148 protein-coding genes and 1 pseudogene (1 of these 149 only partly in view) are annotated in these 163,408 nt (G+C 63.4%); 80 read left to right on the top strand and 69 right to left on the bottom strand.

Annotated elements, in window-relative coordinates:
• The 3 genes and pseudogenes from CKW40_RS44620 to CKW40_RS16930 all read left to right on the top strand — a co-directional run.
• Positions 1 to 100, top strand: a pseudogene (locus CKW40_RS44620) (enoyl-CoA hydratase family protein); the annotation flags it as partial.
• 230 nt (positions 101 to 330) lie between these two features.
• The gene (locus tag CKW40_RS16935) at positions 331 to 1,479 is read left to right on the top strand and encodes an acyl-CoA dehydrogenase family protein (protein WP_095201010.1); all 1,149 of its coding nucleotides are present in this window, start codon (positions 331 to 333) and stop codon (positions 1,477 to 1,479) included.
• 64 nt (positions 1,480 to 1,543) lie between these two features.
• Positions 1,544 to 1,939, top strand: coding sequence for a RidA family protein (locus CKW40_RS16930; RefSeq protein ID WP_095201009.1), 396 nt, complete (start codon positions 1,544 to 1,546; stop codon positions 1,937 to 1,939).
• A gap of 10 nt (positions 1,940 to 1,949) precedes the next feature.
• On the opposite strand, the gene CKW40_RS16925 is transcribed toward CKW40_RS16930, so the two are convergent.
• Complete coding sequence (locus CKW40_RS16925; RefSeq protein WP_095201008.1) at positions 1,950 to 3,041, bottom strand: LLM class flavin-dependent oxidoreductase; 1,092 nt, start codon at positions 3,039 to 3,041, stop codon at positions 1,950 to 1,952.
• A 122-nt stretch (positions 3,042 to 3,163) separates the two neighbouring features.
• On the opposite strand from CKW40_RS16925, the gene CKW40_RS16920 reads away from it, so the two are divergent.
• The 6 genes from CKW40_RS16920 (at position 3,164) to CKW40_RS16895 (ending at position 8,791) form a co-directional block, all read left to right on the top strand.
• Positions 3,164 to 3,925 carry an HpcH/HpaI aldolase family protein gene (locus tag CKW40_RS16920; RefSeq protein ID WP_095201058.1) on the top strand — a complete coding sequence of 254 codons (762 nt, stop codon included), beginning with the start codon at positions 3,164 to 3,166 and terminating at the stop codon, positions 3,923 to 3,925.
• Positions 3,926 to 4,104: 179 nt separating this feature from the next.
• Positions 4,105 to 5,304, top strand: coding sequence for a pyridoxal phosphate-dependent aminotransferase (locus CKW40_RS16915; RefSeq protein ID WP_095201007.1), 1,200 nt, complete (start codon positions 4,105 to 4,107; stop codon positions 5,302 to 5,304).
• 90 nt (positions 5,305 to 5,394) lie between these two features.
• On the top strand, positions 5,395 to 6,192 hold the full coding sequence (locus tag CKW40_RS16910) for an ABC transporter substrate-binding protein (RefSeq protein WP_095201006.1): 798 nt from the start codon (positions 5,395 to 5,397) through the stop codon (positions 6,190 to 6,192).
• Positions 6,193 to 6,345: 153 nt separating this feature from the next.
• Positions 6,346 to 7,020, top strand: a complete 675-nt coding sequence (locus CKW40_RS16905) for an amino acid ABC transporter permease (RefSeq protein ID WP_095201005.1) — start codon at positions 6,346 to 6,348, stop codon at positions 7,018 to 7,020.
• A gap of 36 nt (positions 7,021 to 7,056) precedes the next feature.
• Positions 7,057 to 8,322, top strand: a complete 1,266-nt coding sequence (locus CKW40_RS16900; protein WP_095201004.1) for a cysteine desulfurase-like protein — start codon at positions 7,057 to 7,059, stop codon at positions 8,320 to 8,322.
• A gap of 1 nt (position 8,323) precedes the next feature.
• Complete coding sequence (locus tag CKW40_RS16895; protein ID WP_095201003.1) at positions 8,324 to 8,791, top strand: GNAT family N-acetyltransferase; 468 nt, start codon at positions 8,324 to 8,326, stop codon at positions 8,789 to 8,791.
• 33 nt (positions 8,792 to 8,824) lie between these two features.
• On the opposite strand, the gene CKW40_RS16890 is transcribed toward CKW40_RS16895, so the two are convergent.
• Genes CKW40_RS16890 through CKW40_RS16870 form a run of 5 tightly spaced genes read right to left on the bottom strand, consistent with a single transcriptional unit; the run spans position 8,825 to position 14,060 of the window.
• Positions 8,825 to 9,655, bottom strand: coding sequence for a dipeptide ABC transporter ATP-binding protein (locus CKW40_RS16890; protein ID WP_095201002.1), 831 nt, complete (start codon positions 9,653 to 9,655; stop codon positions 8,825 to 8,827).
• Positions 9,655 to 10,500: an ABC transporter ATP-binding protein gene (locus CKW40_RS16885; RefSeq protein WP_095201001.1), complete on the bottom strand. Its 846-nt coding sequence runs from the start codon at positions 10,498 to 10,500 to the stop codon at positions 9,655 to 9,657. The genes CKW40_RS16890 and CKW40_RS16885 overlap by 1 nt, the downstream gene beginning before the upstream one ends.
• On the bottom strand, positions 10,500 to 11,384 hold the full coding sequence (locus CKW40_RS16880) for an ABC transporter permease subunit (protein ID WP_244571206.1): 885 nt from the start codon (positions 11,382 to 11,384) through the stop codon (positions 10,500 to 10,502). The genes CKW40_RS16885 and CKW40_RS16880 overlap by 1 nt, the downstream gene beginning before the upstream one ends.
• A gap of 26 nt (positions 11,385 to 11,410) precedes the next feature.
• Entirely contained in the window at positions 11,411 to 12,418 is a 1,008-nt protein-coding gene (locus CKW40_RS16875; protein WP_095200999.1) for an ABC transporter permease subunit, read from the bottom strand.
• 43 nt (positions 12,419 to 12,461) lie between these two features.
• Positions 12,462 to 14,060 (bottom strand): ABC transporter substrate-binding protein, encoded by a 1,599-nt coding sequence (locus CKW40_RS16870; protein WP_095200998.1) that lies wholly within the window; start codon positions 14,058 to 14,060, stop codon positions 12,462 to 12,464.
• Positions 14,061 to 14,527: 467 nt separating this feature from the next.
• Here CKW40_RS16870 and CKW40_RS16865 point away from each other — a divergent pair, with 467 nt between their 5' ends.
• From CKW40_RS16865 to CKW40_RS43770, 3 genes are all read left to right on the top strand, one after another.
• On the top strand, positions 14,528 to 16,555 hold the full coding sequence (locus CKW40_RS16865) for a long-chain fatty acid--CoA ligase (protein WP_095200997.1): 2,028 nt from the start codon (positions 14,528 to 14,530) through the stop codon (positions 16,553 to 16,555).
• Between the two features lie 92 nt (positions 16,556 to 16,647).
• Positions 16,648 to 17,283, top strand: coding sequence for a class I SAM-dependent methyltransferase (locus CKW40_RS16860; protein ID WP_179297993.1), 636 nt, complete (start codon positions 16,648 to 16,650; stop codon positions 17,281 to 17,283).
• Between the two features lie 205 nt (positions 17,284 to 17,488).
• Positions 17,489 to 18,496 carry a hypothetical protein gene (locus CKW40_RS43770; RefSeq protein WP_179297991.1) on the top strand — a complete coding sequence of 336 codons (1,008 nt, stop codon included), beginning with the start codon at positions 17,489 to 17,491 and terminating at the stop codon, positions 18,494 to 18,496.
• Between the two features lie 45 nt (positions 18,497 to 18,541).
• On the opposite strand, the gene CKW40_RS16845 is transcribed toward CKW40_RS43770, so the two are convergent.
• Complete coding sequence (locus tag CKW40_RS16845) at positions 18,542 to 19,264, bottom strand: HAD family hydrolase (protein WP_095200993.1); 723 nt, start codon at positions 19,262 to 19,264, stop codon at positions 18,542 to 18,544.
• A gap of 5 nt (positions 19,265 to 19,269) precedes the next feature.
• Positions 19,270 to 20,913 (bottom strand): glucose-6-phosphate isomerase, encoded by a 1,644-nt coding sequence (gene pgi, locus CKW40_RS16840; protein WP_095200992.1) that lies wholly within the window; start codon positions 20,911 to 20,913, stop codon positions 19,270 to 19,272.
• A 302-nt stretch (positions 20,914 to 21,215) separates the two neighbouring features.
• On the opposite strand from pgi, the gene pdxR reads away from it, so the two are divergent.
• Both pdxR and CKW40_RS16830 read left to right on the top strand, forming a co-directional pair.
• Entirely contained in the window at positions 21,216 to 22,709 is a 1,494-nt protein-coding gene (gene pdxR, locus CKW40_RS16835) for a MocR-like pyridoxine biosynthesis transcription factor PdxR (protein ID WP_095200991.1), read from the top strand.
• Between the two features lie 193 nt (positions 22,710 to 22,902).
• Complete coding sequence (locus tag CKW40_RS16830; RefSeq protein ID WP_095200990.1) at positions 22,903 to 24,492, top strand: trimethylamine methyltransferase family protein; 1,590 nt, start codon at positions 22,903 to 22,905, stop codon at positions 24,490 to 24,492.
• 12 nt (positions 24,493 to 24,504) lie between these two features.
• Here CKW40_RS16830 and CKW40_RS16825 read toward each other — a convergent pair whose 3' ends face one another.
• The 4 genes from CKW40_RS16825 to CKW40_RS16810 form a co-directional block, all read right to left on the bottom strand.
• Positions 24,505 to 24,903: a hypothetical protein gene (locus CKW40_RS16825; RefSeq protein ID WP_095201057.1), complete on the bottom strand. Its 399-nt coding sequence runs from the start codon at positions 24,901 to 24,903 to the stop codon at positions 24,505 to 24,507.
• Positions 24,904 to 24,966: 63 nt separating this feature from the next.
• Positions 24,967 to 26,355 carry a chromate efflux transporter gene (gene chrA / locus CKW40_RS16820; RefSeq protein ID WP_095200989.1) on the bottom strand — a complete coding sequence of 463 codons (1,389 nt, stop codon included), beginning with the start codon at positions 26,353 to 26,355 and terminating at the stop codon, positions 24,967 to 24,969.
• Complete coding sequence (locus tag CKW40_RS16815; RefSeq protein ID WP_095200988.1) at positions 26,352 to 27,170, bottom strand: chromate resistance protein ChrB domain-containing protein; 819 nt, start codon at positions 27,168 to 27,170, stop codon at positions 26,352 to 26,354. The genes chrA and CKW40_RS16815 overlap by 4 nt, the downstream gene beginning before the upstream one ends.
• A 288-nt stretch (positions 27,171 to 27,458) precedes the next feature.
• Positions 27,459 to 29,264, bottom strand: a complete 1,806-nt coding sequence (locus CKW40_RS16810; protein WP_095200987.1) for an IlvD/Edd family dehydratase — start codon at positions 29,262 to 29,264, stop codon at positions 27,459 to 27,461.
• 149 nt (positions 29,265 to 29,413) lie between these two features.
• Between CKW40_RS16810 and CKW40_RS16805 the strand changes: the two genes are divergently transcribed.
• The gene (locus tag CKW40_RS16805) at positions 29,414 to 29,863 is read left to right on the top strand and encodes an SRPBCC family protein (RefSeq protein ID WP_095200986.1); all 450 of its coding nucleotides are present in this window, start codon (positions 29,414 to 29,416) and stop codon (positions 29,861 to 29,863) included.
• A gap of 76 nt (positions 29,864 to 29,939) precedes the next feature.
• Here CKW40_RS16805 and CKW40_RS16800 read toward each other — a convergent pair whose 3' ends face one another.
• Positions 29,940 to 31,115: an Mrp/NBP35 family ATP-binding protein gene (locus CKW40_RS16800; protein ID WP_095200985.1), complete on the bottom strand. Its 1,176-nt coding sequence runs from the start codon at positions 31,113 to 31,115 to the stop codon at positions 29,940 to 29,942.
• A gap of 126 nt (positions 31,116 to 31,241) precedes the next feature.
• On the opposite strand from CKW40_RS16800, the gene CKW40_RS16795 reads away from it, so the two are divergent.
• The 10 genes from CKW40_RS16795 (at position 31,242) to CKW40_RS16750 (ending at position 41,408) form a co-directional block, all read left to right on the top strand.
• Positions 31,242 to 32,141, top strand: coding sequence for a LysR family transcriptional regulator (locus CKW40_RS16795; RefSeq protein ID WP_095200984.1), 900 nt, complete (start codon positions 31,242 to 31,244; stop codon positions 32,139 to 32,141).
• Between the two features lie 135 nt (positions 32,142 to 32,276).
• Complete coding sequence (locus CKW40_RS16790; RefSeq protein WP_019862961.1) at positions 32,277 to 32,756, top strand: formate dehydrogenase subunit gamma; 480 nt, start codon at positions 32,277 to 32,279, stop codon at positions 32,754 to 32,756.
• Positions 32,753 to 34,309, top strand: a complete 1,557-nt coding sequence (locus tag CKW40_RS16785; RefSeq protein ID WP_095200983.1) for a formate dehydrogenase beta subunit — start codon at positions 32,753 to 32,755, stop codon at positions 34,307 to 34,309. Before CKW40_RS16790 ends, CKW40_RS16785 begins: the two co-directional genes overlap by 4 nt.
• Positions 34,310 to 34,319: 10 nt before the next feature.
• Positions 34,320 to 37,229 (top strand): formate dehydrogenase subunit alpha, encoded by a 2,910-nt coding sequence (fdhF, locus tag CKW40_RS16780; protein WP_095200982.1) that lies wholly within the window; start codon positions 34,320 to 34,322, stop codon positions 37,227 to 37,229.
• A gap of 2 nt (positions 37,230 to 37,231) precedes the next feature.
• A complete protein-coding gene (gene fdhD, locus CKW40_RS16775; RefSeq protein WP_095200981.1) occupies positions 37,232 to 38,062 on the top strand; it encodes a formate dehydrogenase accessory sulfurtransferase FdhD in 831 nt (276 codons plus the stop codon).
• Positions 38,052 to 38,360 carry a formate dehydrogenase subunit delta gene (locus tag CKW40_RS16770; protein WP_095200980.1) on the top strand — a complete coding sequence of 103 codons (309 nt, stop codon included), beginning with the start codon at positions 38,052 to 38,054 and terminating at the stop codon, positions 38,358 to 38,360. Before fdhD ends, CKW40_RS16770 begins: the two co-directional genes overlap by 11 nt.
• 117 nt (positions 38,361 to 38,477) lie before the next feature.
• On the top strand, positions 38,478 to 40,031 hold the full coding sequence (locus tag CKW40_RS16765; protein ID WP_095200979.1) for an alpha/beta fold hydrolase: 1,554 nt from the start codon (positions 38,478 to 38,480) through the stop codon (positions 40,029 to 40,031).
• A gap of 108 nt (positions 40,032 to 40,139) precedes the next feature.
• Positions 40,140 to 40,619, top strand: coding sequence for a carboxymuconolactone decarboxylase family protein (locus CKW40_RS16760; RefSeq protein WP_095200978.1), 480 nt, complete (start codon positions 40,140 to 40,142; stop codon positions 40,617 to 40,619).
• 75 nt (positions 40,620 to 40,694) lie between these two features.
• Positions 40,695 to 41,057, top strand: a complete 363-nt coding sequence (locus tag CKW40_RS16755; RefSeq protein ID WP_095201056.1) for a nuclear transport factor 2 family protein — start codon at positions 40,695 to 40,697, stop codon at positions 41,055 to 41,057.
• A 36-nt stretch (positions 41,058 to 41,093) separates the two neighbouring features.
• Complete coding sequence (locus CKW40_RS16750; RefSeq protein ID WP_095200977.1) at positions 41,094 to 41,408, top strand: hypothetical protein; 315 nt, start codon at positions 41,094 to 41,096, stop codon at positions 41,406 to 41,408.
• A 137-nt stretch (positions 41,409 to 41,545) separates the two neighbouring features.
• Here CKW40_RS16750 and CKW40_RS16745 read toward each other — a convergent pair whose 3' ends face one another.
• The 6 genes from CKW40_RS16745 to CKW40_RS16720 all read right to left on the bottom strand — a co-directional run bounded on the left by CKW40_RS16745 (position 41,546) and on the right by CKW40_RS16720 (position 48,274).
• Positions 41,546 to 42,973, bottom strand: coding sequence for a gamma-aminobutyraldehyde dehydrogenase (locus CKW40_RS16745; protein WP_095200976.1), 1,428 nt, complete (start codon positions 42,971 to 42,973; stop codon positions 41,546 to 41,548).
• 110 nt (positions 42,974 to 43,083) lie between these two features.
• Positions 43,084 to 43,899 carry an ABC transporter permease gene (locus CKW40_RS16740; protein ID WP_095200975.1) on the bottom strand — a complete coding sequence of 272 codons (816 nt, stop codon included), beginning with the start codon at positions 43,897 to 43,899 and terminating at the stop codon, positions 43,084 to 43,086.
• Positions 43,889 to 44,839 (bottom strand): ABC transporter permease, encoded by a 951-nt coding sequence (locus CKW40_RS16735; RefSeq protein ID WP_210200200.1) that lies wholly within the window; start codon positions 44,837 to 44,839, stop codon positions 43,889 to 43,891. Before CKW40_RS16735 ends, CKW40_RS16740 begins: the two co-directional genes overlap by 11 nt.
• Before the next feature lie 14 nt (positions 44,840 to 44,853).
• Complete coding sequence (locus CKW40_RS16730; protein ID WP_095200973.1) at positions 44,854 to 45,852, bottom strand: ABC transporter ATP-binding protein; 999 nt, start codon at positions 45,850 to 45,852, stop codon at positions 44,854 to 44,856.
• A 208-nt stretch (positions 45,853 to 46,060) separates the two neighbouring features.
• Positions 46,061 to 47,215, bottom strand: coding sequence for an ABC transporter substrate-binding protein (locus tag CKW40_RS16725; RefSeq protein WP_095201055.1), 1,155 nt, complete (start codon positions 47,213 to 47,215; stop codon positions 46,061 to 46,063).
• Positions 47,216 to 47,428: 213 nt separating this feature from the next.
• Positions 47,429 to 48,274 (bottom strand): class I SAM-dependent methyltransferase, encoded by an 846-nt coding sequence (locus tag CKW40_RS16720; RefSeq protein ID WP_095200972.1) that lies wholly within the window; start codon positions 48,272 to 48,274, stop codon positions 47,429 to 47,431.
• 76 nt (positions 48,275 to 48,350) lie between these two features.
• On the opposite strand from CKW40_RS16720, the gene CKW40_RS16715 reads away from it, so the two are divergent.
• On the top strand, positions 48,351 to 48,842 hold the full coding sequence (locus CKW40_RS16715) for a helix-turn-helix domain-containing protein (protein WP_095200971.1): 492 nt from the start codon (positions 48,351 to 48,353) through the stop codon (positions 48,840 to 48,842).
• On the opposite strand, the gene CKW40_RS16710 is transcribed toward CKW40_RS16715, so the two are convergent.
• The 3 genes from CKW40_RS16710 to CKW40_RS16700 all read right to left on the bottom strand — a co-directional run bounded on the left by CKW40_RS16710 (position 48,839) and on the right by CKW40_RS16700 (position 51,034).
• The gene (locus tag CKW40_RS16710; RefSeq protein ID WP_095200970.1) at positions 48,839 to 49,744 is read right to left on the bottom strand and encodes a LysR family transcriptional regulator; all 906 of its coding nucleotides are present in this window, start codon (positions 49,742 to 49,744) and stop codon (positions 48,839 to 48,841) included. The genes CKW40_RS16715 and CKW40_RS16710 overlap by 4 nt on opposite strands.
• Positions 49,745 to 49,820: 76 nt before the next feature.
• Complete coding sequence (locus tag CKW40_RS16705; RefSeq protein ID WP_095200969.1) at positions 49,821 to 50,438, bottom strand: DedA family protein; 618 nt, start codon at positions 50,436 to 50,438, stop codon at positions 49,821 to 49,823.
• A complete protein-coding gene (locus CKW40_RS16700; RefSeq protein ID WP_095200968.1) occupies positions 50,435 to 51,034 on the bottom strand; it encodes a class I SAM-dependent methyltransferase in 600 nt (199 codons plus the stop codon). The genes CKW40_RS16705 and CKW40_RS16700 overlap by 4 nt, the downstream gene beginning before the upstream one ends.
• A gap of 286 nt (positions 51,035 to 51,320) precedes the next feature.
• On the opposite strand from CKW40_RS16700, the gene CKW40_RS16695 reads away from it, so the two are divergent.
• Positions 51,321 to 51,995: a response regulator transcription factor gene (locus CKW40_RS16695; protein ID WP_095200967.1), complete on the top strand. Its 675-nt coding sequence runs from the start codon at positions 51,321 to 51,323 to the stop codon at positions 51,993 to 51,995.
• Between the two features lie 10 nt (positions 51,996 to 52,005).
• Complete coding sequence (locus CKW40_RS16690) at positions 52,006 to 53,367, top strand: sensor histidine kinase (protein ID WP_095200966.1); 1,362 nt, start codon at positions 52,006 to 52,008, stop codon at positions 53,365 to 53,367.
• Positions 53,368 to 53,431: 64 nt separating this feature from the next.
• Here the strand turns inward: CKW40_RS16690 and CKW40_RS16685 are convergent, their stop codons facing one another.
• On the bottom strand, positions 53,432 to 54,208 hold the full coding sequence (locus CKW40_RS16685; protein WP_095200965.1) for a DeoR/GlpR family DNA-binding transcription regulator: 777 nt from the start codon (positions 54,206 to 54,208) through the stop codon (positions 53,432 to 53,434).
• Positions 54,209 to 54,723: 515 nt separating this feature from the next.
• Here CKW40_RS16685 and CKW40_RS16680 point away from each other — a divergent pair.
• Both CKW40_RS16680 and CKW40_RS16675 read left to right on the top strand, forming a co-directional pair.
• Positions 54,724 to 55,611 carry a phosphotransferase family protein gene (locus CKW40_RS16680; protein ID WP_095200964.1) on the top strand — a complete coding sequence of 296 codons (888 nt, stop codon included), beginning with the start codon at positions 54,724 to 54,726 and terminating at the stop codon, positions 55,609 to 55,611.
• Entirely contained in the window at positions 55,608 to 58,061 is a 2,454-nt protein-coding gene (locus tag CKW40_RS16675; RefSeq protein WP_095200963.1) for a GcvT family protein, read from the top strand. Before CKW40_RS16680 ends, CKW40_RS16675 begins: the two co-directional genes overlap by 4 nt.
• On the opposite strand, the gene CKW40_RS16670 is transcribed toward CKW40_RS16675, so the two are convergent.
• Entirely contained in the window at positions 58,058 to 58,690 is a 633-nt protein-coding gene (locus CKW40_RS16670) for a class I SAM-dependent DNA methyltransferase (protein WP_095200962.1), read from the bottom strand. The genes CKW40_RS16675 and CKW40_RS16670 overlap by 4 nt on opposite strands.
• A 101-nt stretch (positions 58,691 to 58,791) precedes the next feature.
• Here CKW40_RS16670 and CKW40_RS16665 point away from each other — a divergent pair, with 101 nt between their 5' ends.
• Positions 58,792 to 59,709, top strand: a complete 918-nt coding sequence (locus tag CKW40_RS16665) for a phosphotransferase family protein (protein WP_095200961.1) — start codon at positions 58,792 to 58,794, stop codon at positions 59,707 to 59,709.
• A gap of 80 nt (positions 59,710 to 59,789) precedes the next feature.
• Here the strand turns inward: CKW40_RS16665 and CKW40_RS16660 are convergent, their stop codons facing one another.
• Together CKW40_RS16660 and CKW40_RS16655 are read right to left on the bottom strand one after the other, a co-directional pair.
• A complete protein-coding gene (locus tag CKW40_RS16660; protein WP_095201054.1) occupies positions 59,790 to 60,263 on the bottom strand; it encodes a DUF805 domain-containing protein in 474 nt (157 codons plus the stop codon).
• A 267-nt stretch (positions 60,264 to 60,530) separates the two neighbouring features.
• The gene (locus tag CKW40_RS16655; protein WP_095200960.1) at positions 60,531 to 61,448 is read right to left on the bottom strand and encodes a DMT family transporter; all 918 of its coding nucleotides are present in this window, start codon (positions 61,446 to 61,448) and stop codon (positions 60,531 to 60,533) included.
• A 226-nt stretch (positions 61,449 to 61,674) separates the two neighbouring features.
• Between CKW40_RS16655 and CKW40_RS16650 the strand changes: the two genes are divergently transcribed.
• On the top strand, positions 61,675 to 62,217 hold the full coding sequence (locus tag CKW40_RS16650; RefSeq protein ID WP_095200959.1) for a hypothetical protein: 543 nt from the start codon (positions 61,675 to 61,677) through the stop codon (positions 62,215 to 62,217).
• Positions 62,218 to 62,515: 298 nt separating this feature from the next.
• Here CKW40_RS16650 and CKW40_RS16640 read toward each other — a convergent pair whose 3' ends face one another.
• Positions 62,516 to 63,796 (bottom strand): amidohydrolase family protein, encoded by a 1,281-nt coding sequence (locus tag CKW40_RS16640; protein WP_095200958.1) that lies wholly within the window; start codon positions 63,794 to 63,796, stop codon positions 62,516 to 62,518.
• A 206-nt stretch (positions 63,797 to 64,002) separates the two neighbouring features.
• Here CKW40_RS16640 and CKW40_RS16635 point away from each other — a divergent pair, with 206 nt between their 5' ends.
• Entirely contained in the window at positions 64,003 to 65,757 is a 1,755-nt protein-coding gene (locus CKW40_RS16635) for an ABC transporter ATP-binding protein (protein WP_095201053.1), read from the top strand.
• An 84-nt stretch (positions 65,758 to 65,841) separates the two neighbouring features.
• Positions 65,842 to 66,282 carry a hypothetical protein gene (locus CKW40_RS16630; RefSeq protein ID WP_095200957.1) on the top strand — a complete coding sequence of 147 codons (441 nt, stop codon included), beginning with the start codon at positions 65,842 to 65,844 and terminating at the stop codon, positions 66,280 to 66,282.
• Positions 66,283 to 66,292: 10 nt separating this feature from the next.
• Here the strand turns inward: CKW40_RS16630 and ilvD are convergent, their stop codons facing one another.
• Positions 66,293 to 68,137, bottom strand: a complete 1,845-nt coding sequence (gene ilvD, locus CKW40_RS16625) for a dihydroxy-acid dehydratase (protein ID WP_095200956.1) — start codon at positions 68,135 to 68,137, stop codon at positions 66,293 to 66,295.
• 267 nt (positions 68,138 to 68,404) lie between these two features.
• Here ilvD and CKW40_RS16620 point away from each other — a divergent pair, with 267 nt between their 5' ends.
• Positions 68,405 to 68,875, top strand: a complete 471-nt coding sequence (locus tag CKW40_RS16620) for a VOC family protein (RefSeq protein WP_095200955.1) — start codon at positions 68,405 to 68,407, stop codon at positions 68,873 to 68,875.
• A gap of 170 nt (positions 68,876 to 69,045) precedes the next feature.
• On the opposite strand, the gene CKW40_RS16615 is transcribed toward CKW40_RS16620, so the two are convergent.
• Positions 69,046 to 70,638 (bottom strand): peptide chain release factor 3, encoded by a 1,593-nt coding sequence (locus tag CKW40_RS16615; protein ID WP_095200954.1) that lies wholly within the window; start codon positions 70,636 to 70,638, stop codon positions 69,046 to 69,048.
• Positions 70,639 to 70,770: 132 nt separating this feature from the next.
• Here CKW40_RS16615 and CKW40_RS45955 point away from each other — a divergent pair, with 132 nt between their 5' ends.
• Together CKW40_RS45955 and CKW40_RS16605 are read left to right on the top strand one after the other, a co-directional pair.
• Entirely contained in the window at positions 70,771 to 71,037 is a 267-nt protein-coding gene (locus CKW40_RS45955; RefSeq protein WP_095200953.1) for a DUF6959 family protein, read from the top strand.
• A gap of 8 nt (positions 71,038 to 71,045) precedes the next feature.
• Positions 71,046 to 72,119 carry an NAD(P)/FAD-dependent oxidoreductase gene (locus CKW40_RS16605; protein ID WP_095200952.1) on the top strand — a complete coding sequence of 358 codons (1,074 nt, stop codon included), beginning with the start codon at positions 71,046 to 71,048 and terminating at the stop codon, positions 72,117 to 72,119.
• On the opposite strand, the gene CKW40_RS16600 is transcribed toward CKW40_RS16605, so the two are convergent.
• The 3 genes from CKW40_RS16600 to CKW40_RS16590 form a co-directional block, all read right to left on the bottom strand.
• On the bottom strand, positions 72,113 to 73,486 hold the full coding sequence (locus tag CKW40_RS16600; protein WP_095200951.1) for an amidase: 1,374 nt from the start codon (positions 73,484 to 73,486) through the stop codon (positions 72,113 to 72,115). The two genes, CKW40_RS16605 and CKW40_RS16600, sit on opposite strands and share 7 nt — an antisense overlap.
• 378 nt (positions 73,487 to 73,864) lie before the next feature.
• Positions 73,865 to 74,665: a class II glutamine amidotransferase gene (locus CKW40_RS16595; RefSeq protein WP_095200950.1), complete on the bottom strand. Its 801-nt coding sequence runs from the start codon at positions 74,663 to 74,665 to the stop codon at positions 73,865 to 73,867.
• Positions 74,666 to 74,680: 15 nt separating this feature from the next.
• Positions 74,681 to 74,929: a DUF6356 family protein gene (locus tag CKW40_RS16590; RefSeq protein ID WP_095200949.1), complete on the bottom strand. Its 249-nt coding sequence runs from the start codon at positions 74,927 to 74,929 to the stop codon at positions 74,681 to 74,683.
• 113 nt (positions 74,930 to 75,042) lie between these two features.
• Between CKW40_RS16590 and CKW40_RS16585 the strand changes: the two genes are divergently transcribed.
• From CKW40_RS16585 to CKW40_RS16565, 5 genes are all read left to right on the top strand, one after another.
• On the top strand, positions 75,043 to 75,513 hold the full coding sequence (locus tag CKW40_RS16585) for an Lrp/AsnC family transcriptional regulator (protein ID WP_095200948.1): 471 nt from the start codon (positions 75,043 to 75,045) through the stop codon (positions 75,511 to 75,513).
• A 96-nt stretch (positions 75,514 to 75,609) separates the two neighbouring features.
• Positions 75,610 to 76,095 (top strand): dUTP diphosphatase, encoded by a 486-nt coding sequence (gene dut, locus CKW40_RS16580; protein WP_095200947.1) that lies wholly within the window; start codon positions 75,610 to 75,612, stop codon positions 76,093 to 76,095.
• Positions 76,095 to 76,754, top strand: coding sequence for an HAD family hydrolase (locus CKW40_RS16575; protein ID WP_095200946.1), 660 nt, complete (start codon positions 76,095 to 76,097; stop codon positions 76,752 to 76,754). Before dut ends, CKW40_RS16575 begins: the two co-directional genes overlap by 1 nt.
• Before the next feature lie 66 nt (positions 76,755 to 76,820).
• Positions 76,821 to 77,675, top strand: a complete 855-nt coding sequence (locus CKW40_RS16570; RefSeq protein WP_095200945.1) for a hypothetical protein — start codon at positions 76,821 to 76,823, stop codon at positions 77,673 to 77,675.
• A 73-nt stretch (positions 77,676 to 77,748) separates the two neighbouring features.
• Positions 77,749 to 78,552, top strand: a complete 804-nt coding sequence (locus CKW40_RS16565) for an isocitrate lyase/PEP mutase family protein (RefSeq protein WP_095200944.1) — start codon at positions 77,749 to 77,751, stop codon at positions 78,550 to 78,552.
• Between the two features lie 23 nt (positions 78,553 to 78,575).
• Here the strand turns inward: CKW40_RS16565 and CKW40_RS16560 are convergent, their stop codons facing one another.
• Together CKW40_RS16560 and CKW40_RS16555 are read right to left on the bottom strand one after the other, a co-directional pair.
• Positions 78,576 to 79,274 (bottom strand): sulfate transporter family protein, encoded by a 699-nt coding sequence (locus tag CKW40_RS16560; RefSeq protein WP_095200943.1) that lies wholly within the window; start codon positions 79,272 to 79,274, stop codon positions 78,576 to 78,578.
• Positions 79,275 to 79,367: 93 nt separating this feature from the next.
• Positions 79,368 to 80,270, bottom strand: coding sequence for a DMT family transporter (locus CKW40_RS16555; RefSeq protein WP_095200942.1), 903 nt, complete (start codon positions 80,268 to 80,270; stop codon positions 79,368 to 79,370).
• Between the two features lie 235 nt (positions 80,271 to 80,505).
• Here CKW40_RS16555 and CKW40_RS16550 point away from each other — a divergent pair, with 235 nt between their 5' ends.
• A complete protein-coding gene (locus CKW40_RS16550; protein ID WP_095200941.1) occupies positions 80,506 to 81,498 on the top strand; it encodes an adenosine kinase in 993 nt (330 codons plus the stop codon).
• Between the two features lie 271 nt (positions 81,499 to 81,769).
• Entirely contained in the window at positions 81,770 to 82,459 is a 690-nt protein-coding gene (locus CKW40_RS16545) for an antitoxin Xre/MbcA/ParS-like domain-containing protein (RefSeq protein WP_095200940.1), read from the top strand.
• A 17-nt stretch (positions 82,460 to 82,476) separates the two neighbouring features.
• Here the strand turns inward: CKW40_RS16545 and speB are convergent, their stop codons facing one another.
• Positions 82,477 to 83,436: an agmatinase gene (gene speB / locus CKW40_RS16540; RefSeq protein ID WP_095201052.1), complete on the bottom strand. Its 960-nt coding sequence runs from the start codon at positions 83,434 to 83,436 to the stop codon at positions 82,477 to 82,479.
• 47 nt (positions 83,437 to 83,483) lie between these two features.
• Positions 83,484 to 84,590, bottom strand: a complete 1,107-nt coding sequence (locus CKW40_RS16535; protein ID WP_095200939.1) for a polyamine ABC transporter substrate-binding protein — start codon at positions 84,588 to 84,590, stop codon at positions 83,484 to 83,486.
• Positions 84,591 to 84,724: 134 nt separating this feature from the next.
• Between CKW40_RS16535 and CKW40_RS16530 the strand changes: the two genes are divergently transcribed.
• Positions 84,725 to 85,615 (top strand): LysR substrate-binding domain-containing protein, encoded by an 891-nt coding sequence (locus CKW40_RS16530; protein ID WP_244571200.1) that lies wholly within the window; start codon positions 84,725 to 84,727, stop codon positions 85,613 to 85,615.
• A 31-nt stretch (positions 85,616 to 85,646) separates the two neighbouring features.
• On the opposite strand, the gene CKW40_RS16525 is transcribed toward CKW40_RS16530, so the two are convergent.
• Positions 85,647 to 86,738 (bottom strand): sensor domain-containing diguanylate cyclase, encoded by a 1,092-nt coding sequence (locus tag CKW40_RS16525; protein WP_095200937.1) that lies wholly within the window; start codon positions 86,736 to 86,738, stop codon positions 85,647 to 85,649.
• Between the two features lie 176 nt (positions 86,739 to 86,914).
• Entirely contained in the window at positions 86,915 to 89,194 is a 2,280-nt protein-coding gene (locus CKW40_RS16520) for an NADP-dependent malic enzyme (protein WP_095201051.1), read from the bottom strand.
• 260 nt (positions 89,195 to 89,454) lie between these two features.
• Here CKW40_RS16520 and mutS point away from each other — a divergent pair, with 260 nt between their 5' ends.
• Positions 89,455 to 92,142, top strand: coding sequence for a DNA mismatch repair protein MutS (mutS, locus tag CKW40_RS16515; RefSeq protein ID WP_244571205.1), 2,688 nt, complete (start codon positions 89,455 to 89,457; stop codon positions 92,140 to 92,142).
• 245 nt (positions 92,143 to 92,387) lie between these two features.
• On the opposite strand, the gene CKW40_RS16510 is transcribed toward mutS, so the two are convergent.
• The 3 genes from CKW40_RS16510 to CKW40_RS16500 all read right to left on the bottom strand — a co-directional run bounded on the left by CKW40_RS16510 (position 92,388) and on the right by CKW40_RS16500 (position 96,275).
• Positions 92,388 to 93,233, bottom strand: a complete 846-nt coding sequence (locus CKW40_RS16510; RefSeq protein WP_095200935.1) for an aldo/keto reductase — start codon at positions 93,231 to 93,233, stop codon at positions 92,388 to 92,390.
• Positions 93,234 to 93,322: 89 nt separating this feature from the next.
• Positions 93,323 to 93,712: a CopM family metallochaperone gene (gene copM / locus CKW40_RS16505; protein ID WP_095200934.1), complete on the bottom strand. Its 390-nt coding sequence runs from the start codon at positions 93,710 to 93,712 to the stop codon at positions 93,323 to 93,325.
• A 43-nt stretch (positions 93,713 to 93,755) separates the two neighbouring features.
• Positions 93,756 to 96,275, bottom strand: coding sequence for a heavy metal translocating P-type ATPase (locus tag CKW40_RS16500; protein ID WP_095200933.1), 2,520 nt, complete (start codon positions 96,273 to 96,275; stop codon positions 93,756 to 93,758).
• 503 nt (positions 96,276 to 96,778) lie between these two features.
• Here CKW40_RS16500 and CKW40_RS16495 point away from each other — a divergent pair.
• The 7 genes from CKW40_RS16495 (at position 96,779) to CKW40_RS16465 (ending at position 105,272) form a co-directional block, all read left to right on the top strand.
• Positions 96,779 to 97,576 carry a glycosyltransferase family 25 protein gene (locus tag CKW40_RS16495; RefSeq protein WP_095200932.1) on the top strand — a complete coding sequence of 266 codons (798 nt, stop codon included), beginning with the start codon at positions 96,779 to 96,781 and terminating at the stop codon, positions 97,574 to 97,576.
• Between the two features lie 89 nt (positions 97,577 to 97,665).
• On the top strand, positions 97,666 to 100,467 hold the full coding sequence (locus tag CKW40_RS16490) for a [protein-PII] uridylyltransferase (RefSeq protein ID WP_095200931.1): 2,802 nt from the start codon (positions 97,666 to 97,668) through the stop codon (positions 100,465 to 100,467).
• 46 nt (positions 100,468 to 100,513) lie between these two features.
• On the top strand, positions 100,514 to 102,121 hold the full coding sequence (gene murJ, locus CKW40_RS16485; protein WP_095200930.1) for a murein biosynthesis integral membrane protein MurJ: 1,608 nt from the start codon (positions 100,514 to 100,516) through the stop codon (positions 102,119 to 102,121).
• A gap of 173 nt (positions 102,122 to 102,294) precedes the next feature.
• Entirely contained in the window at positions 102,295 to 103,362 is a 1,068-nt protein-coding gene (gene trpS, locus CKW40_RS16480; protein ID WP_095201050.1) for a tryptophan--tRNA ligase, read from the top strand.
• A 293-nt stretch (positions 103,363 to 103,655) separates the two neighbouring features.
• Positions 103,656 to 104,147, top strand: a complete 492-nt coding sequence (locus CKW40_RS16475) for a universal stress protein (protein WP_095200929.1) — start codon at positions 103,656 to 103,658, stop codon at positions 104,145 to 104,147.
• Positions 104,148 to 104,293: 146 nt separating this feature from the next.
• Positions 104,294 to 104,863, top strand: a complete 570-nt coding sequence (locus tag CKW40_RS16470; protein ID WP_095200928.1) for a NifU family protein — start codon at positions 104,294 to 104,296, stop codon at positions 104,861 to 104,863.
• Positions 104,864 to 104,945: 82 nt separating this feature from the next.
• The gene (locus CKW40_RS16465; RefSeq protein WP_027039720.1) at positions 104,946 to 105,272 is read left to right on the top strand and encodes an NIPSNAP family protein; all 327 of its coding nucleotides are present in this window, start codon (positions 104,946 to 104,948) and stop codon (positions 105,270 to 105,272) included.
• Between the two features lie 147 nt (positions 105,273 to 105,419).
• Here the strand turns inward: CKW40_RS16465 and CKW40_RS16460 are convergent, their stop codons facing one another.
• The gene (locus CKW40_RS16460) at positions 105,420 to 106,037 is read right to left on the bottom strand and encodes a L,D-transpeptidase (protein ID WP_095200927.1); all 618 of its coding nucleotides are present in this window, start codon (positions 106,035 to 106,037) and stop codon (positions 105,420 to 105,422) included.
• 228 nt (positions 106,038 to 106,265) lie between these two features.
• Between CKW40_RS16460 and cueR the strand changes: the two genes are divergently transcribed.
• From cueR to CKW40_RS16445, 3 genes are all read left to right on the top strand, one after another.
• Entirely contained in the window at positions 106,266 to 106,688 is a 423-nt protein-coding gene (gene cueR / locus CKW40_RS16455) for a Cu(I)-responsive transcriptional regulator (protein ID WP_095200926.1), read from the top strand.
• Positions 106,689 to 106,783: 95 nt separating this feature from the next.
• Positions 106,784 to 107,116: an SMR family transporter gene (locus tag CKW40_RS16450; protein ID WP_095200925.1), complete on the top strand. Its 333-nt coding sequence runs from the start codon at positions 106,784 to 106,786 to the stop codon at positions 107,114 to 107,116.
• A gap of 1,168 nt (positions 107,117 to 108,284) precedes the next feature.
• Positions 108,285 to 108,785, top strand: coding sequence for an MmcB family DNA repair protein (locus CKW40_RS16445; RefSeq protein WP_179297990.1), 501 nt, complete (start codon positions 108,285 to 108,287; stop codon positions 108,783 to 108,785).
• A 230-nt stretch (positions 108,786 to 109,015) separates the two neighbouring features.
• Here the strand turns inward: CKW40_RS16445 and nhaA are convergent, their stop codons facing one another.
• The 5 genes from nhaA to CKW40_RS16420 form a co-directional block, all read right to left on the bottom strand.
• The gene (gene nhaA, locus CKW40_RS16440) at positions 109,016 to 110,212 is read right to left on the bottom strand and encodes a Na+/H+ antiporter NhaA (RefSeq protein ID WP_095200923.1); all 1,197 of its coding nucleotides are present in this window, start codon (positions 110,210 to 110,212) and stop codon (positions 109,016 to 109,018) included.
• Positions 110,213 to 110,499: 287 nt separating this feature from the next.
• On the bottom strand, positions 110,500 to 111,063 hold the full coding sequence (locus CKW40_RS16435; protein ID WP_010913121.1) for an ActR/PrrA/RegA family redox response regulator transcription factor: 564 nt from the start codon (positions 111,061 to 111,063) through the stop codon (positions 110,500 to 110,502).
• Positions 111,064 to 111,127: 64 nt separating this feature from the next.
• A complete protein-coding gene (locus CKW40_RS16430; RefSeq protein ID WP_095200922.1) occupies positions 111,128 to 112,459 on the bottom strand; it encodes an ActS/PrrB/RegB family redox-sensitive histidine kinase in 1,332 nt (443 codons plus the stop codon).
• A 26-nt stretch (positions 112,460 to 112,485) separates the two neighbouring features.
• Entirely contained in the window at positions 112,486 to 114,948 is a 2,463-nt protein-coding gene (gene hrpB, locus CKW40_RS16425) for an ATP-dependent helicase HrpB (protein WP_095200921.1), read from the bottom strand.
• A gap of 47 nt (positions 114,949 to 114,995) precedes the next feature.
• On the bottom strand, positions 114,996 to 115,886 hold the full coding sequence (locus tag CKW40_RS16420; RefSeq protein ID WP_095200920.1) for a DMT family transporter: 891 nt from the start codon (positions 115,884 to 115,886) through the stop codon (positions 114,996 to 114,998).
• A gap of 28 nt (positions 115,887 to 115,914) precedes the next feature.
• Here CKW40_RS16420 and CKW40_RS16415 point away from each other — a divergent pair, with 28 nt between their 5' ends.
• The 15 genes from CKW40_RS16415 (at position 115,915) to CKW40_RS16345 (ending at position 129,762) form a co-directional block, all read left to right on the top strand.
• Positions 115,915 to 116,613, top strand: coding sequence for a PIG-L deacetylase family protein (locus CKW40_RS16415; RefSeq protein ID WP_095200919.1), 699 nt, complete (start codon positions 115,915 to 115,917; stop codon positions 116,611 to 116,613).
• A 233-nt stretch (positions 116,614 to 116,846) separates the two neighbouring features.
• Positions 116,847 to 118,178 carry an ABC transporter substrate-binding protein gene (locus CKW40_RS16410; RefSeq protein WP_095200918.1) on the top strand — a complete coding sequence of 444 codons (1,332 nt, stop codon included), beginning with the start codon at positions 116,847 to 116,849 and terminating at the stop codon, positions 118,176 to 118,178.
• 111 nt (positions 118,179 to 118,289) lie between these two features.
• Entirely contained in the window at positions 118,290 to 119,237 is a 948-nt protein-coding gene (locus tag CKW40_RS16405; RefSeq protein WP_095201049.1) for a carbohydrate ABC transporter permease, read from the top strand.
• Positions 119,234 to 120,184, top strand: coding sequence for a carbohydrate ABC transporter permease (locus tag CKW40_RS16400; RefSeq protein WP_056569523.1), 951 nt, complete (start codon positions 119,234 to 119,236; stop codon positions 120,182 to 120,184). Before CKW40_RS16405 ends, CKW40_RS16400 begins: the two co-directional genes overlap by 4 nt.
• Complete coding sequence (locus CKW40_RS16395) at positions 120,181 to 120,387, top strand: hypothetical protein (RefSeq protein ID WP_095200917.1); 207 nt, start codon at positions 120,181 to 120,183, stop codon at positions 120,385 to 120,387. The genes CKW40_RS16400 and CKW40_RS16395 overlap by 4 nt, the downstream gene beginning before the upstream one ends.
• Positions 120,388 to 120,389: 2 nt before the next feature.
• On the top strand, positions 120,390 to 121,502 hold the full coding sequence (locus tag CKW40_RS16390; protein WP_095200916.1) for an ABC transporter ATP-binding protein: 1,113 nt from the start codon (positions 120,390 to 120,392) through the stop codon (positions 121,500 to 121,502).
• Entirely contained in the window at positions 121,495 to 122,508 is a 1,014-nt protein-coding gene (locus CKW40_RS16385; RefSeq protein ID WP_095200915.1) for an ABC transporter ATP-binding protein, read from the top strand. The genes CKW40_RS16390 and CKW40_RS16385 overlap by 8 nt, the downstream gene beginning before the upstream one ends.
• A 72-nt stretch (positions 122,509 to 122,580) precedes the next feature.
• Positions 122,581 to 124,224: a dihydroxyacetone kinase subunit DhaK gene (locus CKW40_RS16380; protein ID WP_095200914.1), complete on the top strand. Its 1,644-nt coding sequence runs from the start codon at positions 122,581 to 122,583 to the stop codon at positions 124,222 to 124,224.
• A gap of 72 nt (positions 124,225 to 124,296) precedes the next feature.
• On the top strand, positions 124,297 to 124,899 hold the full coding sequence (dhaL, locus tag CKW40_RS16375; RefSeq protein ID WP_095200913.1) for a dihydroxyacetone kinase subunit DhaL: 603 nt from the start codon (positions 124,297 to 124,299) through the stop codon (positions 124,897 to 124,899).
• Positions 124,896 to 125,285 carry a dihydroxyacetone kinase phosphoryl donor subunit DhaM gene (dhaM, locus tag CKW40_RS16370; protein ID WP_027052679.1) on the top strand — a complete coding sequence of 130 codons (390 nt, stop codon included), beginning with the start codon at positions 124,896 to 124,898 and terminating at the stop codon, positions 125,283 to 125,285. The genes dhaL and dhaM overlap by 4 nt, the downstream gene beginning before the upstream one ends.
• 18 nt (positions 125,286 to 125,303) lie before the next feature.
• Positions 125,304 to 125,606 carry an HPr family phosphocarrier protein gene (locus CKW40_RS16365; protein WP_095200912.1) on the top strand — a complete coding sequence of 101 codons (303 nt, stop codon included), beginning with the start codon at positions 125,304 to 125,306 and terminating at the stop codon, positions 125,604 to 125,606.
• A gap of 41 nt (positions 125,607 to 125,647) precedes the next feature.
• Positions 125,648 to 127,222 (top strand): phosphoenolpyruvate--protein phosphotransferase, encoded by a 1,575-nt coding sequence (gene ptsP, locus CKW40_RS16360; protein WP_179297989.1) that lies wholly within the window; start codon positions 125,648 to 125,650, stop codon positions 127,220 to 127,222.
• Between the two features lie 2 nt (positions 127,223 to 127,224).
• Positions 127,225 to 127,650: a hypothetical protein gene (locus CKW40_RS16355; protein ID WP_095200911.1), complete on the top strand. Its 426-nt coding sequence runs from the start codon at positions 127,225 to 127,227 to the stop codon at positions 127,648 to 127,650.
• A 31-nt stretch (positions 127,651 to 127,681) separates the two neighbouring features.
• Entirely contained in the window at positions 127,682 to 128,668 is a 987-nt protein-coding gene (gene dhaK / locus CKW40_RS16350; RefSeq protein ID WP_095200910.1) for a dihydroxyacetone kinase subunit DhaK, read from the top strand.
• Between the two features lie 71 nt (positions 128,669 to 128,739).
• Positions 128,740 to 129,762, top strand: a complete 1,023-nt coding sequence (locus CKW40_RS16345) for a nucleotidyltransferase family protein (protein ID WP_095200909.1) — start codon at positions 128,740 to 128,742, stop codon at positions 129,760 to 129,762.
• 9 nt (positions 129,763 to 129,771) lie between these two features.
• Here the strand turns inward: CKW40_RS16345 and CKW40_RS16340 are convergent, their stop codons facing one another.
• From CKW40_RS16340 to CKW40_RS16325, 3 genes are all read right to left on the bottom strand, one after another.
• Positions 129,772 to 131,187, bottom strand: a complete 1,416-nt coding sequence (locus CKW40_RS16340) for a lasso peptide biosynthesis B2 protein (RefSeq protein ID WP_244571199.1) — start codon at positions 131,185 to 131,187, stop codon at positions 129,772 to 129,774.
• Complete coding sequence (locus CKW40_RS16330; RefSeq protein ID WP_095200908.1) at positions 131,187 to 131,471, bottom strand: PqqD family protein; 285 nt, start codon at positions 131,469 to 131,471, stop codon at positions 131,187 to 131,189. The genes CKW40_RS16340 and CKW40_RS16330 overlap by 1 nt, the downstream gene beginning before the upstream one ends.
• A 570-nt stretch (positions 131,472 to 132,041) precedes the next feature.
• Positions 132,042 to 132,890 carry a DUF2259 domain-containing protein gene (locus CKW40_RS16325; RefSeq protein ID WP_179297988.1) on the bottom strand — a complete coding sequence of 283 codons (849 nt, stop codon included), beginning with the start codon at positions 132,888 to 132,890 and terminating at the stop codon, positions 132,042 to 132,044.
• Positions 132,891 to 133,044: 154 nt separating this feature from the next.
• Here CKW40_RS16325 and CKW40_RS16320 point away from each other — a divergent pair, with 154 nt between their 5' ends.
• Complete coding sequence (locus CKW40_RS16320) at positions 133,045 to 134,952, top strand: propionyl-CoA synthetase (RefSeq protein WP_095200907.1); 1,908 nt, start codon at positions 133,045 to 133,047, stop codon at positions 134,950 to 134,952.
• A 147-nt stretch (positions 134,953 to 135,099) separates the two neighbouring features.
• Positions 135,100 to 136,182, top strand: a complete 1,083-nt coding sequence (locus CKW40_RS16315; protein WP_095200906.1) for an acyltransferase family protein — start codon at positions 135,100 to 135,102, stop codon at positions 136,180 to 136,182.
• Between the two features lie 310 nt (positions 136,183 to 136,492).
• Here the strand turns inward: CKW40_RS16315 and CKW40_RS16310 are convergent, their stop codons facing one another.
• From CKW40_RS16310 to CKW40_RS16290, 5 genes are all read right to left on the bottom strand, one after another.
• A complete protein-coding gene (locus tag CKW40_RS16310; protein WP_095200905.1) occupies positions 136,493 to 137,125 on the bottom strand; it encodes a class I SAM-dependent methyltransferase in 633 nt (210 codons plus the stop codon).
• An 11-nt stretch (positions 137,126 to 137,136) separates the two neighbouring features.
• A complete protein-coding gene (locus CKW40_RS16305; protein ID WP_095200904.1) occupies positions 137,137 to 137,565 on the bottom strand; it encodes a nuclear transport factor 2 family protein in 429 nt (142 codons plus the stop codon).
• Between the two features lie 81 nt (positions 137,566 to 137,646).
• Entirely contained in the window at positions 137,647 to 138,249 is a 603-nt protein-coding gene (locus CKW40_RS16300; RefSeq protein WP_095200903.1) for an NAD(P)-binding domain-containing protein, read from the bottom strand.
• Between the two features lie 94 nt (positions 138,250 to 138,343).
• Complete coding sequence (locus tag CKW40_RS16295) at positions 138,344 to 139,096, bottom strand: SDR family NAD(P)-dependent oxidoreductase (protein WP_095200902.1); 753 nt, start codon at positions 139,094 to 139,096, stop codon at positions 138,344 to 138,346.
• Positions 139,097 to 139,143: 47 nt separating this feature from the next.
• Complete coding sequence (locus CKW40_RS16290) at positions 139,144 to 139,878, bottom strand: SDR family NAD(P)-dependent oxidoreductase (RefSeq protein WP_095201045.1); 735 nt, start codon at positions 139,876 to 139,878, stop codon at positions 139,144 to 139,146.
• 270 nt (positions 139,879 to 140,148) lie between these two features.
• Between CKW40_RS16290 and CKW40_RS16285 the strand changes: the two genes are divergently transcribed.
• Entirely contained in the window at positions 140,149 to 141,045 is an 897-nt protein-coding gene (locus CKW40_RS16285; protein WP_095200901.1) for a LysR family transcriptional regulator, read from the top strand.
• A gap of 90 nt (positions 141,046 to 141,135) precedes the next feature.
• Here CKW40_RS16285 and CKW40_RS16280 read toward each other — a convergent pair whose 3' ends face one another.
• From CKW40_RS16280 to CKW40_RS16255, 6 genes are all read right to left on the bottom strand, one after another.
• Positions 141,136 to 143,523 (bottom strand): polysaccharide biosynthesis tyrosine autokinase, encoded by a 2,388-nt coding sequence (locus tag CKW40_RS16280; protein WP_095200900.1) that lies wholly within the window; start codon positions 143,521 to 143,523, stop codon positions 141,136 to 141,138.
• 287 nt (positions 143,524 to 143,810) lie between these two features.
• Positions 143,811 to 144,707: a UTP--glucose-1-phosphate uridylyltransferase gene (locus CKW40_RS16275; protein WP_095200899.1), complete on the bottom strand. Its 897-nt coding sequence runs from the start codon at positions 144,705 to 144,707 to the stop codon at positions 143,811 to 143,813.
• Between the two features lie 74 nt (positions 144,708 to 144,781).
• On the bottom strand, positions 144,782 to 145,750 hold the full coding sequence (locus CKW40_RS16270) for a glycosyltransferase family 2 protein (protein WP_095200898.1): 969 nt from the start codon (positions 145,748 to 145,750) through the stop codon (positions 144,782 to 144,784).
• Positions 145,740 to 146,690 (bottom strand): glycosyltransferase family 2 protein, encoded by a 951-nt coding sequence (locus CKW40_RS16265; RefSeq protein ID WP_095200897.1) that lies wholly within the window; start codon positions 146,688 to 146,690, stop codon positions 145,740 to 145,742. Before CKW40_RS16265 ends, CKW40_RS16270 begins: the two co-directional genes overlap by 11 nt.
• A complete protein-coding gene (locus CKW40_RS16260; protein ID WP_095200896.1) occupies positions 146,690 to 147,679 on the bottom strand; it encodes a glycosyltransferase family 2 protein in 990 nt (329 codons plus the stop codon). Before CKW40_RS16260 ends, CKW40_RS16265 begins: the two co-directional genes overlap by 1 nt.
• A gap of 15 nt (positions 147,680 to 147,694) precedes the next feature.
• Entirely contained in the window at positions 147,695 to 148,867 is a 1,173-nt protein-coding gene (locus tag CKW40_RS16255; RefSeq protein WP_095200895.1) for a glycosyl transferase family 1, read from the bottom strand.
• Between the two features lie 188 nt (positions 148,868 to 149,055).
• On the opposite strand from CKW40_RS16255, the gene CKW40_RS16250 reads away from it, so the two are divergent.
• The 3 genes from CKW40_RS16250 (at position 149,056) to CKW40_RS16240 (ending at position 153,317) form a co-directional block, all read left to right on the top strand.
• The gene (locus CKW40_RS16250) at positions 149,056 to 150,552 is read left to right on the top strand and encodes a lipopolysaccharide biosynthesis protein (RefSeq protein WP_095200894.1); all 1,497 of its coding nucleotides are present in this window, start codon (positions 149,056 to 149,058) and stop codon (positions 150,550 to 150,552) included.
• A gap of 53 nt (positions 150,553 to 150,605) precedes the next feature.
• On the top strand, positions 150,606 to 151,628 hold the full coding sequence (locus CKW40_RS16245; protein ID WP_095200893.1) for a phosphoribosyltransferase family protein: 1,023 nt from the start codon (positions 150,606 to 150,608) through the stop codon (positions 151,626 to 151,628).
• Positions 151,629 to 152,195: 567 nt separating this feature from the next.
• Entirely contained in the window at positions 152,196 to 153,317 is a 1,122-nt protein-coding gene (locus CKW40_RS16240; protein ID WP_095200892.1) for an alpha/beta hydrolase, read from the top strand.
• Positions 153,318 to 153,422: 105 nt separating this feature from the next.
• Here CKW40_RS16240 and CKW40_RS16235 read toward each other — a convergent pair whose 3' ends face one another.
• The 8 genes from CKW40_RS16235 to CKW40_RS16200 form a co-directional block, all read right to left on the bottom strand.
• Positions 153,423 to 154,502: a glycosyltransferase gene (locus CKW40_RS16235; protein WP_095200891.1), complete on the bottom strand. Its 1,080-nt coding sequence runs from the start codon at positions 154,500 to 154,502 to the stop codon at positions 153,423 to 153,425.
• Positions 154,503 to 154,562: 60 nt separating this feature from the next.
• Positions 154,563 to 155,012: a hypothetical protein gene (locus CKW40_RS16230; protein WP_095200890.1), complete on the bottom strand. Its 450-nt coding sequence runs from the start codon at positions 155,010 to 155,012 to the stop codon at positions 154,563 to 154,565.
• 13 nt (positions 155,013 to 155,025) lie between these two features.
• Positions 155,026 to 156,471, bottom strand: a complete 1,446-nt coding sequence (locus tag CKW40_RS16225; RefSeq protein WP_095201044.1) for a GMC oxidoreductase — start codon at positions 156,469 to 156,471, stop codon at positions 155,026 to 155,028.
• Between the two features lie 67 nt (positions 156,472 to 156,538).
• The gene (locus tag CKW40_RS16220; protein WP_095200889.1) at positions 156,539 to 157,870 is read right to left on the bottom strand and encodes a UDP-glucose dehydrogenase family protein; all 1,332 of its coding nucleotides are present in this window, start codon (positions 157,868 to 157,870) and stop codon (positions 156,539 to 156,541) included.
• Positions 157,871 to 157,919: 49 nt separating this feature from the next.
• Positions 157,920 to 158,801 (bottom strand): endo-1,3-1,4-beta-glycanase ExoK, encoded by an 882-nt coding sequence (gene exoK, locus CKW40_RS16215; RefSeq protein ID WP_095200888.1) that lies wholly within the window; start codon positions 158,799 to 158,801, stop codon positions 157,920 to 157,922.
• Positions 158,802 to 158,957: 156 nt separating this feature from the next.
• Positions 158,958 to 159,359 (bottom strand): hypothetical protein, encoded by a 402-nt coding sequence (locus CKW40_RS16210; protein ID WP_095200887.1) that lies wholly within the window; start codon positions 159,357 to 159,359, stop codon positions 158,958 to 158,960.
• Positions 159,360 to 159,647: 288 nt separating this feature from the next.
• On the bottom strand, positions 159,648 to 160,670 hold the full coding sequence (locus CKW40_RS16205; RefSeq protein WP_095201043.1) for a glycosyltransferase family 2 protein: 1,023 nt from the start codon (positions 160,668 to 160,670) through the stop codon (positions 159,648 to 159,650).
• Positions 160,671 to 160,735: 65 nt separating this feature from the next.
• On the bottom strand, positions 160,736 to 161,860 hold the full coding sequence (locus tag CKW40_RS16200; RefSeq protein ID WP_095200886.1) for a nucleotidyltransferase family protein: 1,125 nt from the start codon (positions 161,858 to 161,860) through the stop codon (positions 160,736 to 160,738).
• A gap of 514 nt (positions 161,861 to 162,374) precedes the next feature.
• Between CKW40_RS16200 and CKW40_RS16195 the strand changes: the two genes are divergently transcribed.
• From CKW40_RS16195 to CKW40_RS16185, 3 genes are all read left to right on the top strand, one after another.
• Positions 162,375 to 162,527 carry a lasso peptide gene (locus tag CKW40_RS16195; protein ID WP_010913078.1) on the top strand — a complete coding sequence of 51 codons (153 nt, stop codon included), beginning with the start codon at positions 162,375 to 162,377 and terminating at the stop codon, positions 162,525 to 162,527.
• Between the two features lie 136 nt (positions 162,528 to 162,663).
• Positions 162,664 to 162,963, top strand: a complete 300-nt coding sequence (locus CKW40_RS16190) for a PqqD family protein (RefSeq protein ID WP_095200885.1) — start codon at positions 162,664 to 162,666, stop codon at positions 162,961 to 162,963.
• 19 nt (positions 162,964 to 162,982) lie between these two features.
• Positions 162,983 to 163,408: the 5' portion of a lasso peptide biosynthesis B2 protein gene (locus CKW40_RS16185; RefSeq protein ID WP_244571198.1), read on the top strand. The gene runs 54 nt beyond the window's last position; the window shows 426 of its 480 coding nt (coding positions 1–426); it begins with the start codon at positions 162,983 to 162,985; the stop codon falls past the right edge of the window.

Here is a 163,408-nt window from a genome sequence, read left to right as displayed (position 1 = left end):
GGAAGCGCAGGCGCAGGCGATCTGCATGCAGACGCGCGATTTCGAGCGCGCCTACAAGGCGTTCGTGGCCAAGGAAAAGCCGGTGTTCGAGGGGAATTGAGATGATGCTTTCCGTGGAGACGTCGGCGGGACAGCGCCCCCCTCTGTCCTGCCGGACATCTCCCCCACAAGGGGGGAGATCGGCTGTCATTGCCGCTTTCGCCAATCGCCAGCGCTGCAAGATGGGCGCCGGCGTCCAAGATGCCAATCTCCCCCCAAGTGGGGGAGATGTCCGGCAGGACAGAGGGGGGCGCCGTAGAGCGCTGTGCTCCATGCACTGCGGAGGCCAACATGCCTGACCGTTCCTTCCTCAACTGGCCGTTCTTCGAAGACCGCCACCGCGAACTGGCCGAAAGCCTGGAAGCATGGTGCTCGAAGAACCTCCCTGTCGATCATCACGACGTTGATGTCGCCTGCCGGGAGCTGGTGCAAAAACTCGGCCGCGACGGCTGGTTGAAGCCGACAGCTGTTGACACAGACAATCCTGGCCCCCTCGACGTCCGCACCTTGTGCATCACGCGCGAGACGCTGGCACGTCACGACGGGCTCGCCGATTTCGCTTTCGCCATGCAGGGGCTCGGCACCGGCGCGCTCAGTCTCTTCGGCACGGCGGAGCAGCAGCAATGGCTGGCAAAGACCCGGGCCGGCAAGGCGATCTCGGCCTTCGCCCTGTCGGAGCCGCGCTCCGGCTCGGATGTCGCCAACACCGAGATGACGGCGACCCGCGACGGCGACAGCTATGTTCTCACGGGCGAAAAGACCTGGATCTCCAATGGCGGCATTGCCGATCTCTACATCGTCTTTGCCCGCACCGGCGAGGCGCCAGGTGCCAAGGGGCTTTCGGCCTTTATCGTACCGGGTGACGCCAAGGGCCTCGGCATCGCCGAGCGCCTCGAAGTGATCGCGCCGCATCCGCTGGCGCGGCTGTCCTTCGACAAAGTCCGCCTGCCTGCCTCGGCGCTGATCGGCAAGCCCGGCGACGGTTTTCGTATCGCCATGTCGGTGCTCGACGTGTTCCGCTCGACCGTTGGCGCGGCAGCGCTCGGTTTTGCCCGCCGGGCGCTGGACGAAAGCATCAGCAGAGTGGCCGAACGCAAACTGTTCGGCGCACCGATGGCGGAATTGCAGATGGTGCAGGGCCACATCGCCGACATGGCGCTCGACGTCGATGCGACAGCACTTCTCGTCTACCGCGCCGCCTGGACCAAGGACATGGGCGCGGCGCGGGTGACGCGCGAAGCGGCGATGGCCAAGCTGTTTGCCACCGACAAGGCACAAGAGGTGATCGACAGAGCGGTGCAACTGCATGGTGGCGATGGCGTGCGCAAAGGCCACATCGTCGAAAGCCTGTATCGCGAGATCCGCGCGCTGCGCATCTATGAGGGTGCCTCCGACGTGCAGAAAGTGGTCATCGCGCGGCAAGTGATGGGCGCGGGCTGACGGCGGGACATTGACGGACATTCGATTTTGAAACTTGGTTTTTAGGAATACCGGGAGGCTTGAAATGCACGAGATTTTGCAGCCGGAAGGCTGGGCCAAACCGGTCGGCTACGCCAATGGCGTCGCGGCACGGGGGCGGCTCATCTTTGTCGGCGGACAGGTCGGCTGGAACGGGCAGTGCCAGTTCGAAACCGACGATTTTGTCGGCCAGGTGCGGCAGACGCTCCAGAACATCGCCGCGGTTCTGGCCGAGGCCGGCGCGGAGCCGCGGCACATCACCTCGATGACCTGGTATTTCACCGACAAGGCCGAATATCTCGCCAATCTCAGGGGCATCGGCGAAGCCTATCGCGAGGTGATCGGCCGGCATTTTCCGGCGATGGCGGCCATGCAGGTGGTGGCCCTGGTCGAGGACCGCGCCAAGGTGGAGATCCAGGCGACCGCCGTTATCCCGGAATAGAGAGCTTAGGCTATCCGCGAAGCCCAGCCTTCTGCAAAATCGGCAGCACGTTGTCGCAGAAATAGGGAAGCTCCTGCGTGTAGTTGACGAAGGAGAGCGCAATGCCCTGATAGCCGTGCCCGGCAATGGCGGCCATGTCGGCGGCGATCGTTTCCGGGGTTCCGATCAGCGGATAGGTGCCGGCACCGCCGGCGAAACGCTGGCGGTAGCGGTCATAGGCATGCGGGTCGTGCGACTGCGAGAATTCCTTCTTGCCGGCCATGTGGGCGTCGACCGCCTCGTGGTCGGCCAGATCGACCGCGTAACGCGTGTAATAGGCCTGCGCCTCTTCCATCGTCGGACGGCAGACGACATGCGCCACAGTGTAGACGCCGACGTCCCGGCCGACCTTGTCGGCCCGCTCGCTAATATCGGCGACATGCTTGCCGGCATCGCTCATCTCGGAAAAGGTCGTGAACAGATAATCGCACCGGGCGGCGGCGAAATCGCGGCCCGGGCCACCGAAAGCGGCGTTCATGGTCACCGGACGCGGAACCTGCAGGCTGGCCGGCCGGCTGACGGCTTCCTTGAGGCGATAATAGGTGCCTTCATAGTCGAGTGGATCGGCCGACGCATAAAGCTTCTCGAGGATTTCGATCCATTCGGCCGCCTGGTCATAGCCCTTCTCGACCAGTGGCGTGCCGAACATGCCGAATTCCTTCGGGTTCCAGCCACAGACGATGTTGAGGCCGGCGCGGCCCTGGCTGATGTGGTCGACCGTTGCCAGCGCCTTGGCGGCATAGAGCGGATGTACCAGTGGCACATGCACGGTCATGAACAGGCCGATCTGTTCGGTGGCAACCGCTAGCGCCGCCGCCCAGGTGAAGGTCTCGAACGACCATTCGCGCACCTTGTTGCGGCCGCCAAAGCCGCGCCAGCGCGCAATCGGCAGCATGAACTCCAGGCCGGCGCGGTCGGCAATTTGCGCCGCCGTCAGATTGTCCTGCCAGCTTGCCGTCCAGCGCTCCGGGACATCGGTGATCGCAAGACCGCCATCGGCGTTGGTCGAAAATACGCCGAGCTTCAGTTTGTTGGGGCCGTGCAAGGGATGTGGTTTGTTCATGTCGCGACCTCCCGGCGAAGATCGCACGCTACGGCTCCGCCAAAATATTTCAAGCCTGAAATAGCTTCGCCTTGCCACCGATTGCGGATATGAATTTGGGCCAGACGAAACAGGGAATCGGCATGAGCGAATTTCGCCAGAAATGCATCGGCAAGGCCAACCTCGTCGGCTCCTTTGCCGCCATTCCCCATCCCGTCGCGGTCGAAGTGATGGCGCTGGCCGGCCTCGATTTCCTCTGCATCGACTGGGAGCATGCGCAGATCTCGCGCGATATGATCGAAAGCATGGTGCGCGCGGCCGACGTCCACCGCGTGCCGGCGATGGTGCGCGTTCCCGGCCATGCGGCGGAAGCCATCCAGGCGGCGCTGGACAGCGGCGCGCAAGGCGTGCTGGTGCCACGCGTTTCGACCGCCGCACTGGCGGCGATGGCCGTCAAAGCCTCGCGCTATCCGCCGCTCGGCGAGCGCGGCGTCGGACCCGGCCGAGCCGCCGGCTACGGCTATCGCATTCCCGAATATCTGGCCGGCGCCAATGACAGAACCGTCGTCGCCGTCCAGGTCGAAACCTCCGAGGGGCTCGCCAACATCGACGCGATCGCGGCGGTCGACGGCGTCGACGTGATCTTCGTCGGCCCCGGCGACCTTTCGGTGTCGATCGATGCGATCGGACCGCAAGGCGCCGACAAGCTCAATGCGGCGATCCGGACGATCATCGGCGCGACGATCGCACATGGAAAAACTGCCGGCATATTTTGCGCCAGCCCACAGACTGTCAGCCGCTGGGCAGCCATCGGCGCGAGTTTCTTCGTGCTGGCCAGCGACACGATGTTTCTTGGCGCCGGTGCCGCGGCCAACTGCGCCGCGGCGCGCGACGAACTGGCATGAGATCAGGCAAAAAAGGCGTATCGGCGGAGCAACAGCCGCGCCAAACTTTTTAAGCTTAAAACTTTTGCCTTGAAAAGCGCGGCACTTTGGATAGCATCCGAAGTCGATAGTGACTGCCGTGCCGGAGGGGGCTTTTCGGGCAGTCCATCGTGGTGCTCCGGGTGGGAGGGGTTCAGTCCTTGTCGTTCATACTGCCCCAGTCATCGTCCAGCGCGCGCTATGCGTTCGACGGCGTGCGCGCCCAGATCCGCGATCTGCACACCGAAAACATCGCCAACCTCGCCGTTCGTGCACGTGAATTGGGCGATGTGATCGCGCTCTGGTACGGCGAAGGCGACATGGTCACGCCCGCCTTCATCCGCGACGCGGCAAAGGCCGCTTTCGATGAAGGGCTGACCTTCTATGTTCCCAACATGCGCGGCCACGGCCCGCTGAACGAGGCGCTGTCGGAATACCAGACGCGCATCCATGGCCGGCCGATCCCGATCACACGCACCACGGTTACGCCGGGTGGCATGCAGGCGCTGTATCTGGCCCTTGAGCTGCTGGTCGATACCGGCACCAATGTCGTCTATGTCGCGCCGCAATGGCCCAACATCCACAACGCCATCCATCTGATCGGTGGCGAGCCGCGGCCGTTTTCGCTCGACTTCAGAGGTGACTGGCGCCTCGACCTCGACCGGCTGTTCGCCACCTGCGATGCGCGCACCCGCGCCATCTTCCTGTCGACGCCATCCAACCCGACCGGCTGGACCGCGTCGAGCGAGGAGATGCAGGCGCTGCTCGACTTCAGCCGCCGCACCGGCATCTGGATCATTTCCGACGAGGTCTATGGCCGCCTCTATTTCGATGGCGATGTCGCGCCCTCGATCCTGCAAATCGCCGAGGACGGCGACCGGGTGCTGTCGGTCAACAGCTTCTCCAAGGCCTGGGCGATGACCGGCTGGCGCATCGGCTGGCTGACGCATCCGTCTGGAGTGGCCGACCAGCTCGGCGCCATGACCCAATACGTCAACAGCGGCACCGCTGCCCCGATCCAGGCCGGCGCGGTCGCGGCCATTCGCCAGGGCGAGCCGCTGGTCGAAGAAATCCGGCAGCGCATCAGGACCGGCCTCGATCTCGCCTATGACAGGCTGGCACAGATTCCTGATATCATCCTGCCGACGAAACCTCGTGGCGGCATGTATGCCTTCTTTGCCATGGAAGGTGAAAGCGACGCCCGCCAGGCCTGTACCAGGATTCTGGAGACGGCACGCGTCGGGCTGGCGCCCGGCCATCTCTTCGGAAGTTCGGCAACGGCCTTCCTGCGGATGTGTGTCTGCCGAGACCGCGACCAGATAGCGACCGCGCTCGAGCGCATGGTCGCAGCCATGAATTGACGCCCCGCTGGGAGGTGGGGCGGCAAGAAACCGTGCGGGGCGAGCCCCGCCCGATCAACAACCAGAGGGGACACCCCAGAGGGACCACCAATGAAGCTCAACCGTCGCAATATCATCCTTTTCGCCGCCGCCATCGGCATCGCCGCCGGCCCTGCGACCGCCTATGCGGCCGATGTGCTCAATGTCGGCGCCTACCCGACCAATCCGCCTTTCGAATACAAGAACGAGAGCGGCACCTTCGAGGGCTTTGAAGTCGACATCGTCAACGAAGCGGCCAAGCGCATCGGCATGACCACCGACATCGCCGATCTCGGCTTCCAGGCGCTGTTTGCGGCCACCACGTCGAAACGCATCGACGTCGCCATCTCCTCGATCACCATCACGGCGGAGCGGCTGAAGTCGCAGTCCTTCACGCAGCCCTATTATGATTCCGACATGGGCATCGCGACCAAGACCGACAGCGCTGTCAACACCGAGGCCGATCTCAAGGGCAAGATCGTCGGCGTGCTCTCCGGCTCGACCGGCGAAACCTGGGTCAAGGCGCATCAGGAAGCCGACGGCTTCAGCGACGTGAAGGGCTATGACACCCAGCAGAACCTTTTGCTCGACCTCAGCGCCGGCCGCGTCGACGCCGCCGTCAGCGACATTCCCGGCATGGAATATTCCTTCACCAAGATGAAGGATTTGAAGGTCAAGCAGCGCATCAAGACCGGCGAACAGTACGGCCTGATGATGACCAAGGACCATCCGCTGCTCGGCAAGCTGAACGACGCGCTGACGGCGATGAAGAAGGACGGCACGCTGGCCGCGATCCACAAGAAGTGGTTCGGCAGCGACGCGCCGGCTGACTCCTCGACGGTCAAGGAAATGCCGCTGCCGAAGGCCTGAGCGGCGATGCCCTGAAATCGTGCCGGCTTTCCCAGGCCGGCACGATTCGTTTCCTGCCTCAGCGCCGCGGCCGCGCAGACCGCCTTGCCGCAGGCGAGGTCGATTGGTTTTTAACTTGAGTACCCCTTTGCTCTGGGGTTCGGGAACGCTCCCATGTCGCTGATCGACACCTTCTTCAATCCCGATGTCATTGCGTCCAGCCTGCCGGCGCTGCTGCGCGGCTTCCTGAACACGCTGCTGCTCGGCATTTTGAGCATCGGCATCGGTATTCCCATCGGCCTGGTGATCAGCCTGCTGCGGCTCTATGCGCCGAAGCCGGTGCGCTGGCTGGCGGTTGGCTACACCGATATTTTCCGCGCCCTGCCGGTGCTGGTGGTGCTGATCCTGATCTACTATGCGCTGCCCTTCCTCGGCATCCGCCTGTCGTCCTGGGCCTCCGCCGTGACGGCGTTCGCCTTCATCATGTCGGCCTATTCGGCCGAAGTGTTCCGCTCCGGCATCGAGAGCATTCCGAAAGGCCAGTTCGAGGCGTCGCAGGCGCTTGGCCTGCCGTTCCTTTTGACCTTGCGCAAGGTGGTGCTGCCGCAGGCGATCCGCGTGGTCATCCCGCCGATGACCAGCAACTGCGTCTCGATGTTCAAGGACACCTCGCTGGCCTCGACCGTGGCGCTGCCGGAACTCTTGAAGGAAGCGACCAACGCGCAGTCGCTCTACGCCAACCCCTCGCCGCTGATCGGCGCGGCGCTGGTCTATCTCATCTTCCTCTGGCCGATGGTCCGCCTCGTCAGCCTGCTTGAAGACCGCTTCAAGACCGAAAAGACGCGCTGACCCCACTCGCAAAAAACCATTCGCAGGAGACCACCCTTGAGCAATCCCCAGACCGCCGCCGGCGACTTCCCGGTTGCCACCATCCGCGCCATGTTTCCCGCTCTGCAGCGAGCCGGCGATTTCATCTTCATGGACAATGCCGCCGGTGCGCAGATCCCGCAGAGCGTGCTCGATGCGGTGACCAACCATCTGGTTTCGCACAATGTGCAGCGCGGCGGCCGCTATGGCCGCAGCGTCACTGTCGATCAGTCGGTCGCCGATGCCCGGACAAGCGTGGCCCTGCTGATCAACGCCTATAGCCCGGCGGAAATCTGCTTCGGCATGAACGCCACCTCGTTCATCCGCCTGGTCAGCCTCGGCATCGGCCAGATGTTGCAGGAGCGCGACGAGATCGTCATCACCGACATGGACCATGATGCCAACATCGCGACCTGGCTGGCGCTGGAATCCGCCGGCGCCAAGTTCAAGTGGTGGCGCATGCGCGAGGATGGCAATCTGCATGCAGATGATCTCAAGCCACTGGTCTCCGACCGCACCCGCCTCGTCGCCTGCACGGTGACGGCGCATTCGATCGGCTCGATCGTCGATGTCGCCTCGGTGGCGGAGATTGCGCATGCCGCCGGCGCCGAAGTGTTCCTCGACTGCGTGCACTACGGGCCGCACGGGCTGATCGATGTGCAGGCCTGGGACTGCGACTACCTCGTCTGCTCCGGCTACAAGAATTTCTCGCCGCATATGGGTTTTCTCTGGGGGCGCTTCGACACGCTGAAGCGGCTGCCGACCTTTCGCGAGGATTTCATCCCCGACGAGCCACCCTACAAGGTCGAAGCCGGTACCTTCATCTACGAGAATGTCTCGGGCATGGATGCCGCCGTGCAGTATCTGGAACTGGTCGGTCGCAATCTTGCACCCTCCAACAACCGCTCGCGGCGCGAAAACATCGTCGCCGGCATGGGCGCCATCCGCGACTATGAACTGGTTCTGGCACGCGAGATGCTTGGCGTGCTGAAGGGTTGCGGGGCGACCATCTATGGCGTTGCCGACGAGGCCCGCATCAACGAACGCGTGCCGACCTTCTGCTTCAACATCGGCAAGCTCTCGCCCCAGCGCATCGTCGAGGAAATGGCCGAGATGCAGATCGGCATCCGCGACGGCCACATGTACGCGCCGCGGCTGATGAAGCGCCTCAATCTGTCGATGGACAGCGGCGCCATCCGCGCCTCGCTGGTGCATTACAACACGGTCGGGGAAGTGCATCGCTTCGGCGAGGCGCTGCGCGCGATTATCGCGAAGTTGTCGTGAGATGATCAGGCCCGACGATGCGAGCGCGAATGGGGCGACGCCTCTTGTTGTCCTCAGTGAACCCACGCCGGACGATATCGTCGCGCTCGAGGATCAGCTCTACGGATTCAACGTCGCCGCGACCGGCATCGATGACGGCCGCTATCTGTCGATATTCCTGAAGAGGGACGACGGGACGATCTATGCCGGTCTCCACGGGCACAGTTGGGCGGGCGTGTGCGAAATCAAGACGCTATGGATCGCCGACAGCGAGCGCGGCAAAGGCCTCGGCTCGCGCCTCCTTGCAGCCGCAGAACGGGAGGCTCGGCTGCGCGGGTGCCATGTCATCCATCTCGCGTCCTTCACCTTCCAGGCGCCGGACTTCTATGAAAAGCATGGATTTCAGCGGCTGGTGCAACTCGAGGACTTTCCGCGCGGCCACGCCAATGTCCTGCTCGCAAAGACGCTGATGCCAGAGGCACCAGTCTAGCTTGCCCTCGCCAGAAGGCAGCGACGTCCGCAGTCAGGCCGCCGCCTTCTTCGCCAGCCTCGCCTTGATCGAGGCGACGTCGGCGCGCGGCGTCGCGGCGAACAGCGTTTTGGTGTAGCTGTGCTTCGGGTCTGAGAAGACCTCGTCGCGCGAGCCGTATTCGACCGCCTCGCCGAAATACATCACCATCACATCGTCGGCGATGTAGCGCACCACGGACAGATCGTGGCTGATGAAGACATAGGTCAGCTGAAATTCGTCCTGCAGGTCGGCGAGCAGGTTGAGCACCTGCGCCTGCACCGACAGGTCAAGCGCCGAGACCGGCTCGTCCAGCACCAAGAGGCTCGGGTTCAGCATCAGCGCGCGGGCAATGGCGATGCGCTGGCGCTGGCCGCCGGAGAACATATGCGGATAGCGATTGTAGTGCTCGGGTCCGAGGCCGACCTTCTTCAGCATCTTCATGGCGAGGTCGCGCCGTTCCTCGGCCGGCTTGCCAGTGTTGATGAGCAGCGGTTCGCCCAGCACGTCGCCGATCTTCTGGCGCGGATTGAGCGAGCCGTATGGATTCTGGAACACGATCTGCACCTTGCGGCGCATCTCCTTGCTCAACCCGTCCTTGGCGATGTCGACCTTGTTGCCGTCGATGAAAAGTTCACCTGACGTCGCCGGATCGATCAGCGTGATGATGCGCGCCAGCGTGGACTTGCCGCAGCCGCTTTCGCCGACGATGGCGAGCGTCTTGCCCTTGTCGACACTGAACGAGACCCCTTTGACCGCATGCACGGTGCGCGAACCGCGAAACAGGCCGCCGCCGACGTGATAATCGCGCTTGATGTCCTTGCCTTCAACGACCTTGATGCTCATCAGGCGACTCCGGCGGCCGGTTCGAACAGCATGTCTGAGACGGTCGGCAGCCGGTCGCCGACGGCGTTATCCGGCAGCGCCGACAGGAGCGCGCGCGTGTAATTGCTCTTTGGCGATTCAAACAGCGACAGCACGTCGGCCTCTTCCATCTTGCGGCCCTTGTACTGGACGATGACGCGGTCGGCGGTTTCGGCCACCACGCCCATATTGTGGGTGATCATGATCAGGCCCATGCCGTATTTGGCCTGCAGCGAGACCAGGAGATCGAGGATCTGCTTCTGGATGGTGACGTCGAGCGCGGTGGTCGGCTCGTCGGCGATCAAAAGCTTCGGATTGCAGGCAATGGCGATGGCGATCATGACGCGCTGGCACTGGCCGCCCGACATCTGGTGCGGGAACGAGTTCAGCCGTTCCGCCGGCTCGGCAATGCCGACCTGCGTCAGCAACTCGATGGCGCGCTCCCGGCGTTGCGCACCGTCCATGCCCATGTGGAAACGCAGCACCTCCTCGATCTGGAAGCCGACGGTGAAGCACGGATTGAGGCTGGCCATCGGCTCCTGGAAGATCATCGACATGTCCTTGCCGACGATCTTGCGCCGCTCGGCAGGGCTCAGCTTCAGGAGGTCGCGGCCATTGAAGCTCATGCGGTCGGCCGTGACTTTGGCTGTCCACGGCAAAAGGCCCATCACCGCCAACATCGAGACCGACTTGCCGGAACCGGATTCGCCGACGATCGCCAGCACTTCGCGCTCGTCGACGTGGAGCGAGACGCCGTCGACAGCGCGGAAGGAACCGGACGCGGTCTGGAATTCGACGACGAGATTTTGAATGTCGAGCAGCGCCATCACGACCTCCTCAGTTTCGGGTCGAGCGCATCGCGCAGGCCGTCGCCGATCAGATTGATGGCAAGCACGGTGATCAGGATCGCAAGACCGGGGAACGTCACCACCCACCAGGCGCGCAGGATGAATTCGCGCGCCGTAGCAAGCATTGTGCCCCATTCCGGGGTCGGCGGCTGGGCGCCAAGGCCAAGGAAGCCAAGAGCAGCGGCTTCCAGGATGGCGTTGGAGAAGGACAGCGTGCCCTGGACAATCAACGGCCCCAGGCAGTTGGGCAGGATGGTGCGAAGCATCAGCCTGAGATGCCCGGCGCCGGCGACCTTCGCCGCCACGACATATTCGCGGCTCTTCTCGGCCATCACCGCGGCGCGCACAAGGCGCGCGAAATGCGGCTGCAGCACGAGTGCGATGGCTAGCATCGCATTGAACAGGCCGGGACCGAGGATGGTGACCATCACCAGCGCCAGCAACAGCGACGGGAAGGCCAGGATCAGGTCCATGACGCGCATGATCGCCACGTCGACCCAGCCGCGGAAATACCCGGCCAGCAGGCCGAGCGTGATGCCGCCGGCGAGCGCCAGCGTGACCACGACCGCGCCGATGAGCAGCGAGAAGCGCGCGCCATAGAGCAGGCGCGAAAGGATGTCGCGGCCGACGGCATCAGTGCCCAGCAGATATTGCGAGCTGCCGCCGGCCTGCCAGGCCGGAGGCCGCAGGAAGGCGGTCTTGTCCTGAATGTCGGGCGCATAGGGCGCGAGCAACGGCGCAAACAGCGCGGCCAACACCAAGAGGATGAAGACGAACAGGCCGATGACGGCGCCCCGGTTCACCGAGAAATAATACCAGAAGGTCCTGAGGCCGGTGAGACGATCCGGGTTGCCGGAGGCCATCGGGGCGATTTCGGTCGACTGGCTCATCACGCCGCCCTTATGCGTGGGTTGATGACGGCATAGAGCACGTCGACGATCAGGTTCACGGCCATGACGATAAGGGCAATCAACAGCAGGCCAGACTGCACGACAACATAGTCGCGCTTGGATATGGATTCGACCATCCATCTGCCGATGCCGGGCCACGAGAAGATCGTTTCGGTAAGGATGGCGCCGGCGAGCAGCGTACTAACCTGCAAGCCGATGGTGGTGACCACCGGGATGAGTGCGTTGCGCAGAGCATGCACGCCGATGACTCGGGCCGACGAAAGCCCTTTGGCTCGGGCCGTCCGCACGTAGTCCTCGCCCAGCACCTCGAGCATGGCGGAGCGCGTCTGGCGCGCTATCACAGCCAGCGGAATGGTGCCGAGCACAATTGTCGGTAGCACCAAATGGCGCAATACCGAGCGAAATGCGTCCCATTTGCCGTAGAGCAAGGTGTCGATGGTCATGAAGCCGGTGATCGGCTTGAAGAAGTACTGCAGGTCAATGCGGCCGTTAACCGGTGTCCAGCCGAGATAACCGGAGAAAAAGATGATCAGCAGCAGGCCCCACCAGAAGATCGGCATGGAGTAGCCGACGAGCGCGGTGCCCATCAGCGACTGGTCGAACCACGAGCCGCGCTTGACGGCCGCGAAGATGCCGGCCGGGATGCCGAGCACCATGGCGAAAATCATGGCGAAGAACGACAGTTCCAGCGTCGCCGGGAAGAGCGTCTTGAACTCTTCAAGCACCGGGCGCTTGGACGAAATGGAAACGCCGAAATCGCCGGTGGCGACTGCACCGACATAGCGCGCATACTGCTCCCAGATCGGCAGATTATAGCCGAACTGTTCCTTGAGTTCCTCGTAACGCGCGGGCGCCACGCCGTGTTCGCCGGCCATGGCAAGGATGGGATCGCCGGGCAGCAGCCTGACGAAGGCGAAGGCACAGATAGTGATGCCGACTAGCGTCGGGATCAAAAGTGCAATTCTGTGAAGAATATATTTGAGCATGGCGAAGGGGGCGGCGCTCTAGGGCGCCGCCCCACTCAATGTCTTATTCGGCTTTGTCGACGCCGTCGAAGCGGTGAATGCCGAGCGGGTCCATCATGAAACCGCTGACATTCTTGCGCACGACCGCGTAGACTTGGCTATGCGCCAGCAGGAAGGCCGGAGCCTGCTTCTGGAAGACGACCTGCGCCTCTCCATAGAGCTTGGCGCGCTCGGCTTGATCGCTGGTCTTCTTGGCCTTCTGGATCAGGTCTTCGAAGTCCTTGTCGCACCAGCTGGAGTAGTTCGAGACGCCGATGGCGGAGCAGGCGAACAGGGTGGCGAAGAAATTGTCCGGATCGCCATTGTCGCCGGTCCAGCCGATCTGGAACGCACCGGGACGGTCCTTCTTCTTGCCTTCCGAGCGATACTTGGTCCACTCGTAGTTGACGATCTCCGCCTTGACGCCGACCTTGGCCCAGTCAGCCTGGATCAGTTCGGCGGCGCGCTGGAAGTTCGGGTTGTAGGGACGAACGCGATCGGAAGCCCAGAGCTGGATTTCCTTCAGCCCGGCAGCCTCAAGCACCTTCTTGGCCGCATCAGGATTATAGGCGTCGGCCTTCACATCCTTGTTCCACGACCACATGGTCGGCGGGATCAGGTTTTCGGCAGGCGTGGCGCCGGCATCCTGGAACAACGACTTGATCAGCGCTTCCCGGTCGATCGCCTGGTTGAGCGCGTGGCGCACCTCAGGCTTGTCGAGCGGCGGGATGGTGGTGTTGTAGCTCATGTAGCCGATGTTCAGGCCGGCCTGATCCATCAGTGTCACGTCGTTGTTGGCCTTGATCGTGCCGATGTCGGCAGGATTCGGATAGGGAGCGATATCGCACTCGCCGGCGAGCACCTTCTGGATGCGGGCGGTCGCGTCAGGCGTGATGGCGAAGACGAGATCGTCGATCTTCTCCTTGCCCTTGAAATAATCCGGATGGGCCGCGTAGCGGATGACCGAATCCAGCTGGTAGTCGACGAACTGGAACGGACCGGTGCCGATCGGCTTGGTCGAGAAATCGGCCATCTTGCCGTCCTTCGCCAACTGGTCGGCATATTCCTTCGACACGATCGACGCGAAGTCCATGCCGAGATTGGCCAGCATCGGCGCGTTCGGCTCGGTCAGCGTCAGCTTGACGGTCAGGTCATCGACCTTTTCCCACTTGGCGACGTATTTCGGCATGTCCATGCCGGTGTAGTAGTCCCAGGTCAGGTTGGGCAGATACTTGTCGCCGTTCCAGGGGTTCGCCTTGTTGAACTGGCGGTCGAAGGAGAAGACGACGTCGTCGGCGTTGAGGTCGCGCGTCGGCTTGAAATAGTCGGTGGTCTGGAACTTCACGCCCGGATGCAGGTGGAACGTATAGACCAGGCCATCGTCCGAGATTTCCCACTTGTCGGCGAGGCCGGGTTCGACCTCGGTGCCGCCATGCTTGAATTCGACCAGACGCGAATAGACGGTACGCGACGAGGCATCGAAGTCGTTGCCGCCGGTCGTCGTACCCGGATCGAAATTGGCCGGCGACGCTTCCGAGCAATAGACAAGCGTCTTCGCATTGGCCATGCCGCTCAGGACGCTTGCAGCCAGCAACGCGGCCGCAAAAGCGAGTTTCTTTTTCATTGAGCACTCCCTGATGTTCTTCCAAGCCCCTCTATCAGGCTCGCGAAGCGCGCATATAAGCACCGTTTTTCCGGCTTTGGAACACCCCGTTTGCTTACCCCGCGGGAAGCAGGAAAAAAATCCGCCATTTTGCTAAACGGCAGAAAAAATTAGCAGTTTTTTCCATTCACGAGATTGTTAACGACCGCATTTTTTTATTGATCTGGCATCTGGCGACATCGATGCCACGTCCGCCTTCATCCGATCGTCGATGTGGAAAGATGCCGGTTCCAAGTGTCGCCGACGGGCAAGATTTTCGGCGGCAAATCTTTCGGCGCCTTGCCGCAGGGGCAAGACTTGCACCGCCGCCGATAGAGGCAATACATAGATGGATATGCTGGCGGCAGCGGAGGACGTCTCTGTCAATTCGGAGGCGGGCGCGGCACAGGCGACCAAACGGGCGAACAAGAATTGCTAGGGAGGAACGGGTGGCAAAAGCATCGAAGGCGCCGGTGAAAGCGTCGGCCAAGGCAGTCTCGAAACCAGCCGCCGCCGACGGGCAAGGCAAAGCTGCCGCCAAGGCGGAGGCAAAGCCTGCCAAGACAGCACCGGCGGCAAAAGCGGCCACCACCGCCAAGGCCGCTGCGAAGCCGGCAACGAAAGCCGCCCCGACAAAGACCTCTGCGACGAAGACTTCTCCGGCAAAGGCCTCTCCCACAAAGGCTTCTCCCACAAAGACCGGGGCAACCAGGGCCACATCGCCAGCGAAGGCAGCGCCGACATCGAAACCGGCGCCGGCTGCCACCAAGGGGCTGCCGAAGGCACTGACGGAACTTGCTGCCGGCCTGCCCGAAAAGCCGTGGCTCAAGAGCTATCCGAAAAATGTGCCGGCCGAGATCGGTGCGTTGCCCTACAGTTCGATCGGCGATTTCCTGGTCGCTGCCTGCAAGCAATTTTCCTCCCAGCCGGCCTTCACCTGCATGGACAAATCCATCAGCTACGCCGATGTCGAGCAGTTGTCGGCGGCCTTCGGTGCCTATCTGCAATCGAAGGGGCTGCAAAAGGGTGCGCGCGTCGCCCTGATGATGCCCAACGTCCTGCAATATCCGGTGGCGATGATGGGCATCCTGCGCGCCGGCTATGTCGTGGTGAACATCAATCCGCTTTACACGCCGCGCGAGCTGGAACACCAGCTCAAGGATTCCGGCGCACAAGCCATCGTCATCCTGGAAAACTTCGCCAACACCTTGCAGGCGGTAATCGCCAGGACTGCGGTCAAGCATGTCGTGGTGGCGGCCATGGGCGACATGCTCGGCGGCCTCAAGGGCACGATCGTCAACTTCGTCGTGCGCCGCGTGAAGAAGATGGTGCCGGCATGGTCGCTGCCTGGGCATGTCAAGTTCAACGCGGCGATGAAGGCCGGCGCCGGCCTTGGCTTCAAGCCAGCCAAGGTTGCAGCCGACGATGTCGCCTTCCTGCAATATACCGGCGGCACCACGGGTGTCTCGAAGGGCGCCACGCTGCTGCATCGCAATGTGCTCGCCAATGTCGTGCAGAACGCGCAGTGGATGGAAGACGCCTATACGATCAAGCCGAAACCCGCGCACCCGAACTTCATCTGCGCGCTGCCGCTCTATCATATCTTCGCGCTGACCGTGAACGCACTGATGGGCATGCAGCAAGGCGCTCGCAACGTGCTCATTCCCAACCCGCGCGACATTCCAGGCTTCGTCAAGGAACTGGCAAAGTATCCGGCCCACATCTTTCCCGGCCTCAACACGCTGTTCAATGCGCTGCTCAACAATGAGGATTTCCGCAAACTCGATTTCAAGCCGCTGGTGCTGACACTGGGCGGCGGCATGGCGGTGCAAAAGGGCGTCGCCGAACGCTGGAAGGCGTTGACCGGCTGCCCTGTCACTGAAGGCTACGGCCTGTCGGAAACCTCGCCGGTGGCCACCGCCAACAAGTTCAGTTCCGGCGACTTCACCGGCACGATCGGCCTGCCGCTGCCCTCGACGGAAATCGCCATCCGCGACGACGACGGCAATAATTTGCCGCTCGGCGAGGTCGGCGAAATCTGCATAAGGGGACCGCAGGTGATGGCGGGCTACTGGAATCGGCCTGACGAAACCGCCAAGGTGATGACCAAGGACGGCTACTTCAAGTCAGGCGATATGGGCTTCATGGACGCGCGCGGCTACACCAAGATCGTCGACCGCAAGAAGGATATGATCCTGGTCTCGGGCTTCAACGTCTATCCGAACGAGCTTGAGGAAGTCGTGGCGATGCATCCGGGCGTGCTTGAAGTGGCGGCGATCGGCGTGCCGGACGAGCACTCCGGCGAAGTGCCGAAGCTGTTCATCGTCAAGAAGGATCCAGCCCTGACCGCTGAAGCCATCACCGCTTTTTGCCGCGAGAACCTGACCGGTTACAAGCGGCCCAAATACATCGAGTTCAGGACCGAATTGCCGAAGACGCCGGTCGGCAAGATCCTGCGGCGGGCGCTGCGCGCCTAGTGGGTGACCGTCCCTTCGGCTACGAGGCAGCGGGCAGCGAATCGCTGGACTGGCGCCCGCGCCTCGACCCGACGGAATTCATCAAGGCCAACATGCGCCTCGTCCCGGTGCCGGCGCTTCCCGAAATACGGTTTTACACCGCTCACCCGAGCAGCGGGTTGAGGCGCCTGGTCGATCCTGAAGATGATGCCGGCGAGGACGCGCCGGAACCGCAGCCGCCCTACTGGGCCTATGCCTGGGCCGGCGGCGCCGTGCTGGTGCGCTACATCCTCGACCATCCGATGACCGTGGCGGGCCGCCGCGTGCTGGACCTCGGTGCCGGCTCCGGCATTGTCGGCATAGCCGCCGCGAAGGCCGGGGCACGCGAGGTGATCGCCGCCGAAATCGACCGCAACGGCGTTGCTGCGATCGGCCTCAATGCGGTGGCGAACGGGGTCGAGATCACCATTGTGCACAAGGATATCACCACAGGCCCGCCGCCCTTGGTCGATCTCGTGCTTGCCGGCGATGTCTTCTACAGCCCTCAGGTTGCTCTACGGATTACCCCGTTCCTCGATCGCTGCCTGGTAGCCGGTATCGATGTGCTGGTCGGCGATCCCGGTCGCCATGACCTGCCGCTGTCCCGGCTGCGGTTGCTTGCCGAATATCAGGTGCCGGATTTCGGTGACGCGAAAGGTGCTGAGACCAGGCCCAGCGGTGTCTTTCGCTACGAGCCGGAAGATCGCTGACGCCTGGCTCAAATACAATCGTTCAAATGAATAAGTTCCACCCCTTGCAGACGATTCTATACAAGCTATAGTCCAATCATGGGGTATCGGCTCGATGTAGAAGCCTTGCTAACCCCGCTTGAGCTTGATCAAAACACCCCCAATCGACCACAACCTGTTCTCGAAGTTTCGTTCGCCCAGTCGAGGTTCAGGCAATCCGGAGCTTATGACCAACCCCGTCTGGGTATGGGCAGTTGAGCACCGTCTCACCGGTTACGGTCTGAACAAAGCGTTCCTCGGCCCACGCCCCGAGGACGTGGGGCCGTGCTGGAGCTTCAGCCGGTACGGACGCACTGAAACACTGCTCCCAGATGGTCGCCTTGTCAGAATCGGCGGCGAGTATGAAGATTCCTACGACGCAGACTTCTACATCTATAATGATGTGATCGTGAGCGATGCGGAGGGTCGCACCGAGATTTTGGGGTACTCGGATGCGGTTTTTCCACCCACCGACTTCCACACGGCAAATCTTGTCGACGACCGTATATTTATAATCGGGAATTTATCCTACCCGAATATTCGAAATGATAAGGCACAGGTGCTCGTGTTGGATACGACGAGCTATAGCATCGAGCGCTTTGACACGACGGGCGAGGCTCCGCCATGGATACACAAACACTCGTCGGAACTCGCGGAAGATGGTGGCGCAATCCTGGTCCGTGGCGGGCTCATCTGTGCGCCACGGTGGCCTGTATTGGTCGAGAACATCGACGATTGGCGCTTGGACCTCCATACGGGCCGCTGGGAGCGCCTTACCAGGCGACTCTGGCCGCGATTTGCATTCGTTCGAGATGATGGCTGTCAAAATCATCTCTTCTGGCTTCGTCGCCGTCTTTCAGATCGCGCCAGCGGCAGACCAGAGGACAGTGACGGTTTTCGCGCCAAGTATCTTCGCGATCTCGGTCCCAATCCTCGAATAGACTTACTCGAAACATTGTACACGCCCGACGTACCTCACTCGAAGATGCCTGAGGTTACGGAGGAGCGTCGTGTCCATCGCCTGTGTGTCGAAGGCGTCACCGTGCGCTATGTCGAGGGCTGGCATGATATCCGGCTCACCGTGGAAGGTGTTCTTCCGGACCGGACTGTCGAGATGATCCGCCTGGACCTGCTGACCAAACTGGCCGCCATCGAAAATTCGACCATCAACTGTATCCAGGTAATGGTCGAATAGGATTGCGGAACGCGGCCCCGTGCCAGGGAGAAATGACCCTGGCGGTCAGACGGTCTCCCTGACCCGTGCCGAAAGGAAATCCGGCAGGTCGGCAACCGAGTCCAGGATGACGTCGGCAATCTCGGCCAGCGATTCGCGCGTGCCGGTGCCGGAGAGCACGCCCACCGCCAGGCCGCAGCCGCCGGCGCGCGCCATTTCGAGATCGTGGCGGTTGTCGCCGACCATGGCGATCTCCGACGGCTTCAGGCCGGTGAGATCGCAAAAGGCCTGGATGGTGTCGGGCGCCGGTTTCGGATTGGCCACTGCGTCGTAGCCATAGGCGGCGTCGAACAGTTGCGCGACGCCGAGCGTAACCAAGGTCTTTTCCGCACCGCTGGTGGAATCGTTGGTGGCGACGCCAAGCCGGTAGGACCTTTTGTGCAGTGTTGCCAGCGTGTCGACGATGCCCGGCAGCGCCACCGCCATCGATGAACCCTGTACCGAGGTGATCTCGTTGAAGCGGGCGACGGCCAGCATCTGGTCCTCGTCGGACAGACGCGGGAACCATAGCTCGACGACGTCCATGTTGGTGCCCGAGGCAAAGATCGAATCGGGCTTGAAGCGCCGGTTGGCGAAATCGAAGCCGGCGGCCGCCAGCAGCCTGTCGGCCTTCCAGCGGTCGCCCTCGGATGCGTCCATGGCCATGAAGTCGGCGATGCCGAGCCAGGTCGCGTTGAAGTCGACAAGTGTCCCGTCCTTGTCGAACAATATGCCTTTGATGTCTGCCAAATCAGTCACTCCGAACCACGCAATTGGTGGATGCGTTCCACAAGGCCCCTGGTCGAGGCGTCCCGGTTTGCGGCGCTTTCCTTGCCTTCCACGACAGGCAACAGGCCGGTCGCCAGTTCCTTGCCGAGCTCGACGCCCCACTGGTCGAAGGAATTGATGTTGAACAGCGTGCCCTCGACAAAGACGCGGTGTTCGTAGAGCGCGATCAGCCGGCCGAAGGTGCGCGGGTCGAGCTTGCGATAGAGGATGGTCACCGAAGGCCGGTTGCCGGAGAAGACACGATGCGGCGCTATTTTGTCGACATCGGCCGGCTTCATGCCCTTGGCCAGCATCTGCGCGCGCGCCTCGTCCAGCGTGCGGCCTTTCATCAGGGCTTCCGACTGCGCCAGGCAGTTGGAGAGCAGCAAATCATGCTGGTGCTTGAGCTCAGGCTCATGGCCGACGGCCGCGGCCAGGAATTCGACCGGGATGAAGTCGGTGCCCTGGTGCAGGAGCTGGAAGAAGGCGTGCTGGCCATTGGTGCCCGGCTCGCCCCAGACCAGCGGCCCGGTCGGCGTCGCCACGGGGGTGCCGTCAAGGGTGACGCCCTTGCCGTTCGATTCCATATCGAGCTGCTGCAGATAGGCCGGCAGCCGGGACAGGCGCTGATCATAGGGGATGACCGCGCGGGCGGGATAACCGCAGATCACGCGGTGCCACCAGCCGACCAGTCCTAGCAGCGCCGGCAGGTTCTTGGCGAGCGGCGCGGTGCGGAAATGCTCGTCCATCTCATGCGCGCCGTCGAGGAAGGCGCGGAAATTCCGCGGACCGACGGCGATCATGACGGGAAGGCCGATGGCGCCCCAGACCGAATAGCGGCCGCCGACCCAGTCCCAGAAGCCGAAGACGCGATCCGGCTCGATGCCGAACTTGGCCACCAGGTCGAGCGCCGTCGAAACGGCGGCGAAATGCTTGCCGACCGCCTGCTTGCCGAGTGCCTTCTGCACCCAGTCGCGCGCCGTCTGCGCATTGGTCATCGTCTCGACAGTGGTGAAGGTCTTGGAAGCGATGATGAACAACGTGGTTTCGGCGGACAGGCCCTTCAGCGTGTCATGGATATGGGCGCCGTCGATGTTGGAGACATAGTGCGCGCGCGGCCCGTCATGATAGGGGGCGAGCGCCAGCGTCGCCATGGCCGGGCCGAGGTCGGAGCCGCCAATGCCGATGTTGACGATGTCGGTGATCTTCTTGCCGGTGGCACCGGCCGCTTTGCCGGAGCGGATGGCATCGGCGAAGGCGCCCATCGCATCGAGCACGGAAAGGACATCCGCCTTGACGTCCTGGCCGTCGACCGTGACGCCCTTGCCGCTGAGATTGCGCAGCGCCGTATGCAGCACGGCGCGGTCTTCGGTGATGTTGATCTTCTTGCCGGCGAACATGGCGGCGCGGCGGCCTTCGAGATCGGCGGCGCCGGCGAGCTTTTCCAGCAAGTCCATGGTGACGGCGTCGACGGCGCATTTCGACCAGTCGAGCAAAAGGTCGCCGTCGCTGGCGGAGAATGTCTGGAACCGCTGCGGATCGGCGGCGAAGGCCTGGCGCATGCTGGCAGGTGCCGCAGCGCGATGATCGCGCAAGGCGGCAAGCTGTTTCTGGAAGGCTGACTTATCCAATGGCGGGGGCTCCTGGCGTTTTTCGACGTACTTTATCAGACCGGATGTTTCCGGCGCGTGTCGTCGCGACAAACCTATTGAGCCGAATTCCGTGCGGTCAATACGCGGCGATGCCGCATCGCATCACGATGCGATGACACAATGTGTCACTGCGGGCTGCCATAGAGCCCGATTTTGCCTGAAGGATCACTGGCATAAATCCCAACGATCAGAAAAATTGATTGGCGCAACCCCTTGTGCCACCCATACACTCGACTGGTCCAGCCAAATGAAAATGGCTGGCCATCCGAGGAAGATTTCCCATGCCACAGCGCAACGACACGGCCATATGGTCCGGCCTGTTCCGGATTTCGGCCGAATCCGGCCAAACCCTGCAGGCGCAGATCCGCCAGGCCATCGTGGCCGCCATTCTCGACCGCCAGATCGCCGCTTCGATGCCGCTTCCCTCCTGCCGCATCCTGGCCGAAAAACTCGGCGTCGCACGCGGCACGGTGGTGCTGGCCTTCCAGCAGCTCGTCGATCAGGGGTTCCTGGTGGCGCGCGAGCGGCGCGGCCATTTCGTCAATCCGGACGTGCTGGCGACACCGGCCAAGCCGCACCAGAAGGCGCCCGACCAGGCCAACGAGATCGACTGGAAGGCGCGCCGGCAGATCGCCGCCAGCGACATGCCGCCGCCGGCCAAGCACGAGAACTGGATCAAGTCGTCCTACCCCTTCGTCTACGGCCAGTTCGATCCGGCGCTGTTCCCGACCGCCGAATGGCGCGAGTGCAACCGCATGGCGCTGGCCGTGCTGGAAATCCGCAACTGGGCTTCCGACATGGTCGACCGCGACGATCCGCTGCTGATCGAGCAGATCCAGGCGCGGCTTTTGCCCCGGCGCGGCATCTTCGCCAATCCCGACGAGATCATCGTCACGCTCGGCGCCCAGAACGCGCTCTACATGCTGGCTTCGCTGCTGATGACCAAAGGCTCGAAGGTAGCGATGGAGGATCCGGGCTACCCCGACGCACGCTCGATCTTCCGGCTTGCGGGCGCCGAGATCCAGCCGGTTCCGGTCGACCAGTCCGGCATCGTAACCTCTTCCATCCCCAATGATTCCGGCTTCGTCTTCGTGACGCCCAGCCATCATTGCCCGACCATGGTGCCTTTGTCGGCCGAGCGGCGGCAGGATCTTCTGGCACGCGCCAACCGGCACAACCAGATCATCATCGAGGACGGCTATGACAGCCAGCTTCTCGACGAAGCGCCGCAGCAGGCGCTGAAGAGCCTCGATCGCTCCGGCCGCGTCGTCTATGTCGGCTCGATGTCGAAGACGCTGGCCCCCGGCCTGCGGCTTGGCTACATCGTCGCCTCGGCTGGACTGATCTCGGAGCTCAGGGCGCTGCGCCGTTTCATGCTGCGGCATCCGCCGGCCAACAACCAGCGCGCCGTCGCATTGTTCCTGTCGCTCGGCCATCACGAGGCCCTGGTGCGGCGGCTGTCGAGCGCCTTCGACGAGCGTCGCAAGCGTCTGGTCCATGCGATTTCCGCTTTCCTGCCGGAATGGCGCTCGACCGATTCGGCCGGCGGCACGTCGCTCTGGCTCGAAGGGCCACGCGGTACCGATTCCCGCGGTTTAGCCGAGGCCGCCGCCTCGCGCAGCGTCATCATCGAGCCGGGAGACCGCTTCTTCGACCGCACCGAAAAGCCTTCGCGTTTCATGCGGTTGGGCATTTCCTCGATCGCGCTGCAGCATATCGAGCCCGGTATCCGGGAGCTCGCCACCGCCGCCGGCCGCAGACCGGCAGCCGCCTGATCCACGCGCTCTATCCCTTGACCGGAGCCGCACAAGTGCGGCTCCGGCTCCTTTAGCTCTGGCATATGCAACCAGACCGGCTGGCTCATAGTCTGTGCCAATGCCGGCGGCATAGTCGTGGCACAAAGGGGAAGAAACAGCCGATGGTGGACCAACCGCCGCCCTGTTTCCGAGAAAAAGGTGGAGTGTTTCCATGTCAGTGGTTCTTGAAAAGCAGGAAGCAGCAGTGGATCAGCGCTCGCGCCGCTCCGGTGGACGCGAAGCGCGCCGCGCCATGCGGGCAGCGCCGCTGGCCGACGACATCAGGCCGGTGCGCGCCGGCCTCGAGGGCGGCAGCTACGGACCGTTGCGCGGCAACGACCAGGAACGCATCCACGAGGCGGTGCTGACGCTGCTGGAAACGGTCGGCTTCGCCAATGCCATCCCCTCCTGCATCGAGGCGCTGACCAAGGCCGGCGCCACCTATGGCGATGACGGCCGCATCCGTTTCCCGCGCGCCCTGGTGCTCGACACGATCAAGAAGGCGGCGCGCAATTTCACCTTGCACGGCCAGGACCCCAAGCACGACATGGTGATCCAGGGCAAGCGCGTGCATTACGGCACGGCGGGTGCCGCCGTCCATCTGGTCGATGTCGAGAAGCGCGAGTATCGCGAATCGCTGCTGCAGGACATCTATGACGCCGCCCGCATCGTCGACGGGCTCGACAACATCCATTTCTTCCAGCGGCCGATGGTGCCGCGCGACATTCCCGACCCGCTCGAAATGGACTTCAACACGCTCTACGCCTGCGTGATGGGCACGTCCAAGCATGTCGGCACCTCGTTCACGGTGCGCGAGAACGTGCAGCCGGCGCTCGAAATGCTCTATGCCATTGCCGGCGGCGAGGAGAATTTCCGCGCCCGGCCGTTCGTGTCGAACTCCAACTGCTTCGTCGTGCCGCCGATGAAATTCGCCGAGGACGCCTGCGGCGTGCTCGAGGCCTGCGTCGAGGGCGGCATCCCGATCCTGCTTTTGTCGGCCGGACAGGCCGGTGCGACCGCTCCGGCGGCGATCGCCGGTGCGGTCGTGCAAGCGGTGGCCGAAGTACTTGCCGGTCTGGTCTATGTCAACGCCATCAAGCCGGGACATCCGGCGATCTTCGGCACCTGGCCGTTCGTGTCGGATCTGAGGACCGGCGCCATGTCGGGCGGCTCGGCCGAGCAGGCGGTTCTGACCGCTGCCTGCGCGCAGATGGCGCAATTCTACGACCTGCCGGGCGGTTCGGCCGCCGGCATGACGGATTCGAAACTGCCCGACATCCAGTCCGGCTATGAAAAAGGCATCACCGACGTGATGGCCGGCCTTGCCGGGCTCAACCTCGTCTATGAGTCGGCCGGCATGCATGCCTCGCTGCTCGGCTTCTGCCTGGAAAGCCTGATCATCGACAATGACATGCTCGGCCACTGCCTGCGCTGCGTGCGCGGCATCGAGGTGACCGATGAGGCGCTGTCGATCGACACCATCGCTGATGTCTGTCTGAGAGGTCCCGGCCACTATCTCGGCAACGAGCAGACCTTGCGGCTGATGCAGACGGAGTATTTCTATCCGGCCGTCGGCGACCGGTTTTCGCCGAAGGAATGGAACGAGAAAGGCCGGCCCGACATATTGCAGCGCGCGATCATCGAGAAGAAGCGCATCCTTGCCGAGCGCTTCCCGCGCCATGTGCCAAAACTGCTCGACGACAAACTGCGCACCCGCTTCGGCGACATGATCAAGCTGCCGCGCGCCAATATGGGCGGATAAGCTCGTTTCCGGTCAGTCCGTGCCGAGCCCATAGCGCTCGACGACTTCGGCATTGATCAGCTTGGCGTGCAGCGCCATCAGCACGATCTGAGCGTCGAAACTGTCGCCGGCCTCCACAGCAGTCTCGATGCGGCGTTCGACGTCCTGCCGCTGCTGCAGGCCATGCGCGCTTTCGAAGGTTCCCGGTCCGGCAATGCAATAGCTGAACAGCCGCGCCACATCGGGATAGGCCTGTGGCGGCGGTTCGTCGGGCCAGCGATCCTTCATCAGATTGACGATGGTGAGTTTCACGCCCTCAGGCACCAGGGCGGGATGCAGGTCGGCGCCTCGCAAGGCGGTATCGAGTTGCCTCAGGTCGCCCGAGCGGCCGAACATTCCGAGGAAACCGAGGGAAGAGCGTCGTTGCGCCATGATGTTCCAATCCGTTTCCAACCACTTAAGTGGTCGGAAAGCGGAATACAAAGGCGACATGCATCAGCCAGCCACTGCCAGCAGCAAGACACCGGCAAGGGCCGACCCGGCGAGCGTCGGCAGCATGCCGATCTTCAGCTTCAGGATGGCGATCATAGCGGCCAAGGAAAGCAGCGCGGCACGCCAGTCGATCGACGAAAGCACCGGCACATTCATGCCGAGGCTCATTGCGTGCACCTCACGGAAAACGACGTGCAAGGCAAACCAGAGAGCGAGATTCATGATGACGCCGACGACAGCGGCGGTGATCGCGCCGAGCGCTGCCGACAATGCCCTGTTGCCGCGCAAGGCCTCGATATAGGGCGCGCCAAGGAATATCCAGAAGAAGCACGGCGTGAACGTCACCCACAAGGTCAGCAGCGCTCCAAGCGATCCGGCAAGCAACGGGTTCAGTGAGCCGGAGTGACGGAACGCAGCGATGAAGCCGACAAACTGCAACACCAGGATGAGCGGGCCAGGCGTGGTCTCGGCAAGCCCGAGACCATCGACCATTTCACCGGGGGCCAGCCAGCCGAAGGACTGGACGGCCGCCTGCGCGACATAGGCAAGCACCGCATAGGCGCCGCCGAAGGTGACGACCGCCATCAGACTGAAGAACCGGCCGATCTCGGTCCACACACTGGCGCCGGTGAACCACCAGATGACGAGAACCGGTCCGAGCCAGATCGGTAGCCAGATCGCGATCGTGCGCGGCGCATGCCATCTGGTCGGTTTGACATGGGTCAGTTCGCCGCGTTCGAACATCAGGTCGACCGCGCCCTTGATGTCGACGACGTCGCCCTTGCCATTCGCGGAGCCGGAAAACAGGCCGGGAAAAATGCGGTCTCCCAGCCATCCCGTCAGGCCGGCGAGCAGGATGATGAGCGGAAACGGCACATTCAACGCATAGATGGCGATAAAGGCTGCGACCGCGATCAGCACCATGGCCCGGTTTTTCAAGGCGCGCCGTCCGATGCGGATCACCGCCTCGATGACGATGGCAAGCACCGCCGCCTTCACACCGAGGAAAAGCGCCTCGACGAGCGGCATGTCGCCATAGAGCACGTAGAGGCTGCTCAGGATCAGCATGACGAGCGCGCCGGGCACGACGAACAGGATGCCGGCGACAAGGCCGCCGACCGTCCTGTGCAGCAGCCAGCCGATATAGATGGCGAGCTGCTGAGCCTCCGGGCCAGGCAGCAGCATGCAGTAGTTCAGCGCGTGCAGGAAACGCTGTTCGCCGATCCAGCGCCGCTCCTCGACCAATTCCCTGTGCATCAAGGCGATCTGCCCGGCAGGCCCGCCGAAGCTGAGCAGTCCGATCTTCGCCCAGACCTTCACGGCTTCGGCAAAGGTCGGCGCAGCCGGCGCCTCGACGTTCCCCGCCTCATGTAGAGGCGCAACAGCGCTCATGACGGTTTCCCTGCGCTGGGCCAGTTGTGCGTTTCTTCGGTGGCGTCGCGGCACCAGCGGAAGAATGCATCGTAGAGCAGCATGCCTGCTTCCAGTTGCTGCAGATCGTCGCGAAACATCCGCGACAGGCCAAGCGAGGCAGCCAGAAAGCCGGCGGCCTGGGGCACCAGATCGAGGTTTGCGGTGTCGGCCGCGCGCACGATCGCGGCGAGGCGATCGAGTGCAGCCGATTCCAGCCCGAATTCCTCGATCATCGTATCGAAGGTGCAACGCTCGCCGCGATGGCTCCAGAACACATTGTCTATGTCGAAAGGCACAGCCTGAAAGCGGTCGGCAACGGCCGATACTTCAGCGGGTTCGACAAACAGGAACACCGCATGAAGGTCGACGAAACGCCGGATCAGCCATGGGCAGGCAATACGATCGACTTTCGGGCGGGACCGCGTCACCCAGACGGTGCGACCCTTTTGATCGCGCGGAGGTAAGTTTTCGGTGCGGATCAAAAGCCCCTTTGCGTCGCGCCAAGCTTCAAAGCCGCCTTCGACGGATTCAGCGGAAATTCCCTCATGCCGTAGCCAAGCGGCCACGCCTTGCGAGAGTTTTTGACCTCTCTGACAGACGACCGCCACCGGCTTGCCGGCGAAATCGGGCGCCCAGGTCGAAACGGTTTTGAAATCACGCCGGACCGACGCCGGCAGCAGGCGCGGATCGGCGTCGAAATCCTCATCGATGCGGACATCGATGATGACAGGCGCCCCCGGCAGACCGACCAAACGGGATAGTTGCGATACGGTGATAGCGGTTGTTGACGGCATAGCGTCCACCTCCTGATAGAGAAGCTTGGACGCGAACGTTGGGCTGACGCCTCACGGGGTCGTCGCGATGCACCCCTTGCCATGATCGTGGATTTGTTGGGCGCGCTTGTCAAGGATCGTGACCGGAACGCACCACCTCAAAAACGAAAAACGGCTGGCGGCCCAATTGCACAGGGCCGTCAGCCGGTCGATCCAACATCAGTGATTGTCGCCAGGAATAATCGATGACTATCCCTTGGAATAATCAATGACTATCCCCGGAGCAATCAGCGATTGTCTCCGGGGCAATCAGTGATTGTCCCTGGGCACGCCTCTGGTGTGCGCGACATCCTGGTATTTCACCGCCGGCTTCAGCACCATTCCCTGGTCGAACTGGTCGACCATGCCACGCTGGATTTCCTGCCATGGCGTCTGGTGCTGCGGATAGTGGTAGCCGCCATTGCCCTGCAGCGCCGCGCGCCGCTTGGCGATCTCGTCTTCGCCGACCAGAATGTTGGCGGTGCCCTTGTTCAGGTCGATGCGGACGCGGTCGCCTGTCTTGAGCAGCGCCAGTCCGCCGCCGATGGCGGCTTCCGGCGAGGCGTTGAGGATCGACGGCGAGCCCGACGTGCCCGACTGACGGCCATCGCCGATGCAGGCCAGCGCATGGATGCCCTTCTTGATGAGATAGGCGGGCGGCTGCATGTTGACGACCTCGGCACCGCCGGGATAGCCGACCGGGCCGGCGCCGCGCATGAACAGGATCGTGTGCTCGTCGATGCCTTGCGCCGGATCGTCGATGCGGGCGTGGTAATCCTCCGGGCCGTCGAAGACCATGGCGTTGCCTTCGAACGCTTCCGGGTCCTTCGGATTGGAGAGATAGCGCTCGCGGAATTCCGGCGAGATGCCGCTGGTCTTCATGATCGCCGAATCGAACAGATTGCCGCTGAGGTTGATGAAGCCGGCATTGACCTTCAGCGGCTTGTCGACGCTGCGGATGACGTCGGCGTTTTCGACGACCGCGGCCTTGCAATTGTCGCCGATCGACTTGCCATTGGCGGTCAGGGCATCGGGATGCGGCAGCAGCCCGCCCTTCATCAGTTCGGCCACCACGGCCGGCACGCCGCCGGCATGATGGTAGTCCTCGCCGAGATACTCGCCCGTCGGCTGCAGATTGACGATGAGCGGCACTTTGAGGCCGATCTTCTGCCAGTCGTCATTGTCGAGCGGCACGCCGAGATGGCGGGCAATGGCGTTGAGATGGATCGGCGCGTTGGTCGAGCCGCCGATCGCCGAATTGACGACGATGGCGTTCTCGAAGGCCTTGCGCGTCATGATGTCGGACGGCTTCAGATCCTCATGCACCATGTCGACGATGCGTTTTCCCGTCTCGTAGGCGATCTGCCCGCGCTCGCGGTATGGCGCCGGGATGGCGGCCGAGCCGGGCAGCTGCATGCCGAGCGCCTCGGCCAGCGAATTCATCGTGGTGGCGGTGCCCATCGTGTTGCAATAGCCGGTGGACGGCGCCGAGGAAGCGACGATGTCCATGAACTCGTCATAGTCGATCTCGCCGGCCGACAGGCGCTGGCGCGATTCCCAGACGATGGTGCCGGAGCCGGTGCGCTTGCCCTTGTGCCAGCCATTGAGCATCGGACCGACCGACAGCGCGATGGCCGGAATGTTGACGGTGGCCGCCGCCATGAGCAGCGCCGGCGTCGTCTTGTCGCAGCCGATGGTCAGCACGACGCCGTCGAGCGGATAGCCGTAGAGCACCTCGACGAGGCCGAGATAGGCAAGGTTGCGGTCAAGCGCTGCGGTCGGGCGCTTGCCGGTCTCCTGGATCGGATGGCAGGGGAATTCGAAGGGGATGCCGCCCATCGAGACGATGCCTTCGCGCACGCGCTTGGCGAGCTCGATATGGTGCCGGTTGCAAGGCGAAAGATCCGAGCCTGTCTGGGCGATACCGATCAGCGGCTTGCCCGACATCAGTTCGGCACGGGTCAGCCCGTAATTCAGGTAACGCTCCAGATAGAGCGCGGTCATTCCCGGATTGTCTGGGTTGTCGAACCACTCCTGCGAGCGGAATTTTTTCTTCTTGGTGGGGGCACCGGCCATCACGGTCTCCGTATTTGTATGACAAATCGATATGACAACGCGTCCCTGCAAGCAAGGGGCACGCGCGTTCCTAACCCGCACTTTGGTGCGATAGACACAACAGCGCCCCTGCGCTAGGGCTTCAAACCATTCTTTCCGGGAGGTTCTTGATGGCTTTGGTGATCGAAGGCGAGGAACGCATTGCCGCACCCCTGCAAAAAGTCTGGGAAGCGCTGAACGATCCCGAAGTTTTGAAGGCGACCATTCCCGGCTGCCAGAGCCTGGAGATGAAGTCGCCGACCGAGATGGCGGCGACGGTGGTGGTGAAAATCGGACCGATCAAGGCGACCTTCAACGGCGAAGTGACGCTGAAAAACCTGAAGCCACCGCACTCCTACACCATCCAGGGCGAAGGCAAGGGCGGCATCGCCGGCTTTGCCAAGGGCGGCGCCGACGTGACGCTGACCGAGGATGGGCCGGATGCCACGGTGCTCAAATATGCCGCCAAGGCCGAAGTCGGCGGCAAGATCGCGCAGCTTGGCAGCCGGCTGATCGAATCGACGTCGAAGAAACTGGCCGGGCAGTTCTTTTCGAGCTTCGGCGAGAAGGTCGGCGGCTGACCGTCCCGCTAGAGCAATTCCAGGAAAAGTGCGAAGCGGTTTTCCGTCCGGAATTGCGTCAAAAACAAATAAGGCGTCACTCGAAGACGATGCTTGGCACCGCCGCTTCGGCCGCGCCGCGTTCCTCATTGACCCTGTCCCAGACCTTGGCGGCGATGTCGCGATAGGTTTTCGCCTCGGCGCTGTCGGGCTTCGAGACAACCACCGGCGCACCGGCATCCGAGCTTTCGCGGATGCCCATTTCCAGCGGCACTTCGCCGAGGAAGGTGACGCCGAGGCGTTCGGCCTCGCGGCGCGCGCCGCCATGGCCGAAAATGTCGTAGCGCTTGCCGGTGTCGGGCGCGATGAAATAGCTCATATTCTCGACGATGCCGAGGAGCGGCACGTCGACCTTCTTGAACATATTCAGCCCCTTGCGGGCATCGATCAGCGCCAGGTCCTGCGGCGTCGAGACGATGACGGCGCCGGCCAGCGGCACCTGCTGCGCCATGGTCAATTGCGCGTCGCCGGTGCCGGGCGGCATGTCGACGACAAGGACGTCGAGCCGGCCCCATTCGACCTCGCGCAGCATCTGCGTCAGCGCCGACATCACCATCGGCCCGCGCCAGATCATCGGCGTCTCCTCATCGACGAGGAACCCCATCGACATCACCTTGAGACCGTAATTCTCCATCGGCTTCAGGATCTTGCCGTCAACCGTCTGCGGCCGGCCATGGATGTTGAGCAGCTTCGGCATGGACGGGCCGTAGATGTCGGCATCAAGCACACCGACCCGCAAGCCATTGGCGGCAAGGCCAAGCGCCAGGTTGACGGCGGTGGTCGACTTGCCGACACCGCCCTTGCCGGAAGCAACCGCGATGATCGCCTCGATGCCGGGCACGCCGCGCTTGCCCGAGCTGTGCGATGCGGGAGCATGCGGAGCGGGGCGCGGGGCGGCGGGCGGAGCCGGCGGCGCCGGCCTCGGTGCGGGGCGCGCCGGAACAGGCGCCTCCATGCCGCCGCCCTTTTTCTCCGCCGTCAGCGCCACGACGGCACCGGCAACGCCGGGAATGGCCTTGACTACGCGCTCTGCGGCGGCGCGCAGGGGTTCCATTTCCTGCGCCCTGGCGGCGGGAACGGTGATCGAGAAGAACACTTTCGAATCGGCGATGAAAATCTCCGAAACCATGCCGAGGTCGACGATGTTCCCGGTGAAGTCCGGGCCGTTGACCGTCTTCAGGCGCTCGGTGACGATTTCCTTGGTGACGGACATGAGGTCTTCCTTATGCAAGCTTGCGCCTGAGATAATGTAGTTTCCGGGCAGAACCAAGTGATCGCTTTGATGCTGACAGGCACTTGCTGCTATGGCAGCCTCGCAAACCATGATCGATAGACCGGCATGATCGACAAACTCGAATTCTTTATCGCGCTCGCCAAGGAAGAGCATTTCGGCCGGGCGGCGGAAGCGTGCGGGGTCACCCAGCCGACGCTGTCGGCCGGCATCAAGCAGTTGGAGGGGCAGCTCGGCGTCATGCTGGTCAATCGCGGGTCGCGGTTCCAAGGGCTGACGCCGGAGGGCAAGCAGGTGCTGGTCTGGGCGCGCCGTATCGTCGGCGATTCAAGGACCATGCGAGAGGAGATGCGCGCGGCGCGCCACGGCCTTTCCGGACGCATCCGCATTGCCGCCATTCCGACGGCACTGGCCATGGTGGCGCGGCTGACGACGCCGTTTCGCGAAAAGCACCCGGGCGTCACCTTCTCGGTGTTGTCGCGAACCTCGATCGAAGTCTTGTCGCTGCTCGGCAATTTCGACATCGACGCCGGCATTACCTATCTCGACAATGAGCCGCTCGGGCGGGTGACCAGCGTGCCGCTCTATGACGAGCGCTATCAGCTGATCACGGCGGTCGGAAACCCCTATTCCGACCGCGACAAAGTGACATGGGCCGAGATCAGCCAGTTGCCGCTCTGCCTTTTGACGCCGGACATGCAGAACCGCCGCATCATCGACCAGCATCTGGCCGAGGCCGGCGTGCAGGTGCGGCCGACGCTCGAATCCAACTCGATGATCGTGCTGTTTTCGCATATCCACACCGGCAAATGGTCGTCGATCATGCCGCTCAACCTCGCGGAAACATTCGGCTTTTCCGAGCCGATCCGGGCCATTCCCATCGTCGAGCCGGATGCCAGCCATACGGTCGGCCTGGTGGCCACGCCGCGCGAACCGCACACGCCGCTGGTGCAGGCGCTGCTGGACGAGGCGATGGCGCTGGCAGACGACTTCCGTAACCATCGCTAGGGTAGAGAAAGGCGGCTGATCGCGCTTGATAGAAGATTTCTATCAAGCAACGGATCAGCTTTATTGATTTAGCGGGTTTCCTCTGTTTTTGTAACGACTTAGCGCTAGAACGCTACCGACCAGGGAGGGCGCTGCATGACGATGCAGCCTGCAAGTACCGAGATCGCATCGCGCACGGCGGCGATTATCCAAGAGCTGAAAGGCCTCGAAGGCCCGTTGCTGCCGATCCTGCACGAGATCCAGGAAGAATTCGGCCATGTGCCGCAGGCAGCACTGCCGGTCATCGCCGATGGGCTGAACCTCTCCAGGGCCGAGGTGCACGGCGTCGTCACCTTCTATCATGATTTCCGCGCCCGGCCGGCCGGCCGGCATGTGCTCAAGCTGTGCCAGGCAGAGGCCTGCCAGTCGATGGGTTCGGATGCCGTCGCCGCCAAGATCAAGCAGTTGCTGGGCATCGGTTTCCACGAGACCACCCGCGACGGATCGGTTACACTGGAGCCGGTCTATTGCCTCGGGCTTTGCGCCTGTTCGCCGTCGGCGATGCTCGACGGCGAGGTGATCGGGCGGCTCGATGACGAGAAGATCGACGAGATCCTTGCCGAGGTGCGCTCATGATCCCCCGCATCTACATTCCCGGCGATTCCGGCGCGCTGGCGCTCGGTGCCGAAAAGGTCGCCAAGGCTGTTCGCGCGGAGCTCGCCGAGCGCGGCATCGAGGCCAAGATCGTGCGCAACGGTTCGCGCGGCGCCTATTTCCTCGAGCCTATGGTCGAAGTGGCGACCGAAAAGGGCCGCGTTGCCTACGGACCGGTCAAGCCGTCCGACGTCAAGAGCCTGTTCGATAGCGGTTTCCTCACCGGTGGCCACCACAAGCGCTGGCTCGGCGCGCCGGACAAGATTCCGTTCCTGGCCAAGCAGACCCGGCTGACCTTCGCCCGCTGCGGCATCAACGATCCGCTGTCGCTCGACGCTTACAAGTCGCTCGGCGGGCTGAAGGGCCTGCAGAACGCCGTCGCCATGGCCCCGGCCGACATCGTCAAGCAGGTGACGGACTCAGGCCTGCGTGGCCGTGGCGGCGCCGGCTTCCCGACCGGCATCAAGTGGAAGACGGTGCTGGATACGACGTCCGAGCGCAAATACATCGTCTGCAACGCCGACGAGGGCGATAGTGCCACTTTCGCCGACCGCATGATCATGGAAGGCGATCCCTTCGTGCTGATCGAAGGCATGGCGATCGCCGGCATCGCCACCGGTGCGACCAAGGGCTTCGTCTATATCCGCTCGGAATATCCGCATGCGGTGGCAACAATGAACAAGGCCGTCGAAATCGCCCGCAAGGCCGGCGTGCTCGGCGTCAATGTGCTGGGTTCGCCAAACGCCTTCGACATGGAAATCCGCGTCGGCGCCGGCGCCTATGTCTGCGGCGAGGAAACCTCGCTGCTGAACAGCCTGGAAGGCAAGCGCGGCGTGGTGCGCGCCAAGCCGCCGCTGCCGGCCATCCAGGGCCTGTTCGGCAAACCGACGGTGATCAACAACGTCATCAGCCTGGCCTCGGTGCCGATCATCATGGACAAGGGCGCCGCCTTCTACAAGGATTTCGGCATGGGCCGCTCGCGCGGCACCATCCCGATCCAGATCGCCGGCAATGTCAGGAATGGCGGCCTGTTCGAAACCGCTTTCGGCCTGACGCTGGGCGAAATCGTCGATGACATCGGCGGCGGTACTTCCACCGGCCGTCCGGTGAAGGCGGTGCAGGTCGGCGGACCGCTCGGCGCCTATTTCCCGCGCGCTCTGTTCGACACGCCGTTCGACTACGAAGAGTTCGCCAAGCGTGACGGGCTGATCGGCCATGCCGGTATCACCGTGTTCGACGACACGGCCGACATGCTGAAGCAGGCGCGCTTCGCCATGGAATTCTGCGCCATCGAAAGCTGCGGCAAGTGCACGCCCTGCCGCATCGGCTCGACGCGCGGCGTCGAGACCATCGACAGGCTTGCCGCCGGCATCGAACCGGAAAAGAACCTCGCTCTGGTCACCGACCTCTGCAACACGATGAAGTTCGGATCGCTGTGCGCTCTGGGCGGCTTCACGCCCTACCCGGTGATGAGCTCGATCACGCATTTCCCCGAAGATTTCAAGCCCGCGCCGGCGCGCGTCGCTGCTGAATAGGAGCTGGCAGATGAACATCAAGGCCGACTTCCCATCGCTGGTCGAAGAGATCGACTACGGAACCCCGGAATCGCGGGCGCAAAAGCAGGTCACGCTGAGCGTCGACGGCCGCAGCATCACGGTGCCGGAAGGCACCTCGATCATGCGCGCCGCGATGGAAGGTGGGGTGGAGATCCCGAAACTCTGCGCCACCGACATGCTGGACTCCTTCGGCTCGTGCCGCGTCTGCCTGGTCGAGATCGAAGGCCGTGGCGGCACGCCGGCGTCCTGCACGACGCCGGTCGGCGAAGGCATGGTGGTGCGCACGCAGTCCGACCGGCTCGACGCGATCCGCCGCGGCGTCATGGAACTTTACGTCTCCGACCATCCGACCGGCTGGAACGAAAAGGCCGGCACCGGCGCCAGCGAATTCGACACGGTGGCGAAGTCGGTGGGCCTCACCGAGAACCGCTACGGTGTCGAGGGCCGCAACCACGTCAAGGAAGATGGGATCGCGCCCGGGCACGGCTCGCTGGCGGTCGACTACATCGCCCGCGATGAATCCAATCCCTATTTCACCTATGATCCGGCGCAGTGCATCGTCTGCTCGCGCTGCGTGCGGGCATGCGAGGAGGTGCAGGGCACTTTCGCGCTGACCATCGAGGGCCGCGGTTTCGAATCGCGCATGGTCGCCGGCATGCATGAGGATTTCATCGCTTCCGAATGCGTGTCCTGCGGCGCCTGCGTGCAGGCCTGCCCGACCGACGCGCTGCGCGAGAAGACGGTGATCGAGAAGGGCATGCCGGAACGCTCGGCCGTCACCACCTGCGCCTATTGCGGCGTCGGCTGCTCGTTCAAGGCCGAGGTGAAGGATGACGAAGTCATCCGCATGGTGCCCTACAAGGACGGCAAGGCGAATCACGGCCACTCCTGCGTCAAGGGCCGTTTCGCCTATGGCTACGCCACCCACAAGGACCGCATCCTGTCGCCGATGATCCGCGAGAAGATTTCCGACCCGTGGCGCGAGGTGAGCTGGGAAGAGGCGATCGCCCACACGGCCAAGGAATTCCGCCGGATCCAGTATCAGTACGGCCGCACCTCGATCGGCGGCATCACCTCCTCGCGCTGCACGAATGAGGAGACCTATCTCGTCCAGAAGCTGGTGCGGCAGGGTTTCCGCAACAACAATGTCGACACCTGCGCCCGCGTCTGCCATTCGCCGACCGGCTATGGTCTCGGCCAGACCTACGGCACCTCCGCCGGCACGCAGGATTTCGACTCGGTCGAATTCACTGATGTCGCTGTCGTCATCGGCGCCAATCCGGTTTCCGCCCATCCGGTGTTCGCCTCGCGGCTGAAGAAGCGGCTGCGCCAGGGCGCCAAGCTGATCGTGCTCGATCCGCGCCGCACCGAGATGGTCAAGTCGGCGCATATCGAGGCCGACTATCACCTGCCGCTGAAGCCCGGCACCAACGTGGCGGTGCTGACGTCGCTGGCGCATGTCATCGTCACCGAAGGGCTTTTCGACGAAGCCTTCATTCGCGAACGCTGCGACTGGACGGAATTCCAGGACTGGGCCTCCTTCGTCGCCTTGCCGGAGAACAGCCCCGAGACCGTCGGCAAGCTTTCCGGCGTCGACCCGGAGCTGATCCGGGGTGCCGCGCGGCTCTACGCCAAGGGCGGCAATGGCGCGATCTATTATGGCCTCGGCGTGACGGAACACAGCCAGGGCTCGACCACGGTGATGGCGATCGCCAACCTCGCAATGGCCACCGGCAACATCGGCCGGCCGGGCGTCGGCGTGAATCCGCTGCGTGGCCAGAACAATGTGCAGGGCTCGTGCGACATGGGCTCCTTCCCGCACGAACTGCCCGGCTATCGCCACATCTCCGGCGAAGCCGTGCGCGACATCTACGAGAGCCTTTGGGGCGTGAAGCTGGACGACGAACCCGGCCTGCGCATCCCCAACATGCTCGACGCCGCCGTGGACGGCTCCTTCAAGGGCATCTACATCCAGGGCGAGGACATCCTGCAATCCGATCCCGACACCAAGCATGTCGCCGGCGGTCTCGCCGCCATGGAATGCGTGGTCGTGCACGATCTCTTCCTCAACGAGACGGCGAACTACGCGCATGTCTTCCTGCCAGGTTCGACCTTCCTGGAAAAGGACGGCACCTTCACCAATGCCGAGCGCCGCATCAACATGGTGCGCAAGGTGCTGGAACCGAAGGCGCGCTATGCCGACTGGGAGGCGACGCAGGAGCTTGCCCGCGCCATCGGGCTCGACTGGAACTACACGCATCCGTCCGAGATCATGGACGAGATCGCCAAGACGACGCCGAGCTTCGCCAATGTCTCCTTCGATCTGCTCGACCGGGTGGGATCGGTGCAGTGGCCCTGCAACGAGAAGGCCCCGCTCGGCACGCCGATCATGCACATTGACAGTTTCGTGCGCGGCAAGGGCAAGTTCATCCGTACCGAATATGTGGCAACGGACGAGAGGACCGGACCCCGCTTCCCGCTGCTTTTGACCACCGGCCGTATCCTCAGCCAGTACAATGTCGGCGCGCAGACGCGGCGCACCGACAACGTCATGTGGCACTCGGAAGACCGGCTGGAGATCCATCCGCACGATGCCGAGAACCGCGGCCTGCGCGATGGCGACTGGGTGCGGCTGACCAGCCGCTCCGGCGAGACGACGCTGCGGGCGCTGATCACCGACCGGGTGTCGCCGGGCGTGGTCTACACCACCTTCCACCATCCGGACACACAGGCCAACGTCATCACCACCGACTTCTCCGACTGGGCGACCAACTGTCCAGAGTACAAGGTGACGGCGGTGCAGGTCGGCGCCTCCAACGGCCCGTCGGACTGGCAGCGCGAGTACGATGAGCAGGCCAGGAACAGCCGCCGTATCGCCTCGCTGCAGGCAGCGGAGTAGTCTTGGCCGCGCGCCGCAAAGCAACGACCGAGATATCGCGGCTGGCGCACCGCGCCAGCGCGTCGGCTGTTGCCAACCGCATGGTGCCGGAGGAGACGCCGGTAGCGTTTTCCTTCGCCGGCACCACGCATGCGGTAATGATGGCGAGCCCGGCCGACTTCGAGGATTTCGCGCTTGGCTTCTCGCTGACTGAAGGCATCATCGCTGCGCCTGACGAGATCGAAGCCATCGAGATCGAGGATCATGGCGCCGGTATCGACATCCAGATCCGGCTGAAGGACCAGGCCAATACACGCTTCGAGGCGCGGCGGCGCAGGCTCGCCGGGCCGGTCGGCTGCGGGCTGTGCGGCATCGAATCCATCGAGGAAGCAATGCGCTCGGCCGATGCCGTTGGTGCGTCAAAGCTTACGCTTGATGCCAACGATATCGTCCGCTCCGTCAAGCTGCTGTCGAAGGTGCAGCCGCTGCATCAGGAAACCGGAGCCGTGCATGCCGCCGGCTTCTATGTCCCCGGCAAGGGCGTCGTCATGGCGCGCGAGGATGTCGGCCGCCACAACGCGCTGGACAAGCTGGCCGGCGCGTTGGCCAAAGCCGGCATTGACGGTGCATCGGGCGCCGTCGTGGTGACGTCGCGCGTGTCGGTCGAAATGGTGCAGAAGACGGCGGCGATCGGCTCGGCCTTCATCATCGCCGTCTCGGCGCCGACCGCGCTTGCCATCCGCACAGCCGATGAGGCCGGCATGACGCTGGTGGCGCTGGTGCGCGGCGATGATTTCGATGTTTTCACCCACCCCGATCGGGTGGTCTTGGGAGTTGCCCAGCATGTCGCATGACGAAGATCACATCACGAGCACCAAGGAAAAGCTCGTGCGCATGGCCAACCAGATCGCGGCCTTCTTCCATTCAAAGTCGCGCGAGGAAGGGGTTGCCGGCGTCGCCGAGCACATCAACAAGTTCTGGGAGCCGAGGATGCGACGGCAGTTGTTCGAACTGCTGGACAGCGGCGAAGGCTTCGACGAACTCGTCGTGGCTGCATCGGCCAGGATCAAGCGGCCGATCACACCAGCCGAGGCCGATCTCAAGCTCGGACTCAAGCCCTCCCCGGCCGACGTCGCCGCGTCGCAGAAGTAGCCGCAAGCCGGCCACGCGGGCTTACATTCCCTTTCGCTAAAGTTTGAGCTGCCGCTATCGACGCGCCTCTGCTATGGTCGACGATCAGAAATCGTCAGGCCGGGCGGAAGAAACCTCGTGAGGCCGATCGAGACCCGATATGCCCGCAGTGGCGAGGTGCGGATCGCCTATCAGGTGGTCGGCCAGGGTTCGTTTGATCTCGTCTTCGTCCCGGGCTTCATTTCCAATCTCGACCTGCATTGGGAGGACGAGGGCTATACCAGGCTCTTGAGGCGGCTGTCGGCATTCTCACGGCTGATCCTGTTCGACAAGCGCGGAACCGGTCTCTCCGACCGTGTCGATGCCCATCATCTGCCGAGCCTCGAAACCCGCATGGACGATGTGCGCGCCGTGATGGATGCGGCCGGCAGCGGCCGGGCCGCATTGCTCGGCGCTTCCGAGGGCGCGCCGATGGCGATGCTGTTCGCCGCCACCTATCCGGAGCGGACGCGGGCGCTGGCGCTCTATGGCGGCTATGCGCATTTCCACAAATGGGTGATGTCGCCGGAACGCCTCGATGCCTTCATCGCTACGGCCGAAACGGCCTGGGGCACCGGCGCCACCTTGCCGAATTTTGCACCGGGCCGAGTGGACGATACCCACTTTTCAACATGGTGGGCGCGTTTCGAGCGCCTGTCGGCAAGCCCGACCGCGGCAGCCGCGCTTGCCCGCATGAATGCGGGGATCGACGTGCGAGACATCCTCGGCGCGATCAGCGCGCCGACACTGCTGATCCATCGCCGCAACGATGTTCGTGTCGATCCCGAGGCCAGCCGCTTCCTGGCGAAGAAGATCCCGAATGCACGGCTGGTCGAGATCGCCGGGCGCGACCATCCGGTCTGGACCGGTGATGTCGACCGCGTTGCCGATCTGATCGAGGAGTTTCTTACCGGCCAGCCGGCGGTGGCGGACACGGAGCGTGTGCTTGCCGCATTGCTGGTGACGCGCATCTCCGACACGGCCAAGCTTGGCGATCGCATGTGGCTCGAGCGCAGTCAGCGTTTTCAGGAGAGCTGGCGGCTGCTGGTCGGGCGCCATGGCGGGCGCGCGGTGGGCACGCATGGCGAATTGATGATCTCGCGCTTCGACGGGCCGGCGCGCGCCGTACGCTGCGCGGCGACGTTGCGCGAGGCGGCGCAGCAGATCGGCGTGGCGAGTGCGCAAGGGGTCCATGTCGGCGAGATCGAAGCGCGCGGCCCGCCGGTCGGACTGACGGCGCGCGTGGCCATGCAGTTGGCGAACCATGCCGGGCGTGGCGACATTCTGGCTTCTCGGCTGGTTGCCGATCTGGCGGTGGGGTCTGGCCTGCATTTCGTCGACGCTGGCCGCGTCAGCCTCGGCGAACTGGACGAGCCATTGCCGGTGGTGCACGCGACGTCGGAGCAGCATCTGGAACCGGCCTGCCGTTCGAAGTCCAAGCCAGCGGAACCCGCCGTGTTGACGGCACGGGAAAGCGAGGTGGTGAATTTGATCGCCGATGGCAAAAGCAATGCCGCGATCGCCGCCGAACTCAGGCTGAGCGAGCACACGGTCAAGCGTCACGTCGCCAACATACTGCTCAAGCTCGACCTGCCATCGAGAGCGGCAGCAGCGGCATTTTCCGCCAGGCACGCTGGCCCGGACGGGCCATGAGAGCCATGGCGCTTTCGGGCGAAGCGGGCGCGCCGATGTAAGCGCTATCAATTCCCCCATGCAGGCCAGCCGGATACCGCCGGGAAGGCGCTGCGAACGGAGGATGAAATGCTCAAGTCAAAACTGAATGTCAGATCATTCGTGATCGCGGCAGGTATTGGCGCGCTGTTTACGATCTCTCCCGCAAAGGCCGAGGATGCATCGGCGACAGCCGCCTACAAGGACATCCAGGCGACGCTCGGCTCGGTGCCGGACATGTTCAAGACACTGCCCGACGTCGCCATCGCCGGCGCCTGGGCCGAGATCAAGGGGGTGCAACTCAACCCCAAGACCGCGCTCGACGGCAAGACCAAGGAGCTGATAGGCCTTGCGGTCGCCGCGCAGATCCCCTGCCAGTACTGCATCTATTTCCACACCGAGGCGGCCAAGCTCAACGGCGCCAGCGACGAGGAGATCAAGGAGACGATCGCGATGGCGGCGATCGTGCGCCATTGGTCGACGATGCTCAACGGCAGCCAGGTCGATCTCGCGACCTTCAAGAAGCAGACCGACGACGTCTTCGCGGCCGTCAAGGCGAAGTCGCAGTGAACGACACTGCCCGCCGATAAGCGCCGGGCAGATTTGCGCACATCAACCGCCCGAAGACGGGCCATGGAGGATGAAATGCTGACCAAGACCCAAACCGTGGATGGCGCGGCCATCAAGAAGGCGATCGAGACCCGCGACGGCAAGACGCTGTCGAGCTTCTACACCGATGACGCGCTGGTGCGCGTGATCGACCGCAACAACCCGCCGAGCAAGCCGCGCGAAATCCGCGGGCGTGCGGCGATCACCACCTTCTGGGACGACATCTGCAGCCGGGCGATGACCCACAAGGTCGACACCACGATCGCCGACGGCAACAGCCTGGCCTTCACCCAGGCCTGCGCCTATCCGGACGGCACCAAGGTGTTCGCCGCCGCGATGCTGGAACTGAAGAACGGGCAGATCGCGCGGCAGACCGTCGTGCAGGCCTGGGACGAATAGGCAAACAGCCGCTAACTCAACCTTGGGAGGAATGACATGTTCAGCGCCAGATGGCAGATCGACGCCAAGTTCGGGCATAAGCAGACCGTGCTTGACCTGTTGAAGAAATGGGAACGCGAGATCGGCTCGCAGGTCGGCCTCGCCGAGCTGAAGTTCCAGATCATGACCGGATCGATCGGCGCGCGGGAAGCGACGGTCGAGTCGCATCACCAGGGCGAGAGCCTGGCCCAGTTGGAGGCGATGTTCGCCAAGATCGGCAAGATCGACGCCCACGCCAAATGGGGCAAGGAGATGGAGCCCTATGTCGTGTCGGGCTCCAGCCTGTGGACCATCTATCGCATCGTCGAATAGCGGTCTTCGCCCCGTTTACGGGGAGAAGATGCCGGCAGGCAGATGAGGGGCGGAGCCAGCCTCCGCAAGGTTTGCGCCGCCCCTCATCCGGCCCTTCGGGCCACCTTCTCCCCGTTTCACGGGGAGAAGGGAAAATGCTACCCGTGCGCCACCATCACATGCCGCACGGCGGTATAGTCTTCCAGCGCGTAGAGCGACATGTCCTTGCCGTAGCCGGACTGTTTTAGCCCGCCATGCGGCATCTCGTTGGTCAGCATGAAGTGGGTGTTGACCCAGGTGCAGCCATATTGCAGGCGCGCCGCCGTCGCCATGGCGCGCGAGACATCCTTGGTCCACACCGACGATGCCAGGCCATAGTCGCTGTCATTGGCCCAGGTCACCGCCTCGTCGACTTCGGTGAAGCGGGTGACCGAGACGACCGGGCCAAACACCTCGCGGCGCACGATCTCGTCCTCCTGCAGCGCGCCGGCAACGACGGTCGGCTGGTAGTAGAAGCCGGTGCCCTCGCCCGGCTTGCCGCCGGTGGTGATCTCGATGTGCTTCAGCTCCGAGGCGCGTTCGACGAAGCTCGAGACGCGGTCGCGCTGGCGGCGCGAGATCAGCGGCCCGATCTCGTTTTCGGTGTCGTCGGGGCGGTTGTACTTGATGGTCGAGACGGCGGACGAGAGATCGGCGACGAGCTTGTCGTAGATCTTCTTGCCGGCATAGATGCGGCAGGCGGCGGTGCAGTCCTGGCCGGCATTGTAATAGCCGAAGGCGCGCAGGCCGTTGACCACCGCACCAAGGTCGGCGTCGTCGAAGACGATGACCGGCGCCTTGCCGCCAAGCTCAAGATGCGTGCGCTTGACCGACTTGGCGGCCGCCTGCAGCACCTTCTTGCCGGTGGCGACGTCGCCGGTGATCGAGATCATGTTGACCTTGGGGTGGTTGATCAGCGTGTTGCCGACGCTGTCGCCGCGGCCGAGCACGACATTGACGACGCCTTCGGGTAAGATTTCGGCGAGGATCTTCGCCAGCTTCAGCGCTGTCAGCGGCGTCTGCTCCGACGGCTTGAAGACGACGGTGTTGCCGCCGCCGATCGCCGGCGCCAGCTTCCAGGCCATCATCATCAGGGGATAATTCCATGGCGCGATCGAGGCGACGATGCCGATCGGGTCGCGCCGCACCATGGAGGTGTGGCCGGGCAGATATTCACCGGCGACAACGCCCGGCATCGAACGCACCGCACCGGCGAAGAAGCGGTAGCAGTCGACGATGGCCGGAATCTCGTCATTGAGCACGGCGTTGATCGGCTTGCCGCAGTTCAGAGCCTCGAGAGCGGCGAATTCCTTGGCCTCGGCCTCGATGCGATCGGCGATCTTCAAGAGATAGCCGGAGCGCTGCGCCGGCGTGGTGCGCGACCACAAGACGAACGCCTTTTCAGCGGCCGCAACCGCTGCCTCGATCTGCGCCTGGCTCGCTTCGGGCAAGTTGAGAATGGTCGCCCCGGTCTTCGGATTGAGGATCGCCTCCTCGGTCTCGGCGCCGTTCTCGAATTTCGAGCCGATCAGCATCTGGGTGTCCATTGGGTTCCTCCTTGAACAGAAGTGAGTAGTGAATAGTGAGTAGTTGGTAGTCACTGATGAGCAGGCTCCGGCTGTGGATTTCCCTACTCACTACTCACTACTCACTGTTCTCATTTGCCCGAACCGGCGATCTGGTCGCCGTCGCGGGTCAGGTAATAGGCAAACAGGATGGGCAGCAGCGTCACCAGCACGACGACCATGGCCACGACATTGGTGACCGGGCGCTGACGCGGACGGATCAGTTCCTCCAGCATCCAGATCGGCACCGTCTGCTGCTGGCCGGCGGTGAAGGTGGTGACGATGACCTCATCGAACGAAAGCGCGAAGGCCAGCATGCCGCCGGCAAGCAGTGCCGTGGCGATGTTGGGCAGCACGACATGGCGGAAGGTCTGAAAACCGTCGGCGCCGAGATCCATCGAGGCCTCGATCATCGAGCCGGAGGTGCGGCGGAAACGGGCAACCGCGTTGTTGTAGACGACGACGACGCAGAAGGTGGCGTGGCCGAGCACGATCGTCCAGAACGAGAAAGGAATGTCGGCGAGCGAAAAGGCCGAGCGCAGCGCGATACCGGTGATGATGCCGGGCAGCGCGATGGGCAGAATGACCAGCAGCGAGATGGTCTCGCGGCCAAAGAATTTTGTCCGCGACACCGCGGCGGCGCAGAGCGTGCCGAGCACCAGCGCGAGCGCCGTCGAGATGGCAGCGACGCGCACCGACAACGACAGCGCCTCCCAGACATCAGGCCGGTTCCAGGTGACGGCGAACCACTGCGTGGTCAGGCCGGGCGGCGGCCAGACGAAGCTCTTCTCCTCGGTGGTGAAGGCATAGACGAAGATCAGCAGGATCGGCAGATGCAGGAACAGCAGGCCGCAGGCGGCAGCGATCTTGAGGCCGAGCGGAGCCGATTGGCCACGGTCAGAGCGCATCGAAGGCCCCCATGCGCCTGGCGCCCCAGAGGTAGAAGCCCATGATCACGATCGGCACCACGGTGAAGGCGGCGGCGAGCGGGATGTTGCCGGCGGTGCCTTGCTGCGAATAGACGGCCTGGCCGATGAACAGGCGCGAGGTGCCGATGATCTGCGGAATGATGTAGTCGCCAAGCGTCAGCGAGAAGGTGAAGATCGAGCCGGCGACGATGCCGGGCAGCGCCAGTGGGAACAGCACGTTGCGAAACGTCTGCCCCGGCGAGGCGCCGAGATCGGAGGAAGCCTCGACCAGATTGCCGGGCACGCGCTCAAGGGCTGCCTGGACCGGCAGGATCATGAAGGGCAGCCAGACATAGACGAAGACGATGAAGGTACCGGTGAACGACACCGACAGCGAGTTGCCGCCGACGACCGGCAGCGATAGCCAGGCATCGAGCACCCACAGCAAATGCAATTTGGCGAGCAGCCAGGTCAAAATGCCTTCCTTGGCCAGGATCAGCTTCCAGGCATAGATCTTGACCAGGTAGCTCGACCACAGCGGCAGCATGACGCCGAGATAGAACAACGCTTTCCAGCGGCCACGTGCATAGCGCGCGGCATAGTAGGCGATGGGGAAGGCGACGATGGCCGAGGCCAGCGTGACCAGTGCCGCCATCGTCACCGTGCGCAGGATGATGTCGAGATTGGCGGCCTGCAACAGGTCGCCATAGGTCTTCAGCGTGAACTGGCGGTTGATGAGGCCGGAATATTCATCGATGGAGAAGAAGCTCTGCGCCAGCAGGGCGAACAGCGAGCCGATATAGACGATGCCGAGCCACAGCACCGGCGGCAAAAGCATGAGCAGCAGAAGCAATTGCGGCCGGCGCCAGAACAGGTCCGACAGCGCGCCACGCATGCCGCCGCTGCCCGGCAGGATGGCGGGGGCGGTGGCGCGTGGCATGGTGACGTCGACGCTCATGCCGGCTCGTCCATCAGATGCAGGTGCTCGCGGTTGAAGGTGAGCATGACCGCCTCGCCTTCCGCAGGCAGGACAGTGCCGGCCGGCACCACGGCGTGCAGCTTCAATCCGTCGGCATCGAGCGCCAGCCTGGTGGTGGCGCCGAGATAGTTGGTCGAGACGAGGCGGGCGGCGACGCCCTCGCCGCTTGCGGCGCGTCCGACGCGGATGGATTCAGGGCGGAGACTCCCCCAGCGATGCTGGCCGGAATAACGCTGGACGAAGTCCGGCGGCAGCACGTTGGAGGAACCGACGAAATCGGCGACGAAGCGCGTGCGAGGCCGCTGATAGATGTCCTCGGGCGTGCCGATCTGCATGATCCTGCCGTCATTGAAGACAGCGACGCGGTCGGCCATCGACAGCGCTTCGCCCTGATCATGGGTAACGAAGACGAAAGTGATGCCGAGCGCCTTCTGCAGCGATTTCAGCTCTTCCTGCATGTTCTCGCGCAGTTTGAGGTCGAGCGCGCCGAGCGGCTCGTCGAGCAGCAGCACCTTGGGCTGATTGACCAGCGCACGGGCCAGCGCGACACGCTGGCGCTGGCCACCGGAAAGCTGGCCGGGGCGGCGGGCGCCATAGCCGGGCAGCCGCACCAGCGACAGCGCTTCCTCGGCCGCCTTGTGCCGCTCGGCCTTGCCGACGCCCTTGACCATCAGCCCATAGGCGACGTTGTCGAGCACATTGAGATGCGGGAACAGCGCATAGTCCTGGAACACGGTGTTGACGTTGCGGCGGTAGGGCGGCACGCCCTCGGCGCGCTCGCCGAAGATCGAGATGGAACCCGCCGTCGGCTGCTCGAAACCGGCAATCAGGCGCAGGCAAGTCGTCTTGCCGGAACCCGACGGCCCGAGCATGGCGAAGAACTCGCCCGGCGCAATGTCGAGATCGACCGCGTCGACAGCGCGAACGCTGCCGAAATGGCGCGAGACTTTCTGGAAGGAGACGGCAGAGGTCATGGGCTGTCAGTCTGTTGCCGGTTTATCAAAATCATCCTCAGCTACAAATCTGGCTAGGATCGCGAAATTCGCGCGCCGCTCCACCTCCCCTCGATGGGGGAGGTCGCGGCGAAGCCGCGGGTGGGGTGATTCTGGCACGAACCGCCGCGCAGCCCCCCCACCCCGACGCTGCGCGTCGACCCTCCCCACAAGGGGAGGGTAAGGGAAATCACCGCCCGCCGATGACGCCGATATAGTCCGACACCCAGCGGTAGTAAGGCACGCACTGGTCGTTCTGGGTGACGCATTTCGAGACCGGCGTCTTCCAGAACTTGATCTTGTCGAAATTGTCGTAGCCGTTGGTCTTGCAGCCTTCGTCGGTCAAGAGCTCGTTGCCCTTGCAGGCTGCGGGCACCACGGGGAGCGATCCGAACCAAGCCGAGACATCGCCCTGCACCTTCGGTGACAGCGAATGCTCCAGCCACATATAGGCGCAGTTCGGATGCGCCGCGTCGGCTTCCATCATGGTGGTGTCGGCCCAGCCGGTAACGCCTTCTTCCGGCACGGTCGAGGCAACCGGCTTTTTGGCGGCAACCAGCGTGTTGACCTGATACGGCCATGAACCGGAGGCGACGACGCCTTCATTCTGGAAATCATCGACCTGGATGGCGGCATCGTGCCAATAGCGGCCGACCAGCGTGCGCTGGACGCGCAGCAGGTCGAGTGCCGCCTTGTACTGGGCCTCGTTCAGCTCGTAGGGGTCCTTGATGCCGAGTTCCGGCTTGTGGAACATCAGGTAATTGGCGGCGTCGGCGATGTGGATCGGCCCATCATAGGCCTGGACGCGGCCCTTGTTGGACTTGCCGTCCGGCAGGTTCATCGCCTCGAAGACGACGTTCCAGCTCTTCGGCGCTTCCTTGAACACCTCGGTGTTGTACATCAGGATGTTCGGCCCCCACTGATAGGGAACGCCGTAATGCACCTTGTCGACGGTGAACCAGGGCGCGTCCTTGAGCCGGTCATCGACCGTCTTCCAGCTCGGGACGAGATCGGTGTTGATCGGCTGCACGCGCTTGCCGGCGACGAGGCGCAGCGAGGCATCCCCTGAAGCCGTCACGAGGTCGAAGCCGCCCTCGTTCATCAGCGAGACCATCTCGTCCGACGTGTTGGCGGTCTTGACGTTGACCTTGCAGCCGCTCTCCTTCTCGAAGGCGGTGACCCAGTCATAGCCCTTGTCGGTCTCGCCGCGCTCGATATAGCCCGGCCAGGCAACGATGTTGACCTGGCCTTCGCCCTTGCCAAGTTCCTTGACCTGGGCGATGGCCTGACCGGAGAAGGTCAGCGCGACCGTCAGCGCCGTGCATGACTTCAGGAATGAATTCATCATCGATCTCCCATTTTGGCGGATGACCCCGAAACCGCTCCGGTTTTCGCCAGATCACGCGCGGACTGAAAACGTATCAGTTCGTCCTGTGGACTTGATGTCGCTCTGGTGGCGGCTTTGGTCCCTGAAACCGAAGGTGCTTGGAAAATTCCGGTTTCGCAAATTCATTTATCAGAAAGGCGATATCGGTTTTTCCGATATCCAGACACCGCTTCAAGCAAGCGCCGTCACCAGCCAGCAGGCGGCATTGAAGCGAGCCTCGCCGTCCTCAACGAAAGGCGCGAACGCTGCCGGCAACACCGTCGTGATTTTTTCGGCCGTCGCCCGGTCAACCTCGCGCAGCGCAGCGCCGAGTGGCCCTAGCCGGGTGACAAACGTCATCAGATCGCGTTGGGCGATCCGACACGGGACGTCCGCCCGTTCGACTTCGATTGAAGCCCAACCGCTCGCTTCCAGGATCCGCTTCACCTTGGCGCCGTCGGCAAAGGCAAACTGACCCGGCGCATCGGGGTCTGGCGCTGGTGCGGGCGGCAGGAAAGGCGCAGCCGCTCGCGCGGCGGTCGTCATGAAATCATTCTCGAGCGGACCGCGCCAGGCAACAAAGGCGAGTTTGCCACTGCGCCTCGCGGCCTTTCTTATGTTGGTGAACGCGGCCACGGGATCATCGAAGAACATGACACCGAAGCGCGAGATAACAGCGTCGAAGTGCCCGGATTCGAACGCATATGCCTGGGCGTCGCCCACTTCAAAACTTGCGTTTGCTAGGTCTTCCACCCTCCTGCGCTCCGTCGCCAGGGCGACAAGCGGCTGCGAAATGTCGAGCCCCAGACAATTTCCGTCGTTGCCGACGCGGCGCGCCATCGCCAGAGTTGTGGCGCCGGCACCGCAACCGATGTCCAGGACATTGCTCCCTTCCCCGGGATAGCCTGCATCGACCACCAGTCGCTCGAACGGCGCCAGTATCTCGTCGAGGATCGGCTGCATCTCGACCCAGGCCTTTCCGCTGGCATCGTTCCAGAGCGCGGCTTGGCGTGTGTTTGGCTGCGCGGATTGCGGCATAGCGGACCTCGCTTTCGTGTTGCTCTCACCGATCGTCGCGAGCACTCTACGAGTTCAAGCCGACTTGAGGTCAAGCATGAAAGATATGGACATTGCCGAAGTGTCGCGCCGCACCGGCGTGCCCGCCTCGACACTTCGCTACTACGAGGAGAAGGGCCTCGTCGCCTCGATCGGCCGTCGCGGCCAACGCCGCCTGTTCGACCCTACCGTCCTGGACCGGCTCGCCTTGATCGCGCTCGGACGCGCTGGTGGATTCGCACTGGACGAGATTTCCTCGATGCTGACGCCCGACAGCCTGCCGAAAATGGATCGAGGGCGCCTGGATGCCAAGGCGAAGGAACTGGACCAAATCATCCAACGCCTGACGGCGATCCGAGAGGCTTTGCGTCACGCCGCCCGATGTCCGGCCGCCCGGCCGATGGAGTGCCCTGCGTTCCGCCGCGCCGTCAGGCTTGCCGGCGCCGGCCGCTTCGAGGTTGCCCCGATAGGGCCGTTCAAGGCGGAGGCGGTTTCCGTCAAGAGGCGCAAGCGCAGGACTGGCCACGCCAGCCTGGAGCAGCCACACTAGCGACGGACCGTCCGCTGCGACTGGGCAAGCCCGATGAAATCGCGCGCCGCCTGCGGCAGGCCGGAGCCGCGCCGCCAGACCATGCCGACCTGGACGACGGGGAGAGAGCCGGAAATATCGCGCGACTCGATGCGGTCGCCTTCCAGCGACCAAGGCCGGTAGACGAGGTCGGGCAGCAGCGCCACGCCGGCGCCGGTGGCGACCAGGCTGCGCACGGCTTCGACGGAACGGGTGCGGAAGGCGACATGCGGCTTGGCGCCGATAGCCGTCAGCAACTTGCCGGTGTTCTCCTCGATTTCGTCGACGGTCAGCATGATCAACGGTTCGCCAGCAATATCGCCAATGCTGATGATGTCGGCGCTGGCGAGCGGATGGCCGAGCGGCAGCCACAAGCGATAGGCCGAGACTTCAAGGATTTCCGATTGCAGCGCCGTGCGGTCGCGCAAATTGGAGGTGACCATGACGGCGATGTCCAGCTTGCCGCCGATCAGCAGATGTTCGAGGTAGTCGCCATTGTCCTCGATGGCCGAGACCTCGACACCGGGATAGGCGCGGCGGTAGCGGGAGAGCAGATCCGACAGCACATAGCCGGCGACCAGCGAGGTGACGCCAAGCTGCAGCCGCCCTCCCGCCACCGCCTGTTCGCCGGAAAAAGAACGGCGGGCGTCGGAGACGTCGGCGAGGATCTTGGTCGCGTGGCGCAGGAACTGGTGGCCCTTGTGGGTGATGTTGAGGCCGCGCGGATGGCGCTCGAACAGTTCGACGCCGAGATCGCTTTCGAGTTCCTTGATCGCTTCGGTGACGGACGATTGCGAGATGGAGAGGTTTTGTGCCGCGCCCGACACCGTGCCTTGCTCGGCGACGGCGATGAAGAACTGCAACTGGCGGATGGTGAAGGCCATGGCCGGACTAAACACCGGCAGCCGAGTGAAGGAAAGCCGATGGCGGAGCTTATCCCATGGCTCGAGAGCCGTGCGTTCAGCCGCGCACCAGCTTGATGCGGCGCCGCCATGCGGGGCCATAGCGCAACGCCAGCATGAAGGCCGTCTCCAGCGCCACGACGATGACGATGATGCGCAAACCCACCGTGAAGGAATCCTGGCCGCTGCCGCGCAAGAGATAGCCGGTCAGGAGGAAGCCTGCATTCCAGATGGTGGCGCCGAGCAGCGTCGCGATCGCGAAGGGCAGAGCCGGCAGACAAAGCGCGCCGGCCGCGATCGGCAAATAATTGCGCACCGTCGGGATGAACTGCGCCAGCAGCGACACCCGCACATGATTGCGGCGATAGACCTGGCCGAGTTTGCGATAGGTTGCGGGGCGCAGGAAGACATATCTGCCGACCCGTTCGATCAGCCTGTCGGCACGATCAAATCCGATCCGGCAACCAACCCCGTACCAGACAAGGCAGCCGGCGAAGGAGGCGAGAGTCGTCACCACCAGCAGGATCAGGAGTGTAGTGCTGTCAGGCGCCGCCGTCATACCGAGGAACAGCAGCAGCACATGCGAGGGCGGGATCGGCAGGATCTTCTCGGTGAAGGCGAGGCAGAAAACGCCGAACAGGCCGAAGCCGAGAATGGCCGACAGCGGACCGGTCATGCGAAGCGCCAATCATATGTTCCCAGCGTCTTGATCCTGGCGACGCGATAGACCGTCGCCGGCGGGAAATTGCGAAATGTATGGCCGACCCGCGTCACCTCGAGATCGAGCCGGTCAAGCAGCGACTGGTCGAACGGGCAGCGGCGGCCGAGCGTGAATTGATAGAGCGCCCCGCCGGAACAAAGGTTTGCGAAAACGCCTTCCAGAATGGCAAGCGTCTTGCGCGGTGAAATCAGGCGGAACGGCAAACCGCTGACGGCAGCGCCGACCACCGGCCCGTGGAAGAGCGACAGATGGCGCAGCCCGACGGCATCCATTTCGAAGATCCGGGCAGCGGGAAAGCGCCGCTTGAGAAGTGCCGCGAAATCTGGATCGGATTCGATCAGCGTCAGATCCTCCTCCCGCACCCCGCGTGACAGCAGCGCCCGTGTGAAAGGGCCGGTTCCTGGACCGAGCTCTAGCACGGGGCCTGTCTCCGGACCGATGTCGCGCGTCATCAAGGTCGCCAGGCTGGAACTGGACGGCGTGACGGAGCCGACCCTGAACGGCGCAACGGTCCACGCCATGAGAAAAGACAGGGCATCATGTGCAGGCATATCCAACCTCAATCCCGGACAACGGCACGCCAACTAGGTGGTGGCCGCTTGATTTCGTTTCAGCGTCGGACCCGAACCTGTTGCATAGTCGGGCCCGACGCCTTGACGCCGGCATGGGCGGTTCCTGCCGACCGGCGCTGTTTGCCGTGGCTGGATTGCATAGACATTGCGCAATAGCGCTGGCGCAAAGAAAGAACTTGCCGGCCGCAGGCCATTCGGCTCTGCCATGTCTACGCAATGTTGGCGCGGTAGCGCCCGATGCAGTGATGGTTGCCGGGGAGTGTGGATGCGTATCTTGCTGGTCGAAGACGAGCCCGAAATGGTCTCGGCGCTGCGTGCGGCGCTGAAGCGCCACGACATGGTGGTCGATCACGCCGGCACCCTGCTTGAGGCGGAGGGCTTCGTTGCCGTCGACAGCTACGACGCCATCCTGCTCGACCGCCAGTTGCCGGATGGCGACGGGCTGTCGCTGGTGCCGAGATTGCGCTCGGCGGCGAACACCACGCCGGTGCTGGTGCTGACGGCCAAGGGAGACACATCTGACAAGGTCGATGGGCTGGACATGGGCGCGGACGACTATCTGGCAAAGCCGTTCGCCTTCGAGGAATTGCTGGCCCGCTTGCGCGCGCTACTCAGGCGCCCGGCGCCGCTGCAGTCGCAATTCATCCGCGCCGGTCATCTGGTGCTCGATGTTGGGCATCGCGAGGCGGCGATCCGCGGCGAGCCGCTCAGCCTGCCGCGCCGCGAACTCCTGGTGCTGGAGGCGCTGATGCGGCGCACTGGCCGTATGGTGCAGCGCGAGGCGCTGATGGAAGCGGTGTTCGGCCTCGACGACGAGATCCAGTCCAACGCGCTCGACACCCATGTCTCGCGCCTGCGCCGCAAACTTGCCGATGCGGACAGCGGCGTGACGATCAATGGTATTCGCGGCGTCGGTTATCTCCTGCGCGAAACGACATGAGCGCCGAGCGATGAGCATCAGGCGGCCACGTTCGCTCAAATGGAGCCTGGTGCTGCGCATCGCCTTGCTGCAATGCGCGATGCTGACGCTGATCATTGTCGGCATTCTCGGCGCGTTGCTCGCCACCGGCCTCATTCCGCACGACTATGAGGACGGCACGATGGACGTGCTGGCGGATGCCGTGGCGCGCGACGCGGGCGGCAAGCTTACCCTGCGCGAGACCTCCGATCTGACGAAGCTGCGATCGGATGTCCCCGGCCTCTGGTTCATCATCCGCGACAAGCACGGGCAGCGGCTGCAGGAAGGCACTGTTCCGGCCCTCTTCGTGCCTTTCGCGGGGCTGCTGGACACTATCAGCGACGCGCGTATCGACAATTCCATCGGCGAGAGCGCGCCGCCGGATGCAAAGATCCGCTGGACCGAAACGGAAGCCGGCAACGTCCAGATCTTCACCGGCACCAAGGGCGGGCTTTCGCTGCTGCGCCTGCTCGGACAGGCGCCGCAATTCTTCCTGCAAGGCATATTGCCGCTGGCGGGACTGATGGCGCTGGCCACACTGTTCGCGACGCCTTGGGTGGTGCGCGGCGCGCTGTCGGGCCTTGGCCATGCGGCGGCCGAGGCCGAACGCATCGACATCGACCAGCGCGGCGTGCAGCTGCCGCTGAAAGACGTGCCGATGGAGGTGACGCCGCTGGTCAAGGCGGTGAACGCCGCCCTTGCGCGGCTCGACAAGGGCTACGAGCGCCACAAGCGCTTCCTGACCGACGCCGCTCATGAATTGAGGACACCGGTCGCCATCCTCAACACGCGGCTGGCCTCGCTGCCGGCGACACCGGAGCGGGCCCGGCTGCTGCAGGACGCAGCGCGGCTGTCGACGCTGACCGACCAGTTGCTCGACCTGCAACGCCTCGACCGGCAGACCTCGCCTTTCGAGAAAGTCGATCTCGTGGCGATCGCGCGTGGCGTCATCGTCGATCTCGCGCCGATGGCGTTCTCCGCCGGGTATGAAATGTCGTTCGAGCCGGAACGGGAAACGGTTTTCGCCAGCGGCGACCGCACCGCGATCGAGCGCGCGGTGACCAACATCGTCCAGAACGCCATCGAGCATGGCGGCCGCGCGGGCAAGATCACAGTCAGCGTTGCGGCGCCCGCAATCATCGAGGTAAGGGACGAAGGCGACGGCGTGCCGCCAGCCGAGCGCGAACGCATCTTCGAGCCCTTCTATCGGCTGCGCCCGCAAGATCACGGCGCCGGGCTCGGCCTCAACCTCGTGCAGGAAATCATGCAACTGCATGGCGGTCGTATCGAGATTTTCGACAGCAAGCCGAGCGGCGCCTGCTTCAGGATGAGTTTTCGCGCCGTGCCCGCGTAGGCATGGCCGCAGGCGGCGATCGATGCACAACATCGCCTTCGCCCACCAGGCGCTGGTGGCAGGCTCAGAACCCGGCTTCGCCGCCGGCAATGCTGAGCCGCGCGCCGGCCTGCGCCAGCGCCGCTTCTATGTCGTGCGGCGGCGAGCGGTCGGTGGCGAGTTCGGAAAAGCCGTCGAAGCCGCAGACCTGGACCAGGCCATGGCGGCCGAATTTGGTGTGGTCGGTGATGACGAGCGAGCGTTGGCCGCGCGACAGCACCATGCGGGCGAATTCCGCCTCTTCCAGATCATAATCCATGACACCCGTCACCGCATCGACAGCGCCGGTGGAGATGATGGCATGGCTGACCGAGAAGCGGCTGACGAACTCGATGGCCGAAGTGCCGAAGGCAGCGCCGGAATCGCTGCGCAGTTCGCCGCCGGCCATGTAGACCTTGTTGCCGTTGATGGTGGCCAGCGTGCGGGCGATGTCGGAAGAATTGGTGACGACCGTCAGCCGCCGGTGGCCGAGCAGTTCCCGGGCCAGGAACGAGGTGGTGGTGCCGGTGTCGAGCATGACCGATTCGCCGTCGCGGATGGTGGCCGCGACCATGCGGGCAATGATGCGCTTGGCATCGGCATTCTCGCGCATGCGCCGTTCGAACGGCGCTTCGCCGACCATCGACGGCAGGCCGATGGCGCCATGCATTTTCAGAACCGAACCATCATTGGTGAGCGGCTTGACGTCGCGCCGCACGGTTTCGAGCGAAACACCCAGCCGGTCGGCCAGGCTGGCGATGGTGACGGTTCCCTCTTCCTGCAGCAGCCGCAGGATCTCGCCGTGGCGTTTGGAATGGGCCATTTGGTCTTCCCCGGACTTAGGCTTTTGACCGGTTCTAAGGTAATTCGAGTGCTTTTAAAGGGATTACCCTTGCTTTCGGGCAAAACACCCAAAAAAAGTCACATGTTTTTGTTGACAACCGGGCAACCCTGGCGTGAAATCCAGGCATCAACAGGGGTTCGGAGCTGCAAACGGGAGGGTGATGGCAGAGCCGCAACTCACTGACCGGGCCGTCTTGAACGTGTCTGGCGCAAGGAATTTTCAGATCCGCGGGGGCGGATGCCGGGACCAAAACCTGGCCAAGGGGCTCGTCGGTGCGGTGCGGGATACCTATCCTGGCGTCCCGCACCGACGAGGTTATTTGCGTTTCTCCCCGCCGTCGTTGCGCTGTCCATGGCGCCCAATGCATGTCGCCCAAAAGCGACCTCGGTTTTGGGAGAACGACATGCATAAAAACAAGGACCTAAAGCGCGTCGCATGGATCCGTTTCAACGTGACGCGCTTTGGTCGAAGCCCAGCAAACCAGGGATGATTCCGTGATTGCCGAAGATCGCATCCGCGCCCTGCCCTGCTGGACCGGCGCCATCGAGATCGCCCCGTTGCCCGGCGGCCTGAGCAACGCCAATTATGTGGTCAGCGACGCTTCCGGACGGCATGTCGTGCGCTTCGGTCAGGACTACCCATTTCACCATGTCTTCCGCGAGCGCGAGGTGATGACCGCGCGGGCCGCCCATGCCGCCGGTTTCGCGCCGGCGGTGCACTATGCCGAACCGGGCATCATGGTGACGGCGTTCCTTGGCGCCAGGACCTATCTGGCCGAGGACGTGCGCGCCAATCTTGGCCGCGTCGCCGCCTTGATGCGCGGCTTCCACCGGGAGATGCCCAACCATATCTCTGGCGCCGGCTTCATGTTCTGGGTGTTCCACGTCATCCGCGACTATGCGCGCACGCTCGAGGAGGGCAACAGCCGCAAGCGCGGCGACTTACCCCGCCTTTTGACGCTGGCTGACGAACTGGAGCGGGCGCAGAAACTGCTGCCGATCGTCTTCGGCCACAATGATCTTTTGCCGGCAAACATTCTCGACGACGGCAGCAGGCTGTGGCTGATCGATTTCGAATATGCCGGCTTCAACACGGCAATGTTCGACCTAGCCGGCGTCGCGTCGAACGCCGGCATGAGCGACGCGGAATCCTTTGCCTTCCTGACCGCCTATTTCATGAAGGAGCCGGACGAGGCGATCCGCCGCTCGCACGCCGCCATGCAATGCGCCTCGCTGCTGCGCGAGGCGATGTGGAGCATGGTGTCGGAACTCTATCTCGACGCACCCGGCATCGACTACGTCGCCTACACCGAGGAAAACCTGGTGCGGCTCGATGCGGCGCTGGAAAACTACCGGACAAAATACGGGATCCTGAAATCATGACTTTGCCCAGCCAGGCCGCGATCGTTGTGATCGGCGGCGGCATCATCGGCTGCTCGACGGCCTATCATCTGGCGCGCGACCACAAGGCCGACGTCGTGCTGCTCGAACAGGGTAAGCTGACCTCGGGCTCGACCTGGCATGCAGCCGGCCTGGTCGGGCAATTGCGCTCGTCGGCCTCGATCACCCGCGTGCTGAAATACTCGGTCGACCTCTACAAGGGGCTGGAGGCCGAAACCGGTCTTGCCACCGGCTGGAAGATGACCGGCTGCCTGCGGCTCGCCACCAATGCCGACCGCTGGACCGAGTACAAAAGGCTGGCGACGACGGCCAAAAGCTTCGGCATGGACATGCACTTGCTGTCCCCGGCCGAGGTCAAGGCGATGTGGCCGCTGATGGAAACCGGCGATCTCGTCGGCGCCTCCTGGCTGCCGACCGACGGCCAGGCGAGCCCCTCCGACATCACCCAGTCCCTGGCCAAAGGCGCGCGCATGCATGGCGCCAAACTGTTCGAGAATGTCCGCGTCACCGGCTTCGAGATGAGGAATGGCCGCATCACGGCGGTAAAGACCGATCAAGGCGACATTGCCTGCGACAAGGTGGTGAACTGCGGGGGACAATGGGCGCGCCAGATCGGCGCCATGGCCGGCATCAACGTGCCGCTGCAGCCGGTCAAGCACCAATACATCATCACCGAGAAGATCGATGGCCTGGCGACCGACGCGCCGACGCTGCGCGACCCCGACCGCCGCACCTACTTCAAGGAGGAGGTCGGCGGGCTGGTGATGGGCGGCTATGAGCCGAACCCGCAGGCATGGGCGACGGATCTCCCCGGCGGCGACGTGCCCAACGATTGGGAATTCCGGTTGTTCGACGACGACTACGACCATTTCGAGCAGCATATGGCACAGGCGATCGCGCGCGTGCCGGCGCTGGAAACGGTCGGCGTCAAGCAGATGATCAACGGGCCGGAAAGCTTTACGCCGGACGGCAATTTCATTCTCGGCACAGCGCCCGAATGCGCCAACATGTTCGTCGGCGCCGGCTTCAACGCCTTCGGCATTGCGTCCGGCGGCGGCGCCGGCTGGGTGCTGGCGCAGTGGGTGGTCGATGGCGAGGCGCCCCTCGACCTGTGGGTGGTCGACATCAGGCGCTTTTCCAACCTGCACCGCGACCGGCAATGGGTGCGCGAGCGCACCCTGGAAGCCTATGGCAAGCATTACACGATCGGCTTCCCGCATGAGGAGTATGCCTCAGGCCGGCCGCGCATCGTCTCGCCACTCTACGACAGGCTGAAACAGCAGCGCGCCGTGTTCGGCTCGAAGCTTGGCTGGGAGCGGCCGAACTGGTTCGCGCCCGAAGGCGTCGAGCCGCAGGACATCTATTCGATGGGCCGGCAGAACTGGTTCGCGGCGGTCGGTAACGAGCACCGGCATGTGCGCGAGCATGTCGGCATCTTCGATCAGTCATCCTTCGCCAAATACGAGTTGAGCGGGCCTGATGCGGCCAAGGCACTGGACTGGATCTGCGCCAACGATGTCAGCAAGCCGGTCGGTAGGCTGACCTACACCCAGCTTCTCAACACGCGCGGCGGCATCGAAGCCGACCTGACCGTGGCGCGGCTGGCCGAGGAGAAATTCTACATCGTCACCGGCACCGGCTTCCGCACGCATGATGCCTCGTGGATCAGCGACCATATCGGCGAGAGCCTCGATGCCGGACTGACCGACGTCACCGAGGACTTCGGCACGCTGTCGCTGATGGGTCCTCGCGCCCGCGACGTGCTCTCCGCGGTGACCGATGCCGATGTGTCGAATGCTTCATTCCCGTTCGGCCATGTCCGCGAGATCACCATCGCCGGCCACACAATCCGGGCGCTGCGCGTCACCTATGTCGGCGAGCTCGGCTGGGAACTGCATGTGCCGATCGCGGCCACAGGCGAAGTCTTCGACGCGCTGATGGCGGCTGGCAAGACGCACGGCATCCGCCCGGTCGGCTACCGGGCGCTGGAATCGCTGCGGCTCGAAAAGGGTTACCGCGCCTGGGGTTCCGATATCACACCCAACGACACGCCGCAGGAAGCCGGGCTCGGCTGGGCGGTCAAGCTCAGGAAGAACACCGATTTCGTCGGACGGCGCGCGCTGGAGACGATCGGCGGGGCGCCTCTGAAGAAGCGCTTTGCCGGCTTCACGGTCGAGAATCCCGAAATCGTGCTGCTCGGCCGCGAGACCATCCTGCGCAATGGCGAGCCGGTCGGTTATCTGACAAGCGGCGGCTACGGCTACACGGTGGGCAGGAACATCGGCTATGGCTATGTGCGCAACGGTGACGGGGTGAACGACGATTTTCTCGCCACGGGCGACTACGAGCTGGTTGTCGCGATGGAGCGGACGCCGGCCAAAATCCATCTCGAGCCGATGTACGATCCGGCAGCGGAGCGGGTGAAAGCCTAATTCACCCGCAAGGCAAGGCCACGGCTGGGCACGGTGTCGGCCTCGCCCGGCATCGAGACATAAGGGCGCGTTTCTTCAACGCGGGTGACGACGCCTTGCGCTTCGAGCTCGGCGATGCGTGCGGCAAAGCCGGATTCCCACAGCGTGTTCTTGACCGTCAGCACGATCACCCCGCCCGGCCGGCAGATGCGGATCAGCTCGTCGAGCCCTTCGGCGCCGACATGGCCCGAGGTGAAGACGCCGGCCGAGATGATCCCGGCATAGGCATCGTCGGCAAAGGGCAATGGCCCGCCCATCGCCAAGCAATGGAGCGCGGTATACACGCCCTTGGCAGCCGCCTTGTCCAGCATGCCTTGCGAAATATCGAGAGCCTCGACCTTGGGGTAGCCGGTAATATCAAGCCATTCGCCGATGAGCCCGGTGCCCGCGCCGGCATCGAGCAACGGTGCCGCGCCACGCGGCAGATGGCGGGTCAGCAGGGCCAGGCAGATCGTCGGATGACGATAACCGGCGGCCGACATGTCGGCGTCATAGGTCTGCGACCAGCGGTCATACAGCGCCGCCACTTCTTCGGGCCGCGTCGCTGCATAGGCTGCGCTGAGCGCGCCCAAATGTTTACCGTCCGTCATCGCTGGTCTGTCGCCTGATCGAGTTGCCTTCGACCAATGATAGCCAAACGGCGAAAATTGTGGAACCGTTACGATGAGAAATAACAGCGTGGGGGCGCGGCATGGCGACGGACGAGGCGCGGGTGAAACTGGCCGCCATTCCGGTTCTGGCCGGCTATACCGGGCCGCTGGAGCGGCTCGGCGGCCTCACCAATCTCGTCTTCAGGGCCGGCGATCTCTGCCTGCGCATTCCGGGCAAAGGCACCGAAGAATACATCAACCGCGCCAACGAAGCGGTGGCCGCGCGCGAAGCGGCGAAGGCGGGAGTCAGTCCCGACGTCCTGCATGCCGATGCCGATACCGGCGTGATGGTGACGCGCTTCATCGCCGGTGCCGAGACGATGTCCCCGGAAAAATTCAAAAGCCGGCCAGGCAGTCCGGCCCGCGCCGGCGAAGCCTTCCGCAAGCTGCACGCGGCCGGCGCGGTGTTCCCCTTCCGCTTCGAATTGTTTTCGATGATCGACGACTATCTCAAGGTGCTTTCGACCAAGGACGTCGCCCTGCCCGCCGGTTACCATGAGGTGGTGCGCGAGGCCGGCAGCGTGCGCTCGGCGCTGGCCGCCCATCCGCTCCCCCTCGTCGCCTGCCATTGCGATCCGCTGTGCGAGAATTTCCTCGATACGGGCGAGCGGATGTGGATCGTCGACTGGGAATATTCGGGGATGAACGACCCGCTATGGGATCTTGGCGACCTCAGCGTCGAAGGCAAATTCGACGCCGCGCAGGACGAAGAGCTGATGCGTGCCTATTTCGGCGGCGAGGCGAAGCCGGCCGAGCGCGGTCGGGTCGTCATCTACAAGGCAATGTGCGACCTGTTGTGGACGCTATGGGGATTGATCCAGCTCGCCAACAACAACCCGGTCGACGATTTCCGCGCCTATGCCGACGGCCGCTTCGCCCGCTGCAAGGCGCTGATGGAGACGCCGGAGTTTTCAGGGCATCTGGCGGCTGTGCGTATGGGCCGGAGCAGTTCGATGTGAGAGCAGTTCCAGAGCCCAGCGATCCAATCAAACACTTAAGTTCTAAAAGCGCTTCAATAAATTGCTCTCTTGTCGCGCGCCTATTTGAAAACGCTCTCCAGTTCACTCAAAGTCGCCGTATCGTCAGACTTTTTGCAATACCAAACGATCAATGCGATGGGACCGATGGGGAACAATCCCGCAAGGAGTTGATGCCAACCGCTTCTGTTGATGTCATGCAGCCGGCGAGTGGTCATAGCAAGTGTCGGCAGGAGGGCGGCAAGATTCCAAATCGATGAGACAATTTCATTCTTCACAATGGCATCAGCTATGACAACAATAACGCCCACAGCGAAAATGAAGAGGTAGGAGTACCAGAACTCCGAGCGGCTGGCCCTGCCGGAAAAATTCACATAATTTCGAAAGAAACTTGAAACAGCTTCACTAAAATTCATCGGAGGCGGCATTTCTCCAAAGCGATTGGCGCCGGCAGGCGCTGCTCTTAGCACAAACACCAATGGCAGGCCGATCAGGACCAAAACGATCAGCCAATGCCATATAGAGAAACTACCCATTACCGCCCCCTCTATCGCAATTCTCTTGAGATGTTGATCTTGCCCCTCCCGGCCAAGAATCAATCCCGTATTGCGCCCGGAAGGCAACGTACACAGCAAAATATCGATGTAAATACCGGACTTTCTGACCGGAAACTCAAACAACTCCGGATGATAGCCTTCGGCTGCCAAACGCGTCGCTTCGAAACGGCGCGATGTGACGTGCTGTATGCTTTGTTTGGCTGCAATCGCGGACGGAAAGCCGTTTCACACTTTCCTGTAACCGCTTTAGTTCACGCCCTTCGGCACGTTTTCGGGCGGCACCGTCGTCTCGACCACTTTCTGACGGTGGAAAATGAACAGGCCGGCCAGAACGATGATGCCGGAGCCGATCAGGATGCGCGTACTGGGAATGTCGCCGAAGAACACCAGCCCGAACACAACGGCCCATAGCAGCAGCGTGTAGTGCAGCGGCGCCAGCGTCGAGGCCGGGGCGAGTTTGAGCGCCCGCGTGATCATCAGATGGGCGCTGCAGGAGACGATGCCGAGCAGCAGCATGGCACCGAAATCGAGTGCCGAGGGCGTCTGCCAGGCGCCGATGGTCAGCACGCCGCCGACCAGCAGCGTGCCGATGGTCTGCCATGTCACCAGATTGGTGTCGCTGGTGCCGCGCAGCCGTCGGTTGAGGATGATGGCGAAGGCAAAGGCGATGCTGCCGACCAGCGCGAAACTCGACGACAGCGAGAGCGCGGCCGAGGATGGCTTCAGCATGATCACCACGCCGCAGAAGCCGAGCAGGATCGCCACCCAGCGGCGCCAACCGACCTTTTCACCAAGCAGGAAATGCGACAGCGCTGCGACATAGATCGGCCCGGCCATGTAGAAGCTCATCACGTCGGCAAGCGGCAGATAGACGACGGCGGCGTAGAACAATGCGGTGTCCAGCGTCGTCGCCAACACGCGCAGGATCTGCAGTCCGGGCCGCTCCATGCGAAACAGCTTGGCGGTGCCTTGGTGCGCGATCATCGGACCGAGCACGAAGAAGGCGCCGATGGAGCGGATCAGCACCACCTGGCCGACGGAGAAGCTGGCGACCAGCCACTTGCCCATCGCGTCGTTCAACGCAAACAGGAAGTCACCGGCCAGCATCAGCAGAATGCCGGCCAGAAGCACGTTCCTGATGGTGACTTTCTCGGCGGCGACCATGACCGATATCAACTCCTTCGCGCGGTAAGCGGGTAAAGCGGTTGGTATAGTGACATCGGCAACCTAGCGAGCGGAATTAGACAGTCCGACAAGGCCAACTCTGCAAATTCGGCTGACTCGAAATTCATCAAACCCGAGCGCACAGTGGAAGCGGCTGGAAAGCTTGATGTCTCGCCCACAAGAAAAAAGGATGTTAAAAGTTCCATATTAACGGGGGAATAATCCAATGGAAGCCTACGCCACACTAGCTTCAGCGATTCTATCGGCTCTGGCGATATTCGTTGCATGGAGTCAGTTCAAAAAGGGGGAATACCGAATTGATCACGTAACATCATGGAGCAATGATTCCATTTCCAATCTTCAAGAGATATATTTGGTAATTTCGGCCTCCGCCGAAATTACCAACGAGAAACAAAAAAGAGATAGATTGACGGAACTTTGCATAAATTCGTCGATTCTGATCGAAAAAGGTAGAATATTCTTCAAGAACCAAGTTATTAATACATACGGAGCTACCAAGCCAGAAGCCTACAGAGGCTATCGCCCCAAGATCTTAGATCCCCTGGTAGTCGCCCATGAAATCTCCAAAGATTGGTTCAAATCTGATGCCCAAAGGCGAGATCGGCTGGCGCGTCTCGCTTACGAGAATGTCAGACAATTTGTTTCCCTAGCTCAAAAAGAAGTGGGACGTAGCAAGACGACTTCGGCAGATACCGCGCAGGGAGGCCAGGGGGTCAATCTTGAACGCCTATTGGCTGCTCTGAAGTAGATTTATACCGAATCGACCGGATTCGTAGCAGCAAACCGGGAACCGTCCAGGCCAGCGCCGGGAATCGGCTGGCGCTGCCTGGCTTCGGCTTGCTTTGGCTGCGGCCTGATGATGATCGGCCGATAAATCATCGGCCGATCCCGAGGATCGAAAGCCGGCGTGCTTCTCAGCTCCGCGCGACGCTCGATATCGATGCGCTGCAGGCACTCGGCAAAGGCATCATTCTTCTTGCGGAAGCCGTAGGACCGGCATTTGGCTTCGTCGGCGGCGCGTCGATCCTTGATGCAGATGCAGCGTCCTATTGGGCCTGATGCCTGCGGTTGACCTGTGCCGGCCTGCCAGGGATGGAAAGCCTGCTATCCTGCCTTGTCCGTTCCGCCACCACCTTGCCCCTGGCGATGACGCAAATGCGCTCGGCGCGCAGGCGCAGGGCTTCGATCGGATTGCTGGCATCGAGAACGACAAGGCTGGCGCGCTTGCCGACGCCAAGGCCCAGATGATCGAGCCCCATGATGGCGGCATTGACGTTGGTCACCATGTCGAAGCAGCGCGCCATGTCGGCCGGGCTCGACATCTGGGCAACGTGCAGGCCCATGAAGGCGACGTCGAGCATGTCGGCGGTGCCCAGCGAATACCAGGGATCGAGCACGCAATCCTGACCCCAGCCGACGCGGACGCCGAGCGCCTGCATCTCCTTGACCCGGGTCAGGCCGCGGCGCTTCGGGAAGCTGTCGTGACGGCCCTGCAGCATGATGTTGATCAGCGGATTTGGGATGGCCGAAACGCCGGCTTCCGCGATCAGCGGCAGAAGCTTCGAGACGTAGTAATTGTCCATCGAATGCATCGAGGTGAGATGCGAGCCGGCCACCTTGCCCTGCAGGCCGAGGCGCTGCGTTTCATAGGCCAGCTGCTCGATGTGGCGTGACAGCGGGTCGTCGGTCTCGTCGCAATGCAGGTCAACCATCAGGCCGCGTTTTGCCGCGATCTCGCAAAGCTCGGTCACCGAGCGCGTGCCATCGGCCATGGTGCGCTCGAAATGCGGGATGCCGCCGACGACGTCGACGCCCATGTCCAGCGCCCGAATGGTGTTCTCACGCGCCGTCGGCGAGCGGTAGAAGCCGTCTTGCGGAAAAGCCACGAGTTGCAAGTCGATGTAAGGGGCGATCGTCTTCTTGACGTCGAGCAGGGCCTCGACCGCGAGCAAACGGTCGTCGCAGACATCGACATGGGTGCGGATGGCGAGCAGGCCCATCGACACCGCCCAGTCGCAATAGGCCAGCGCGCGGTCGCGCACCGCCTCATGCGTCAAAAGCGGCTTCAGCTCACCCCATAGCGCAATGCCTTCCAGCAGCGTGCCCGAGGCGTTGATGCGCGGAATGCCATAGGACAGCGTCGCATCCATATGGAAATGCGGATCGATGAACGGCGGCGAAACCAGATTGCCGCTTGCATCGACCTCGGTCCGCGCGGAACCCTGCAGATTGGGCTCGATCGCCGTGATCGTCTCGCCGCTGATGCCGATATCGGCAATCCGGCCATCCGGCAGCGTGCCGCCACGAACGATAAGGTCGAAATCCATCTGTCGTCATCCTATTTCCAGAATCACCCAGCCATGGTGGCGCAAAAGACAGCTTGCCGCAGCCGTTTCTTTAGGCGACCGCGAAAGGTTCCCTCTGTCGGTAACTCGCTCTATAAGCCGCCTTTCGTCCACGCAGCGATCGGCTTCGGCCCCAAGGCCCTATTCGCAAACCATGGAAGTCCCGTGTGAACTTGAACTTTCCATTCCTGAAACGCGACGAACGGTCGACGGAGAACCAGCGCCTTATCGTGAGGCTGGTCAAAGAGTCCTTCCGGCAGCATATGTTCGGATATGGCGCGGCCATTGTGTCGATGCTGGTGGTGGCCGGCATGACGGCTGCCAGCGCCTGGATCCTGCGCGAAATCACCAATGAATTCGTGATCGACAAGCGGATCGATCGCGTCAACATGATTGCCGGTGCGGTCGCCGGGATTTTCATCCTCAAGGGCTTCGCCAATTTCGTCCAGGCCTATTTCATGAGCCGGGTCGGCAACGCCATCATTGCCGACCGGCAGCGCAAGATCTACGACCGAATCCTGGCGCAAGGCATCGAATTCTACCATTCGACCTCGTCATCCGACCTGATCACCCGCATGACCAACAATGCCCAGGCGGCACGCAACGTGCTCGACCTGATCGTGACCTCCTATGTGCGCGATCTGGTGACCCTGCTTGCGTTGATTGGGGTCATGGTCTGGCAGCAGCCGGCGCTGTCGCTGATCTGCTTCGTCGTCGGCCCGTTGGCCATCTATGGCGTCAACCGCATCCTGAAGCGTGTGCGCAAATTCGCCGCAATGGAGTTCCGCTCGGTCGGCCAGATCATCCAGGTGATGCAGGAAACCGCGATCGGCGTGCGCGTCGTCAAATCCTTCAACCTCGAAGGCTTGATGCGCAAACGCATGTACAAGGCAGTGTCCGACGTCGAGGATCGGGCCAACAATATCGCTGCCCTGGAAGCGGTGACCAGCCCGGTGATGGAGACGCTGGCCGGGCTGGCGATAGCCGGCGCCGTCATGGTCAGCGGCTTCCTGGTTCTGCAGGGCGGCCAGATGCCTGGCAACATCATGGCCTTCATCGCGGCGCTGCTGCTAGCCTATGAGCCGGCCAAGCGCCTCGCGCGCGTGCGCATATCGTTGGAAAGCGGCATCGTCGGTGTACGCATGATGTTCCAGCTCGCCGACGAGCCGCTGACGCTGGCCGAGAAGCCGGACGCGAGGCCGCTTCGGGCCGGACCGGGTGAGATCCGGTTCGACGCCGTCAGCTTTGCCTATCAGAACGGCCCGCCAGTTCTAAACCGGTTCGACCTCACCCTTGCGTCCGGCAAGATGACGGCGCTGGTCGGGCCGTCCGGCGGCGGCAAGTCGACGATCCTGAACCTGATCATGCGCATGTATGACCCGAAGAGCGGCAAGGTGCTGCTTGACGGCCAGGACATTTCCCATGCAACGCTCGCCTCGCTCAGGGAAAAGATCGCCTATGTCAGCCAGGACACGTTCCTGTTTGCCGGCACCATCATGCACAACATCCGGCTCGGGCGAGAGGGCGCGACCGACGAAGAGGTGATTGCCGCCGCCAAGGCCGCCAACGCGCATGACTTCATCATGGCGCAAGCGAAAGGCTATGAGACGGATGTCGGCGAGAATGGCGGCCTTTTGTCGGGCGGCCAGCGCCAGCGCATCTCGATCGCGCGCGCCATGCTGCGCAACGCCGAAATCCTGCTATTGGACGAGGCGACCAGCGCGCTCGACGCCGAATCCGAAGCGCTGTTCCGTGAGGCGCTGCAGCAGCTCACCGAAGGCCGCACGACGATCGTCATCGCCCACCGCCTGTCGACCGTGCACCAGGCTGATACGATCGTGGTGCTCGAGGGCGGCAAGGTGGTGGAGAGCGGGCCGCATCGTGCGTTGCTCAAGCAGGGCGGGCTCTACCAGAAGCTTTATGAATATCAGCTGATGCCATAACGGAGCTCGATTATGCGCGGTGCTCGACTCGTGTCCTTTCTACGATGCGTCTTGCTCGGCAGCTTTGCCGTGCAGTCTCCAGCCATGGCAATCGATTATGACAACGCGCATCATCTCGACGCAGAAAACCTCGCTGAGCAAGGGATAGCAAAGGCGTACAACGACGTTTTACCTGAGCTTCGGCAGTATGTGAAAAACCCGATCGCAATCCACCAAAGCGTCGACGCGTACGCGACACGATATGCGGTTCACGCAGCTGGCCAGGAGCTTGTAATATACGGCCCGGACATTCCGGGTAGCGAAGACAAAAGCTGGGGCACAGCCACCTACGTGTTCTTCAAGATCATCAACGACCAACTCGCCAGTTCGGACGTGCGGTTCTATGCGCTTAACGGCGGAAATGATCTTTTCGGCATCTTCTTGACACCGTCACAGGCGGAGGACGCAAAGCGATCGCTACCAACCCGAGCGGATTGGCCCTACCTTCCCGATGCGGAATGGCCTTGGTACGGCCAGTACCACTAGCTTCAGCAGATCACTCCGGCACGTGCCGCACCGCGCCCTTGTCGGCGCTGGTGGCGAAGGCGGCGTAGGCGCGCAGCGCCGTTGTCACCTTGCGCTTGCGCTTTTCCTCGGGCTTCCAGGCCAGGGCGCCCTTGGCCACCATCGCCGCCCGGCGTGCTTCAAGTTCGGCGTCGCTGACCGCGAGGCGGATGGTGCGGTTGGGGATGTCGATCTCGATCGTGTCGCCCTCCTGGACCAGCCCGATCGTGCCGCCTTCGGCGGCTTCCGGCGACGCATGGCCGATCGACAGGCCCGACGTGCCGCCGGAGAAGCGGCCGTCGGTGACCAGCGCGCAGGCCTTGCCCAGGCCCTTCGACTTCAGATAGCTGGTCGGATAGAGCATTTCCTGCATGCCGGGGCCGCCGCGCGGTCCCTCATAGCGGATGACGACGACGTCGCCGGCCTTGATCTCGTTGGAGAGGATGGCCTTGACGCTGGCGTCCTGACTTTCGAAGACCCGCGCCGGGCCGGTGAATTTCAGGATCGACTCGTCGACGCCGGCAGTCTTCACGATGCAGCCGTCGAGCGCCAGATTGCCTTTCAGCACGGCAAGGCCGCCGTCCTTCGAGAACGGCGTTTCCGCCGAGCGGATAACACCCTTCTCGCGGTCGAGGTCGAGATCGTCCCAGCGACGGTCCTGGCTGAAGGCGACCTGCGTCGGCACGCCGCCGGGAGCGGCGAGGAAGAAGTCGCGGACATTCTGGCTGGTCGTACGGGAAATATCCCAATGATCAAGCGCTTCGCCGAGGCTGGCAGTGTGCACCGTCGGCAGGTCGCGGTTGAGCAGCCCGGCATTGTCGAGCTGGCCGAGGATCGCCATGATGCCGCCGGCACGGTGGACGTCTTCCATGTGGACGTCGGACTTGGCCGGCGCCACCTTGCAGAGCACCGGAACCCGCCGCGACAGCCGGTCGATATCCTCCATGGTGAAGTCGACCTCGCCCTCGTGCGCGGCGGCCAGGATGTGCAGCACCGTGTTGGTCGAGCCGCCCATGGCGATGTCGAGCGTCATGGCGTTCTCGAAGGCGCCTTTCGAGGCGATGCTGCGCGGCAGCGCTGTCTCGTCATCCTGTTCGTAATAGCGCTGGGCGAGATCGACGATGAGATGGCCGGCCTCGACGAACAGCCGCTTGCGGTCGGCATGCGTCGCCAGCGTCGAGCCGTTGCCGGGCAGCGACAGGCCAAGCGCCTCGGTCAGGCAGTTCATGGAATTGGCGGTGAACATGCCCGAGCAGGAGCCGCAGGTCGGGCAGGCCGAGCGTTCGATGACCTTGACGTCCTCGTCGGAGATCTTGTCGTCGGCGGCCGCGACCATGGCGTCGACCAGGTCGAGCGCCTGCGTCTTGCCGGCCAGCACCACCTTGCCGGCCTCCATCGGCCCGCCGGAGACGAAGACGGTCGGGATGTTGAGGCGCAGCGAGGCCATCAGCATGCCGGGCGTGATCTTGTCGCAATTGGAGATGCAGACCATGGCGTCGGCGCAGTGCGCGTTGACCATGTATTCGACGGAATCGGCGATCAGCTCGCGCGATGGCAGCGAATAGAGCATGCCGTCATGGCCCATGGCGATGCCGTCGTCGACGGCGATGGTGTTGAATTCCTTGGCGACGCCGCCGGCCTTCTCGATCTCGCGCGCGACCAGCTGGCCGAGGTCCTTCAGATGGACATGGCCCGGCACGAACTGGGTGAACGAATTGACCACTGCGATGATCGGCTTGCCGAAATCGGAATCCTTCATGCCGGTAGCGCGCCACAGGCCGCGGGCGCCGGCCATGTTGCGGCCATGGGTGGTGGTGCGGGAGCGATAGGCAGGCATGTTTTTTCCTTGGTGGCTGGCCGCAGCCGAGGAATGGCGCGGCGGAGCTGAATTCGGATCGCTGGCTTTATAGACTCGCAAGTATGGTCTGGCCACATTTTTGCAATGCGCCAGATTCTCGCGAAAAACGAGAGCCCCCGAAAAAATCGCATGCCGCTGTCGGATCGCGTGCCGCACGACCGTCCTTGGACAGACGGCAAGGAATGGCACCGTTCTCGGAGTCAGCCGTTTCCCTGTAACAGCAAAGAGCAACCCGAGGAGCACGACATGCAAAAGATCACCACCTGCCTGTGGTTGGACGACCAGGCCGAAGAGGCGATGAATTTCTACGTGTCCATCTTCAAGAATTCGAAGGTGCTGAGCGTTCTGCGTTGGCCCGAAGGCCACGCCGATGAAGGCAAGGCGCTGGTGACCACGTTCGAACTCGACGGCGTGCAGTTCCAGGCGCTCAACGGCGGACCGCAATTCAAGTTCAGCGAGGCGATATCACAGTCGATCGACTGCAAGACGCAGGAAGAGGTGGATTATTTCTGGGACAGGCTCATCGAAGGTGGTGGCGAACCGTCGCAATGCAGCTGGCTGAAGGACAGATTCGGCGTCTCCTGGCAGGTCGTGCCGGAACAGTTGCCGCGCCTGCTTCTGGATCCGGACCGGGCCAAGGCTGGCCGTGTGATGTCGGCGATGATGCAGATGAGCAAGATCGACATCGCCAAGATCGAAGAGGCGGCGAAGGGGTGAGAAGTGGTCCGCGTAGCGGATGAAAAGCCAATTGCTTGGCTTTTCGAGCTTCGAACGCCCTGAGCCTGCGAAGGGCCGGAGACGCATTGCCCTTTGATCGTTCGACGTCGGCGCTGCCCCTCATCCGCCCTTCGGGCACCTTCTCCCCGTGAACGGGGAGAAGGAAGAGCTCACGCCGCCTTGTCGCGGACCTGATAGTCCTTGATGGTGGCGAAGCGGATGGCTTTCCAGCGTTCGGCTTCGTAGTTCAGCGAGAAGGCGTGCTGGGCGAGGAATACCGGGTCGTTGTCGAGGTCGCGGGCAATGTCGCCGCGATGCGCCTCGATGAAGCGAAGTGTCTCGGCCTTGTCGTCAGCCGAAATCCAGCGGCAGACGGAAAAGCGTGACATCTCGAATTCGACCGGCAGCGTGTATTCGAAGTTCAGCCGCTCCTTCAGGACGTCGAGTTGCAGGGCGCCAACGACGCCGACGATCGCTGGTGAGCCGTCCTCGGGCGAGAACAGCTGCACGACGCCTTCCTCGGCCATCTGGTGCAGCGCTTCCTTGAGCTTTTTTGCCTTCATCGCGTCGCCAAGGCGGACGCGGCGCAGGATTTCCGGGGCGAAATTCGGCACACCCCTGAAAAGAATTTCCTCGCCTTCGGTCAGCGTGTCGCCGATGCGCAGCGTGCCGTGGTTGGGGATGCCGACAACGTCGCCGGCGAAGGCTTCGTCTGCCGTGACGCGGGTGCGGGCAAAGAAGAATTGCGGCGCCGACAGGCTCATCGGCTTGCCGGTGCGCACCAGCTTGGCCTTCATGCCGCGCTCGAGCTTGCCCGAGCAGACGCGCACGAAAGCGATGCGGTCGCGGTGGTTGGGGTCCATGTTGGCCTGGATCTTGAAGACGAAGGAGGTCATCTTGTCCTCCGTCGCCTCGACCTTGCGGGTGTCGGCTTCCTGCGCGCGCGGCGGCGGCCCGAAGGCGCCGAGCGCCTCGATCAGGTCGCGCACGCCGTAATTGCGCAGCGCCGAGCCGAAATAGACCGGCGTCAGATGGCCCTCGCGGAAGGCATCAATGTCAAGAGGTCGGCAGGCTTCGCGCGCCAGTTCCAGTTCCTCGATGAAGGCCTCGCGCTCGTTTTCCGGCAGCAGCCCGGCGACGCGGTTGGAATCGGGACCGTTGACCGGCGTGCGCTCCTTCTCGTCATCGCCCTTGCGCACGGCGTTCAGCGCCAGATGATAGGTGCCGGAAAATGTCCTGCCGCGGCCGATCGGCCAGGTGATGGGGGCGGTGTCCAGCGCCAGCTTCTGCTCGATCTCGTCCAAAATCTCGAACGGATCGCGGCTTTCGCGGTCCATCTTGTTGACGAAGGTGATGATCGGGATGTCGCGCAGCCGACAGACCTCGAACAGTTTCAGCGTCCGCGGCTCGATGCCCTTGGCGGCGTCGATGACCATGACGGCCGAGTCGACCGCCGACAGGGTGCGATAGGTGTCGTCGGCGAAATCCTCGTGACCGGGTGTATCGAGCAGGTTGAAGACATTGTCCTCGTATTCGAAGGTCATCACCGAGGTGACGACCGAAATGCCGCGCTCGCGCTCGATCTTCATCCAGTCCGAGCGCGTCTGGATCTTGTCCTTCTTGGCCTTGACCTCGCCGGCAAGCTGGATGGCGCCGCCGAACAGCAGCAGCTTTTCGGTGAGCGTCGTCTTGCCGGCATCGGGGTGCGCGATGATCGCGAAGGTGCGGCGGCGGGATACCGCCTGTTCGATGTCTTCTGCCAATTTCTGGAATCCTGTCTGTGGCGCGGGCTTCTAGCAGCGCATTTCAGGCAAGTCGAATAAAAAGGATCGGGTTGCGATCTCGGCCTATGACATGATCTCAGCGATGGTGCGCAACTAGACAGGAGCGGATGAATGCGAAGCGAGCCAGTAGAAATCTATTCGGATCAAACCAACGCCGCTATCATGCGGCATCCAGGACGCCGTTTCCCCGGGCTCCTCATCCAAGGCGATACGCTCTACATCCTCTGTAGAAAGGCGGATGACATTTGTGCCGCGATAGGGCGAGGTCAGCCGGGTTTTGACGAAGCCAATGAATTGCGAAACAGTTTTTGGGCTTATCTCAATCACTACAAGATCGTGCTGACGGAGCATGATCTCCCCCTACCTTTCAGCCACTAGGTCAGAGCATGAGCAGCACGAAACAAGTGATCGTCATCGGTGCCGGCATCATCGGCGCCTCCATCGCCTGGCATCTGACCGGGGCCGGCGCCAAGGTAACCGTGATCTCCGAGAGCGGCGCCGGCGGTGTCGCCACGCCCAATTCCTTTGCCTGGATCAATGCCAGCTGGGGCAACCCAAAAGTCTATTTCCGGCTGCGCAGCCGCGCCATGGCCGAGTGGAAGCGGTTGGCGAACGAGTTGTCAGGCCTGCCGCTCAACTGGTGCGGCGGGCTGTGCTGGGACCTGCCCGCCGACCGACTCGAAGCCTATGCAGCCGAGCACTCTTCCTGGGGCTACGGCATCGAACGCGTCGACGCCAAGCGGGCGGCGCAAATCGAGCCCAACCTCGTCGTGCCTCCTGAATTCGCTGTTTATGTCGCGGAGGAAGGCGTGGCCGAGCCGGTTGCAACGGCCAAGGCGCTGCTGGCGGATGCCGGACGGCATGGCGCGCGGGTCATTGCCAGCACGGTCTCGGCGCTGGTCCAGACCAACGGCAGCATTACCGGCGTGGACACGTCGCATGGGCTGATTGCCGCCGATGAGGTGGTGATCGCCGCTGGCGTCGGCTCGCCCGACATTGCCTTGACGGCCGGCATCAAGCTGCCGATCGAGACGCCGCCTGGTCTGATCGTCCATTCGCGGCCATACAAAAAGCTGCTCAACGGGCTGGTGCACGCCGAGAGGCTGCACATGCGCCAGACGGCTGAGGGCCGCATCATCGCCGGCTCGGATTTTGCCGGCGGCGATCCCGGCGAGAACCCTGAGGCGACGGCGCGCGACCTCTTCGCGGTCGCGAAGGCAGCGTTGCGCGGCGCCGACGGGCTGGAACTCGATTTCCACACCATCGGCTACCGCCCCAATCCGATCGACGGCTTTCCGATCATCGGCCGGGCCGAAGGCATGGACGGCGTCTACATCGCGGTCATGCATTCCGGCATCACGCTGGCGCCGGCCGTCGGCCTGTTTGCCACGCGGGAAATTCTTGACGGCGAGCGCGACCCGCTGCTGGCGCCGTATGGGCTGGCTCGGTTCGCTCAGTAGCCGAGCGAACGGCGAAAGCCGCCGGTGAACGGCTCGATCGCCGCCGCAATACCAAGCAGCCGGGATTCCGACCAGCGCTTGCCGACCAATTGCAAGCCGATCGGCAGACCGTAGCGATCTTCTCCGCACGGCATCGCAAGTGCTGGGTGACTGCTGTAGTTGAAGACGGCGCCATAGGCCGGCAGCATCCAATAGCTTTGGTCCTTGCCGTCGACCTTGATCGGCGTGCCCGGTTCGCAATGCGGGAAGGCCGTGGTCATGGCGACCGGGCAAAGCAGCGCGTCATAGCTGTCGAAGAACTGGTCCCAGGCGAGAACGGATTTGTCACGGCGGGCGAGCGCCTCAAACCAGCTCGAGACCGACGTCGGCTGCTCCGGCGGTTCGGGTTGCGCGGCCTCCATCATCATGCCGATCAGCGCGCCGCCTTGCGCGAGATCGTCGTGCAGATCGAGTTTGGGCAGCTTCGCTTCCTCGACGATGGCCCCCGCCGATTGCAGCTGCCTTGCGAGGTTTTCAACCGCGGTGCTGATGTCGCCGGCCACCGGAAAGCCGGGGAAGGACGGCGCGAAGGCGATACGCAATGTCTTCGGGTCGAGCTTCGGCACGGTCTCGACCGGCACCGGCGCCAGATCGGTGTCGCGCCCGTCCGGGCCGGCGATGATTTGATAGATCAGGGACAAATCGTCCACGCTGCGCGCCACCGGTCCGAGGCAGGACATCAATCGCACGCTGCGCGCAGCGCCGCCTGGATCGGGAAAAGCGCCAGCCAGCGAGACGCGGTGTTCGGTCGGCTTGAGGCCATAGACACCGCAGAAGGCGGCGGGCAAGCGGATCGAATCCTGCATGTCGGTGCCGATCTCGAAGGGTGTCATGCCGGCCGCGACCGCCGCCGCCGCGCCGCCGCTGGAGCCGCCCGCGGTGCGCTCAGGGTTCCAGGGATTGTTGGTGCGGCCGAACAGCGGGTTGTTCGACTGCCAGTCGGACAGCATCGTCGCGACATTGGTCTTGGCCATAAGCACGCCGCCAGCCGCCTTGAGCCGGGCGACGACCGGGCTGTCGCGTCTGGCGATATAATCGGCGAGGGGCGGAAAGCCGACGGTGGTTTTCATGCCTGCGGTTTCGTGCGTGTCCTTCAGCGTGAAGGGAACGCCGTGCAGCGGTCCGGGCGTGGCGCCGCGCGCGAGTGCCGCGTCAGCCTTCTTGGCACGCTCGCGGGCACCTTCCCTGTCGAGCGAGATGACGGCGTTGATCGCCGCGTTGTGCCGGTCGATCTGCGCCAGATGAGCGTCGAGTGCTTCGACGGCGGAGATTTCGCGGTTGCGAATCGCAGCAGCGAGTTCGGTTGTCGAGGAGAACGCGATGTCCATGGCAAATGCTCCGGCTTGACCGCGCTCGTCCGATCAAGATGCGGAGAGCGGCGCTGCTTCAAGAGGAGTTGAGCATTCGGTATAGAATAGCGCTTGATTGAAATTGCTCACGTCCGTCAAGGTCGGCGCTCTACGGCGCCCCCCTCTGTCCTGCCGGACATCTCCCCCACAAGTGGGGAGATCGGCAGCTTCAGCGCTTCGCTCAATCCTGCAGCGTTGGAGGTTGGCGAAAGCCATGGTGACATCCAATCTCCCCCTCGTGGGGGTTGAGGAGTGGTCCGCGTAGCGGACGGAAAGCCAATTGCTTGGCTTTCCGAACGACGAACGTCCGGCAGGACAGAGGGGGGCGCTGGCCCGCGATGTCGCCGCAATTTGCAACTAGACGGCCAGTGCCAGTCTGGCCGATGCGGGCGCGAAAGGACGGATGGCCATGCCCTCCCCCGTCATGGTGACGAAACTCGATGGCGGAATGGCCTGCCAGTCGCCGCCTTCACGATCGAACGGCTCCGAAACGATGCAGCGGCCGCCGCCCCTGCGCAAGGAGGAGGTGTAAAGCGTCGGCGCATGCGCGTCGGTGGCATAGCGCACCGCGTGCAGCGCTTGCCCGTCGGAGAAGGCGGCGGTGAGCTTCAAGGCCGGCTCAAGGCCGGCGCGGCGAGAAACTTCAAGCACGCGGGCAGTGGCGCGCGCGACGGCGCCTTGCGGGTCGTCGGCCAATCCCTCGTCGATCATCAGCAGGAAGAAAAGTTCGGAATCGGTGGTGCCTTCGCGCTGGTCGAAGACAGCGTCGGACAGGGAATTCTCCAGCGCGCGGCGGATCTTTTCGAAGCCGCCGATCTGGCCGTTGTGCATGAACGACCAAGGACCGGAGATGAAGGGATGGCAGTTCATGCGGCTGGTGGCGCCACCGGTCGATGCCCGCACATGGGCGAGGAACAGGCCGGATTTGATCTGCCGGCACAGGCTCTTCAGATTGGGATCCGACCAGGCCGGCAGGATGTCGCGGTAGAGGCCGGGTTCTGGCCGGTCGCCATACCAGGCAAGGCCGAAACCGTCGCCATTGGTCGGCGACTTGGCTTCCTGGGCGCAATGGCTCTGGGCTATCAGCGAGTGGCAGGGCGCGGTCAGGATGTCTTCGAGAAAGACCGCTTCACCGAGATAGGCCGCCCACCGGCACATCGCTTCTGTCGTCCTTTAGGCGCGATCCGGAAGAGCCGCAGGCCCCTTGGTCGCGTGTGTGCCTCTGTTGTGCGTCCGCTCGTAAAGCTCGCGAACGATTCGGCTGGCGGTAGTCTCGAAGAGAAATGGCAAGAAAGCGTGAACGAGCGCGGCGCCGGCCGCCATCAGCAGGCGCGAGGAAAACCAGGCGGCAAAGGCCATATGACCGAAATAGGTTTCGCCGACCTTGGCCGGATGAGATGTGAAGATGCTTGCGAGCGACATGTTGTTCCCCTTCAGCGCTTGCGTTCCAATATGAGTATCCTGACACGCTTCGCCGGTTCATCGGTCTCAAAATGTCCTTGTATCTTGCCGCTTTATGGGACAAACATCCCAACATGGCGCTGGATATCGATGAAATAGACCGCAAACTGCTTGCCGAATTGCAACGCGACGGCACGCTGTCGGTCGACCAGCTGTCGGAACGGGTGGCCTTGTCGCGCAATGCCTGCTGGCGGCGCGTCAAGCGGCTGGAAGAGGATGGCGTCATCACCGGGCGCGTGGCGCTGGTCGATGCCGACAAGCTCGGGCTTGGCCTTTCGGTGTTCATCCTGATCCGCACGTCGAATCATGATCCCGACTGGCTGCACAAATTCAGGGCGGCGGTGACCGGCTTTCCCGAGATCACCGGCGTCTACCGCATGTCGGGCGACCTCGACTATGTCTTGCGCGCCCGCGTCGCCGACGTGAAGGCCTATGACCGACTCTACCAGCGGCTGATCGCCAAGGTGGCGCTGTCCGATGTCTCGGCCTCCTTCGTCATGGAGGAGATCAAGGAGACGACGGTGGTTCCGATGGAAGTGCGCTAAAGCGTGCTCAGGTCATAGTGATGCCTGAAAGAAAGCCGTTGATAGCGGTGCGCGCGAATTGACCGAATCGGCAATCGCGCCGATAGGATCGATTTTATGCGCGCAGCTTTCCAAAACTCCTCCGTCATCGGTCCGACTGTCGGCTTCGTCAGATTGCCGCACGCTGAAGGACTGCCCCTCCCCGCCTATGAGAGCACTGGCGCCGCCGGCATGGATCTGCGCGCGGCGGTGCCCGACGACCGGCCGCTGCTGATCCTGCCTGGCAAACGCGCCTTGGTGCCGACCGGCCTGATCCTGGAAATCCCCGAAGGCATGGAAGGCCAGGTGCGGCCGCGCTCCGGCCTTGCTTTCAAGCATGGCCTCACCGTCCTCAATTCACCGGGAACGGTCGACAGCGACTATCGCGGCGAGGTGAAGGTGCTGCTGATCAATCTCGGCGACGAGGATTTTGCGGTGACGCGCGGTATGCGCATCGCCCAGATCGTGTTCGCGGCGGTGACGCAAGTGGCCGTCGAAGAGCGTTCGCTCGCCGGCGGCACGGCGCGTGGTTCGGGCGGGTTCGGATCGACCGGCACCGCCTAATGCAAATTCCAAAGCTGGTCATCTTTGACTGCGACGGCATTCTGGTCGACACGGAGAACCTCGCCAATCGACGCCTCGCCGAATGGCTGACGGCCGCCGGCTATCCGACGAGCTTCGAATATTGCCGCAAGAATTTCTCCGGCCGCAGCATGGCCTCGGTGCAGAAGGAGATCGAGGCGCAGACCGAGGTGCGGCTCGGCGCCGATTTCGTCGATCGCTGGAATGCCGGCCTGCCGGACCTGTTTTCCCACGGCGTCGAGGCGATCCCCTATGTGCGGGAGTTCATCGAGGCGGTCCGCGCGGCCGGCATCCCCTATTGCGTCGCGACCTCGGCCAGGATTTCGAAGATGCACATCACGCTTGGCCGGACCGGACTGTTGCCGCTGTTCGAACATGCGATGTTCTCCGCGACCATGGTCGGGCGTGGCAAGCCGTTTCCTGACCTGTTCCTGCATGCGGCCAAGACCATGGGCTTCGCGCCCGCCGATTGCATCGTCATCGAGGACAGCGTTGCCGGCACACAGGCCGGGATCGCCGCCGGCATGCGGGTGTTTTCCTATCATGGCGACCCCTATTCGGACCGCGACGGCCTGACCGAGGCCGGCGGCATCCTGTTCGACGACATGCGCGAACTGGCCGGGCTGGTGCCGATTCATTGATTTCGGCACTGCTGCACGGAACCGGAAACCCGTGCTAGCGTCAGTGGCCTGATCCTGGGGGGCCTCATGCCAACGAACCTTGTCCGCGTCATCCTCGCCTTGATGCTGCTGCCGCTGCTGTGGACCGCGGCCGGCGCGCAGACTGTGAGCTTTCCCGAACTCAGCAGCACCCTGCCCGGCCGCACCGATGTGACTTACCTCGACCTGGCCAAAATGGTCATCCCGGATCTCGCCTCGGACGGGCAGGGCTTCTACAAGGGCGGGCTGCCGATCGAGATGCGCCACATCGCGGGACCGGATAGCGGCGGTTCACCGCCCGAGACATCCAGTTTCCCCAACGCCGCCTTGCTGCCCATCAAGGCCGGCGGCAAGGACCGGCTGGCGATGTTGTTCGACCTCGGCGATTCTCCCGACAGCGCCGAGGGCTATGCGATACTCGCGCTCTACGACGTCACGGCCAAGCCGAAACTGCTCGATGCGGCCAATGTCGCGGTCGACCGCAGCACCTATTTCCGCGAGCCGAACAAGCTTTCGATCGGCGCCGGCGACGACATGCTCATCACCATGAGCACGCATTTCAATTCGAGCCAGGGCTATGTGATCACGCCGCTGATCATGGTCCGCGACGACAGGTTCGAGCTGATCGACATGATCTACACGTTCGACGAAAGGCTCTGCGCCTACAGCCGCAAGCAGGATGTGGCGTTCCAGTCCATCGCCGACGGCCAGCCCTATGCCGCCTTCAAGGTGACGGTGACCGACAGCACCGTGCCCAGCGATGAAAGCTGCGACGACGCGCCGCCCGAGGCGTTGTCGCGCGACATCTCGGTCACATACCACTGGGACAAAAAGACATCGCGCTACGTCGCGGATTCCGACGCACTCGCCAAATTGTCAGCAGAGAACGAGAAACGCTTCTGAACCAAACGCATTTATTTGCCCGACCGGAGACAGCGCGATAGCATCCGCTCGACACTCGTCATGGGGAGCATTCATGGACAAGGGCAAGATCTTTCGCGACCTGCATGCCTCGACCTTCGTCATGCCCAATCCCTGGGATCCGGGCACGACCAAGCTGCTCGGATCCTTCGGCTTCAAGGCGCTGGCGACGACCAGCGCCGGCTTTGCCTTTTCGCGCGGCCTGCCGGACGGCGCGGTGACCTTCGAGCAAATGATCCATCATTGCCGTGAGGTGACGGCGGCGACCGACCTGCCGGTCTCGGCCGACTTGGAGAAGGGCAAGGGCGACAGCGCCGAGCGGGCCGCCGAGACCATCTTCGCGGCGGAAGCGGCAGGCCTTGCCGGCTGCTCGATCGAGGACCACACCGGCGATCCGGACAGGCCGATCTACGATTTCTCCCATGCGGTCGAGCGTGTCGCGGCGGCGGTGGAAGCGGCGCGGGCGCTGAAGCGCGATTTCGTCTTCACGGCGCGCGCGGAGAATTTTCTCTGGGGCAAGTCCGATCTCGACGACACCATCAAGCGGCTGCAGGCCTTCGAGAAGGCCGGCGCCGACGTGCTCTATGCGCCGGGCATCGGCGACGTCGAGATGGTGCGCACGCTCTGCTCGGCGGTCGGCAAGCCGGTCAACGTCATGGCGAAGCCAGGCTTCACCATCGCCGATCTCGCAATGGCTGGTGTGAAGCGCATTTCGCTCGGCCCGTGGCTGACCAATTTCGCCTATGGCATGCTGGAGACGGCGGCGCGCGAGATCCAGCAGGACGGCACGTTCGGGTTCACGCGCGCCGCCATGCCGTTCGGCAAATTGCAGGCGCTGTACGGCAAATCCTCGGCCTAATGGGCCGATTGCATGACTTGCGGTTACCGGCGGCTTTCGCGCGCGGAAATCGCCTTGTGCAGATGCACCATCATGGCGGCGGCGAAGAGCGGCGTCAGCAGATTGAGCAGCGGCACGGCAAGGAAGGCCGCGATGACCAGCCCGGCGAGAAACACCGTGCCGGCATACTGCCGGCGCAAGGCCCTGGCTTCGTCCTCCGGGCGAAAGCGCATGGCGGCGAATTCGAAGAATTCGCGGCCGAGCAGATAGCCGTTGACGATGAAGAAAGCGGCGATGTTGATGCCCGGCACCAGCAGCAGCAGAAGCGCCACGATGTTGCCGAGGATGACGACGCCGAAGAATTTGATCGCCAGCACCAGCGAGCGCAATGCCGGCATGGCGCGCCCGATCGGCTCGAGGGGATAGTCGGTGCGCTCGACCACCTCGGCAACATCGTCGAGGAACAGGCCGGCGATCACCGCCGTGACCGGCGCGACGAGCAGCGCTGTGCCGAAGGCGAGCGCTATCGCCGCGATGATGCCGCCCAGCCAGCCGGCCCAGGACGGTATGCCGGGCAACAGGGCCTGGAGCCATGGCAGGGCCAGCCACTCGACAAGGCTGGTCAAGCCGAACCACAAGGCGACCAGCGCCAGCACGGTCAGGCCCAGCGTCTTGAGGAACACGGCACGAAACGGTGGCGAGAGCAGCTCAAGGGCCGCGGTGCGGGCAGCGTCGAATATCACCGTGCTTCAACCCCCATGTCAGCGATAGCGCCGGAAAGGCGGACGCTCCCGAGATAGGCAGGGCGGGGCTTGAGCACAAGTAAATCCAGGCGCCTACCGTGCCAGTGCCGGCTTTCTGACCGGTATGGTCATGGCCGCGACGCCGACCACGACAAAGGCCATGCCCAGCCACGCCGTCGGCCCCAGGCTTTCACCGAGGAAGACAGCACCAATGCCGACGCCGATCGGCACGCGCAGATAGGCCTGCGACGTCGTGCCGACCGAACCCAGCGTGTGGATGAGGCGGAAATAGATGACGAAGGCGAGCGCCGTCGAGAACACCGACAGGCCGAGCAGGGCCAGGATCGACGCCATCGATGGCGTGAGCGTCCAGGGCTGGTCGACAACCAGGCTGAGCGGCACCAGCATGACCGCGCCGCAGAGCATCGAGCCGGCCGCCGGCAGCATCGGATCGAGTCCCTTAAAGCCACGACCGAAAATGGCGGCGCCGGCATAGGAGATCGTCGCGATGACGATGGCCAGTTGCGCCCACAATTCATGGCCAAGTCCACCAAGCGCCTCGGTGCCGATGACGAGGCAGATGCCGATGATGCCGGCGCTGACGCCAACCAGCTTGCGCGTCGTCACCGGCTCGTGGCGGGTGATGAGCGCCGTCAGCAGGAAGGTGAAAATCGGCGAGGTGGAATTGAGGATGGTGGCGAGGCCGGCATCGACCGAGCGCTCGGCGGCTGCGATCAGCGTGAACGGTATGACGCTGTTGAGGCATGCCTGGAAGGCGAAGCGGCGCCACGTGGCGGCATCGCGCGGCATGGCGAGCCCACGCCAGCGGATGATGCCAAACAGAATGCCGCCGGCGATCAGAGTGCGGGCGGCGATGAAGGTGACCGGCGGGATCGTTTCGACGCCGATCTTGATGAAGGTGTAGGAGGCGCCCCACAGCACAGCCAACACGCCGAGCAAAGCGAGGTCTGTTGTCGTGTCGTTCTTTAAGGACATGGGCTTGCCGTCTTCGGATGCGGTCGATCGGGCCTGACTTGTAGGCAACGCCGCGAAGAAATGCTTCGTCCACGGTCGAATTGTCGTAGCGCCTGGCGTGTCGCGCTCCGGGGTCCGGGTCAGGGCCGGCATCAGCTGAATATCAACATGCCCTAGGCAAAGCCGTCGCGAATCGCTAAACCCGCGCCCGGCCAGCGTGGCAAGAAGCCGGCTCGGGTTTTTGGCGGAGACATTGATGCCGGATTATGACGTGCTTTGCATCGGCAATGCCATTGTCGACATCATCGCCCAGTGCGAGGAGGACTTCCTCGAAACCAACGGCATCATCAAGGGCGCGATGAACCTCATCGACACGCAGCGCGCCGAACTGCTCTACAGCCGCATGGGTCCGGCGATCGAGGCCTCCGGCGGCAGCGCCGGCAACACGGCGGCCGGCGTCGCCTCCTTCGGCGGACGCGCCGCCTTCTTCGGCAAGGTCTCCAATGATGCGCTGGGCGAAATCTACGCGCACGACATCCATGCACAGGGCGTCGCCTTCGACACCAAGCCGCTCACCGGCGAGCCGCCGACGGCGCGCTCGATGATCTTCGTCACGCCCGATGGCGAGCGCTCGATGAACACCTATCTCGGCGCCTGCGTCGAGCTCGGACCGGAAGATGTCGAGGCCGACAAGGCATCAGGCGCCAAGGTCACCTATTTCGAGGGCTATCTGTGGGACCCGCCGCGCGCCAAGGAAGCGATCCGGCAGACGGCCAGGCTGGCGCATGCGGCAGGCCGCGAAGTGTCTATGACGCTGTCGGATTCGTTCTGCGTCGACCGCTACCGCGACGAATTCCTCGAGCTGATGCGCTCGGGCACGGTCGACATCGTCTTTGCCAACAGCCACGAGATCAAGTCGCTCTACCAGACATCGTCCTTCGATGAAGCGCTGGCGCAGATCCGCAAGGATTGCAAGATCGCTGCCGTCACCCGCTCCGAAAAAGGCTCGGTCATCGTGCGTGGCGGCGAGACCGTGGTCATCCAGGCGACGGCGATCCGGGAACTGGTCGACACGACGGGCGCCGGCGATCTCTACGCCGCCGGTTTCCTGCATGGCTACACGCAAGGCCGCGACCTCAAGACCTGCGGCGACCTCGGCTCACTGGCCGCCGGCCTGGTGATCCAGCAGCTTGGCCCAAGGCCAAGGCAAAACCTGCGCCGCGAGGCGGAACTGGCCGGGTTGCTGTAAGGCGCCTTTCCCTTCTCCCCTTGTGGGAGAAGGAAAAGCGCCTCGCTTCTCACCGTCGCGTGATTGTCACATATCGCTCCTACACGAAAATGAGAGCGTCCCGTGACTGACATTTCGGGGCACTCGCAGTCAGATGGGGTGTTGAAAGATGCAAGACAGCAAGCTGTCGGGCGGTGCGTTTCGTTGCCGCCATGATTTCCGTTTTCCGCACTAGAAATTCAGCAATCGGCCGCGGCTGAGGGGAGCGCGCGCGCGGCCGGAAGACAGATGCATGAGCAGATTTCAGACAGGTCTTGGACAGGACGACTTCGCGGAGATGGTCGCGGAGGACGTCGAACGCGCGCTTGCCCATTATGACGAGGCGATAAACCAATCCACCGTCGTCTCGGTCGGCAAGATCGCCGGCAGCATAGCGTCCGCCGTCACCTTGCTGTCGCCGAAGCATCAGCGCGCCATCGACGCCATCCATGCCGACCTTCCCGGCCTTGCCTCGAAATTCGTGCGTGCGCTGGCGGCGGAAGCCGCGCGTCGCAGCGAAGCCGGGGCCACAAACCTGCCGACGGCTATGTTGGCCGATGAAGCGCTTCCTGTATCGCCCCAGTCCGACGACCTCGAATCGATGCTGATCGAGGACTGGGCCGGCCGCGTCGCCGGCTCGACCTACCTGGAAGAAAACCTGCGCATCGCCCGCTCGACCCTGCACCGCTGGCAAAGGCGCGGCGACGTCATCGCCTTGCGCAAGGGCGGCCGCAAGCACGTTTTCCCGCTGGCGCAATTCGTCGACGGCAGGCCGGTCGCCGGCCTAAGCGACGTGCAGTCGCTGATCGGCAATCCGAGACTGGCCTGGCTGTGGCTGACGCGGCCGTCTGCGCAACTCGACGGCCGCATTCCGATCGACCTGCTGCGGCAGGACCAGATCGAGAAGGTCGTCGAAGCGGCACGGGTGTTCGCGCCGGGCTGAAGCCCTCTGAGCTCGGGCTAGCCTTTCTTCTCCGCCAGCAGGCCAAGATAGTGCTGCAGCACGGCGGCACCGGCGATCGACGTGACGTCGGCATGGTCATAGGCCGGCGCCACCTCGACGACATCGGCGCCGACAATATCAAGCGAACCCAGCCGCCGCAGGATCATCAGCGCCTCGCGTGACGAAAGGCCCCCGGCGACCGGCGTGCCGGTGCCGGGCGCAAAGGCAGGGTCGAGACAGTCGATGTCGAAGGTCAGATAGGTCCTGGCATCGCCGACACGCGCCTTGATGCGCTCGATGACGGCGGCCACGCCGAGTTCGGCGACATCTTCGCCATGCAGGATTTCAAGGCCGCAGCTGTCCGGCGCGTGGGTGCGGATGCCGACCTGGATCGAGCGCTCCGGTATGATGAGGCCTTCGGCGACCGCCCTGGCGACGAACGAGCCATGGTCGATGCGCTTCTCCTCGTCGAGCCAGGTGTCCTGGTGGGCGTCGAACTGGACCAGCGCCAACGGGCCATATCTCTTCGCATGCGCCCTGAGCAGCGGCCAGGTGACGTAGTGATCGCCGCCGATGGACAGCAGCGTGACGCCGGCATCGACGACCTCGCTCGCCTGCGCCTCGATCTGCCAAGGTGTCTCGTCGTGACGGCCGAAATCGAGGCCGCAATCGCCATAGTCGATGACCGCCAGTCTTTCGAACGGATCGGCGCGGAAAGGATATTGCGGGTCGCCCTCCAGAATGGCCGAGGCGCGCCGCACGCCTTGCGGGCCGAAGCGGGCGCCCGGCCGGTTGGACACGGCCGCATCGAACGGGATGCCCCAGACGGCGACATCGACACCGTCAAGGTTGCGGGTCAGCCGGCGGCGCATGAAGGACAGGACACCGCCATAGACCGGCTCGTGCGAGCCGCCATAGATGGTCTTGCCGAAAACGGCATCGTCGGTCTGGCGCGAACGCGGCAGGGAATTGAGCATATCGATCACATCTTTTTTCTGGAGAGAGGTGCCAAGCAGGCCGGGGATCAGTTGGTTCCGGTGGTGAAGCCGGTCCACAGGCGGGTGACCAGGCGCAGCGATTTCTGGTCGCGCGGCTGGGCGGCGAACAGATGCTTCATCGTCTCTTGCGAGAGGTAGATGTCGGGATTGTCGCGAACTGTCTTGTCGATCATCGGCGCCGCCGCCTCGACCGCGTTCGGATAGAGTGTCGCATTGGTGAAGCGGGCGGCGATTTCCGGCCTCATCAGGAAATCCATGAACGCCTCGGCGTTTTCGGGGTGCGGCGCATCGACCGGGATGGTGATGACGTCGAAGAAGATTTCCGTGCCTTCCCTGGGGATGGCATAGCCGACATCGGCGCCGCTTTTGGCGTCCACCGCCTTGGTCGCCGCACCGATCGCATCGCCGCTCCAGCCAAGCGCCAGGCAGAGATCGCCGGCCGCCATCTCGCTCATGATCGAGCCGGATTTGAAATGCCTGATGTAGGGCTTGATCGCGGTCAGCAGATCGGCTGCCTTCCTGATCTCGCTCTCGTCGGTCGAGAACGGGTTGAAGCCGAGATAATTGAGCGCGATCGACATGACGCCTTCGGGCGAATCGACCATGGCGATGCCGCAATCCTGGAATTTTTGCACCACCTCCGGCTTGAAGATCATGTCGAGGCTGTTGACCGGAGCGTCCTTCATCCGCTCGGCGATCCGGGCCTTGTTGTAGATGATGCCGGTCGTGCCATAGGCATAGGGCACCGCATAGGCGTTGCCGGGATCCTGCCTGGCCAGGAAGGCCATGATGTCAGGATTGAGACCCCCGGCATTGGGAATCCCTGCCTTGTCGAGTTTCCGGATGGCACCGGCCTTGATGTACTGTCCGACGATCGATGCGCCCGGCATGATCAAATCATAGCCGGAGCCCCCGGTCAGCGCCTTGGTCGTCAGCATCTCGACGGCATCGAATGTATCGTAGACGACCTTGATGCCGGTCTGTTTCTCGAATTCGGCGATCGTGTCGGCGGGCACGTAATCGTACCAGAAGTAGATGTTGACGGTCTTGTCCTCGCCGGCGTGGGCAACGCCCGTCAGCGTGCAGGCGGACAGGGCGAACATCGATGCGGCAAGGGTGGCAAGATGGCGCATGGCGCGTCTCCCAAGGGGGTTGGATCGCGCAAGAATTGCCCGTTCGGCACGGTCCGACAAACGGCATTTCTGCCCACCATACTTGACAAAAACTCATCTGAAGTTTTGTCTCATGCCCCATGAAGCTGCCTTCGTTGAATGCGATCCGGGCTTTCGAAGCGGCGGCGCGCCTGCACAGCTTCAAGGAGGCCGCCGAGGAGTTGCGGCTGACGCCCTCGGCGGTGAGCCGGCATATCCGTTCCCTGGAACAGGCGCTGGGCATCGAGCTGTTCGAGCGCGGCATCCGCCAGGTGACACTGGTGCCGAAAGCCACGCACTTTGCCCGCCGGCTGTCCACAGCCTTCAGGTCGATCGAGGCGGCCACCGAAGAGATGGGCAGCCATGGCCGCCCCGTTGCCGCCAAGCGCGCCTCGCTGTCGATCAACGCCACCTTCATGAACCTGTGGCTTGCCGACCGCCTGCCGCGTTTTCGCGCGGCGAACCCGGATTTCGAACTCGACGTGTCGATCCATGACGATCAGAACCGGGGCGGTAATCCGAGTGCCGATCTGCGTGTGCTGTTCACCGCCGATGCCGGCAATGCGGACTACATTCAGCTCGTATCGCTGGTGATCTTTCCCGTCTGCGCGCCGGCCCTGCTTGCCGGTCCGAATGCGCCAAGGTTCCCCGCCGATCTCGCCGGACAGAGGCTGCTGCACGAGAACACCACCGCCTGGTGGGAGGAATGGTTCGAGTTGGAAGGCCTGAAGGTCGACGCGAAATCCGGCCCGATCTTCCACGACCCGGCGCTAGCCGTGCGCGAGGCGGTCAATGGCGGCGGCGTGGCGCTGGTCGACAACATCATGGCGCAGGATTTGCTGGCCAGCGGCCAGCTGGTGGCGCCGTTCCCGGTCAGGCATCCAATTCCGGAGAGCTATTGCCTGCAGCAGAAGCCGGGCAACCGCGGCTCGGCCGGCATCAAGCGGTTCCGCGAGTGGCTGTTGCTGGAGATCGCCAGCCACAAGCAAGCGATGGGCCTGGCCTGAGGGCTTTTATGCACACCCTTGAAAGATGCGCCTAAGCAGTCTTGCGAATCGGGTGGCGAGGCCCGGACGATGGCTGTTGCGGCGCCATTTCCGTGGCGGTGACCAGCCGGTTTCGACCACTCTTCTTTCCGACATACATCAGCCGATCGGCGAGCGCGATCAGCGCGTCGCAATCGTCGGCTTCCGTCGGATACATCGCCACACCAACGGTGCAACCGACCTGGATGGCGCCATTGGGCGTCGGAACCTTGATCCGCAACCTCTCCAGGATGCGTTCGGCCACGCGCACGGCCTTCTGCTGCGCCAGTTCGGTGTCGGCCGAGAACAGGAAGGCGAACTCGTCGCCGCCAAGCCGGGCGACGAAATCGGCGCTGCGCAGGATCGAGCGAAGCTGGCTCGACACGCGTTGCAGCAGCGCATCGCCGGCCTCGTGGCCGAGCGTGTCGTTGACTTCCTTGAACCGGTCGAGGTCGATGAACAGAAGCCCGGCCGCCTCGCCGGTGGCACCGCAGCGGGCGACCACCGATTTGAGCTCGTTGTGGAAGGCACGCCGGTTGGGCAGGTCGGTCAAGGCATCGTGGTTGGCCGAATGGTCGCTCTGCTGCTTGGCCACCTCGATCTCGCGTTTTTGCGCGGACAGTTCCTCGTTGGCGGTCTTCAGGTCCAGAAGCAGCTGGGCGTTGAGGTCCTCGACCACCTTGCGGTCGCTGATGTCGACGACGAAGCCTTCCAGAAATTCGAGTTCGCCGGTTTCGTCCCAGACACCGCCGCCGATCTCGCGGACCCAGAGCGGTTCGCCGACCCTCGGCACGATGCGGTAGTCGACGTTCCAGTTGCAGCGCGCCTCGAGCGCGGCGTCGACCGCGGCATAGACCGACGGCAGGTCATCCGGGTGGATGGCCGAGACATAGTCGCGCACCGCGTTGTGAATGAAATCGCTCGGACGATAGCCGCTGACGGTGAAAATGCCGTCGCTGATATAGAGCATGGTGTAGGACGCGTCGTTGCGGCAACGGTAGAGATAACCGTCCATGCGGCCGGTGATGCTGAGCAAGGCGTCCAGCCGCTCGTCGTGGTAGACCCCCTGGCCGACCGCGGATACAGAAACTCCGTCATGCTTCATGGCCGCACCCCCATTTAGCGGTCTGAGCGCGCCGTGGATGCCGTTACGGCATGCGGCAAGAGTTTCCCTATATCAGCTGAATCTTATCAATCTCTTATGGTGGGAGGCGATGGCGTTTGGGCGCCGCCTCGTCCGAAGGCCGGGTCGTTGGATCCGTTCCTTGCGCAGACTGTTCGTCAAGTCCCCGCCGTATAAGCCGCGATTGCCGCCATGTTGACGATATCGCTGTCCTTGGCGTTGAGCGACACGATCTGCACCGGCTTGTTCAGCCCGACCAGCAGCGGGCCGATGACCGTGGAGCCGCCGAGTTCCTGCAGCATCTTGGTCGAGATCGAGGCCGAGTGGAAGGCCGGCATGATCAGCACATTGGCCGGGCCGGTCAGCCTGATGAACGGGTATTGCGCCATGGCCCGCGCGTTGAGCGCGACGTCGGCGGCCATTTCGCCGTCATATTCGAAATCGACGCGGCGCTTGTCGAGGATGCGCACCGCTTCCTGGACGCGCTCGGAGCGCTCGCCTTGCGGGTGGCCGAAGGTGGAATAGGCGAGCATGGCGAGCCTCGGCTCGTAGCCCATGCGGCGGGCAAAGCCGGCCGCCTCCTCGGCGATGTCGGCGATCTGCTCGGCGTTCGGCATGTCGTGCACGGCGGTGTCGGCGACCAGCACGGTCTTGCCCCGCGCGAGCACGATCGAGACGCCGATGACGCGGTGGCCGGGCTTGGCGTCGATGACGCGGCGGATGTCGTCGAGTGCTGTCGAATAGTTGCGGGTCACGCCGGTGACGATGCCATCGGCATCGCCCAGCGCCACCATGCAGGCGGCGAAGTGGTTGCGGTCGTTGTTGATCAGGCGCTGGCAGTCACGGAACAGGAAGCCTTTGCGCTGCATGCGCTCGTAGAGATAGTCGGTGTAGATACCGTTACGGCGCGACAGCCTTGCATTGATGATCTCGATGCCTTGCTTGTTGAGATCGATGCCGGCGTGCTTGGCGTTTTCCTTGATGACGTCGTCGCGGCCAAGCAGGATGGCGGTGCCGAGCTTCTGGTTCACATAGGAGACGGCGGCGCGCATCACCTGCTCTTCCTCGCCCTCGGCGAAGACGATGCGCTTAGGCTGGCGGCGCACGCGGTCGTAGATGCGCTGCAGGGTCGAGGCGATGGGATCGCGGCGGGCCGACAGTTCCTGCGCATAGCGGTCGAGATCGAGGATCGGCTTGCGGGCGACGCCCGACTCCATCGCCGCCTTGGCCACGGCAAGAGGAATTGCCGAGATCAGGCGCGGGTCGAACGGCACCGGGATGATGTAGTTGGGGCCGAATTTCGGCCGGTTGCCTTGATAGGCGGCCGCGACATCATCGGGCACGTCCTTGCGCGCCAGTTCGGCGAGCGCACGTGCCGCGGCGATCTTCATGTCATCATTGATGGTGGTTGCCCGCACATCCAGCGCGCCGCGGAAGATGTAGGGGAAGCCGAGCACGTTGTTGACCTGGTTCGGATAGTCCGAACGCCCGGTCGCCATGATGGCGTCGGTGCGGATCTCGGCGACTTCCTCCGGCGTGATTTCGGGATCGGGATTGGCCATGGCGAAGATGATCGGGTTCTTGGCCATCGACTGCACCATGGCGGTGGTCAGCGCGCCCTTGGCCGAGAGGCCAAGGAAGACATCGGCGCCGTCGAGCGCCTCGGCAAGGCTGCGGGTGTCGGTCTTGACCGCATGCGCCGACTTCCACTGGTTCATGCCTTCGGTGCGGCCCTGGTAGACCACGCCCTTGGTGTCGCACAGGATGATGTTTTCGGGCGCGAAGCCCATTGCCTTCATCAGTTCGATGCAGGCGATGCCGGCGGCACCGGCGCCGTTGCAGACCATTTTCGTGGTCTTCATGTCGCGGCCGGTGATTTCCAGCGCGTTGATCAGGCCGGCGGCCGAGATGATGGCGGTACCGTGCTGGTCGTCATGGAAAACCGGGATGTCCATCAGTTCGCGCAGGCGCTGCTCGATGATGAAGCATTCCGGCGCCTTGATGTCCTCCAGGTTGATGCCGCCGAAGGAGGGGCCGAGGAAGCGCACGCAGTTGATGAACTCGTCGGCGTCCTCGGTGTCGACCTCGAGGTCGATGGAATCGACATCGGCGAAGCGTTTGAACAGCACCGCCTTGCCTTCCATCACCGGCTTCGAGGCCAGCGCGCCGAGATTGCCGAGGCCAAGGATGGCGGTGCCATTGGAGATGACGGCGACCATGTTGCCGCGCGTCGTATAGTCGAAGGCGCGGCTGGGGTCCTCGGCGATGGCGCGCACCGGAACGGCGACGCCCGGCGAATAGGCGAGGCTCAGATCGCGCTGAGTCGCCATCGGCTTGGTGGCGACGATCTCCAGCTTGCCGGGCCGGCCCATCGCGTGGAACTCGAGCGCTTCCTGCGCGCTGACGGACGGGCCGCTGTTCTCAGTTTTCCTGGCCATGATGCTTTTGATTTCCTCGCCGGTGGGTGCAGCACCTCCTTGAAGCGGGTGCTTTGTTTCGGTCCGAATTAAGACCACACACCGCCGCGTGTAAACCGCCCGCGCGCGGGAATCGCAGGCCGAAGGGCAATTGCAGGGAGGCGATCGCCTCGGTCGTCCCCCGTTTTTCGAAGCGCCGGCATTAAACCGCGCGATCACATCTGCTAGCGTGCCCCGTCATGAACATGCACAGCCCGAACGAGCCCGACGCCCCCGAGGTGATGACGCCGCCACAGCCCGGCACGGCCGCAGTGACGCCCATGATGGAGCAGTTCATCGAGATCAAGGCGGCGAACCCGGATTCGCTGCTGTTCTACCGCATGGGCGATTTCTACGAGCTGTTCTTCGACGATGCCGAAAAGGCCAGCCGGGCGCTGGGCATTGTCCTGACCAAGCGCGGCAAGCACCAGGGCCACGACATTCCGATGTGCGGCGTGCCGGTGCATGCGGCCGACGACTATCTGCAGAAGCTGATCGGCCAGGGTTTCCGCGTTGCCGTCTGCGAGCAGATCGAGGATCCGGCCGAAGCCAAGAAACGCGGCTCCAAATCGGTGGTGCGCCGCGACGTCGTGCGGCTGGTGACGCCGGGCACCATCACCGAGGACAAATTGCTGGCGCCGTCGGAATCAAGTTTCCTGATGGCGCTGGGGCGGGTGAAGGGCGGCAGCGACCACAGCTTCGCAATTGCCTGGATCGATATTTCGACCGGCGCCTTCCGCGTTGCCGAGACCACCGCCGACCGGCTGCTGGCCGACATCTTCCGCGTCGATCCGCGCGAGCTGATCGTCGCCGAGCCGGTGTTTCATGATCCTGAGCTGCGGCCGGTGTTCGACATACTCGGCCGCGTCGCCAACCCGCAGCCGCCGTCGCTTTTCGATTCGGCCTCGGCCACGGGGCGCATCGCGCGCTTCTTCGACGTGGCGACACCGGACAGTTTCGGCACGTTTTCACGCGCCGAACTGTCGGCGATCTCGGGTGCCATCGCCTATGTCGAGAAGACGCAGAAGGCCGAGCGGCCGCCACTGTCGCGGCCGGAGCGCGAGGAGCAGGGCTCGACCCTGTTCATCGATCCGGCGACGCGTGGCAATCTCGAACTCTTGCGCACATTGTCCGGCAGCCGCGAGGGTTCGCTGTTCAAGGCGATCGACCGCACGGTGACCGGCGGCGGCGCCAGGCTGCTCGCCGACCGGCTGATGGCGCCGCTGACCGACCCGGCGGCGATCGGCGCGCGTCTCGACTCGGTGTCGTTCTTCCGCTCCGAAACCCGGCTGTGCCTGGCGGTGCGGACAAGCCTGAAAAGCGTCGCCGACATGCCGCGTGCGCTGTCCAGGCTGGCGCTCAACCGCGGCGGCCCGCGCGACCTCGGCGCGCTGCGCGCCGGCTTCGAGGCGGCCGGCGCCATCGCCGAAATCTTTGCAACGACCGCCCTGCCCCAGGAATTGGCGGATGCAATGGCCGCTATTCAAGCGCTGCCCCAGGCGCTTGCCCAACATCTGATGCAGGCGCTTGGCGAGGAACTGCCGCTGTTGAAGCGCGACGGCGGCTTCGTCCGGGGCGGCTACCACCCGGAACTCGACGAGATGCGGGCGCTGCGTGACGAATCGCGAAAAGTCATCGCCGGGCTGGAGCGCTCGCTGATCGAGGAGACCGGCATCCGCTCGCTGAAGATCCGGCACAACAATGTGCTGGGTTACTATATCGAGGTGACCGCCAACCACCATGCGGTGATGACCGGCAGCGATGGCGCCAAGGCGCGCTTCATCCATCGCCAGACCATGGCCAATGCCATGCGCTTTACCACGACCGAGCTTGCCGAACTCGAGACCAAGATCGCCAATGCCGCCGATCGGGCGCTCAGCATCGAACTGGCGGCCTTCGATGCGCTGACGACGGAAGCGGTCGGCGAGGCGGAAAAGATCCGTGCCGGCGCCGATGCACTGGCCGTGATCGACGTGTCGGCGGCGCTGGCGCTTTTGTCGGAAAGCGAGGCGTGGTGCCGGCCAGTGGTGGATTCGAGCCTTGCCTTCGAGATTTCAGGCGGCCGGCATCCTGTGGTCGAACAGGCGTTGCGCCGCTCGGGCGATGGCCCGTTCGTTGCCAATGACTGCGACCTCTCGCCGGAGGGGAGTGCCAAGAACGGCGCGATCTGGCTGCTGACCGGCCCGAATATGGGCGGTAAGTCGACGTTCCTGCGGCAAAACGCACTGATCGCCATCCTGGCCCAGACCGGCTCCTTCGTGCCGGCGGCATCGGCCCATATCGGCGTCGTCGACCGGCTGTTCTCGCGCGTCGGCGCTTCCGACGATCTGGCGCGCGGCCGTTCGACCTTCATGGTCGAGATGGTCGAGACGGCGGCGATCCTCAACCAGGCCGGCGAACGGGCGCTGGTGATCCTCGACGAGATCGGCCGCGGCACCGCTACGTTCGACGGCCTGTCGATCGCCTGGGCGGCGGTGGAGTATCTGCATGAGAAGAACCGCTGCCGGGCGATCTTTGCCACCCATTTCCACGAAATGACCTCGCTCGCCGGCAAGCTGGCGCGGCTCCACAACGTCACCATGCGGGTCAAGGAATGGGAAGGCGACGTCGTCTTCCTGCACGAGGTCGGCAAGGGTGCCGCCGACCGCTCCTATGGCGTGCAGGTGGCGCGGCTGGCCGGCCTGCCGGAAGCGGTGGTCGACCGGGCCAAACAAGTGCTGCACCAATTGGAGGAAGGCGAGGTTTCCGGCAAGACCAACCGGCTGGTCGACGACCTGCCGCTGTTTTCGGTGGCCATGAAGCGCGAAGCGCCAAAGCCGGTGAAGAACGACGCGCTCGGCGCCGCGCTGGGCGACATCAACCCAGACGAGATGACGCCAAGGGAGGCGCTGGAAGCGCTTTACCGGCTGAAGGGGCTAGCGGGAAAATAGTCTTGCCATCCGGGCGGCGGCGCCGAAACCGCCATCTCCCCCCCTCGTGGGGGAGATGTCCGGCAGGACAGAGGGGGGCGTCGTAGAGTGCTGACCTTGCTTAACTTGCCCTCTGATGGTGCTCGGCAGAGAATGGCGGGCAGGACAGGCGTTGTAAATAATTGATATGTTGGCGGGACAGCGCCCCCCTCTGCCCTATCGGGCATCTCCCCCACGAGGGGGGAGATTGGCAGCTTCACCGCTGATCAGATCATCTCCAGGCCGCGCTTGCGTGTCGGCGGCGGAAAGGCATGGTCGATATCGGCGATGTCCTGCGGCGTAAGCTTGATGCCGAGTGCGGCGACATTCTGACGGACATGCTCCTGGCTGCTGGCCTTTGGAATGGCGATGACGCCCTCCTGGTGCATCACCCAGGCCAAGGCGATTTGTGCAGAGGTCGCATTGTGGCGGGCGGCGACGGCTTCAAGCCTGGCGTTGCGCGCCAGCGCGCCCTGCTCGACCGGCGAATAGGCCATCAAGGGAATGCCGCGCTGCCGGCTCCAGGGCGCGAGATCGAATTCGAGGCCGCGTCGGACCAGATTGTAAAGCACCTGATTGGTCTGGACGTTGCCCCCATCGGGCAAACCGGCCAGGTCCTCCATCTCCTCGGTGTCGAAATTGCTGACGCCCCAATGGCGGATCTTGCCAGCCTTCTTCAAGGCCTCGAAGGCCTCGACCGTCTCCACCAACGGCACGCTGCCCGGCCAATGCAGGAGATAGAGGTCGATGCGGTCGGTGCGCAGGCGCTTGAGGCTGTTCTCGCAGGCGCGCAGTACGCCCGCGCGTGACGCGTTCGATGGCAGAACTTTCGAGACCACGAAGACCTCGGCGCGGCGCCCGGCAATGGCTTCGGCCACCACCTCCTCGGCGCCGCCGCTGGCATACATTTCGGCGGTGTCGATCAGCGTGATGCCAAGGTCGAGGCCGAGTTTGAGAGCCTTCACCTCATCGGCACGGAGGCGCGAATCCTCGCCCATCTTCCAGGTACCCTGGCTGAGCACAGCAATGGCTTCGCCAGAGGGCAGCGTGGTGGTTCTGATGACAGATGGCATGGCAGGCTCCGTTCGAGGCCGGATCGCATCACAGGGCGGGCGAGAAATCCAGAGGCGTTCTCACCCCAATCTCCGCGTCGCGAAAGGGCTCACTTCACCGGATGAGCGGCAAGCCAGGCCTGCATCTGCTTGATCTCGGCTTCCTGCGCGGCAATGACGCCTTCGGCAAGCTTGCGGATTTCCGGGTCCTTGCCATTGGCAAGCTCGACCTTGGCCATGTCGATGGCGCCCTGATGGTGCGGAATCATGCCGCGGACGAAGTCGACATCGGCATTGCCGGTGTATTTGACCATCATGTCCTTGTGCATCTTGTCCACCGCCTTCTTGTAGCCAATGGTGGCAGGGCTTTGCGCACCCATCGCCATGCCGGCCATGTCATGTTTCATCTCTTCGCTCTGCGCCGGAACGCTTTCGAGGAAGACGGCGAGCAGCATTCCAGCCGCCATCAGCAAAAGCACGAGTTTCTTGGCTAAGGTCATTCATGGTCTCCTGTTGCTTGGGTTTCGTATTTGGGGGTTTGGATCAGAGTTTCAACGTCCGCAGCCGCAATGCGTTGGCGATGACCGAAACCGAGGACAGGCTCATCGCCGCCGCCGCCAGCATCGGCGACAACAGCATGCCGGTGAGCGGATAGAGCACGCCGGCGGCGACCGGCACGCCAAGCACATTGTAGAGGAAGGCGAAGAACAGGTTCTGGCGGATGTTGCCGATCGTGGCCTGGGCAAGCGTACGGGCCCGCACGATGCCGTTAAGGTCGCCCTTAACCAGCGTGATGCCGGCGCTTTCGACCGCAACGTCGGCACCGGTGCCCATGGCGATGCCGACATCGGCGCTGGCCAGGGCCGGTGCGTCGTTGACGCCGTCGCCGGCCATGGCGACACCGGCGCCCCTGCCACGCAGTTCCTCGACGAGGGCCGCCTTTTGTTCCGGCAGCAGACCGGCGCGAACCTCGTCGATGCCGAGGCTTTTGGCGATTGCGTTCGCGGTGCGCTCATTGTCGCCGGTCGCCATGATGATCCTCAAGCCGCTGTCATGCAGCGCCTTGATCGCCTCGGCGGTGGTCGCCTTGACCGGATCGGCGACGGCGACGATGCCGGCCAGCCTTTTGTCGACGGCGACGAACATCGCCGTCTTGCCATCGCCCTGCAGTGCTTCGGCGCCGGCCGAGACGGCGGAGACATCGATGCCGAGATCGCGCATCATCGTGGCGTTGCCGAGTGCGACAGTCTTGCCCGACACCGTGCCGGATACACCCTTGCCGGTGACGGCCTCGAAATCGCTGGCTTCAGTGACGGTAATACCGCGCGCAGCAGCACCCTCGACGATGGCCTCGGCCAGCGGATGCTCCGAGCCCTTCTCCAGGCTCGCGGCGAGCCCCAGCAATTCGTCTTCGGAAAAGCCGTTTGCCACGACAACATTCGTCAGTTTCGGCCGGCCTTCGGTTAGCGTTCCGGTCTTGTCAACGATCAGCGTGTCGACGGAGGCGAAGCGTTCGAGCGCGGCGGCTTCCTTGATCAGCACGCCGGCATGCGCGCCGCGCCCGGTGGCGGTCATGATCGACATCGGCGTGGCAAGGCCGAGCGCACAGGGACAGGCGATGATCAGCACCGAGACCGCCGAGACGATGGCAAAGATCAGGCTGGGTTCGGGGCCGAAGATTGCCCAGGCAATGAACGCCGCGATGGCGACAAGGACGACGGCCGGGACAAAGTAGAAGGAGACGCGGTCGGCCAATCCCTGGATCGGCGCGCGCGAACGCTGTGCCTTGGCAACCAGTTCGACGATGCGTGCCAGCGTGGTCTCGGCGCCGATGCGTTCGGCGCGCATGATCAACGAACCTTGTCTGTTGAGCGTGCCGCCGGTCAGGGCGTCGCCTTCGGCCTTCTCGACCGGCAGCGGCTCGCCCGTGATCATGGATTCGTCGATGGAGGAGCGGCCTTCGAGCACGGTGCCGTCGACCGGCACGGCATCGCCGGGCCGAATGCGCAGGTGATCACCGGCCTTGACACTGTCCAGCGGCACGTCGGTCTCGGAACCGTCCTCGGCGATACGCCGCGCGGTCTTCGGCGCCAGATCGAGCAAGGCGCGGATCGCCGATCCGGTCTTTTCGCGGGCGCGCAATTCCAGCACCTGGCCGAGGAAGACCAGCGCGACAATGACGGCGGCAGCCTCGAAATAGACCGGCACCGCACCGCCATGGCCGCGGAACTGATGCGGGAAGATGTCGGGGAAGAGCGTGGCGAAGACGCTGTAGAGATAGGCCGCACCGACGCCCAGCGAGATCAGCGTCCACATGTTGGGGCTGCGGTTGAGGATCGATTCCCAGCCACGATGAAAGAAGGGAAAGGCGGCCCAAAGCACCACCGGGCTTGCCAGGAGCAGCTCGATCCAGACCTTTGTGCGATCATCGACAAGACTATCAAGCGACAGACCGACCATCGGCGCCATGGCGATGATCAAAAGCGGGATCGACAGGGCCGCGCTGACCCAGAGCCGCCTGGTGAAGTCGACCAGCTCGGGATTTGGCCCCTCATCTCCTGATGGCACGCCCATCGGCTCCAGCGCCATGCCACAGATCGGGCAGGAGCCAGGCTTGTCGCGGATGATCTCCGGATGCATCGGGCAGGTGTATTGCGTGCCCTTGGGCGCCGGCTGCGGCGCCGGCCTGTCACCGAGATAGGTTTGCGGGGCCGCCTCGAATTTCGCCTTGCAGCCGGCGGAACAGAAATAGAGGGCCTGGCCTTCATGGCGGACGAAGTGCCTGGCCGTGGCGCGGTCGACGCTCATGCCGCAAACGGGGTCGGTGGCCGTCATGTATTTTTCCGGCTCGGCCTGGAATTTCGAGCGGCAACCTTCACTGCAGAAATGATAGAGGCGACCGCCATGCTCCGATGTCGGCTTGCCAGCGGTCGGATCCACGGTCATGCCGCAGACCGGATCGCGCAGAACGGCCGCCGCATCCACACCTTTCGGCGCGCAACAGCTGCCATGCGCACCATGTGCATGGTGGTCGCCGTGGTGATCATGGTCCGGATGCGTCATGCCAAAATGCCTCTGTGCCTCTGTCTGGTGCGGAGGTAGTGCTTCCAGTAACTGGAAGGTCAAGGGCTGTTCCGATTTTTCGCATTTGGGGCCCCGACCGGGCTGTTCGCCCAGAAAGAGCTCAGATTCCGTAGCGCAGGACCTGATACCCGGCGCGCCCGCAAACGCGTATGGACATCCGTGAAAACCAGCTTATCCGACACTCACGGTCGGAACTGCTCGAGCTAGCGAGGGAAATCCTGGGCTCCGGACGAATTCCGTCTTGCCGCCGGTGACCTTGAATAGAGAATTCCCCCTGCCGCCCGCAGCATGTAATCCCCCGGTAATCCTGGGAAGATGGCTGGGTTTAAAAGCTTGTCTTTCTGATTGTGGCATAATATCCACTTCTGAGACGCTCAACAAACCACAACGTCACCTGTGCTAGAAGGCTCCTGCGGTGCTTGGCGATTCCTGTGAACGTTACGATTTCGCACAAGAAGTTTTCGTACAAAATAGCTCGAAAAATGAAGCGCCTGGTTATTAATCTCGATCGATCTCCCCACCGGCTTGCCCATATGACAGCCGAGTTCGCCCGTATTGGCATCGGATTCGAGCGGGTCGCGGCAATCGATAGCAAGGAACATCCCGAGCTGGTGCTGCAACCACAGCACGCGATACACGCCAACCGGCCGCTTTCCGGCAGCGAAATCGCCTGCCTGCATAGCCATCGTGCCTGCTGGACGATCATTGCCCAGGACGACGCTCCCTACGGCGCTGTGTTTGAGGACGATATGGTCTTCTCCAGCAAGGCCGGTATGTTGTTGGGTGATACGGACTGGGTGCCGGCAGACGCGGATGTCGTGAAGCTCGAGACGTTTTTCTCCAGAACCGTGATCGAGAGGCGAAAGATTGCCGCCGGACACGGTTTTTCCATGGTCCGGCTTCGCAAGGGCCATCCGGGGGCTGGAGGCTATCTCCTCTCGCGGCAAACGGCACGCGACTTTCTGGAGGCAACGGCGCAGGTCAACATAGCTGTCGATGATCTCATCTTTAACCCCATCATGTCAGCCGGCAAGACCATCTACCAACTTGTTCCGGCGCTCTGCGCGCAGGACCAGTTCGTTGCCGACAGGCTGCCAAGCCTGCTTGACCAGGAACGCGATGCCGCGCGGACCGCGAGCGGCCTTATGACAAGGCAAAGGAAGCCGATAGCCGTGAGAATCAGCAGAGAGGCCAGGCGAACCATGGGGTGGATCGCTGACTTCTGCAGATTCCGGCAACGGATCGTCGTACCGCTCGACCCGACCGAGGCAACGGACTAGGTCGTTTACCGGCTGTCGGCAGGCCCCATACCCAGCGCCGCGAAAACGCGCTATAGACGCCGCCCAAAAGGCAAGGCCAACCGGTACCTATGGCGAAAATCTCCCTGAAGCTCGATGAACTGATCGACGGCGAAGCCTTGCGCCGCGAAATGACCGCGCTGACGACGGCCACAGCCGGCGACGGTTCCGGAGCGGCTGCCCGCGCCGGCGTTCTGCAGCTTCTCAAGGCCCGGCTTGCCGAGGGCCGAAAGATCGCCGAAGCCATGCTGAAAGAGGATGGCGGCGGCAATGCCTGTGCCGAGCGGCTGTCGCACCTCATGGACGAGTTGATCCGGGCGCTCTACGATTTCGCGGCGACGCATGTCTACCGGGTGAAGAACCGTTCGTCGGCCGAACGCATGGCCGTCGTGGCGGTCGGCGGCTATGGCCGCGGCACGCTGGCGCCAGGATCCGACATCGATCTTCTGTTCCTCTTGCCCTACAAGCAGACGCCGTGGGGCGAGCAGACCGTCGAATACATGCTCTACATGCTGTGGGATCTGGGCTTGAAGGTCGGCCACGCCACCCGCAACATCGATGAGTGCCTGCGGCTGTCGCGCACCGACATCACCATCCGGACCTCGATCCTGGAAGCGCGCTTCCTGTGGGGCGAACGCAAGCTCTATGACGAGCTGATGCTGCGCTTCGACCACGAGGTGGTGCGCACGACCGGGCCGGAATATGTGCAGGCCAAGCTCGCCGAACGCGACGACCGCCACGCCAAGGCCGGCGAAAGCCGCTATCTGGTCGAGCCCAACGTCAAGGACGGCAAGGGCGGCCTGCGCGACCTGCAGACGCTGTTCTGGATCGGCAAGTACTTCTACCGGGTGCGTACCGGCGAGGAATTGGTCGAGAAGGGCGTCTTCACCGAAGCCGAGTACCGCGAGTTCCAGAAGGCCGAAGACTTCCTGTGGGCGGTGCGCTGCCACATGCATTTCCTCACCGGCAAGGCCGAGGAGCGGCTGCATTTCGACATCCAGCGCGAGATCGCCGAGCGGCTGGGGTACACCACCCATCCCGGCCTGTCGGCGGTCGAACGCTTCATGAAGCACTACTTCCTCGTCGCCAAGGATGTCGGCGACCTGACCCGCATCTTCTGCGCCGCGCTCGAGGAGGAACAGGCCAAGCACGTACCTGGCTTCAACCGCATCTTCCTCACCTTCCAGCGCCGCAAGCGCAAGCTCGCCGGCACTTCCGATTTCATTGTCGACAACCACCGCATCAACATCGCCGACGACCAGGTGTTCGAGCGCGATCCCGTCAATCTTTTGAGACTGTTCTGGTTCGCCGACAAGCACGGGCTGGAATTCCATCCCGATGCGCTGAAACTGCTCACCCGCTCGCTCGGCCTGGTCAACAAGTCGCTGCGGCGCGACGAGGAGGCCAACCGGCTGTTCCTCGACATATTGACCTCGGACCGCAATGCCGAGCTCAATCTGCGGCGCATGAACGAGGCCGGGCTGCTGGGGCGGCTGATCCCCGATTTCGGCAAGATCGTCGCCATGATGCAGTTCTCGATGTACCACCACTATACGGTCGACGAGCACCTGATCCGCTGCATCGGCGTGCTGGCAGAGATCGAACGCGGCGACGGCGAGAAGGTGCATCCGCTGTCGCATTCGCTGATGCCGGGCCTGAAGAAGAGCCGCGAGGCGCTCTACGTCGCCGTCTTGCTGCACGACATCGCCAAGGGCAGGCCGGAAGACCATTCCGAGGCTGGCGCCCGCATCGCACGGCGCATTTGTCCGCATATGGGGCTGTCGGCCGCCGACACGGAAACCGTCGCCTGGCTGGTCGAAAACCACCTCGTCATGTCGATGACGGCGCAGACCCGCGACCTCAACGACCGCAAGACGATCGAGGATTTCGCCGCGATCGTGCAGTCGGTCGAGCGGCTGAAGATGCTTTTGATCCTCACCGTCTGCGACATCAGGGGTGTCGGACCAGGTGTTTGGAACGGCTGGAAAGGCCAGCTGCTGCGCACGCTCTATTACGAGACCGAGCTGCTTCTGACCGGCGGCTTCTCGGAAGTGTCGCGCGCGCAGCGCACGGCGGCGGCGCGCGAACGCCTGGCCGAGGCGCTCGCCGACTGGCCCGACAAGGCCCGCAAACGCTATGTCGCGCTGCATTACGAGAACTATCTGCTGGCCGTCGACCTGCCGGACCAGATTCGCCACGCCGAATTCATCCGCGAGGCGGACGCGGCCGGCAACAAGCTCGCGACCATGGTCAAGACCCATCAGTTCGAGGCGGTGACCGAGATCACCGTTTTGGCGCAGGACCATCCCCGTCTTCTCTCGGTCATTGCCGGAGCCTGCGCCGGCGCCGGCGGCAACATCGTCGACGCGCAGATTTTCACCACCTCGGATGGCCGCGCGCTGGACACGATCCTGATCTCGCGGGAATTCGACCGTGACGAGGACGAGCGCCGTCGTGCCGAGCGCGTCGGCCGGCTGATCGAAGACGTGCTGTCGGGCAAGAGCTGGCTGCCGGAGATGATCGAGAAACGCACCAAGCCGCGGCGCGGCGCCAAGGTGTTCAAGATCCCGCCGCGCGCCGAGATTCGCAACACGCTGTCGAACCGGTTCTCGGTCATCGAGGTCGAAGGGCTCGACCGCCCGGGCCTGCTGTCGGAGATCACCGGCACGCTGTCCGACCTGTCGCTCGACATCGCCTCGGCGCACATCACCACGTTCGGCGAGAAGGTCATCGACACCTTCTATGTCACCGACCTCACCGGCCAGAAGATCGACAACCCGGCTCGTATAGCCACCATCCGCAACCGGCTGATGGCGACGCTCGAAGGCATCACGCCCGAGCGCAATGGCAAGGCCAAGGCGGCCGCCGAGTGACTGCCATCCTCACTTTGTCCCCATCCCACAGGCAGTCTTCGAACGCATGAGCCTCGTCAAGAAATTCGCTACCGTCGCTTCCGGCACGCTGATGAGCCGCGCGCTCGGTTTTGGCCGAGAGATGCTGATGGCGGCAGCGCTCGGCACCGGACCGGTGGCTGACGCCTTCAACGCCGCCTTCCAGTTCCCCAACACCTTTCGCCGGCTGTTCGCCGAAGGCGCCTTCAACGCCGCTTTCGTGCCGCTGTTTGCCAAGGAGATCGAAACGCATGGCACCGACGGCGCCAAGCGCTTCTCGGAGGAAGTGTTCGGCGTGCTGTTCTCGGCGCTGCTGGCGCTGACCATCGCCATGGAACTGGCGATGCCGCTGATCGTGCGCTACCTGGTGGCGCCGGGCTTTGCGGATACGCCGGGCAAGTTCGAGACGACCGTCCTGCTGGCGACGATCATGTTTCCGTATCTGATCTGCATGTCGCTCGCCGCCATGATGGCGGGCATGCTGAATTCACTGCGCCGCTATTTCGCGGCGGCCATCGCACCGGCTTTCCTCAACATCATCCTGATCAGCGTGCTTGGCTATGCCTGGTATCATGGGTTGGATGCCCGTGCTGTCGGCTTCAGCCTGTCCTGGGGCGTGCTGGCGGCGGGGCTCGTGCAACTCGCCATCGTCTGGATGGCGGTCCGCAACGCCGGCATCGCGATCGGCTTCCGCCGGCCGAAGATGACGCCGAACGTCAAGCGCCTGCTGATCCTGGCGCTGCCGGCGGCGATCACCGGCGGCATCACCCAGATCAACCAGCTGATCGGCACGGCGATCGCGTCGGCGCAGGACAGTGCGGTGTCCTCGCTCGCCTATGCCGACCGCGTCTATCAGCTGCCGCTCGGTGTCGTCGGTGTGGCGGTGGCGATCGTGCTGTTGCCGGAACTGTCGCGGGCGCTGAAATCAGGCAATCTCATCGAGGCTGCCAATCTGCAGAACCGCTCCGTCGAGTTCACCCTGTTCATGACTTTGCCGGCAGCGGCGGCGCTATGGGTGATGGCGGAGCCGATCGTTCGGCTGGTCTATGAGCGCGGCGCGTTCGCCGCCAACCATTCGACGCCGACGGTGGCGGCGATCCTGGCGATCTTCGGGCTCGGCCTGCCGGCCTTCGTGCTGATCAAGGCCTTCACCCCCGGCTATTTCGCCCGCGAGGATACGCGCACGCCAATGATCTTCGCCGCCATCTCGGTGGCGGTGAACGTCGCCACCGCGCTGACGCTGTTTCCCAGGATGGGCGCACCCGGCATTGCGGTCGCCTCGGCCGTGGCCGGCTGGGTCAACGCGCTGATGCTGCTTGCCGTCCTGATCCGGCGCGGCCATTGGGGCCGCGACGTGCCGCTCCTGAAGCGCATTCCCCGGCTGGTGCTGTCGGCAGCGGTGATGGCGGTGGCCCTGTATTTCGCCGAGCATTGGCTGGCCGTCAGGCTCGGCCCCGGCTCGCCGCTGGTCGTCAAGGCGACGACACTGCTGACTCTCGTGGCCGGCGGGGCGCTGCTCTACTTCATCACCGCCTTTGCCACCGGCGGCGCCGATTTCGGCATGATCCGGCGCAATGTGAAGCGGGGATTGGGCAAAGCAGCACCACCGGTCGCAAAGACCGAACTGGACGAATAGACCAGGCAAGCCGACGGCAACAGCGGTCTTGATCGTAGCGTCGTGTTCGTTCATAAGCGCGCCGTCGCAAGACTTTCGCCGCGCGCGGTTTCCAGCCGCATGATTGGCTCCAAAAAGTCTGCAACTTTTTGGAATCATGCTTATACGGCCCTCCACAAGCCATGAGGAAACCCATGTCCGCCTTCAAACCACTCGTCTTCTCCGGCGTCCAGCCGACCGGCAATCTGCATCTCGGCAACTATCTCGGCGCCATCAAGAAATTCGTCGCGCTGCAGGACACGTCCGACTGCATCTATTGCGTCGTCGACCTGCATTCGCTGACCGCGCAGCTGGTCCATGAGGACCTTGCCGACCAGACGCGCTCGATCACCGCCGCCTTCCTCGCCTCGGGCATCGACCCGAAGAAGCACATCGTCTTCAACCAGTCGCGGGTGATGCAGCACGCCGAGCTCGCCTGGATTTTCAATTGCGTCGCGCGCATCGGCTGGATGAACAAGATGACGCAGTTCAAGGACAAGGCCGGCAAGGACCGCGAGAATGCCTCGCTGGGCCTGCTCGCCTATCCCTCGCTGATGGCTGCCGACATCCTGCTCTACCGCGCCACCCATGTGCCGGTGGGCGAGGACCAGAAGCAGCATCTGGAGCTGACCCGCGACATCGCCCAGAAATTCAACAACGACTTTTCCAACCGCATCGCCAGCCTTAGCGTCGGCGTCGAGATGCAGGTCGGCGAGGAGACGGTGAACGGCTTCTTCCCGATCACCGAACCGGTCATCGGCGGGCCGGCGGCGCGCATCATGAGCCTGCGCGACGGGTCGAAGAAGATGTCGAAATCGGACCCGTCGGACCTGTCGCGCATCAATCTGACCGACGATGCCGACACCATCTCGAAGAAGATCCGCAAGGCCAAGACCGATCCGGAAGCCTTGCCGAGCGAGGTCGGCGGGCTGGAAAGCCGGCCGGAAGCGGAAAATCTGGTCGGCATCTATGCCGGGCTGGCCGAGATGTCGAAGGCCGACGTGCTGAAGGAATTCGGCGGCCAGCAGTTTTCCGTGTTCAAGCCGGCGCTCGCCGACCTTGCGGTCGAGAAGCTGGCGCCGATCGCCGGCGAGATGCGCCGCATCGAAAGCGATCGCGCCTATGTCGACGCGGTGCTCAAGGACGGCGGCGAACGTGCCGGCGTTCTGGCCGAGACCACCATGAAAACCGTGCGCGACATTATCGGCCTGCTGCAGGGCTGACCCGCATCGTCGGTTGCACTGCGCTCGCCGAGACAGACTGGCTCCAACATATACTGGCCCAGGACCGGCGGCTTGCCGCCGGTCTGCCGCGGTGGCAGATTGCGGCCGGAATGACACTCGTGTCTCTGATTTTGAAATTCGCCAGAGTTGGATATCAAGGGTAACGCGAATTTCAAAATCAGGGACAACGAGCAAACTATTGATTTCTAGTGTCGTTTTTGATTTCGAAGTTCGCTCCGAGCGAGATATCGAAAGCAGGCGAACTTCGAAATCACGACACTAGGTAGATAGACATGGTCTCCAAACGCCTCAGCCGTGAAGCCGGTCATCGCAGGAAATTCCTGACGATCATCGACGATACGCCCGAGTGCGAGCGCGCCGTCGCCTACGCCTCGAAGCGGGCGCAGAGCACCAGCGGAACGCTGGTGCTGCTCTATGTTATCGTACCGGACGATTTCCAGCACTGGCTGGGCGTCGAGAAGATCATGCGCGAGGAGGCGAACGCCACGGCGCGCGCGGCTCTCGACGGCCACGCCAACAAGGTGCGCCAGAAGCTCGGCATCGAGCCGGAAATGGTGGTGCGCGAAGGCAAGCCGACGGAAGAGATCCACAAACTGATCGAGGAAGACCAGGATATCGCCATCCTGGTGCTGGCGGCCGGCGCCGGCAAGGAAGGCCCCGGACCGCTGGTCGGTGCAGTGGCCGGCAAGGGCGCGGCCTTCCCCATTCCGGTCACGGTCGTGCCGCAGAATTTGTCCGACGAGGAGATCGACAGCCTCGCCTGAAGCCCGCCCGGGATTCTCTTCCCCAGCCAGCAAAAACATTCCGCCAGCCAGCCTTTCCAGCGATGCGTTTCGCTTGAATGTCCAGCCGATAGAGCCTATTTAGAATTATTCCAAACTAGCTGCCCGAAACGGGCACGGAGACGGCCATGTTCATCCAGACCGAATCGACGCCCAATCCGGCGACGCTGAAATTCCTGCCCGGCAAGGAAGTGCTGCTGGAAGGCACTGCCGACTTCCGCGATGCCGACAGCGCGGTAACGGCCTCGCCGCTGGCCGGCCGGCTGTTCGAAATCCCCGGCGTCACCGGCGTCTTCTTCGGCTACGACTTCATCACCGTGACCAAGGACGGCCCCGACTGGCAGCACCTGAAGCCAGCGATCCTCGGCGCCATCATGGAGCATTTCATGTCCGGCGCGCCTGTCATGGCCAAGGCCGGCCCGGCCGCCGAGACCAGCCAGACCGGCGAATTCTACGACAAGGCGGACGAGGAACTCGTCATCACCATCAAGGAACTGCTCGACACCAGGGTGCGCCCCGCGGTGGCCCAGGATGGCGGCGACATCACCTTCCGCGGCTTCGAGAACGGCACGGTGTTCCTGCACATGAAGGGCGCCTGCGCCGGTTGCCCGTCATCGACGGCGACACTGAAGCACGGCATCCAGAATCTCCTGCGTTACTTCGTGCCGGAGGTACAGCAGGTCGAGCAGGTCTCCTGACGCCCCTTTGATAATTCTACCCTGCTGACCATCTGGTCCGATTTTCTTCGCTTCCGGCGCATCGATCCGAAGGAACTCCAAAATGATCTACGAACTTCGGGTTTACCGGGCTTTGCCGGGACGCTTGCCGGCGCTTCTTGATCGCTTCGACAAGATCACCCTCAAATTATGGGAAAAGCACGGTATCCGCCAAGCGGGTTTCTTTACCACGCTGATCGGTGCTTCGAACAACGAACTGACCTACATGCTGGCATGGGAATCGCTGGCCGAACGCGAAGAGCGCTGGACGGCGTTCGTGAAGGACCCCGCCTGGACGCAGGCGCGGGAAGATTCCGAGCGTGATGGCCAGATCACCGAGACAATCACCAACCAAATTTTGGTTCCCACCTCGTTCTCGGCGGTGTCCTGACCGCCGAGCAGGCGTCGCATCGAGCAAACAACAAAAAACCGGGCCGAATTGCCCGGTTTTCTGTTTGGGACGTCCGTTGTTGCCTAGACGGTCCGCGTACGAAACTTGTCTTCTCGTTGACCATGATCCCGCGAGGGATCGTGGCCCCTACATCACGATGACCTTGGCGCCAACCGAGGTTCGGTCGTAGAGATCGATGATGTCCTGGTTCATCAGCCGGATACAGCCGGACGACATCGCCTTGCCGATCGAATTCCATTCCGGGCTGCCGTGCAGCCGGTAACCCATGTCGCCGCCCTTGTTGAACAGATACATGGCGCGCGCGCCGAGCGGGTTCTTCAGGCCCGGCTCCATGCCATCGGCGAACTTGGCCAGCTCCGGCTGCCGCCTGATCATTTCACGCGGCGGCGTCCAGGTCGGCCATTCACGCTTCAGCGCGATATGGGCGGTGCCATGCCATTCGAAGCCCTCGCGGCCGACACCGATGCCGTAGCGGATGGCCAGGCCGTCGCCCTCGACGAAGTAGAGGAACTTGTTCTGCGTATCGACGATGATGGTGCCGGGCTTTTCCTTGGTGTCGTAGTTCACTTCCTGTCGGTGATACTGCCTCGGCACTTTTTCGATCGGGATGCGCGGCAGTTGGTAACCAGCATCGGTCACGGCGCCGTAGTCGTTGGAGAAGATCTGCCCGCCAATGGTGCTGCAACCGGCGATGGCCGTGGACAGCGCCAATGCGGCAATTATTGCAAGCGACTTCATGCGCATGTGGTGATCCGGAGCCCCGCCCAAATGTCAGCGGCACGAGTCGACCGCTTTCTTGATCATCATTCATGCTGGCATTTGCTTTGCTTGCCAAGCGCACGATGCCTATATGCGTGGCCCTACATGCTGGTAAGCGTCTCACTATGGCATTTCAGCAACAGCCCTCACCGGATTGTGTAGGAAATTCAATGGGGGCGACATCAAACGGTTACCTGGAATCGAGGATCAGTCATGAACGTCGGTGATGCAGCCCAGCGGTCCGGCCTGCCGGCCAAGACCATCCGCTACTATGAGGAGATCGGCCTGATCGCGCCGGCGCGCGCCGCCAACGGCTACCGCGATTACTCCGGTGACGACATCCACCGGCTGGCCTTCCTGCGCCGCGCGCGCAACCTCGGCTTTTCCATCGACGATTGCCGCCAGTTGATGGCGCTCTACCAGGATCGCAGCCGCGCCAGCGCCGACGTTCGTGAGATCGCCGCCGCCCATGTCACGGCGATCGAAGAGAAGGTGCGCGAGCTGCAGTCGATGCGCTCGACCCTGCAGAAACTTATCCATGCCTGCCATGGCGACAACAGGCCTGACTGCCCGATCCTGGATGACATGGCGGGGGCAGTGGCGCTTGGTGATGGGGCCGCTGCACAGTCCGCCTGAGGGCCATGCCCAGAATAGAGATCACGAGAAAGTGAACGTGACGGCGCCATTGGCTTCTGATCATTAGATACCTCCCAATCGATGGAGGTTCGCCGTTGCCTGCTTATGCCATTCTTGCCCTGGCCATTGTCGCCGAAGTCATCGCAACGAGCGCGATGAAAGCCTCGGAGGGCTTCACCAGGCTTGGCCCGTCGATCGTGGTGCTGCTCGGTTACGCGGCAGCGTTCTTCTTCCTCGCGCAGGTGTTGGACCGGATACCGATCGGCATCGCCTACGCTGTCTGGGCGGGCGGCGGCATCGTCCTTGTCGCGCTGGTCGGCTGGATTGTCTATGGGCAAAGGCCGGATGCTGCGGGCCTCATTGGCATAGGCCTGATCCTGGCTGGCGTGCTGGTTCTAAACCTGTTGTCCAGGACCAGTGCCCATTGATCTAGACCATATCTGTCAAACATAGGATCGCCCCGAAAAGTCAGGGACTGCAGACAATCGACCCGTTGAACTGCCTGCTCGATGCAGCCATATCCTGAGGAACAAGGGACTTCAGTCTTATTTGCATGGTTGCTAATATACATATAAGTTGATCGACGCGGGGACAACCACACCCAAAAGCCCACACCCGCAATGGCCGGTGCAGCCCCCTATAAACCCAAGCGCAAATTGCACCGGCCATTCCGCGGGCACATTCCCCCGCCTCAACCCTTATATGCCGACTAACTAAAGTAACGGAACGTCCAACGGACATTAACGGAACCTAAACAGTCCTCTCAGACCTTTGTGCATATGCACGCAAGACTTTAGTCCCGCCACTTCCAAATAAGTTCTGCCGTCTTCCAAAGAAGAGCGAAAGTCGTTCGACCCGACATAGGACCGCCGTGCAAGGGATCAAGCCCCCAGTTCGTCCGCGGCGCGAATTGGACAGTGCATGCTGGTTTGCGCCGAGGCATGGTGCCGACAGGTCCGCCAGTCCGCTTGCCACGCACCCCCTTAGGAACGACCCGGCACGCTCGCAGTCGGGGGGACGTGGGGTCGTGCCGGGTCGTTGCGGGTCAGGCTTTTGGGATCGTCTCCGCACTGCCTAAGCTATATGCGTATTAGCTGCAGCTCAATTAAGACTGAAGTCCCGCCCACGGACTGCCCAGCTGTAGAGGGCAGAACCTTTTCTGTGCTGTTTCACCGGATTTGACAGAGCAGATACACCCAAAAGAAGTCAGGATCGGTTCTTGAAGGCTTGATTTGAAGGGCATATCGTCGGCTCAATGGGCTGGGTGACGCTATGTTGAACGACGATAAAGACAAGCAGTTTTGGGCTTTGGACCTGGAAGCTCTGCGCAGGGCGTTCGAAACATACGCTCAAGAGCACAAAACGACGGCTGCGGAGTGGGGGGAACACGCCAAGCGGTTCCTCGAAAGACAAAGAGTTCTCCAGCGTGAGTCGAACTGATCCCCAGCCTTAGGTTGGCGCACAGATCCACTGGATAGACTCGACTTCCTCCTACCGGCTCTCCTCGGGCCTGTATCGGCTATGGGTTTGTCAAATATACAATCGCCTTGCGTAAAATGGTTCAAACCGTGAACAAAATCTGGCATGGTGCCTGCCATGCCGATCATTTCCCCCATCGCAATCAACCCCCTCATCGACGGCCGCCAGTCCGAACGCGCCATGCTGGTGCGACGCGGGGTGCAGCGGCTGCTCATGGAAATGGGCGCGCATGTGCTGCCTGAACTGTCGCTGGCCACCGGCCGCCGCGCCGACCTCGTGGCGCTGACCCGGCAGGGCGATATCTGGATTATCGAGATCAAATCCTCTATCGAGGATTTCAGGGTCGACCGCAAATGGCCCGATTACCGGCTGCATTCCGACCGCTTCTTCTTCGCCACCCATCCTGGCGTGCCGGCGGACATCTTCCCCGAAGAGTGCGGCTTCATCCTTTCCGACGGCTACGGCGCCGAAATCCTGCGCGATGCGCCGGAGCATCGCATGGCGGCGGCAACGCGCAAGGCGCTGATGCTGCGGATTGCGCGGGCAGGTGCGGCGCGGCTGCTGGCGGCGGAGCTGGCCGGCGTCTCGGTGCCGGCGATCCACGGGGAGAGCGAGTAGCTCGCAGAACCTGGGTTCCTTGCCCCACGCAGTGGGGAGAGGTGGCCCGGCGAAGCCGGGACGGAGAGGGGCCAGCGCGGCGCCTGAGATTGTGTCGCCTCAGGGAGCTGACAAGCGCCCCCTCCTTCATCGTGCTCTGGCTTCACAGAGGGCGTCCCCCTCTCCGTCCCGGCTTCGCCGGGCCACCTCTCCCCCGCTTTGCGGGGGCGAGGAACCCAAGAATCCCGCCCCTACTCCGTCTCTTCTTCCACCCCACCAGCCGCCGGCGCCATCAGCAGGACGGCGGCGCCGAGGATTGCGGCGATGAAGGAGCCGGCGAGGATGCCGACCTTGACCGCGTCCTGCAGGGCCACATCGCTGGCGAAGGCGAGCAGGCCGATGAACAGGCTCATGGTGAAGCCGATGCCGCAGAGCAGCGAGATGCCGATCATGTGCGACCAGCCGGCGTGGGCCGGCAGGTCGGCGAGGCCGAGCCTTATGGCAAGCGCGGACGAGCCGAACACGCCGACTAGCTTGCCGACCACGAGGCCGGCGGCGACGCCCAGCGTCAACGGCTCGATCAGCGCGCCAAAACTGAGGCCGGCGAGCGAAACGCCCGCATTGGCGAAGCCGAAGATCGGGATGACGAAGAAGGGCACTATTCTGTGCAGGCCATGCTCGAGCCGGTGCAGCGGCGAATGGTCGAGATCGTGGCCGATCCCGGCGGAGCGCTCAAGCGGAATGGTCAGTGCCAGCGCGACGCCGGCAAGCGTGGCGTGGACGCCCGATTTCAGCACCAGGACCCACAGGATGGCGCCGAGCACGAGATAGGGCACCAGCGTCATCACCCGCATGCGGTTGAGCACGACGAGTACGGCAATGACGGCGAAGGCGGCACCGAGATAGATGAGCGACAGGCCGCTTGTGTAAAAGATGGCGATGATGATGACGGCGCCGAGGTCATCGATGATGGCGAGCGCGGTCAGGAAGACCTTCAGCGAGGCCGGCACGCGGCTGCCGAGCAGCGACAGAACGCCGAGCGCGAAGGCGATGTCGGTGGCGGTCGGGATCGCCCAGCCGGAGAGTGCCGGCCCGTTGTTGCGGTTGATCAAGACATAGACCAGTGCCGGAACCACCATGCCGCCGGCCGCGGCAATGCCGGGCAGGGCCCGGCGCGGCCAGGTCGACAGCTGTCCGTCCAGCATCTCGCGCTTGATCTCCAGCCCGACGAGCAGGAAGAACACCGCCATCAGCCCGTCATTAACCCAGTGCGAGACGCTGAGCGGCCCGAGATAGGCATGGAGAACGGCGAAATAGGTTGCTGCGAGCGGTGAATTGGCGACGATCAAGGCAAGGGCCGCCGCCACCATCAGGATGATGCCGCCGGCCGCCTCGCTGTCGAGGAATTCTCGGAAGACGGATACCGGCCGCTGCTTCAAATCCTGCATGTCGCCTCCGTTAAGCCGCCCTGTCTATTGGCTGGAAATCTGTAACCCAATGATGCGCAACATCACTGGCGAAGCAAGGCGTACGAATTCATACCGGTAATCTATGCCTTGAAAATTGGCCGAAACGCCCATCGCCTCGTCATCCCGAGGCGGAGCAAGGAGCGAAGCGACGCAGCGCTACGGTGCAGAATTCTGCTCCGCCGCACCCTACGATCAAAGTTACGGCATGGATCCTCGGGTCTTCGCGCCGCTTTGCGGCACTACGCCCAAGGATGACGAAGCTCGGTTCAGCGCGGCGCGCGCTTGGCCAGTATGCGCTGCAGCGTGCGGCGGTGCATGTTGAGCCGGCGCGCGGTCTCGGAGACGTTGCGCTCGCACATTTCATAGACGCGCTGGATATGCTCCCAGCGCACGCGGTCGGCCGACATCGGGTTTTCCGGCGGTGCAGCGCGCTCCCCCGAAGTGCGGGTGAGGGCAGCGAAGATGTCGTCGGCATCGGCCGGCTTCGACAGATAGTCGACGGCGCCAAGCTTCACGGCCGTCACCGCAGTGGCGATGTTACCGTAGCCGGTCAGGATGATGGTGCGGGAATCCTCGCGCTTCTCGCGGATGGCGGCGACGACGTCGAGGCCATTGCCGTCGCCGAGCCGCATGTCGACCACGGCGTAGGCCGGCGGATTGGCGCGGGCCTTGCCCACGGCCTCCTCGACGCTCTCGGCGGTCTCGACCACAAAACCCCTGGTTTCCATAGCGCGGGCGAGACGCGTGAGGAACGGCTTGTCGTCATCGACGATCAGAAGCGAGGTGTCCTCGCCTTCAACCATTGCGCCAATATTTTCATCGCCTGTCATCGTCGTGAGAATTCCTGCTGCCTTAATTTTACGCAGATATAGTTTTGCGTCGCTATTGTCCAATTTACGCAGTGTCAAACATGGTAGCCGGGGCGGTTTCCGGGTTCAGAAAGACACTGCGCGGCCACGAAATCTGCACCACGGCGCCCTCGCCCAGGCCGCTCGAATTGCGGAAATCGAGCGTGGCACCCGAGCGTTCGAGCAGCGTCTTGGCAATGAACAGGCCGAGCCCCAGGCCACCGCCGGCCTCGGTGCCCTGGCGCGTCGACATATAGGGCTCGCCGATGCGGTCGATGATCTCAGGTGGGAAGCCGGGGCCGTCGTCGATGATCGAGAAGGTGACGGCGGCCTCGTCCCAGCTCCAGCGCACGGTGACGCTCTTGCGGGCGAAATCGACGGCGTTCTCGACCAGATTGCCGAGGCCGTAGATGACGCCCGGATTGCGGCGCCCGACCGGCTCCGGCCCGGTCCGGTCGCCCGGACGAAGCTTGATCGAGATGCCGAAATCGCGATGCGGCGCGGTGACCTCCTCGACCAGCGAGGTCAGCGGCAAACGGGACAGATGCGCCTCGCCCTCGGACGACAGGCTGGTCAGGCGCTTGAGGATTTCGCGGCAGCGCTCGCTTTGCGAACGCAGCAGCTTCACGTCATCACCATATTTCGGGTCGCTGCCGAGGGCCTTTTCCATTTCCTTGGCGACGAGCGTGATGGTGGCCAGCGGCGTGCCAAGCTCGTGCGCCGCCGCCGCCGCCAGGCCATCGAGCGCCGAAAGGTGCTGTTCGCGCTGCAGCACCAGTTCGGTGGCGGCAAGCGCATTGGCCAGAAGCCGCGCTTCGGCGGCCACCCGGAAGGCATAGATGGCGGTGAAGGCGATCGAGGACAGCACCGCCATCCACATGCCGGCGACATAGATGAAGGGCATGGCCAGCGGCGCGCCTTCATACCAGGGCAAGGGCAGATGGAAGAACACCAGTAAGGTGGCCGCAATCATCACCAGCCCGCCGAGGATGGCGGTGAGGCGCAGAGGCAGCGACGTCGCCGAAATGACCACAGGCACGGTCATCAGCAGCGAGAACGGATTGGTCAGGCCGCCGGTCATGTAGAGCAGGCCGGCAAGCTGCAGGCTGTCGAAGATCAGGATGCCGAAGGCAGCGAACGGGGTGAGCCGGTGCGCGGCCGGAAAGCGAAATGCCAGGAAGAGATTCATCCACGCCGAACAGGCGATCAGCGCGAAGCACAGGCTGACCGGCAGCGGGAATTTCAAACCATAGGCGACGACGAGCACCGCCACGCTCTGGCCGACAATGGCCAGCCAGCGCAGCCGGATCAGCGTGTTGAGGCGCAGCCGCTGGCTCTGCTGGAAATCGGGTGAACGCAAAACGTTGATCATGGCCATGGATTACAGCCGCAGAAGGGCAAGCGCTAGGTCCCACGCGGTTTCGCGCGGGCTGTCGCGGCGGCGAGCAGCGGGTTTTCCGGCCAGACATGCTTGGGATAGCGGCCGCGCATGTCGGCGCGCACGTCGGCCCAGGAGCCGCGCCAGAAGCCGGGCAGGTCGCGCGTGGTCTGGATCGGCCGGTGCGCCGGCGACAGGAGCTCAAGTGTCAGCGGCACGGTGCCGTTGGCGATCGAAGGGTGGCGGTCGAGCCCGAACAGTTCCTGCACGCGCACCGCCAGAACAGGCCATTCGCCGTCATAGCGGATCGGCACATGGCTGCCGGACGGGGCGTCGAAATGTGTGGGCGCCAGCGCATCGACCTTGCGCTGCAGCTCGTGCGGCACGAGCGAGGCCAGGGCGGCCGAGACGACCCCAGGATCGATGGCGGCCAAGGATGCGGCGCCGGACAGGAAGGGCAGCAGCCAGTCGTCGAGGCGCTGGATCAGCGCTTCGTCCGACATATCGGGCCAGGGTGCGCCAAGACCACGATGCAGCCAGGACAGCCGCTGGCGCAGCGTCTCGGCCTCCTTGCTCCAGCTCAGCAGCGACAGGCCGTGCTCGTGCAAGGCGTCAAGGATGGCGCGGTCGGCATCGGCGCCTGAAGGAGCCGGCAGCATCCGCTCGGCGAGCGTGATGGCGCCGAGGCGAACGGTTTCGCGCACGCGCACGGCGCGGCGCTCGCGGTCGAAGCTCGTCTGCCGGCGCGTTTCGATCCGGTCGGTGAGCGCGGCGCGAATGTCGTCCTCGCTTATTGCTGCGGCGGCCGTGATGCGGGCGTTCTGCGCCTTGCCCTGCAGGTCGGCGACGACCAGAAACGGCTCGCCCGCCAGCGGGTCGGCGGCATCGAGCATGGCGCCGGAGCCGTTGGCCAGTACGAAGCGGCCGCGTTCGCCACGCGCCTTGGCGACGCGGTCCGGCCAGGCGTTGATGAGAAGAGAACCCGCAGGTGCAGCCTCGCTGTTTTTCACCCCGCCCACCTGCTTGGCCAGCCTCTCCGCGAGTTGCCGTGCGGCAGTGGCACGGGGTGATTTTTCGCCGCGAAAGCGCATCAGCCGCCGCTCCAGATCGGCGCCATCGCCGCCAAGGCCGCGTTCGGTGAGCAGCACGGCCAGCATGGCTGCTTCAAAGGCATAACGGCCCTTCGCAGCTTCGGCGACCATATGTGCCAGCCGCACCGGCAGAGCGAGCTTGCGCATCGAAGCGCCCGCTTCCGTCAAACGCCCGGCTTCGTCGATAGCATGGAGCGCGCGCAGCAGCACCCTTGCCTCGTTGAGCGCCGGCGCCGGCGGTGGATCGAGGAAGGCGAGCGCCGTAGGATCCGCAACACCGAAAGCGGCGCAGTCGAGCAACAGGCCCGAAAGGTCCGCTTCGAGGATTTCCGGCGGCGTGAAGGTGGGAAGCGCCGCCGTCTGCTCGGCGCGCCAGAGCCGGATCGCGACGCCGGCTTGCGTGCGCCCGGCACGGCCGGCGCGCTGGTCGGCGGAAGCCCTGCTGACGCGTACCGTCTCCAGCCGCGTCAGGCCGCTCGCCGGTTCATAGCGCGGCAGCCGCGACAGGCCGGAATCGATGACGACGCGCACGCCGTCGATGGTGATGGAGGTCTCGGCAATCGAGGTCGCCAGCACCACCTTGCGGCGGCCCGGCGGTGCCGGCTTGATCGCGGCGTCCTGCGCCTTGCCGTCGAGCTGGCCATAGAGCGGGACGATGTCGGTGTCGGCGCCGACCTTGCCGGCCAGCCGTTCGGCGGTGCGCTCGATCTCGCGCTGGCCGGGCAGGAAGGCAAGCACGCTGCCGCTCTCGTCGGCAAGGGCGGCGCGGATCGCCTTGGCCATCGCATCTTCGATCGGAACACCGGCGGGCCGTTCGTCGTAGCTGACATCGACGGGGAAGGCGCGGCCCTGGCTTTCGATCACCGGCGCGCCCGACAGGAGTTTGGCGACACGCGCGCCGTCGAGCGTCGCCGACATCACCAGCAGCCTGAGGTCCGGCCGCAACGCACCTTGCACGTCGAGCGCCAGCGCCAGACCGAAATCGCCATCGAGCGAGCGCTCGTGAAATTCGTCGAAGATGACCGCCGAGACGCCAGGCAGTTCGGGATCGTCAAGGATCATGCGCGCCAGCACACCCTCGGTGACGACCAATATGCGGGTCCTGGCCGAGGTGCGGTTCTCCATGCGCATGGCGTAGCCGACGGTGCCGCCAGGCTCCTCATCAAGCAATTGCGCCATGCGGCGCGCGGCGGCGCGGGCGGCGAGCCGGCGCGGCTCGAGCAGGATGATCTTGCCCGCACCCAGCCACGGCGCATCGAGCAGCGCCAGCGGCACCAGCGTCGTCTTGCCGGCGCCGGGCGGCGCCACCAGCACCGCGCTGTTGCCGGCGCCGAGCGCCTCGCTCAGCGCCGGCAGCACGGCTGTGACCGGAAGCTCCGGCAGGGATCTTGTCGTCATCGCGTCCGCATATCAGCGGTCACGGTCACCGTGCAACCGGCGCCGGCTCAAAGCCGGGTGCGCGCAAACGGGTTCCAGCGCACCGTGCCAAGCCGCACCTCCTCGCGCACCATCGTGAGCAGCCCTGCCCCACCGACGATCGCGAGGCCGACCAGCGACAGCCAGTCCGGATATTCCTGGAAGAACAGCGCGCCAAGGATCACCGCCCAGACGATCTGCGAGTAATGCGTCGGCGCGATCCGGTTGGCGGGGGCGTATTTGGCGGCGAGCAGTTGCATGAATTGCCCGCCCGCGGTGAAGGCGCCGGCCATCGTCAGCCAGACGAGCTGCATGGCATTCGGCAAGGTGAAGGAGGTGGCGGCGGCGCCGACCCCGTTGAACAGCAGGCCATAGCCGACTAGCACGCCGAGCATCGATGTGCGCTTCTCCTGCTGGGCAAGTGACCGCAGAAGAATGACGCTGGTCGCGGCGAGGAAGGCGTTCACGAAGGCAGCCAAATGGTCGAGGTTCAATTCGCGAAAACCCGGCCGCACCACCAACATCACTCCGGCAAAGCCGGCTACCACGGCCAGCCACCGCCAGGGACCGACCTTTTCCTTCAGGATGAGTGTGGACAGGATGGTGACCAGCAACGGCGCCAGGAAGATCAGCGCGTAGACTTCGGCCAGCGGAATGTGGGTGAAGGCATAGACGCTGAGCACGCCGGAGGCGATGCCGGCCCAGGCGCGGGCCTGCACGGCCCATGGCCGCTTCATGCGCCAGAAATCGCGCCAGCGCTCGCCCACCGGGCGGGTGAAGAACAGGAAAAAGCCGGCAAACAAAGTGGCGAAGAAGCCGATCTCGAAGACGGTGAACTGTCCGCCCAGGCTCTTGATAACGGCATCGCTGCCCGAATAGCTTGCATAGGCGAGCAGGGCGAGCAGGATTCCGTTCGGCACGTTTTTCCATTTCCGGGGAGAGAGTGGTTTGAAAATATTGGCGCTCGGTGCGCATCCGGACGACATCGAGATCTTCATGTTCGGTACGCTGGCCGCCTATGCGGCGCAAGGCGCAGAACTCACTTTTGCCGTGGCCACGGATGGCGCCAGGGGCGGCAAGAGTGATGCCACGGTTCTTGCCCGTGTCCGTCGCGAGGAAGCCACGGCCGCGGCCGCGCTGCTAAGTGCTGCGCCGCGCTTCCTCGACTTTCCCGACGGCGAGCTGGTCGCCGATGCCGCGCTGATCGGCGCGCTGAAAACGCTGATCCGCGAGATCGGACCGGACCTGGTGATCACGCATGCGCCCAACGACTATCACGCCGACCACCGCGCACTGTCGGACGGCGTGCGCATCGCGGCCTCGTTCGCGGTTCCGGTGCTGCATGCCGATACGATGGGCGGCACCGGATTCTCGCCGACACACTATGTCGACATTTCCGCCCATGCCGAGATCAAGGCCAAAGCGATCCGCATGCACCGCTCGCAGCGGCCGGAGCAATATGTCGAGAGGGCGCGCATTCAGAATGAATTTCGCGCTGGTCAATGCAACGCTGTCCCCGGTTCTGTGGCCGAGGCTTTTCGCTTCGAGCCGACATTTCCCTTCGCCGACATACGCGCCTTGCTGCCGCCCGCGCCGCCCGTCCGGCCGGTGACGCCACAGACGAACGTCATCAGCGAAGCCGGCTGAGCGGCTGCCGGAGAAACCATCCGGCGCTCATTTCCCAACGATTTCAATCACCCGTTTCGTCATGTTGCGGCGCAGCGACGAATTCGCTTGCGTTGTTTAGTAAAAATTGCATCACTAAACAAATTACTAAACATCTGTCGCGCTCCGGCGCCGCCATGTTTGGGCCTCTGAGGAGAGAGGTTGAAGGCTCTTGAAACCGTCATCCGGACGCGTTTCGCAAATGGGAGGAAGGCATGAAATCGAGCTTGAAAATGGCGTTGGGACTGGCCTCGGCAATCGTTGCGTCGACAGCCGTCTCAAACGCCGCGCACGCTGAAGACCTGACGCTGTGCTGGGCCGCCTGGGACCCGGCCAACGCACTTGTCGAATTGTCCAAGGATTTTACCAAGGAAACCGGCATCGGCATGAAATTCGAGTTCGTGCCGTGGACCAACTATGCCGACCGTTTCCTCAACGAGCTGAATTCGCACGGCAAATTGTGCGACCTGATCATCGGCGACAGCCAGTGGATCGGCGGCGCGGCCGAGAACGGCCACTACGTCAAGCTGAACGACTTCTTCGACAAGGAGAAGATCAGCATGGACGACTTCGTGCCGGCAACCGTCGTCGGCTATTCGGAATGGCCGAAGAACACGCCGAATTACTGGGCGCTGCCGGCGATGGGCGACGTCGTCGGCTGGACCTATCGCAAGGACTGGTTCTCCAAGCCCGAGCTGCAGAAGGAATTCAAGGAGAAGTATGGCTGGGATCTCGGCCCGCCGGCCACTTTCGACCAGCTGAAGCAGATCGCCGAATTCTTCCAGAAGCGGCAGATCGACGGCAAGACCGTCTATGGCGCCTCGATCTACACCGAGCGCGGCTCGGAAGGCATCACCATGGGCGCCATGGACGTGCTCTACAGTTACGGCTTCCAGTATGAGAACCCGAAGAAGCCCTACGAAATGGAAGGCTTCGTCAATTCGGCCGACTCGGTCAAAGGACTGGAATTCTACAAGGCGCTCTATGATTGCTGCACCCCTCCGGGCGCATCGAACAGCTACATGGGTGAAGGCGTCGATGCCTTCAAATCCGGACAGGTGGCGATGCACATGAACTTCGCCTTCACCTGGCCGGGCCTGCAGAAGGACGAAAATGTCGGTGGTGACAAGATCGGCTACTTCGTCAATCCAAAGGGTCCCGGCGGCGCCCAGTTCGCCCAGCTCGGCGGCCAGGGCATCTCGGTGGTGTCCTATTCCGACAAGCACGAATCGGCGCTGAAATACATCAAGTGGTTCGCCAACAAGGACGTGCAGGCCAAGTGGTGGTCGCTCGGCGGCTACTCCTGCCTGAACGCCGTGGTGAAGGATCCGAAGTTCCCGGCCAGCCAGCCCTACGCACAGGCCTTCCTCGACTCGATGGCCATCGTGAAGGACTTCTGGGCCGAGCCGAGCTACGCGCCGCTGCTGCAGGCCTCGCAGAAGCGCTTCCATGACTATGTCGTCGCCGGCCAGGGTTCGGCCAAGGATGCGCTCGACGGCCTGGTCAAGGACTGGACCCAGGTGTTCCAGGACGATGGCAAGATGTAACCGGCTCCTCCCGAGCTAGGACCGAAGCGTCCCGTGCCACCCTTGGCACGGGACGCAGTTCAGATAAATTCCATCACAGAGACGACCCAAGTGACCGAAGCAGGACTGACCATGCTCAATCGGACCGCGGAGAACGTTGCCCGGGCGACCCCGGAACCGTTGGCCCGCAAGGTCCGGGGCATCAGCGACAAGGGCCTCGCCTGGCTGTTCATCTCGCCGACGATCCTGTTGTTGCTTGCCATCAACATCTTCCCACTGTTCTGGGCGATCTATCTGTCCTTCACCAATTACCGGGCCAACCGGCCGAACGAAGTGGTGAAGAATCTCGGCTTTGCCAACTACCAGCGCATCCTCGGCGACCAGGACATCTGGATCGCCATGCAGACGACGGCGCATTTCGTGTTCTGGACGATCCTGTTGCAGACGCTGATCGGCTTCACCCTGGCTTGGCTGATCGACCGGAAATTCCGCGGCCACGCCTTCTGGACGACGCTGATCCTGGTGCCGATGATGCTGTCACCGGCGGTGGTCGGCAATTTCTGGCGCTTCCTCTACGAGCCGCAGATCGGCCTGTTCTCCTACGTGATCTCGTTCGTCAGCGGCATTCCGCCGACAAACATCCAGATGCTGTCCAACGTGTCGCTGGCGCCGTGGTCGATCATCATCGTCGATACCTGGATGTGGACGCCCTACGTGATGCTGATCTGCCTCGCCGGACTGCGTTCCATCCCCGAATACATCTATGAGGCGGCCGAGGTCGACCGCGCCTCCAACTGGCGGCAGTTCTGGTCGATCACCCTGCCGATGGCGCTGCCCTTCATCATGCTGGCGGTGCTGTTTCGCGGCATCGAGAACTTCAAGATGTTCGACATGGTCAATCTGTTGACCGGCGGCGGGCCGGGCTCGACCACCGAGGTCGCCTCGATCACGCTGAAGCGGCAGGCCTTCGAGAGCTGGCGCACCGGCTATTCCTCGGCCTTCGCCATCATCCTGTTCGTGGCGGTGTTCGGTCTCGCCAACATCTACGTCAAGGCGCTCAACAAGGTGAAGCAGAGATGAGCCTGACCACAGCCCATTCGGTCGTCGCCCCTTCGGCCAACTCGAAGCGCATCGCCGGCGCGATCATCATCGCCTATGCGCTGATCTCGATCGTGCCGCTGCTCTGGATCTTCGCCACCAGCTTCAAGACGCCACCGGATTCGATCGCCTATCCGCCCAAGATCGTCTTCCAGCCGAGCATCGAAGGCTATTGCAATTTGTTCACGACGCGGACGCGGCAGACGCCGGAATACATCAACTCGCTGGGACCGGCGACCGGCTTCTGCGACGAGACCGTGCGCAAGCGCAACATGGTGATCGCCGGCCCGTCCAACTTCCTGCCTCGCTTCGTCAATTCGCTGATCATCGCCTTCGGCTCGACCTTCTGCGCTGTCTTTCTCGGCACGCTGTCGGCGTACGGTTTCTCGCGCTTCAAGGTGCCGCTCGCCGACGACCTCCTGTTCTTCATCCTGTCGACGCGCTTCATGCCGCCGATCGCGGTCGCCATCCCCATATACCTGATGTACCGCGAACTCGGCCTGTCGGACACCGCACTCGGCATGATCCTGCTCTACACGGCGGTCAACGTGTCGCTGGCGGTATGGCTGCTCAAGGGCTTCATCGACGAGATCCCGCGCGAATATGAGGAAGCGGCGATGATCGACGGCTACACGCGGCTGCAGGCCTTCTGGCGCACCGTGCTGCCGCAAGCGACCACCGGCATCGCCGCGACCGCCATCTTCTGCCTGATCTTCGCCTGGAACGAATATGCCTTTGCCGCGCTGCTGACCTCCGGCACGGCGCAGACCGCGCCGCCGTTCATCCCGACCATTATCGGCGAAGGCGGTCAGGACTGGCCGGCGGTTGCGGCCGGCACGACGATCTTCTTGGTGCCGATCCTGGTTTTCACCATCCTGCTTCGCAAGCAATTGCTGCGCGGCATCACCTTCGGCGCGGTGCGCAAATGAGCATGAACAATCCCGTTAAACGCAAATCGCGCTGGCCGGCCTGGGCCCGGCGCGGCCTGATGGAAAACATAGCGACGGCACTGATCGCCATCGGCTTCCTGATGCTGTTCCAGCCTTTCGCGCTGTCGCTCTACACCTATTCCTTCATCACCATGCTCGCCGGCACCGTGATGTTCATCATCGTCTCGAAATTCCCGGAATAATCATGGCCGAGATCCGTGTTCAGCATCTGAGAAAGGCCTTCGGCGATTTCGTCGCCGTGCAGGATTCCAACTTCGTCGTCGAGGATGGCGAATTCTTCGTCATGCTCGGCCCGTCGGGCTGCGGCAAGACGACGACACTGCGGATGATCGCCGGTCTGGAATTGCCGACCGGCGGCGAGATCCTGCTCGGCGGCGAGGATGTCACCATGCTGCGGGCCCGCGAGCGCGACATCGCCTTCGTTTTCCAGCTGTTCGCGCTCTATCCGCACATGAATGTGCGCAAGAACATCGGCTTTCCCTTGCTGGCGCAAGGCATGCCGTCGGCCGAAATCCGCACGCGGGTCGAGGAGACTGCCAAGCTTTTGCGCATCGACCATCTGCTCAACAAATCCGTTTCCGGCCTTGCCGGCGGCGACCGCCAACGCGTGGCGCTCGGCCGCGCCATCGTGCGGCGGCCAAAGTGCTTCCTGATGGACGAGCCGCTGGGCACGCTCGACACAGAATTCCGCGATTTGATGGTCCATGAACTGCGCGAGTTGCACAACCGCATCCACGCCACCACCGTCTATGTCACGCACGACCAGATGGAAGCGATGTCGATGGCCGACAAGATCGCTGTCATGAACCACGGCGTCATCGAGCAGTTCGGAAGCCCACGCGAAATCTACGATCGCCCGGCGACCATGTTCGTCGCCGACTTCATCGGCTCGCCGCCGATGAATTTTCTGGGCTTCGGCGGCGGGCTCGCCAAGGGCGCGAAGGAGATCGTCGTGCAGGGCGCGAAGGTCGCAGTGCCGGAGGTGCGTGAGGATATCGCGCCGGCCGACATGGCGCTCGGCATCCGGCCTGAACACATCCGCTTCGACGATGCCTCGAAGCTGCGCGGCGCCATTTACGGCACCGAATATCTCGGCACCACCCAGATCGTCGCGGTGGAAACCGCTGACGGCATCATCAAGGCGCGGGTGCCGGCCGAGATCCGGCTCAATGCCGGCGACCATGTCGGTCTGGCGCTGAACAGCGCGCGGCTGTCGCTGTTCGACAAGGGATCGGGCCGCGCGGTGAGAACCGCGGTCCACGATACCGCCTCTCAGGGGAGAGCGCAGCATGGCTGACGTGCACATCAAGAACGTGACCAAGAGTTTTGGCGAGCATGTCGCCGTCAACGGTCTCGACCTGCACATATCAGACGGCGAGTTCGTCGTGCTGCTCGGGCCGACCGGCGCCGGCAAGACAACGACGCTGCGGCTGATCGCCGGGCTGGAGCGGCCGGACAGCGGCACCATCGAAATCGGCGGCCATAATGCGACGACACTGTCGCCGGCCGAGCGCGACACCGCCTTCGTCTTCCAGCAGTACTCGCTCTATCCGCATCTGTCGGTGTTCGACAATCTTGCCTTCCCGCTGCGCTCGCCGGCGCGGAAAATTCCGGAAGACCAGATCCGCCGGCGCGTCGAGGAGGTGGCGAAGATGGTGCGCATCCATCACAAGCTCGCCAACCGCTCGACCAAGCTTTCCGGCGGCGAAATGCAGCGCGTCGCTATCGGCCGGGCGCTGGTGCGCAAGCCGGCCATCTATCTGATGGACGAGCCGCTGTCGTCGCTCGACGCCAAGCTGCGGGCGGATTTGCGGCTGGAGTTGAAGCGCATCCAGTCCGAGCTCGGCGCCACAATGCTCTATGTCACCCACGATCAGATCGAAGCGATGACCATGGCCGACCGCATCGGCATCCTCGCCGACGGCGTGCTGGTGCAGATTGGGTCGCCGCGAACCATCTATTCCGAGCCGGCAAACCTGCATGTCGCGGCGAGGCTCGGCCAGCCGGCGATCAATCTTCTGCCGACCGGCCTGTTGCCCGATGCCGGCGCGCCGGCCGGCACCAGGACGATCGGCGCGCGTACTGAACATCTGGCCATCGAGAAGGCCAGGAATGGGCATGCCGACGGCGTCGTCGACTGGGTCGAACATCTCGGCGACCAGAACCACCTGCATGTGACGGTGGGGCCGAAGAAACTGGTGACGCTGACCGACCCGGACACCGATCTGGCGCAAGGCGACAAAGTGGTGATCCGCTACCGATCGCCGCTCTATTTCGGCGCCGATGGACAACGACTGATGTGAACGGTTTTCGGTGCTTTCCCGCCAAGGGGAGCGCCGATTCTGATTGACGATCGCGAATACGGGACGAATTCGATGAAGCACTTTTTCAACCGCAGGGAAACGATCGTCACCGAGGCGCTGGACGGCCTGTTGCGGACCATAGGCTCGGGCGATCTGGCGCGCCTCGACGGCTATCCCGAGATCAAGGTCGTGCTGCGCGCCGACTGGGACAAGACGAAGGTCAGCGTCGTTTCCGGCGGCGGCGCCGGGCATGAGCCTTCGCATGCCGGCTTTGTCGGCAAGGGCATGCTGACGGCGGCGATCTCGGGCGAAATCTTTGCCTCGCCGAGCGTCGAAGCGGTGCTGGCGGCGATCCGCGCGGTCACCGGCCCGGCCGGCTGCCTGCTGATCGTCAAGAACTATACGGGTGACCGCCTCAATTTCGGCCTGGCCGCCGAGAAGGCGCGCGCCGAGGGCTTTCGCGTCGAGATGGTGATTGTCGCCGATGACATTGCGCTGCCCGACATCGCCCAGCCGCGCGGCGTTGCCGGCACCCTGTTCGTGCACAAGATATCGGGCCATCTGTCGGAGACCGGCCACGACCTGGCCGATGTCGCGGCAGCGGCGCGGGCGGCGGCGAAGGACATCGTTTCGCTCGGTATGTCGCTGTCCTCCTGTTCAATCCCCGGCCAGCCGCATGAGGACAGGTTCGGTGAAAATGATGGCGAGCTTGGCCTTGGCATCCATGGCGAGCCCGGCGTCGAACGCATCGCGGTGCAGAGTGCGGACCGCCTGGTGGCGATCATGGCGGAGCGCCTGGCGGCTCGGCTCGATCCGAAGGCCAGCCATGCCCTGCTGATCAACAATCTCGGCGCGGTGCCGCCGCTCGAAATGTCTGTTGTTGCCAATGCGGTGCTGGCCTCGCCGCTGGCCAAGACCGTCAAGCTGGCGATCGGCCCCGGGCCGCTGATGACGGCGCTCAACATGAACGGCTTCTCGCTGTCGCTGATCCGGCTGGATGCCGCGCGCGAGGCCGCCCTGCTGGCGCCGGTCGGCCCGCATGCCTGGATGCCCGCCAAGCCGGTCGCGGCACCTGTCATCGTGCCGATGGCAAAAGCCGCCGGACAAAGTGCTGCACACAAGGCCAGCCAGGATGCCGGCACCAGGCGCCTGATCGTCACGGTCTGCGAAAAACTGATTTCACTTGAAGCGGCATTGAACGGGCTGGACGCCAAAGCCGGCGACGGCGATACCGGCTCAACGGTGGCGACCGGCGCGCGCAGCATCCTGGAGCGGCTGGATGCCTTGCCATTGGCCAGCCCGGCGGCAACCCTTGGCGCGATCGGCGACATACTCAGCGCATCGATGGGCGGCTCCAGCGGCGTTCTGCTGTCGATCTTCTTCACGGCCGCGGCACAGGCGCTGGACGACGGCGCCAGCGTGGCCAAGGCGCTGCTTGCCGGGCTCGAGCGGATGACTTTCTACGGCGGCGCCAAGGTTGGCGATCGCACAATGGTCGATGCCCTGGAGCCAGCCCTGAAAGCGCTCGATGCCAAGGGCTTGGGAGAGGCCGCCGCGGCCGCCCGGCGCGGCGCTGAAGCCACGGCCGCCATGGAGAAGGCGAAGGCCGGACGGTCCGCCTATGTCGGCACCAAATTGCAAGGCGTGGTCGACCCCGGCGCCCATGCGGTGGCCGAGGTATTCGCGGCCGCCGCCACGCTGCTTGTCTCGGCCTGACGCATGCACCAGTTGTCGAATGACCGTTCTTTCGCTACTGCCGGCAGGCTGAAAACCGGGATTTTGGGCGATATGGCGGCGTTGAACCTTGCCAGGCTGATCGCGGTGGCCGCCGATACGATTGCCACGCACGCCGAGGAATTGACGGCGCTCGACCAGGCGATTGGCGACGGCGACCATGGGCTGAACATGAAGCGCGGCTTCGAGGCCGTGCGGGCCGAGGCTGATCTATTCGCCGCAAAGCCGCTGCCCGACGCCCTGAAGGCGATCGGCACCAAGCTGGTGATGACGGTGGGCGGTGCCTCCGGTCCGCTGTTCGGCACGTTGTTCATGGCGCTCGGCAAGGAAATTGCGGCGAACCCCGATCGCGCCAATTTGACAGCTGCCTTCGGCAAGGCGATCGAAGCGGTGGCCGCGCGTGGCAAGTCGCAAGTTGGACAAAAAACCATGCTCGATGTGCTGCAGCCGGTGCATGACGCCCTGGCTGGCGGCAAGACGGCGGCGGAAATCGCCGACATCGCCGACGCCGCCGCCGAAGCGACCGTGCCGATGAAAGCGCTGCGCGGCCGCGCCTCGTTCCTCGGCGACCGCTCGATCGGCCATATGGATGCCGGCGCGCGCTCGACCGCGCTGCTGGTGCGCACGCTGGGTCAAGTGATCGGGGAAAGCGCATGAGCAATGTCGGGATCGTGATCGTGTCGCATTCGCCGCTGGTCGCGGAGGGCACGGCCGACATGGTACGCCAGATGGTGGGCGACGAAGTGCCGCTTGCATGGTGCGGCGGAAACGGCCATGGCGGGCTCGGCACCAGTGTCGAGGCGATCATGGGCGCCATCGACAAGGCCTGGTCGGAAGCCGGTGTCGCCATTCTTGTCGATCTCGGCGGCGCCGAGACCAACTCGGAAATGGCGGTGGAGATGATCGGCGAGCCGCGTGCGCAGAAGATCATCGTCTGCAACGCGCCGATCGTCGAGGGCGCGGTGATGGCCGCGACCGAATCCTCCGGCGGCGCCTCGCTGAAGGAAGTGGTGGCGACGGCGCACGAATTGTCGCCGTCGTGAGTGAACGGGATTTCTGAAATGTCCGCAGCCGCCGAAGCGACCGTCCTGATCACCCACGATGTGGGGTTGCATGCGCGTCCCTCGGTGAAATTCACCAAGCTGGCCAAGACGTTTGCCGCCGACGTGGAAATCGCGCTTGCCGCCAACGGCCCATGGTTCGACGCCAAGAGCATCGTCAAGGTGATGGCGGCCAAGGCGCCGAAGGGCACGGTGCTGCACATCAGGGCCAGCGGCAATGGCGCCGATGATGCGGTGCGCGCGCTGATCGACCTAGTGCAGCGCGATTTCGACGAGGACGCCGATCATGTCCGCTCAGCGTGAGGCTGGCGCGCTTCTTCGCCGGCCCGCAAGGAATGCGGGCCATGCGGATTGAGGGTGTTCCGGCCTCGGCCGGCTATGCCGAAGGGCCGCTGTTCGACCTCGACCGGCCGCCGGCCGTCTACGCAGGCAAAGCCACGGCTGCTGAAGAGAAGACGGCGCTGGAAGCCGCTATCGGCAAGGCGGTGAGCCGGCTTACCGCCATGGTGGAAGCCGCCGACAGCGATGCCGCCGGCATACTCGAGTTCCACATCGCCATGCTGGAAGACGACGCGCTGAGCGGGCCTGCCTTCGCGGCGATCGCGTCCGGACGGACCGCCGACGTGGCCTGGCGGCAGGTACTCGATGCCGAGATCGCCGGCTACGAGGCCTCCGACCAGGACTATTTCCGCGCCCGTGCCACGGATTTGCGCGATATCAGAGACCAGGTGCTGCGCGCCCTGACCGAGGACGGTGGCAGCACGGCGCCTTCCGGCGCCATTCTCTGCGGCGAAGACATCGCCCCGACGCGTTTTCTCGAAACCGACTGGAGCCATGGCGGCGGCATCGCGCTGAAGGCGGGCAGCACGGCCAGCCACGTCGCCATGCTGGCACGCTCGCGTGGCGTGCCGATGGTCGTCGGTCTGCGCGAACCGCCTGCCAGTCTTGCGGGCATGGCGCTGCTCGACGCCGAGCACGGCAGCATCGTTCTGGCACCCTCGCCGGCGGAGATCGGGGCGTTCCGGCAGTCATCCTCTTCCTTCGCGGCCCGCCAAGGCATGGCGCAGCGTTTTCTGGCGCGGCCGGCGGTGACCAGGGCCGGCACTGCGGTGCGCGTGCAGGTCAACATCGCCGACCCGTCCGATGTCGACGCCATCGATATCGCGACGTGCGACGGTGTCGGCCTGATGCGCACCGAATTCCTGTTCGGCAAGACACTGCCGGATGAGGAGACGCAGTATCGCGCCTATCGCAAGGTGCTGGATTGGGCCGGCGACAAACCGGTGACGATCCGCACCGTCGACGCCGGCGGCGACAAGCCGGTGCCGGGCTTCACCGTCGAGGAAGGCAATCCGTTCCTCGGCCTGCGCGGCATCAGGCTGTCGCTGGCGCGGCTCGACATTTTTCGAGTGCAGATCAGGGCATTGCTGCGCGCCGCGCCACACGGCAATCTCAGGGTCATGTTTCCGATGATCTCCATGGCCGATGAGTATGAACGCGCAGCCGCTTTGTTTGCGGAGGAGCAGACGGCGCTTGTGGCGCGCGGCATCGCACAGAAGGTGCCGCCGCTCGGCATCATGGTCGAGGTGCCGTCGGTGGCCATCGCGCCGGAGGGGTTCGCCGGCGTCGCCTTCTTCTCGATCGGCTCCAACGATTTGACGCAATATGTGATGGCGGCCGCGCGCGACAACGCTGCCGTCGCCCATTTAAATTCGGTCCGTCATCCCGCGGTGCTGCGGCTGATCGGTTCGGTCACCGCCTTCGGACGGGAGAACGGCATTCCTGTCAGCCTGTGCGGCGATGCCGGCGGTGATCCGGCCGCGATCCCTTCGCTGCTCGAAGCGGGCTTGCGCGATCTGTCCGTTGCGCCGGCGCAACTCGCCATGGCCAAGGCGGCCATCGCAGATGTTTCGGTCTAGGCATGGTCGACATCAAACCCGAACCCGGTTCCGACGAGGCGATCCGCGCCTACAAGACGATCCTGTCGCAGGTCATCGACCAGCGTCCGTCCGGCATGCGCCAGCGCCTCGCCGACGCGCTTGGCAAGCATCGCAGCTTCGTCACGCAGATTTCAAGCCCGGCCTATACGGTTCCGATTCCGTCGAAGCATTTGCCGGCTATTTTTTCCGTCTGCCATTTCAGCCCGGCCGAGCGGGATCAGTTCCTCGCCGCCTACCATAAGGCGCACCCGGGGAAAATGTCGATCGCCGCGGGCATGCGCAAGACGCGGCATGTGTCGCTTGTCGTGCCGGATTTCGGCGACGACAAGCAGAATGCGGCGCTCGACCGGGCGATCAACGAATTCATCCAGAAGATCACCAGCATCGCCGGCAAGGGTGGCAGCTGACCATTCTTGCCGGGCTGTTTGGGAGGACGCCATGAAGAAATTTATGAACGCGGTGGACACGGTGCTGACCGAGAGCCTCGACGGCTTCGTCGCCGCCCACGCCGATATCCTCGTGCTTGGCGAGGACCATAAATTCGTCCGCCGCAGGACCTTGCGGCCGGGCAAGGTGGCACTGATTTCCGGCGGCGGCTCCGGCCACGAGCCGCTGCATGGCGGTTTTGTCGGCCATGGCATGCTGGACGCCGCCTGCCCCGGCCAGGTGTTCACCTCGCCGACGCCGGACCAGATGCTGGCGGCAGCGCAAGCCGTCGACAGCGGCGCGGGCTGCCTGTTCATCGTCAAGAACTACGAGGGCGATGTGATGAATTTCGACATGGCGGCGGAGATGTCTGATGGCGTCCTGCAGGTGGTGACCAATGACGATGTCGCCGTCGAGAATTCGTCCTACACCACCGGCCGGCGCGGCGTCGCCGGCACGCTGGTGGTGGAAAAGATCGTCGGCGCGGCGGCCGAGCACGGCCTGGCACTGCCAGTGCTGAAGACGCTGGGCGAGCGCGTCAATGCCGGCACCCGCTCGATGGGCGTGGCGCTGACCAGCGGTACCGTGCCGGCCGCCGGCAAACCGACCTTCGACATCGGCGACGGCGAGATGGAATTCGGCGTCGGCATCCATGGCGAGCCCGGGCGGCGCCGCGACAGTTTGAAAAGCGCCGACGCGATCGCCGAGGAGATATGCTCGGCGATCCTGGGCGATCTCGGCGACAAAGCGAAAGGCCCGGCGCTGCTGTTCGTCAACGGCTTCGGGGGCACGCCGCTGATGGAGCTCTATCTGATGTACAACAGCGCGCGAAAAATCTTCGAGAGGCGCGGCGTGACGATAGCCCGCTCGCTGGTCGGCAACTATGTCACCTCACTCGACATGGCCGGCTGCTCGATCACGCTGACCATGCTCGATGACGAGATGACCGGCTGGTGGGACGCGCCTGTCCACACGGCGGCATTGCGTTGGGGCATGTGACGCTGGCTTCGGCCGCGCTTTTCTGCGACCATCCCGGACAATTCATTTAGCGATAACATTTGTCCTGGTTGATGCTGCCGTCCCTCACCTGCGCCGAAGAAAGACTGCTGCTGCGCTTCGCCGATCCGGCGGCCACGGCAGTCGGCGAAGAACTGTCGGCAAAGGCCCTGTCGGCGCTACTCGACAATGCCGAATTCCACGGCGTCCTGCCGATCATGCTGCGCAAGTTGCAGGAACGTGGCGACGCGCATCTGCCGCCGGACGCCGGCTTGCGGGGGAAGCTCGACGATTTGCGCGACAAGGCGACGATCGCCACCGGCCAGTCGATGCTGCTGCGATATCATGGCGACCGCATCATGAAGGGGATGGCGGCGCAAGGCATTCCGGCGCGGATCGTCAAGGGACCGGTCTTCGCGCGAAAGCTCTATCGCAACGTGTCCGACCGGCCGTTCACCGACATCGACATCCTGGTCGAGACCGCCAACCTTGCACGGGCGAACCAGGTCGTCGCGGCATGCGGCTTCGTGCTCGGTAGCGACGAGGCCGAATCCTACCGGCTGCAGGAATTCAAATGGCTGGAAAAGGAGAATTCCAGCCTGCTGGTCGAACTGCATGGCGATCTGGTGCATGACACCGGCATGCGGCGGCGCCTGTCGCTTGGGTTCCGCGAACTGGGCATCATCGACGGCGATGCGACGGACACGCCGGCCGCGCTTCTGACGATCGCCATCGTGCACGCCGCCGGCGGCCACAAATTCCATCGCCTGCAGCTTTGCGTCGACGTGCTGCAAGGGGTGCGGGCGCTGCAATCAGAGGAATCCGAAACCCGCCTGCTCGACGCCGCCCGCATGACTGGCATCGAACTCGAACTGGCGATCGTGCTCAACGTGACCGGTGAACTGTTCGGCGAGGCCCGAGCACTCGAACTCGCCGGGCGCATCAAGCCCGACCTGTCTATAAGGCTGGCCAAACGGCTGATCACGACGAACACGCTGCTCCGGGTCAATTCCAGGGAGAAGATGGGCTCGCGCCTGCGCCGCGATGCCTTCCGCTGGATTCAGCGGCTGGCTAAAGCCAGGCCGCACGCGGCCTGAACCTCCGGTTCAGTCCCGCTCGGTCAATGTAGCGTTTATCAGCGCCGCCGCGTCGGCCGGGCGCGCGCCCACTTCCAGGGTGAAGGTCGGCACCGAGGACACCAGTCTGCCGATCGTTGCCAGCCGGCGCTTCTGCAGCGGCAGCAGGCCGGTCATGCCGGTGCGGACGTTGTCCATCGCGAGCGCCACCATGGCGTCGGTCCGGGCCATGGGCACAAGCCGGGTCTGACTGTCGGCGGACCGCGCCAGGTGCAGCAGGGCCACCACCGGCCTGGCGATCGGGCTTTCGATGCGGACGATCTCACTCAACCGCTCCAGCGAGACGGCCTGTTCGCCATTCCTGTCCCATAATGGGCCGAGGCAGGGCGCAACCTGCGGGATCATTTCGGCGGTCTTCTGGTGGATCTTGACGTGGCGCGGCAGGCCCCAGGCCAGGGGCTTGCCCGAAGCGACGTTCAGGATCATGGCATCGTCGGAGCACAGGCCAAAGCCTTGCGTTGCCAGCGCCAGCGACGTCGTGGTCTTGCCGGTGCCACTCGGCGCGTGGATCAGCACGACGGCATCGTGCCCCGGCAGTGTCAGCCCGGCGGTGTGCAGCATATGCTGGCCGCCGGCGTCGAGTGCGGCATCCAGCACCAGCATCGACGGCGTCCAGGCGGCTTTCGCACCAGGGCGAACCCGGAGTTCAGCCCACCGTCCCTCATCATTGATGGCAACGGTCTGGCGCCCGGGAAAGACGAGATGGGTGATGCCGCCCTCGGTGATCATCCGGCAGTAGCCGTCTTCGGGTATGTCGCCGTCGAAAACAAGCGATCCGCCGGGGTCCTCGTTCAGAACATCCGCCTCGGTGATATCGAGGCGAAAGCCCGGCTCGACGGCACCTTCGATACGCAGGATGCCCAGCATCCTGTCGAAATCCCCCCACAGCTCGGGGCGTTCGGCCGATATGCCGAGGATTTGACCGTTGAGACCATAACACGCCGAAGGCCTGGTCACGCGGGGCGCCTTTGAGGCATCGGCATGATGGCGATAGATCTCAACCATGCCGGGAAGGCGGTCACTGACCACCGGCCTGCCGTCGAGGCAGACCCAGCAATGCGCCGAGACGCGTGGCGTCTGCAGGGACTTCGGATCGACGCCGAAACGCAGCTCCGGATCGAAGCCGGCAAGGCGTAGGAAACGATGGCCGAGCAGGCCTTCGCGCAGGCATCGGCGGTCGCGCATCAGCCAGGGATGGCGCACGGCTCGGTTGACGCGGGCGACGATGTAGGTGGCCGGCAGACCGCGATAGGGCGTCGAGGAGGTAAGGGGCGCCCATTTCAGCACGTCCTCGAAGCTGCGCCCGGCAATGAGAACCGGCATAAGCCGGGCGCTTGCCCAGAGATGGCAGCGAAACAGGGCACGCAGGAGCGGACCGTCAGCCATCAAGCGCCTGGGGCGGCAAGAATACCTTCCGAGACCAGATCGGCGGCCAATGCCGCCATGTCCTCGTCGAGCGTATCCTTGTCGACCTCGAACTCCTGGCAGAGCAGGCCGACGATCTGGTCGAGGCTGCGCGCGCCGTCGACCTTGTCGAGGAAGGCTTCGGTCGTGCCGTTGCACGTATAGAGCTGGCCGCTGCGCGCCAGAAGCACGACCGCACCATCGCCGACATGCTGGACCGAGGCATCGTCCGCCAGCCGCAAAATCGTTCCAGAGACAATTTCCATCACCAACCCGACAGCCTGCAAGAACCCCGAAATGAGATAGCGCGGTGGTGGGGTGCTGTCTATCGGCCGGCCGGGGGAGATGGCCCACGCTGCTTTGCCTTTGCGACGGAGTCCTGCCGATCGCAGAATGCGGCCTCAACTGCTCCCGGCCGAAAACCGTCCCAGAAATAGTCGTCGCGATGACGCCCCACGCAAGTGTGTTGACGGACCGGACAGTTGCATTTCTTCCCCTAAGTAATGTAAGGACTCCCGGGGTTTTGGGGAGATAGCGTATGCGTTACAACTGGGAGCGGGCTCCGACGACTTTCGAACGTCATCGGAAAACCCTGGCGGCAGCCATTTTGATCTTCGGCGGCGTAGGCCTCATGCTTGTGGCCCTGCCGATCTAGTGCAGTCGACATTCTGTCCAATGAATACCGTTCGTCAGAGCAATTCCAGGAAAAGTGGGGACCGGTTTTCCCGGGAAAAGCGCGTAGCGCTTTCCCTTGGGAATTGCGTAAAAACAAAGAGTTAGAGAGGTCCGCCGTTTCCGTGAAACGGTGAACCTCTCTTGACGGCTATCGACCGGTCTCAGCGAGGTTGTCCGGTCACGGCAATGAAGCGGCGGTCACGCCCTTCAAAGCCCTGGCTGAAGCGCTGCACCAGCACGGCGATCACCGCCGGTTTGCCGGGAGGTGTGTATTCATAGGATTCCGACAGGCTGTAGGAGGTCGGGCAGTTTCTCGAGCCTGGCACGGCCTTGTCCTCATGCAAGGTCTTGAACGGCTTGCCGTCCTGGCCCCGCAGCGTCAGCCGGAAGCCGAGCGCCTTGCCAGTCTTGTCCCCTTGAAGTGTCTTATCGCCTTGAGATGCCTGCCCGCCTTGCTGGGCGTCGTCGAAACTCGCCGAACAATCGACGGTGCTGCCGCCCAGGATCTCGTCGAGCTGGATGGTCGAAATCCCGGTCTCGTCGTAGAGCGGCGAAAGCCATTTTTGCGATACCTGTTCGAGGCGGGAAATGTCGGAATAGGCAACCATCTCGCCCGGAAAGGTGAACTTGTCGGAGGCGGTCTGTTTGCCGCGCGGAGCGATGGCATATTTGGCCAGGATGGGTTTTGCCTTGGCAGCCGCTTGCGCTCTCGCCTGGTCGAGGGTCAGCGTCGCCTCCTCGGATTCGTCGACGATCAGGATCGGCTTGCCGCCAACGAACTCATCGGTGCGCGTGTCGATGATATCGATCTCGGAATAACCGGATGCCGAGGCGCCGCCATCAAGCTCACCATATTGCTCGAAGGCGAAAGTGCTGCCATCGGGCGAAAAGCCGATGATGCGCCTTGCCGCGGCGTCTCCGGCCAGGGCGGTTGCGGTGGAGATGGCGAGCACCGCGCCGATCGTCAGCGCAAACACCGGTTTTGCCATGATCGGCGCTGGAGTGCGCATTGCTCATATCCTCCCCCGCGACGACTTCACTTCACGATACGGCGCACAAGGGGTCAAGCCGGGACCGGCTCAGACGAAAATCAGGGAAGACAGCGCCGGAAAAAACAGCATAGGCTGTTGGCAAAGACGGCAAAAGGTTCCTGGGAGGTTACGGATGGCTTCACGCTATCACGAGGTCTATGACGGCTGGAAACGCGACCCGGAAAAATTCTGGGCGGACGCGGCCGGCGCCATCGACTGGTATTCGCCCTGGGACAAGGTGTTCGATGCCAGCGCCGGCGTCTATGGCCGCTGGTTCACCGGCGCGACCTGCAACACCTGCTACAACGCCATCGACCGGCATGTCGCCGGCGGGCGCGCCGATCAGATCGCGCTGATCCATGACAGCGCCATCACCGGAACGGTCAAAAAATTCACCTATGCCGAGTTGAAGCGCGAAGTGGTGGCGCTGACCTCCGTCCTGAAAAACCGGGGGATCGGCAAGGGCGACCGCGTCATCATCTACATGCCGATGGTGGCGGAGGCGGCCATAGCCATGCTCGCCTGCGCCCGCATCGGCGCCGTGCATTCGGTTGTCTTCGGTGGCTTTGCCTCGCCTGAATTGGCCACCCGCATCGACGACGCCAAACCGAAGCTGATCATCTCGGCCTCCTGCGGCCTGGAGCCGGGCCGGATCGTTGCCTACAAGCCGCTGCTCGACAGAGCGATCGAGATGTCCCGCCACAAGCCGGATGCCTGCCTGATCCTGCAGCGCGACCAGTTGCGCTGTGATTTGAAGGAGCATTTCGACATCGACTATGCCGATGCCGTCGCGCGCGAGCGGGCGGCGGGCGCCAATGTCGACTGCGTGCCGGTGCTCGCCACCGACCCGCTCTACATCATCTACACGTCAGGCACGACCGGCCAGCCCAAGGGCATCGTGCGCGACAATGGCGGCCACATGGTCGCGCTGAAATGGACGATGGAAAACGAGTTCGGCGTCAAGCCGGGCGAAGTGTTCTGGGCGGCGTCCGATGTCGGCTGGGTGGTCGGCCATTCCTACATCGTCTACGGACCGCTGCTGCATGGCTGCACCAGCATCCTGTTCGAAGGCAAGCCGATCGGCACGCCGGACGCCGGCACCTACTGGCGGGTCATCTCGGACCATGGCGTGGTGGCGCTGTTCACCGCGCCGACGGCCTTCCGCGCCATCAAGGGACAGGACCCCAGGGGCGAGTTCGTTCCCAAATACGATCTGTCTAAATTCCGCACGCTGTTCCTCGCCGGCGAGCGCGCCGACCCAGAAACCATCAAATGGGCGGAGCAGAAGCTCAACGTGCCGGTGGTCGACCATTGGTGGCAGACCGAGACCGGCTCGCCGATGACCATCAACCCGGCCGGGCTCGGCCTGCTGCCGGTGAAATACGGCTCGCCCGGCGTGCCGATGCCCGGCTACGACATCCGCGTGCTCGACGATGCCGGCCACGAAGTGCCGCGCGGCACGCTCGGCAATGTGGTGGTCAAGCTGCCGCTGCCGGCCGGCTGCCTGCCGACGCTGTGGAATGCCGATGACCGCTTCCGCCAGGCCTATCTCGAAGAGTTCCCCGGCTATTACAAGACCGCCGATGCGGGCATGATGGACGAGGACGGCTATCTCTATGTGATGGCCCGCACCGACGACATCATCAATGTCGCCGGCCACCGGCTGTCGACCGGCGCCATGGAGGAGGTGCTGGCCGCCCATCCCGATGTCGCCGAATGTGCCGTCGTCGGCATTGCCGATGCGGTGAAGGGACAAATTCCGCTCGGCTTCGTGGTGCTCAATGCCGGTGTCGCCCGCGACGGCGGCGCCATCGAGAAGGAGGTGGTCGCGCTGGTGCGCGAGCGCATCGGCCCGGTCGCCGCCTTCAAAACCGTGGTGACGATCAAGCGCCTGCCCAAGACGCGGTCGGGCAAAATCCTACGCGGCACCATGCAGAAGATCGCCGACAAGGAAGCGTGGACGATGCCGGCAACCATCGACGACCCGGCCATTTTGGACGAGATCACCGCTGCCATGAAGGCGCGCGGGATCGGGGTCTGACAGGCATGCGGGGCGCACACGGCGCGCCGCCATTCGCGTATGTTGCGGCGCGGCGACGTTTGTGATCGCCGCATTGCTTGATCGTTTGTTGTGCAGCGCAGCATGACACCCTACACTTGACGCGGGGGGCCATCCGATCGGGATCGCATGGCTCAGCAAAAGATTTCATTCGGCGGTGTGGACATATTGCGATTCCTCGCCGCCGTGCTCGTCATGGTCTACCATTACGGATTCTGGGTCTGGGCCTATCCGGACGGCATTTCGGCGCAAGCCACGGGCGGCGTCGCGGCGCAACCGGCAATCGGCGCCTGGGTCGAATCTGGCTGGGTCGGCGTTGAAATCTTCTTCGTCATCAGCGGTTTCGTTATCGCCTTCAGCGCCGAGAAGTCGACGCCGCTGCGATTTTTCGAAGCCAGGGTCAAACGGCTGGCGCCGGCCGTCTGGATCTGCGCACCGGTCACCGCGGCGCTTTTGCTGCTCATCGGCCTGAGCTGGCCGACCGATGCAGTGGTCAGGCTGGTCCGCACCGGCCTGTTCGCGCCCTATGGTCCCTGGGTGGACAGTGTCTACTGGACACTCGGCATCGAGATCGCCTTCTACGCCATCGTCTGGATCCTGCTGCGGCTTGGCCGCTTCCATCTGATGGAGGTGGTCGCCATCGCCATCGGCTTGGTCAGCACGCTGTTCTGGTGCCTCTATTATCCACTCGGCTGGGCCGACTTCGCCGAGACACGCTGGCTGCAGCTCACTTTGGTGCATCATGGCTGCTTCTTCGCCGTTGGCGTGCTGCTGTGGCTGATGCGGTTCAAGGCGCTAACGGTCCCTCGCCTTGGCCTCTGCCTGCTGTTCCTCGGCGGTGGCGTGCTGCAGATCGCCAGTTCGGTCGACGTCCACAGCATCAAGGTCAATGCCGCGATGCCCTATGCGCCGCCGATCCTGATCTTCCTCGTCGCCATCGCCTTGATGGCGTGGTCGCTGCGGCTCGACCTCAGCTGGAGCGGCTGGCGCCGCATCGGCCTGATGACCTATCCGCTCTACCTGATCCACGACGTCGTCGGCGCTGCCATGCTCGGGCCGATGGTCCGTGCCGGGCTGCCTTATCTCCTGTCGATGGTAACAGTTGGCGCGACCATGATCGCGGCAAGCTGGCTGGTGGCGACCGAAGCCGAACCGCGCATCCGGCTGCTGCTCGACCACACGATTTTCCGCTACCGGCTCAAGGCCGCTTAGACGCCATCGTCCGCTTGAGGAAATTCGTGTTCGTTCATGCCGGCATCAGATCCGGGGCAGCGGCGTCTAGGCTTTGCAAAACCTGATCAGGAGATAGCGCCGCCACGGCTGCTGTCTGGTAGCCGACCTCCAGCTCTTCACGGAAAACTCCAATGACGCTTCAGCGGCCTTCGCTGCCATCGTCGCGTGGGCTCATCAGACGAGCTCATCCAAAGCCGACTTCGTGGCGGCAAGCAGGGTTGCCTCGATGTCTTTGATGGGCTTGTTTGCACCCATCGGGGAGTCGACATGAATTCGGCGCCGGGACGTGTCAGGGCTTCACGAACCGATAGGCGAAGCGATCGGTCTCGCCCTTGATCGAGGGATCGAAGACCTTGATCGAGTGCGGATCGTCCTTCTTCGCGAGCATTGTGCTTTCCGCGTCCAGTACGAAGCCGGCCGCCTCCACCTCCTCGCGAACAGAGGCAGGGTCGATCCGATGCAGCGCCTGGGTGTCGCTCGTGCCCGACCCTGCGGCGGCGGCGTGGTCGACGATGACGTAGGACCCACCGGGCTTCAGCCGCTTGTAGACAGCTCGATTGAAGTCGGCCGCCGTCGCACCCTTCTTCTGAATCAGCGCGGTGTGGAGGTCGTGGTAGAACAGGTGCAGCCACAGGACATCCGCTGGCTGCGTGACCTCCGGCATCGCGACGAGGTCCGCCGAGACGGCTTTGACATTCTCTCGGCCCGGCTCCTTCGCTAGCGTCCGCATGCGGCCAACCGGATCGTTCTTGAAGTCGGCGACTTCGGCCGGCACGAAGCTGTAGACCCGACCTCCGGGGCCCACGACGTCGGAGAACAGGCGCGTCCAATCGCCGTCGCCTGGGTAGACGTCAATGACTGTGGAGCCCGCATCTACACGTGCGAACCGGATCAACTCGGATAGCTTGGATTGGTCGTACATCGGAATCTCCTTTAGGGTTGGGCATTAGACGAGCGCCCGGATGCGTCCATCCGCGAGGCCCGGGCCAGCGCTTGCGTGTCGACGTATTCCCGGATGGTGGTCAGTCTGCCGTCCCGGACGGTGATGGCGAAGATCCAGTCGTCCTCGAACGTCTTGTTCGTGGCTTTGATCTTCCCCCTGGCGGAGCCGACGACCAGCACCCGGTCCCCCTGCGCTACGAATTCCCGGGGTTCGGTGGACGTTTCTATCGACTTGGATGCCGTCTCAAGCAAATCCGTTAGCCCCGCGTGTCCGTGGCGCGTTCCGGCCAGCGGCCAGTCCTCGCCCGGGATGATCCACTCGATGTCTTCGGCGACCAGCGCCAGCAGAGCCTCCTTGTCGCCGCTGCCGATCGCGGCGAAGAAGTCCTTCACGGTCTGGATGTTCTTCTCGATACTCATGGGAATTTCTCCATTTCGCCTGGGTCGGATCTTGCTCGACCCGATCCGTGTATCGTGGGCCTGCCTGTTGGCACGTCGTGCTCATCCGTCGAACTTGACCAGGTCCTTAAAGATCAACTGACCCCAGCTATTTCCGCGCGCCTGGACCAGCAGCCCACCTTCCGACAGCCCGCCAAGTTTGATCGGCGAGAAACCGAGCTTTTCCGCGAGCGCAGCAATCTCCGCTGCGGCAGCGTCATCGTCGCTCGCCAGAAATACGACTCTTCTGCCACCATGTAGGGCCGGATCCTGATCAAGGACGGCAGCGACCAGATGGTTGAAGCCCTTGACCAGTTTTGCACCAGAAAATGCCTGTGCAACGAACTTGGAAGACGGCTGTCCCCCCAGTTTTTCAGGAGGCACGCCGTAGGCATTTGTCACATCGACGATGGTCTTCCCCTGCCAGGTGGCGAGCGCCTTCGCGACATCCGGGTGCGACTCGAAACGAACAGCCAAAAAGATGATGTCCGCCTTGACCGCAGCCGCCAGCTTCTTGGGAATGATCGTGGGCCCGATCGCGGCGGCATCGGCTGCAAAGCTTTCCGGGTCGCGCGTGGTTGCAACGGACACGTCGATGCCCTTGCGGGCGAACGCCTTGGCCAGGGCCTTGCCGATATTGCCGAAGCCGATAATTGCGTAGCTCACAATGTTTCTCCTAGTCTTGTATTGGAACTAAAGTTTGAGAAGCGGGATCACTACTGGCGGGGCTGAAGGGCCAGCCACGGGACCGCGCTGGGGCTCAGACCTGCGCCATGCCTCCATCAACGGCGAGATCCACACCGGTGATGTAAGAACTATCATCGGAGGCGAGGAACGTGACAGCAGCCGCGATTTCCTCCGGTTTGCCTCTGCGACCCATTGGGATCTGTGAAGCAAACTGGGCGACCGCTTGCTCGGCTTGCTCAGGGGTAAGGCCCGTCGTTGTCTCCAAGGCGGGGGTCTCGATGGCTCCGGGGCTCATCGTATTCACTCGGATTTTGCGGTCTTTCAGCTCTAGAGTCCAAGCGCGCGAGAAGTTGCGCACTGCCGCCTTACTCGCAGCGTATGTGCTAAACCCCGGCAACCCCAACACGTTCGAAACCGAAGAATTCAGAATAATCGAACCGCCGTCTTTGAAGAGGGGAAGGGCCTTCTGCACCGTGAAGAACAGCCCCTTCACGTTCACGTCGAAGGTCTGGTCAAAGTGGGCCTCAGTAGCTACTGCGAGCGGTGCGATTGTCCCTGCGCCAGCGTTCGCGAAGAGAACGTCGATGTGACCATGTTTCTCCTTCACGATTGCATAGAGGCGATCCAGATCTTCCAAGAGCGACACGTCACCCACGACCGTCGTAACGTTTCTGATGATGAAGGCTGCAGCCTCCTTCAACTCTTTCTCCCGTCGCCCGGTGATCACGACGTGCGCTCCTTCCTCCACGAAGCGCTTGGCGGTGGCCAACCCGATCCCGCTGCTTCCGCCCGTGATGACTGCGACTTTGCCTTCAAGTTTTTTCATGACGTACTATCCTTGGTTGTTTTACCAGACGCGGGATCAAGCCGGCATCAGAGCTGCGCCAGGCCGCCGTCGACGGCGACCTCGCTGGCGGTCATGAAGCTGCTGTCCGACGACGCGAGAAAGGCAGCCACCGCCGCGATCTCCGCGGGATCGGCCATGCGCTGGAGCGGCGTCATCGCGCCGTAGGCCTTCTGGCCCTCCTCGCCCAGCGCTTCCTTCGCGAGTTCAGTCGCCGTCGCCCCGGGCGACAGCACGTTGACCCGGATGCCGGTGCCCTTCAGGTCCTCCGCCCAGGTCCGCGCGAGATTGCGCACGGCCGCCTTGCTCGCGCTGTAGGCAGTGAATCCCGGGGCGCCCGTGGTGCCGGCGCTCGATCCGGTCAGGATGATCGAACCGCCCGGGCCCATCAGCGGCAACGCCTTCTGGACCGTGAAGATCGTGCCCTTCACATTGGTGTCGAAGGTTTCGTCAATATGCTCGGCGGTGATCTGGCCGAGCGGAAGCGGGCCTCCGGCCCCGGCATTGGCGAAGACGATGTCGAGGCTTCCGCGCTCGGCCTTCACAGCCGCGTAGAGCCGGTCGAGGTCGGCCTCATCCGAGACCGAGCCTTTCACCGCGCGGGCATTGGGCCCGAGGTCCGCCACAGCGGCGTGGAGCACTTCCCGCCGGCGGCCGAAGATGAATACGAAGGCGCCTTCCTCGACGAATCGCTTTGCTGCGGCGCGGCCGATGCCGGTAGCGCCGCCGGTGATGACGGCGGTCTTTCCGTTCAATCTGGTCATGACGTGCATCCTTCCAGGCTTCCGCCTTGGTCATTCGGGAAAGCCCCGAGACCCCAAGATGGGTCCGCCGAGGTCGGGCGTTGAGTGAGGAAGCGCGCACATCGGTGGTGCGAAATCGATCCGATACGGCTGTTAACGGTAACCGCGACGATAATGTTCCGCCGTTTGGAATTGAGCGCCGCTGGTGGACAAGTGTTATGATAGCCGCCCTGTACTGCGTACGATAAGTTAGGGCTTTGGAGGGCGCACCGTGCGGTGCGGGATCGCACCATGATCGACTGGGACGACGTTCGCTACTTTCTTGCCGTCGCACGCGGAGGCTCGGTGCGGGCCGCCGCCAAGCGCCTCGGTGTGAACCACGCGACCGTGCTGCGACGCATCGCCCAGCTCGAGGAACGTCTCGGGGCGCACATGTTCGAAAAGCTGCCTTCGGGCTACCGCCTGACGGCTGCGGGCGAGGAGGTCCTCGAACTCGCGGAGCGGATGGAAGCGTCGTCGCACCAGCTGGAAACGCGCGTCTTGGGGCGCGACCAGAGTGTGCGCGGGCTTCTGCGCGTGACGCTGGCACCGACCCTCGCGACACACCTGCTCATGCCGGACTTCGCCGATTTCGCGCGTCTGCATCCGGACATCGAGATGGAAATCCTGTCGTCCGGCGAGCTGGCAAATCTGACCAACCGAGACGCTGACGTGGCGATCCGCGTCGTCTACGACCGCAAAACCCTGCCGCTCAATCTTCACGGCCTGAAGGGATCGGAGCTGTTCGGCGGCATCTACATGTCTCGGGATCGACTAGCCGCATGGCGTGCGGGCGCGCCTGATCCCATCCGCTGGATCGTCATAAGCAGTCATGGAATTCCGCAATGGGCCAGTGAGGGTGAGGTTCGCACCGCCGAAGTTCCGTTCAGGGTCACGGACGGCGAGGCGCAGATCGTTGCTGTACGGCAAGGGCTCGGAATGACGACACTGCCGTGCTTCGTCGGCGATGCCGACCCCCTGCTGGTGAGGGTGCCGGGCACCGACCTGCACATGTACGGAACGGTTTGGCTTCTCACACAGGGCGAGACACGCAAGACGAAGCGTGTGCGGCTCTTCACCGAGTTCGTATCCCGCAGGCTCGCCGCGTACGCGCCGCTTCTCGCGGGACTGTCCCTATCGCGCGACTGACGCGCGGCAGGTCGCCGGGATTCCAACATTGGCGCATGAACAGTGCTTCATCGCCAATTCCGTCAAGGCGGAAATCCAGGTAGCCGCTGCCTAGACCGTTGCCTTGCTGCGCACTTCCGACTTGTCGAGATAGTAGCTCGAATATTTGTCGAAGAATTTTTCCGACGCGCCGAACGATCCGTATCTGGCGAGCTTCTTCAGGTCGACCTTGTTCAGCACCGCGCCGACGATCTTGTTGGCGACATAGGGTTCGGATTCCAGCATCGAGCGCACCATCGCGCGTGGCGTGCGGCCCCATTCGGTGACCAGCACGAAGCCGTCGACCAACGGCGCGAAGGCCTTGGCGTCGACCACCGGACCGAGCGGCGGCAGATCGACGACGATGTATTCGAACGTCTCCTTGGCATTCTCGATGAAACGCCGCATTCCGGCCGAGGACAAGAGCTCGCTGGTGTGCGAGAAGTTGCCGCGCAGCACGGCGGGGATGATGGCAAGCTTGGTCTGCCGGTCGATCTTGCCGACGGATTGCCAGGTCTGGCCGTTGACCACGGCCTCCATCAGGCCCTGCTCGGCCTCCATGCCGAGGCTGCGGCTGAGGCCCGGATTGCGCAAGTCACCGTCTATGAGCAGCGTCCTGGCGCCATTGGCCGCAAGCAGCCCGGCGAGATTGGCCGCGACCGTCGACTTGCCTTCGCCGGGAAGGACCGAGATGACGCCGACGACGCGGCTGCCTTGCCCTTCCATCACGACATCGAAGGCGATCTTGGCGCTGCGCAGCGTTTCGGCGAACATCGATGCCGGAGCGTCGATGCTGACCCGCATGCGCGCGCGCCTTTCGATGGCGGCCGGCGACCTGGCTGCCTTGGCATCCGGCTGAGCCTCGGCCGGCTTGTCCTCCTTGGCGGGTCTGCTGCCGACTGTCGGCAGGTAGCCGAGGAATTTGAGGCCGACGCGGTCGCGTACCTCCTCACCGGTCCGGAAGAACCGCTCGTTGAATTCGTTGAGGCCGCCGAAGCCGGCGCCCATCAGCACGCCGAGCACGAGCGACAGTCCGAGCACGATGATGGTGCGCGGGCTCGAGGCGGAGAGCGGCGTCGAGGCATCCGAGATGATGCGGATCTTGCCGACCGGGAAGGATCGCTGCTGCGCGGCCTCCTCGTAGCGGCCGAGGAACGTCTGATAGAGCGTGGTGAGCGCCGTCGCCTTCTGGTCGAGATCGCGCAACTGGACCTGCGACTGGTTGTCGATGGAACTCTTGCCTTGTGCGGCGGCGACATTGGCCCTGAGCGCGGTCTCGCGCGCCAGCGCCACCTCATATTCGTTGCGATAGCTTTGAGTCAGCTGCTTCAGCTCGCCGAATATCTGTGCCGATATGTCGGCCTTCTCCTTGGCCAGCGCCACGGCCTGCGGATGGTCGGGACCGAAATTGGCCTCGACATCCTGCTGCCGCTTGGCGACGGTGAGGTAGCGGGTCTTGAGCGCCGCGATGACCGAACTGCTCGGCTGGTCGGCCGCTATAGCGGCATCCTTGAAGGCATTGTCCGAGCCGCTGTCGACGATCGACTTGTACTGCTGGTAGCGGGCGCTGGCGCGCGCCGTGTCGGCCTGCGCCACGATGAGCTGGGCGTTGAGGTCGGCAAGCTGCTTGTCGCTCATCAACTGGCCATCATTGTTGGCGGACAGGCCGTGTTCGGCCCTGAATTTCTCGACCGCCAGCGATGCCTGCTGCGAGCTTTCGCGCAGTTCCGTCAGCCGGCCCTGCAGCCAGACCGCGGCGCGCTCGGTGGCGTCGAAACTGGCATCGAGCTGATCGGCAAGATAGGCTTCGGCATAGGCTTTGGTGATGGCCTTCGCCAGTCCCGGGTCCGTCGCCTGATAGCCAAGCGCGATGACGTAGCTTCGTCCGACGCGATCCGCCCGGATCTCGTTCTGCAGCTTGAGGATGGCGTAGTCGCGGCCCGCCGCGGCAATCAGCGCATCGCGCGTTGCGGGGTCGAGCTTGCTGAAGTCACCCATGCCCGGCATGGGCGCGCTGGGGTGGACATACTGGATCAGGCCGCGGATCAGGCCGACACCCTGGGCAAGGGCGGACTGCGGCGGGTTCATGAACGCTTCGTTCTGGTCGAGTTTGAGCTTGTCGACGACCACCGCGGCAAGCCGCGTCGAGGTCAGGATCTCGATTTGGCTCAGAATGGCGGAATCGGTCTGCATGGTCGTCGACGCCGCCGAAATATCATCGACGATCTTGTTCAGGCCCTCGTCGATCAGCACGCTTGAGACTGACACATATTTGGGCGGCGTTGTCTGCAGATAGAGCATGCCCAGGAAAAGACCGATGGCGGCGCACACGGCAACCACCTTGGCCTGCCGCGCAGCCATGCCAAGCAGCCGCTCGATGTCGATGAAGTCTTCGCCGTTTCCTGCGTCCGAATTCGGCAATGGCATCCTCTTGTCGAGAGGAAAATTGGCATAATTCATCGTCGGTCCAATCCCAGAGCCTGTTGCGTTCCCGATCATCGGGTTGAGGCTCTATCTCTTTGTTTGGGCATGATCTTTTCCGAAAACTTCCGGGATCATGACCTGTCTCAGTTTTTAAGCCTGATCTCTCCGGAAACCGGAGCCACTTTCCGGGATCATGCTTTAGCTTGCAGGCGCCGCAACGGTCGGGAGCATTGCCAAGAAGCAACGCAAGCTTCATGCCAGACGGCGGGGGCCTGTCGGCCCCTCGCCGCCAGCCATCCGGCAATACTCCCGAAAGATGGGCATTATGCGGCTTCTTCCTGGCGTTCATGCGACCGGACGAACTCCTGAAGCATCTCGAAAACCGGGCCCTTCATGTCGTTGCGCGCCAGCGCGAAGGCGATGTTGGCCTGAATGAAGCCTTCCTTGGACCCGCAGTCGAACATGCGGCCCAGGAAAGGCTGGGCGAAGAACGGCTGATCCTTCGACAGGCGGACCATGGCGTCCGTCAGCTGGATCTCGTTGCCGGCGCCGCGCTGCTGATTGCCCAGCAGCGCGAAGATCTCGGGCTGCAGGATGTAGCGGCCGTTGATGTAGAAATTCGACGGCGCATTGGCCGGGGCAGGCTTTTCAACCATGGCCGAGACCTCGAAACCACCGCCGACATCGGCGCCGCGGCCGACGATGCCATATTTGTTGGTCTCGCTCGGATCGCAACGTTCGACGGCGATCACGTTGCCGCCGGTGCGCTCATAAAGGTCGACGGTTTCGGCGAGACATCCGCGCCCGCCGAAGGAGACCATATCAGGCAAAAGCAGGGCGAAGGGCTCGTTGCCGATGACCTCGCGGGCGCACCAGACGGCGTGGCCAAGGCCCTGCGGCGACTGCTGGCGGATGAAAGAGGTGGCGCCGGCCACCGGCAACATGCTTTCGAGCGCCTCCAGCTGGGTCTTCTTGCCGGTCTGCTCCAGGGTTCCGATCAATTCCGGATGCAGGTCGAAATAGTCCTCGATGACCGCCTTGTTGCGGCCGGTCACGAACACGATGTGCTCGATGCCGGCTTCGAAGGCCTCGTCCACCGCATATTGCACGACAGGCCTGTCGACGACGGGAAGCATTTCCTTCGGCATCGACTTGGTCGCCGGCAGGAACCGTGTTCCAAGCCCCGCCACCGGTATCACGGCCTTCCTGATTTTCTTCATCGCAAATTCCTTCTGAGGAGATCGACTGCAGTTCCTTCACAGGCCACGAAAAATCCCTCCATGTGCCTGCATCTTCACCTCCCCGCCCCCACGGCAAACTGTGCCGCTACTCGTCGCAACCGCACGGCGATCGGCATCCCCATATGCCTGACCGCCGCCGGGTCGCTGAGCGCCGTCCGGATCGCCTTGAGCGGGGACCGCGCCTTGATGTGCTGAACCATCGCCAGGAAGGAAGCCGCCTTGCGCAGGCTGCGGCCGCGCCGGGCGAAAGCCGCCTGGGCCGCCTCGTCCATCCGATGGGTTTGAGCGAATACCGCATCCGCCTTGCGCATGGCTTCGACATGATGAAGCTCGAGCACACGCGAGATGGAGCCGCTGCGAATATGATAGGCGTAGCCGATTTCCGGCTCGACCACGCATCGGCCGCCCTTGGCCAGAGCCTCAGCAAACAGGATATAGTCCTCGCCGATCCTCAGTTTCTCGTCATAGCGAAGCCGGTTCTCGTCCAGGAACCGGCGCTGGAAGATCGGCTTGAGGTAGCCGAGGTTGAACTTCGATTCGAAGACGATGTTGCCGGCGATGTAGGTGGCCAGCGAAATCTCGCGCAGGCCTTCCAGATACTGCCGAGGGAACATCGCATCCTCGACCACACCGTCCTCGCGAATAACCTGGAGATTGTCGACGGCGATCTGGGCATCGGCTTTTTCGGCGCGGTCGATCATGGCGGCGAGACGGCCGGGAAAGATGGCGTCGTCGGAATCGAGAACCGCGATCCACCTGCCGCGGGCGACGTCGAGCCCGGCATTTCGAGCGCCGCCGGGACCGCGATTGTTGGCAAGGGCGACGACGCGCACGATGTCCCCGGGATAGGCCTGCGCCACATCGAGCGTGGCATCGCGCGACTGGTCGTCGACGACGATGATCTCGACGCTGACATCCTTCTGCGCAATGGCGCTGGCGATCGCCCTGTCGAGCGTCGCCTCGGCATTGTAGGCCGCGATCACAATAGAAACGTCGGGGACGAAGGAAATATCAGGCTGCACGCTTGCCTCCTTCCCCAGGTGAGGATTGGCCGTAGAGGCGGATTTCGCGGACGCCGACAAGGCCGCTGACGACGCCGACATGCATGATGCCGCGTAGCACGCTGCGGTTCCTGCGCACCGGGCTGGCGACGACGGGAAGTGCCGCGGCGAAACAAAAGGCGGCCTTTGCGGAGGCTAGGCCAACTTGCTTGATCAGCCCGATGCCACGCGCGCTGCTGCCTAAGAGGTGACCATGCGTCTGACCGACGCGAAAACGGCGGCGGCCGAGCCAGTCGAATGCCGCTCTTGAGCGCGGCACCACCTCGTCCACCCAGGCGTCTTGAGCGAAGGCGATGCGGCCGCCGGCCTTGACCATCTGATCGAAGAACTCGGTGTCCTCGCCGCCGGTCTGGCCGCGCGCCAGGCTGAAGCGACGGCCGCGCAGGCTGTCCGACCCCATGCGCAGCAGCACGTTGCAGGTGTAGCCGGTGCGGATCTCGCCGCGTACCCAGACCGGCAAGGTCGAGTGAAAATCGCCGCGCCGCATCCATTCCGGCGCATCCGGGCGGTAAAGCGCCCGCACCGGGCCGAGCACGGCTGTTGCACCACTGTCTTCGGCCGTCGCCACCAGTTCGGCCAGCCAACGGGCGGAGGCAGTCTCGTCGTCATCGATGAAGGCGAGGAAATCCGCCTCGCTGGCATCGAGGCAAGCATTGCGGGCGACCGAGATGTTGCGCGCCGGGGCATGCCGATAGCGGACCGGCAATTTCAAGTCCTGCGACAGCGCCGTCACCAGCGCCTGGGCGCTCGGCGTGTCGTCATTGTCGGCAACGATGACGCTGATATCGAAGCCCTCAGGCATCTCCATGGCGGCGAGCGAGCGCAGCGTGTCGGCCAGTTCCGGCCGGCGGAACGTGCACACGCCGATGTCGATGCTGCGGTTCTTGGCCTGAACCGCCATCACGCCACCCCGCGTCGCGCGCCGAGGCCGAGAAGCTGCAGCCAGAAGCCGACGGACCAGCCGAAATGCATGACCATGGCGGAGACGCCGGCCAGCGCGATATCGGCATTGCGCTGGCGAATGGCCGCCACCAGGCCGTAGCCCAGGCACACCGCAGCCCAGATCAGCAGCGGCACCGCCGCGATCCAGTGCACGAAGGAGAAGGCCGCCAGCAGAACCACCGGGAAGACCGCCAGCGGCACCATCTGCCGGACCTTCGGGATGACGCGGTGCTTCAGCACATTCTTGGCACGGCCGCGGCCATAGCCGAGATACTGGAAATAGAGACCCTTGAGCGAGGCGCGCGGGTAATAGACCATCTGCGTCTTGCCGCTCATCCAGATCTTGTAGCCGGCCTGCCGCAGCCGGTAGTCGAGCTCGGCATCCTCATTGTGACTGAAGGTCTCGTCATAGCCGCCGACAGCGCCGAAGGCCGATATCCGCATCAGCGCGTGATGGCCGTGGTCGACCCATTCTCCGGCGGAGAGGTGGCGATGCTTGGAGCCACCTGTGCCGAGTTTCGAATTCTGCGCCGCCGCAACCGATTTCTGCACGGTGCCGCTGCCACTGGTCAGCATGGAAACGACGACCGAATCGGCTGATGTGGCCAGCGCTTCCTCAAGCAGGCGGTCGCAGTAGTCGTCGGGATAGCCGCCATGCGCGTCGATGCGGATGAGGTACTCCGCGCCTTCACCGAACGTGCCGACGGCGAGATTGATCGCCGCGCTCTGGATGCGCCGCTTGTTGTGAAGCAGGATAACGCGCGGGTCCTTCGCGGCGATCTGCTCGACAATGGCCAGCGTGCCGTCGGTGCTGCCGCCATCGGCAACGACGATCCGGGCGCCAAGCCTTACTGCCGCCGGGCAGAGCTGGCCGAGCAGCGCACCGATATGGGCTGCCTCGTTCAGGCAGGGGATCACGATCAGGCTGGAGGGAAGCGCTTGCGTCATCGGGCGATGTTCATCCTATGCCAAAGCTTCAGCCGCGAGGGGTTCGCGCACGGTGGTCAGGCGGCGCAGTTTTTCGACCAGTGCGCTGCAGTCGCTGCGATCGTAGCTCCACGTCCTCGGATTGCGAGCAAGCACGCGCGCTTTCAGCTTGCCGAAGCGATGCTCCTCCATCTTGCCGAGTGCTGTTTCGATCGCGTCAGGCGTCGCCTTGGGCAACAGGATGCCGATGTCCTGCTGGCTGAGGAACCGTCCCGTTTCCGTATGGCCCATCGAGATCGGCACCGCGCCGAAGCGGCAGCCTTCATAGAGGCGGTTGGGCAGCAGCCATTCCGAATTCTGTCCCTCTTCGAAGAAATCGATCGCCCAGGAGAAATGGACGTCCTGGTAGATCGCCGCCATGTCCTCCGGGTTACGGTAGGGTCCGCGAAACGACAAATAGGGTTCGGCATCGACGAAGGCATGGAAATCCGGGAATTCGGAGAGCGCCGGACGACCGCGCAGCACCACTTCGAAACGTCCATCCATACGGTGGGTGAAATCGGCCAGCAGCTTGAGCGAGCGCCGGCAGCGCAGCGCTCCGAACCAGCCGATCCGCCATGGCGGGGCGACAGGCGCTGCCACCGCCTCACGCTCGCCGGGTAAGATCGCCGCTGCCTCGAAATATTTGTTCTCGACCAGTTCGACGGGGGCGGCGACCTGGCGGAAGGGCTTGAAATAATTGGCGATGAAGGCGGGCGAACTGGTCACCAGCAGCTTCACGTCGCGCGCCAGATGGCGCTCGGTGGCGCGCAGTGCCTTGCCCAGCATGTCGTCGCGAAGCACCAGGCGGTGGATGTCGAGGCATTCATAGACGATCGGCACCGTAGCGCCGAAAGCCGACCTGGCGCGACGCGCCAGCGCCAGCATTTCCAGATTGCGCGCGATGATGAGATCGGGCCGCGGCGCGCCCTTCAGCTTCGAGCCTATCGAAACCGCCGCTTTCGCCACCGCCGTCAGGCGCTGGGCGAATCGGCCATCACGCGTTGCGCCAAGGTCGATCGGCTGCAATCCTTCAATATCGGCAATCGGGGTCGCGGTGCGGCGGAAGCCCGCCAGGGTAACCCGGGCGCCGCCTGTCCTGAGCATTGTGATCCGTCGGCGAACCGCCGGATCGGAGACATCGTGCACCAGGTACAAGACATGCAGCATGAAAACTCGACCGCTGTTTGACCCCACCCAAAGGGATGCTAGTACAGCTCTTGCTGCATCGCAACATTTTTGGCGCGGTTATGGACATTTTCTGTTGCACTGCAAAATTATTGCCGTAGTTTGGGGATGGCGGCGGTCGTGGATTTTCAAGGTGTCGGAAATCCGCGCAAAAATCAGGAATCCTGAATTTGGAAGCCAACCCATTCGATCCGCCAGAAGGCTCGCTGCGCAAATCGGTCGGGCGCGGCGCGGTGGTGACCGCTATGTCGCAATCAGTGCGGGTCGCGACGCAGATCATATCCGTCATCGTGCTGTCGCGGCTGTTGTCGCCGCAGGATTTCGGCGTGGTGGCGATGTGCGCGCCGGTGCTGGCCTTCATCGCACTGTTCCAGGATTTCGGCCTGACCCAGGCGACGATCCAGAAATCGGGCATAAGGCATGAGGAGGTGAACTACCTCTTCTGGATCAATGTCGCCGTCAGCGCCATCCTGGCCTGCGTGCTTGCAGGTGCAGCACCGCTGGTCGCTGCCTTCTACGGCGAGCCGCGCGTGGCGGGGCTGGTCGCCGCCTTCGGGCTGCAGATCATGGCCTATGGGCTCGGCGCCCAGCATCTGGCGCTTTTGACGCGGCGCATGCAGTTCGGCCGCCTGGCGGTCATCGATGTCGCTAGTGCCGTTGCAGGGCTGACTGTCTCGATCGCCTGGACTTTCATCGACCGTTCCTACTGGGCGCTGTTTGCCGGCACGTTGACCGGTGCCGTTCTGCCGACGCTGTGCTACTGGGCAAGCTCGCGCTGGCGTCCCGGTCTGCCGCGCAAGGTCGCGGGCATCGGCGAACTGATCAATTTCGGCGCCGGCATCACCGGCTTTAACTTCGCCAATTTCTTCGCCCGCAACCTCGACAATGTGCTGATCGGCAAATATTGGGGCGAGCAGCAACTCGGCCTCTACGACCGCGCCTACAAGCTGCTTCTGTTCCCGCTCAGCCAGATCACCAATCCGCTGTCGAAGGTCATGGTGCCGGCGCTGTCCAGGCTGAAGGACGAGCCGGACCGCTACCGCAGCGCCTATCTGCGCGTGATGCCGCTGATCCTTTTGGTGGCGCTGCCCGGCGTCGCCTTCGCCACCGCCATGTCGGATGTGCTGATCCCCTTCGTGCTCGGCGAGCAGTGGCGCGCAAGCGCCGCGATCTTCCTGGCGCTCGGCTTTGCCGGGCTGCTGCAACCGCTCAACAACCCAGCGGGCTGGCTTTTCGTCAGCCAGGGCCGCTCCGGCGACTTCATGCGCTGGGGCATCATCACCGCGGTGACCTCGGTGCTCGCCTTCGCGATTGGCCTGCCCTATGGCGCGCTCGGCGTGGCGATCGCCTACGCGGTCAGCGAATATCTGCGCACGCCGTTCCTGTGGCTCTATGTCGGCAAAAGCGGACCGCTGCAGGCCAGCCATGTGCTGCGCGCCGCAACGCCGTTCGTGCTCGGCGCCCATCTGGCGCTGGCGGCGGTCTGGCTGATCAAGCCGATGCTGCCGCAACAGCACGTCCTCGCCTTGGCCAGCGGCGCCATTCTTGCCTACCTCATTACCATCGTCGTCGCGCTGGCCTTCGCATCCGGCCGCGAGGCCTTGCGCGAGGCCCTGAAAATGCTGCCGGCAAGACAGCCGGCGGCAACGCCGCGCGAGGCACAATAATTTCGGCGCCTTTGCCGGCTACCCAATATCCACACGAACATCAGGTCTGATTCATGCACTACCGATCGATCTCCGACATGAACGACACGATCGTCGGCAACCTTCGCCGGCTGCCGCGCGACATCGACCTGGTGGTCGGCGTTCCCAGAAGCGGCGTGCTGGCGGCGACGCTGGTCAGCCTTGCGGCGAACATTCCGATGACCGACCTGGACTCCTTCCTGGAAGGCCGGGTCTACACGTCAGGCATCACCAAGCGCCGCGCCGCACTCGACCGCAAGGTCTCCGACATGCGCAAGGTGCTGGTCATCGACGACAGCATCGCCGGCGGCAATGCCATGCGCGATGCCCGCGCCCGTATCGCGGCTGCCGGCTTCGAGGGCGATTTCACCTATGCCGCGGTGTTCGGCCTGGAGCCGAAGCACCCGGAAACCGACCTCGTCTTCGAAGTGGTCCTGCATCCGCGCATGTTCCAGTGGAATTTCATGCACCACAAATTCCTGGCGCAATGCTGCGTCGACATCGATGGCGTGTTGTGCCTCGATCCGACCGAAGCGGAAAACGACGACGGTCCGGCCTATGAGAAATTCCTCAGCGAAGCGCGGCCGCTTCATGCCCCGACCCACAGGATCGGCTGGCTGGTCACCAGCCGGCTGGAGAAATACCGCGCGCTGACCGAGGCGTGGCTGGCCAAGCACGAGATCAAATACGACCAGCTGATCATGCTCGACCTGCCGAGCATGGCCGAGCGCCGGCGGCTTGGCGCGCATGGCAGTTTCAAGGCCGATTTCTACCGCAAATCCAACGCCATCCTGTTCATCGAGAGCGAGTACGCGCAGGCGCTGAAGATCACGGAGCTGTCGGGCAAGCCGGTGCTGTGCGTCGAAACGCACATCGTCAGCTTTCCCGATGCGTTGTCGCTGCCGGCGCTCGGCCAGGCGGCGCGCAACCTGCCGGCCAGGCTGCGGCAGGTCAACTCGCAGGAAGGCCGCAAGGGCGCCGCCAAGGCCTTAGCCCGCGCCCTGCTGGGCGCCCGCGGCTACGAGACGCTGAAAAGCCGGGTCAAGCGCCCGGCCTGACCCCGAACGCTATTTGTCCTGATGCGATGCTCCGACGCAATTGTTCAGCGGTCGGGCTCCGATGCCAATCGCACATTGGCACTGCCGGTCCATGCCCCGGGGGATCAAGCCGATAGTCGAAGTATCAGCGCGCGGCTTCCAGCCATTCGACCAAGCGCTTTATCGGTCGGCACTAGTAACCTCGCCTTGAATCGATCCGATACGCCCTGTGACGAAGAAGTGAACGACATTTAACGGCTCTCACCCCTCGAAGTCTTGAGCAAATGCTTTGGATGTGCTGATGTTGCAAGTGGCCTTGCAGCAACGGGGAAGCAGTGCCAGAAAACCCTGACATGGCGTAGCGAATCCGCTCGCTCAAACGCGGGTTGTGATTGTTGGCGCTGGATTAGACACGCTGACGTTAATGTTCTTCAGGTGTCTCGGTTTGCTCGGTGTCGAAGGACATGGGGGCGACAGCGAGTGTCTATTGGAGATTATCGACTCGATGAAACGCCTGCCGACGTCGTCGATAAACTTCCGCGCATCGATCCAGTTTGACGTTTGTACTGATGTAATTGGGGGGCAGCCATGAGGATCAAGGTCTATTTCGCCACAAATCGGCAGCCGTTTACCGAGCCGGGCGGCAGTCGTATCGTCGACTTCGGATCCGAGCTCGGACCTGTAGGCGGGCTTAACGTTCGCTACGGCAGTGCCGACGTCGACGTCGATCTCCAGGCGCGAACCAACGTGATCGTCCCCGGCTCTCTTCAGGTCGCCGATGAACAGCTGATCTTCGCCAAAGGCGACACGCCCCAGCTGGGAAGCAACACGATATTCGACGCGCTGAGGAATGACATGGTGGCTTCGAAACGGCCGACCATCGCCTTCATTCACGGGTTCAGCAACAGCTTTTTCGATGCGATCGAACGCGGCGGTTGGATCTCGGCCTTCTATGGCCTCAATGCCAATATGTTCGTGTTCACCTGGCCCTCGATCGCCTCGCCGCTTGGGGTTCCCCTGCCTTACAACGATTACACACATGATCGAGGGACTGCTTCCGCATCAGGTCCATCCGTCGCCCGAACGATCCGGCGGTTGCACGACTATGTCGACTCCTTGCCGGAGGAGTTGCGCTGCCAGCAAAGCATCCATCTGCTCTGCCACAGCATGGGAAACTATGTGCTCCGGAACGCGCTTCAGGCCCTTCTCAGACTGCCCGACCCGGTGGTGGCGAAGCAGACCGGAGAGTCGGTCTCGGCAATGGTGCCGCTTGGCCAGAATAACCCCAACCCTGCGGTTCTGAGGCGGACCTTCGACAAGATCGTGCTGGCCGCCGCCGATGAGGACGCCGACGCCTTCGATGACCCCGCAAAGTTGAAGTTCCTGCCACGGATTGGTCAGTCGGTCTCCGTCTACCATTCTTCAAAAGACTGGGTTCTCAACACACTGAGCGCCGGGACAAAATTCAACGGGCCGCGGCTGGGCAGTGATGGCCCGGACAATATGGCGACCATCAGCGACAAAGTGACTGCCATCGACTGTTCCGACGTGACGTCCTTCGCCAAGGATCCGGAACAGCATCAGTACTACCGGATTTTCCCTGTCGTCCGGGACGACATCGTTCAGGTGCTGAGGGGCGTACTCCAGAACAAGGTCACGAACAGGACCGCCGTGTCGCAGGGACGATACCGGATCAAGAAACCAAAGTGAGCCGTCAAACGACCTCTGCGCTCCACGCGGCGTTGAAGTTGGCTGATAAGGACTCCACAATCGACCCCGCGCCCGGTCCTGCAGACGCCTGACCTGTCCGCAACGTCAGGCCGCCTGGCGCGCGCGTTGCTGCACCGCCCTGTCCAGTATCGAGAAGAAGGTGACGAACTGGCGGTCGGGATCGAGCTCCGGGCGCGCCGCAAAGCCGCGCGCGAGGCTTGAAACCCGCTCGTATTCCTTTTTGTCGTTCCACAGCTGCCTGACGGCCGCGACCCAGTCGATGAGTGGCGCGTCGTAGTCGAGCACCGCGCCGCCGGGGCCGATCGCTTCGGGCAGGCCGCCGCGCCGCGAGCCGATGACCGGAATACCGCTGCAATGGGCCTCTGACGCCACACGGCCCCAGGCCTCCTCCCATTTCGAGGGCGCAAGCAGGATTCTGGTGCGGCCATAGACTGTCTTCATGTCGTTGGTGCGGCTCTCCAGCGTGACATTGCCGAGTGGCCTGATCGTCTCTTCGATGCGCGCGCGATGGTCGTCCTCCAGCTTCCAGCTTTCGACGAACAGGAACGGAATTTCCGGGCAGGCGTCGGCAATGCGCACCGCCAGCTCAAAACCCTTTTCCTCATAGGGGTTGATCAGGGTGACGAACTGACCCGTGGTCGGCGTGCTGTACTGCGTCGGGTTGATGGTCGGCGGGATCACCGTCGCCTCGATGCCGAATTCCCTGCTGTAGGTGCGCGCAGTGAATTCGGAATTGGCGATGTAAAGCGCGGAGCGCAACTCGCGCAGATCGCCGCCCAGTTCATGGAACTCGACATTCCTGAGATAGACGACCAGTGGCACACCCTCGGCCTCCAACGCTTTGCCAAGCGGAACCGACTTGTGGCACTGGACCACCGCGACGTCAGGCTTCTGTCTCCTGACGGCAAACCCTGCTGCTTCCCAGGGAAACCATGTCCTGATCACCGGATAACCGGGAACGCTGTCGACGACCGCGGGTTGCCGCAAGAGTTTCATCTTGGCACGCGCCTTGAGGCCGAACATGCCGTCGCCGAACAGAGCGGCGAGCACCGACGCTTCATGGCCATGTTCGATCAGCTGCTGCGCCAGATGATGAGTGCTGGACTGGACGCCGCCGCCGAACTCTGGCGGGTAGCCGTTGCCGCTGGCAAAGAGGACTTTCATGAACCGGATCCTTGTCGCATTCTGATATTCTGGCTCGTCTGATCAGCGGCCACTTGCGCCTCACGCGCTCTGTGGCGGGTCAAGCGTCGCGAACGGGTTGGTGCAGGAGTGCCATCCAGTGAACCGGATCGGATCGTCGGGTGAACTGCGCCAGGCGTAGTCCGTCAGCATATGAAACTCCGCAATGACCCAGCGGTCGAACTGTAAGAGATCTTCCCGCTTCTGCTGGGGCAGGAGGCGACGCGCCGCGCCCAATTTGAGCTCCTCCACCAGCGTGACGGCATCGCTCAATTTCTCGCTTGGAAAGACCCACGGATTCCGGTTGCGGAACTCCAGCACGAACTGCTGCAGATGCTCGATTCGCATGTTCAGCCTGCCGAGATATTTTTCCAGCGTGACGCGGACCAGATCCTCGTCCGAAAACGAGGAGACGGCCGCATAGGCAACGCCCGTCGAGGCAACACCGCCTGCCAGGATGGCCAGTGCCGAGCGCCGTGTGACTTCGATCATCGGCCCGCTCCTCTCACGCGATCCGGCTCGCCGCCCGAAGCGACAAAGCTGCCGCAGTCAGGCTTGGGTTGGCGCAGGAGCAGCTCGGATAGGTGCTGGTGCCGACGACAACCAGGTTTCTCAACCGGTGATGGATCATGTTGCTGTCGATCACCGAATCGGCCGGGCCAGTGCCCATCCTCAGCGTACCCTGGACATGCGATTCCGTTGGCCGGATGCCGCGGTCGAAGAGCCGTTCGACCGGCAGCGGTGCAAGCAGCCCCGGCAATTTATCCAGCGCCCGGGCCATGCCCTTGACCGCATAGTCCGACGGTGCCTTGAAGGAGACGAAGGCATTGTCGTCGTCGTCGAGGGTGACGAAATTCTCGTGATCGAGCAGGTTTTCGGTGACCACGACCAGCGGCAGCGTCTGGCGCAACCGCCCCTTCTCGGCGCGCATCCCGTGCTGCCAGCGGTTTTCGAAATAAACCAGTGCCGCCGCATGCTCGGACCGGTGCGGACCATCATAGAGGCCGAAATTCAGGCCGGTGGTGATGGTGCTGCCGTCGAAATTGTCGACGCCGTCGAGATAGACCTCGAAATTCCAGCCATAGGATTCGTGCAGGCCGCGCCCGACGAATTCATCTCCCAGGCCGGATCGCAGCATGATCGCGGCGCTCTGGATGGCATTGGCGCCGAGGATGAAGAGATCGCCGCTGACCTGATATTCCTTGCCGTCATGGACGAAGGTGACCGAACGGACCGTGCCGCCGACATGGTCGAGCCTGCGCACTTCCGCACCAAGGCAGACCGAAACGTCGGGATGCTCGAAGACATGCATCAAGCCGTTGTTGACGGTGAATTTGGCGTCGGCCGGACACAGCCAGCAGCGCAGATTGGCACAGCACGAGCTGCGCTGCGCGGTCGGCACGCGGGCGCGCGCGGTCGGCATGACGAAATGCTGGTCGGGCTGGGCCGCCTTCATCATCTTGTCCGGCGTCGACATGCGATGCGGCGGTTGCGGAAACGGTTTCGAACGCGGCAGCATCGCCGCCATGTCGGGATCACCCGAGATCGACATGATCTCTTCGGCATCGCAGTAGAAAGGCTCGACATCGTCATAGCTGATCGGCCAGTCATTGCCGATGCCGTAGGTGCTTTTCAGCCTGAAGTCGTTGGGGTGGAACCGAGGCGTCTGCGCGAACCAGCAGTTCGTGCCGCCGCCAAGCCCGATTGTGTAATTCCACGGCTTGTCGGCATTGTCGGTCTTGTAGGTCGTTTCGTCATCGATGTCGGTGTTGGCGTTCTGGCCGAGCTGCCACTCATGCGTGTTGTGCCGGCCCCATTCCAAGACCAGGATGCGCGCCTTACGCCGCTTGGCAAATTCGTGCAGGAAGAAGGCCGAACCGAAACCGGAACCGATCGCGACAACATCGAAATGATCCCTGGTGATTTGCTCGGGCTTTACGTCCAGCACCATCAGCCACAACTCCTTTCCGCGCCGGGCGTGCCCGCAAGATTGAGCCTCCGGCTCTCCGCAACTGGTCTCATGCCGCCATTCTGCCGATCGAGTGATATTCGATGCCGTGGCGCGCCACGACCTTGGGGTCATAGAGGTTGCGGCCGTCGAAGATGACCGGCGTGGTCAGCGCATCCTTCAGCGCGTCGAAGGACGGGGCTCGAAAACTCTTCCATTCGGTGGCGATGAGCAGCGCATCGGCGCCGCGCAGGGCCGCTTCCTTGGTGCCGCACAGCATCAGGTCGTCGCGCAGGCCATAGATGGCCTGGCATTCCTGCATCGCCTCGGGATCATAGGCCTGCACGGTGGCGCCGGCCTTCCACAGCGCTTCCATCAGGACACGCGCCGGCGCCTCGCGCATGTCGTCGGTGTTGGGCTTGAAGGCCAGGCCCCAGAGCGCGAAGGTCTTGCCCTTGAGACTGCCCTTGAAATAGCGGTTCACCTTGTCGAACAGCACGGATTTCTGGTCGTTGTTGCGCTCCTCGACGGCGCGCAGCAGCTTGGCGTCGAATTTGACGCCTTCTGCGGTCTTGATCAGGGCGCGGACGTCCTTGGGGAAGCATGAGCCGCCATAGCCGAGACCCGGATAGATGAAGTGGTAGCCGATGCGCGGATCGCTGCCGATGCCCTTGCGCACCTCCTCGATGTCGGCGCCGAGCTGCTCGGCCAGATTGGCCATCTCGTTCATGAAGCTGATCTTGGTCGCCAGCATGCAGTTGGCGGCATATTTCGTGAATTCGGCGCTGCGCACGTCCATCACGATCATCTTTTCGTGGTTGCGGTTGAAGGGCGCGTAGAGCTCCCGCATCACCGCCTCGGTCCCCTCGCTCGAGGTGCCGACGATGATGCGGTCCGGCTTCATGCAGTCGGCGACGGCCGAGCCTTCCTTGAGGAATTCCGGGTTGGAGGCGACGTCGAAGCTGAGGTCCTCGCGGCCTCTCTTCTTCAGCGTCTCGGCGATCCTGGCCTTCACCTTTTCGCAAGTGCCGACCGGCACGGTCGACTTGCCGACGACGATCTTGGCCGTGTCCATTTCGAGGCCGATGGTCTCGGCGACCGCCAGCACGTATTTGAGGTCGGCCGAACCGTCCTCGCCGGGCGGCGTGCCGACCGCGATCATCTGGATTTCACCGTGCCTGACGGCGGCCGCCGCATCGGTGGTGAATTTGATGCGGCCGGCGGCGTGATTTTCCCTGACGATGCTTTCGAGGCCTGGCTCGAAGATCGGGACGAAGCCCTGGTTGAGGCGCTCCACCTTGTTTTCGTCGATGTCGACGCAAACAACCTGGTGGCCAACCTCGGCAAGCACCGCCGCCTGCACGAGGCCGACATAGCCAATTCCAAACACCGTCAAGTTCATTCGGTTTCATTCCTGTTCATGGCCGCGAACCGTTTTTGCTCCGGCCGGTTCAATTCGTCTTTCCCAACTCTTTTACGCTGCATACGAGCGATTCCGGAAACTGGCATGGATCACCGAGCGCGGTGAAGGCGACGCGTTCGACCTGCAGCGAAAGCTTGCGGCCCGGATCCGCGAACGCGCCCATCCAGCCTTTCATGGTATCGCTGCCCCAAAGGCTGAAGAAGATCTTCTGCGCATGGCTGGGCAGCTTCGCCGGATCGGTGATGGTGTTCACCAACTGGCCGTTGACGTACCAGCGCAAACTGTCCTTCTCCCAGACGAAGGCGTAGTCGTTGAAGCCCTTGTCGGTGCCACCCGGCACCTCGATCAGCTTCTCGTTCTTGCCCTTGCCGGCGATATAGGCGTTGACCTGCACCTTGGAGGTGTCCTTGGTCAGGATCTCGAAGTCGATCTCGTCCCAGGGCTGCTTGTCTGACGGCCCGATATAGGTGAAGAAGGCCGCATTGAGGCCGGAGCCGGTGTCGGTCTTCAGCCGCGCCTCGTAGGTGCCGTAGCCGAAGCGCTGCTTGGTCTGGATCTCGCCGCAGGCGAATTCGCGATCCTTCAGCTTCTGCTTTTCGAAGCCAAGCGACAGCACGCCGTCGGAAAGCGCGACCAGTCCCTTCGACCAGGTGCAATTCTGATGACTGCCGTTGTTCCAGCCGTCGGAAACATACCAGCGCGAGCGATCGAAGCTCTTGAAATCATCGACGAAAGAGGGGGCGGACTGGACATCCTGCGCATGGGCGGGAGCCGCAGAGAGGCTGCCGAGAGCAGCCAGCAACAACCCGCCGATCAAACCCAATCGCCTCAGGTCGGCTTGCCGTGTCTCATACGCGAAGGACGTTGCGTCAATTGCTGTCGTTGACGTGGTTTTCGGATCCGAATTCATACCAAACTTACCTTTGTGCTGTGCGTCCCCAACCCAAAGTCGACGTTTGAACCGCTTCCAAACGGGCCAACCTTGGCCTTCTCCTTTGACCCTCCCGAATTCCCTCTCTTGTCTGCATCATAGCTTTGAAGCTTGCATCATGCCTTTGAAGTAGCGTCACGCCCGGCCGGCGCCCGCGGGCCGCGCGAAATCGACCGTGGTAGCCGAATCGGACGCCCCACCCTCGTCGAAGACCAAATCCAGCGAATGGCGGAGTTCCTTCATCATGCCGTTCTGGCGCGACAGCGCCGCGATGCGGCGCTCGCAATTCAGGATCGATTCCGTCAGCGCACTGACCTCGGATGAGCGCCTGTCGGAAGCAGAGCCGTTTTCCATGGCTTCGACGAGAAAGGCCGCGTTGGTCGCCGTCTTGCGGTAGCGGCTCTCCAGACCGGTTTTCTCGGCTTCGATCTCGGCGGCAATCTGCTCGAACAGCTTCGCCAGCCGGTCGAAGCGTGCAACGTCGGCCTGCCGGTCGCGGGCCGGATCCCTTGATCTGAAGCCGAATATCGAGGCCATGAGCTTAAATTCCTGTCATCGCCGGCTTGCATGCCGGCCACCTGGCCGATCCCCGCAAGCGGGGCTGAAAAACGCGTACCGCATCGTCCAACTCCCCTGACGAGGAGAGACTCGGACCAATCCGATCGGGGGCCAGTTCGGTTGGTCGTTCGATTTGCTGCACCGCAACATAGACTGCCATCCCTGGAGCCGTGAGGCAACCACCCAATTCGTAAACTCATAAATCCGGTGGAAATGCTTTGCGCGGTGAGGGTGCCGTTGGCGGGTGAAGCGGGCATTCCCCGCCCCTTACCGCTCCTTGCCCGCGCTGGTCCCGGCCATCAGGAAACGCAGCGGCGGCACGCGCTTTTGCCCGGAGACAAGGCCAACACGCCGAAACAGCGCCTCGAGCTTGTCGGAGGCCACGCCCTGGACGATGGGGACCAGGTTGGATTGACTGGCGAAAGCATAGGCCGCCGCCGAAGCCAGCCCACGCTCGGCCTTGACGTCGAGGAAATTGCGCAGCCGGTATTTGTCGCGCACGTGCCGCTCGTGCCGCCGCAGCACCGCCTTGGAGCCTTCCGGCAGGCTGTCGATCGCCAGCAGCGCCAGATCCGCATCGGCCAGCCGCTTCAGGTCCTGCGTCTTGTGGCGACCGCTGAGCGAATCGGCGCGCACGATGGCGCCGTAGCCGCAGGAGCGGATGACCTTGAACCGTGCGCCATGGGCGACCGCGCGGGCGTAGAGTTCGTAATCCTCGCCCAGCCGCAGGCTCTCGTCGTAGCGCAATCGGTGGCGATCGAGGAAGGCGCGGCTGATCACCGGCTTCAGGAAGCCAAGCTCGCCTCTCTGCACGCGGCGCCCGGAGATGTTGCCTTCGACGAAGCGCTCGAAGTCGAGGAATTCCGGATCGGCGGCAAAATCGGGGGCGACGATCTTGGTTGCGTCGCTCGTCGCATCATCCCTGATGAGCATGATGTTGTCGGCCGCGAAATCCCAGTCGGAGGCGGCAAACAGGTTGCGGAACCGGCCTTCGAGGAAGAAGTCGTCGGCGTCCAGAATGCTGATGAACGGCGCTTTCGAGCTGGCGATCGCGGCATTGCGGGCGAAGGACGGGCCGCGATTGACGTCGAGGCGCATGACCTTAAGCCGGCCGCTGCCGTCGTCGGCGGAGCGGGCGACCTCGGCCGTATTGTCGGAGGAGCCGTCGTCGACGACGACGACCTCCGCCACCTCAGGCTCGCGCAACGCGGATGCGATGGCGACCGCGATCGTGCGCCCCGCATTTTTGGCCGCGATGATCACGCAGACCTCGGATTTCGTCATCGACATTGGTTTTGCCTCTTGCACAGGTTCCGATATGCCCTCGCCCTGTACGTATTGCGACGCGACAGCCATCACGGACTGGCCGGCCGCTCGAAGATGCGGCGGCTGATGTCCGCCGACGCCGCCCAGCCGGCTTCGGCCAGGTAGCGGACGGGAGCCCGGCCGCACAATTCCCAAAGCACCGTTCGCCGCTGCGGCCAGCGCAGCGACGACAGCCATGGCGCAATGACCATGTTGAGCAGGTCCTCATTGCCGATGCGCGACAGGATCGGCTTGGCCCGCTCCGACAAAAGCGTGCCGGTGCCGCCCAGCAGCACATCGGCGGCGCGCAGGCCCAGCAGCAGCGTATCGTCCAGCCCCTGGCTCACCGCCGCATCGAGCACACGCTGCTGATCGGCCTCGTCGAGACGGTTGGCGCTGGCCCTGATATCGCAGACATAGCCGGCGCAGGGTTCGCGGTTGAAGAGTGCCTTGGCAACGCTGATGCAGGACAGCATCAACGTGTCGGCGACCGAGGTGAACGGCACTTCGGTACCGGTGATCTCGACCAGCCGTTTGCGCCGCAGGAAACCGTCGGCATCGCGCGGACTGGGCGAGCCGGGCTGCTGGAGCCGATAGTGAAGATCGACCGTGGACGGCCCGTTGCCGCGGATCATGTGCTGTTCGCCAAGAAAACGGACCCACCAGACGGAACGTGACTTGCCAGCAACCTCGTAGCCGATCGAGCGCAGCGCATCGCGCGCTCTCGCGAACCCGGCCGGGGAAACCAATATGTCGACATCGCCCGAAGGCTTCATGAAATGGTCGTCGTAGAGGAGATGCTGCTGGAACGGACCTTTGAGAAAGACGAAATCGATCTGCCTGTCGCGCAGCGCCTGGTGGATTGCCATCGAATCCATGAGGCAGGCTGCGTTCATCGAAACTGTCCGCCGGCGATAGGTGTCGAGCCACTGGAAAAGCTCAACCGGCCTTTCGCCCGTCGGGGCGCGCGACAACGCCTTCAGAACGAAAATGGCGACCTTGTTCAGCCTGGCGATGTCGGCGACGACGCCGGCGGAAAGGCTCGGCGCCGACACCTCGCCGGCCGAGGCCGTCGCGCCAGAGAAATACAATCGCAGGCAGGTCTGCACATAGGCAATCTCGCCGGCGCAGTCGGCGGCGCGCAGTCGTTCATAGGAACTTTCCGGCAAGGCCATTAAGCGCATGATCTCCAAAATGCGGTTTGCGCGACGCGTATGCTGCAACTGCGAAGCAAAGCATCCTCAAAAACCTCAGCGCCGTAAAGCCTTTCCTTTCGCAGTGCGAAATTTTGCAACCAGAGCGTTTGCCGGCCTTTCCGAAGACCGTGCAATATACGACTGGAATTCCGGCTCCATTGAGGCGTTTTGCCTGGTCATATCTACGGCCTACTAACAAAATCCATCTTTTTAGCGATGCCTAAAAAAGCATCGCCAATATAAACTTTTTATGCAAGCAAAATCAATTGCTTAAAGAATCAGCAGCCGCAACGCCTGATCGTACTTGTTTTCAGGAGCAAGAAGGTGGAATTTTGAGCAGCTGCACACGCATGGTGACGTCCGCAACCCGTAATTGATTAACCGGGGGTAAATGAGGCTTGACTCATAAATGCTGCCATGCAGCTATTGCATCGCAGCATGAAAGTGCTGACGGCACTCGACAGGCCGTTTCCAGTCCTCATTGGAGAGTAAAATGGAACAGAATGTTGAAAAGCACGAGTACGAAACGCCAAGCCTGACGGTACATGGTTCCATTGAGACCATCACCCAGGGCGGCGGTGGCAGCACGGCAATCGACGCGTCGTTTCCCGCGCACACCCCAATTGGCGACCTGACGTTCTCCTGAGACTAGCCTGATCCTGGAGGAGTGACGTTGGGCCTCCGGGATTTAATAACGTAAATGGAGCCGGGGATGAAAATCCCCGACTTTCCCTTTTTGAACTGACGATGCGTAGGCCGTGTGTTGCAAACGAGGTTTTGGCATGAACTGGAACCCATCGGAGCACGATTGCATAACTGCAACTGGGGATGCCGTGGCTTGCGAATTCGGTGACGGCCTCGCGCTCCTCAACCTGAAATCCAATATCTACTATAGCCTCAACGGCGTCGGCGCGTTCATCTGGGAGCTGATCCAGGAGCCGAAGTCGATCGCCGATATCCGCGGCGCCGTGCTGGAGCGCTACAATGTCGACGCCGAGCGCTGCAAGGCCGACGTCGACGCCTTGCTGAAAGGCCTGACTGAGAACGGACTTGCGAGGCTGCACGATGAGGCACTTGTCTAGGCAGGTTCCGCAAAAGGCCATGATCTCGCGGCAAAGACCTGCGACGGACCAGAGACCGAAGCCTGCGAAACGCCGGCCCAGCCCGAGCCTGGCCAGGGTTCTGTCCCTGAGCGGTTCGGAAGCCCTTTTCCTCTGCCACTGCCTGCTGGTGGTCGCAACCATCCGGCTGGGGTTGACCTTGTTCTCCTACAACCGTGTTCGCGGCATGGTGACCCGGCTCAATGCGCGCCAGTGCGCCAGCATGGGCGAGTTGCGGCTCGTCGCCTGGGGAGTTGCCGCGGCCGCACGGTTCGTGCCGCGCGCCTCTTGCCTCACCCAGGCGCTTTCGGGCCAATACATTCTCGCGCGCCAGGGCAATGCCTCCAACATCCGCATCGGCATCGAACGCGGCACGGGCGAGCAGTTGAAGGCGCATGCCTGGCTGGTCAGCGACAACCATGTCGTG

Origin of the sequence: Mesorhizobium carmichaelinearum (assembly GCF_900199455.1) — a bacterium.
In the GTDB taxonomy this organism is placed as follows: domain Bacteria; phylum Pseudomonadota; class Alphaproteobacteria; order Rhizobiales; family Rhizobiaceae; genus Mesorhizobium; species Mesorhizobium carmichaelinearum.
This window is presented reverse-complemented; position numbering and strand designations above follow the sequence as displayed.

Bases quoted from the DNA above. Each gene is read 5' to 3' on its own strand.
- CKW40_RS16935 (WP_095201010.1), top strand. From the start codon at position 331: ATGCCTGACCGTTCCTTCCTCAACTGGCCGTTCTTCGAAGACCGCCAC.
- CKW40_RS16930 (WP_095201009.1), top strand. From the start codon at position 1,544: ATGCACGAGATTTTGCAGCCGGAAGGCTGGGCCAAACCGGTCGGCTAC.
- CKW40_RS16925 (WP_095201008.1), bottom strand. From the start codon at position 3,041: ATGAACAAACCACATCCCTTGCACGGCCCCAACAAACTGAAGCTCGGC.
- CKW40_RS16920 (WP_095201058.1), top strand. From the start codon at position 3,164: ATGAGCGAATTTCGCCAGAAATGCATCGGCAAGGCCAACCTCGTCGGC.
- CKW40_RS16910 (WP_095201006.1), top strand. From the start codon at position 5,395: ATGAAGCTCAACCGTCGCAATATCATCCTTTTCGCCGCCGCCATCGGC.
- CKW40_RS16905 (WP_095201005.1), top strand. From the start codon at position 6,346: ATGTCGCTGATCGACACCTTCTTCAATCCCGATGTCATTGCGTCCAGC.
- CKW40_RS16895 (WP_095201003.1), top strand. From the start codon at position 8,324: ATGATCAGGCCCGACGATGCGAGCGCGAATGGGGCGACGCCTCTTGTT.
- CKW40_RS16890 (WP_095201002.1), bottom strand. From the start codon at position 9,655: ATGAGCATCAAGGTCGTTGAAGGCAAGGACATCAAGCGCGATTATCAC.
- CKW40_RS16885 (WP_095201001.1), bottom strand. From the start codon at position 10,500: ATGGCGCTGCTCGACATTCAAAATCTCGTCGTCGAATTCCAGACCGCG.
- CKW40_RS16880 (WP_244571206.1), bottom strand. From the start codon at position 11,384: ATGGCCTCCGGCAACCCGGATCGTCTCACCGGCCTCAGGACCTTCTGG.
- CKW40_RS16875 (WP_095200999.1), bottom strand. From the start codon at position 12,418: ATGCTCAAATATATTCTTCACAGAATTGCACTTTTGATCCCGACGCTA.
- CKW40_RS16870 (WP_095200998.1), bottom strand. From the start codon at position 14,060: ATGAAAAAGAAACTCGCTTTTGCGGCCGCGTTGCTGGCTGCAAGCGTC.
- CKW40_RS16860 (WP_179297993.1), top strand. From the start codon at position 16,648: ATGCGCCTCGTCCCGGTGCCGGCGCTTCCCGAAATACGGTTTTACACC.
- CKW40_RS43770 (WP_179297991.1), top strand. From the start codon at position 17,489: ATGACCAACCCCGTCTGGGTATGGGCAGTTGAGCACCGTCTCACCGGT.
- pdxR (WP_095200991.1), top strand. From the start codon at position 21,216: ATGCCACAGCGCAACGACACGGCCATATGGTCCGGCCTGTTCCGGATT.
- CKW40_RS16830 (WP_095200990.1), top strand. From the start codon at position 22,903: ATGTCAGTGGTTCTTGAAAAGCAGGAAGCAGCAGTGGATCAGCGCTCG.
- CKW40_RS16825 (WP_095201057.1), bottom strand. From the start codon at position 24,903: ATGGCGCAACGACGCTCTTCCCTCGGTTTCCTCGGAATGTTCGGCCGC.
- chrA (WP_095200989.1), bottom strand. From the start codon at position 26,355: ATGAGCGCTGTTGCGCCTCTACATGAGGCGGGGAACGTCGAGGCGCCG.
- CKW40_RS16815 (WP_095200988.1), bottom strand. From the start codon at position 27,170: ATGCCGTCAACAACCGCTATCACCGTATCGCAACTATCCCGTTTGGTC.
- CKW40_RS16810 (WP_095200987.1), bottom strand. From the start codon at position 29,264: ATGGCCGGTGCCCCCACCAAGAAGAAAAAATTCCGCTCGCAGGAGTGG.
- CKW40_RS16805 (WP_095200986.1), top strand. From the start codon at position 29,414: ATGGCTTTGGTGATCGAAGGCGAGGAACGCATTGCCGCACCCCTGCAA.
- CKW40_RS16800 (WP_095200985.1), bottom strand. From the start codon at position 31,115: ATGTCCGTCACCAAGGAAATCGTCACCGAGCGCCTGAAGACGGTCAAC.
- CKW40_RS16795 (WP_095200984.1), top strand. From the start codon at position 31,242: ATGATCGACAAACTCGAATTCTTTATCGCGCTCGCCAAGGAAGAGCAT.
- CKW40_RS16790 (WP_019862961.1), top strand. From the start codon at position 32,277: ATGACGATGCAGCCTGCAAGTACCGAGATCGCATCGCGCACGGCGGCG.
- CKW40_RS16785 (WP_095200983.1), top strand. From the start codon at position 32,753: ATGATCCCCCGCATCTACATTCCCGGCGATTCCGGCGCGCTGGCGCTC.
- fdhF (WP_095200982.1), top strand. From the start codon at position 34,320: ATGAACATCAAGGCCGACTTCCCATCGCTGGTCGAAGAGATCGACTAC.
- CKW40_RS16770 (WP_095200980.1), top strand. From the start codon at position 38,052: ATGTCGCATGACGAAGATCACATCACGAGCACCAAGGAAAAGCTCGTG.
- CKW40_RS16760 (WP_095200978.1), top strand. From the start codon at position 40,140: ATGCTCAAGTCAAAACTGAATGTCAGATCATTCGTGATCGCGGCAGGT.
- CKW40_RS16755 (WP_095201056.1), top strand. From the start codon at position 40,695: ATGCTGACCAAGACCCAAACCGTGGATGGCGCGGCCATCAAGAAGGCG.
- CKW40_RS16750 (WP_095200977.1), top strand. From the start codon at position 41,094: ATGTTCAGCGCCAGATGGCAGATCGACGCCAAGTTCGGGCATAAGCAG.
- CKW40_RS16745 (WP_095200976.1), bottom strand. From the start codon at position 42,973: ATGGACACCCAGATGCTGATCGGCTCGAAATTCGAGAACGGCGCCGAG.
- CKW40_RS16740 (WP_095200975.1), bottom strand. From the start codon at position 43,899: ATGCGCTCTGACCGTGGCCAATCGGCTCCGCTCGGCCTCAAGATCGCT.
- CKW40_RS16735 (WP_210200200.1), bottom strand. From the start codon at position 44,839: ATGCCACGCGCCACCGCCCCCGCCATCCTGCCGGGCAGCGGCGGCATG.
- CKW40_RS16730 (WP_095200973.1), bottom strand. From the start codon at position 45,852: ATGACCTCTGCCGTCTCCTTCCAGAAAGTCTCGCGCCATTTCGGCAGC.
- CKW40_RS16725 (WP_095201055.1), bottom strand. From the start codon at position 47,215: ATGAATTCATTCCTGAAGTCATGCACGGCGCTGACGGTCGCGCTGACC.
- CKW40_RS16720 (WP_095200972.1), bottom strand. From the start codon at position 48,274: ATGCCGCAATCCGCGCAGCCAAACACACGCCAAGCCGCGCTCTGGAAC.
- CKW40_RS16715 (WP_095200971.1), top strand. From the start codon at position 48,351: ATGAAAGATATGGACATTGCCGAAGTGTCGCGCCGCACCGGCGTGCCC.
- CKW40_RS16710 (WP_095200970.1), bottom strand. From the start codon at position 49,744: ATGGCCTTCACCATCCGCCAGTTGCAGTTCTTCATCGCCGTCGCCGAG.
- CKW40_RS16705 (WP_095200969.1), bottom strand. From the start codon at position 50,438: ATGACCGGTCCGCTGTCGGCCATTCTCGGCTTCGGCCTGTTCGGCGTT.
- CKW40_RS16700 (WP_095200968.1), bottom strand. From the start codon at position 51,034: ATGCCTGCACATGATGCCCTGTCTTTTCTCATGGCGTGGACCGTTGCG.
- CKW40_RS16695 (WP_095200967.1), top strand. From the start codon at position 51,321: ATGCGTATCTTGCTGGTCGAAGACGAGCCCGAAATGGTCTCGGCGCTG.
- CKW40_RS16690 (WP_095200966.1), top strand. From the start codon at position 52,006: ATGAGCATCAGGCGGCCACGTTCGCTCAAATGGAGCCTGGTGCTGCGC.
- CKW40_RS16685 (WP_095200965.1), bottom strand. From the start codon at position 54,208: ATGGCCCATTCCAAACGCCACGGCGAGATCCTGCGGCTGCTGCAGGAA.
- CKW40_RS16675 (WP_095200963.1), top strand. From the start codon at position 55,608: ATGACTTTGCCCAGCCAGGCCGCGATCGTTGTGATCGGCGGCGGCATC.
- CKW40_RS16670 (WP_095200962.1), bottom strand. From the start codon at position 58,690: ATGACGGACGGTAAACATTTGGGCGCGCTCAGCGCAGCCTATGCAGCG.
- CKW40_RS16665 (WP_095200961.1), top strand. From the start codon at position 58,792: ATGGCGACGGACGAGGCGCGGGTGAAACTGGCCGCCATTCCGGTTCTG.
- CKW40_RS16660 (WP_095201054.1), bottom strand. From the start codon at position 60,263: ATGGGTAGTTTCTCTATATGGCATTGGCTGATCGTTTTGGTCCTGATC.
- CKW40_RS16655 (WP_095200960.1), bottom strand. From the start codon at position 61,448: ATGGTCGCCGCCGAGAAAGTCACCATCAGGAACGTGCTTCTGGCCGGC.
- CKW40_RS16650 (WP_095200959.1), top strand. From the start codon at position 61,675: ATGGAAGCCTACGCCACACTAGCTTCAGCGATTCTATCGGCTCTGGCG.
- CKW40_RS16640 (WP_095200958.1), bottom strand. From the start codon at position 63,796: ATGGATTTCGACCTTATCGTTCGTGGCGGCACGCTGCCGGATGGCCGG.
- CKW40_RS16630 (WP_095200957.1), top strand. From the start codon at position 65,842: ATGGCAATCGATTATGACAACGCGCATCATCTCGACGCAGAAAACCTC.
- ilvD (WP_095200956.1), bottom strand. From the start codon at position 68,137: ATGCCTGCCTATCGCTCCCGCACCACCACCCATGGCCGCAACATGGCC.
- CKW40_RS16620 (WP_095200955.1), top strand. From the start codon at position 68,405: ATGCAAAAGATCACCACCTGCCTGTGGTTGGACGACCAGGCCGAAGAG.
- CKW40_RS45955 (WP_095200953.1), top strand. From the start codon at position 70,771: ATGCGAAGCGAGCCAGTAGAAATCTATTCGGATCAAACCAACGCCGCT.
- CKW40_RS16605 (WP_095200952.1), top strand. From the start codon at position 71,046: ATGAGCAGCACGAAACAAGTGATCGTCATCGGTGCCGGCATCATCGGC.
- CKW40_RS16600 (WP_095200951.1), bottom strand. From the start codon at position 73,486: ATGGACATCGCGTTCTCCTCGACAACCGAACTCGCTGCTGCGATTCGC.
- CKW40_RS16595 (WP_095200950.1), bottom strand. From the start codon at position 74,665: ATGTGCCGGTGGGCGGCCTATCTCGGTGAAGCGGTCTTTCTCGAAGAC.
- CKW40_RS16590 (WP_095200949.1), bottom strand. From the start codon at position 74,929: ATGTCGCTCGCAAGCATCTTCACATCTCATCCGGCCAAGGTCGGCGAA.
- CKW40_RS16585 (WP_095200948.1), top strand. From the start codon at position 75,043: ATGGCGCTGGATATCGATGAAATAGACCGCAAACTGCTTGCCGAATTG.
- dut (WP_095200947.1), top strand. From the start codon at position 75,610: ATGCGCGCAGCTTTCCAAAACTCCTCCGTCATCGGTCCGACTGTCGGC.
- CKW40_RS16575 (WP_095200946.1), top strand. From the start codon at position 76,095: ATGCAAATTCCAAAGCTGGTCATCTTTGACTGCGACGGCATTCTGGTC.
- CKW40_RS16570 (WP_095200945.1), top strand. From the start codon at position 76,821: ATGCCAACGAACCTTGTCCGCGTCATCCTCGCCTTGATGCTGCTGCCG.
- CKW40_RS16565 (WP_095200944.1), top strand. From the start codon at position 77,749: ATGGACAAGGGCAAGATCTTTCGCGACCTGCATGCCTCGACCTTCGTC.
- CKW40_RS16555 (WP_095200942.1), bottom strand. From the start codon at position 80,270: ATGTCCTTAAAGAACGACACGACAACAGACCTCGCTTTGCTCGGCGTG.
- CKW40_RS16550 (WP_095200941.1), top strand. From the start codon at position 80,506: ATGCCGGATTATGACGTGCTTTGCATCGGCAATGCCATTGTCGACATC.
- CKW40_RS16545 (WP_095200940.1), top strand. From the start codon at position 81,770: ATGAGCAGATTTCAGACAGGTCTTGGACAGGACGACTTCGCGGAGATG.
- speB (WP_095201052.1), bottom strand. From the start codon at position 83,436: ATGCTCAATTCCCTGCCGCGTTCGCGCCAGACCGACGATGCCGTTTTC.
- CKW40_RS16535 (WP_095200939.1), bottom strand. From the start codon at position 84,590: ATGCGCCATCTTGCCACCCTTGCCGCATCGATGTTCGCCCTGTCCGCC.
- CKW40_RS16525 (WP_095200937.1), bottom strand. From the start codon at position 86,738: ATGAAGCATGACGGAGTTTCTGTATCCGCGGTCGGCCAGGGGGTCTAC.
- CKW40_RS16520 (WP_095201051.1), bottom strand. From the start codon at position 89,194: ATGGCCAGGAAAACTGAGAACAGCGGCCCGTCCGTCAGCGCGCAGGAA.
- mutS (WP_244571205.1), top strand. From the start codon at position 89,455: ATGACGCCGCCACAGCCCGGCACGGCCGCAGTGACGCCCATGATGGAG.
- CKW40_RS16510 (WP_095200935.1), bottom strand. From the start codon at position 93,233: ATGCCATCTGTCATCAGAACCACCACGCTGCCCTCTGGCGAAGCCATT.
- copM (WP_095200934.1), bottom strand. From the start codon at position 93,712: ATGACCTTAGCCAAGAAACTCGTGCTTTTGCTGATGGCGGCTGGAATG.
- CKW40_RS16500 (WP_095200933.1), bottom strand. From the start codon at position 96,275: ATGACGCATCCGGACCATGATCACCACGGCGACCACCATGCACATGGT.
- CKW40_RS16495 (WP_095200932.1), top strand. From the start codon at position 96,779: ATGAAGCGCCTGGTTATTAATCTCGATCGATCTCCCCACCGGCTTGCC.
- CKW40_RS16490 (WP_095200931.1), top strand. From the start codon at position 97,666: ATGGCGAAAATCTCCCTGAAGCTCGATGAACTGATCGACGGCGAAGCC.
- murJ (WP_095200930.1), top strand. From the start codon at position 100,514: ATGAGCCTCGTCAAGAAATTCGCTACCGTCGCTTCCGGCACGCTGATG.
- trpS (WP_095201050.1), top strand. From the start codon at position 102,295: ATGTCCGCCTTCAAACCACTCGTCTTCTCCGGCGTCCAGCCGACCGGC.
- CKW40_RS16475 (WP_095200929.1), top strand. From the start codon at position 103,656: ATGGTCTCCAAACGCCTCAGCCGTGAAGCCGGTCATCGCAGGAAATTC.
- CKW40_RS16470 (WP_095200928.1), top strand. From the start codon at position 104,294: ATGTTCATCCAGACCGAATCGACGCCCAATCCGGCGACGCTGAAATTC.
- CKW40_RS16465 (WP_027039720.1), top strand. From the start codon at position 104,946: ATGATCTACGAACTTCGGGTTTACCGGGCTTTGCCGGGACGCTTGCCG.
- CKW40_RS16460 (WP_095200927.1), bottom strand. From the start codon at position 106,037: ATGCGCATGAAGTCGCTTGCAATAATTGCCGCATTGGCGCTGTCCACG.
- cueR (WP_095200926.1), top strand. From the start codon at position 106,266: ATGAACGTCGGTGATGCAGCCCAGCGGTCCGGCCTGCCGGCCAAGACC.
- CKW40_RS16445 (WP_179297990.1), top strand. From the start codon at position 108,285: ATGCCGATCATTTCCCCCATCGCAATCAACCCCCTCATCGACGGCCGC.
- nhaA (WP_095200923.1), bottom strand. From the start codon at position 110,212: ATGCAGGATTTGAAGCAGCGGCCGGTATCCGTCTTCCGAGAATTCCTC.
- CKW40_RS16435 (WP_010913121.1), bottom strand. From the start codon at position 111,063: ATGACAGGCGATGAAAATATTGGCGCAATGGTTGAAGGCGAGGACACC.
- CKW40_RS16430 (WP_095200922.1), bottom strand. From the start codon at position 112,459: ATGGCCATGATCAACGTTTTGCGTTCACCCGATTTCCAGCAGAGCCAG.
- hrpB (WP_095200921.1), bottom strand. From the start codon at position 114,948: ATGACGACAAGATCCCTGCCGGAGCTTCCGGTCACAGCCGTGCTGCCG.
- CKW40_RS16410 (WP_095200918.1), top strand. From the start codon at position 116,847: ATGAAATCGAGCTTGAAAATGGCGTTGGGACTGGCCTCGGCAATCGTT.
- CKW40_RS16405 (WP_095201049.1), top strand. From the start codon at position 118,290: ATGCTCAATCGGACCGCGGAGAACGTTGCCCGGGCGACCCCGGAACCG.
- CKW40_RS16400 (WP_056569523.1), top strand. From the start codon at position 119,234: ATGAGCCTGACCACAGCCCATTCGGTCGTCGCCCCTTCGGCCAACTCG.
- CKW40_RS16395 (WP_095200917.1), top strand. From the start codon at position 120,181: ATGAGCATGAACAATCCCGTTAAACGCAAATCGCGCTGGCCGGCCTGG.
- CKW40_RS16390 (WP_095200916.1), top strand. From the start codon at position 120,390: ATGGCCGAGATCCGTGTTCAGCATCTGAGAAAGGCCTTCGGCGATTTC.
- CKW40_RS16385 (WP_095200915.1), top strand. From the start codon at position 121,495: ATGGCTGACGTGCACATCAAGAACGTGACCAAGAGTTTTGGCGAGCAT.
- CKW40_RS16380 (WP_095200914.1), top strand. From the start codon at position 122,581: ATGAAGCACTTTTTCAACCGCAGGGAAACGATCGTCACCGAGGCGCTG.
- dhaL (WP_095200913.1), top strand. From the start codon at position 124,297: ATGGCGGCGTTGAACCTTGCCAGGCTGATCGCGGTGGCCGCCGATACG.
- dhaM (WP_027052679.1), top strand. From the start codon at position 124,896: ATGAGCAATGTCGGGATCGTGATCGTGTCGCATTCGCCGCTGGTCGCG.
- CKW40_RS16365 (WP_095200912.1), top strand. From the start codon at position 125,304: ATGTCCGCAGCCGCCGAAGCGACCGTCCTGATCACCCACGATGTGGGG.
- ptsP (WP_179297989.1), top strand. From the start codon at position 125,648: ATGCGGATTGAGGGTGTTCCGGCCTCGGCCGGCTATGCCGAAGGGCCG.
- CKW40_RS16355 (WP_095200911.1), top strand. From the start codon at position 127,225: ATGGTCGACATCAAACCCGAACCCGGTTCCGACGAGGCGATCCGCGCC.
- dhaK (WP_095200910.1), top strand. From the start codon at position 127,682: ATGAAGAAATTTATGAACGCGGTGGACACGGTGCTGACCGAGAGCCTC.
- CKW40_RS16345 (WP_095200909.1), top strand. From the start codon at position 128,740: ATGCTGCCGTCCCTCACCTGCGCCGAAGAAAGACTGCTGCTGCGCTTC.
- CKW40_RS16340 (WP_244571199.1), bottom strand. From the start codon at position 131,187: ATGGCTGACGGTCCGCTCCTGCGTGCCCTGTTTCGCTGCCATCTCTGG.
- CKW40_RS16330 (WP_095200908.1), bottom strand. From the start codon at position 131,471: ATGGAAATTGTCTCTGGAACGATTTTGCGGCTGGCGGACGATGCCTCG.
- CKW40_RS16325 (WP_179297988.1), bottom strand. From the start codon at position 132,890: ATGCGCACTCCAGCGCCGATCATGGCAAAACCGGTGTTTGCGCTGACG.
- CKW40_RS16320 (WP_095200907.1), top strand. From the start codon at position 133,045: ATGGCTTCACGCTATCACGAGGTCTATGACGGCTGGAAACGCGACCCG.
- CKW40_RS16315 (WP_095200906.1), top strand. From the start codon at position 135,100: ATGGCTCAGCAAAAGATTTCATTCGGCGGTGTGGACATATTGCGATTC.
- CKW40_RS16310 (WP_095200905.1), bottom strand. From the start codon at position 137,125: ATGTACGACCAATCCAAGCTATCCGAGTTGATCCGGTTCGCACGTGTA.
- CKW40_RS16305 (WP_095200904.1), bottom strand. From the start codon at position 137,565: ATGAGTATCGAGAAGAACATCCAGACCGTGAAGGACTTCTTCGCCGCG.
- CKW40_RS16295 (WP_095200902.1), bottom strand. From the start codon at position 139,096: ATGAAAAAACTTGAAGGCAAAGTCGCAGTCATCACGGGCGGAAGCAGC.
- CKW40_RS16290 (WP_095201045.1), bottom strand. From the start codon at position 139,878: ATGACCAGATTGAACGGAAAGACCGCCGTCATCACCGGCGGCGCTACC.
- CKW40_RS16285 (WP_095200901.1), top strand. From the start codon at position 140,149: ATGATCGACTGGGACGACGTTCGCTACTTTCTTGCCGTCGCACGCGGA.
- CKW40_RS16280 (WP_095200900.1), bottom strand. From the start codon at position 143,523: ATGAATTATGCCAATTTTCCTCTCGACAAGAGGATGCCATTGCCGAAT.
- CKW40_RS16275 (WP_095200899.1), bottom strand. From the start codon at position 144,707: ATGAAGAAAATCAGGAAGGCCGTGATACCGGTGGCGGGGCTTGGAACA.
- CKW40_RS16265 (WP_095200897.1), bottom strand. From the start codon at position 146,690: ATGGCGGTTCAGGCCAAGAACCGCAGCATCGACATCGGCGTGTGCACG.
- CKW40_RS16260 (WP_095200896.1), bottom strand. From the start codon at position 147,679: ATGACGCAAGCGCTTCCCTCCAGCCTGATCGTGATCCCCTGCCTGAAC.
- CKW40_RS16255 (WP_095200895.1), bottom strand. From the start codon at position 148,867: ATGCTGCATGTCTTGTACCTGGTGCACGATGTCTCCGATCCGGCGGTT.
- CKW40_RS16245 (WP_095200893.1), top strand. From the start codon at position 150,606: ATGCACTACCGATCGATCTCCGACATGAACGACACGATCGTCGGCAAC.
- CKW40_RS16240 (WP_095200892.1), top strand. From the start codon at position 152,196: ATGAGGATCAAGGTCTATTTCGCCACAAATCGGCAGCCGTTTACCGAG.
- CKW40_RS16235 (WP_095200891.1), bottom strand. From the start codon at position 154,502: ATGAAAGTCCTCTTTGCCAGCGGCAACGGCTACCCGCCAGAGTTCGGC.
- CKW40_RS16230 (WP_095200890.1), bottom strand. From the start codon at position 155,012: ATGATCGAAGTCACACGGCGCTCGGCACTGGCCATCCTGGCAGGCGGT.
- CKW40_RS16225 (WP_095201044.1), bottom strand. From the start codon at position 156,471: ATGGTGCTGGACGTAAAGCCCGAGCAAATCACCAGGGATCATTTCGAT.
- CKW40_RS16220 (WP_095200889.1), bottom strand. From the start codon at position 157,870: ATGAACTTGACGGTGTTTGGAATTGGCTATGTCGGCCTCGTGCAGGCG.
- exoK (WP_095200888.1), bottom strand. From the start codon at position 158,801: ATGAATTCGGATCCGAAAACCACGTCAACGACAGCAATTGACGCAACG.
- CKW40_RS16210 (WP_095200887.1), bottom strand. From the start codon at position 159,359: ATGGCCTCGATATTCGGCTTCAGATCAAGGGATCCGGCCCGCGACCGG.
- CKW40_RS16205 (WP_095201043.1), bottom strand. From the start codon at position 160,670: ATGTCGATGACGAAATCCGAGGTCTGCGTGATCATCGCGGCCAAAAAT.
- CKW40_RS16200 (WP_095200886.1), bottom strand. From the start codon at position 161,860: ATGGCCTTGCCGGAAAGTTCCTATGAACGACTGCGCGCCGCCGACTGC.
- CKW40_RS16195 (WP_010913078.1), top strand. From the start codon at position 162,375: ATGGAACAGAATGTTGAAAAGCACGAGTACGAAACGCCAAGCCTGACG.
- CKW40_RS16190 (WP_095200885.1), top strand. From the start codon at position 162,664: ATGAACTGGAACCCATCGGAGCACGATTGCATAACTGCAACTGGGGAT.